This window comes from Streptomyces sp. Root1310 (assembly GCF_001426425.1).
Lineage (GTDB): Bacteria > Actinomycetota > Actinomycetes > Streptomycetales > Streptomycetaceae > Streptomyces.
The window spans coordinates 228,164-455,643 of record NZ_LMEQ01000030.1; the positions used below are offsets into that span (position 1 = coordinate 228,164).

The 227,480-nt window shown below is 71.1% G+C and carries 201 protein-coding genes, 1 tRNA gene, 12 pseudogenes and 1 riboswitch (1 of these 215 cut by a window edge); of the genes and pseudogenes, 106 read left to right on the forward strand and 108 right to left on the reverse strand.

The genetic code is table 11. The features are described from left to right. Positions 1–218 precede the first annotated feature (218 nt). Positions 219–668 (forward strand): hypothetical protein, encoded by a 450-nt coding sequence (locus ASD48_RS28240; protein ID WP_057604557.1) that lies wholly within the window; start codon positions 219–221, stop codon positions 666–668. A 25-nt stretch (positions 669–693) separates the two neighbouring features. On the opposite strand, the gene ASD48_RS28245 is transcribed toward ASD48_RS28240, so the two are convergent. Both ASD48_RS28245 and arsM read right to left on the reverse strand, forming a co-directional pair. Continuing rightward, positions 694–1,374, reverse strand: a complete 681-nt coding sequence (locus tag ASD48_RS28245) for a pyridoxamine 5'-phosphate oxidase family protein (RefSeq protein WP_057604558.1) — start codon at positions 1,372–1,374, stop codon at positions 694–696. A 249-nt stretch (positions 1,375–1,623) separates the two neighbouring features. Beyond that, positions 1,624–2,562: an arsenite methyltransferase gene (arsM, locus tag ASD48_RS28250; RefSeq protein ID WP_057604559.1), complete on the reverse strand. Its 939-nt coding sequence runs from the start codon at positions 2,560–2,562 to the stop codon at positions 1,624–1,626. Between the two features lie 265 nt (positions 2,563–2,827). Between arsM and ASD48_RS28255 the strand changes: the two genes are divergently transcribed. After that, positions 2,828–3,688 carry an oxygenase MpaB family protein gene (locus ASD48_RS28255; protein ID WP_057604560.1) on the forward strand — a complete coding sequence of 287 codons (861 nt, stop codon included), beginning with the start codon at positions 2,828–2,830 and terminating at the stop codon, positions 3,686–3,688. A 63-nt stretch (positions 3,689–3,751) separates the two neighbouring features. On the opposite strand, the gene ASD48_RS28260 is transcribed toward ASD48_RS28255, so the two are convergent. Then, positions 3,752–4,657 (reverse strand): helix-turn-helix transcriptional regulator, encoded by a 906-nt coding sequence (locus tag ASD48_RS28260; protein WP_057604561.1) that lies wholly within the window; start codon positions 4,655–4,657, stop codon positions 3,752–3,754. 393 nt (positions 4,658–5,050) lie between these two features. On the opposite strand from ASD48_RS28260, the gene ASD48_RS28265 reads away from it, so the two are divergent. Together ASD48_RS28265 and ASD48_RS28270 are read left to right on the forward strand one after the other, a co-directional pair. After that, the gene (locus ASD48_RS28265) at positions 5,051–5,455 is read left to right on the forward strand and encodes a cupin domain-containing protein (RefSeq protein ID WP_057604562.1); all 405 of its coding nucleotides are present in this window, start codon (positions 5,051–5,053) and stop codon (positions 5,453–5,455) included. A 114-nt stretch (positions 5,456–5,569) separates the two neighbouring features. Beyond that, positions 5,570–5,875 (forward strand): annotated as a pseudogene (locus ASD48_RS28270) (alcohol dehydrogenase catalytic domain-containing protein); the annotation flags it as partial. A gap of 41 nt (positions 5,876–5,916) precedes the next feature. On the opposite strand, the gene ASD48_RS28275 reads toward ASD48_RS28270, so the two are convergent. Continuing rightward, complete coding sequence (locus tag ASD48_RS28275; protein WP_057605024.1) at positions 5,917–6,450, reverse strand: AAA family ATPase; 534 nt, start codon at positions 6,448–6,450, stop codon at positions 5,917–5,919. A gap of 418 nt (positions 6,451–6,868) precedes the next feature. After that, positions 6,869–8,110 carry a DUF2993 domain-containing protein gene (locus tag ASD48_RS28280; RefSeq protein ID WP_057604564.1) on the reverse strand — a complete coding sequence of 414 codons (1,242 nt, stop codon included), beginning with the start codon at positions 8,108–8,110 and terminating at the stop codon, positions 6,869–6,871. Between the two features lie 258 nt (positions 8,111–8,368). Here ASD48_RS28280 and ASD48_RS28285 point away from each other — a divergent pair, with 258 nt between their 5' ends. From ASD48_RS28285 to ASD48_RS28300, 4 genes are all read left to right on the forward strand, one after another. After that, positions 8,369–9,157 (forward strand): alpha/beta fold hydrolase, encoded by a 789-nt coding sequence (locus ASD48_RS28285; RefSeq protein WP_057604565.1) that lies wholly within the window; start codon positions 8,369–8,371, stop codon positions 9,155–9,157. A gap of 144 nt (positions 9,158–9,301) precedes the next feature. Further along, positions 9,302–10,339, forward strand: a complete 1,038-nt coding sequence (locus ASD48_RS28290) for a DUF2332 domain-containing protein (protein WP_199875993.1) — start codon at positions 9,302–9,304, stop codon at positions 10,337–10,339. 145 nt (positions 10,340–10,484) lie between these two features. Beyond that, positions 10,485–11,678, forward strand: coding sequence for an acyl-CoA dehydrogenase family protein (locus tag ASD48_RS28295; protein WP_057604567.1), 1,194 nt, complete (start codon positions 10,485–10,487; stop codon positions 11,676–11,678). 141 nt (positions 11,679–11,819) lie between these two features. Continuing rightward, the gene (locus tag ASD48_RS28300; RefSeq protein ID WP_057605025.1) at positions 11,820–12,320 is read left to right on the forward strand and encodes a hemerythrin domain-containing protein; all 501 of its coding nucleotides are present in this window, start codon (positions 11,820–11,822) and stop codon (positions 12,318–12,320) included. A gap of 408 nt (positions 12,321–12,728) precedes the next feature. Here the strand turns inward: ASD48_RS28300 and ASD48_RS28305 are convergent, their stop codons facing one another. The 4 genes from ASD48_RS28305 to ASD48_RS28315 form a co-directional block, all read right to left on the reverse strand. After that, complete coding sequence (locus ASD48_RS28305; protein WP_057604568.1) at positions 12,729–13,829, reverse strand: AI-2E family transporter; 1,101 nt, start codon at positions 13,827–13,829, stop codon at positions 12,729–12,731. A gap of 81 nt (positions 13,830–13,910) precedes the next feature. Next, the gene (locus ASD48_RS45020; protein WP_206780420.1) at positions 13,911–14,051 is read right to left on the reverse strand and encodes a hypothetical protein; all 141 of its coding nucleotides are present in this window, start codon (positions 14,049–14,051) and stop codon (positions 13,911–13,913) included. Between the two features lie 144 nt (positions 14,052–14,195). Continuing rightward, the gene (locus ASD48_RS28310; protein ID WP_057604569.1) at positions 14,196–14,474 is read right to left on the reverse strand and encodes a GlsB/YeaQ/YmgE family stress response membrane protein; all 279 of its coding nucleotides are present in this window, start codon (positions 14,472–14,474) and stop codon (positions 14,196–14,198) included. A 353-nt stretch (positions 14,475–14,827) separates the two neighbouring features. Next, complete coding sequence (locus ASD48_RS28315; RefSeq protein ID WP_057604570.1) at positions 14,828–16,204, reverse strand: MFS transporter; 1,377 nt, start codon at positions 16,202–16,204, stop codon at positions 14,828–14,830. Between the two features lie 390 nt (positions 16,205–16,594). Between ASD48_RS28315 and ASD48_RS28320 the strand changes: the two genes are divergently transcribed. Continuing rightward, positions 16,595–17,497 (forward strand): NAD-dependent protein deacetylase, encoded by a 903-nt coding sequence (locus ASD48_RS28320; RefSeq protein ID WP_057604571.1) that lies wholly within the window; start codon positions 16,595–16,597, stop codon positions 17,495–17,497. A gap of 50 nt (positions 17,498–17,547) precedes the next feature. Here the strand turns inward: ASD48_RS28320 and ASD48_RS28325 are convergent, their stop codons facing one another. Further along, a complete protein-coding gene (locus ASD48_RS28325) occupies positions 17,548–18,789 on the reverse strand; it encodes an NAD(P)/FAD-dependent oxidoreductase (protein WP_057604572.1) in 1,242 nt (413 codons plus the stop codon). Positions 18,790–19,225: 436 nt separating this feature from the next. Between ASD48_RS28325 and lanKC the strand changes: the two genes are divergently transcribed. The 4 genes from lanKC to ASD48_RS46055 all read left to right on the forward strand — a co-directional run bounded on the left by lanKC (position 19,226) and on the right by ASD48_RS46055 (position 26,191). Then, positions 19,226–21,853, forward strand: coding sequence for a class III lanthionine synthetase LanKC (lanKC, locus tag ASD48_RS28330; RefSeq protein WP_057604573.1), 2,628 nt, complete (start codon positions 19,226–19,228; stop codon positions 21,851–21,853). Between the two features lie 100 nt (positions 21,854–21,953). Further along, a complete protein-coding gene (locus ASD48_RS43705; RefSeq protein ID WP_020127262.1) occupies positions 21,954–22,079 on the forward strand; it encodes a SapB/AmfS family lanthipeptide in 126 nt (41 codons plus the stop codon). Between the two features lie 289 nt (positions 22,080–22,368). After that, on the forward strand, positions 22,369–23,985 hold the full coding sequence (locus ASD48_RS28335) for an ABC transporter ATP-binding protein (RefSeq protein ID WP_242432756.1): 1,617 nt from the start codon (positions 22,369–22,371) through the stop codon (positions 23,983–23,985). 31 nt (positions 23,986–24,016) lie between these two features. Beyond that, a complete protein-coding gene (locus ASD48_RS46055) occupies positions 24,017–26,191 on the forward strand; it encodes an ATP-binding cassette domain-containing protein (protein ID WP_282438351.1) in 2,175 nt (724 codons plus the stop codon). Here the strand turns inward: ASD48_RS46055 and ASD48_RS28345 are convergent. Next, a complete protein-coding gene (locus tag ASD48_RS28345) occupies positions 26,127–26,816 on the reverse strand; it encodes an SDR family oxidoreductase (protein WP_057604575.1) in 690 nt (229 codons plus the stop codon). The two genes, ASD48_RS46055 and ASD48_RS28345, sit on opposite strands and share 65 nt — an antisense overlap. A gap of 88 nt (positions 26,817–26,904) precedes the next feature. Beyond that, complete coding sequence (locus ASD48_RS28350) at positions 26,905–27,357, reverse strand: pyridoxamine 5'-phosphate oxidase family protein (RefSeq protein ID WP_057604576.1); 453 nt, start codon at positions 27,355–27,357, stop codon at positions 26,905–26,907. 185 nt (positions 27,358–27,542) lie between these two features. On the opposite strand from ASD48_RS28350, the gene ASD48_RS46060 reads away from it, so the two are divergent. After that, entirely contained in the window at positions 27,543–30,335 is a 2,793-nt protein-coding gene (locus tag ASD48_RS46060; protein ID WP_057604577.1) for a LuxR C-terminal-related transcriptional regulator, read from the forward strand. 116 nt (positions 30,336–30,451) lie between these two features. Here ASD48_RS46060 and ASD48_RS28360 read toward each other — a convergent pair whose 3' ends face one another. Beyond that, positions 30,452–30,904: a DUF1801 domain-containing protein gene (locus ASD48_RS28360; RefSeq protein ID WP_057604578.1), complete on the reverse strand. Its 453-nt coding sequence runs from the start codon at positions 30,902–30,904 to the stop codon at positions 30,452–30,454. Between the two features lie 130 nt (positions 30,905–31,034). On the opposite strand from ASD48_RS28360, the pseudogene ASD48_RS28365 reads away from it, so the two are divergent. Beyond that, positions 31,035–31,217, forward strand: a pseudogene (locus ASD48_RS28365) (cupin); the annotation flags it as partial. 31 nt (positions 31,218–31,248) lie between these two features. Here the strand turns inward: ASD48_RS28365 and ASD48_RS28370 are convergent. The 4 genes from ASD48_RS28370 to ASD48_RS28385 form a co-directional block, all read right to left on the reverse strand. Then, complete coding sequence (locus ASD48_RS28370; protein ID WP_057604579.1) at positions 31,249–31,761, reverse strand: carboxymuconolactone decarboxylase family protein; 513 nt, start codon at positions 31,759–31,761, stop codon at positions 31,249–31,251. Positions 31,762–31,933: 172 nt separating this feature from the next. Continuing rightward, positions 31,934–33,697, reverse strand: coding sequence for a thiamine pyrophosphate-dependent enzyme (locus ASD48_RS28375; RefSeq protein WP_057604580.1), 1,764 nt, complete (start codon positions 33,695–33,697; stop codon positions 31,934–31,936). Positions 33,698–33,710: 13 nt separating this feature from the next. Next, on the reverse strand, positions 33,711–35,294 hold the full coding sequence (locus ASD48_RS28380) for an FMN-binding glutamate synthase family protein (RefSeq protein WP_057604581.1): 1,584 nt from the start codon (positions 35,292–35,294) through the stop codon (positions 33,711–33,713). A 98-nt stretch (positions 35,295–35,392) separates the two neighbouring features. Then, the gene (locus ASD48_RS28385) at positions 35,393–35,689 is read right to left on the reverse strand and encodes a hypothetical protein (RefSeq protein WP_057604582.1); all 297 of its coding nucleotides are present in this window, start codon (positions 35,687–35,689) and stop codon (positions 35,393–35,395) included. A gap of 385 nt (positions 35,690–36,074) precedes the next feature. Here ASD48_RS28385 and ASD48_RS28390 point away from each other — a divergent pair, with 385 nt between their 5' ends. Beyond that, positions 36,075–36,278 (forward strand): cold-shock protein, encoded by a 204-nt coding sequence (locus ASD48_RS28390; RefSeq protein WP_009192932.1) that lies wholly within the window; start codon positions 36,075–36,077, stop codon positions 36,276–36,278. 53 nt (positions 36,279–36,331) lie between these two features. Beyond that, positions 36,332–36,405, forward strand: a tRNA-Met gene (locus ASD48_RS28395). Between the two features lie 66 nt (positions 36,406–36,471). Here ASD48_RS28395 and ASD48_RS28400 read toward each other — a convergent pair. Continuing rightward, a complete protein-coding gene (locus ASD48_RS28400) occupies positions 36,472–37,980 on the reverse strand; it encodes an MDR family MFS transporter (RefSeq protein ID WP_057604583.1) in 1,509 nt (502 codons plus the stop codon). Between the two features lie 10 nt (positions 37,981–37,990). Here ASD48_RS28400 and ASD48_RS28405 point away from each other — a divergent pair, with 10 nt between their 5' ends. Further along, positions 37,991–38,560, forward strand: coding sequence for a TetR/AcrR family transcriptional regulator (locus ASD48_RS28405; RefSeq protein ID WP_057604584.1), 570 nt, complete (start codon positions 37,991–37,993; stop codon positions 38,558–38,560). 126 nt (positions 38,561–38,686) lie between these two features. Here the strand turns inward: ASD48_RS28405 and ASD48_RS28410 are convergent, their stop codons facing one another. Next, positions 38,687–39,211 (reverse strand): cupin domain-containing protein, encoded by a 525-nt coding sequence (locus ASD48_RS28410; protein WP_057604585.1) that lies wholly within the window; start codon positions 39,209–39,211, stop codon positions 38,687–38,689. 204 nt (positions 39,212–39,415) lie between these two features. On the opposite strand from ASD48_RS28410, the gene ASD48_RS28415 reads away from it, so the two are divergent. Next, positions 39,416–40,057, forward strand: coding sequence for a hypothetical protein (locus ASD48_RS28415; RefSeq protein ID WP_057604586.1), 642 nt, complete (start codon positions 39,416–39,418; stop codon positions 40,055–40,057). Between the two features lie 13 nt (positions 40,058–40,070). Here the strand turns inward: ASD48_RS28415 and ASD48_RS28420 are convergent, their stop codons facing one another. Next, positions 40,071–40,598, reverse strand: coding sequence for a GNAT family N-acetyltransferase (locus tag ASD48_RS28420; protein ID WP_057604587.1), 528 nt, complete (start codon positions 40,596–40,598; stop codon positions 40,071–40,073). 72 nt (positions 40,599–40,670) lie between these two features. Between ASD48_RS28420 and ASD48_RS28425 the strand changes: the two genes are divergently transcribed. Next, complete coding sequence (locus ASD48_RS28425) at positions 40,671–41,267, forward strand: TetR family transcriptional regulator (RefSeq protein WP_057604588.1); 597 nt, start codon at positions 40,671–40,673, stop codon at positions 41,265–41,267. Positions 41,268–41,410: 143 nt separating this feature from the next. On the opposite strand, the gene ASD48_RS28430 is transcribed toward ASD48_RS28425, so the two are convergent. Next, entirely contained in the window at positions 41,411–41,776 is a 366-nt protein-coding gene (locus tag ASD48_RS28430; protein WP_057604589.1) for a nuclear transport factor 2 family protein, read from the reverse strand. 97 nt (positions 41,777–41,873) lie between these two features. Between ASD48_RS28430 and ASD48_RS28435 the strand changes: the two genes are divergently transcribed. Then, entirely contained in the window at positions 41,874–42,785 is a 912-nt protein-coding gene (locus tag ASD48_RS28435) for a LysR substrate-binding domain-containing protein (RefSeq protein WP_057604590.1), read from the forward strand. Between the two features lie 18 nt (positions 42,786–42,803). Here the strand turns inward: ASD48_RS28435 and ASD48_RS28440 are convergent, their stop codons facing one another. The 6 genes from ASD48_RS28440 to ASD48_RS28465 form a co-directional block, all read right to left on the reverse strand. Beyond that, positions 42,804–43,565 carry a DUF4239 domain-containing protein gene (locus ASD48_RS28440; protein ID WP_057604591.1) on the reverse strand — a complete coding sequence of 254 codons (762 nt, stop codon included), beginning with the start codon at positions 43,563–43,565 and terminating at the stop codon, positions 42,804–42,806. Between the two features lie 105 nt (positions 43,566–43,670). Next, on the reverse strand, positions 43,671–43,931 hold the full coding sequence (locus ASD48_RS28445) for a hypothetical protein (RefSeq protein ID WP_057604592.1): 261 nt from the start codon (positions 43,929–43,931) through the stop codon (positions 43,671–43,673). 500 nt (positions 43,932–44,431) lie between these two features. Next, positions 44,432–46,042: a cation acetate symporter gene (locus ASD48_RS28450; RefSeq protein ID WP_057604593.1), complete on the reverse strand. Its 1,611-nt coding sequence runs from the start codon at positions 46,040–46,042 to the stop codon at positions 44,432–44,434. Continuing rightward, positions 46,039–46,545, reverse strand: coding sequence for a DUF485 domain-containing protein (locus ASD48_RS28455; RefSeq protein ID WP_057604594.1), 507 nt, complete (start codon positions 46,543–46,545; stop codon positions 46,039–46,041). Before ASD48_RS28455 ends, ASD48_RS28450 begins: the two co-directional genes overlap by 4 nt. Before the next feature lie 289 nt (positions 46,546–46,834). Beyond that, on the reverse strand, positions 46,835–47,776 hold the full coding sequence (locus tag ASD48_RS28460; RefSeq protein WP_057604595.1) for an ornithine cyclodeaminase family protein: 942 nt from the start codon (positions 47,774–47,776) through the stop codon (positions 46,835–46,837). After that, the gene (locus tag ASD48_RS28465) at positions 47,773–48,543 is read right to left on the reverse strand and encodes an IclR family transcriptional regulator (protein WP_057604596.1); all 771 of its coding nucleotides are present in this window, start codon (positions 48,541–48,543) and stop codon (positions 47,773–47,775) included. The genes ASD48_RS28460 and ASD48_RS28465 overlap by 4 nt, the downstream gene beginning before the upstream one ends. A gap of 129 nt (positions 48,544–48,672) precedes the next feature. Between ASD48_RS28465 and ASD48_RS28470 the strand changes: the two genes are divergently transcribed. The 3 genes from ASD48_RS28470 (at position 48,673) to ASD48_RS28480 (ending at position 51,509) form a co-directional block, all read left to right on the forward strand. Next, the gene (locus ASD48_RS28470; protein ID WP_057604597.1) at positions 48,673–50,010 is read left to right on the forward strand and encodes an amidohydrolase family protein; all 1,338 of its coding nucleotides are present in this window, start codon (positions 48,673–48,675) and stop codon (positions 50,008–50,010) included. Further along, a complete protein-coding gene (locus ASD48_RS28475) occupies positions 50,007–51,074 on the forward strand; it encodes a membrane dipeptidase (protein WP_057604598.1) in 1,068 nt (355 codons plus the stop codon). Before ASD48_RS28470 ends, ASD48_RS28475 begins: the two co-directional genes overlap by 4 nt. 87 nt (positions 51,075–51,161) lie before the next feature. After that, complete coding sequence (locus tag ASD48_RS28480) at positions 51,162–51,509, forward strand: hypothetical protein (RefSeq protein ID WP_057604599.1); 348 nt, start codon at positions 51,162–51,164, stop codon at positions 51,507–51,509. 44 nt (positions 51,510–51,553) lie between these two features. On the opposite strand, the gene ASD48_RS28485 is transcribed toward ASD48_RS28480, so the two are convergent. The 3 genes from ASD48_RS28485 to ASD48_RS28495 are packed head-to-tail and all read right to left on the reverse strand — an operon-like array spanning position 51,554 to position 54,662. Continuing rightward, complete coding sequence (locus ASD48_RS28485; RefSeq protein ID WP_057604600.1) at positions 51,554–51,946, reverse strand: STAS domain-containing protein; 393 nt, start codon at positions 51,944–51,946, stop codon at positions 51,554–51,556. Then, a complete protein-coding gene (locus ASD48_RS28490) occupies positions 51,943–53,040 on the reverse strand; it encodes a cobalamin B12-binding domain-containing protein (protein ID WP_107104420.1) in 1,098 nt (365 codons plus the stop codon). Before ASD48_RS28490 ends, ASD48_RS28485 begins: the two co-directional genes overlap by 4 nt. After that, on the reverse strand, positions 53,037–54,662 hold the full coding sequence (locus ASD48_RS28495; protein ID WP_057604601.1) for a PP2C family protein-serine/threonine phosphatase: 1,626 nt from the start codon (positions 54,660–54,662) through the stop codon (positions 53,037–53,039). The genes ASD48_RS28490 and ASD48_RS28495 overlap by 4 nt, the downstream gene beginning before the upstream one ends. Positions 54,663–55,004: 342 nt before the next feature. Between ASD48_RS28495 and ASD48_RS28500 the strand changes: the two genes are divergently transcribed. Then, on the forward strand, positions 55,005–56,156 hold the full coding sequence (locus tag ASD48_RS28500) for a hypothetical protein (RefSeq protein WP_057604602.1): 1,152 nt from the start codon (positions 55,005–55,007) through the stop codon (positions 56,154–56,156). Between the two features lie 24 nt (positions 56,157–56,180). On the opposite strand, the gene ASD48_RS28505 is transcribed toward ASD48_RS28500, so the two are convergent. Together ASD48_RS28505 and ASD48_RS28510 are read right to left on the reverse strand one after the other, a co-directional pair. Continuing rightward, positions 56,181–56,984, reverse strand: coding sequence for a maleylpyruvate isomerase family mycothiol-dependent enzyme (locus tag ASD48_RS28505; protein ID WP_057605027.1), 804 nt, complete (start codon positions 56,982–56,984; stop codon positions 56,181–56,183). Between the two features lie 197 nt (positions 56,985–57,181). Further along, positions 57,182–58,705: a hypothetical protein gene (locus ASD48_RS28510; RefSeq protein WP_157880716.1), complete on the reverse strand. Its 1,524-nt coding sequence runs from the start codon at positions 58,703–58,705 to the stop codon at positions 57,182–57,184. Positions 58,706–59,033: 328 nt separating this feature from the next. Between ASD48_RS28510 and ASD48_RS28515 the strand changes: the two genes are divergently transcribed. Continuing rightward, positions 59,034–59,525 carry a flavin reductase family protein gene (locus ASD48_RS28515; protein WP_057604604.1) on the forward strand — a complete coding sequence of 164 codons (492 nt, stop codon included), beginning with the start codon at positions 59,034–59,036 and terminating at the stop codon, positions 59,523–59,525. A 92-nt stretch (positions 59,526–59,617) separates the two neighbouring features. Then, on the forward strand, positions 59,618–60,004 hold the full coding sequence (locus tag ASD48_RS28520; RefSeq protein ID WP_057604605.1) for an amphi-Trp domain-containing protein: 387 nt from the start codon (positions 59,618–59,620) through the stop codon (positions 60,002–60,004). A gap of 127 nt (positions 60,005–60,131) precedes the next feature. Here ASD48_RS28520 and ASD48_RS28525 read toward each other — a convergent pair whose 3' ends face one another. The 5 genes from ASD48_RS28525 to ASD48_RS28545 all read right to left on the reverse strand — a co-directional run bounded on the left by ASD48_RS28525 (position 60,132) and on the right by ASD48_RS28545 (position 66,451). Further along, the gene (locus ASD48_RS28525) at positions 60,132–60,395 is read right to left on the reverse strand and encodes a DUF3253 domain-containing protein (RefSeq protein WP_057604606.1); all 264 of its coding nucleotides are present in this window, start codon (positions 60,393–60,395) and stop codon (positions 60,132–60,134) included. Further along, positions 60,392–60,865, reverse strand: coding sequence for an ATP-binding protein (locus ASD48_RS28530; protein WP_057604607.1), 474 nt, complete (start codon positions 60,863–60,865; stop codon positions 60,392–60,394). The genes ASD48_RS28525 and ASD48_RS28530 overlap by 4 nt, the downstream gene beginning before the upstream one ends. Before the next feature lie 225 nt (positions 60,866–61,090). Continuing rightward, positions 61,091–62,845 (reverse strand): glycoside hydrolase family 3 N-terminal domain-containing protein, encoded by a 1,755-nt coding sequence (locus ASD48_RS28535; protein ID WP_057604608.1) that lies wholly within the window; start codon positions 62,843–62,845, stop codon positions 61,091–61,093. A 115-nt stretch (positions 62,846–62,960) separates the two neighbouring features. Next, positions 62,961–65,258, reverse strand: a complete 2,298-nt coding sequence (locus tag ASD48_RS28540; protein WP_057604609.1) for a glycoside hydrolase family 78 protein — start codon at positions 65,256–65,258, stop codon at positions 62,961–62,963. A gap of 569 nt (positions 65,259–65,827) precedes the next feature. After that, positions 65,828–66,451, reverse strand: coding sequence for a TetR/AcrR family transcriptional regulator (locus ASD48_RS28545; protein ID WP_057604610.1), 624 nt, complete (start codon positions 66,449–66,451; stop codon positions 65,828–65,830). Positions 66,452–66,699: 248 nt separating this feature from the next. Between ASD48_RS28545 and ASD48_RS28550 the strand changes: the two genes are divergently transcribed. The 5 genes from ASD48_RS28550 to ASD48_RS28570 all read left to right on the forward strand — a co-directional run bounded on the left by ASD48_RS28550 (position 66,700) and on the right by ASD48_RS28570 (position 72,500). Next, positions 66,700–68,178 carry an MFS transporter gene (locus ASD48_RS28550; protein WP_063887510.1) on the forward strand — a complete coding sequence of 493 codons (1,479 nt, stop codon included), beginning with the start codon at positions 66,700–66,702 and terminating at the stop codon, positions 68,176–68,178. A 68-nt stretch (positions 68,179–68,246) separates the two neighbouring features. Further along, positions 68,247–69,752 carry a glycoside hydrolase family 43 protein gene (locus ASD48_RS28555; protein ID WP_057604611.1) on the forward strand — a complete coding sequence of 502 codons (1,506 nt, stop codon included), beginning with the start codon at positions 68,247–68,249 and terminating at the stop codon, positions 69,750–69,752. 56 nt (positions 69,753–69,808) lie between these two features. Then, a complete protein-coding gene (locus ASD48_RS28560; RefSeq protein ID WP_057604612.1) occupies positions 69,809–70,624 on the forward strand; it encodes a DUF427 domain-containing protein in 816 nt (271 codons plus the stop codon). A 24-nt stretch (positions 70,625–70,648) separates the two neighbouring features. Then, on the forward strand, positions 70,649–71,353 hold the full coding sequence (locus tag ASD48_RS28565) for a TetR/AcrR family transcriptional regulator C-terminal domain-containing protein (protein ID WP_057604613.1): 705 nt from the start codon (positions 70,649–70,651) through the stop codon (positions 71,351–71,353). 157 nt (positions 71,354–71,510) lie between these two features. Next, positions 71,511–72,500 (forward strand): NAD(P)-dependent alcohol dehydrogenase, encoded by a 990-nt coding sequence (locus ASD48_RS28570; protein ID WP_057604614.1) that lies wholly within the window; start codon positions 71,511–71,513, stop codon positions 72,498–72,500. A 7-nt stretch (positions 72,501–72,507) separates the two neighbouring features. On the opposite strand, the gene ASD48_RS28575 is transcribed toward ASD48_RS28570, so the two are convergent. After that, positions 72,508–73,155, reverse strand: a complete 648-nt coding sequence (locus ASD48_RS28575; protein ID WP_057604615.1) for a TetR/AcrR family transcriptional regulator — start codon at positions 73,153–73,155, stop codon at positions 72,508–72,510. A 413-nt stretch (positions 73,156–73,568) separates the two neighbouring features. Here ASD48_RS28575 and ASD48_RS28580 point away from each other — a divergent pair, with 413 nt between their 5' ends. From ASD48_RS28580 to ASD48_RS28610, 6 genes and pseudogenes are all read left to right on the forward strand, one after another. Continuing rightward, entirely contained in the window at positions 73,569–74,702 is a 1,134-nt protein-coding gene (locus ASD48_RS28580; RefSeq protein WP_199876040.1) for a CaiB/BaiF CoA-transferase family protein, read from the forward strand. Further along, complete coding sequence (locus tag ASD48_RS28585) at positions 74,702–75,727, forward strand: LLM class F420-dependent oxidoreductase (RefSeq protein ID WP_057604617.1); 1,026 nt, start codon at positions 74,702–74,704, stop codon at positions 75,725–75,727. Before ASD48_RS28580 ends, ASD48_RS28585 begins: the two co-directional genes overlap by 1 nt. A 28-nt stretch (positions 75,728–75,755) precedes the next feature. Beyond that, a complete protein-coding gene (locus ASD48_RS28590; protein ID WP_057604618.1) occupies positions 75,756–76,898 on the forward strand; it encodes an acyl-CoA dehydrogenase family protein in 1,143 nt (380 codons plus the stop codon). Positions 76,899–77,055: 157 nt separating this feature from the next. Beyond that, positions 77,056–78,273 (forward strand): acetyl-CoA C-acetyltransferase, encoded by a 1,218-nt coding sequence (locus tag ASD48_RS28595; RefSeq protein WP_057604619.1) that lies wholly within the window; start codon positions 77,056–77,058, stop codon positions 78,271–78,273. Between the two features lie 651 nt (positions 78,274–78,924). Continuing rightward, positions 78,925–79,865 (forward strand): annotated as a pseudogene (locus ASD48_RS42500) (enoyl-CoA hydratase-related protein). Positions 79,866–79,994: 129 nt separating this feature from the next. Continuing rightward, positions 79,995–81,827, forward strand: a complete 1,833-nt coding sequence (locus tag ASD48_RS28610) for an AMP-dependent synthetase/ligase (RefSeq protein WP_057604622.1) — start codon at positions 79,995–79,997, stop codon at positions 81,825–81,827. A gap of 183 nt (positions 81,828–82,010) precedes the next feature. Here the strand turns inward: ASD48_RS28610 and ASD48_RS28615 are convergent, their stop codons facing one another. Both ASD48_RS28615 and ASD48_RS43715 read right to left on the reverse strand, forming a co-directional pair. Beyond that, a complete protein-coding gene (locus tag ASD48_RS28615; RefSeq protein WP_057604623.1) occupies positions 82,011–84,128 on the reverse strand; it encodes a helix-turn-helix domain-containing protein in 2,118 nt (705 codons plus the stop codon). Between the two features lie 939 nt (positions 84,129–85,067). After that, complete coding sequence (locus ASD48_RS43715; protein WP_107104421.1) at positions 85,068–85,214, reverse strand: DUF2474 domain-containing protein; 147 nt, start codon at positions 85,212–85,214, stop codon at positions 85,068–85,070. 195 nt (positions 85,215–85,409) lie between these two features. Between ASD48_RS43715 and ASD48_RS28620 the strand changes: the two genes are divergently transcribed. Both ASD48_RS28620 and ASD48_RS28625 read left to right on the forward strand, forming a co-directional pair. Next, positions 85,410–87,737 carry a hypothetical protein gene (locus ASD48_RS28620; protein ID WP_057604624.1) on the forward strand — a complete coding sequence of 776 codons (2,328 nt, stop codon included), beginning with the start codon at positions 85,410–85,412 and terminating at the stop codon, positions 87,735–87,737. 340 nt (positions 87,738–88,077) lie between these two features. Next, on the forward strand, positions 88,078–88,896 hold the full coding sequence (locus ASD48_RS28625; RefSeq protein ID WP_057604625.1) for an SGNH/GDSL hydrolase family protein: 819 nt from the start codon (positions 88,078–88,080) through the stop codon (positions 88,894–88,896). A gap of 58 nt (positions 88,897–88,954) precedes the next feature. Here ASD48_RS28625 and ASD48_RS28630 read toward each other — a convergent pair whose 3' ends face one another. Then, the gene (locus tag ASD48_RS28630; protein ID WP_057604626.1) at positions 88,955–89,497 is read right to left on the reverse strand and encodes a DUF1707 domain-containing protein; all 543 of its coding nucleotides are present in this window, start codon (positions 89,495–89,497) and stop codon (positions 88,955–88,957) included. 382 nt (positions 89,498–89,879) lie between these two features. On the opposite strand from ASD48_RS28630, the gene ASD48_RS28635 reads away from it, so the two are divergent. Beyond that, positions 89,880–90,959 carry a hypothetical protein gene (locus ASD48_RS28635; RefSeq protein WP_057604627.1) on the forward strand — a complete coding sequence of 360 codons (1,080 nt, stop codon included), beginning with the start codon at positions 89,880–89,882 and terminating at the stop codon, positions 90,957–90,959. Between the two features lie 245 nt (positions 90,960–91,204). Further along, on the forward strand, positions 91,205–91,894 hold the full coding sequence (locus ASD48_RS28640; protein ID WP_199875995.1) for a GAF and ANTAR domain-containing protein: 690 nt from the start codon (positions 91,205–91,207) through the stop codon (positions 91,892–91,894). A 351-nt stretch (positions 91,895–92,245) separates the two neighbouring features. On the opposite strand, the gene ASD48_RS28645 is transcribed toward ASD48_RS28640, so the two are convergent. Then, a complete protein-coding gene (locus ASD48_RS28645; RefSeq protein ID WP_057604629.1) occupies positions 92,246–93,295 on the reverse strand; it encodes an FUSC family protein in 1,050 nt (349 codons plus the stop codon). Between the two features lie 281 nt (positions 93,296–93,576). Between ASD48_RS28645 and ASD48_RS42505 the strand changes: the two genes are divergently transcribed. Further along, positions 93,577–94,824, forward strand: coding sequence for a hypothetical protein (locus ASD48_RS42505; RefSeq protein WP_057604630.1), 1,248 nt, complete (start codon positions 93,577–93,579; stop codon positions 94,822–94,824). A gap of 114 nt (positions 94,825–94,938) precedes the next feature. Here ASD48_RS42505 and ASD48_RS28655 read toward each other — a convergent pair whose 3' ends face one another. Next, positions 94,939–95,337, reverse strand: a complete 399-nt coding sequence (locus ASD48_RS28655) for a helix-turn-helix domain-containing protein (RefSeq protein ID WP_079074076.1) — start codon at positions 95,335–95,337, stop codon at positions 94,939–94,941. 113 nt (positions 95,338–95,450) lie between these two features. Between ASD48_RS28655 and ASD48_RS28660 the strand changes: the two genes are divergently transcribed. Continuing rightward, the gene (locus ASD48_RS28660; RefSeq protein ID WP_057604632.1) at positions 95,451–96,302 is read left to right on the forward strand and encodes an alpha/beta fold hydrolase; all 852 of its coding nucleotides are present in this window, start codon (positions 95,451–95,453) and stop codon (positions 96,300–96,302) included. A gap of 82 nt (positions 96,303–96,384) precedes the next feature. Continuing rightward, positions 96,385–96,753 (forward strand): PPOX class F420-dependent oxidoreductase, encoded by a 369-nt coding sequence (locus tag ASD48_RS28665; RefSeq protein WP_107104422.1) that lies wholly within the window; start codon positions 96,385–96,387, stop codon positions 96,751–96,753. 99 nt (positions 96,754–96,852) lie between these two features. On the opposite strand, the gene ASD48_RS28670 is transcribed toward ASD48_RS28665, so the two are convergent. Next, positions 96,853–97,905 (reverse strand): hypothetical protein, encoded by a 1,053-nt coding sequence (locus ASD48_RS28670; RefSeq protein ID WP_057604634.1) that lies wholly within the window; start codon positions 97,903–97,905, stop codon positions 96,853–96,855. Positions 97,906–98,253: 348 nt separating this feature from the next. Here ASD48_RS28670 and ASD48_RS28675 point away from each other — a divergent pair, with 348 nt between their 5' ends. Continuing rightward, positions 98,254–98,751 carry a GNAT family N-acetyltransferase gene (locus tag ASD48_RS28675; RefSeq protein WP_057604635.1) on the forward strand — a complete coding sequence of 166 codons (498 nt, stop codon included), beginning with the start codon at positions 98,254–98,256 and terminating at the stop codon, positions 98,749–98,751. A 621-nt stretch (positions 98,752–99,372) separates the two neighbouring features. Continuing rightward, a riboswitch (ZMP/ZTP riboswitch) is annotated at positions 99,373–99,461 on the forward strand. On the opposite strand, the gene ASD48_RS28680 is transcribed toward ASD48_RS28675, so the two are convergent. Then, positions 99,454–99,954 carry a hypothetical protein gene (locus ASD48_RS28680; RefSeq protein WP_057604636.1) on the reverse strand — a complete coding sequence of 167 codons (501 nt, stop codon included), beginning with the start codon at positions 99,952–99,954 and terminating at the stop codon, positions 99,454–99,456. It overlaps the preceding riboswitch by 8 nt. Positions 99,955–101,115: 1,161 nt before the next feature. On the opposite strand from ASD48_RS28680, the pseudogene ASD48_RS45630 reads away from it, so the two are divergent. Continuing rightward, positions 101,116–101,487, forward strand: a pseudogene (locus ASD48_RS45630) (haloacid dehalogenase-like hydrolase); the annotation flags it as partial. A 56-nt stretch (positions 101,488–101,543) separates the two neighbouring features. On the opposite strand, the pseudogene ASD48_RS45635 reads toward ASD48_RS45630, so the two are convergent. Then, positions 101,544–101,702 (reverse strand): annotated as a pseudogene (locus tag ASD48_RS45635) (sulfite exporter TauE/SafE family protein); the annotation flags it as partial. A 304-nt stretch (positions 101,703–102,006) separates the two neighbouring features. Between ASD48_RS45635 and ASD48_RS28690 the strand changes: the two are divergent. Both ASD48_RS28690 and ASD48_RS28695 read left to right on the forward strand, forming a co-directional pair. Continuing rightward, positions 102,007–103,443: a carboxylesterase family protein gene (locus ASD48_RS28690; protein ID WP_057604638.1), complete on the forward strand. Its 1,437-nt coding sequence runs from the start codon at positions 102,007–102,009 to the stop codon at positions 103,441–103,443. 58 nt (positions 103,444–103,501) lie between these two features. Further along, positions 103,502–103,792 (forward strand): hypothetical protein, encoded by a 291-nt coding sequence (locus ASD48_RS28695; protein WP_057604640.1) that lies wholly within the window; start codon positions 103,502–103,504, stop codon positions 103,790–103,792. Between the two features lie 28 nt (positions 103,793–103,820). Here ASD48_RS28695 and ASD48_RS28700 read toward each other — a convergent pair whose 3' ends face one another. Then, positions 103,821–104,759: an AraC family transcriptional regulator gene (locus tag ASD48_RS28700; protein WP_057604642.1), complete on the reverse strand. Its 939-nt coding sequence runs from the start codon at positions 104,757–104,759 to the stop codon at positions 103,821–103,823. A gap of 128 nt (positions 104,760–104,887) precedes the next feature. On the opposite strand from ASD48_RS28700, the gene ASD48_RS28705 reads away from it, so the two are divergent. Beyond that, positions 104,888–105,283 carry an MmcQ/YjbR family DNA-binding protein gene (locus ASD48_RS28705; RefSeq protein ID WP_057604643.1) on the forward strand — a complete coding sequence of 132 codons (396 nt, stop codon included), beginning with the start codon at positions 104,888–104,890 and terminating at the stop codon, positions 105,281–105,283. Continuing rightward, complete coding sequence (locus ASD48_RS28710; RefSeq protein WP_057604645.1) at positions 105,280–105,648, forward strand: MmcQ/YjbR family DNA-binding protein; 369 nt, start codon at positions 105,280–105,282, stop codon at positions 105,646–105,648. The genes ASD48_RS28705 and ASD48_RS28710 overlap by 4 nt, the downstream gene beginning before the upstream one ends. A gap of 644 nt (positions 105,649–106,292) precedes the next feature. On the opposite strand, the gene ASD48_RS28715 is transcribed toward ASD48_RS28710, so the two are convergent. Further along, on the reverse strand, positions 106,293–106,685 hold the full coding sequence (locus ASD48_RS28715) for an ester cyclase (RefSeq protein ID WP_242432757.1): 393 nt from the start codon (positions 106,683–106,685) through the stop codon (positions 106,293–106,295). A gap of 126 nt (positions 106,686–106,811) precedes the next feature. Between ASD48_RS28715 and ASD48_RS28720 the strand changes: the two genes are divergently transcribed. Together ASD48_RS28720 and ASD48_RS28725 are read left to right on the forward strand one after the other, a co-directional pair. Next, positions 106,812–107,390: a PadR family transcriptional regulator gene (locus ASD48_RS28720; RefSeq protein ID WP_057604647.1), complete on the forward strand. Its 579-nt coding sequence runs from the start codon at positions 106,812–106,814 to the stop codon at positions 107,388–107,390. A 20-nt stretch (positions 107,391–107,410) separates the two neighbouring features. Next, positions 107,411–108,394 (forward strand): NADPH:quinone reductase, encoded by a 984-nt coding sequence (locus ASD48_RS28725; protein WP_057604648.1) that lies wholly within the window; start codon positions 107,411–107,413, stop codon positions 108,392–108,394. Positions 108,395–108,431: 37 nt separating this feature from the next. On the opposite strand, the gene ASD48_RS44450 is transcribed toward ASD48_RS28725, so the two are convergent. Both ASD48_RS44450 and ASD48_RS42520 read right to left on the reverse strand, forming a co-directional pair. After that, positions 108,432–108,575 (reverse strand): hypothetical protein, encoded by a 144-nt coding sequence (locus ASD48_RS44450; protein WP_157880717.1) that lies wholly within the window; start codon positions 108,573–108,575, stop codon positions 108,432–108,434. Between the two features lie 207 nt (positions 108,576–108,782). Then, positions 108,783–108,998, reverse strand: a complete 216-nt coding sequence (locus ASD48_RS42520) for a WhiB family transcriptional regulator (RefSeq protein WP_242432758.1) — start codon at positions 108,996–108,998, stop codon at positions 108,783–108,785. Between the two features lie 227 nt (positions 108,999–109,225). Between ASD48_RS42520 and ASD48_RS43720 the strand changes: the two genes are divergently transcribed. After that, complete coding sequence (locus ASD48_RS43720) at positions 109,226–110,761, forward strand: PQQ-binding-like beta-propeller repeat protein (RefSeq protein ID WP_057604649.1); 1,536 nt, start codon at positions 109,226–109,228, stop codon at positions 110,759–110,761. A 1,215-nt stretch (positions 110,762–111,976) separates the two neighbouring features. Here ASD48_RS43720 and ASD48_RS28735 read toward each other — a convergent pair. Continuing rightward, positions 111,977–112,477, reverse strand: coding sequence for a helix-turn-helix domain-containing protein (locus ASD48_RS28735; RefSeq protein ID WP_063887511.1), 501 nt, complete (start codon positions 112,475–112,477; stop codon positions 111,977–111,979). 72 nt (positions 112,478–112,549) lie between these two features. Between ASD48_RS28735 and ASD48_RS28740 the strand changes: the two genes are divergently transcribed. Both ASD48_RS28740 and ASD48_RS28745 read left to right on the forward strand, forming a co-directional pair. Beyond that, entirely contained in the window at positions 112,550–113,614 is a 1,065-nt protein-coding gene (locus ASD48_RS28740) for a Glu/Leu/Phe/Val dehydrogenase dimerization domain-containing protein (protein WP_063887512.1), read from the forward strand. 244 nt (positions 113,615–113,858) lie between these two features. Continuing rightward, positions 113,859–115,529 carry an FUSC family protein gene (locus ASD48_RS28745; protein ID WP_057604650.1) on the forward strand — a complete coding sequence of 557 codons (1,671 nt, stop codon included), beginning with the start codon at positions 113,859–113,861 and terminating at the stop codon, positions 115,527–115,529. Between the two features lie 73 nt (positions 115,530–115,602). On the opposite strand, the gene ASD48_RS28750 is transcribed toward ASD48_RS28745, so the two are convergent. The 7 genes from ASD48_RS28750 to ASD48_RS28780 all read right to left on the reverse strand — a co-directional run bounded on the left by ASD48_RS28750 (position 115,603) and on the right by ASD48_RS28780 (position 121,543). After that, entirely contained in the window at positions 115,603–116,874 is a 1,272-nt protein-coding gene (locus tag ASD48_RS28750; RefSeq protein WP_079074020.1) for an aldehyde dehydrogenase family protein, read from the reverse strand. Between the two features lie 230 nt (positions 116,875–117,104). Further along, positions 117,105–117,806: an alpha/beta hydrolase gene (locus tag ASD48_RS28755; protein WP_057604651.1), complete on the reverse strand. Its 702-nt coding sequence runs from the start codon at positions 117,804–117,806 to the stop codon at positions 117,105–117,107. A gap of 26 nt (positions 117,807–117,832) precedes the next feature. Beyond that, positions 117,833–118,243, reverse strand: coding sequence for a nuclear transport factor 2 family protein (locus ASD48_RS28760; RefSeq protein WP_199875997.1), 411 nt, complete (start codon positions 118,241–118,243; stop codon positions 117,833–117,835). A 2-nt stretch (positions 118,244–118,245) separates the two neighbouring features. Continuing rightward, on the reverse strand, positions 118,246–119,052 hold the full coding sequence (locus ASD48_RS28765; protein WP_057604653.1) for an MBL fold metallo-hydrolase: 807 nt from the start codon (positions 119,050–119,052) through the stop codon (positions 118,246–118,248). Between the two features lie 35 nt (positions 119,053–119,087). Beyond that, entirely contained in the window at positions 119,088–119,699 is a 612-nt protein-coding gene (locus ASD48_RS28770) for a DsbA family protein (protein ID WP_057604655.1), read from the reverse strand. A 367-nt stretch (positions 119,700–120,066) separates the two neighbouring features. Further along, a complete protein-coding gene (locus tag ASD48_RS28775; RefSeq protein WP_057605031.1) occupies positions 120,067–120,561 on the reverse strand; it encodes a MarR family transcriptional regulator in 495 nt (164 codons plus the stop codon). A gap of 79 nt (positions 120,562–120,640) precedes the next feature. Then, entirely contained in the window at positions 120,641–121,543 is a 903-nt protein-coding gene (locus ASD48_RS28780; protein WP_057604658.1) for a helix-turn-helix transcriptional regulator, read from the reverse strand. A 128-nt stretch (positions 121,544–121,671) separates the two neighbouring features. On the opposite strand from ASD48_RS28780, the gene ASD48_RS28785 reads away from it, so the two are divergent. From ASD48_RS28785 to ASD48_RS28800, 4 genes are all read left to right on the forward strand, one after another. Then, positions 121,672–122,451, forward strand: a complete 780-nt coding sequence (locus ASD48_RS28785; protein ID WP_057604659.1) for an MBL fold metallo-hydrolase — start codon at positions 121,672–121,674, stop codon at positions 122,449–122,451. 41 nt (positions 122,452–122,492) lie between these two features. Then, positions 122,493–123,491: a superoxide dismutase gene (locus ASD48_RS28790; RefSeq protein WP_199875999.1), complete on the forward strand. Its 999-nt coding sequence runs from the start codon at positions 122,493–122,495 to the stop codon at positions 123,489–123,491. 145 nt (positions 123,492–123,636) lie between these two features. Further along, the gene (locus ASD48_RS28795) at positions 123,637–124,578 is read left to right on the forward strand and encodes a hypothetical protein (protein ID WP_057604661.1); all 942 of its coding nucleotides are present in this window, start codon (positions 123,637–123,639) and stop codon (positions 124,576–124,578) included. Positions 124,579–124,618: 40 nt separating this feature from the next. After that, a complete protein-coding gene (locus ASD48_RS28800; RefSeq protein WP_057604662.1) occupies positions 124,619–124,900 on the forward strand; it encodes a hypothetical protein in 282 nt (93 codons plus the stop codon). Positions 124,901–125,045: 145 nt separating this feature from the next. Here the strand turns inward: ASD48_RS28800 and ASD48_RS44455 are convergent, their stop codons facing one another. From ASD48_RS44455 to ASD48_RS28825, 7 genes and pseudogenes are all read right to left on the reverse strand, one after another. Next, positions 125,046–125,435, reverse strand: coding sequence for a hypothetical protein (locus ASD48_RS44455; RefSeq protein ID WP_057604664.1), 390 nt, complete (start codon positions 125,433–125,435; stop codon positions 125,046–125,048). Between the two features lie 68 nt (positions 125,436–125,503). After that, positions 125,504–126,253: an NAD(P)-dependent oxidoreductase gene (locus tag ASD48_RS28810; protein ID WP_242432759.1), complete on the reverse strand. Its 750-nt coding sequence runs from the start codon at positions 126,251–126,253 to the stop codon at positions 125,504–125,506. A 267-nt stretch (positions 126,254–126,520) separates the two neighbouring features. Continuing rightward, positions 126,521–127,247: pseudogene (locus ASD48_RS28815) on the reverse strand (transposase family protein). Positions 127,248–127,287: 40 nt separating this feature from the next. Next, positions 127,288–128,019 (reverse strand): hypothetical protein, encoded by a 732-nt coding sequence (locus ASD48_RS46215; protein ID WP_348983238.1) that lies wholly within the window; start codon positions 128,017–128,019, stop codon positions 127,288–127,290. Beyond that, positions 127,917–128,294, reverse strand: a complete 378-nt coding sequence (locus tag ASD48_RS45645) for a hypothetical protein (RefSeq protein ID WP_348983234.1) — start codon at positions 128,292–128,294, stop codon at positions 127,917–127,919. The genes ASD48_RS46215 and ASD48_RS45645 overlap by 103 nt, the downstream gene beginning before the upstream one ends. 5 nt (positions 128,295–128,299) lie before the next feature. Next, a pseudogene (locus ASD48_RS42535) lies at positions 128,300–128,954 on the reverse strand (DNA polymerase III subunit alpha); the annotation flags it as partial. Positions 128,955–129,188: 234 nt separating this feature from the next. Next, positions 129,189–129,569: a hypothetical protein gene (locus ASD48_RS28825; protein WP_057604668.1), complete on the reverse strand. Its 381-nt coding sequence runs from the start codon at positions 129,567–129,569 to the stop codon at positions 129,189–129,191. A gap of 95 nt (positions 129,570–129,664) precedes the next feature. Here ASD48_RS28825 and sigJ point away from each other — a divergent pair, with 95 nt between their 5' ends. Next, positions 129,665–130,594, forward strand: a complete 930-nt coding sequence (gene sigJ, locus ASD48_RS28830) for an RNA polymerase sigma factor SigJ (RefSeq protein WP_057604670.1) — start codon at positions 129,665–129,667, stop codon at positions 130,592–130,594. A 255-nt stretch (positions 130,595–130,849) separates the two neighbouring features. Here the strand turns inward: sigJ and ASD48_RS28835 are convergent, their stop codons facing one another. Together ASD48_RS28835 and ASD48_RS28840 are read right to left on the reverse strand one after the other, a co-directional pair. Continuing rightward, positions 130,850–131,752, reverse strand: coding sequence for an SDR family oxidoreductase (locus ASD48_RS28835; protein ID WP_057604672.1), 903 nt, complete (start codon positions 131,750–131,752; stop codon positions 130,850–130,852). 28 nt (positions 131,753–131,780) lie between these two features. Further along, positions 131,781–132,185, reverse strand: coding sequence for a Dabb family protein (locus ASD48_RS28840; RefSeq protein ID WP_057604673.1), 405 nt, complete (start codon positions 132,183–132,185; stop codon positions 131,781–131,783). A gap of 122 nt (positions 132,186–132,307) precedes the next feature. Here ASD48_RS28840 and ASD48_RS28845 point away from each other — a divergent pair, with 122 nt between their 5' ends. From ASD48_RS28845 to ASD48_RS28855, 4 genes and pseudogenes are all read left to right on the forward strand, one after another. Beyond that, a complete protein-coding gene (locus ASD48_RS28845) occupies positions 132,308–132,925 on the forward strand; it encodes a TetR/AcrR family transcriptional regulator (protein WP_057604674.1) in 618 nt (205 codons plus the stop codon). A gap of 434 nt (positions 132,926–133,359) precedes the next feature. Beyond that, positions 133,360–133,473, forward strand: a pseudogene (locus ASD48_RS43730) (bifunctional 5,10-methylene-tetrahydrofolate dehydrogenase/5,10-methylene-tetrahydrofolate cyclohydrolase); the annotation flags it as partial. Between the two features lie 573 nt (positions 133,474–134,046). Further along, positions 134,047–135,261 carry an MFS transporter gene (locus tag ASD48_RS28850; protein WP_057604675.1) on the forward strand — a complete coding sequence of 405 codons (1,215 nt, stop codon included), beginning with the start codon at positions 134,047–134,049 and terminating at the stop codon, positions 135,259–135,261. Between the two features lie 131 nt (positions 135,262–135,392). Continuing rightward, positions 135,393–135,677, forward strand: a complete 285-nt coding sequence (locus ASD48_RS28855) for an antibiotic biosynthesis monooxygenase (RefSeq protein WP_282438352.1) — start codon at positions 135,393–135,395, stop codon at positions 135,675–135,677. A gap of 445 nt (positions 135,678–136,122) precedes the next feature. On the opposite strand, the gene ASD48_RS28865 is transcribed toward ASD48_RS28855, so the two are convergent. After that, positions 136,123–136,569, reverse strand: coding sequence for a DUF1772 domain-containing protein (locus ASD48_RS28865; protein WP_057604678.1), 447 nt, complete (start codon positions 136,567–136,569; stop codon positions 136,123–136,125). A 90-nt stretch (positions 136,570–136,659) separates the two neighbouring features. Between ASD48_RS28865 and ASD48_RS28870 the strand changes: the two genes are divergently transcribed. Next, positions 136,660–137,238: a TetR/AcrR family transcriptional regulator gene (locus ASD48_RS28870; protein WP_057604679.1), complete on the forward strand. Its 579-nt coding sequence runs from the start codon at positions 136,660–136,662 to the stop codon at positions 137,236–137,238. A gap of 432 nt (positions 137,239–137,670) precedes the next feature. Here the strand turns inward: ASD48_RS28870 and ASD48_RS28875 are convergent, their stop codons facing one another. The 3 genes from ASD48_RS28875 to ASD48_RS28885 form a co-directional block, all read right to left on the reverse strand. Next, positions 137,671–138,066, reverse strand: coding sequence for a DUF2267 domain-containing protein (locus ASD48_RS28875; RefSeq protein WP_242432762.1), 396 nt, complete (start codon positions 138,064–138,066; stop codon positions 137,671–137,673). A gap of 162 nt (positions 138,067–138,228) precedes the next feature. Further along, a complete protein-coding gene (locus ASD48_RS28880; protein ID WP_057604681.1) occupies positions 138,229–138,624 on the reverse strand; it encodes a DUF2267 domain-containing protein in 396 nt (131 codons plus the stop codon). Positions 138,625–138,731: 107 nt separating this feature from the next. Further along, complete coding sequence (locus ASD48_RS28885; RefSeq protein ID WP_057604682.1) at positions 138,732–139,166, reverse strand: Hsp20/alpha crystallin family protein; 435 nt, start codon at positions 139,164–139,166, stop codon at positions 138,732–138,734. A 128-nt stretch (positions 139,167–139,294) separates the two neighbouring features. On the opposite strand from ASD48_RS28885, the gene ASD48_RS28890 reads away from it, so the two are divergent. From ASD48_RS28890 to ASD48_RS28900, 5 genes and pseudogenes are all read left to right on the forward strand, one after another. After that, positions 139,295–139,987, forward strand: coding sequence for a hypothetical protein (locus ASD48_RS28890; protein WP_057604683.1), 693 nt, complete (start codon positions 139,295–139,297; stop codon positions 139,985–139,987). 259 nt (positions 139,988–140,246) lie between these two features. Further along, positions 140,247–140,732, forward strand: a complete 486-nt coding sequence (locus tag ASD48_RS28895; RefSeq protein ID WP_057605032.1) for an Asp23/Gls24 family envelope stress response protein — start codon at positions 140,247–140,249, stop codon at positions 140,730–140,732. A 135-nt stretch (positions 140,733–140,867) separates the two neighbouring features. Continuing rightward, positions 140,868–141,078 (forward strand): annotated as a pseudogene (locus ASD48_RS43735) (ATP-binding cassette domain-containing protein); the annotation flags it as partial. Between the two features lie 164 nt (positions 141,079–141,242). Beyond that, positions 141,243–141,485: a DUF6411 family protein gene (locus ASD48_RS42555; protein WP_079074022.1), complete on the forward strand. Its 243-nt coding sequence runs from the start codon at positions 141,243–141,245 to the stop codon at positions 141,483–141,485. Between the two features lie 153 nt (positions 141,486–141,638). Next, the gene (locus ASD48_RS28900) at positions 141,639–142,322 is read left to right on the forward strand and encodes an alpha/beta hydrolase (protein ID WP_242432763.1); all 684 of its coding nucleotides are present in this window, start codon (positions 141,639–141,641) and stop codon (positions 142,320–142,322) included. A gap of 59 nt (positions 142,323–142,381) precedes the next feature. On the opposite strand, the gene ASD48_RS28905 is transcribed toward ASD48_RS28900, so the two are convergent. Beyond that, positions 142,382–143,395, reverse strand: coding sequence for an aldo/keto reductase (locus tag ASD48_RS28905; protein WP_057604684.1), 1,014 nt, complete (start codon positions 143,393–143,395; stop codon positions 142,382–142,384). Between the two features lie 49 nt (positions 143,396–143,444). Next, on the reverse strand, positions 143,445–144,083 hold the full coding sequence (locus ASD48_RS28910) for a ScbR family autoregulator-binding transcription factor (protein ID WP_057604685.1): 639 nt from the start codon (positions 144,081–144,083) through the stop codon (positions 143,445–143,447). A 137-nt stretch (positions 144,084–144,220) separates the two neighbouring features. Between ASD48_RS28910 and ASD48_RS28915 the strand changes: the two genes are divergently transcribed. From ASD48_RS28915 to ASD48_RS28925, 3 genes are all read left to right on the forward strand, one after another. After that, positions 144,221–145,282 (forward strand): ScbA/BarX family gamma-butyrolactone biosynthesis protein, encoded by a 1,062-nt coding sequence (locus ASD48_RS28915; RefSeq protein ID WP_079074023.1) that lies wholly within the window; start codon positions 144,221–144,223, stop codon positions 145,280–145,282. A 326-nt stretch (positions 145,283–145,608) separates the two neighbouring features. Next, positions 145,609–146,892: an acyl-CoA dehydrogenase family protein gene (locus ASD48_RS28920; RefSeq protein ID WP_079074024.1), complete on the forward strand. Its 1,284-nt coding sequence runs from the start codon at positions 145,609–145,611 to the stop codon at positions 146,890–146,892. Then, positions 146,889–147,632 (forward strand): HAD family hydrolase, encoded by a 744-nt coding sequence (locus ASD48_RS28925; RefSeq protein ID WP_079074077.1) that lies wholly within the window; start codon positions 146,889–146,891, stop codon positions 147,630–147,632. Before ASD48_RS28920 ends, ASD48_RS28925 begins: the two co-directional genes overlap by 4 nt. 119 nt (positions 147,633–147,751) lie before the next feature. Here the strand turns inward: ASD48_RS28925 and ASD48_RS28930 are convergent, their stop codons facing one another. Then, positions 147,752–148,339: a TetR/AcrR family transcriptional regulator gene (locus ASD48_RS28930; protein WP_057604686.1), complete on the reverse strand. Its 588-nt coding sequence runs from the start codon at positions 148,337–148,339 to the stop codon at positions 147,752–147,754. A gap of 342 nt (positions 148,340–148,681) precedes the next feature. Next, on the reverse strand, positions 148,682–152,185 hold the full coding sequence (gene car, locus ASD48_RS28935) for a carboxylic acid reductase (protein ID WP_242432764.1): 3,504 nt from the start codon (positions 152,183–152,185) through the stop codon (positions 148,682–148,684). Between the two features lie 1,019 nt (positions 152,186–153,204). Here car and ASD48_RS28940 point away from each other — a divergent pair. The 9 genes from ASD48_RS28940 to ASD48_RS28980 all read left to right on the forward strand — a co-directional run bounded on the left by ASD48_RS28940 (position 153,205) and on the right by ASD48_RS28980 (position 164,885). Continuing rightward, positions 153,205–154,230 carry a ParB N-terminal domain-containing protein gene (locus ASD48_RS28940; protein WP_057604687.1) on the forward strand — a complete coding sequence of 342 codons (1,026 nt, stop codon included), beginning with the start codon at positions 153,205–153,207 and terminating at the stop codon, positions 154,228–154,230. A 135-nt stretch (positions 154,231–154,365) separates the two neighbouring features. After that, positions 154,366–155,199 (forward strand): 2-amino-3,7-dideoxy-D-threo-hept-6-ulosonate synthase, encoded by an 834-nt coding sequence (locus ASD48_RS28945; RefSeq protein ID WP_057604688.1) that lies wholly within the window; start codon positions 154,366–154,368, stop codon positions 155,197–155,199. Between the two features lie 134 nt (positions 155,200–155,333). Further along, positions 155,334–156,446, forward strand: a complete 1,113-nt coding sequence (locus ASD48_RS28950; RefSeq protein ID WP_057604689.1) for a 3-dehydroquinate synthase II family protein — start codon at positions 155,334–155,336, stop codon at positions 156,444–156,446. Between the two features lie 101 nt (positions 156,447–156,547). Beyond that, a complete protein-coding gene (locus tag ASD48_RS28955; RefSeq protein WP_057604690.1) occupies positions 156,548–157,912 on the forward strand; it encodes an aspartate kinase in 1,365 nt (454 codons plus the stop codon). A gap of 118 nt (positions 157,913–158,030) precedes the next feature. Further along, a complete protein-coding gene (locus tag ASD48_RS28960; RefSeq protein ID WP_057604691.1) occupies positions 158,031–159,275 on the forward strand; it encodes a cytochrome P450 in 1,245 nt (414 codons plus the stop codon). Between the two features lie 65 nt (positions 159,276–159,340). Beyond that, on the forward strand, positions 159,341–160,882 hold the full coding sequence (locus ASD48_RS28965) for a GMC family oxidoreductase N-terminal domain-containing protein (protein WP_057604692.1): 1,542 nt from the start codon (positions 159,341–159,343) through the stop codon (positions 160,880–160,882). A 52-nt stretch (positions 160,883–160,934) separates the two neighbouring features. Then, entirely contained in the window at positions 160,935–162,428 is a 1,494-nt protein-coding gene (locus ASD48_RS28970; protein WP_057604693.1) for an aldehyde dehydrogenase family protein, read from the forward strand. Positions 162,429–162,460: 32 nt separating this feature from the next. After that, positions 162,461–163,498: a zinc-binding dehydrogenase gene (locus ASD48_RS28975; protein WP_242432765.1), complete on the forward strand. Its 1,038-nt coding sequence runs from the start codon at positions 162,461–162,463 to the stop codon at positions 163,496–163,498. Positions 163,499–163,580: 82 nt separating this feature from the next. Further along, the gene (locus ASD48_RS28980) at positions 163,581–164,885 is read left to right on the forward strand and encodes an NAD(P)/FAD-dependent oxidoreductase (RefSeq protein WP_057604695.1); all 1,305 of its coding nucleotides are present in this window, start codon (positions 163,581–163,583) and stop codon (positions 164,883–164,885) included. Between the two features lie 397 nt (positions 164,886–165,282). Here ASD48_RS28980 and ASD48_RS28985 read toward each other — a convergent pair whose 3' ends face one another. The 10 genes from ASD48_RS28985 to ASD48_RS29030 all read right to left on the reverse strand — a co-directional run bounded on the left by ASD48_RS28985 (position 165,283) and on the right by ASD48_RS29030 (position 176,087). Then, entirely contained in the window at positions 165,283–166,512 is a 1,230-nt protein-coding gene (locus tag ASD48_RS28985; protein WP_057604696.1) for a cytochrome P450, read from the reverse strand. 50 nt (positions 166,513–166,562) lie between these two features. Beyond that, complete coding sequence (locus ASD48_RS28990; protein WP_057604697.1) at positions 166,563–167,945, reverse strand: MFS transporter; 1,383 nt, start codon at positions 167,943–167,945, stop codon at positions 166,563–166,565. Positions 167,946–168,123: 178 nt separating this feature from the next. Further along, a complete protein-coding gene (locus ASD48_RS28995; RefSeq protein WP_057604698.1) occupies positions 168,124–169,827 on the reverse strand; it encodes an AMP-binding protein in 1,704 nt (567 codons plus the stop codon). 5 nt (positions 169,828–169,832) lie between these two features. Beyond that, positions 169,833–170,633, reverse strand: coding sequence for an enoyl-CoA hydratase-related protein (locus tag ASD48_RS29000; RefSeq protein ID WP_057605036.1), 801 nt, complete (start codon positions 170,631–170,633; stop codon positions 169,833–169,835). After that, positions 170,630–171,370: an SDR family NAD(P)-dependent oxidoreductase gene (locus ASD48_RS29005; RefSeq protein ID WP_057604699.1), complete on the reverse strand. Its 741-nt coding sequence runs from the start codon at positions 171,368–171,370 to the stop codon at positions 170,630–170,632. Before ASD48_RS29005 ends, ASD48_RS29000 begins: the two co-directional genes overlap by 4 nt. Next, positions 171,370–171,858: an iron-sulfur cluster assembly protein gene (locus ASD48_RS44460; RefSeq protein ID WP_057604700.1), complete on the reverse strand. Its 489-nt coding sequence runs from the start codon at positions 171,856–171,858 to the stop codon at positions 171,370–171,372. Before ASD48_RS44460 ends, ASD48_RS29005 begins: the two co-directional genes overlap by 1 nt. Beyond that, the gene (locus ASD48_RS29015; RefSeq protein WP_057604701.1) at positions 171,855–173,018 is read right to left on the reverse strand and encodes a Phenylacetic acid catabolic protein; all 1,164 of its coding nucleotides are present in this window, start codon (positions 173,016–173,018) and stop codon (positions 171,855–171,857) included. Before ASD48_RS29015 ends, ASD48_RS44460 begins: the two co-directional genes overlap by 4 nt. Then, a complete protein-coding gene (locus tag ASD48_RS29020) occupies positions 173,018–173,905 on the reverse strand; it encodes a Phenylacetic acid catabolic protein (protein ID WP_057604702.1) in 888 nt (295 codons plus the stop codon). The genes ASD48_RS29015 and ASD48_RS29020 overlap by 1 nt, the downstream gene beginning before the upstream one ends. 50 nt (positions 173,906–173,955) lie before the next feature. Next, positions 173,956–174,948, reverse strand: a complete 993-nt coding sequence (locus ASD48_RS29025) for a ketoacyl-ACP synthase III (RefSeq protein WP_057604703.1) — start codon at positions 174,946–174,948, stop codon at positions 173,956–173,958. Beyond that, positions 174,948–176,087: a ketoacyl-ACP synthase III family protein gene (locus tag ASD48_RS29030; protein ID WP_057604704.1), complete on the reverse strand. Its 1,140-nt coding sequence runs from the start codon at positions 176,085–176,087 to the stop codon at positions 174,948–174,950. Before ASD48_RS29030 ends, ASD48_RS29025 begins: the two co-directional genes overlap by 1 nt. A 792-nt stretch (positions 176,088–176,879) precedes the next feature. Here ASD48_RS29030 and ASD48_RS29035 point away from each other — a divergent pair. The 9 genes from ASD48_RS29035 to ASD48_RS29070 all read left to right on the forward strand — a co-directional run bounded on the left by ASD48_RS29035 (position 176,880) and on the right by ASD48_RS29070 (position 188,817). After that, positions 176,880–178,349 carry an MFS transporter gene (locus tag ASD48_RS29035; RefSeq protein ID WP_057604705.1) on the forward strand — a complete coding sequence of 490 codons (1,470 nt, stop codon included), beginning with the start codon at positions 176,880–176,882 and terminating at the stop codon, positions 178,347–178,349. A 468-nt stretch (positions 178,350–178,817) separates the two neighbouring features. Further along, complete coding sequence (locus ASD48_RS29040) at positions 178,818–180,812, forward strand: 2-oxoacid:acceptor oxidoreductase subunit alpha (RefSeq protein WP_079074030.1); 1,995 nt, start codon at positions 178,818–178,820, stop codon at positions 180,810–180,812. Beyond that, the gene (locus ASD48_RS29045) at positions 180,805–181,935 is read left to right on the forward strand and encodes a 2-oxoacid:ferredoxin oxidoreductase subunit beta (RefSeq protein ID WP_057604706.1); all 1,131 of its coding nucleotides are present in this window, start codon (positions 180,805–180,807) and stop codon (positions 181,933–181,935) included. Before ASD48_RS29040 ends, ASD48_RS29045 begins: the two co-directional genes overlap by 8 nt. A gap of 626 nt (positions 181,936–182,561) precedes the next feature. Beyond that, a complete protein-coding gene (locus tag ASD48_RS29050) occupies positions 182,562–185,036 on the forward strand; it encodes a nitrate reductase (RefSeq protein ID WP_057604707.1) in 2,475 nt (824 codons plus the stop codon). Positions 185,037–185,165: 129 nt separating this feature from the next. Next, on the forward strand, positions 185,166–185,720 hold the full coding sequence (locus tag ASD48_RS29055; RefSeq protein ID WP_079074031.1) for a hypothetical protein: 555 nt from the start codon (positions 185,166–185,168) through the stop codon (positions 185,718–185,720). Positions 185,721–185,917: 197 nt separating this feature from the next. After that, positions 185,918–186,115: a hypothetical protein gene (locus ASD48_RS29060; protein WP_057604709.1), complete on the forward strand. Its 198-nt coding sequence runs from the start codon at positions 185,918–185,920 to the stop codon at positions 186,113–186,115. Between the two features lie 242 nt (positions 186,116–186,357). Continuing rightward, positions 186,358–187,800 carry a protein kinase gene (locus ASD48_RS42570; protein ID WP_348983239.1) on the forward strand — a complete coding sequence of 481 codons (1,443 nt, stop codon included), beginning with the start codon at positions 186,358–186,360 and terminating at the stop codon, positions 187,798–187,800. A gap of 66 nt (positions 187,801–187,866) precedes the next feature. After that, the gene (locus ASD48_RS44885; protein ID WP_199876050.1) at positions 187,867–188,097 is read left to right on the forward strand and encodes a hypothetical protein; all 231 of its coding nucleotides are present in this window, start codon (positions 187,867–187,869) and stop codon (positions 188,095–188,097) included. A gap of 141 nt (positions 188,098–188,238) precedes the next feature. Then, on the forward strand, positions 188,239–188,817 hold the full coding sequence (locus ASD48_RS29070) for a hypothetical protein (protein WP_157880719.1): 579 nt from the start codon (positions 188,239–188,241) through the stop codon (positions 188,815–188,817). Positions 188,818–189,034: 217 nt separating this feature from the next. Here the strand turns inward: ASD48_RS29070 and ASD48_RS29075 are convergent, their stop codons facing one another. The 3 genes from ASD48_RS29075 to ASD48_RS29085 form a co-directional block, all read right to left on the reverse strand. Further along, positions 189,035–190,105: a polyprenyl synthetase family protein gene (locus ASD48_RS29075; RefSeq protein WP_057604711.1), complete on the reverse strand. Its 1,071-nt coding sequence runs from the start codon at positions 190,103–190,105 to the stop codon at positions 189,035–189,037. Between the two features lie 174 nt (positions 190,106–190,279). Further along, the gene (locus tag ASD48_RS29080; protein WP_348983235.1) at positions 190,280–191,353 is read right to left on the reverse strand and encodes a hypothetical protein; all 1,074 of its coding nucleotides are present in this window, start codon (positions 191,351–191,353) and stop codon (positions 190,280–190,282) included. Between the two features lie 266 nt (positions 191,354–191,619). Then, on the reverse strand, positions 191,620–192,381 hold the full coding sequence (locus ASD48_RS29085; RefSeq protein ID WP_057604713.1) for a ZIP family zinc transporter: 762 nt from the start codon (positions 192,379–192,381) through the stop codon (positions 191,620–191,622). Positions 192,382–192,678: 297 nt separating this feature from the next. Between ASD48_RS29085 and ASD48_RS42575 the strand changes: the two genes are divergently transcribed. Further along, positions 192,679–192,996 carry a UBP-type zinc finger domain-containing protein gene (locus tag ASD48_RS42575; RefSeq protein ID WP_079074032.1) on the forward strand — a complete coding sequence of 106 codons (318 nt, stop codon included), beginning with the start codon at positions 192,679–192,681 and terminating at the stop codon, positions 192,994–192,996. Between the two features lie 256 nt (positions 192,997–193,252). On the opposite strand, the gene ASD48_RS29090 is transcribed toward ASD48_RS42575, so the two are convergent. Beyond that, positions 193,253–195,523 carry an MMPL family transporter gene (locus ASD48_RS29090; RefSeq protein ID WP_057605038.1) on the reverse strand — a complete coding sequence of 757 codons (2,271 nt, stop codon included), beginning with the start codon at positions 195,521–195,523 and terminating at the stop codon, positions 193,253–193,255. A gap of 175 nt (positions 195,524–195,698) precedes the next feature. Here ASD48_RS29090 and ASD48_RS29095 point away from each other — a divergent pair, with 175 nt between their 5' ends. The 5 genes from ASD48_RS29095 to ASD48_RS29115 all read left to right on the forward strand — a co-directional run bounded on the left by ASD48_RS29095 (position 195,699) and on the right by ASD48_RS29115 (position 199,659). Continuing rightward, positions 195,699–196,871, forward strand: coding sequence for a histidine kinase (locus ASD48_RS29095; RefSeq protein WP_057604714.1), 1,173 nt, complete (start codon positions 195,699–195,701; stop codon positions 196,869–196,871). Further along, the gene (locus ASD48_RS29100) at positions 196,846–197,508 is read left to right on the forward strand and encodes a response regulator transcription factor (protein ID WP_057604715.1); all 663 of its coding nucleotides are present in this window, start codon (positions 196,846–196,848) and stop codon (positions 197,506–197,508) included. Before ASD48_RS29095 ends, ASD48_RS29100 begins: the two co-directional genes overlap by 26 nt. 98 nt (positions 197,509–197,606) lie before the next feature. Next, the gene (locus ASD48_RS29105) at positions 197,607–197,912 is read left to right on the forward strand and encodes a DUF4241 domain-containing protein (protein WP_199876003.1); all 306 of its coding nucleotides are present in this window, start codon (positions 197,607–197,609) and stop codon (positions 197,910–197,912) included. Between the two features lie 213 nt (positions 197,913–198,125). Beyond that, positions 198,126–198,809 (forward strand): S1 family peptidase, encoded by a 684-nt coding sequence (locus ASD48_RS29110; protein WP_057604717.1) that lies wholly within the window; start codon positions 198,126–198,128, stop codon positions 198,807–198,809. A 181-nt stretch (positions 198,810–198,990) separates the two neighbouring features. Further along, complete coding sequence (locus tag ASD48_RS29115; protein ID WP_057604718.1) at positions 198,991–199,659, forward strand: Type 1 glutamine amidotransferase-like domain-containing protein; 669 nt, start codon at positions 198,991–198,993, stop codon at positions 199,657–199,659. A gap of 804 nt (positions 199,660–200,463) precedes the next feature. On the opposite strand, the gene ASD48_RS29120 is transcribed toward ASD48_RS29115, so the two are convergent. The 6 genes and pseudogenes from ASD48_RS29120 to ASD48_RS45650 form a co-directional block, all read right to left on the reverse strand. Next, positions 200,464–201,249: a hypothetical protein gene (locus ASD48_RS29120; RefSeq protein WP_057604719.1), complete on the reverse strand. Its 786-nt coding sequence runs from the start codon at positions 201,247–201,249 to the stop codon at positions 200,464–200,466. Continuing rightward, the gene (locus ASD48_RS29125; RefSeq protein WP_057604720.1) at positions 201,246–202,004 is read right to left on the reverse strand and encodes an inositol monophosphatase; all 759 of its coding nucleotides are present in this window, start codon (positions 202,002–202,004) and stop codon (positions 201,246–201,248) included. The genes ASD48_RS29120 and ASD48_RS29125 overlap by 4 nt, the downstream gene beginning before the upstream one ends. 71 nt (positions 202,005–202,075) lie before the next feature. Then, positions 202,076–203,131 (reverse strand): NAD-dependent epimerase/dehydratase family protein, encoded by a 1,056-nt coding sequence (locus ASD48_RS42580; protein WP_157880720.1) that lies wholly within the window; start codon positions 203,129–203,131, stop codon positions 202,076–202,078. A 621-nt stretch (positions 203,132–203,752) separates the two neighbouring features. Continuing rightward, complete coding sequence (locus tag ASD48_RS29135; RefSeq protein ID WP_057604722.1) at positions 203,753–204,400, reverse strand: tetratricopeptide repeat protein; 648 nt, start codon at positions 204,398–204,400, stop codon at positions 203,753–203,755. Between the two features lie 234 nt (positions 204,401–204,634). Continuing rightward, positions 204,635–205,855 (reverse strand): metallophosphoesterase, encoded by a 1,221-nt coding sequence (locus ASD48_RS29140; protein ID WP_057604723.1) that lies wholly within the window; start codon positions 205,853–205,855, stop codon positions 204,635–204,637. A 367-nt stretch (positions 205,856–206,222) separates the two neighbouring features. Continuing rightward, positions 206,223–206,324, reverse strand: a pseudogene (locus tag ASD48_RS45650) (RNA polymerase sigma factor SigF); the annotation flags it as partial. A 57-nt stretch (positions 206,325–206,381) separates the two neighbouring features. Between ASD48_RS45650 and ASD48_RS29145 the strand changes: the two are divergent. The 5 genes from ASD48_RS29145 (at position 206,382) to ASD48_RS29165 (ending at position 212,625) form a co-directional block, all read left to right on the forward strand. Then, positions 206,382–207,296: a hypothetical protein gene (locus tag ASD48_RS29145; RefSeq protein ID WP_057604724.1), complete on the forward strand. Its 915-nt coding sequence runs from the start codon at positions 206,382–206,384 to the stop codon at positions 207,294–207,296. Between the two features lie 201 nt (positions 207,297–207,497). Further along, positions 207,498–208,364, forward strand: a complete 867-nt coding sequence (locus tag ASD48_RS29150) for a GNAT family N-acetyltransferase (protein ID WP_057604725.1) — start codon at positions 207,498–207,500, stop codon at positions 208,362–208,364. A 496-nt stretch (positions 208,365–208,860) separates the two neighbouring features. Then, a complete protein-coding gene (locus ASD48_RS29155) occupies positions 208,861–209,688 on the forward strand; it encodes a PIG-L family deacetylase (protein ID WP_057604726.1) in 828 nt (275 codons plus the stop codon). Between the two features lie 350 nt (positions 209,689–210,038). Continuing rightward, the gene (locus ASD48_RS29160; protein ID WP_057604727.1) at positions 210,039–210,611 is read left to right on the forward strand and encodes a hypothetical protein; all 573 of its coding nucleotides are present in this window, start codon (positions 210,039–210,041) and stop codon (positions 210,609–210,611) included. Positions 210,612–210,981: 370 nt separating this feature from the next. Further along, positions 210,982–212,625 carry a GMC oxidoreductase gene (locus ASD48_RS29165; protein WP_079074036.1) on the forward strand — a complete coding sequence of 548 codons (1,644 nt, stop codon included), beginning with the start codon at positions 210,982–210,984 and terminating at the stop codon, positions 212,623–212,625. Between the two features lie 225 nt (positions 212,626–212,850). On the opposite strand, the gene ASD48_RS29170 is transcribed toward ASD48_RS29165, so the two are convergent. The 3 genes from ASD48_RS29170 to ASD48_RS29180 form a co-directional block, all read right to left on the reverse strand. Further along, a complete protein-coding gene (locus ASD48_RS29170; protein WP_057604728.1) occupies positions 212,851–213,330 on the reverse strand; it encodes a carboxymuconolactone decarboxylase family protein in 480 nt (159 codons plus the stop codon). A gap of 91 nt (positions 213,331–213,421) precedes the next feature. Beyond that, entirely contained in the window at positions 213,422–214,495 is a 1,074-nt protein-coding gene (locus ASD48_RS29175) for a dihydrodipicolinate reductase (protein ID WP_057604729.1), read from the reverse strand. A 230-nt stretch (positions 214,496–214,725) separates the two neighbouring features. Next, the gene (locus tag ASD48_RS29180; protein ID WP_057604730.1) at positions 214,726–216,213 is read right to left on the reverse strand and encodes a hypothetical protein; all 1,488 of its coding nucleotides are present in this window, start codon (positions 216,211–216,213) and stop codon (positions 214,726–214,728) included. A gap of 567 nt (positions 216,214–216,780) precedes the next feature. Between ASD48_RS29180 and ASD48_RS29185 the strand changes: the two genes are divergently transcribed. Continuing rightward, positions 216,781–217,173, forward strand: coding sequence for a YciI family protein (locus ASD48_RS29185; RefSeq protein WP_063887515.1), 393 nt, complete (start codon positions 216,781–216,783; stop codon positions 217,171–217,173). Between the two features lie 286 nt (positions 217,174–217,459). Further along, positions 217,460–217,553: pseudogene (locus ASD48_RS45655) on the forward strand (IS5/IS1182 family transposase); the annotation flags it as partial. 84 nt (positions 217,554–217,637) lie between these two features. Here the strand turns inward: ASD48_RS45655 and ASD48_RS45660 are convergent. The 10 genes and pseudogenes from ASD48_RS45660 to ASD48_RS29230 form a co-directional block, all read right to left on the reverse strand. Then, positions 217,638–218,146 (reverse strand): annotated as a pseudogene (locus ASD48_RS45660) (diadenosine tetraphosphate hydrolase). 151 nt (positions 218,147–218,297) lie between these two features. Continuing rightward, complete coding sequence (locus ASD48_RS29195) at positions 218,298–219,767, reverse strand: NAD(P)/FAD-dependent oxidoreductase (protein WP_057604731.1); 1,470 nt, start codon at positions 219,765–219,767, stop codon at positions 218,298–218,300. After that, on the reverse strand, positions 219,764–221,479 hold the full coding sequence (locus ASD48_RS29200; RefSeq protein WP_057604732.1) for an ABC transporter ATP-binding protein: 1,716 nt from the start codon (positions 221,477–221,479) through the stop codon (positions 219,764–219,766). Before ASD48_RS29200 ends, ASD48_RS29195 begins: the two co-directional genes overlap by 4 nt. Next, complete coding sequence (locus ASD48_RS29205; protein WP_057604733.1) at positions 221,476–222,237, reverse strand: class I SAM-dependent methyltransferase; 762 nt, start codon at positions 222,235–222,237, stop codon at positions 221,476–221,478. Before ASD48_RS29205 ends, ASD48_RS29200 begins: the two co-directional genes overlap by 4 nt. Before the next feature lie 15 nt (positions 222,238–222,252). Next, complete coding sequence (locus ASD48_RS29210) at positions 222,253–222,843, reverse strand: hypothetical protein (protein ID WP_057604734.1); 591 nt, start codon at positions 222,841–222,843, stop codon at positions 222,253–222,255. Continuing rightward, positions 222,840–223,835: an alpha/beta hydrolase gene (locus tag ASD48_RS29215; protein ID WP_057604735.1), complete on the reverse strand. Its 996-nt coding sequence runs from the start codon at positions 223,833–223,835 to the stop codon at positions 222,840–222,842. Before ASD48_RS29215 ends, ASD48_RS29210 begins: the two co-directional genes overlap by 4 nt. Next, positions 223,832–224,716, reverse strand: coding sequence for a hypothetical protein (locus ASD48_RS44465; RefSeq protein ID WP_157880721.1), 885 nt, complete (start codon positions 224,714–224,716; stop codon positions 223,832–223,834). The genes ASD48_RS29215 and ASD48_RS44465 overlap by 4 nt, the downstream gene beginning before the upstream one ends. Positions 224,717–224,833: 117 nt before the next feature. Continuing rightward, entirely contained in the window at positions 224,834–225,001 is a 168-nt protein-coding gene (locus tag ASD48_RS44470) for a hypothetical protein (RefSeq protein ID WP_157880722.1), read from the reverse strand. A gap of 93 nt (positions 225,002–225,094) precedes the next feature. Next, positions 225,095–225,292: a hypothetical protein gene (locus ASD48_RS29225; RefSeq protein ID WP_157880723.1), complete on the reverse strand. Its 198-nt coding sequence runs from the start codon at positions 225,290–225,292 to the stop codon at positions 225,095–225,097. 587 nt (positions 225,293–225,879) lie between these two features. Then, on the reverse strand, positions 225,880–227,019 hold the full coding sequence (locus ASD48_RS29230; RefSeq protein WP_057604738.1) for an acyl-CoA dehydrogenase family protein: 1,140 nt from the start codon (positions 227,017–227,019) through the stop codon (positions 225,880–225,882). Positions 227,020–227,130: 111 nt separating this feature from the next. Here ASD48_RS29230 and ASD48_RS29235 point away from each other — a divergent pair, with 111 nt between their 5' ends. Next, positions 227,131–227,480: the 5' portion of a TetR/AcrR family transcriptional regulator gene (locus ASD48_RS29235; RefSeq protein WP_057604739.1), read on the forward strand. It continues 277 nt past the right edge of the window; the window shows 350 of its 627 coding nt (coding positions 1–350); its start codon is at positions 227,131–227,133; the stop codon falls past the right edge of the window.

Consider the following 227,480-nt stretch of genomic DNA (forward strand, 5'->3'; position numbering starts at 1 on the left):
CCCGCACCCCCGTGGCAGGCGGTTCCGCGGCTGCCCTCGTACTGCCCGACGAGCGCGCCCTGAGGCTGCTGATGGCCGCCGAGGCCGGACAGGCCCGACTGTCACATCCCCATGGCGGACCTGTCACAGGGCCCCGCCGAAACTCCCCCCGCGCTGCCGTCGCCCGTCCCGGCCATGGCACCATGCCCTTTTTGGCATCACCGTCCAGGGGGGACACCATGCGCACCCGCGCAACCACGATCGCCACCGCGGCCCTGCTCCTCGCCGCGCTCACCGCCTGCTCCTCGTCCGACGAAACCCCGGCCGCGAGCGACAGCGGTACACCCGCCGCCGAGCCCACGGTCAGCGTTCCGGCGGACCACGAAGGCGACGACCTCAAGGCCGCCGTCGCCGTCTACACCGCCGCCTACTTCGCCGGCGACACGGAGACCGCGTACGGCATGCTGTCGGCGCGCTGCGCCAAGGAGATCACCAAGGACGCGTACGCCGGCGTCGTGCAGCAGGCGAAGACGGACTACGGATCCGACCACGCGGTGACGGACGTGCAGGCCGACGTGTCGGGGGACCTCGGCCGGGCCACCTACAAGGTGGAGGGCCTGCCCAAGTTCGACCAGACGAAGCAGCCGTGGACGTTGGAGGGCGACGCCTGGAAGTACGACGCCTGCTGACCGGGCGCGACAGTTCGTCCGCTGGTCACCCGAGACGGGTGCCGCTGCGGGACCCGATGTGGTCGGGCGGTGCGCTGCCGGCCGGCAGCAGCGGGTCGGTCTCGGGCGGGCCCCAGGTCGAGACCAGGGGAAGGACACCGGCCCAGATCCCGAGGGCGGCGTCGTGTCCGTCCCCGTCGTCCGGCCCGCCCGTGCGTATCTTGACCGACGCTTCCTCGAGCGAGAGGGCGAGCAGGGCCGTCGCCGCCAGTTCCTTGCGGTTGGGACGGCGCGCGTAGTCCCACTGTGCCGGTGCGGCCTGTTCGGTCAGGCAGCGCAGCCCGGCGAGCTTCTCCTCCGGGTCCGTGACCAGGCGTGGCACGCCGTAGATCATCGCGCTGCGGTAGTTCACGCCGTGTTCGAACACCGACCGGGCGAGGACGAGGCCGTCGATGTGCGTCACGGTGACGCACACCGTGGCCGCGGGCGAGGCGATCAGGCTTCGGCCGGCCACCGAACCATGGAAATAGAGGCTCCGCCGGTCGTTCCCGTAGACGGTGGGAACGACCATCGGGTGCCCGTCGACGACCACTCCGAGGTGGCAGACGAAGCCCGCGTCCAGGATCGCGTCGAGTGCGCCGCGGTCCAGGCTGCCCTGCTCCCGCAGGCGACGGTGACGGGTGCGGTCGGTGTTCGGCAGGGTGGGAGGGAGGGGGCTGTCGGTCACGTCGGTCCTTTCGCTGCGTACGCAGTCAGAAGCTACCGATATCGTCACTGGGAAGCCAGATGGCAACTGGATCGGTTTCCTGATGGCTTGAGTTCAACTGAAACCGAAGCTCTCGTGATCCCGTCCGGTGAGGGGACTTCGTCCTCGTCTTCACGCCGGAGGGCGAACCCTACGAGCCGTTCTTCGCGGGCTGAGACGCGGGCGGGCGGGCCCACCGGGCCCCGTGTGAAGGGTCGGCACCCGCCTCGCCTATACCTGCCTGGGCGCCGCGGAAAGTGACGTGGTGCCGTCCCCACTGTTCCGGCAGGCGCATCCCGCGGCGGTTTTTGCCTCGGTGACGGTCAGCGCGGCATCGACAGCGGATTCGGACGGGGTGCAGCAGGCGTCGACCCCGCAGCACGCCTCAGCCGGCTCCCCTGTCCCGGTGGGGAGTTCGGCCGTCAGCGGCTTTGTGGCGCGGACGATCGCGGAGTGCATGCCTTCCGCGACCGAGTGGGTCGGGGTGATCGTGACCTCGCCGAACCCGGCTGCCTCCAGGCCGGCGCGGTATTCGGCGAAAGAGAGCGCGCCCGCAATGCATCCGGCGTAGTCACCGCGTTCGGCCCGCCGATCGGGGGTGAGGGCGTCGTCGGCGACGACATCGGAGACACCGATCCGGCCGCCGGGCTTGAGTACGCGGAAGGTCTCGGCGAACACGGCCGGCTTGTCGACGGACAGGTTGATCACACAGTTCGAGATCACCACGTCGATGGTGTCGGCCGGGAGCGGGATGGCCTCGATGTCGCCCTTGAGGAACTCCACGTTCGTCGCGCCCGCCTTCCGTGCGTTGGCCAGGGCCAGGGAGAGCATCTCCTCGGTCATGTCCAGCCCGTACGCCTTGCCGGCCGGGCCGACGCGGCGGGCGGAGAGCAGCACGTCGATGCCGCCGCCGGAACCGAGGTCGAGGACACGCTCGCCCTCGCGCAGCTCCGCGACGGCGGTGGGGTTGCCGCAGCCGAGGGAGGCGGCCACCGCCTCGGCCGGCAGGACGTCGCGCTCGTCGGCGGCGTACAGGGTGGAGCCGAAGTTCTCGTCGACCTCGACCGCCTGGGGGCCGCAACAGGCGGCGCCGCCCTCGGTGACGTTCAAGGCTGCCGCGGCGTAGCGCCGACGGACGGTTTCGCGCAGGTCGGTGGTCTGTTCGTTCATGAGGCACTCCTGGACGAAGGGGCATGGCGGCGCCCCGGAACGGCCTGTATTGATGTTCGTTGATGCAAGCCTGCGCCTTGAATCGAAAAACGTCAACATAGAGAAATGTCGAAGCAGAAGCGTGAGGTGCTCGGCCACCACCTGCCGCCAGTGCCTCGCCGCCGCCCCTCTCGACGAGGAGAGCGAGGGTGCTCGCGGACCCGCCGCCCTGCCCGGATCCGGGCGCCATCGCGGACACTGGACAACAGGAGAGGGGAGGTCGACCGTGCTGACCGTAGTCCGTGAGCGGCTGGGCCGGGCCCTGTTCCGCCGCGTGGCCGGGCCCGACGGACCGGCGACACGTGCCCGCATCCACCACACCCCCGGGCCGCGCTGGTTCGAACCGGACCGCCCGATCCGGGTGGTCCACGGGGACGCCTCGATGTTCATCGGTGGGCTGAGCGCGCTGCTGCTGCAGTCCCTGCACCCGCTCGCCATGGCGGCGGTGGCCGGGCATTCCGGATACCGCGGAGACCCGTGGGGCCGACTGCAACGCACCAGCACCTTTCTCGCCGTCACGACCTACGGCACGGCCGAGGACGCTCAGCTGGCGGTCGACATCGTCCGCCACATCCATGAGCGGATCCGCGGGACGACGGCCGACGGCGTGCCCTACCACGCGGCCGATCCGCACCTGCTCGGCTGGGTGCACGCAGCCGAGACGGACAGCTTCCTGCGGGCCCACGAGCGCTTCGGCGCCCACCCGCTGGACGCCGCGGGGTACGACGCCTACGTCGCCGACACCGCGCGGGTCGCCGAGGCGCTGGGGGTGAGCGACCCACCGCGCGACCGACGCGAGCTGCGCGAGCGGCTGACCGCCTACCGGCCCGAACTCAGGACCACCTCCCAGGCCCGCGCCGCCGCCCGCTTCCTGCTGTTCCGGCCGCCCCTGCCCCTCGCCGTACGGCCCTTCTACGGCGGGCTGGGCGCGAACGCCGTCGTGCTGCTCCCGCCCTGGGCCCGGGGCATGCTGTGGCTGCCCCGGGTGCCGGTAGTCGAGGATCTCGCCGTACGCCCCACCGGACAGGCCCTGACCCGGACCATCCGCTGGGTCATGACCCCACCGCGCGAGTCCCGCCCGGCGTGATCGCGCGTCATCCCGTGTTGCGGGCGGCCCCCACGAGTCGGTTTCCCGAAGCCGAAGCCGAAGCTATCGCCGACGCGAGTGATCCTCGTCGGCGTCGGCGTCGGTGCCGGTGAGATGAGGCTGTTCGGTGGCCGCCCAGGTGGCGAGCAGCCGTAGGGCGTCGTGGTCGGGAGTGCCGGGGGCGCTGCTGTAGGCGGTGAGGGTCAGGCCGGGCTGGGCGGGCAGTTCCATGGCGTCGAAGTCGAGGGTGATCTCGCCGACGGCGGGGTGGCGGAAGGACTTGCGGCCGGTGTGGTGCAGGCGCACGTTGTGCTTGGCCCAGGCGGTGCGGAACTCCTCGCTGCGGGTGACGAGTTCGCCGACCAGCCCGGTCAGGTCGCTGTCGTGCGGGGCCCGCCCGGCTTCGGTGCGCAGCAGGGCGACGGTGGTGTTCACGGACCCCTCCCAGTCGGGGAAGAAGGCGCGGCCGCCCGGGTCGAGGAACTGGAAGCGGGCGATGTTGACCGGCAGCACGGCGTCATGGGTGAACAACGGGGAGTACAGGGCGCGGCCGAGGCTGTTGACGGCGAGGATGTCCAGCCGGCCGTTGCGGATGAAGGCCGGGGAGTCGGTCATGGAGTTCAGGACGCGCAGGACGCTGTCGGGGAGCGGGCCGCGGGCCCGCCTGGCACGACGGACAGGACGCTTGGCGGCGGCGCGGGCCAGGTCGTGGAGATGGGCGCGCTCGGCGTCGTCCAGCTGGAGGGCGTTCGCCACGGCGTCGAGGACCTCCTCCGAGGCACCGGCGAGGTGGCCGCGCTCCAGGCGGACGTAGTAGTCGATACTGACGCCCGCGAGCAGGGCGACCTCCTCGCGACGCAGGCCCGGCACGCGCCGATTGCCACCGTAGGCTGGCAGACCGGCCTGCTGCGGGGTGATCTTGGCGCGGCGGGAGGCCAGGAAGGCGCGGATGTCGCTCTCGGTGCTCACGCACTCCAGGCTAGGCCGGGCGGTACCCCCGTGGGGGGCCCTGTCAGTACCGGTAACGGCAGACCCTTCTCCACCTCCTCGACCGCGTGTTTCCTCGTTCGTGGCAGCCGTCGGGGAACCGGTCCCCGCTCGGTCCCTCCGGTCCCCGCTGGGTCCCTCCGGTCCCCGCTGGCCCCCCGGTTCCGGCCGCCGCGCGGTGGCCGTCCCGACCGACATTCGATGGGACTGGGGGACTGGTCTGGCCTTCTACGCGGGCCGGCCCCAGGCCATGACCAGCGATCACCCGGCTCAAGAGGATCGCCGACGAGCGAAGCGTCTGAACAGCACGGCAGGGCGCATCGCCACCGTCCCGGCACCGCCGCGCCCGCCTCCCCTCGATCAAGGATTCAAGCCATGGAACACATCACCGAGACCCCCACCCTCAAGGCCCCGGCCGAGCGCTTCACCGGTGACGTCTACCTCAACATGATCTCGACTCCCGCGGAGCCGGCCCGCCTGGCCGCCGCTCTCGTGCGCTTCACCCCCGGCGCCCGCACCAACTGGCATGCACACGCTCTGGGGCAGGTCCTGCACGTCACCGACGGTGTCGGGCTGGTGGGCACCCGTGACGGCAAGGTCGTCCGCGTCAGCGCCGGTGAGACCGTCCGGTGTCCGGCCGCCGAGGAGCACTGGCACGGCGCCACCGGCACCACCCTCATGGCCCACTTCGCCCTGGTGGTCGGTGACGGCAGCGGCGACGGAACCACCTGGCTGGAGCCGGTCACCGACGACGAGTACGCGGCCGCCGTCGCCGGCTGACCGCCGAGCGCCGCGAAAGCGACGAAGGGCTCGCGACGACTGGTCGTCGTCTGCCGGACAGAAGAGGCGTCCCTCAGCCGGCCGGCCCGTCGACCGCTCGCCGACCGCAACCCCATGCGTGGTGTCGTGATGCACGCCCCCGGTGACTTTCGGGTGGAAGAGCGCGAGGACCCGAAGATCCTGCACCCGACCGATGCCGTGATCAGGGTGTCGGCGTCCTGCGTGTGCGGCTCGGACCTGTGGCCCTACCGCGGGGCCGAGCCCATCGACGGACCGTCCCCCATCGGCCACGAGTACGTCGGGGTCGTGGAGGAGGTCGGCAGCGCCGTCACCACCGTCAAGCCCGGCCAGTTCGTGGTCGGCGGCTTCTCGGCCTCCGACAACTCCTGCGAGAACTGCCGCGCCGGCTACCGGACTTCCTGAAGCCCTGACCCGACGATCCGGACACCGCGGCCGCCTGATCACTTCGGGTCGGCACCGTGCGGGCCGGGCATGAGGTGATCGAGGTGGCGAACGAGTGAGGCGAGGGACTCCAGCGGGTCCTGGCCGGCGGTGTCGACGACGACGTGCTCCCGGTCCCAGACTTCGTGGTCGCGGTTCAGGACCTGCTGCCAGTCGGGCAGCGGCAGGTCCGGGATGTCGATCGAGCGTGAGGTGACACGGTGCCGGTGCTCGGCCGGATCCGAGCAGATCACCTCGACCTCGACGACGGGGACGTCCGCCGCGCGGCCCGCGTCCCGCCAGGAGTCGCGCGTGACGGTCAGTGGGTTCACCGATTCCGCGATCACGGTGAGGCCCTGCCGGAGATGCTCCTCGGCCAGGGCGTATCCGACGGCGTAGCCCACCGGTCCGAGCGGGTGCCGGGCCTGTCCGGTGCGGACGATGGCCTGCTCGATCGTGTCGATGCGCAGGTGCACCGCGCCGATACGTCGGGCCAGCAGTCGCGACAGCGTGGTCTTGCCGGTGCCGGGCAGTCCGCCGATGACGATGAGCATGCGCTTCATGCTGCCTTACCGCACCTCTGCCGTACCGCGTCCGAGAGACAGGCACCGTACGACCTCCGCCTGGCAGGCGCCGTACGGCCTCCGCCGGGCGGGTGCCGTATCGCATGCCCTGGGCAGGCGCACGCCGCGATGGGCCTCCCTGCCGCGCGATGAGACGGTGGTGCCTGCCCCTCCGGGCGGCAGTATCCGGGCTGCCGGCCCGGTGACGACGGACTCGCCTGCCCCCGCGATCGGCAGGGGGGAGGGGGCGGCGCAGACCTCCCCAGGCAGAGCCGCCCCCGGCATCACAGCTGCCACACCCCGCATGCCCGCGAAACGGTCCCGCACACCTGTGTCCTGGGGGACGGGGAGAAACGTGGCGATCAGAAGCATGCGCGGGTACGCGTTCACGGTCGCACCCGAACACGGATCACGAGCTGCCCAGGGCCAGCCCCGAACCCGTGAGCCGCACCCGGATGCCGTCCTTCTCCACCCGGACGTACCGCAGCCGCATGTCCCCCTGCTCGGGCTCCGGCAGTTCGAAGGCGAGGGAGAGCCGGTCGGCGAGGACCGGGCGGGTGAGCCGGGACAGGGCGTCGAGGAGGTCGGGGTCGAGACCCAGCCCGCGGAGCACCTCGGGGTTGTCCAGGGCCAGGTCGATGAGGTTGAGGGTCTGGGCCTGGCGGGCGAAGCGCGGGGAGCCGGTCAGTTCGGCCAGCTTGCCGTCGTTGCTGAGGGCCTCGCGCGCGGTCGCCCTGGGCACCCCCAGTCGCTGCACGATCGCCGGGACCGACAGCAGCGCCTTCGCCTTGCGGGTCTCCCGGGCGAGGTCGGCGGACGCTTTCGGGGTGAGGTGCAGGCCGTCCGAGGCGCGCCTGCCGGGGCGGTAGGTGGCCAGGTCCCCGATGTCCAGGCGTATGCCGCCGATCCGTGTGCCGATGCCCCGCTCGCCCTGTCGCTTGATCGTGGCCTCGGCGCGCAGTCGTAGGTCGTGCCCTGCGACCGGCAGGATGCCCCGGGCCCTGACCCGGTCGCGGCCGTCCCCGGTGAACATCACCTGGGACGCGCCGAGTTCGCGGTTGAGGTCGGCGAAGGACAGCAGGACGTCACCGTCGAGCCGGGGGATGCGGGCGCCGCGCACGGAGGTGAACCCGTCGGCGTCCAGCCGGATGTCGTGGGCCGTGGCCGACACCTTCGCCAGCGACACCCGGTCGGCGGACACGTCCGGCACCGTCACCCGTACCGAATCCAGCCGCTTGTCGGCGAGTTGGGTGAGGAAGGGGAAGCCGCCGATCTCCACCTCGGGCGCCGCGGCCAGGTCCATCCGGTCCTTGAGGGTGTCCGCCGCCCTGTGCTCGGCGTACAGCAGTGCCCAGCGGTCGGCGAGGGTGACGAAGGCGGCGAGGACGACCAGGCCCACCACCGCCTTCACCGCGAGCGGAAGACCGGCGAACCGGCCCCGCCGGCGCCGGCCGCCGCGGCGGTGGACGGGCGGGGTCCACTCGGGCTCCTGTTCCGGCTCCTGCTCCGCCCGTTGCCCGGCGGTGCCCTCGCCCGGGAACTCGTCCAGAGGGCCGTCGTCGAGGGCGCCGAGTTCCTCGTAGGGATTGTGCGGCGCTTCGGAGCGGTCGTAGGGACGGGGATGCGGATCCATGCGGTGGGGGGTGCGCATCGACTCATCCGAACACGCGCACCACCCCCGCCCGCAAGCTGAACCCCGGGTATGCGACCTAGTTCACGAAAATGATCTCCGGTTCCCCCGCGGCGGACCGATCGGTCGCATGGCCGGGGCGTTCGCCGTCCGGTACGGGAAGCCCCCATGGCCGCCCGGAAAGCCCCCGTGGCCGTAGGGGCCCGACCGCGTCGCCGCTGGCCGTGCGCAGGTCATACAGTCCTCGCAGCAGCTGTACGACGAGTTGGGGAAGGGCCGATGCAGCACACGACGACGCCTGACGGGGTCCGTATCGCCTACCAGGTCCGAGGCGAGGGAGCGCCGCTCGTTCTGCTGGCGGGTCAGGCGAACAACCACCACTGGTGGGACGGGGTGCGCGACGACTTCCACACCGAACGCAGCACCCTCACGCTCGACTACCGCGGTACGGGGGAGAGTGACAAGCCCGACACCCCCTACAGCACCGAGCTCTTCGCGCAGGACGTGATCGCGGTGCTCGACGAACTCGGCATCGACCGGGCCGACGTCTACGGCACGTCCATGGGCGGACGCGTGGGTCAGCAGCTCGCGGCCCGCCGTCCGGAGCGTGTGCGCGCCCTGGTGCTCGGCTGCACGTCGCCCGGCGGCCCGCACGCCGTCGAACGCGACAACGACGTGCGCAGGTCGCTGGTACAACCCCAACCCGGCGCGGCCCGGCAGGCCTTGCTCGATCTGATGTACACCCCGGGCTGGCTCGCGACACACCCCGGCCCCCATCGGACGCTCGGCGACCCGGCCATGCCCCCGCATGCCCAGCGTCGCCACCTGGTGGCCAGCAACCAGCACGACGCCTGGGACCTCCTGCCCGCCATCAGCGCACCCACCCTGGTCGTGCACGGCAGCGACGACCTGCTCAACCCCGCCGCCAACGCGCCTCTGCTCGCGGAGCGCATTCCCGGCGCCCGGCTGCACATGATCTCCGGAGCGCGGCACGCCTACTTCGAGGAGTTCCGAGCCGTCGCGAGCCCGCTCGTCCTGGACTTCCTCACCACGGCGCCGCCCCGGTGACGGAGTCGGGCCGTCGCACGTGTGACCGTGACCGTGATCATGCCTGGGCCAGGGGGAGTTCGCCGGTGAGGATCATCCGGATGCCGGGACCGACCGCGGGAAGCGCGGGCCGCGGCCGTGGGTAGGACCAGGACACTCGCTCAGGTGTACCGGCACTTCGGTGAGGTCGACGCCGCCGGGACATCGCCGCTGTACGAGCGCGTCGCCGTCGCCCTGAGCGAGTCCGACGAGGCGCTGGACGCCATCCGGACAGCACCGGCGCGCAAGCGGCACCCCGCACTGATCCTCGCCGCGCTGCACGACCTCGCCCTCGCCGGACGCGCCCCGGCGCTCGCCGCGGCCTACGCGTCGGCGGACGGCGACGCCGCCGCCGACGCGGCGATCGACACGCTGCTGCGCATGACCGGCCCGGTCGTGGCGATCGCCGCGCGCCGGCAGACGCGGGCCGACGAGACCGGACGCTCCGCGGTGCTGTATCCGGCCATCGCCGAGGCGGCCCGCCGGGTAGGGGCGCACACGGTGGGTCTGATCGACGTGGGCCGCTCGGCCGCCCTGAATCTGCAGGTCGATCGCGTCGGCATCTCGTACGGCGACGGACGCTCGCTGGGCGACCCGTCGTCCCCCGTCCAGCTGTCGTCGTCGGTCGTGGGAGACCGGCCCGTCCCGACACGGGCGATGCCCGAGGTCGTCGCCCGCGTCGGCGTCGACCTCGATCCGGTCGACGTGACGGACACGGACGACGCCCGATGGCTGCGCGCCTGCCTCCCGCCCGATCAACCGGAGCGGGCCGCGAGGCTCGAAGCCGAGATGGCGTTGGCGGCGACAGCCCCTCCGCTGCTGCTGCGAGGCGACGCCGTCGAGGTGCTGCCCGACGCCCTCGCCCGGGTGCCCGCGGACGTTCTGCCGGTCGTCACCACGACGTGGGCCCTGTCGCGGTTCCCGCTCGAGAGCCGTCCGCGCTTCCTGCACCGGCTCTGCGAGGCGGCGGTCGACCGGCCGGTGGCGTGGGTGTCGGCGGAAGGGGTCGGAGTCGCGCCGACGGTACCGACGCTCGGCGACCGCCGCGCCTCCGGTCACAGCATCATCGGCCTGGTCGTCCTCGACGGACCGGCCGTGCGCTCCGAGGCCGTCGGCCGCTGCTGGTCGCGCGGTCGCCTGCTGGCGTGGCTGGCGGGGTCCTGATTTCGGGCGCTCGGACCGCAAACCGAAGGCGACACCTGAACGGCTCCGGATGAGCGCCCGGCGGTGTTGCGGCCCAGGCCCGACGCCCGTGGGCGACGACGTCCGCAGCGTGCATTGCTCGGCACAACCGTGGAAGAAGGGCCCCATGACTTCACTCACGGAACAGCAGAACCTGGCCGACTTCTACGACTTCGAGTCCGCTCTCACGGAGGAGGAGCGCAAGGTCCTGCTCAGGACGAGGGCGTTCATGCGCGACGAGGTCCAGCCCCTCGTGGCCGAGCACTGGGCCGACGGCACCTTCCCCATGGAGCTGATCAGTCGTTTCCGAGAGAGTGGACTGGTCGGACTGTCGTACGAAGGCTATGGCGACCACGGACCCGCCGCCGGCCATCTGCTGACCGGGATGATGGCGATGGAGATGAGCCGGGTCGACGCTTCGGTCGCCACCTTCTTCGGCGTCCACAACGGACTCGCCATGTACGCGATCCACGCCTGCGGCGACCAGGCCCAGCGCGACCGCTGGCTGCCCGGCATGGCGAGGATGGACACCATCGGGGCGTTCGCCCTCACGGAGCCGCTCGACGGCTCCGACATCGCGGCCGGCATGCAGACCACCGCCCGGCGGGACGGCGACACCTGGGTGCTCGACGGCGCCAAGCGCTGGATCGGCAACGCCACCTTCGCCGACCACGTCGTCGTCTGGGCCCGCGATGTCGACGACGACCAGGTCAAGGGATTCGTCGTAGACAAGGGCACACCGGGATTCAAGGCGGAGAAGATCGCCCACAAGACGTCGCTGCGCATCGTCGAGAACGCGGACGTCACGCTCACCGACGTCCGGGTGCCGGAAAGCGACCGGCTTCAGAACGCGTCCTCCTTCCGTGACGTCGCGGAGGTCCTGCGCGCCACGCGCAGTGGAGTCGCCTGGCAGGCCCTCGGTGTCATGATCGGCGCGTACGAGCTGGCGCTGCGCTACGCCACGCAGAGGCAGCAGTTCGGCCGTCCGCTCGCGGGCTTCCAGCTCGTGCAGGACCTCCTGGTGAAGAGCTTGGGCAACATCACTTCGAGCTGGGGCATGCTGCACCGGCTCGCCGCGTTGCAGGACGCGGGGGTGTTCCGGGACGAGCACTCGTCCCTGGCCAAGGCCCACGTCACCGCCCGTATGCGCGAGGTCGTCGCCTGGTCCCGGGAGATCTTCGGGGGCAACGGCATCGTCCTGGAGTACGACGTGGCGCGCTTCTTCGCGGATGCGGAGGCCATCTACTCGTTCGAAGGCACCAGGGAGATGAACACGCTGATCGTCGGGAAGGCGATCACCGGGCAGAGCGCCTTCGTCTGATCGGCCGGGGGAGCGGCGCCGAGGACGCATCGGCGCAGGGATCGGTGAAAACGTTCAGGGATCGGTGAAAACGGCCGGTCGGGGTACTCGGATCTGCCCCAGGTTCCTCGTACGAAAGTGAAGCCCGCTCCCATGGCCGACATGCCTGACACGCCTGACACGCGAGACGTCGTTGCACTCATTCTCGAGGATCACCGAAGGATGGAGGATCTCTTCCGGCTGATGCGCAGCGTGGAAGCCGACCGGGCAGCCGCCCTGCGGGAGTTCGCCGATCTGCTGATCGCGCACGCGCTGGCGGAAGAAGCGAAGGTGTACCCCGCCCTCAAGCGTTTCAAGAAGATCGAGGACGAAGAGGTCGAGCACGGCGAGGAGGAGCACGAAGAGGGCAACAAGGCGCTCCTCGAGCTCCTGGAGGTCGACGAGGTCGGCTCGGACGAGTGGGACGAGAAGCTGGAAGAGCTCGTCGAGGCGATCGCCCACCACACCGACGAGGAGGAGCGCACGATCCTCAACGGCGCCCGTGAGAACGTCGCCATGGAGCGACGGGAGGAGCTGGGCGAGGCGTTCCTGGAGGAGAGGGGGCGTCAGCTGAAGGCCGGCTGCGGCGCTGTGGAGAATGTGCGCCGTATCGTCGGCTCCTGATCGCGGCTCCTGACCGCTGCTCCTTACCGCTCCTCCTCGCGCGACCTCGGATCGCGACTCGTCGCATGACCTCTGATCGCGGCCGGCAAGCCCTCGCGGGAGCCACTGACGCTTCGGCTCGCCGGCCGCGAACCATCGCGCCGCGCGACGGACGCCCGCGGATCCCTGGCGCCTGCGGATCCCGGATGCCGCGTATCGGGGATGCCCGCGGACCGGTGGCGCCCGGCGGAGAGCGCGCCGGAGCCGGGGGATCTCGGGCCGCAGCCGGGGGATTTCGGGCCGGTCGCTGCCGGGCTGGGCGGAGACTCGGCGCGCGGCCGCTCGCCGGCCGGTGCCTTCGCCGTCCGCCGACGGCGCCGGGCTGCCGGCAGGCCTCGGCCGTGCGGAGCCCCCGGCACGGAGTTCGCCTCATTCCGGGCCGTCGGCACGCGTGCGCAGGGCCTGGTACACGGACCACACCACGGCCACCAGCGGTACGGCGACCACGGCGCCGATCACCCCCGCCGCGACCGCTCCGCCGACGACCGCCAGCGCGACCACCACCGGGTGCAACCGGACGGCCCAGCTCATCACGAGGGGGTGCAGGAGGTGGCCCTCGATCTGGCCGATGACCACGATCAGGGCCACGACCACCAGGGCGATGACCGCTCCCTTCGACGCGAGTGCGACAACGGCCGCGATCGCCAGGGCGATCGGCGAGCCGATCAGCGGGATGAACGCGGCCAGGAACTCCAGCAGCGCCAACGGCACCGCCAGGGGCACCCCCAGGGCGAACAGCGCGATACCCACGAGCACCGCGTTGGTCGCGGCCACCAGCAGGATGCCGTGCGTGTAGCCGGTGAAGGTCCGCCAGGCGGCCCGCCCCGCGACCGTGACCTGCCGCCGTGCCCCTTCGTGGAGCTGGTCGCACACCCACTGCCATTGCCGGTCGCCGGAGTAGGTGAAGAAGACCGCGCAGAACACGGCCAGGGCGAGCACGGTCAGCACCTCGATCAGGCGGCTCGCGCCGCTGAGCGCCGTGCTGATGAGGGTGGAACGGTGGCTCGACAGCAGCTTGCCGATCCGGGACTGGAGATCGTCGAACGCGTCCGGGGGAAGCCGGAAGGGAGGCTCCTCCAGCTGGCGTTCGATGCGGTCGATCCCCGTGACGAACTCCTTCTCCAGCCCACTGCGCTGGTCCGCCGCGGTCTCACCCACCAGGGCCAGCGCGCCGAGAACGAGGACGATGCCGCCGATGAGTGCCACGGCGACCGCGAGCGGCCGGGGCATGAAGCGGGCGAGGAGCCCGGCCACGGGGCGGAGTACGGCGGTGATGACCAGCCCCAGGAAGACGGCGACGGCGATCCGGTGGAACTGCCCGAGCACGGAGAAGGTGACGTGGACGACGACGCCGACGGCGATGATCCGCCACGCGTACGCGGCCGCGGTCCGCAGCAGACCCGGTACGTGCGGCTCCCCGCTGCCCGGACGTTCGAGCGGCAAGGCGGGCTGATCGGGGGGTGTGGGCATCTCATGCCCGTACCACTCGCCGACCGTCCGGGAGCGGCGGAGCCCCGAAGTTCCCCCGAAGGCCGGTAGGACCGCCGCACCTCACCGCGGCCGGATCACGGCGTCTTGCCGAACTGCCCCCTGGGCGAGGTCCTCTGCCGCGCCGACCGCGCCGACCGCGCCGACCGCGCCGACCGCGGCCACCGTGCCGACCGCGGCCACCGTGGCGTCAGAACCCTTCACGCATCACGCCCGGCGCCCGGTCGGCGAGGGGGGAGGGTGCGCTGCGTGTCGTTCGGCCGGCAGGCGCATCAACGCCGACGGCTCCCACCCCTGAGGACAGGGTAGGAGCCGTTCGGATGCCTTGCCGTCTACGACGTCGGCGGTTCACGCGTGGCGGTGCGAACGCCGGTTGCCCGTGACGAGGCGGTAGAGGGCGAGCAGGATGAAGGAGCCTACGATCGCGGCGATCCAGGTGGAGAGGTCGAAGAACCCGTCGATGGAGTCGACTCCGAAGATCACCTTGCCGAGCCAGCCGCCGAGCAGACCGCCGGCGATGCCGATGAGCATGGTGATGATGATGCCGCCGGGGTCCTTGCCCGGCATCAAGGCCTTGGCGATGGCGCCGGCGAGCAGACCGATCACGATCCACGCGATGATGCCCATGGTGTCTCTCCGCTTCGTCGTGTAAAGACAGTGTCAGTTTCTCGTGTGCACCATTTGCCTTCGAACAAACGTCTATGGCGAATACTTGGTGGGACGAGGAGAGACGACCCGGCTTCGACGACGGGGAGGGCGGGGCGGGAGGCGCCGGCGCGACGCGGGTGCCTGTGGTGGCGACACGCTCCGCGCGGCCGCCTCCCCCGGTCCGGCCGCCGGACTCTCAAGGCTCCGACGGCCGGTGGACTGTCGGAGCCGCGAAGACCGGCGGCCGGTCACGGCTTCGACGGCCGGCGGACCGTCAGGGCCCCGACAGCCGGCGCCCGGTGTCCCGGGTGAGCGGTCCGAGGTCCTCGGCTCTACAGCGAGGGTGCCGAGCCCGGCAGCGGGCGCCCCGCCGACTCGGCCATGAACCACACCGCCACACCACCGATGACGGCCGCGGCCATCATGTAGTAGGCGGGCATCATCATGTTCCCGGTCGCCCCGATCAGGGCGGTCACCACCAGCGGGGTGGTGCCGCCGAAGAGCGACACGGAGACGTTGAAGCCGATCGACAGCGATCCGTAACGGACCTTCGTCGGGAACAGCGCCGGCAGGGCGGCCGGCATCGCCGCGGTGAAGCAGACCAGCAGCAGGCCCAGCGCGCCCATGCCGAGCGCGACCGCGAACAGGCTGCCCTGGCGGATCAGCAGCAGGGCGGGGACGGACAGCAGCAGGAATCCCGCACAGCCCGCGGCGATCACCGGTCGGCGGCCCACACGGTCCGTCAGGGCTCCCGCGAAGGGCTGGACGATCATCATCACGGCCATCACGCCGAGTACGACGAGCAGGCCGTGCGTCTCGTCGTAGTGGAGCTCACCGGTCAGATAGCTCGGCATGTACGACAGCAGCATGTAGTCGGTGACGTTGAAGACCAGCACCAGGCCGACACAGAGCAGCAGCGCCCGCCACTGGCCCACGACCATCCGGCGCAGCGGCACCTTCGGGCGGTTCGACTCGGCCTTCTCGATCTCGGCCGCGAACGCCGGGGTCTCCTCCAGCCGCATCCGCAGGTACAGGCCGACGATGCCCATCGGGCCCGCGATCAGGAACGGGATGCGCCAGCCCCAGCTCAGCAGGTCCTCCGTGGACAGCAGGGCGGTCATCACCGTGACCAGACCGGCGCCGCCGATGTACCCGGCGAGCGTGCCGAACTCCAGCCAGCTGCCGAGGAAGCCGCGCCGCTTGTCGGGTGCGTACTCGGCGATGAAGGTGGAGGCGCCCGCGTACTCGCCGCCGGTGGAGAAGCCCTGCACCAGGCGGGCTGCCAGCAGGAGCACCGGGGCTCCGACGCCGATCGACGCGTATGACGGGATGAGGCCGATGGCGAAGGTGCCCGCGGCCATCAGGATCATGGTGAGGGCCAGCACCTTCTGACGGCCGACGCGGTCGCCGAGCGGCCCGAAGACCATGCCGCCGATCGGTCGGACCAGGAAGGCGGCGGCGAAGGCGCCGAAGGTGGAGAGCAGCTGGGTGGTCGGGTTCCCGGACGGGAAGAAGACCTTGCCCAGGGTGACCGCGATGTAGCTGTAGACGCCGAAGTCGAACCATTCCATCGCGTTGCCCAGCGCGGCGGCCCGCACCGCGCGTTTCACCAGTGCGGGGTCCGTGGTGGTGGCGTTCTCGGGGACGGTGGCGTTCTTCGGGACGGTCGGGAGGGACGGCGGTGGAGAGGCGACTGTGGCACTCGGCAAAGCTTCGCTCGCCTACTTTCGTCGGGGGCAGGGACGGGTCTGCTCGACGGCGCCGGCGGCAGGCCAAAGAGCGACGATAGGCGGACATGTCCCCCTCACGGGCTGTGCGCACTTCGCTGCATGCTGCACGTAAATGTGCTGTGGGCAGGCCCGTAGCGCCGCTCCGGAGGGCACTTCACGGGATCATGGTGTGACCCATCTCGCGTCCCGCGCACGCAACCGAACCGCCTCACCGGGCCGAGGGAACCCGGGACCGCGGCCCGGTCACCTACGCGGACGCTGACGCGGGCTCGGGCCCGTACGCGGATGCGGGCTCGGGCAAGGGCTCGGGCACGGACACCGAAGGCGGCACACGGACACCGAAGGCGGCCTGTTCCGTACCCTGGCGGCATGCGCATGCGCCCCACTCTGAGCTGGACCCCCGCGGAGGACCTGCCGCCGGGGACGACCGATCCGGAGCGGGTCGTCGACGCGCTGGGCGCCGGTGGTGTGCTGGTGCTCAGCGGGGCCGGCATCTCCACGGAGTCGGGCATCCCCGACTACCGGGGCGAGGGCGGGAGCCTGAGCCGGCACACCCCGATGACCTACCAGGACTTCACCTCCGATGCCCGGGCCCGGCGGCGGTACTGGGCGCGCAGCCACCTCGGATGGCGCACCTTCGGGCGTGCCCGGCCCAATGCCGGTCACCGGGCGGTGGCCGCGTTCGCGCGGCACGGACTGCTCTCGGGCCTGATCACCCAGAACGTCGACGGCTTGCACCAGGCCGCGGGCAGCGAGGACGTCGTGGAACTCCACGGGAGCCTGGGCCGGGTCGTCTGCCTCTCCTGCGGTGCCTTCAGTCCGCGTCACGAGCTCGCCCGGCGGCTGGCGGAGGCCAACGCGGACTTCGAACCCGTGGCGGCGGCGATCAACCCGGACGGGGACGCCGACCTCACCGACGAACAGGTGGGGGACTTTCGGGTGCTGCCCTGCACGGTCTGCGGCGGCATCCTCAAACCGGACGTCGTGTTCTTCGGCGAGACCGTTCCGCCGCCGCGCGTGGAGCACTGCCGCGCGCTGGTCCGCGAGGCGGCTTCGCTGCTGGTCCTGGGCTCCTCGCTGACGGTGATGTCCGGACTTCGGTTCGTCCGCCAGGCGGGCCAGGCCGGGAAACCCGTGCTGATCGTCAACCGGGACCCGACCCGGGGCGACCAGCACGCCGTCACCCGGGTCGCGCTCCCCTTGGGGCCGACGCTCACCACCGTGGCCGCCCGGCTGGGCATCCCGCTCGACGAACAGGGGGCGCCCGCGTAGGACCGTGACGGCGAGCGTGGCGGGTCCGCTCTTCGGTCCTTCCGCGGGTGCTACCTGCCGAGGTCGCGCAGCACTTCTCTGGCGGCGCGCGCACCCGAGGCCATCGCCCCTTGGACCGAGCCCGTGGCCCGGTGGTCACCGCACACGTATCTGCCTCGGGCTACCCGGGTCGTGCGGCTGAGTTCCTGAGGGGGCGCCATCGCGGGCAACGCGTCGGGGACCGTACGGACGGTCAGCAGGTCCCAGCGGTCGGCATCGGTGTCGTATACCTCGCTCAGCGCCGCGCGCAGCGCGCGTTCCCGGCCTTCGGTGTCCGCGCCGAGCACCGAGGTGGCCACGAGTGCCCGGCCGTCGGGCGCGTACGAGGCCGCCACATTGCTCAGCACACACGTGTTGAGGAAGCGGCGCCGGGTGTCCACCAGCAGAGTGGGCTCGTCCAGCGGCGGGCCCGGCATGGCGTGGTAATAGGTCGTCACCGCGCGGTACGCGGGCACGGTGACACCGGGCAGGAGGGTCCCGGCCGGTCCCGGTCCGGTGGCCACCACCACGGCGCGCGCCGGGACGAGTTCGCGGGCGGTGGTCTCCACTCCGTCGTCCGTCAGACGCCCGACCGGTGTCTCCCGTCGCACGGTGCCCTTCGGCAGCGACGCCGCCAGGGCGAGAGGCACCGCACCGATACCCGCGGCGGGCAGGCTCTGGGTGCCGCGCAGCATGCTGCGCCACACGAGATGGAAGACCCGGGCGGACGTCTCCAGCCGGTCTTCGAGGAACACCCCGGACAGGAAGGGCAGGAAGAAGCGCTCGACGAACGCGTCGGTGAAGCCCGCGTCGGCAAGGGCCTGGCGCGTGCTGCGATCTGGCCGCCGCTTCAGGCGGTGCGGCGGGGCCACCGCGTCCGAGGCCGCGAGGGCGCCCAGCGCCGCCAGATCGCGCGGTCCCGCGAGCCTTCCCGACAGGAGGTCGACGAGCGTGGACGGGTGGGCGCGGGGGTCGGTCAGGCGGCGCCTGCCCTTGTCGGTGTGGATGAGGACGCCCCGGTCGAAGGGACGTAGGTCCAGCCCGTCACCGGTCAGGCGTCGCCGGACCTGCGGGTAGGACGGGTTGAAGACCTGGAAGCCGCGGTCGATCACGAAGCCGTCCACCCGGTCGGAGCGCATCCGGCCACCGACCTCGTCGGAGGCTTCCAGGATGCGCACGCCGACGCCGGCGGCCAGCAGGTCCTGAGCACAGGCGAGGCCGGCGACGCCTGCTCCGATCACCACGACGTCCGATGATCGTTCGGTTGCGGTCACGTTGACTTCCCTCCATCACCTTTCACCGGGTCGCCCACCGAAACAAGGGGCCAGTGCCGCCATGCGGCTGCGCACCGTCTCCTCCACTTCGTTCCCGACCGGGAGAACGGATGCGGGTCGGGCCGGATTCCGGGCTTCGTGTACCGGTCAATGGTGGCGGCATGTGTGTTCGGTTCGGCCGAGATCCGCCAGGGGCAGGCCGAACGCATATGCGCGGTGCAATGGACATGCAGAACGACGAGATGCCCGGGCTTCGCGCGCCCCGATGTGCGCGTTGAATGCGCTCTGTCAACCGAAGACCGGCGTGCCCTACCTTCACATCGCAGGACGAAAAACGTTCAACCTATCACTCCGTAAGGGAGTTGACGGGGAACAGCGTGCGTACTGCATCCGTCCGGGAATGGCTTGTCGCTGTGATGGGGGGAGCGTTATGGATATGCGCTACGAGGCGTTTTCGTACGCCGACAAAGTGTTCTACGATTCGCCGGTCCGATGGGCGGCCGTGGAGGAGTTCGCGGCCGTCGGTGAACCCTTACCCGACGGCTGGCTGGCCTCCGCGAGAGAGGTGTGGGTGGGCCGCCGGCCCGCCGACGTCGAACTGCCCGACCAGGGCTGGAAGATTCACGTCTCCGCGTGTCTGGACAACGCGGAGCACATTCTCTCCGTCGTCGGCTCGTACTGCTTCGAACAGCGCGTGGCCCACAAGTTCCTGCGCAGCCCGGCCCTCGTGCAGACCCAGAACGCGAAGTACGCCTCGCGCGGGTCCAGCGGCAAGTTCATGACCCTGTACCCGGTCGACGAACCCGAGCTCGAGCGGTGTCTCACCGACCTGGACGAAGCTCTCGCCGGCCTGCGCGGACCGTACATACTCAGCGACCTGCGCTGGCGCAACGGGCCGCTCTACCTGCGCTACGGCGGCTTCACGGAGCAGTTCTGCCGATCCGAGACCGGTGAACTGGTCCTGGCCCTGCGCGAACCCTCGGGCCGACTCCGCCCGGACGTGAGACGCGCCGTGTTCGAGGTGCCCGAGTGGGCTCCCGTGCCCGCCGTCCTGGCCCAGGCCCTGACCGACCGGGCCGCGACGAGCACGGCCGACTTCCCGTACACGGTCGAACGGGCCCTGCACTTCTCCAACGGCGGAGGCATCTACATCGCGCGCCCCGCCACCGGCGGCGATCAGGTGGTCCTCAAGGAGGCCCGACCGGACGCCGGCCTCGACCAGCGCGGCGACGACGCCGTACTGCGGCTCGGCAGAGAGCACGACATCCTGCGGCGCCTGGAAGGCGTACCCGTCGTGCCGGCCGCGCTGGGCCGCCTCACGGCCTGGGAACACCACTTCCTGGTGCAGGAGTACGTGCCCGGCGAGCCCCTGAACAGATGGTTCGGGCGGCGCTACCCCCTGGTCCATCCCGATCCCGACCGGGAGACGATCGACCGCTACCGGGAGGAGGCGCTGACCGTCCTCGCCGGCGTCGAGGAGGGGCTGCGCGCCATCCACGCGCGCGGTGTCGTCTTCGGAGACCTCCACCCGCGCAACCTGATCGTCCGCCCGGACGGACGGGTGTGCTTCGTGGACTTCGAACTCGCCTCGCCCGCCGACGCGTTCGTCAGACCCGCGCTCGGCGCCGCCGGCTTCGCCGCCCCTCCCGACCTCGAGGGCTACGCGATCGACACGTACGCGCTCGACGCCCTCCGGTTGTGGATCTTCATGCCGCTGCTGCAGCTGACCTCGCTGGACCCGGGGAAACGGGACGAACTGACGGACGCCGCCGCGAGACGCTTCGGACTGCCCGCCCGACCGGCCGACGGCCGGCCGCCCGCACCGCCCCAGGCCCCGCCTCCCGCGCTCTCGCAAGCCCCGCCTCCCGCCCCGCCCTCCGTACCACCCGCCGATCCCCGCGAACGCGCCGCACCGGCAACCCTGTTCAGCGGCGACCGCGCCGACTGGCCCGCGCTGCGGGACTCGCTGGTCGCGGCGATCAACGCCAGCGCCACCCCCGAGCGCACCGATCGCCTCTTCCCCGGAGACCCCAGCCAGTTCACCCACGACGGACTCGGCCTCGCCTACGGCGCGGCGGGCGTGCTCTGGGCCCTGCACACCGTGGGTGCGCCCGTCGACCCCGACCACGTCGAATGGCTCGGGGAGGCCGTCGCACGCGAACCCTGCCGTCCCGGCCTCTACACCGGCGCGCACGGAGTGGCCTTCGCCCTGGACCGGCTCGGTCACACGCGGCAGGCGCACAACCTCCTCGACCGGCTCCTCAAGGACCCGCTCGACGCCCAGGGGAGCGATCTGGCCGGTGGTCTGCCCGGCATCGGGCTGACTCTGCTGCACTTCGCCGGCACCACCGCCGACGCCTCCCTGCACGCCGTCGCGGTCGATGTCGCCGAACGTCTCGCCGCCCGCCTGAAACCGGACTCCGGCAAGGCAGGCCCGGCACCCGCCCGCCGCCCGGGGCTGCTGCACGGCGCATCCGGCGCGGCCCTGTTCTTCCTGAGCCTCCACGACAGCACCGGTGACGCCGGGCTGCTGGACCTCGCGGAACACGCCCTCGACCTCGACCTGGCCCGATGCGTCCTGGGCGACGACGGGACCCTCCAGGTCGACGACGGCAGCCGGGTCCTGCCGTACCTCGAATCGGGCAGCGCCGGCATCGCCGCGCCCCTGCACGCCCTGCTGCGCCACCGCCCAGACCCGCAGCGCCGACGCAGCCTCGAACAGATCCGCGGCGCCGCCGAGCCCGAGTTCATCGTCCAGTCCGGCCTGTTCAACGGGCGGGCGGGGCTGATCCTGCTGCTGCGCCTGCTCCAGGACGACACCACACTCCACGACCAGGTCATCCGACGCCACATCCGGCGCCTGGTCTGGCATCTCGTCCCCTACCAGGGGCACGCGGCCTTCCCCGGCGAGCAGTTGCTGCGCCTGTCGATGGACCTCGCCACCGGCTCGGCCGGCGTCCTGCTCGCGCTCGGCTCGGCCCTCGCCGACACCCCGGCGCTGCCCTTCTGGAACGGCCGAGGGGCCGCGGCTCCCGCGTCCCTCGCCCTCCCCAAGGCGTCCTGACCGCCCTCCGACGGCAGCGGCGCCCCCTGCGACACACGGTCGCAGCCCAGAGTTTCCGGCGATCGCCGGAAAGCCCCAACCGAAGTGACAGGAGTACACCATGTCCATCCTCAGCCTGCAGGCCCTGGAGACCCCCGAGGAGACCACCGAGTACCTGTCGGTGCTCAGCTCCCTCAGCGCCGTCAACTGCACCAACAGCACCGTCAGCACGCTGCTGTGCCTGTAGTCGCACCGCCCGGGCCGTCCGACCGCCCCACCCTCGGATGACCTGGTGAACAGAGCCGGCCCGGGCTGAGGGACAGCCCGGGCCGGCGTTCTCGTGCCGCCCCGCAGACCGCCCGTCCATCTCCCGCAGGAGCCCCCGTATGAGACAGGACCACCGACAGCAGCCACAGCGGAGCGGGGCTCCCGATCGTACGGCTTCGCCCACCCTCGCACAGGATGCCCGACCGCCCCGGAACGGCCTGCCGAGCGCCCCCGCCCGATGGTGCTGGCCCACCGTCCTCGCCCTCTCGGTGGCGACGAGTTCGGTCGCCGCGCTGGTGCTGCCCGCCGCCCTCGCCGCGGCCGTCGACCGTGCCCTGTCCGGCGACGCCGGGGCGGGCGTCGCGCCGCTCGCCGCGGTCCTCTGCCTGCTCACGGCGGCCGAGACCCTCGCGCAGTACGCCGGCCCGCGCGCCACCGCCGAGGCGACGGCACGGCTGCGCGCCGCCCTGATACGGCACATCATGGCCGTCGGCCCGTACCCCGCCCGGCGGACGGCCACCGGAGACCTGGTCGCCCGGATCACCGCGAGCGCCGCCGAGGCCGGACTGAGTGTCCAGGCGGCCGTGTACGCCGTCGCCCAACTCGCCATGGCGGCCGGCTCCGTGCTCGCCCTCGGGCTGCTCGCCCCGGAACTGGCCGCCGCCTTCGGGATCACGGCGCCCGTGGGCTGGCTGCTGCTGCGCCGCCATCTGCGGCGGACCGTGCGACGGGGAGAGGGCTATCAGGCCGCACAGGCCGCCGTGGCCGCCCGGCTGCTGGACGCCCTGGCCGGCCACCGCACCATCGCGGCCGCCGGAACGGTCGAGCGCGAGATCGAGCGCGTCCTGGCACCGGTACCCGAACTCTCCCGGCACGGCCGCGCCCTGTGGGACAGCCAGCGCCGGGTCGCCTGGTCCACCGGACTGCTCGCCCCCGCGACCCAGATCACCGTGATCGCCGTCGCCGGGTACGAACTGTCCACCGGGGCACTGGGCGCGGGCGGCCTCGTCGCCGCGCTCGGCTACGCCACGCTGGGACTCGGCGGGTTCGGCACCGCGCAGAGCCTGCTGGACCACGCCCGGGCCCGAGCCGGACGCCGGCGGGTCCACGAGGTCCTCGCGCCGCCCCGGCAGCCCCCTGGGCTGCGCGGCCTGCCGCCGGGACCCGGACACGTCGAGCTGCACGCGGTCACCGTACGCAGGGCGGGCTGCACCGTCCTCGACGCGCTGGACCTCACGCTCCCCGCCGGGCGCTGCGTCGCCCTCGTGGGCCGCTCCGGCGCGGGCACCTCCCTGCTGGCCGCGGTGGCCGGGGGACTCCTGGCCCCGGAGCGCGGCACCGTGCTGCTCGACGGCGTACCCATGGACGAGATCCGCCCCGCCGACCTGCGCGCCGCCGTCGCCTACGCCTTCAGCGACCCGCGGCTGACCGGCGCCACGGTCCTCGACGCGCTGCGCGTCGCGGCTGAACCCCTCCCCGAAGCCCGGGTCCGCGCGGCCGCGCGAGCCGCCCAGGCCGACGTCTTCATCCGGCGTCTGCCCGCCGGCTATCTGACCCCCGTCCGTGACGCGCCCCTCTCCGGAGGGCAGCGCCAGCGCCTGGGACTCGCGCGCGCCCTGGCCCGCGACGGCCGGCTGCTCGTCCTCGACGACGCGACGTCCAGCCTGGACTCCGCCACCGAGGCCGCGGTCCTGCGTGCCATCGACGACACCCACGCCCACCGCACCCGGCTGGTCGTGACGCGCCGGACGGCCACGGCCGCCCGAGCGGACCTCGTGGTCTGGCTGCACGAGGGCCGCGTCCGGGCCCTCGCCCCGCACCACGAGCTGTGGCGCCTGCCCGCCTACCGCGGCATGTTCCGCGGTGCCGGGGACGCGCAGGGCTGAACAGGAAAGGACGACACCCGTGGGACACCCCATGGCGGAACACACCGCCCGCCCGCCCCGCCCGACGCCGCGTCCGGCCGCCCGCTCCCTCACCGCGGCCAACGGCACAGCCCTGCGCCTGATCCGCGGCGGCCTCGCGGACAACCGCGCCGCCGCCCTCCGGCTGACGTGGTGGACACTGCTCTCCGCCGCGCCCGCCCTCGTCTGCGGCAAGGCCCTCGCCCTCGCCGTCGACCGGGGCTTCCTGCTGGACCGGCCCCGCACGGCGGCCCTCGGACTGGGCCTGTTCGCCCTGTGCACGCTCGGCGGTGCCTGGGCGAGCCGGCAGACCTACCCCTGGCTCGCCGAGATCGTCGAGCCGCTGCGGGACCGCCTGCTCCGCGACGTCGTCACGGGCACCCTGCACCGCGCGGTGACGCCGGGCGCGGCGCGGGACGACTGCGCCGCGGTCGCCGTCGCCCGGCTCACCCGGCAGGTCGAGACCGTACGGGACGCGCTCGCCGGCCAGCTCATGCTCCTGTGGCAGTTCGTCCTGACGGTCGCCGCCGTCGTCACCGGCACCGCCGTCCTCGCCCCGGCCGCCGTCCCCCTGGTCGCCGGCCCGCTCCTCGTGGCCCTCGCACTCTTCGCCGTCCTGGCGCCCGCGACCGTCCGCAGACAACGAGCGGCGTTCGACGCCGAGGAGGCCCTGGCGGGCCGCGCGGTCGAGACCGTCGAGGCGCTGCGGGACATCGTCGCCTGCGGAGCCCACGAGCACGCGCAACGCGAGGCCCTCGACGCGGTGCGCCGGCACCTGCGCGCATCGAGGGCGCTCGCCTCCGTGTCCGCGCTGCGCCGCCTGATCGTGGCGCTGGGCGCGCACAGCCCTCTCCTGCTCGTCGTCCTCGCCGCGCCGGTCCTGCTCGCCCACGGCATGACCGCCGGCGAGATCGTGGGCGTGCTCGCCTACGTCCTGGCCACGCTGGAACCGGCGATCCGGCTGCTGGTCCAGGGCCTCGGCGCCTCCTGGCTGCGCCTGGCCGTGGCGGCCGAGCGTCTCGCCGACGCCGCGCGCCGCCCGGAGCCCCGCCCGGACCCCCGACCCGCCCTGCGGCCCGCGGACGGCTCGGCCACCCTGTCGGGGGTCGCCTTCGCCTACGGCCCGGAGGCCGAACCCGTGCTCGACGGGCTCGACCTGTCCCTCGCCGACGGCGACCACCTCGTCGTCGTCGGCCCTTCCGGCATCGGGAAGTCCACGCTGGCGGACCTGCTGACCGGCATGCTGACGCCGCACCGCGGCCGGATCCTCCTCGGCGGTGTGCCCCTGGACCGGATCGCCCGGCAGGACCTGGCACACGCCCGGGTCCTGCTGCCGCAGACCCCCTACGTCTTCGCGGGCACCCTGCGCGAGAACCTCTGCCACCTCGCTCCCGGCACCCCCGACGGTGTCCTCGCCGAGGCGGTGGCGGAACTGGGGATGAGCGCTCTGGTGGAGCGGCTGGGCGGACCCGGGGGCCGGGTCGATCCGGCCGGACTCTCCTCCGGCGAACGCGAACTCGTGGCCCTGGCCCGCGCCTACGTCTCCACCGCCCGACTGGTCGTCCTCGACGAGGCCACCGGTCACCTCGACGCGGCGGCCGAGCGGCAGGTGGAGGAGGCGTTCCGCCGACGGCCCGGAACCGTCGTCACCATCGCGCACCGCATAAGCTCGGCCCGCAGCGCGGACCAGGTGCTGCTCCTGGACGGAGGCCGACCGCGCGTCGGCACGCACCGGACCCTGCTGGCCCAAGTCCCGCTCTACGCCGACCTGATGGGCCACTGGCGAACGGGCGCGACCGAAGACGGTCGGCCCGGGGACGCCCACCCGGGGGATGCCCACGTCCGTGACAGCCGTGCCAGGGAGGCTCACGCCAGGGACTGCCACGCCGGGGATGCCCACGTCCGTGACAGCCATGCCAGGGAAGCTCTCGTCGGAGACGGCCACCCCGGAGACGGACACGCCAGGGACGCCCATCTCATGAACGCCCACGCCAAGGACGGCCACCCCCGGGACGCCCACCCGGGGGATGCCCACGTCCGTGACAGCCGCGCCGGGAACGCTCACGCCGGGGACGGCCGCCCCGGGGACAGCCCCGCCCGGGGCGACCGCGCGGTGGCCCGGCTCAACAGCCCGGACGCAGCATCAGATCGCTCATCGTCGCGTCCCGTGGCAGATCCAGCGCCGTGACGACGGCGGCCGCCACGGACGTCGGGCTCATATGGGCCTCCGGCACGTAGGGCAGACCGAACTGCCCGTGCAACCGGACCTGCATCGGCGTGTCCGTCTCTCCGGGGTACACCGTGGTGACCCGCACGCCGTGCGCGAACTCCTCCGCCCGCAGGGACTCGGCCAGCGCCTTCAGCCCGAACTTGGACGCGGCGTAGGCGCTGAGCCGCGGCGGCGCGTGCACACCGGCGCCCGAGTTCACGAAGACCACGTGTCCCCGGCTCTCACGCAGCGCGGGCAGCAGCAAGCCCGTCAGCTCCGCCGGGGCGATCAGATTCACGGCGAGCGTGTCCTGCCAGACCTCCGCGCTCAACTCGCCCACCCGGCCCGACTCCGCCACCCCGGCCACGTGCAGCAGCGAGTCCAGCCGCCCGGGCAGCGCCTGCGCCTCCAGTCGGGCTCGTATGGCTCCCGGTACGGACAGGTCGGCCACCAGGGTCCGGCTGCGGGGGAACCGGGCCCGCAGCTCTCCGGCCCGCGCCTCGTCCCGTGCCAGCAGCCACAACTCCTGTCCCCGCGAGGCGAACAGCGCCGCCAACGCCGCGCCGATACCCGAACCCGCACCGGTGATGAGGTGAACTCCCATACCCTGATTCATACCCAATATCACCACCTCACCCCTTACGTGGCGGACGAGTTGGGGACGCCAGGCCGTCCGCGCGTCCGGCCGCAGGTCAGGTCAGCCACCGGCCGTCGCGCATCAGCTCGCGGTCCGACAGCTCGTTCTCCTCGCGCCAGGCCTGGATGCGGCGCGGGACGATCCGGAACCAGCGGTACGACGTGGCCGACGCGCGCGGATCGAAGCCCGTGCGTTCGGCGAACCGGTCGCCTCGCTCCCGCGGCAGCGCGTCGAGTTCGAGGACGTCGACCTCGCCGTCGATCATGGTGACGTCGCGGGTGCGGCCGAGCGCCAGCCGCACCACACGGGACGCGGCCAGGTTCCTGCCGGTGGGGCTGTTCGTCGGGGTGGCGGCCAACAGGGCCTCCCCGTCCCAGTCGAAGGACAGCGGCACCAGGTACGGCGCGCCGTCCGCCGAGGCGCTGGCCACCCAGACGTCGACGTCGTGGGTGAGCCGGTGTTCGGTGTCGTGACGACGCTGAGCGTGGGAGCGGGGTTCGGTGTGCATCGGTCCTCCGGGAGTCCGTCGTGGTCACGATCGGCAGAAGTCCGGTCGTGGGTCACGATCGCCCCGGGAATCCCGCCGGGCCGGTCGCGGTGGTCACAGACTCTCCCGGCACGGGTGCGGGTCGCCTCCGTGCCCACCACGGAATCCGCCACGGACGAACGGATATCGAGACGGATAATGAGGCGGTGATCGGTTCAGAGATATCCGCCCGGGAAGCCCAGGTGCTCGCACTGCTCGGGGAGCACCTCAGCAACGCGGAGATCGCCGCGCGGCTGGTCATCTCCGTACGCACCGTCGAGTCGCACGTCTCCTCGCTGCTGCGCAAGCTCCAACTGCCCGACCGGCGGGCGCTCGCCCGGCACGCGGCCGAGTTCGCCCGCACCGAACCCTCGGTCGCGGCACCCGCCCTGCCGGCCCCGCTGACGGCGTTCGTCGGCCGGGTGGCGGAGCGCGGGCAGTTGGCCGAGGCGGTGAAAGCGCACCAGTTGGTGACGGTGGTCGGCCCCGGTGGGGTGGGCAAGACGCGCCTCGTGCTGGCGGTGGCGGCGGAGATGGCGGACGACTTCGCCGACGGGGTGTGGTTCGTCGACCTCGTCCCGGTCACCGAACCGGGTCGGGTGGGCGCGGCCGTCGCGGCGGCCGTGGGGGTGGGCGAGCAACCGGGGCGCGGCATCGACGAGGCGGTGCTCGCCGCGCTGACGGACCGCCGGGCGCTGCTGGTGCTGGACAACTGCGAGCGGGTGAGCGACGCGGTGGCGCCGTTCCTGGAGCGGCTGTTGGCGGTCTGTCCGCGGTTGCGGGTGCTCGTGACCAGCCGGGCCAGGCTGATGGTGCCGTTCGAGCGGGTCTTCCAGGTACCGCCGCTGTCGCGGGCGGGCGGTGACCGGTCGGAGGCGGTGGCGCTGTTCATGGACCGCGCGTCGGCGGTCGGCCAGCCGCCCGGACCGGCGTCGAACGAGGAGGTCGTGACCATCTGCGAACGGCTCGGCGGCATGGCGCTGGCGATCGAGCTGGCGGCGGCACGCTGGTCCACCCTCGGACTGGACGGCCTCACGGCAGGCCTCTCCGATCCGCTGCGGATCCTCACCGGCGGGCCCCGCGCCGACGACCGGCACCGGTCGGTGCGGGCGGTGCTGGACTGGAGCCATGACCTGCTGGAGCCGCAGAGCCGGGCCCTGCTGCGCCGGGTGTCGGTGTTCGTGGCGCCGTTCACCGCGGAGGCGGCCGCCGAGGTCGCCGGGTTCGCTCCGCTGGATCCCGCCGCGGTCGTCGACGGGCTCGGCAGACTCGCCGAGCAGAGCCTCCTGGCCGTGACGTCCTCGGCCACCGGCACCCGGTACCACGCGCTGGAGACCATCCGCCAGTACGGGACGGAACGGCTCACCGGCGCCGACGAACTCGTCCAGGTCCGATCCCGACACCTGGACTGGTGCTCGACCGGCGCGCGTGCCCTCGTCGGAGCGTCGGGCGCGGACTGGCGCGCCCGGTTCGAGGCCGTGGCGGACGACCTCCGGGCCGCCCTCACCTGGGCGTCCGACCGGCCGGATCGCCGCGCGGACGCGCGTCGCCTCGCCCTGTCCCTGGCCGAGCTGGCCTTCTTCCGCAATCTGCTCGGCGAGTCCCAGCAGCGGTACGAGCAGGCGGCCGGGCTCTCCGACGACGCCGACGGGGCCGCGGCACTGCGGCAGGCCGCCGCGGTCGCCGGGTGCCGAAGGCTCGGGGACGAGATGTTCCGGCTGCGCCGGGCCGCGGCGGACGCCGCGCGCCGGGCCGGGGACACCGCCGGTGCGGGCGGCGACCTGGCGGCCGCCGCCACCGACGCGTACCGCTTCTCCAGCACGTTCGCGCAGGTGCCCTCCCGGGAAGAGGTGACGGCCCTGCTCGCGGCGGCGCAAGAGCTGGCCGGTGACGCCCCGGCCGCTCGGGCGGCTGTCGCGCTGGCCGAGGCGGCGGTCGTCGCCGACGCGTTCGGCGCCGTCCAGGGCGAGCTGGACAACACCGTGGAGGAGACGGTCGTACGCGCCGAACGCGCCGTCGACCTCGCCCGGTGCGCGGGCGACCCGGTGGCGGAGTCGGCCGCCCTCGACGCGCTCTCCGGGGCCCGGGCCTGGACCGGTGAGGCCTTCGCCGCCGCGTCCGCCGCCCGGCGCCGGATCGACGTCCTGGACTCTGCGCCGCGTACCCCGGCCGGTGCGCACGAGCTCATGGACGCCCTCGCCATGGCCGCCGGAACCGCCGTCGGAGTGGGCCGGCTGCCGGAAGCCCGCCGGTGGGGCGGACAGCTCGCCGACCACCCGCTGCTCGCCGAGGTGGGGCACCACGCCACGTCCTGGCTGCTGGTCGCGGACGCCTTCGCCGGCCGTGCCGACCAGGTGCTCACCGGCAGTGCGCGGTTCCTCGACGCGTGGGAGCGGAGCGGCCGTCAGCGGTCGTTCTCGCTCGGCCCCGCCGCCGCCGCGGTCGCCATGGTGCACGGCCTGCGCGGCGACCACGACGGCCGGGACACCTGGCGCGCGATCGTCGACCGGGCGGGCAACGCACCCGAGCACCGCCACGGCTACGGGGCGGTCTTCGACGCCATGGTGCTGCTCCACGACGGGGACGCGGATGCGGCGGCGCGGCGGCTCGCGCCGGAGCCGGATCAGGTGTGGAAGTGGGTGTCCTGGGTCTGGCTCCACTGGTACGTGGCGCTTCGGGCGGAGGCAGCGGTGCTCACCGGGCACCCGGACGCCCGGGCCCGGATCGACGCCGCCCGCACGGTGGTCGCCGGCAATCCGGTCGCCACCGCCCAGGTGGACCGCGCGCAGGCCCTGCTCGACGGCGACCCGGCACGGCAACTCGCCGCCGCCGCGGCCTTCGACGCGGCCGACTGCCCCTACCAGTCGGCGCGCACGCTGCTGCTCGCCGGGGGCGAACACGCCGCCGTGGGCACCTCCGTGCTGGCCGGCCTCGGTCTCGCACCCCTGGCCGTGCGGTAGCGGCGGCACCATCCGTGGGCGGTACGTGGGGGGCGTGGCCGGACGGCGCGGCGTGGCCGGGCGGAGCGGAGCCGAAGCCGCCCCACCGCGCCGCCCGTTCACCGGCCGGTGCGCCGTCAGCTCACGGCCTGCTTCACCAGTGCGGCGATCCGCGCCTCCACCTCGGCCGTCACCTCCGTCAAGGCGAAGGCGGTCGCCCACATCGTGCCCTCGTCCAGCTTCGCCGTGTCGTTGAACCCGAGTGTCGCGTAGCGCGACTTGAACTTCGCCGCGCTCTGGAAGAAGCAGACGACCTTGCCGTCCAGCGCGTACGCGGGCATGCCGTACCAGAGCTTCGGCGCGAGAGACGGGGCGTTGGCCGTGACGACGGCATGGACGAGCTCGGCCATCGTCCGGTCGGAGTCCTGCATCTCGGCGATCTTCGTGAGCACGTCCCGCTCCGCCTCCGCCGCCTTGTCCGCGCGGGAGCCGCGGCGCGCCGCCTTCTTCTGCCCCTCGGCGTGCTCCTTCATCGCGGCCCGCTCCTCGGCCGTGAATCCCTCGTACGTGCTGCCGTCGGTGCTGCTCATGGTTGCTCCCGTGGTCAAGGCGTGGACCGTGATCGGCCCGGCGGGTCCTGCCGGGCCCGTCGCTGTGGGTCACAGCCTCCCCCGGACGGCGACGGAGCGCCTCCGTGCTGACCACGGAAACCACCACGGAGAGGTCGGTACACGGCTGCGTACCTCTCCCGGCGACCAGGTCTTCGTCCTCCCGTCCGTGCCGTATCGCGAGGAGAACCCGGACCCGGCCGAGGAGGCCGTGGTGGTCATCGCCCGCAGCACCCGGGAGGCGATCGTCGTCGACCTGCCGCACCTGTACGTACCGGGGCGCGAGCGGGACTGACCGGCCGGTGACTTCCGCGCGCGGAGGCGGCTCAGTACGGGCTGGTCTCGCCCTCGGTCGTCACGCCGAAGGTGTTGAGGAAGTTGCTGACGAGCTGGTAGAAGCCGACCGTGATGACGAGGTCGGAGAGCTGACCCACCGTGAGGAACTCCAGCACCTCCGCGCGCTCGGCGTCGCTCAGGGTGTGCCGGGCGAGCAGGCGGTCCGTGCAGCGCAGGACCGACGCCTCCGCGTCCGACAGCCCCTCCGTGGAACCCGTGGCCGCGGCGGCGAGGGCGGCCCGGCTCAGACCGACCAGGCGGCCGATGTTCTCGTGGTGGTGGACCTCGTACGGCGCCCGGTAGACGCGGCCCACCCGCACGATGGCGAGCTCGCGCAACCCGTCCGGGAGCGCGTTGCGCTGCAGGATCGCGTCGGCCGTCTCCAGGAGGCCGGGGGCGAGCCGTGGCGAGTGCATGATCATGCGGAAGACGTTGAGCGAACCGCGCGCGGCGACGGCCTCCCGCAGCTCCGCCGGCAGGGCCGTCAGGTCGGGGTACTCCATGGGGGACTCCTTCGTCAGGGGCGGCCCGGCCGGACTTCCGGACCGGGTCGTGCCGTCCCACTGTGCCGCCGGGCCCCGGAGCGCCGCGAGGGCCTCGCTCCGGGACGGGGCACGGCCGTGGAGCTGGTGGCCGTCTGTCGGCGGGCTGTCGGCGGAGCCCCCTGACGACCCGTCAATGCGCGTCCGTGTCCCCCTGGCTGCGCACGACCTCCTTCACCTTGGCCACCGCGAAGCCCCAGCCCTGCGCGACGGTCGGCTTGGCCGGGACGGCGATCTCGTCGGGGTTGGTGAGCACGTCCAGCAGGACGGGCCCGGGGGTGCTGAACGCGCGCCGGACGGAATCCTCCAGTTCGGCCGGGTCGGTCACCCGGATGCCGGTGATGCCCATGGCCGTGGCGACGGCAGCGAAGTCGGGATTGTCCAGCACGGTGCCGAACTCCGGGAGCCCGGCCTGTTCCTGTTCGAGCTTGACCATGCCGAGCCTGCGGTTGTCGAAGACGACGAGCTTGACGGGGAGCCGGTTCGTCTTGAGTGTCAGTAGGTCGCCGAGGAGCATGCTCAGCCCGCCGTCGCCGCAGAAGGCCACCACCTGGCGGTCCCGGTCCAGGCACTGGGCGCCGAGGGCCTGGGGCATGGCGTTGGCCATGGAGCCCAGGTTGTAGGAGCCGATCAGCTGCCGCCGGCCGCGCATCTCGACGAAGCGCGAGAGCCACACGGTGGCCATGCCGGTGTCGGAGGTGAAGACCGTGTCGTCGTCGGCGAGGCGGTCCACCACGGCGGCCAGCGCCTCGGGACGGATGTCACCGGCGCGGTTGTCCAGGGCGGAGCGCAGGCGGCCCACCACACCCTTGTCGTGCGCGGGGTCGGCGAGCCGCGCCTGACCCTCGCGCCACCGCTCGAACCGTTTGCGGGCGTCCTCCAGATGCGAGCGGTCGCGCGCGTCCTCGCTTCCGGCGGGCGCGGCGCCGAGCCGGGCCAGCAGATCCCGGACGGTGGCGCCCGTGTCACCGACGAGCCCCACCTCCACGGGCACCCGGCGCCCGATGTGGGCGGCCTCGGTGTCCACCTGGATGACGGTCCGGCCCTCCGGATACCAGTCCCGGTAGGGGAAGTCGGTGCCCAGCAGCAGGAGCGTGTCCGCGTCCTGGAGAGCCGACGCGGCCGCCGGATTGCCGATCAGCCCCGTCTGGCCGACCTGGAAGGGATTGGCGTCGCCCTCGAATCCCTCCTTCGCCTTCAGCGTGAGCACCATCGGCGCGGCCAGCCGGTCGGCCAGGGCCAGGACGTCCTCTCGCGCGGCGCGGGCACCCCGTCCCACGAGCAGCGTGACCCGCCGTGCCCGGTCGAGCAGCTCGGCGGCCCGCCGGACGGCGGACTCGTCCGGTCGGCTCACCGGGGCGTTCAGCGAGAACCGGGCCGGCCGGTCCCCGCTCAGCTCCCGTTCCCCCAGGTCACCGGGGACGGTCAGCACGGCGACACCCTTGCGGCCCAGCGCGGTGCGCACCGCCGTCTCCAGCATCTGCGGCAGCTGGTCGCCCGAGGTGATCGTGGCCCGGAAGACGGCCACGTCGCTGAAGAGCGCGTCGTTGTCGACCTCCTGGAAGTAGTCGCTGCCGAGTTCGGCGAGCGGGACCTGCCCGGCGATCGCCAGCACCGGTGTACGGCTCTTGGCCGCGTCGTAGAGCCCGTTGAGCAGGTGCACCGAGCCGGGGCCGACGGTGCCCATGCACACGCCCAGCGTGCCGCTGAGCTGTGACTGGGCGCTCGCGGCGAAGGCCGCGGCCTCCTCGTGCCGACAGCCCACCCACTCCAGGCCCTCGGTGGTGCGGATGGCGTCGGTCAGCGGATTGAGGGCGTCGCCGACGACGCCGAAGACCTGGCGCACGCCAAGTTCGCTCAGCGCGTCCACGATGACGCGTGCGACGGTTCGGGCCACGGGATCCTCCAGATCAGACGGTGAAACGGTCGGGGTCGGCGGCGTTCCAGTCGGCCGCCCAGGAAGCGGGCGGCTCGGCGAGCAACTGCCCTGGCGCCAGCCACTCGTAGAGCTCCTCGAAGGAGAGTTCGGTGCGGGGGTCGATGCGCCGGCGGAGCATATGAGGACGCAGCTGCGCGGGATCGGTGACGCCCATGGACGCCATGATCTGCACCGCGCTCGCCACCGTCGCCTCCTGCAGGCGCCGGACCCGGAGCGTCTTGTCGCCGACGTGGAGGGCGCGGGCCCGCCGGGGATCCTGCGTGGTGACACCGGTGGGGCAGGTGTTCGTATGACACCGCTGCGCCTGGATGCAGCCGACGGCGAACATCATCGCCCGTGCGGAGTTGCCGTAGTCGGCGCCCTGCACCATGCGTTTGACCAGGTCCGTGCCGGTCGCGATCTTGCCGCTCGCGCCGATCCTGACGCGGTCGCGCAGACCCGCGCCGACGAGGGCGTTGTGCACGGTCAGGAGCCCCTCGGTGAGCGGGGTGCCGACGTGGTCGGCGAACTCCAGCGGCGCGGCACCGGTACCGCCCTCCGCCCCGTCCACCACGATGAAGTCCGGGGCGGTGCCCTCCGCCAGCATCGCCTTGCACACGGCGAGGAACTGGCGGCGCGATCCCACGCAGAGCTTGAACCCGGTCGGCTTGCCACCGGACAGCTCCCGCATCCCGGCGATGAAGCGCACGAGTTCGCGCGGTGTGGAGAACACCCGGTGGTAGGGCGGTGAGATCACCGTCCGGCCTTGGGGCACCTCCCGTACCCGGGCGATCTCGGCGTTGACCTTCGCTCCGGGCAGGACGCCGCCGATGCCGGGCTTCGCGCCCTGTGAGAGCTTGAGCGACACGCACTTCACGTGCTCGTGCGCGGCCTTGTCGGCGAACTCCGCCGGGTCGAAGTCGCCGTCGTCGGTCCGGCAGCCGAAGTAGCCGGTGCCGATCTCCCAGACGAGGTCACCGCCCGGCCGCAGGTGGTACTCGGACAGTCCGCCCTCGCCGGTGTCGTGGGCGAAACCCCCGGCCGCGGCACCCCCGTTGAGGGCGAGGATCGCGTTCGCGGAGAGCGAGCCGAAGCTCATCGCCGACACGTTCAGCAGCGCCATGTCGTACGGACGCCCGCAGTCGGGTCCGCCGATCCGCACCCGCGGTGCGGTCTCCGGCACCGGGCACGGCGCCATCGACGGCACCAGGAACTCGTGGCCGGGGCGGTAGACGTCCCGCTCGGTGCCGTACGGCTGCTCGGCGTCGGTCCCCTTCGCCCGCTCGTAGACGATGGTGCGGGTGTCCCGGTCGAAGGGACGGCCGTCGAAGTTCCGCTCGATGAAGTACTGCTGCAGTTCCGGTCGGATCTTCTCCAGGAGGAAGCGGGCGTGCCCGAGGACGGGATAGTTGCGCAGCACGGAGTGCCGGCGCTGCATCAGGTCCCCCGCGCCCAGCGCGCCGAGCACGAGCAGCGGCGCGGCGGCCGACCACCACCACGGGGAACTTCCCAGCGCGGCCGCGCCCGCCACGAGCGCGGCGACAAGAGCGAGGACCACCAGTCCGATACGTGTCACGTCCCCCTGGTTGCCGGGCAGCCGACGATCATGTCCCTCCGTTCCCTCCGGAGATCGTCAAGAATTGCGGCCGGCCCGGCCGGCGACCGCTTCCGGTTCTACCGGGTGACCACGTTGAACACCGGGTAGGTCCGCAGTTGCACGTCCGTGACACCGAGATCGCGCAGGATCGGGACGATGGTCTCGCCGAACTGCCGGGACGCCTCCTCGGACTCCCAGACGTCCACGACGAGCCAGCCGTTGTCGGTGGGGGCGGAGGTGTGCGAGATGAGTCCGGTCACCGGCCAGTCGGCGGGGCTCTCGACCGGGCCGGGTCGGCCGGACACCTTCTCCGCGCTCTGTTCGTACTGGGCCTGGGTCATCCCCGGCATGTCGAGCACCACGACGACGGCCATATTGCGTTCCCTTGCTGAGAGGTACGGAGTCTTTCGGCCAGTTGACCAGCCGGGCCCGCTTCCGGCGCGGCGGCATGGGCCGGACAGGGCACGCAGAGGGCCGGAACCTCGGCGGCACCCGGCCCCCGACACCCGGCCCCGGCACCCGGTACACGGCAATAGGCATCCCGCACCCGGCACCGGCCCGCGAGCCCGGGAAGGTGAGGCAAGGCGCGAGAAGTACGTGCCGCACCGGGCTCCGGCACATTGACTGCCCTGTCCGGCAGATAAGTCGGATAACCGTGCCGTCGACGGGGTAGGACGAACGCCGGGTGCCTTCCGATCGTGGACGGCCCCGCACACGGACCAGCCGGGACCACCCGGCAAGAATCGAAGGACGACCAGCATGGCCAGCGGCACCGTGAAGTGGTTCAACTCCGAAAAGGGCTTCGGCTTCATCGCCCAGGACGGCGGCGGACCGGACGTTTTCGCCCACTACTCCAATATCTCCGGCAACGGCTACCGGGAGCTGGTGGAGGGAGAGCCGGTCACCTTCGACGTGACCCAGGGGCAGAAGGGGCCGCAGGCCGAGAACATCGTCCGCGGCTGAGACGGCCGTCCGGCGCAGCACCCCGTGGATCGCGTGTAGGGTGGCATCACCGACGCGGGGTGGAGCAGCTCGGTAGCTCGCTGGGCTCATAACCCAGAGGTCGCAGGTTCAAATCCTGTCCCCGCTACGAGAAGAAGGGGTCCGGCATCGCCGGGCCCCTTCGCCGTGCGGGCACCCGGGGCCTCGACGGCGGTCACGCGCCGGGTGATGACCGACCGGACGGTCCCTGGACCTCGGCGGCAGCGCCTGTTTCCGCCCGGCCGGCGGCGACCGGTGGCTCGGCGCGGCCGGGCAGGAGCAGACACAGCGGGACGGCGACGGCGGTGAGGGCCACCGACCACCAGAAGGCGACGTCGAAGCCGTCGGCCAGGCCGGCCGGGGTCCGGGCGTCCCCGGCGGAGTGCTGGAGGACGACGGCGAGGACGGCGATGCCCACCGAGCCGCCGATCTGCTGGGCGACGCGCGTGATGATGCCGACGTCGGGGATCTCCTCATGGCGCAGACCCACGTAGGCGGCGCCGAAGGGCGCGATCATGGCGGCGCCCAGACCGATGCCGCGGACGAACAGTGCGCCCATGAGCAGGACCTCGTCGGTGCCGGCGGTGACGAAGGCGAACGGCACCGTGGCCGCGGTGACGAAGGCGAAGGCGGTGAAGGCGACCCGGCGGGGGCCGAGGCGGTCGCTGTACCTGCCCGCCAGTCCGCGTGCGACGAGCGCGCCGACGCCCTGCGGTACGAGCAGCAGCCCCGCGCCGAGGGCGTCCTCGCCGCGGACCTGCTGGAAGTACAGGGGCAGCAGCATCATCGCCCCGTACAGGGAGATGCCGCCCAGGAACAGCAGGGCGGAGGAGGAGGCCACCGCGCGGTGGCGGAACAGCCGCAGATCGACCAGCGCCCCGGCACGCGGCAGCGCCCAGGCGACGAAGCCGCCGACCAGGGCGAGTCCGCCGATCACCGGAATGAGGACGTCGGCGCCGGTGAAGCCCGCGCTGCCCGCGACCTGGGAGAGGCCGTAGAGGGTCGCGGCGACGCCGGGGGAGAGCAGGAGCAGGCCGACGACGTCCAGGCGGGCGCGGGGGCGGCCGGGCGCGGGACGGTCGTGGGGCAGGTTGCGCCAGGCGAGCCCGCCGCCGACGACACAGAAGGGGATGTTGACGAGGAACAGCCAGCGCCAGTCGGCCAGATGCAGGATGAGGCCGCCCAGGACCGGGCCGAGGATCGGGCCGAGCGCGGTGGGCACGGTGATGACGGCCATGACCTTGCCGATGTTGCGGCCCTGGGCGGCCTGCATGATCAGCGTGACCGTCAGCGGCATCATGATGCCGCCCGCGATGCCCTGGACGACCCGGAAGGCGATGAGACTGGGCGCGTTCCACGCCAGCGCGCTCAGGAGCGAGCCGAGCAGGAACACGGCCAGGGACGCGATCCACAGACGTCTGCCGCCCAGGCGTGACTGTGCCCATCCCGCGAGCGGGATGGTGACGAACAGGGCCAGCAGATAGCCGGTGCTCACCCACTGGATGGTGGACAGCGGCGCATCGAGTTCCCTCGCCAGGCTGTCCAGGGCGACGCTGACGATCGTGGTGTCGAAGACGACGGCGAGGGCGCCCACGATGACGGTGAACGCCGTGCGCCGCACCGCGGGGTCCACACGGTCGGGGCGCACCGCGGCGGACGTGGGTCCGGTCCGGTCGACAGCCAAGGGAGTGTGGATGCCCGAGCGACGCCGCGGAGCGGCACTGGAGAAGGCGCTCCTCGATGCGGCCTGGGAAGAACTCACGGCCAACGGCTACGCCAGGTTCACCATGGACGCCGTCGTCCAGCGCGCCGGGACCAGCCCCCCTGTGCTCTACCGCCGCTGGGCCGACCGTGACGAACTGGTGCGGGCGGCCATCGTGCACACCCTGAAGGAGTACCGACTCGACAGTCCCGACACCGGGAGCCTGCGGGAGGACGTCCTCACCCTCATGCGGGAGATCAACACCACCCGCGTCCAGTTCATCACCGTGATGAGCGTGCAACTGGCCGGCTATTACCAGGAGACCGGCACCAGCCCCGCCGACCTGCGCGACCCTCTCGCGACGGGGCGCAAGGAAGCTCTCGACGTGCTCTTCGACCGTGCCGTCGACCGGGGTGAGATCAAACGGGAACTCCTCACCGAACGCGTCAAGTCCCTCCCCTTCGACCTGCTGCGCCAGGAAATCCTCACGACCTTCGCCCCCGTGCCCGACCACGTCATCGAGGAGATCGTCGACACGGTCTTCCTCCCCCTGGTGCGCTGACCGCGGAATCCCGCACCTGGGCGTGGACGCCGTGCGTCTGGACGCCGTGGCCCGGGCGGCCGGTGCCGCCTCCGTCCGCTCCGGGCCGTCGTGGCACGCCGGGCCCGGGCCCCGGGACGCGCAGGTTCAGCCGCGTGCGGCGAGTGCCTCGCGCCATGCGGGGCTGTCGACGTAGTGGTTGTCGAACCGCTCTGACGAGTCCTTGATCTCCTGTGGGTCGGCCTCGCCGCGCATCACCCGGCCGAGGAGCCGCAGGTAGTCGAAGCGGTCGGCACCCGGGGTGAAGACGAACAGCACTTCGGCGGTCCTGCCCGGCGCCGCGGCGAAGGCGTGCGGGGTGTGCGGCGGCACGAGAAGGAAGTCGCCCGCCTCCAGGACGATGATCTCCTCACCCACCAGCACCTGGAGCGCTCCGTCGATCACGAAGAACGCCTCGGACGCCTTGGTGTGCAGGTGTGCGGGCGCCCCGACCGCGCCCTCGGCGAACGACGACCGGTAGCTGGTGAGCCGCCCGCCGGTGTGGCCGGAGTCCGCGAGAAGTGTCATGACGCTGCTGGGATCAGAGGTCGTCTCGGCGTCGGCGGCGCGGGTGAGGACCGGGGCGACGGTCGCGGTCCGAGCGGTCTGCGTGGTGTCGTTCTTCTTCGTCATGACTACGACTCTAGGGAGGGGATCGACCGGCGCCCGGGTGCATTTCGGAGTCGGAATCGTGGGTCAATCCGCTCGACGGTCGACCAGTCGGGCGAGCGCCCGGCAGCTGCGGCGGGCGTCGGGCGGGTCATATCGCGTCGGGGTCTGCGTCCGGCCGCCCGGCGAGGACCGCACCCGGGTGACCCGTGGAAGTAGGTTGTGCCGATGACCGAACTCCTGCCGCCCGGCGGCACTGTGCTCGACGCGGACGAACTGCGTGCCCGGTGGGCGGACGCCTGGGCGCCGGAGCGGACGGCGGAGCGGTTGGCTGGGGTGACCACGCCCTGGTGCGTCGCGGCGGGGTGGGCGCTGGATCTCTTCCGTGGGGAGCCGTCGCGGCCGCACGGTGATCTGGAGATCGCGGTCCCCGCCGCGGGATTTCCCGAGATTCGAGACCGTTTCCCCGAGTACACCTGGGACGCGGTGGGTTCGGGACGGGTCTGGGCGGGGGCGGGAGTCGAGGCACTGGCGGCCACGTACCAGACCTGGCTCAGGGATCCGGTGAGCGGCCGGTTCCTGTTCGACGTCTTTCGCGAGCCGCACGAGGGCATGACGTGGGTCTGCCGGCGGGACGAGAGTCTGCGGCTGCCGTACGACGCGATCATCGAGCGGACGGCGGACGGGATCCCCTACCTGATACCGGAGTTGGTGCTGCTGTTCAAGGCGAAGGCGACCCGGCCCAAGGACCGGGCGGACTTCGACGAAGTGCTTCCGCTGCTGGGCCGGGCGCGGCGGGATCGCCTCGGCGAGTGGCTGGACCGTGTGCATCCCGGACACCCGTGGCTGGCGGAGCTGGCCCGGCGGTGATGCGGGGTGTCGTTCATCCCTCCGCGAGGCCGTCATGGAGGTCGAGGGTCCAGTTCTGGCTGACGAGGTCGTGGCCGAAGCTGTGATGTGGTTCCTCGTCGGCGAGGAGGAAACCGAAGTGTTCGTAGATCCTGCGGGCGGACACGAGGTTGTTCGTGGTCCACAGCGTCACGCGCCGGTAGCCGGCCTCGCGGGCGAAGGCCAGGGACTCTTCGACGAGACGGGTGCCCAGGCCGAGGCCCCGGGCGGCCGGGGTGACGAGCAGGACGCGCAGCTTGGCCACTTCCGGCTGGTCGTCGGCGACCAGGAACACGCAGCCCGCGCGTTCGCCGTCGACCTCGGCGATCCAGGCTGCCTCCGTGGCGGGTGAGTGCCTTGCCGCGTACTCGGCCACGATCTCGGCCACCAGGGCCTCGAACTCGGTGTTCCAGCCGAACTGTCGGTCGTACAACTCGCCGTGGGCCATCACCACCCAGCCCAGGTCGCCAGGTTGGTCGGCACGGCGGATCACTGCCTGCCGCTGACGTGTCGCGTTCGGCATTGCACACTCTCCGGAGCAAGTCGTCACAGAAGGTTACTGACACGGTCGTGTCAGTCGCTTTAGGCTAGGACCATGTCCCCGGAAACCGCAAACCCCTCTCCGCGCCAGACCCAGTTGCTCGAGGCCGCTTACCAGTACGCGCTCACGCACGGTCTGGCCGACCTGTCGCTTCGCCCGCTGGCGGAGGCCATCGGCTCCAGTACGCGGGTGCTGATGTTCCTCTTCGGCAACAAGGACGGACTCGTGCGCGCCCTGCTGGAGCGGGGGCGTGCCGATGAACTGGCGTTGCTGGCGCGGCTTCGGCAGGCAGACGGCCCGGTCGGCCTGGCTCTGGCGGCCGATCAGGTGTGGACTTGGCTCGCCGCCGACGAGCACCGCCCGCTGCTGCGTCTGTGGGCCGAGGCTTACACCCGCTCCCTCGTGGAACCCGACGGTCCTTGGGCCGGGTTCGCCAAGGCCACCGTGGACGACTGGCTCGACGTCCTGGCCGCCTGTCAGCCGCCGTCGGAGCGAGACGCCGAGGACGGTGTCATCCGCCGCAGTTTGACGCTGGCGGTACTCCGAGGGGCCTTGCTCGACCTTCTCGCCACGGACGACGAGCGCAGGGTCACCGCCGCCGTCCAGCGGCAGCTGGCTCTCCTGCGCCGCGAGGAAGGCGACGAGTCATGACCCTTTTCGGCGGCCACCCGCCCCGGTGGGCCCTTCCGCCCCTCCGTCCTCCCGCACGGCGCGAGCCGGTCGCGTGAGGATCTGTGCGGCGAAGCGGCCGCCCGGCAGGTCGTCGGTTCCCCTGAAGTCGCCGCCGCGCGGCTTCAGCGGGCGGGCGGGACGAACTCGGGCTGGTCGAGCACGCGCAGCCAGGTTCCGTCAGGCTGGCGTCGGACGACCTGTGCCCGGGCGCCGGCCCCGTCCCGCGGCGGGGTCGAGGTGAGGGCGATGTCGCCGCTGATCAGCGTCGGCAGCGGCGGTTCCGGTTCGAAGCGGGGGCGGTTGGCCAGGACCTTCTCCCACAGTGCGCGGATCGCTTCCCGCCCCACCGTCAGTCGGCCGGGCGGGAAGGCCAGCACCGCATCCTCCTCGTAGAGCGCGGCGACCCCGGCCGCATCACCCGCGTTGGATCGTTCGACGAACAGGCGGGTGATGTCCTCGGGCCGCTCGGCCTTCTCGTACTCCTGCACGGTTCCTCCTGAGGTCCGGCTTCGATGCTCTCCAGCCTCGTCGCCCGCGTATCAGAAGTCCAACAGATGGATTTTCTGGGAGCTAGAATCTGCAGTCATGGACCTGAGGCAGCTCGAATACTTCGTCGCGGTCGCCGAGGAGCGGAACTTCACCCGGGCGGCCGGGCGGGTCCACATCAGCCAGTCCGGCGTCAGCGCCCAGATCCGCCAGTTGGAACGCGAACTCGGTGCCGAGCTGTTCGACCGGTCGGGGCGTACCGTCACCCTGACCGTCGCGGGACGTGCCGCGCTCGAACACGCCCGCGCCGCACTGGCCGCAGCCGAGGCGGTCGGCCAGGTGGTGGGACAGGTGACCGGTCTGATCCGGGGCCGCCTCACGGTCGGCATGGTCATCGGCTGCACCCTCACCCCGCTGTTCGACGCCCTCGCCGCGTTTCACCGGCTTCATCAGGGTGTGGAGATCTCACTGCTGGAGGACAACTCCGACAGGCTCGTCGAGGGAGTGCGTGCCGATGCCATCGACCTGGCCCTCGTCGGTACCGCAGGCACCGCGCCGGATGGGCTGGACTCACTGACGGTCATCAGCGAGCGGCTCGTCGCGGCTGTTCCCGCGAGGCATCCCTTGGCGCGACAGCGCCGTGTCACGCTGCGCGACCTGGTCGCCCATCCGGTCGTCTGCATGCCGGCCGGTACCGGCCTGCGCGCGGTGCTCGACCGTGCCTGTGCCGCGCAGGGCCTTCAACCCGCGATCGGGCTGCAGGCCGGCGCCGCGGATGCCATCGCCGATCTGGCTTCCCGTGGACTGGGTGTCGCCGTCCTCAGCGAGTCGATGGCCGCGAGCTACGGTGACCGGCTCACCGCGCGCGTCATCGACGACATCGAGACTCCAGCGGTGCTGGCGCTCGTCTGGAAGAGCACGCACAACCCGGCTGTGCGCGAGTTGGTCGTACACAGCCGACGAGCATTCACCCAGGTCGATCCGGCCCGAGGGCCGTCGCCTGTCCGGTGAATGATCCAGGTGTGCGTCTCAGGTCGTGCCGGCGAACAGCTCCTGCAACGGCTGAGCCGAGTCGGTGCCGGAGTGGCCGAAGGGAGCGTCGAAGCTCCAGACCATGAAGAGCAGGAAGACCACCAGGGCGCTGAACGCGGTGGCCAGCATCAACTCCCGGGCCGAGCGACGGATCTGGAGGGCGTAGAGCAGGCCGAGCGTGACGATCCCGCCGGCGATCAGGCCGAACCAAACCACGCCCGGCAGGGTGCTGCCGGCGCTGTCGAGGCGCTGGTGGCGCGCGTCGTCGGCGGCGGCGACCTGGTCGAGGAGCGGCTGGTAGGCCTGGGCCTGGAGTTCGTCGGTGGGCGTGTGGTGCGCGATGTCGCTGCGGATACGGGTCAACAGGCGCCCCCCGGTGGCATCGATCGGATCGTCGTCCTCCATGGCCGGCCACTCGGCGGTCACGGCGTGCCGGGCGTAGGCGTCGATGTGCTGCCGGACCTGGGAGTGGAAGGCCGCCGGGTAGACGTCCAGGCGCTGGTTGATCTCGTACAGCGCCTGGGCCTCGCGCTGCACGGTGTCCTCGGCGGCGCCGCGAGCCTCCCAGACGCCGGCGATCGCCAGGCCCAGGACGATGGCGTAGACGACGCCGACCATCATCACCATGTACTCGAGGACGTCGGGTGTCTGCGAGGTGTCCTCGTCGTCCGCCACACGGCGGTGGCGCATCACGGTGGCGGCGACCACGAAGGCGCAGACCAGCGCGCAGGCCAGGGTGTAGATCAGCCATTCCGGCACAGCAGGACTCCAGGATGAGCAGATGAGTAGATGAGCAGATGAGCAGATGAGAGAGGGGCGGAGGGGTAAGCTGAGTGGACGGGGTGAAGGGCGGCCCCTGGGTGGTCAGCCGCCGCTACGGCGCCGGGAGCCCGGGCGCAGTGCGGCGGCGGCCAGGATGGCCGGGGTGGTGATCACGACGGTGGTCATCGTGGTGGACAGTCCGGCGGGAGCCGGACGTGCGGAGCCACCGCCGTAGGGGAGGCGCGGCACCCAGCGGAAGGGGGCGGCGCGGGGCGCCGGGGCGGGAGCCGGTGCCCGGGTCGGCGCGTCGGCGGAGGCATCGGCGGCGACGACGGCCTCGGGCGGCGGTTCCGGCGCGGGCACCGGGCGTTCGACGGGCCGGGGGAGCGGGGTTGCCGAACGGGGCGTAGCCGGTGGGGTGCCGACAGGGCGAGGCGCGTGCGCCGCCCGTTCCGGCTCTTCGACCGGCGCCGAAGGGGCCGGCGTGCGCGATGGACGTGGGGCGGGCCGAGGCGACGAAGGGGCGGCGGGCCGCTGCCGGGAGGGCGCGCCGATCTCGACCCAGCCGTCGGCGGAACACACCACCACATGCGTGGTGGTGGGAGTGGCGTCGACGACGACCGCGGGTCCGCAGGCGCCCGGCAGAGGGCAGAGCGCGGCGGCGGTTCCGAGACCGACGCTGATCCAGCCGCTCACCATGCTGTTCCTCTCCGCTGACGGTGTGCGCGCCTTTGACGGAGGCACGGACGAATGGACGCCGACGCGCTCACCGGGCGGTGGCCGTTCGGCAACAGGAGTAACGATCATGCTCGGCTCGGGGACACGGCTGCGGTTCGGGCCCGTCCGGTTCGGGCCGGACGGGTTCAGCGGCTCCTGGGAGTTGGCGGTCCGGCGAGGAGGACGGCTTCGAGTGCGGCGTAGCGCTCCCGTTCGCGCGCGGTCGCCCTTCTGCCCGACATGACGGTGCCGAGCAGGCCGCAGAGGAAGCCCGCCGGTACCGAGACGAGAGCCGTGGTCGTGAAAGGGAACCAGTTGAAGTCGACTTCCGGGAACGCCGATCCGGGAGAGCCGGAGACGAGGTTGGTGCCGGTCATCAGGACGAGAACGCTGACCGACCCGCCGATGAGCGTGCACAGCAGGCCCGCGCGTGTGAAGCGCCGCCAGAAGAGGCTGTAGACGAGGGCGGGAGCGATGGCCGACGCGCCGAGGCAGAAGGAGACGGTGGCGAGCGGCTGGAGACTGCGGTGCTGGGCGATGACGGCGAGCAGGATGACGGGGAGGCCCACCGCCAGCGCGGCCAGTCGCGCCAGCGCCATCTCGCGCAGCGGCGAGACGTTCGGGCGGGCCGCGGCGATGTCGTGGGCCAGGGAGTTGGCGCAGGCCAGCGTCATGCTGGCCACCGAGGCCAGCAGGGTCAGGAAGATCGCCGTCGTGACGGTGGCGAACAGCAGGCTCTCCGGGCGGGACAGGTGCATGCCGAACGCGGCGCGCGAACCGAGCAGGTAGGCGGTGTTGCCGCGCGGGTCGGCTCCGGCTACGCCCGCGCGCCCGATGAGGGCCGTGGCGCCCACCCCGATGACGGTGATCACGGCGATGAACAGGGTGACCGTCGAGATGGCCCAGGACATCGCGCGGCGCACCTGGGGCGCGCTGCCCGCGGTGTACATCCGCATGGTGACGTGCGGCAGGCAGGCGCCGCCCAGCACGATGGCGCACTGGGTGCTCACCATGTCGAGGCCGCGGTGCGGTCCGTTGGCGAACTGCAGTCCGTAGCGCAGGAAGTTCTCCTCGGCGCCGCTGCCGTGGGCGGCGGCCTGGAACAGGGTCCGGGGGCTCCAGCCGAAGGTGTGCAGGATGAGTCCGGCGACGACCAGGCCGGAGCCGAGCAGGATCACGGTCTTGAGGATCTGGATCAGGGCGGTGCCGCGCATGCCCCCGATGGCCGCGTAGCTGATCATCAGGGTGCCCGCCCCGACGATGCAGCCGGTCCGCATGGCGCTGTCGGAGAAACCGAGGACGTACGCCAGCAACTGGCCCACCCCGGCCAGTTGCACGACCATCATCGGTACCAGCGAGGCGAGGGTGACCACACACGCGGTGATGCGCACCGCGCGGCCGGGCAGTCGTCTGCCGAGCGCGTCGGCCATGGTGAATCGGCCGGTGTGATGCAGGGGTTCGGCCAGCAGGACCATCAGGAGCAGCAGGGACAGCACGGTGCTCAGGGCCAGTACGACACCGTCGTAGCCGCAGAGCGCGATGACCCCGCCGATGGTGAGCACCGTGGCGGCGGAGATGTAGTCACCGGCGATGGCGAGGCCGTTGCGCAGGGGCGAGAGGGAGCGGTAGCCGGTGTAGAACTCGTCGAGGTCGTCGCGGTCGGGACCGGTCAGCACGCACAGCATGAGGGTCAGGGCCACGACGCTGGAGAACGCCACCAGGGACCAGGACTGCGCGGAGCCGTCGAAGTCCGTCACGACCGTGGCTCCTCGGCCGGGACGGGGTCGGGCCGGCGGTGTACGCGCCGGGCCAGCGGGTCGACGTACCGGCGCGCCGTGTACTCGTAGAGGAGCACGGCCAGCCAGGTGACGGGCAGTTGGACCAGGGCGAGGAGAAGGCCGGTGGGAAGGCCGCCCGGTGCGAGGCGGGTCATGACCGAGGGGGCTTCGACGGTGAGGGTGAGGAAGACGGCGAAGTAGCCGAGCGCGGCGAACGTGGCGACGCGCCGCTGCCAGCGGCAGGCCCTGCGCAGTCGGCGGAGGTCGCGGTGCCTGCCGGTCCACTGCCGGGCACGTTCCGGCAGGCGCGAGTCGTGCGGCAGGCGCGAGTCGTGCGGCAGGCGCGAGTCGTGCGGCGGGCGGGTGTCGTGCGGCGGGTGGGTGTCGTCCGGCGGGGCGGCCCACTGCGGGGTGGCGGTGGGGGAGGCGTGCCGTGCGGGCCGGTGCCGCGCCGGGTATAAGTCGGAGCTGTCGGAGGACATCCCGGGATCTCCTACTGGGTCGTGGGCCCCAAGAGGTGCGGCCCGCGCGAACAGGGGGGAGGGGTTCGTGTGTTCGGGTCACCGCACGCTATGCGGGTGTCGGACCGTGCGCAGAGACTTCCGTGAACTCCCTGGTGAGGACCGCTGCGGCGCTCTGACCTCGGATGTTGTGGGAGTGGCGGGTGTGATGAGGGGGCACGGCGGTGCTGTGCCGGGCCACGCGGGTCGAATCGTTCGAGCGGGTCCCGGGAGAGGCCGGGGGGATTCGGGGGCTCCGTGCGCCGACGTGTCAGTGGGGCGGTTCGTCCGTGCGGCGGCCGGTCGCCGCACGGTGCACGACGTGTGCGGCGGCCACGTCCAGGGCGGCGTGGCCGGTGGACTTGAAGACGGTCAGCTGGTCCCGGGAGGTGCGGCCGGGCGCCTCGCCGCACAGCACGGAGCCGAGCAGGACGACGACGTTCTCCCTCGGCAGCCCCTGCAGCTCGTGGGCGCCGGAGGGCGGGGGAGTGGTGGCGGCACCGGGCCACTCCGTGAAGAGTGCGGCGTCCCGGACGGTGTCGTCGTCGAGTTCGGGCCCGTGGGAGCCGCCGACCGAGCTCACGTGAGTGCCCGGGGCGAGCCAAGCGCGGCGCAGCACGGGACGGGTCGCGCCGGTGCAGCAGTACACGGTGGACGCCTCGCGTACGGCGGTCTCGATGCCGTCCGCCGCACGGCCCGCCGGGTGCAGGGCGGCCAGCGCGCGGGCCGCTTCGGGGTCGCGGCCCGCGACGGTGACGGGTTCGGCCGGGCGGAGCGCGGCGAGGAGGCGGACCTGGGCCCGGGCCTGGGCGCCGGTGCCGACGACCACGACGGGTCCGGGCCGGGCCAGGGCCCCGGCGCTGTGCGTGGCGGCCGCCGCCGTGCGCCAGGCCGTCACGGGTTCGGCGTCCATGACGGCCAGCGGACGGCCGTCCTCGGGGTCGAAGAGGGCCACGATGCCCCGGTGGGTGCTGCGCCCGGGGTGGCGGGGGTCGGCGAACACTGACACGAGCTTCGCCGCGAGGCCGAGTCCCGGCACGTAGCCGGGCATGGCACCCAGCAGACCGCCGGGTGCGAAGGCCGCTGTCCGGGGCGGCGCGGACGCCGATCCGCGGGCCACGGCGACGAGCGCGTCGGACACGGCGGCCATCAGGCGGCGCGGGTCGAGGGCCGCCTCGGTGGCCGCCCGGTCGAGGACGAGGACGTCGTTCACGCGCCGCTCGCCCCGCCCGGGCCGGACAGCAGGCCGCGGAGGGTGTCGACCGCCGAGGCGAGTTCCTCCCGCAGGCGGCGCATCCGGGGTTCGTCGATCTCGGCATCCGGGCCGACCACGGTGACGGCGCACACGGGCGCCCCGGGGACCGGGACGACGGCGCGGCTGAGCGAGGCGACGAACCGGTCGTTGCGGCCGTGCTCGACGGCGAACCCGTCGGCCTCGGTCCGCTCGAGGTCGGCGAGCAGACCCGCGTCGCCCTCCAGCGGATGTCCGGCCTTGCGGGCGGCGTCGAGGTAGGGGCCGCGTGCCTGCGGGGGCAGGGCGGCCACCAGGGCGAGGGGGCCGGCGAACCGGTGGACGGGCAGCGCCTCGTCCCGGAGCGTGCTGATCATCGCGAGCCGGTCCGGGCGGATCACGTCCACCACCCGTGAGCCGTCGTTCTCGAGGACCTGGAGGTTGACCATCATGCCCGTGCGCGCTGAGAGGTCCTCCAGCAGCGGGCGGGCCAGCGAGGTCAGCGAGTTGTGCGCCGCCCGGGCCGACAGGCGCAGGACGGCGGTGCCCGGCAGATAGCGGTCGTCGACGCGCAGCACCCAGCCCCTGCGGACCAGGTCCACGAGGACGCGGTAGGCCGTGGCCCGGTGCAGCCCGACCTCGTCGGCCAGGTCGGTGAGCCGGGGCGGCCGGGGGGCTCGGGCGACGGCCTCGACCAGGTCCAGCGCCTTGTCCACGGCCGTTCGCGTTGCTTGCGTCGCCTGCGGCATCGAAACCCTTCCCGGTGACCGGACGGACGGTCCCGGCGGGCGTGTCCGGCGCCGGGATTCGGGGGTAGGGTACCGCTTGTTTCAGGCAACGAGAGAGTTGTTACGTACAGCGTAACAGAGTGAGAGTGTGTGACCTTGACGAACGAGAGTTCCGGGGCGGCGAAGCCCTTCGCGCCGCCCGAGGCGGGCGAGCTGGTGGTCTACCGCGGCCTCACGCTGTTCGACGGGACCGGCAGCGCGCCCCGGCCCGCCGTGTCGCTCGTCGTGGACGGCCCCGTGATCCGGTCCGTCGCGGACGAGACGGACGTGGCGGCCGCCCTCGCCGACGGCGCCGAAGTCGTCGACCTCGCCGGTCACTTCGTCACGCCCGGGCTCATCGACGCGCACCAGCACCTCGCCACTCCGCCCGATCGCCCCGCCGCCGAAGCGGTCCTGCGCCGCCTCGTGCACAGCGGGGTCACGGCCGTGCGGGACATGGCGGACGACCTGCGCCAGGTCGGGGACCTCGCACGGGCCGGGCTGGTGGGCGAGATCGCCGCCCCGGACATCCACTACGCGGCGCTCATGGCGGGCCCGGGGTTCTTCGACGACCCCCGAACCCACCAGGTGACCCAGGGCGCCGTCCCCGGACACGTGCCCTGGATGCAGGCCGTCACCGACACCACCGACCTCCCCCTTGCCGTGGCCCTGGCCCGCGGGACCTACGCGTCGGCCGTCAAGGTCTACGCCGACCTGGAGGCGGGCCTCGTCGCCGCCATCACCGCCGAGGCACACCGGCAGGGCATCCCGGTGTGGGCGCACGCGGCCGTGTTCCCCGCCACGCCCGGCGAGGTCGTCGCGGCGGGCGTGGACACCGTCTCGCATGTGACCCTGCTGGCCCACGAGGCCGCCAAGGGGCCGCTGACCAGCTACAAGGACAAGCCGGCCGTCGATCACGAAAGCCTGGTCACCGGCGAGGACGCGCGGCTCGACGCGCTCTTCGCCCGGATGCGGGAGCGGGACATCGTCCTGGACGCGACCGCCGGCATGTGGGCGAGCGCGGAGCTCGCCGGCGACGACCCGGAAAGCGCCGAACGCGCTCGCCGGCAGACCGAGTTGGCCATCGCGCTCACGGCGCAGGCGCACCGGGCGGGCGTGGCGCTGGCCACCGGGACCGACTACGAGACCGCTCCCGGCGAGCCGTTCCCCGCCCTCTACGAGGAACTCGCCTTCCTGGTGAAACGATGCGGCATCCCGGCCCCGGAGGTGCTCCGTTCCGCGACGCTCGTCGGCGCCCGCAGCGCCGGTGCCGCGCACCTGACGGGGAGCGTGGAGCCGGGCAAGCAGGCCGACTTCGCGGTTTTCACGCGCGATCCGCTGGCCGACATCGACCACCTGCGCACCATCACCCTCACCGTCAAGCGGGGCCGCCGCTTCCCGCGCGCCGCCTACACCCCCACCCCCACCCTCACCCGGGAGACCCGTTGAACGGCCCGCCCCTGATCATCAACGCGCTGGGACAACTCGACAACCCCAACGCCCCGCAGTCGATGGAGGCGGCGGGGGACCTCAACCCGACCGGCGAGCAGTACACCGTCGACGCCCGGACGCTGGCCGACGCGCGAGCCTCCGGCCTGACCGCAGTCAACATCACCCTCGGCTATGTGATGGGCGACCTGCCGCCCTACGAGCACACCCTGCACGAGATCGACATCTGGGACGGCATCATCGAGCGTCACCCGGACGACCTGCTGAAGGTGACCGGCGTCGCCGACATCCGCACGGCCGCCCGCGACGGACGCGTCGGCGTCATCTACGGCTTCCAGAACGCGGTGGCCGTCGGGGACGACCCCGCCCGGATCGCCACCTTCGCCGAACGCGGCGTGCGCGTCGTCCAGTTGACCTACAACCAGGCCAACCACCTCGGCGGCGGCTCGATGGCACCGTCCGGCACGGGGCTGACCGCGTTCGGACGCGAGGTCGTCGACGCCCTCAACGACCACCACCTCATGGTCGACCTGTCGCACAGCGGTGAGCGGACCTGTCTGGACGCCGCCACGCACTCCCGTGTCCCCGTGTCGATCAACCACACGGGGTGTCGCGCGCTGACCGACCTGCCCCGCAACAAGACGGACGAGGAACTGCGTCTGGTGGCCTCCCGCGGCGGTTTCGTCGGCATCTACTTCATGCCGTTCCTCAGCCCCACCGGGCACGCGCGCGCCGCCGACGTGGTCGAGCACATCGCGCACGCCGTGGACGTCTGCGGCGAGGACCATGTCGGTATCGGCACCGACGGCCCCGTCACCGCGATCGACGACCTCGACGCCTACCGGGCCCGGCTGGCCGAGCACGTGGCGCAGCGCCAGGAGGCCGGGGTCTCCGCGGCAGGCGAACGGGCGGACACCTACCCGTTCGTGGTCGACCTGCGGGGCGTGGACCAGTTCCGCGAGCTGACACGGCTGCTGGAACGGCGCGGCTACTCCTCCGGCCGCATCGAGAAGATCATGGGCCGCAACTTCCTCGACTACGCGGAACGGGTGTGGACGGCGTAGGCCCGTGACATGCGCCGTGATGATTCCCGCACGTCTGTCACCCGCCTGAGCGGGCACTAGCAGGAGCAGGACGACAGGGAGGACATCGTGAGCCAACACCGCGCACACCACGTGCCGACCGCCGGCCACACCCCGGACGACGACCTGACCGGATACCAGGTCGACGCCACGGACGGTCACGTCGGCAAGGTCAGCAAGTACTCCAGGGACCTCGGCCCGCGCTTCCTCGTGGTGCACACCGGCCTGTGGGTACTCGGCAAGGACGTGGTGATCCCGTCGGGCGACGTCCTGGGCATCGACCACGACGCCCGCATCGTGCAGCTGGCCCGGACGAAGGCGCAGGCCAGGTCGGCCCCCGTCTTCGACGCGGACACGTTCCTGGGCGATCCGCGCCACCGCGACCAACTGGGCGGCCGGCACGGATCCGGCCACTGACTCGAGCGGCCCGCACCCGTCGAAGGGTGCGGGCCGCTCGCCGTTCAGGGGAGCGCGGCCTCAGGTGAGCCTGTTCCGTGCGCGTGCTGCGTCAAGTGGCCCATGACGCCGGTGACTTCGACCAGGCGACTGAAGTACGTGGGCTGGTGGTGCAGATGCAGGGTGATGCCGGCGGGGTGGGTGTGCCGGCGCAGGGCGAGCAGGGCGGACAGGCCGCTGGAGTCGAAGGCGGTGAGATCCGTCCAGTCCAGATGCAGGTGGCGCAGGACCGGTCCGTGCCGCTCGGCGTGTGCGTCCAGCACCTCGTCCACCGCGGGAGTGAACTCGCTGCTGGTGTCGTAGTCGAGGTAGCCGTGGATCGCCAGACGCAGCGTGCGCGCGTCGGCGGCCTGGACGGTCAGGGTGAGCTCCGGCGGCGGATAGGGGTCGGGGGTCATGCGGTGATTCCCGGGCCGGAGCCGGTGGGCATCGCGGGCAGCGTGCCGGTCGCGGCCTCGAGGAAGCCGAGGGCGCGGGGGTAGTCGCGCAGTTGACCGGCCAGGATGTCCAGCCCCACGCGCAGGCCGGCGGCGGGTACCCGGCGGGCGGTGAGGATGTCCGCGGTCCAGGCGGTGAACGTCGTGAACAGGGCGGCGTCGTCGACATAGAGGGCGGTGGCCAGGAAGTCCACGATGTGGGCGAGGTCCTCGGCGGTCCGTTCGCGCTGCGCCGGGGTGTAGGACCGCATGGCCGGCCAGCCGTCCTCCATGGCGGCCAGCGACTGCCGGACCAGGCCGGTACGGCTCTGCCTGACGAAGGTGTATTCCTGGTCGGCGAGATGGGGCAGATCGTCGATCTGCTGCCGCTGCTGCGCCCGATGCCGCGTCAGACCCCGAGCCAGGAGGTCCGCGGCGGCGCGGGCGTCGGGGGCCCAGGCGTCGGCCTGGATGAGGCGGGCATAACGCCCGTCCGCGGCGAAGGCGGCGCCGCCCACCATGACGGGGATGCCGAGTGACTGCACGGCGGTGACCGCCTGGTGCGCGGTGGGCAGGTGGGTGGGGATCGAGGCCGACAGCAGCACCGCGGCGGGGTTGGTCCGGTGCAGGTGCGCGATCAGCTGCGGGGTGGGTGTGCGGGCGCCGAGGAAGTCGACCCGCCAGCCGCGCAGGGTGAGGAGTTCTGCCAGGAACCGGGCGGGAAGCGCATGCCATTCACCGTCCACGCAGGCCACCGTCACCCGCCCCCGGTCGGGCCGGCCGGGCGTCGTCGCCGGGCGGGCGGCCAGGGCGGCGATGACCCGGTCGGTGATCGCGCTGGCCGCGTGCTCCTCGGCCACGCTGATGCGGTTGGCCGCCCACTCCACGCCGACGCGGTGCTGCACGCCGGCGACGACGTCCAGCAGCAGCGCCTCACGCGCCTCACCCTCGGCTCCCGCGTCGGCCGCGGCAGCCACCAGCCGCAGCGCGGCCGGCTCGTCCCGGCCGATCACCGCGGTCCACAGCCGATCCGACAGCCCCCGCAGGGTTGCGTCGAATCCGGCGCCGGCCCTCACGGCTCTCCCCGGTGCGGGTGGTGGCCGTCGAGCCCGTTCGCGTCCTCCGGCGTGCCGTGGCCGCCGACGGGATTGGTGATGGCGAGCGTGGCCATGTCGTCGTGGCGGTCGCTCTCCAACCACTGCGCGGCCAGCATCTGTACGCGCTCGACCACCGCCTCCGCCGGCATCCGCGCACACTCGCGCAGGGCGTCCCGCAGCCTCGCCTCGCCGTAGAGCTGATCGCCCAGCGGGCCGCCGCGGGCCTCGGTGATCCCGTCCGTGTACAGCAGGCAGGTCTCCCCGGGCGCCAGCACCACGTCGACGCTGTTCATCCGGACGTCGGGCAGCGCGCCCACGAGCGTGCCGCTGGTGGCGGCCTCCTCCACCCTGCCGTCACCGCGGACGATCAGCGGCGGCAGATGCCCGGCGCTGGTCAGCCGCAGCCGCACCTGCTCCGAGCTCCGCCGCACGGAGGCCAGCACCAGGGTCGCGAAGCGGGTGTGATGGGAGTTGAGCAGTGCGCCGTTGAGGAGGCCGAGCACCTGCTGGTGGTCGCCGGACAGGGGCAGCAGCGCGTGCAGCACGCTGCGGATCTTCCCGGTCAGGACGGCGGCCTCCAGGCCCTTGCCTGCCACATCTCCCAGGACGACGAACGTCTCGTCGGCGGGGTCCGCACCGGGGTGGACATCGTAGAAGTCCCCGCCGACACGCTCGTGGTCCTGCGACGCCCGGTAGGCCCCGGCGTATTCGACGCCGTGCACCCGTTCCAGCCGCGGCGGCAGCAACTCCCGCAGCAGCGTGGCCGTGATCGACGCCTGCTCGGCGTACAGGCGCGCCGCCGAAAGAGCGGCTCCGGCCCGTGCGGCGAACAGCCGGGCGAAGACCTCCTCGCCGTCCGTGAACGCCCGGTGCGTGCTGGACCGCAGCAGGATCAGCACTCCGGCCGGCATCCCGTGCCCGGGCAGCGGAGTGACGATCACCGACCCGATCGGACGGTCGAAGCCCGGCGGGACCACCCAGCCCGGGAGATCGTCCGGGTCGAGCCACCGCGTGGGAACCGGCGGGAAGCCCCGGAGCGCTTCCGCCAGCCCGGGGACCGACCCCGCGTCGATCGGCACCATGACCTGGGTGACCTCACCGCCCACCTGCGCATAGGTCAGCGAATGGCGGCGCCCCTGAGCGGGAGCGACGATGACCGCCGCGTCAGCGAGATGATCAGCGGCCATCCGTGCCGTCACCTCCGTGCACCGGTCCACGTTCAGCGACGACAACAGCGCACCGGAGATCTCGGCGAGCAGGGCGGCCCGCTCACGTTCACTGTGCAACGCCTGCTCGGCCAGGCGGAGATCGGTGTTCTCCACCAGCCACCACACCACGTCCCCGCCCTCGGCGGGCGAGGGGTGCGCCACGAACGTACGGCCCGCCACGGCGCCCTGGACGGCACCCGGCGCAGTTCCGGTCGTCCGCAGTCGGCCATGGGCCTCCGCGAGCCAGCGCGGCAGGCCTTCCGCCGTGACACTCTCATCGGTTTGGTCGAGGAGCAGGCCGCGCGCGGCCTCGTTCGCCTCGACGACGTCCCCGACGCGGTCGACGACCAGCACGGGGTAGGGGGCGTCACTCCGCGCGGTGCCGACGCCCACGCGTGAACTGCCCGAGGTACCTGGAGAAGGAGTCACAAGCGGGGGAACGCATCGCGCGTGCCCCACCACCTCTCTGTCGATGGAAAAGATTGCAGTCCGGCAACCATCTCGCATCCGCCAAACGTATGCAACGCCCGGCCTCGCCCGCACCAGGTCCCCGCCTACCCGCATACCGTCCGCTCATGCGCGCGGGGTGCCCGGCGGCCCGGCCACACCTCGGTCCCGCTCGCGATGCCGGCCGGGACCGACGGCACAAGTGACATGCCACACCTGATCGTCACGCCCTACTCTTCGGCTGGTTGACACCATCACCGAAAGAGAACCACGACGGGGGACGGCACCATGACATATCGGCGCGCGGTGATACCGGCACTGGTCGGCGGCCTGCTGATCACATTGCTGCTGTGGTGGGCGGGGGCGAGCGAGCAGGCACTCCAACTGCGCGGCGCCACCAGCGTCTTCGACATCGATTCCGTGAGCGAACTCCGGCGCTGGCTCGCACCCTGGTCGTACGACCCGCCCACGGGGTCGCTGTCGGACGGCGCCACGGGCGGCGACACGGCCTCGGCCGGAGCCGCCCGGTACAGCGAGCTGTACGGCACCGCCATGCAGATCAGGTTCGTGGCGGTATTCGTGTTCTTCCTGGCCGGCGCGCTGCTGCTGGTCCACCGCATTCCGCCGACGCAGGGCCGCACACCGGCCACGCTGCTCGCGGTGTGGGCCTGGGCCCCCGTGGCCGCGACACTCGCCGTGACGGTCTCCGCGCCGTGGCTGATCGCGTCCGGGGGCCACGGCAGCTACCGGTTCCTGCCCCAGCTGGCGGGCGTGATCGCGTCGAGCGGGCCGGTCGCGGTGTTCGCGGGCCTGTTGACCGCCCCGGCCACGGTGCTCGTCGCGCGTCTCACGGTCAAGGGCGCGGAGCCGCAGCCCCGGCAGAGTGTGCCTGCGCGCGCCGCACGCCTGGCCGCGAGTGCCGGAACCGCGGTGGTCGCGCTGTCGGTGGTGATCCTCTCGTACCAGTCGGTGGCGGCCCGGATCCAGACGTCCTTCGGCGGCGGAGGCCTGCTGTCCGAGCCCGGCGACCTGCTGCGTCAGTGGCTGCTGCTCGGCGCGTGGACGGGCCCGGAGACCGGACCGCTCGGCGACTGGCTGCTGTACCGGGCCGCCGACGTGCTCATGCTGGCCGTGGTGTGGTGGACGCTGCGGCTGCTGCCCGGCCTGCTGACCCGGACCACGGTCCCCGCGATGGTGGTGGGCGCGGTCTGCGCAACGGTGTGCGGGCTGCTGGCGAGCCAGGTGCTGCACATGGCGATCGACGACACCGTCGACGTGTGGGGACCCGTGCACCTGTTCTCGGAGCTCGGCACCGGCGTCCCGGCCGCCCTCACCTTCGGCATCCTGGCGGGCCTGGCGGCCCTGGTGACACTGCGGTCGGCCGGAAGTCGGGACACCCGCGAGTCCCTCGGTGAAGGCGCCGCCGAAGTACCCCGGTGAAGTGACCCGCTGCGTCCCGGGGGCCTATTTGCGCAGCCAGAAGCCGGACCTTTCCAGCCAGAGGGTCAGCAGGTCCGCGTCCCCGTACACGTCGACGGAGGCGTCGGCCGGGGTGCGGCGGCCGTACAGGAGCAGCACCAGGTCGGTGAGCGGGGCGCGCACCGCCACCGCGGCCTTCTCGTGGGCGTGGCTCCAGGTGATCGGCTCGGCCGTGAGGTCCACCAGCCATTCGGCCTGACGGACGTCGGTCGCGTGCAGGTGCAGGGTGCGGCCGGGGCCGGTGAGCGGCGGGGCGTCCGGTCCGGCGGCCTCCAGGACCCGGGGCAGCGACCCGAAGCCCATCCACTCGTCCAGGGCGTCCCGGGCCAGGTCCTCGGTTACGGCGAAGGGGGCGTCCGTGACGAAGGCGGCGTCGGCGGCGTGCAGGGTCGTCTCGTGGGTCATCCGCCGGGCCCAGAACCGTGCGGTGCCGTCCGGGGCGACCGTCCACACCGGGGCGCCGGGACCGGCGTCGAGCAGAGCGCCGGTCAGGTCCGCGGCGCCCTCGGCGAGCCAGGCGTCCAGCGCCGCGGGGGTCTCGGGGCCGGGCGAGAAGACGTCGTCCACCAGGTCGTGGGGGACCGGCCCGGTGGCCCGGGTACGGACGATCCGCGCCGCCCAGCGGTGGGTGCCGCCGACGTGCCGGGCGAGCTGGGTGAGGGACCAGCCGGGGCAGGTGGGAACGGGAGTACCCGCCGGACCTGCCTCGGCGCACCGCACGGCGGCGCGCAACTGGTCGGTCCGGGCACTGATTTCGGAACAGTATGCGTCGAGGCTCACGTCGTTCACCCGGACACCGTAGGCCGCGCGCAGGGAGGCCGCACCGGATCCGGTCACCGTGGCGGTCGCCCACTCCGGCGCGCTCCGCCGCTCCCGCCGCCCCCCCCCGACGGCGACCGGCCCACCTCCGCCGGGTCCTGTTCCCCCGGCCCCGGCCCCGGCCCCGTCAGCCCGTCAGCCCGTCCGCCTGTCAGCCCGTCCGCCGGTCAGGGTCTGGCGACCCGCACGGTGAGCGGATTGTTGAAGTAGCCGGAGGCGGACTGCTGTTCATGGAAGCTCTCGCCCGGGCCGCCGCCGTAGACGCGGAAGAACCAGGCACGACCGGTGTGATCCTCGAAGTCCTCCTGGAGCCGGCGCCGCGGGAGTCCCTGGATGTCCCTGATGGCCGGATCCGTGCACAGCCTGCGCATCACGTCGTCGAACTTCTTCTTGAACGCCTGCTGGTCGTCGGTCTCCTGCAGCGCGCTGACGGAGCTGAACCAGCCGCCGGACTTCTTCGCCCGCTGGTAGAGCGTGTCGTACAGCTCCTCACGCGCGACCCGGTCGAAGTCGTTGCGGGCGTAGTTCTCCAGCGTCACCCGGCAGCTGCCGTCCAGGGAGGAGGCGACCACAGCCGCGAAGTGATAGCCCCAGACGTTGTCGCCGCGGGCCGCGGGCGGCTGCACGGAGTGGTCGCGCTGGTCCTCGGCGGCCATGCTGAAGATCGCGAACCCCTCGCCGACGCCGGGCGCCGCGTGCTGATTGACACCCAGCCGGGCGGCGGTCCCGTCGCGTCCGCCGTTCCTGACGGCCTCGCCGTACACCCGCCCGTTGTCCGGCGCCGCCCGGTCCCTGGCCCCGGCCGCCTCGACCGCCCCGGGCACGTCCAGGCCGCCGTCGGGTGAGGAGGCGATCTGCCCGGCGAGGCTGCTGATCCGTGGATCGCTGTCGGAGCCGGGGGTGATGTCGAAGCCTCCGGCGCCACCGCCGAGCACCACCCGGCTCGTCTTGTCCCGGCTGGAGCCCATCAGTTTGCAGGCCACCGTGATGCAGGTGCTGCGCACGAGCGAGACGAACTCCTCGCTCGCCGACTGCTGTGCCTGCTGTGCGAGCACCGGCTGCACCCGGGTGAGCCGCCGACCGCCGACGGTGATGCTCCTGCCCTGGAGAGCGAGCCGCACGATGCTGCCCGAAGCGTCCAGGGAGGCGTTGGCGTTGTCGACGACCTGCTGGACGGCGTAGAACTCCTTCGGCTCGTCCTTGTCGAGCACGGCGAGCGTGCCGTCGTTCGCGACACGCAGTCCCGCCTCGGCCGGTTTGACCTCACGGGCGGGAAACCGGATGCGCTCCGGAACGCCGGGAGGGCCCAGGGTCGCACCGCTGCCGGCCACCACCCGGGCTTCCTGCTCCTGCTCCATGAAGTGCGGGCCCCTGTCGCCCTCTTCGCGGTGGGTCGGGTAGCTGCCGCCGGGAACGGTGCCGATCCGCTGGACGACCTGGGGCGTGGAGCCGGTCGGGCCACTGCCGCGCACGCCGTCCACGGCGTTCATCGTACGGCTCAGCGCCGCGTTGCCCGCGCTCTGCTGCAGCGCGGCGATGGTGTCCGCGCCGGCTCGGGTGGCGAGCCCCCGGCCGGAGAGGTCGGCCCAGACACGAGCCGCCGCACCGGGTGCCGCGGGCACCACCGAACGCCGGGCAGGCTGTTGTCCGGCATAGGCGGACGCGGGGTCCTGTTCTGCTCTGCGCACCATGTCCGTCTGTCCGTGTGTTTCCTCTTCAGGTGCCGGTCACGTGACACGCCCCCGGTTCCGGGGGGTCTCGTCGGCGTCGTACCGATCAGCGTGGACCGGCCGGGCGACACGTCTCAAGCACTTCGGGGCAGCCGGCGGGGAAGACTTCCGTGGCCTTTCGAGCAGTCACGCCGTTCCCTGTGGACAGGGGTGACGGCCGCGGGGACGCGGATGGTGGTAGCCGCGGCATGTGGTGCGGGTCGTGTGGAGCGACGACCGACGGGAACCAGAGTCTCGCCGGGCGTGCGGCCGGAGCCCGGGCAGCCGACGGAGGGACAGGGGTAGGGGCATGACGGACTTCGACACGTTCACCGACCTGCTGAATCCCGACATGTGCGTCGTGACGGCCGGGGCAGGTGGCGAGCGGGCGGGCTGCCTCGTGGGCTTCGCCTCCCAGTGCTCCATGCGGCCCGCGCGGTTCGTGGTGTGGCTGTCGAAAGTGAACCGGACCCATGAGGTGGCCCGCGCCGCCGGGTTCCTCGCCGTGCATCTGCTGACGCCCGAGCAGTTCGCACTCGCCGAACTGTTCGGGGGCGAGACCGGCGACCGGGTGGACAAGTTCGCGCGGGCACGCTGGACGGAGGGGTACGGGGGTGCCGTCGTCCTCCGGGACGCGGCAGCGTGGTTCGTCGGCAGGATCGAGCGGCGGATCGACGCCGGAGATCATGTCGGTTTCGTCCTGGACCCGGTGCGGTCCGGTGCGCGGGGCGAGCCCGACGGCCGTCCGCTGCTGAGACTCGCGGACGCCCTCCCCATCGAACCGGGGCACCCGGTGGACTGACCTGCCGGCGGGTGCGGTCGCCCGGATGTCCGATGCCGCGCATGACCCCAGAATTGGCGTGATGCGTTGTTCATGCCGGATCGGAGGCGTTCATGAAGGACCTCAAGTTCGAGCAGAAGCGTTCGCTGTCACGTCTGGAGGCGGCCGACCAGCTCGCGGCCCTCGCGGCCGCACTGAGGGAGGGCGGGGATGTGGAGCTGGAGTTCGGTCCCGGCACGCTGAGCCTGCGGATCCCCGACGACCTGCGTACCGAGATCGAGGTCGAGGTCGGCGACGGGGAGATCGAGCTGGAGTTCGAGTTCAAGTGGCCGACCGCACCGACCCGGGCGGCGCCGACGCGGGAGGCCGCGAGCACCGAGCAGGCCGTGAGCACCGAGCAGGCCGTGAGCCGGAAGAGGGCGCCCGCCAAGTCCGGTCGGAGCAGTGCGGGCGCCAGTAGGAGCAGAAGCGCGAAGCCGGCCGCGACGAAGACGTCCTGAACCGTATCGACGGTGGGCCGTCACCGCGCTTCGTGGTGGGCGAGAACCCGGCCGAGCGGACGGTTCGGCGGCTGCCGGTCCTCGGGTGACAGCGGTGCGAGCAGGTCGTCCTGTACCGCGGACGCCGTCAGCGTGTCCGGCGGATCCTGATCGGACCACGGACCGTCGTCGGGTCGACGGGCTCTCCGCCCTGAGTGATCTCCACCAGCCCCGCCCGGGACAGCCGCAGGGCCGCGGCACGTGTGGGGTCCATCAGCCGTCGCCATCCGTCGCCCGGACCGTGGTGGACCGAGCGCGCGACCTCGGACGGGCAGACCGACGCGTCGGGCCGCCGCCGTCCCAGGAGGTCGAGGATGGCGTGTTCGAGCCGTTCGCCCTCGTCGGATGTCATGGAGTGGGCCCTCCTCCCGGTGACCGGGCCTGTCGTCCCGAGCCGGTCGCTCCGGGCGCGACGGACGGGGGTGCCTGGAAGCAGGCGGTGACGCTCTTGCCGCGCGGGCAGGGATAGGCCTCCCAACTGTCGGCGAGGGCGTCGATCAGCAGCAGGCCGCGCCCACCGGGGGCGCTGGTGCCCGGATCGCGCGGCTCGGGCAGCCGAGGTGAGTCGTCGTGCACGGTGACGTGCAGGCACTCCTCGTCCCAGGTGAGGATCAGCTGCGCCGCGCTCCGGGCATGGACGTGGGCGTTGGTGACCAGCTCGGACACGGCCAGCAGGATCGAATCCACCAGATCCGGTGCCGTTCGGGACCAGCCGAGCGTGGCCACATGCGCCCGCGTCCACTCCCTGGCGACTTTCACCCCGCTGCTCACCGGGAGCGAGCGCGCCCATCCGACAGCCTTCAACGGTGTGTCCTTCGCCATGCTCACTCCCAGGGGCCGACCAGCCGGTTCCGTGTCCCGGGTGCCCAGGAACCCCAGGTCCAAGCCGGACGCGAGGGGCCGCCAGGGGCAGGCACGGGCAGGCACCGGTGGTCAGGGGCGCGATGCCGGGGAGTGGTGCCCGGCAGCCCGGCAGCCCGGCAGCCCGGCAGCCCGGCGGATCCGGTCGGCGTCGGACCGGATCCGCCGGCGCGGACGGCGCGGGCCTCAGCCCCCGGCCGTGTAGCGCAGGCCGTGACCGAAGGGGAAGAGCGGGTCGGTGCTCTCCTGGGGCACGTCGGGGCGTCCGGCCTCGACCTCGGCCATGGAGCGGGGGAGCTGGAACGGCAGCGAGCCCTCCGGCACGGCCCGGCCGAACAGAAGGTCGAGCAGGGCACGGTCCCCGGTGCCGTACACGGCGAGGAGCGCCGCCGAACGGTCGGCGATCTCCGGTATGACGGCGGGGCGTTCCAGGTGGATCGCCACGACGGTGGGTACGGCGTCGAGCAGGGCGAGGATCTCCTTGAGGCGCTCCTCGGGGAAGTCGAGCCGGCCGGCGTGGAAGAAGGACTCGAACAGTCCGGGCCGGGGCTCGTACGGCGTGGTCAGGCGCAGCACCGCGAGATCGGCGTCGGCGGGGTCGGCGACGACGTCGGCGTACTCGGTGGCCGTCGTCGGATCGACGCCCTCTAGGTAGAGACGGGGCCTGCCCGACAGGGGCAGCGGCCCGCTCTTGAGCAGGGTGGCCGAGCGGCGCTGGGCGACCTCGCCGGCGGCGTGGAAGTCGGCGCGGCCGACGGTCTCCTCGGCGGCGTCGGGATCGACATAGCGCCGGTCGTCGAACAGGCCCAGGCGGAACTTCTCGCCGAGCAGCCGGACCACGGAGGCGTCGAGCCGTGACTCCTCCAGTCGGCCCGTGCGCACCAGGTCCACGATGAGTTCGGGGCACGACTCGCCGCCGACCTGGTCGGCGCCCGCGTGCAGGATCCTCAGCAGCCGTTCGGCGGGGGAGAGGTCCTCCACTCCCCAGGCCCGGGCCAGGTGCGGTTCGCCCATGACCAACTGGTCGGTGACCAGGCCCCAGTCGGTGCAGACGATGCCGTCGAAGCCCAGCTTCTCGCGCAGCAGCCCGGTGATGATGCCGCGGTTGAAGCCGAAGCCGACCTCCTCGTGCTCGGTGCCGACGGGCATGCCGTAGTACGGCATGACCTGGGTGGCGCCCGCGGCGATGGCGGCCTTGAAGGGCTTGAGGTGGTAGTCGAAGAAGCCGCCGGGGTAGGTCTGCTCCTTGCCGTAGGGGAAGTGCGGGTCCTCGCCGTCCTTCTGCGGTCCGCCGCCGGGGAAGTGCTTGACCATCGCGGCGACGCTGTCGGCGCCGATGCCGTCTCCCGGTCCGCTCAGTCCCTCGATGTAGGCGGCGACCAGCCGTGACGTCAGGTCGGCGTCCTCGCCGAACGTGCCCGAGCCGCGAGCCCAGCGGGGCTCGGTCGCCAGGTCGATCTGCGGGTGCAGGGCGACCCGCAGGCCGACGGCCAGGTACTCGCGGCGCACGGTGTCCGCGTACCGCCGTACGAGTTCGGCGTCGCCGACGGCCGCGAGGCCCAGCGTCTCCGGCCACTGGGAGAACGGTCCGGCCAGCATCGCGGTGCCCGGGTTGTCGGTGAACGCATGGCGGGGGTCGGTGGAGAGGGTGACCGGAATGCCGAGGCGGGTGTCGGCCGCCAGCCGCTGGACATGGTTGTGCAGCTCGGCCATCTGGCGCGGACTGCCGGCTCCGAGCAGGTTGAAGTGGGACATCAGGCTCTCGGACATCATCTCCTCGGCGGTGCGCCCGGCGGGTGCGGGCCGGTCGCCGATACCGATGACGTGGTGGAAGAGCAGTCCGGCTTTCTCCTGGACGGTCATGCGCGCCAGCAGGTCGGCCACGCGCTCGGTGACGCTGTGCCGGGGGTCCTGGTAGAGGTGGGTCACTGCGTGCTCCATGGGTGGGGTTCGCGGGTGGGGGAGTACTGCGCGGCGCGGGGCCGGGGTCGGCGGCTGTGCGTCACTTCTGTGGCTGTGGCTGTGGCTGTGGCTGTGGCCGTGCCTGTGATTGCGCCTAAGGCTGTTGCTGCGGAAGGGGGGTGTGGAAGGTGTGCCGGCCGGGTCCCGCGGTCACGGGTTCGGCGCCCGGCAGGTCGACCAGGGCGGAGGTGTCCGGCGGCACGAGCAGGTCAAGGAGAAGCAGGCCGCCCTCGACGCGCCACGCGGTCTCGGCCCGGCCGTACGGGGTCTCGTGCGCGGCGCGGGCCCAGGTGAGGCCGCCGCCGGGGCGGGGCCGGACCAGGAGCCGGCGGTAACCGGGTTCGGCCGGCGCCAGACCGGCGACGGTGCGGTGCATCCAGTCGGCGACCGCTCCGAGGGCGTAGTGGTTGAAGGAGGTCATCTCGCCGGGATTGACACCGCCTTCGGGCAGCATGCTGTCCCAGCGCTCCCAGACGGTCGTGGCGCCCATGTCGACCTGGTACAGCCAGGACGGGCTGGAGCGCTGCGTCAGCAGCCCGAAGGCGGTGTCCACGTGTCCGGTGTCGGTCAGCGCGTCGCACACCAGCGGGGTGCCGAGAAAGCCGGTGCCGATGCGGTGGTCTCCGCAGGCCACGAGATCCGCGAGCCGGCGTCCGGCCTCGGCGCGTTCGGCGTCGTCGTCCAGCAGCCGGAAGCGCAGGGCGAGGGCGTACGCGGTCTGGGTCTCCTCCGCCAGCCGCCCGCCCCCGGTGTGGAAGCGGTGCAGGAAGGCGTCGCGGACCGAGTCGGCCAGGGCGCCGTAGTGTTCGGCGTCGTCCTTCTCCTCCAGGACCTGGGCGGTACGGGCCAGCAGCCGGGCCGAGTGCGCGAAGTACGCGGTGGCGACCAGGCTGGAGGAGGTCGTCGACCGTCCGGGGTCGTCGGCGGGTGCGGCCGGGTCCAGCCAGTCGCCGAACTGGAAGCCCTCACCCCAGATCCTGCCGTCCCCGGCGAGGCGGTCGACGGCGTCGACCCAGCCGCGCATGGAGGCGTACTGGGCGCGCAGCACCTCGGTGTCGCCGTAGCGCTCGTACAGCACCCAGGGGACGATCACCGCCGCGTCGCACCATCCGGCCATCGGCGGATTGCCCGGCGGGATCTCGACGGGGGTGATCACCGGGATGTCGGGGCTGAACACCGGCGGGACGCCCCGCTCGTCGTCGCCCTGGTCGGCGGCCAGGTCGCGCAGCCAGGAGCGCAGGAAGGCACGGACGTCGTACAGGAAGGCCGCGGTGGGGGCGAAGACCTGCACGTCACCGGTCCAGCCGAGCCGCTCGTCGCGCTGCGGGCAGTCGGTGGGCACGTCGAGGAAGTTGCCGCGCATCCCCCACACCACGTTCTCGTGCAGCCGGTTCAGCGAGGCGTCGGAGCAGGAGAACCAGCCGGTCGGCCGCAGGTCGCTGTGCAGGACCAGCGCGGTGACGTCGGCCGGGTCCAGCTCGCCGGGCCAGGCGTCGATCTCGGCGTAGCGGAAGCCGTGGAAGGTGAAGCGGGGTTCCCACACTTCACCGTCCGCGTCGCCGCGCAGGGTGTAGCGGTCGGTGGCGGCGGCGTGCCGTAGCGGACGGGTGCACAGCTCCCCGTCCTCCAGGACCTCCGCGTGCCGCAGGGTGACGGTTCGGCCCGCCTCGCCCCGGACGCGGATGCGCAGCCGTCCCACCAGGTTCTGGCCGAAGTCGACGAGCGTGCGGCCGGCGGGGGAGGTGGTGACGGCGACGGGGGCGACGGACTCGACACGGCGCACCGGCGGGCTGTCGGCCTCGAAGAGCACGGAGGTGTCGAAGGGCAGGAGTCGCACCGGCGCCCAGGCCGAGGCGTCGAAGCCCGGCTCGCTCCATCCGGCCTGCTCGTGGCGCGCGTCGTACTCCTCGCCCTCGTACAGGCCCGCCGCCGTCACGGGCCCGGCGCTCCAGCGCCAGTCCCCGTCGGTGGCGACGGTGTGGGCGCTGCCGTCGGCGTACTCGATGCGCAGCTCGGCGAGCAGGCCCGTGTCTTCGCCGTAGATGTTCCGGGTGCCGCCGTTGAAGCCGAGCAGCCCCCGGTACCAGCCGTCCGCCAGATGCGCCCCCCAGGCGTTGGCTCCCTCGCGCAGCAGGTCCGTCACGTCGAAGACCTGGTAGCGGTGCCGGTGCCGGTAGCTCGTCCAGCCCGGGGCGAGGACGTGGTCGCCCACCACGGCGCCGTTGAGTTCCAGCTCGTACACGCCGAGCGCGGTGACGGTGAGCCGGGCCGCTCTGACCGCTGCCCGCACCGTGAACTCGCCGCGCAGCAGAGCGGCCGGCCGGGCCGCGTCGGCGGACGGCCGTGCCGGTCGGGAGGGAGAGATGACGCGGGCGGTCCAGGGGTGGGGCATGTCGAGTCCTCGGCGCCGTGGGCGTGGGTGTCGGGTGCGTGGGGTCCCGGGGGACGGAGATGAGCAGGCTCGATCATGCGCGCCAATCCCTAGTGAACGCTAGGTGTTGGTGTGTATGACGTGAATCACAGAACGTAGACAAGCGTGGGCATGACATGCGGCACGCCGTTTACGGCCCGCCGATGCTGAGTCCTTGCTGTGCGCGAGGGTGCCGGGCGTGAGGGTGCCGGGCGTGCGGGAGCCGGGCGTGAGGGGGGACCGGGCGTGAGGGGGTGCCGGGCGTGAGGATGCCGTCCGGGCGGGCGCCGGGAGTGCGGGCGCCGGGCGTGAGGGGTGCCCGTCCGGGCGGGTGCCGGGCGTACGGGCGCAGGGCGTGACGGGTGTACGTGCGTGAGGGTGCCGGGCGTACGGGTGTCGGGCGTGATGGGGTGCACGTGCGTGAGGGGTGCACGTGGGTGAGGGTGCCGGGCGTGGCAGCGCTGGGCGTGACGGTGCCGGGCGGGAGAGTGGGTGTGCGTGCGGGCTCGCCCTCAGGGCGTCCCGCCCGAGGTGTCCCGGGGTGAGCCGCCCTACAGCCCCTGTCCGTCGGCGGAGATGGAGCGCATCAGGCGGTCCAGGTGGGCGTGCATCACCGGGATGAGATCGAAGGAGCGGCCGGAGGCGAGCCACTGCTGTCGCAGTCCGGCGTCGACGGCGACGCATTCGCGCGCGATGGCGTCGTGGTCCAGGTCGGGCAGGAGTTCACCGCGGTGGCTTCCGGCGCGCAGCCGCTCCGCGAGCTCCTTCACGCCCTTCTCCTGCCAGTGGGCGAAGAAGTCGTGGGCCGGGTGGTCCGGCGCGGTCGCCTCGGCGGAGACCACGACGGCGAGCTCCACCATGCCCGGCATGGTGAGCGTCTCCGCGGTGTCCTCCACGTGGCAGCGGAACGCGTCCCGCACCGACTCCGACACCCGCTGCCACCGGGTGTCCATGCGGTCGTGCCAGTGCTCGACCACGGCCAGCAGGAGCTGCTGCTTGTCGCGGAAGTGGTGCAGCAGTCCGGCGTCGGTGATCTCGGCGTCCCGGGCGATCCGTGCGAGCGAGGTCTTGCGGTAGCCGTCCTGCCCGAAGCGCAGCAGGGCCGCCTCGAGGATCTGGGTGCGCCGTGCCCGGCCTGCCGTGTAGCCGCCGCGCGGTCCCCTGGGTGTCGCCATGGGAGAACGGTACCGGGGTGCTGTGAGGCGTCCCTGGCGGGCGGGGAGCGCCTTGCGGGTGTGTGACATGGGTCACTCTGCGAACACCTAGTAAGCACTAGGTGTTCGGGTCATCATCGACGTCACGCGACGACGGATTACCGCGCTGTCACCTCCCGGTGAGCGACGTGTAACGGCGGGTTCGATCCTCCGCGCACCCCCCACATCTCTCTCACTCCCTTCGGTACCTCCGTGAAAGGAGGGCTGGCATGACACCGACGTCGCCAAGCCCCTCAGTCGACATCGCGCCGCCCGCCAAGACCGGCGGAGGCTGGAACCTCCGCCTGGTCGCGGTGCTGATCGCGCTCGCCTGGCCCACCCAGCTGCTGGCCGCCGGCGGCATCCTCGGCGCCAACGCCACCGCCAGCGTCGCGCAGAGCTTCCACACCACCCAGGTGGCGTGGTTCGGCCTCACGCTCACCCTGGTGACCATCCTGCTGACGCCGTTCGCCATCAAGCTGGGCGACCTGTACGGCAGGAAGCGCGTCATGCTCGCCATGATGGCGCTGGGTGCCGGCGGCGAGGCGCTGGCCGCGCTGGCCGGAGACTTCTGGCTGGTGCTGGTCGGCCGGGCGATCGCCGGCTTCTACGGCCCGTTCGGCGCCCTCTCCTTCGCCGCCGTGCGCGACATCTTCCCGCGTCGGCTGGTCAAGTCGGCCAGCGGCATGATCGGCAGCAGCGTCGGACTGGTGGCCCTCGGCACCCCCTTCCTGGCGGGATGGCTCGTCGACCACTGGGGCTACCGGGGCGCCCTGTGGTTCCTCGCCGCCGCCACCGCCGTCGCGTTCCTGCTGGTCGCCGTGCTGGTTCCGGAGACACCGCGGCACGCCTTCGACTCGGGCTTCGACTGGCTGGGCGGACTGGTCCTCGGCGGCGGCCTCACCGCCGTGATCTACGCCGTCGGCCAGGGCCAGAGCTGGGGCTGGACGGACGTCCGCACGCTCGGCTGGCTCACCGCCGGCGCTGTCGCCCTGATGGCGTTCCTGTTCGTCGAGCGGGCCAGCGCCCATCCCATTCTCGACCTGAAGGTTCTGCGCCGGCGCCCCGTGGCCCTGGCCCTCACGGCCGGCGGCCTCGCCCAGACGGTCGCGTTCACGATGCCGGGACTGGCCATTCTGCTGGCCCTCTTCCCGCACATCCCCGGGGTCTCGGCCGGTCTCGGATGGACGGCGCAGCACAACGCCGTGGTCAGCGTGAGCTGGAACCTGGTGATGTTCGGGACCGGCATCCTCGTCAGCCGCTTCCTGCGCGGCCTGGACCCGCGCAAGGTGTGGATCGCGGGCCTGACCGTCATGGCCGTCGGCTACGCGCTCGTCGGCTTCTTCCACGGCAACGAGCTGGAACTCTCCCTGACGTCCTGCGTCGCCAACATCGGCGCCGGTGTCGTGGTGGCGGGAGCGCCGGTGCTCGTGGTCGGCGTCGTCTCCCGTGACGAACAGGGACTGGGCAGCGGCATGCTCAACATGCTGATCAGCCTGTTCGGCGCCATCGTCACCGCCGGCGCGTACGCCCTCCTCAGTGCCCACAGCACCGTGGTCGACGGGACCGCCTTCTACCAGGACGCCGGTTACGCCTGGGTCTTCTGGCTCGGCTCCCTCGTCACGCTCCTGGCCCTGGCGCTCTCCCTGTTCATTCCGCCGCTGCGGGATCCGGAGACCGAGGACGCGGTGGCCGCGGTGGCCGCCTGAACGGGCCGGACGCCCACCTCCGTCCCGCCCCGCACCCCGCCCGCGACCGACCACCAGAAAGTCACGCCGTGCAGCTGCCCGTCCGCCCGGTCATCCCCGGATTCCATCCCGACCCCAGCGTCTGCCGTGTGGGGGACGTGTACTACCTCGCCAACTCCAGCTTCGAATACGCGCCGGGCGTGCCGATCCACCGGTCGACCGACCTGCGCACCTGGGAGCACGTCGGCCACGCGCTGGACCGGCCGTCGCAGCTGCCGCTGAAGGGGGTGTGGGCCTCGGGTGGCATCCTGGCGCCGACCCTTCGTCATCACGACGGCCGCTTCTGGATGATCAGCACCCTCCTGGTGGCTGAGCCGAGGGTGTTCCTGGTCACCGCCGAGGACGCGGCCGGCCCCTGGTCGGACCCGGTGTGGATCCCCGAGGCACTGGGCATCGACCCGGACATCGCCTGGGACGAGGACGGCACCTGCCTGCTGACCTGGACCCGGTTCGGCGAGGGGATCGTGCAGGCCGAGCTGGACCCGCGGACCGGCGCCCTGCTCACCGGGCGACGGCGGCTGTGGCAGGGGACGGGCGGCAAGTTCCCCGAGGGCCCCCACCTGTACCGCATCGGTGAGCACTGGTACCTGCTCATCGCCGAGGGCGGCACCGAACGCGGGCACGCCGTCACCATCGCCCGGGGGCCCTCGCCGTCCGGCCCCTTCGAGGCCTGCCCCGGCAATCCGATCCTCACCGCGCGCGGCAGCGACGATCCCGTCCAGAGCACCGGCCACGCGGACCTCGTTCAGCGTCCCGACGGCACGTGGGCGATGGTCTACCTGGGCGTGCGGCCGCGCGGCAGCAGCCCCGAATGGCACGTGCTCGGCCGGGAGACCTTCGCCTGTGAGGTGCGCTGGAACGCGGGCTGGCCCGGCCCGGCCGAACCGATCCAGCCGGAGACCGCACCGGAACTCACCGAGCACCTGACGGATGCGGGGCAGCCCCTGCCGCCGTCCTGGGTTGCGCCCGGCGCGTTCCCTTCCGATGTGCTGACGGTGACGGACCACGGCCGCCGACTGGCCGCGACGGCCGGTCCGGCCTTCGTGGGCCGCCGCCAGGAGCACCTCTACCTGCGGGCCCGGGCAACGGTCGTCACGGACGGCAAGGCCGAGGTATCCGGCGGATCCGGAGGCCTGGAGCTGCGGATCGACGCCCGTCACGCCGTACGCGTCGAAGTGGCGGCGGACGGCCGTGTGCGTGCCGTCGCCCGGATCGGCGCGGCACACGTGGTGCTGGGCGAAGCCGCCGCCGGGGCCGCTGCCACCGGCGGTACGACCCTCGAACTGCGCGTCGTACCGCACAGTGCCGCCACCCCCTTCGGCACCGACATGGGGCCCGACGAAGTCGTGGCCGGATTCGACGGCCCGGAGGGATTCCGTGAACTCGGCCGCATCGACGGCCGCTACTTCTCGACCGAGGTCGCCGCGGGCATGACCGGCCGGACGGTCGGTATCGCCTGCACCGAGGGCGAGGTGCTGTTCCGGTCGTTCACCTACAGCGGCGCCGACGACCCGGAGGTACTGACCGGGCGGTGAGAGTGTCCCCGCGTCCGGGGAACGCGGGGATGAGCGGAGCGTTCGAGGGAGGAAACATGAGCGAGCTCAGCACCGCCGACTCCGTACGCACCACCCCCGAAGGTCTTCTCTGGGAGCCCAGCCCGCGCTGGGTCCGGGGCCGCAAGGGCGAGTTCACGGTCGTGGACAGCCGGCATCCCGTTCTCGTCTGGGAACCCGGGGTGCCGGTGCCGCTGTACGCCTTCCCGCGCGAGGAGGTCCGCGAGGACCTGCTGCGGCCGGCCGGGCACCCGCCGGTCGGCACGCACACGGGCTCGCGGCTCTTCTACGACCTCGACGTGGACGGCGAACTGCTGGAGAACGCGGCCTGGACCTTCCCCGCGCGGGACCTGGCCGGGCACATCGCCTTCGAGTGGTTCCGGCGCACCGGCAGGGGACTCGACCACTGGTACGAGGAAGAGGAGGAGATCTTCATCCACCCCCGCGACCCGCACAAGCGGGTCGACGCCCTTCCCAGCAGCAGCCACGTCCGGATCGAGATCGACGGCACGGTCGTCGCCGACACCCGCAGGCCGGTCCTGCTCTTCGAGACCGGCCTGCCCACCCGCTACTACATCCCCCGCGAGGATGTCCGCCTCGACCTCCTCACCCCCACCGACCACCGCACCGGCTGTCCCTACAAGGGCACCGCCGGGTACTGGTCCTGGACCGGCGAGGCGGACGTCCCGCCCGACATCGTGTGGAGCTACCCCACGCCGGTGCCTGCCGTGGCCGCCGTCGCCGGGCTGCTCGCCTTCTACAACGAGGCGGTCGACATCACCGTGGACGGCGAGCGCCTCGAACGCCCCGTCACCCCCTTCACGCATACGCTGTTGTCCCGCCCGGCGCCCTGACGGCGTCGTCGAACGGCAGAGGAGATGGTGGAGATCACGACGAAGGTGGGCGTCGCCGCGCAGTCCCGCCCGCCGCTGAGCAGGGGACGGGTGCTGAGTGCCGCCGTCGCGCTGGCCGACGACGGCGGAGTCGACGCGCTCAGCATGCGCAACATCGCGCAGGCGCTCGGCGTCGTGCCGATGGCGCTGTACAAGCACGTGGCCAACAAGAACGAGTTGCTGGACGGCATGATCGACGTCCTCATGGACGAGATCGACCCACCGGCCGACGGCACGGACTGGAAGACCACCGTGCGCCGGCGGGTGCTGTCGGCCCGCGGCATGCTGTTGCGCCACCCCTGGGCGCCCGCGGTCATCGAGTCACGGACGAAGGCGCGGGCCACCCCCACCCCCGCGGTGATGGCGTACCTGGACTCGATGATCGGGATCTTCCGGGCCGGGGGCTTCTCGATCCGCCTCGTCCATCACGCGATGCACGTCATGGGCAGCCGCCTGCTGGGCTTCTCCCAGGAGCTGTTCGAAGACCGCGCCGACGGCGGCGCGCCGGACCCGGACGCGATGCCCCCCGAGGAGATGGCGGCGCGCTACCCGCACATCACCGAACTGGCCATGTCGGTCGCCCACGACCCGGAGTCCGTGGTCGGCGCGGGCTGTGACGACCAGTTCGAGTTCGAGTTCGCGCTCGACCTGACACTGGACGGCCTCGAACGGCTCCTGGGCACCGCCTGAGCGTCCTTCCCCCTGCCTTCCCTCCCGCTTCCCCTTGACGGGTGTACGACGTACACCTACCGTGCCTGACAGAGGTGTACGGCGTACACCCGCCGTGCCGGAAGGCATCTGTCGTGGGCTCCTCGGCCATCGATGCCGCAAACGAGGGGGCGACCCGATGAAGGCGATCGTGCAGGAGAGGTTCGGTCCGCCGGACGTCCTGGAACTGGTGGACGCCGACCGGCCGGAGGTCTCGGCCGGCCAGGTGTCGGTACGGGTGCGTGCCGCCGCGCTGAACCCCTACGACTGGCACATGCTGCGCGGCGATCCCTACGTGGCGCGGCTGATGGGAGGCGTGGGGCTGACGCGGCCGAAGTGCCGGGTGGCCGGTATCGACTTCGCCGGGCAGATCGAGTCGGTCGGCGCCGATGTACGAGGGCTGGGGCCGGGCGACGAGGTGCTGGGCTTCTGCCACGGCTCCTTCGCCGAGTACGCGCGTACGACCGGGGATCTGCTGGTGCCCAAGCCCGCGGGCCTGACCTTCGAGCAGGCCGCGGCGGTGCCGATGGCGGCGGTGACCGCCCTGCGTGGCATCCGGACGGCGGGCCGGGTACGGGCGGGACAGCGGGTGCTGGTGAACGGAGCTGCCGGCGGCGTCGGGACGTTCGCCGTGCAGATCGCGGCGGCCCTGGACGCGGAGGTCACCGGGGTCTGCGGTACCGCCAACGTCGATCTGGTGCGCTCCCTCGGCGCCGTGCACGTCGTCGACCACACCCGGGAGGACTTCACGGAAGGACGCGAACGCTACGACGTGATCCTGGACAACGTCGGCAACCACCCGCTGAGCCGCCTGCGTCGGGCCCTCACCCCGACGGGCACCCTCGTGGCCAACGGTGGCGGCTCGCCCGGCCGGGTGTTCGGGGCGGTGGGTGCCATGCTCCGGGTGATCGCGGTCAACGGGTTCGTCCGGCAACAGCTCCGTACGATCCTCCCGGCGACCCCGGCCGGACCGGCCCGGGAGGATCTGCTCGCCGTCACCGCGCTCATCGAGGCGGGCAGCCTCACCCCGGTGATCGACCGGACCTACCCGCTGGCCGACGCGGCCGAGGGCGTGCGGCATCTGGAACGGGGGCACGCACGCGGCAAGGCCGTGATCACGGTGGCGTGAGCGGGAGTCAGGTCGGGCGCCGTGCGGCCGCCTCCGTGCCGCCCACCGTGCCGAGGCAGAGAAGGACGTGCCGCTCGGCGATCTCCGCCGCGCTGAGCGGGCCGTCGGCCCGGTACCAGTTGGCCACCCCCTGACACATGATCAGAACGGCCCGGACCGCGTCGGCCGGGATGGGCGTGGTGAACACCTCCTGGGCGATGCCCGCCCGCACGGTGTCCAGCAGCATGTGCTCGAGATAGTCCCGCAGCGCCACGTAACGGGCGCGGTTCGCCGGTTCGAGACTGCGTATCTCGGTGTCCAGGAAGGCCAGCCCCTTGCGGTTGGCCATGTAGAGCACGATGGACTCGACCATGGCGCGGAAGCGGGGGAGCGGCTCGTCGCCGGCCTCCGCCGCGGCCGCCCGGCAGCGGTCGAGCACGTCCTTGATGGACGTCTCCAGCAAGGTGGCCAGCAGCGCCTGCTTGTTCGCGTAGTGGTAGTAGAGCGCGGGGACGGTGACTCCGACCCGGCCGGCGATGTCCCGTACCGAAGTGCCGTGGTAGCCGTGCTCGTTGAAGGCCTCCATGGCGTGCACCAGGATCGGATGGAGGTCCAGCGGCGCGTAGCTGCGCCAGTGGGGCGCGGCGGCGGTCTCCTGGCGGGGCTGCGTGCTCAAGGATGCTCCTCCGGTGCGGTGCCGACGAGTGACATCGTACGTCCCCGGGCGCCTGAAGGCGCCCCTCATGCCGCTTAACGTCCGCTCAGTAACCCTGAGATCCTGAGCATGCTTCGCCGATGAGTCTCTTCGCGCCGCGTCGTCTTTCCAGCGAAATGACAGGAATTCAGGGGCTCAACTTCCTTCGGAACAGGTGGCGTTACGACCATTGACCGGTTGCCCACTCCTCTCTACCTTCTTAGCGAGCGCTAAGTAGACCGGAGTTCGGAGGGCTGATGAGCGCCATGAGGGACACCGCGACGCACCGGGACGCGAGGACCGTGCGACCGGCGGCACCGGCGGCACCGGCGGCACCGGCGGCACCGGCCGCACCGGCGGCAGTGGCGGCAGCGGCGGGCCGCCGGGCCGGGCCACTGGCCGGTGTACGGGTGGTGGAGCTGGCGGGGATCGGGCCCGCGCCGTTCGCCGCGATGCTGCTCGGCGATCTGGGGGCCGACGTCGTCCGCGTCGACCGGCCGGGGACGCCGGTCCTCGGCGTCGACGCCGCCTTCGACGTCACCAACCGCAACAAGCGATCCGTCCTGGTCGACCTGAAGTCGGCCGACGGGCCGGGCACCGTACGGGCGTTGGCGGCGCGCGCCGACATCCTGATCGAGGGTTTCCGGCCGGAAGTGGCGGAGCGGCTGGGTGTGGGCCCGCGGGAGTGCCTGGCCGTCAACCCGGCCCTGGTGTACGGCCGGATGACCGGCTGGGGCCAGGACGGTCCGCTGGCGCCCCGGGCCGGGCACGACATCGGGTACATCGCCACCGTGGGCGCACTCGGCATGATCGGCGCCCCCGACGGCCCGCCGGTGATCCCCGGCAACCTGCTCGGCGACTACGCGGGCGGCTCGCTCTACCTCGTCGCCGGAGTGCTCGCCGCCCTGCTGACCGCCCGGAGCACGGGAGAGGGGCAGGTGGTGGACGCGGCGATCGTCGACGGGACCGCCCACCTCACCGCCTTCGTCCAGGGCATGCTCGCGTCGGGGGCGTGGCAGGACGCCCGCGGCCGCAACCTGCTGGACGGCGGGTGCCCCTACTACGCCGTCTACGAGACGGCCGACGGCGGCTGGATGGCGGTCGGCGCGCTGGAGCCCGCGTTCTACGCCGAGTTCGTCCGCCTCCTCGGCCTCGACGCCGAGGACCTGCCGGACCGGAACGACCCGCGCCGGTGGCCGGAACTGCGGGCCGCCTTCGCGGCGCGCTTCGGATCCGAAGGGCGTGCCGCCTGGACCGCGGTGTTCGAAGGCACGGACGCCTGTGTCGCCCCGGTGCTCTCCCTGCGGGAGGCCGCCCGCCACCCGCACCTCAGGGCCCGCGGGACCTTCACCGAGGAACACGGCATCGTCCAGCCCGGCCCGGCGCCCCGATTCTCCGCGACGCCCGGCGCGGTGCGGCTGCCGCCGGCCCGCCCCGGAGCACACCACGACGAGGTGGCCCGGGACTGGCGCGTCCCGGAACTGACCGGAGCCCCGCGGCCCGCCACCCACCCCGAGGACGGACGCTGATGGAACTCTCCACCCCCCTGCAGTACGCCGGTGACCCCCGTGCCGCCGCCGACGAGGCGGCCGCGCTGGAGGCGGCGGGACTCGACGCGATCTGGGTCGCCGAGGCGTACGGCTTCGACTCCCCGACGATCATGGGATACCTGGCCGCCCGCACCGAGCGCCTGCGCATCGGCTCCGCCGTGCTCAACGTGTACTCCCGCACCCCCGCGCTGATCGCGCAGACCGCGGCCGGACTCGACGCCCTCACCGGTGGCCGTGCCCTGCTCGGCATCGGCGCCTCCGGCCCCCAGGTGGTGGAGGGATGGCACGGCCGCCGCTACGACCGGCCCCTCGGACGCACCCGCGAGACGATCGGGCTCGCCCGCCGCATCTGGCGGCGCGAGGTGATCGAGCACCACGGCATCACCGACCTGCCCCTGCCGCCCGAGAAGGGCGGCACGCTCGGCAAACCGCTGAAGCTGCTGACCCGCCCGGTACGCGACACCATCCCGGTGTACGTGGCCGCACTCGGTCCCGCGAACGTCCGGATGACCGCCGAACTCGCCGACGGATGGCTGCCGTTCCTCTATGTGCCCGAACACGCGGCGAAGGTCTGGGGCGGCCCGCTCGCCGAGGGCGCGGCGCTGCGTGCCCCGGAACTCGGCCCGCTGTCCGTCGTCGCCGGCGGGCTGCTCGCGGTCGGGGACGACGCCGAAGGGGTCCGCGATCTGATGCGGCCCGTCATCGCCCTGTACGTCGGAGGCATGGGTGCTCCGGGCCGCAACTTCTACTACGACCTGGTCTGTTCCTACGGCTACGAGGCCGAGGCCGCCGCCGTCCAGGAGCACTTCCTCGCGGGCCGCAGGCGGGAGGCGGAGGCCGCGGTCCCCGCCGAACTGTGCGAACTGATCTGTCTGGCGGGCCCCGAGGGCTATGTGCGCGAACGCGTCGAGGCATTCCGAGAGGCGGGCGTCACGATGCTCAACGTCACCCCCGTCGGCCGCGATCCGGCCCGCCTCGTCGAGCTCGTGAAGAACTGGCTCTGAACGACGACTTCCCGACCCGGGGGCGACCATGGAACGAGACCTGTACACGGCGGAGCACGAGGCGTTCCGCGAAACCGTCCGCACCTTCCTCGCCAAGGAGGTGCTGCCGCACCACGACCGCTGGGAGCGCGACGGAGTCGTCAGCCGTGACGTCTGGCGCGCGGCGGGCCGCCAGGGCCTGCTGGGCCTCGCGGTGCCGCAGGAGTACGGCGGTGGGGGAGTCGACGACTTCCGCCACAGCGCCGTCCTGATCGAGGAGTTCGCGCGGGCCGGAGCGTCCGGCGTGGCGCTGAGCCTGCACAACGACATCGTCGGCCCCTATCTCACCCGGCTCGGCACCGACGAGCAGAAGCGGCGCTGGCTGCCCGGGTTCACCTCCGGCGAGACCGTCACGGCCATCGCGATGACCGAACCCGGAGCGGGCTCCGACCTCCAGGGCATCCGCACCACCGCCACCGACCGGGGCGACCACTACCTCCTCAACGGCGCCAAGACGTTCATCTCCAACGGCATCCTCGCCGACCTGGTCGTCGTCGTGGCCCGCACCACCCCCGAGGGCGGCAGCTCCGGGCAGAGCCTGCTCGTCGTCGAACGCGGCATGAAGGGCTTCGAGCGGGGCCGCAACCTCGACAAGATCGGCCAGAAGGCCCAGGACACCGCCGAGTTGTTCTTCGACGACGTCCGGGTGCCCAAGGAGAACCTGCTGGGCGGGGAGAACCAGGCCTTCGCCGCCCTCATGGCCAACCTCGCCCAGGAACGGCTCGCCATCGCCGTGGGCGCGGCGGCCGCGGCCGAACACGTCCTGGAACTCACCCGCGCCTACGTGAAGGAGCGCGAGGCGTTCGGCCGCCCCCTGGCCCGCCTCCAGCACATCCGCTTCGAGATCGCCGAGATGGCCACCGAGTGCGCCGTCACCCGGACCTTCGTCGACCGCTGCGTCACCGAGCACGGAGCGGGCCGCCTCGACGCTGTACACGCCTCGATGGCCAAGTGGTGGGCGACCGAACTCCAGAAGCGGGTCGTCGACCGCTGCCTCCAACTGCACGGCGGATACGGATACATGACGGAGTACCAGGTCGCCCGGGCGTTCCTCGACAGCCGAGTCCAGACGATCTACGGCGGGACCACCGAGATCATGAAGGAGATCATCGGCCGCGCGTTGCTGACCTGAGCGCCCGCCCTGCCTTGCCCTTCCATCCCCTCCCCTCCCCTTTCCTCCCGCCCTCCCCTTCGCACCCGGCGCTCCCGTGTCCCCCGTCGACTCCCTCCGTCGACTGCCTGCGCCGATTCCCTCCGCCGACTCCCTCCACCCGACCGGAAGGCTCTCTGTGACGACCAGCGAAGCGTTTGTGTACGAGGCGATCCGCACCCCCCGCGGCCGGGGCAAGCCCGGCGGCGCGCTGCACGGCACCAAGCCCGTGGACCTGGTCGTCGGCCTGATCGACGAGGTGCGCCGTCGGTTCCCCGGCCTGGACCCGGCCGGCATCGACGACATCGTCCTCGGCGTCGTCAGCCCGGTCGGCGACCAGGGCGCCGACATCGCCAGGACCGCCGCGATGGCCGCCGGGCTGCCCGACACCGTCGCCGGCGTCCAGGAGAACCGCTTCTGCGCCTCCGGCCTGGAAGCCGTCAACCTCGCCGCCGCCAAGGTGCGTTCCGGCTGGGAGGACCTGGTCCTGGCCGGCGGGGTGGAGTCCATGTCCCGCACCCCCATGGGCAGCGACGGCGGTGCCTGGGCACTCGACCCCCTGACCAACCACGACACCGGTTTCGTCCCGCAGGGCATCGGCGCCGACCTGATCGCCACCTTGGAGGGGTTCGGCCGCCGGGACGTCGACGCCTACGCGGCCGAGTCCCAGGAGCGGGCCGCCCGGGCATGGAAGGAAGGCCGCTTCGCCCGCTCCGTCGTCCCCGTACGGGACCGCAACGGACTGCTGGTCCTCGACCGGGACGAACACCTCAGGCCCGGCACGACCACGGACTCCCTGGCCGCGCTCCAGCCGTCCTTCGCTGCCGCCGGCGAACTCGGCGGATTCGACGCGGTCGCCCTCCAGAAGTACCACTGGATCGAACGCGTCGACCACGTCCACCACGCGGGCAACTCCTCCGGCATCGTGGACGGAGCGGCGCTCACCGTCGTCGGCTCCGCCGAAGCCGGCCGACGGCACGGACTGACCCCGCGAGCCCGGATCGTGTCCGCCGCCGTCTCCGGAGCCGACCCGACGATCATGCTGACCGGACCCGCCCCGGCCTCCCGCAAGGCACTCGACAGGGCCGGCCTGACCGTCGACGACCTCGACCTGGTCGAGATCAACGAGGCGTTCGCGGCGGTGGTGCTGCGCTTCGTCAAGGACCTGCGGCTGGACCCCGAGAAGGTCAACGTCAACGGCGGCGCCATCGCCATGGGCCATCCGCTCGGCGCGACCGGAGCCATGATCCTCGGCACGCTCGTGGACGAACTCGATCGGCGCGACCTGCGCTACGGGCTCGCCACCCTGTGTGTCGGCGGCGGCATGGGCATCGCCACCGTCGTCGAACGACTCTGAACGCCGTGCCCTGCCGACCCCTCGGCCTTCCAGCCGGCCCGGCGCGGTCCACCTCCGCCGGCCTGGTGCGGGCCACCTCCGCCGGCCTGGTGCGGGCCACCTCCACAGGCCCGGTGCGGGCCACCTTCGTCCGCCTTGCGCAGACCACCCTCATCGTCCGGCGCAGGTCCTGCCCTGACCGGCCCGGTGCGGGCCACGCTCGTCGCCCTGCGCAGTTTCCGCCCGACCGGCCGGCGGCAGGCCACCTCATCGCTCCTGCGCACACCTGCCCCGACCGGCCCGGGATGGGGACCTGCCTCCCCCCAGCCCCGCATCGGCTCTGCCCACAATCCGCCCGTATGGGTCCCGCTGCATCCGGCCTGTTTGGCCTCCCCCCGGCCCGCACAGCTCCCGCCCCCTCCGCCTGGCATCGGCTCTGCCCCCGTCCGGCCCGTATGCCTCCCGCCCCCTCCGGCCCGCACAGCTCCCGCACCCTCCGCCCGGCACGGCTCTCGCCGCCAGGCGCAGGCCGCGATTGATCCGGCCCGGCGCAGGCGCCGACACATTCGGACCGACGCAAAGGCCGACCCATCCCCCCGCGCCACCCCGCGCCGTTCGCGCGACCCCCGTCCGCCCCTGTGAGGCACGCACACCCGTAGGAGAGCGCATCCCATGGCCCTCGAAGCCGTAAGCCGTACCATCCGCTGGGAAGAGGACGCCGACCACGTGGTCACCCTCGTCCTCGACGACCCCGACCAGTCCGCCAACACCATGAACGCGGCGTTCATCGACTCGCTCGACGCCACCGTCGACCTGCTGGAGGCGCGGAGCGACAGCCTCAGGGGTGTCATCGTGACCTCGGCCAAGAAGACCTTCTTCGCCGGCGGCGACCTGCGGGACCTGATCGCCGTCACCCCCGAGACCGCCGGCGCGTCCTTCGAGGCCGGCATGCGCGTCAAGCGTGCCCTGCGCCGGATGGAGACGCTGGGCGTACCCGTCGTGGCCGCCGTCAACGGCGCGGCCCTGGGCGGCGGTTACGAGATCGCGCTCGCCTGTCACCACCGCGTCGTACTGGACCGGCCCGACGCGCGCGTGGGCCTGCCGGAGGTCACCTTCGGACTGCTGCCCGGCGGAGGAGGGGTGACCCGCACGTCTGGCGGCCCCACCCGGCCCACGCCGTCGTCGACCGCATGATCGACGAGTTCGGGCGCACCGGCCGCAGCGGCGGAGCGGGCTTCTACGACTACGAGGACGGTCGCCGTACGGGGCTCTGGCCCGGACTGCGGGAGCACTTCACCGACGCGGCCCTGCGCGGGACCGACCTCGCCGGACTCCAGGAACGGATGCTCTTCGTCGAGGCCCTCGACGCCGTGCGCTGCCTGGAGGAGGGCGTGCTCGTCTCCGTCGCGGACGCCAACGTCGGCTCGCTGCTCGGCATCGGCTTCCCGGCATGGACGGGCGGCGTGCTCCAGTACGTCAACGGCCACCCCGGAGGTCTGCCGGGCTTCGTGACCCGCGCACGCGAACTCGCCGAACTGCACGGAGACCGCTTCGCGCCGCCCGAACTGCTGCTCCGCAAGGCCCAGCGAGGCGAGACCTTCACCGACCGCTGACCACCTCACCCCCACCCACCTCACCCGCTCATCTCACTCCCACCCACCTCACCCTCAGCCCCCCAATTCCAACCGACCCCGGACCGACCCCGATCCGGTCCGATCCGTCCAGCACGCCAGGAGGCCGTCATGACATCTGCCCCGCGCACCGACGGGGGCCCACAAGGAGAACCGGCGGCGCCGTCCACGCTGCCCCTGCTCCTGGAACGCAACGCCCGCCTCCATCCGGACCTGCCCGCCCTGTCCTGGCGGACCCCGGACGGCCGCGCCTGGTCCACGCTCACCTGGGCGGAGGTCAGGGACCGCACCACGGAACTCGCCGCAGGCCTCGCCGCGCTCGGCGTGGGCCGCGGCGACCATGTCCTGCTCATGATGGCCAACCGTCCCGAGCACTGGCTGTCCGACCTCGCGCTGGTGCGCCTCGGCGCCGTGCCGGTCAGTGTCTACGGCACCGCTGCGCCGGAGCAGATCACCCACATCGCGCGCAACTGCCGGGCGGCGCTGGCGGTGGTGGAGGGCGCCGCCCAGGCCGAGGTGTGGGCGCCGCTGCTCGACGACGACGCCACGCCGCTCGGACGGCTCGTGGTGGTGGAGGACGGCGAGGAGGGACGGCACCTGCCCTACGCGGCGCTGACCCGCGTGCCGGTCCCGGAGGGCTTTGCCAAGGCACTGGACACGGCCCGCCCCGGGGACGCGCTGACCGTCGTCTACACCTCCGGGACCACCGGTGAGCCCAAGGGCGTGGTCCTCACCCATCAGCAGGTGCTCGCCAACGCCGTCGCGCTCGACGAGGTGGTGGAACTGCCGTCGCACGTAGAGCACGTCTGCTACCTGCCGTTCGCCCACATCGCGGAGCGGATGCTCGGCATCTACCTGCCCTGCCACCGCGCCTCGCACGTCCATCTCTGCGCCGATCCGGCCGCCGTGGCCGAGGCGGTGCGCGAGCTGCGGCCCCGGCAGTTCTTCGGCGTGCCGAGGGTCTGGGAGAAGCTGGCCGCCTCGGTCCGAGCCGGACTGACCCTGCTGCCCGAGGAGCGGCGCAAGGCCGTCGAGGAGGCAGCCGAGGTGGCCCGTGAGCACGTCGGCTTCCAGGAGCGCGGAGAGGAACCGCCGGCCGCGCTCGCCGAGGCGTACGCGCGCCGTCGCGAGACGGTGCTGCTGCCGCTGCTGGCCGCGGGGGGTCTCGACCGGGTCGTCTGGGCCGCCAGTGCCTCCGCGCCGATGCCGCTGGACGTGGTCCGGTTCTGGGCGGGCTTCGGCATCGTCGTCATGGACGCCTGGGGGCTGACCGAGACGACGGGCGTGGCCACGGCCAACAGCCCCCGCACCGGATTCCGGCTGGGCTCGGTGGGCCGCCCGGTGTCGAGCGTGCGGGTGCGCACCGCCGAGGACGGCGAGCTCCAAGTGCGCGGCTCCTCCGTCTTCGCCGGCTATCTGCGGCCGGACGGCACGGTCGGCCCGGCGCTCGACGAGGAGGGGTGGCTGCACACGGGCGACATCGGCCGGGTCGACGAGGACGGCTACGTCTGGATCACCGACCGGAAGAAGGAGATGATCGTCACCTCGACGGGCAAGAACGTCTCCCCGGCGCTGGTGGAGAACGCCCTGAAGGAACACCCGTTGATCGGCCAGGCCATGGTGCACGGCGACCACCACTCCTACCTCGTCGCGCTGCTGGTGCTCGACCCCGAGGCGGCACCCGCCTGGGCCGCCTCCCACGGCCTGGAGAACGGCGCGGACCTCGCGGCGCTGGCCGCGCATCCCGCCGTCCTCGAGGAGGTCGACCGGGCCGTGGCCGCCGCCAACAGCCGCCTCAACCGCACCGAACAGGTCAAGCGCTACCGGCTGTTGGCTCAGGAGTGGGGACCCGCGACCGGCGAACTGACCCCGTCGCTGAAACTGCGCCGCCGCGTCGTCCGGGACAAGTACGCCACCGAACTGACCGGCCTCTACGGCGACTGACCGCCACGGAGACCGACCTCATGGCCGACGGCCCGCAACGCACGGCCGCCGGAGATCACCAGAGGACAGAGGGTCCCGACGGGGGCATCCCGCGCCGACGCGGCCGGCCGGGATGCCCGGGCCCGGCTACAGGACGTCGGGACGTCGGGACGTCAGGGGGCAGGTGGTCGGGTGGTCACGTGGTCACGTGGTGGTGCCGAGGCGGTGGATGGTGATGGGGACCTTGGTGCGGTTCCCGGTGGGGTCGATGCCGAAGCGTCCGGTGGCGGCCGGGACGGCGCCGTCGGCGAGGGCGTAGAGGTGGTTGAGGACGGCGTACCGGTCGGGGAGGGCGCTGGTCGGGGTGGTGGCGTTGCGGATGGCGGTGGTGGCGGTGAGCACGGCGTCGTGGGCGAGGACGGGCCAGTAGCCGCGGGTGGCGTGGACGGCGGGGAACTTCTGCCCGTGGTGGTCGCCGCCGAACGCGTCGAGGAACTGCTCGTACAGGTTGTGGTCGCTGTTGCCGGGGCTGCGCAGCTGCGCGGCCGTGGGCAGGGAGGCGTACAGCACGGCGATGGGTGCCTCGCCGTCCTGGTTCAAGGCGGTGAGGGTCTTGGGGTCCAGGGCCGCGGTGTCGGATCCGGAGACCACGGTGATGGGCCGGCGGTGGCAGCTGCGCCGGCTGAGCGCCTGGAGGAAGTCGGGCAGGTACTTCTCCCGGGCCGCGAAGTACACGGTGTCGACCGGGTGCTCGGTGCTGCACAGGTTCTGGCCGATCGCGCCCAGGATCGACTCCACTCCACCCCGGGGGTCGAAGAAGAAGTCCGCCATGGGGTCGAGGTGCTTCTTCAGCCCGCCGACGGTACGGAAGTCCTCGTAGAGGGAGTCGGTGTAGAAGTCGCGCGTGCCGTTGGGGGTCTTGGCGGTGCGCACCAGCGCGGCGGTGCGCGTGTCGCCGTCCAGTTCCTCGCCGAGCGCTTTGAGCTGGGCCGCGTTGGTCAGGGTGACGCGTACCAGGCCGTTGATGCGTTTCGGTGCGTTCTTCGGACTGTCGATGATGCCGGTGGTGTCGAAGCCGTCGGCGGTGATGAGGTCGGCGACCATGGGGATGTCCCTCCCGCCGAGCGTGCGGGCGGCGTCGACGGACTCCTGCTGGCTCAGCCCCATCCCGGTGACGGCGACCAGGTTTTCGGCCTTGGGCAGCCCGGCCAGCGTGTCGACGGCCTTCTTCCAGTGCATTTCGCCGCTGCCCATGTTGGCCAGCACCAGACGGATCTTCAGCGGGCCGTCGTCGGCGTTGGCCCGTTCGACGGCCGTGTAGGCGCCCTCGACCTCGCCGACGAACTGGTCGAGCGTCAGGTCCTTGGCCTTGCCCGCACTGCCCACCGAGGTCAGCGGCGCCAGGAACGCGATGGTGACGTAGTGGCCGTCGCGGGTCGCCCGGTGGTTCTCCGCGCCGATGGCCGTCAGCACGGGCTCCAGGGCGGAACCGAACACATCGGCACGGTCGAGGCCGTCGGTCACTCCCGTGCACTCCCCGCCCGCCTCGGTCACCAGCGCCGGGTTCATGGTCCCGCAGTGCTCCTTGCGGTACTTGTCCTGCCGCTGCTGCTCCTTTTCGCGCTGCTCCTCCTGCTGCCCGTTCTTGCGGTGCTCGTCGAAGGCGTACACGCCGGCGGCCGCGGCGAGCGCGAGGGCGGCGCAGACCGCCACGGCGGCGCGGTGCCCTGCCAGACGGGTCCGCCACGCCTTCCACCGGCCGCCGTCGGCGCGCGGGACGTCGTCCGGGGACTTGCCCGCCGGCTTGCCGGGAGGCGCTGTCGGCGAAGGCGCCGGGGGAGGGGAAGGGGCCGGGGGAGGGGACGCGGCTGCGGCTTCCGCACCACCAGGGCCCCCAGCTCCGGCGGGAGTCGGAGACCCGGCCTCGGCCGCAGCCTGGCCCTCGGCCGCAGCCGGTGCCTCTGCGTGTGCCTGTGCGTGTGCCTGTGCCGGGACGGAAGCCTGGGTCGCGGACACCGCGGCCAGTTCCCGCCAGGCCTGCTGCCAGGGTTCGCGCCGCGCCTCGTCGAGACCGCACGCGGCCAGGAAATCAGCGACGAACTCCCACTCCGGCAGCCTGTCCCGCGACAGCACATTGGAGACGGTGGCCGGCGGCAGCCGCTTGCCCTGCCGCTGGCTGGCCTGCTCGAGCTGGGCGAGCGACACCCCGAGCCCGGTGCGCAGTCTCGTCAGTTCCTCACGGAACTGCTGCTGACCACCGATCCGCGGCGGCGCGGTCTCGTGCTCCGCCGGCCGCCGGCCGGGCACCTGGTCCCACACCATCACATACCTCCCACGGTGACCGCGCCGACGGCCGTGACGATGCGGGGCACGCCGTCCGGGCAGCGGAGCCGACGGCGAGGGCGGTATCGATGCAGCATGAATGAATTCCTGTCTTCCTGGGCGCGGTGCGCATGCGCCGCACGGAGCACCCCGTGTCCGGTTACCGGCCGGGCCACGAGGCGTTCTGGATTCCCCGGTCCTGAAATGCGAAGACGTTCCGCGGCAAGGCTGTCGCGCGAGCGGAACTCGAGAAGTCGGGGAAGCTCCTGCCGACACAGGATTCCGCTTTTCCCTTACCGGCTGACGGGTATTCCGATCTATTTCTGAATTCTTCGGTCCGTGTCACATACTGACCGGCTTGTTGCCGCCGCCACCCCCGCCACCGGCGCGCCCGGCCGCAGCGCAAGCCCCCTGTTTCGACTCGCACCGCTGTGACCTGCACGTACGGCGTTCCGAAACACCGGTGCTCCTTCCGAAGGCTCCCGAAGGCGCGAACCATCGTGCGGCGGAGGCGGTTGGGTGCTGAGCTGGAGGGCAGCGGCCCTGCCGCGCCCCCGTAGGAACTGTCCTGTCTTCCTGGGCTCGGCAGCGCGAACCACCGGGGAAACGAGGGGGTTCCTGTTACCGGCAGGAACCCCCTTCCCGCGTTCACGCGGTCCGGCAGAACGGGACCTCGTCCCACGGGAATCCGGGACCTGCCCGGGAAATCCGCCGGCCGCGCGTGACGCACGGAATCGGGATTCCGCGCGGCACGAGGCCCACCACAAACACGCGCCACGATGCCCGCCACCGGGCGAGCCATGATGCCCGCCACCGAGCGTGTCTCGAAACGCGCCGTGAAACGCACGGCAAGGTCACCGGGACACCGTGTCCCTCAGCGGGACGTCACAGGGGGACGCCTCAGCGGGACGCCTCAGCGAGACGTCACAGGGGGACGCCTCAGCGGGACGTCAGCCACCACAACGCCAGGCTGACGACGCCGGAGCCGGCCGCGCCAGCCGCCCCGAGGGCGGCCTGCCGGCCCAGGCGGCGCCACAACGCCGCCCGGGCGGCGGCCGAGCGTCGGTCTTTGTCGAACACGGTCATCGCGGTACCTCCCGGTCCAGTGCCGGGCGGGTGCCGCCCTGCGCTGCGATGGTGACCGATCCGCACTACGTCCACCGGTACGGAAAGCCCTTGCGGGCGTTGCCGTTCACCATGGCAGCCCCTGGTGGTGTTGCCGTCTGAAGCGGCAACACCACGGGAACGGTAGGGGAGTTGCCGCTCGGTGATACTGACCTGATGCACAACGGACAGGTGCCCACCCCGGCACAGACAGCGGTCACCGCGGCGGTCCGGCCACAGGTGCGTCTGGCACCGCTCAAGGACGGTCTGGCCCCCGAGAAACGCGCCCTGGCGGAGGATCTGCGGCAGGTCTTCCTCGCCCTGGGCATCAGTGTCCGCCGCTACGCGGCGCGCCGCTTCCTCAACGCGAGTTCCGTCACCCGCTACCTCAGCGGCGAGCGTCTCCCGCCGTGGGACTTCGTCGCCGGAGTGATCGCGGACGTACAGGACGCGCAGTGCCCGCTCACCCCCGAAGCCGAGGAAGCCCTCAGGGACCTGCACCGCCAGGCGCTGAAGTCCCACCGGCCCAGCAGCAAGGCCCAGGCCCTCCAGGACAGACTGGCCGAGGCCGACGACGAGACCCGGCGCATCACCACCCGCCAGCGGGCCCTGGAAGAGGCCCTGCGAGACCGGGAGAGCCGGCTGGAGCACGTGCGGGGCCGGGTCCGCAACCTCGAGACCAGCATCGAGGGGCAGCAGCTCACCCACCGCGCCGAACTCGAGATCTGGCAGGGGGAGTACACCCGGCTGCAGGAGGAGTGCGGCGATCTGCAGGAGCAGGTCATCTACCTGCAGGAGTCCCTGGCGGTGGCCCGCGCCGAGCTGATCGCCGCCGAGGACCGGTGCCACCGCCTGGAGATCCAGCTCGAAACCGTTCAGGAACTCGGCTCGGACGGCCACCAGGACGGCGACACCCCCTCGATCGTGGCCATGCTGGAAGAAGCCGACCGCAGATCGTCGGTACCCGAGCTGGTACGCGCCGTCAGCGACCTGGAACTGCGCACCCGTCAGGCCATGGCGAGCGAACTGGTCAGAGCGGCCAGCCAGTCGCGCACGATCGAAGAAGTGGTCGGACTCCTGGCGGCGTTGCGGCAGGCGGGCTTCGACGCACACGCGCAGACCGCCCTGCCGGCCATGGTGATGGTGCGCTCCGTGGACGACACCAGCGCACTGGCCCGCGAACTGACCCGCGAAGGCCTCGAGGACTACGTACTGATCCTCGTCCAGGCCTCGGTGAAGTTCCATCAGCCCGAGAGCATGGCCGCGCTGGCCATCGCCCTGCACCGCTGCGGGCTTCCCTGCTACGCCGAAAGCCTGTTGCAGGCCGCGGCCGTGGTCCGCCCCCTGCCCGACCTGGTATCGGCCGCCCTGCTGCTCACGGACACCGAGCTCGGCGACGCGGTCGTGGCCGCCATGGCCACCGCGGCCGCTCAGCGCCCCCTCACGGACCTGGTGACCCTGAGCATCACACTGCGTCAGGCCTGCCTGGGCAGATACGCCGACGTCCTCCAGGCGGAGGCGGCCGCCACCCGCTCGGCGGCCGACGTGGCCGAGTTCATCCGCTCCCTGACCGAACACGGCCTGGAAACCGACGCCGAGAGCGTCTTCACCCACACACAGCAGCGCAGCGTCGGACATCTCGTTCCCCTCCTGCACGTCCTGCGGGACCAGCGCGCCTGGACGGTGCTGGCCCAGGCCGCGGAGAGCCGCCCCGCCGACGACATCGCGGTGCTGATCGACGAGCTCTACATGTCGGGACGCCACCAGCTGGCCACGGACCTCCTCATGCTGATCATGGACCGCAGGGACACGGCACAGATCCGGCAACTGATCGGGGGTCTGGATTGTCTGGTTCCGGGCTCGGAGGCGATCATGGCCGCGGCCACCCGCATCCTCGCCCCCGAGCGGGCCGCGGCGCTCCTCACCTGCCTGGAGTTCTGCGGGCTGCCGGACCACGCGACCGTCGTCTTCCGGTGCATGGTCTACGACGACCTGGTCGGACACGCCGGCCTCTTCCTGCAGTCGCTCGGCAGATCCGGATCGCACTATGCCCGCCTGGACGTCCTGCGCCGACACGCCCACGGCATGGGAGTGGAGACCGCCGCCCACCTGATGCTCGCCCTGGAGTCCGCCACGCTGACCGTGCACCTCGACACACTCATCCAGGACCTGTGTCTGAACTGCCCGGTCCTCGACATCGTCCTGCTGGTCAGCAGAACCATGGCGGTGGGAGGCCCCGCACCGCGCAGCGAACGCGTCGTGCGACGCATCATCGACCAGGTCGTCGACAGGCGCCCGGTGTCCGACCAGGCGGGTCTGCTCTCCGCCCTGCACGCGGCCGGCCTGACGAAACACGCCGAGCATCTTTCCGCCCAGGCCCAAGAGACACACGGACGGCTCTTCAGGGCCCAACTGCGCGGCGAGCACTACGTGAACGACCCCCACAACGGCTCCCGGCTGCTCGGCCTCTACGACCGGCCGGGCAGGCGGTCACGCCGCGATTAGGCCGTGTCACAAGCTGATCGGCGCGTGGCCCCTCCTGCGAGGGGCTCGTCCGCGAAGAGCTGCTCGGACTTCTCCGGGCTGCTCGGACTTCACCGGGCTGTCCGGACTTGAGCAGGCTCTCCGGACTTCAGCGCACTGTCCGGCAGACCCCTGATCTCTCCTGACACCCAAGGACATGATTAGTCATTTTATTGAGTATGATGAGCGGCGAACGAGGAAGGCGCCGGCCGCGGCAACAGCGCGGCGACGAGGACGAAGAGGTCCACCGGGACGGGGACGAAGAGGGCACCGGACCGGGGCCTGCGGATCGCACCCGGCCTGCGGGAAAGGCGGACGACTCATGCCGAGCGGTGCATACCTGCGCTACGTCGCGTTGGGCGACAGTCAGACCGAAGGGCTGGGCGACGGCGACGACACCGTCGGTCTACGCGGTTTCGCCGACAGGTTCGCCGAGCGCCTCGCGGCCTTCAACGCCGGTCTCCGGTACGCCAATCTGGCTGTACGCGGACGTACCGCCGGCCAGGTGCGCACGGAACAGCTGGGGCCTGCCCTGGCCCTGCGCCCCGACCTGGCCACCGTCGTCGCCGGGGTCAACGACCTGCTTCGGCCGCGGTACAGCGGCGCGGAGGTGGCCGGGCACCTGGAGGAGATGTTCGCCGCGCTCACGGATGCCGGAACCCACGTGGTGACACTGACCTTCCCCGACGTCACGAAGATCGCGCCCCTTGCCCGGCCCATCAGGTCCCGCGTGTTCGACCTCAACACCCGCATCCGTGCCGCGGCCGCCCGTCACGGGGTCACGGTCGCCGAAACCGGTCGGCAGCCCGTCACCACCGACCCGCGGCTGTGGACCGCGGACCGACTGCACGCCAGCGCCCTCGGCCACGAACGCATCGCCGCAGCCCTCGCCCGAGCCGTCCGCCTGCCCGGAAGCGACGACGCCTGGACCCTCCCCCTCCCGCCCCAGGAGGTCCCTTCGGGCCGGCAAGCCGCAGAAGCCGAACTGCGCTGGGTGGCCGCACACCTCGGCCCCTGGCTGCGGCGCCGTCTGCGCGGCCGGTCCTCCGGCGACGGGCGCACCGCGAAACGACCTCAGCTCCTGCCTGTGAAGGCCACACCCGGTTCCGTGACGGACACCGGTCGACGGCAATCCCCGTAGCGCCGGCGCGGGTGTTGCTTCGGCACAGGCCTGGTGCCGCCTGGTGCCCGACGGAACCTCAACGCCGTGCGTGACGGATCTTCAGCCGTCCGAACCCCATGGTCCCGGAGATCCGGATCCTCGGCCCGTCGGCGCGGGAGCTCCGCGGTGCCCTGTACCGCGTGTCCTTCCAGCCGGTGTGCAGATCCTCGTACTCGACGATAGCGTCGCGCGGCACCGTGATCTTCGCCCTGCCGGTGCCGAGCTGCAGCTCGATGTCGACCGCCGGATGCTCGATGACCGCCCGCGACAGGTCCAGACGCACCCTTGCGAACGCGGACTCGACCTTGAGGAACCGAGGCACCCGCCACGCCCCGCCGCGCTTGATCCGTCCGCCGGCCGCGGCGATCGTGGACGTGGTACCCGCATCCTCCGCCGGCAGCGAGGCCAGCGCCGCCACGAGCTCGCCGCGCGTGGTGACGGTGAGCACCCGTTCCAGGCGTTCGTCCAGATCCTCGTGCGAGAGGTGCCCTTCGGCGTACGCCTCCCGCAGGCGTCGCACGGCCGTGTCACGTTCCTCTTCGCCGATCAGCGGCGGCCGGTCTTCCGGCAGAGCGGTCACCCTTTCACCCTAACGCCGGGCGGGCGCCGTGCACGGGGCTTCGTGGGCGAGGCCGGCGGCCTGGGTGGCAAGGCCGAGTTCGAAGGCGTCCAGAAGGCTGACCGCACGCAGGACATGCCGTTCGGGCGGAGTGAGGCCGTACAGGGTGCGGTTGATCAGGGCGGGGAAGTCGTGGTCGAAGTCGGCGGGCCGTCGTTGGTGCCGAACAGAGCCTTCAGATCCCGATAGCGCGCCACGTCCGCCCCCGCGAAATGATCACCAGTGGTCTCCAATCCATGTCTGTCGACCCTCCTGGTGAGGAGAACCTCCTTGTATACGGCGGAGATTGAGACACCCTGGCATGATCGATCGCGTGAGCCTTGACACCCCGCCGGAGCCGCCCATGGACGAGACCGGGTCAGGGCATGCCGCGCGAGTGTCCGCTCATGCGACGGTCGGAGCGCGGCTGTCCCGGTTCAGCGACCGGCGACTCGGGGACGCCGTGGCCTCCGCGCCGAGTCTGGGTTCCGGTATCGGCGGCAGATCGGCGGAGATGGAAGTCGACGGACTACGCGTCTTCGTCAAGCGGGTCCCGCTGACGGACATCGAGTTGCGGACGGAGCACCTGCGGTCGACCGCCAACCTGTTCGAGCTCCCCCTCTTCTACCAGTACGGGGTGGGGTCTGCGGGGTTCGGTGCCTGGCGCGAACTGGCCGCTCACCAGATGACCACCGACTGGGCGCTGAAGAACGAGTACGCGGGCTTCCCCTTGCTGTACCACTGGCGGGTCCTGCCCGACAGCCCCCCTGCTGGCTTCACCGACGCCTTCGGAGGCGTGGAGGGGGCCGTCGCGCACTGGGACGGGTCACCGGCTGTCCGCCATCGGCTGGAAGCCATCGGCAGGTCCTCCTTCAGCCTGGTGCTCTTCCTGGAGCACGTACCGCAGACCCTCGCCGCCTGGCTCGGTGGCCTGCGCGGTGCGGCCCCGCAACAGCCGAGGGGCGGATCGTCCTACCGCCGGGTCGAGGAAGCACTGATGCGCGGGACGGAGTTCATGAGCGCCCGCGGCCTGGTCCACTTCGACGCGCACTTCGCCAACCTGCTCACCGACGGCCGTCGGGTGTACTTCGCCGACTTCGGGCTCGCACTGAGCCGCGATTTCGAGCTCTCGGCGGAAGAGGATGCCTTCCTGACCGCCCATCTCGTGTACGACCGCAGCTATGCACCGAGTCATCTGCTGCGCCATCACCTGCCTGACGTAGTGCCGGGCGGCACCGAGCACGGGACCTTCCTGCGGGAGTGGGCGGATGGCCGACGACCCGAAGGCGTTCCGCCCGAAATCGGCGCGATCATCGACCGGCACGTCCGGCACGCCATCGTCCTGGACGAGTTCCACCACCGGTTCCTCACACAGAGCAAGCGCACGCCGTTCCCGGCGGCGGAGGTCCGGCGCGCCCTCGTCGGTGCGTCGGTGACGGGGTAGTTCGGGGCGACGCCGAGGTCTGCTCCGCGGCCGCACCTCGCGCCATGGCCCATGCCCTCCGGTCCGGGATGTACGACGCCGTCCCGGGTGGGGCGCGCCAGTGCTCGCGCCGGGCCGTGCCCCTCCCCGCGGAGCCGGCGCGGGCGCCACGGTCAAGGAGCGCGTCGCTCACCGGCACCGTTGTGCAAGTTGCGTGAAAGGCTGGGTAGGAGGCTTGTCCAGGCAGGCGAGGGAAAGGAGTCGGAGTGGACTGGGGTCGGTTCGCACAACAGATGGCCTCGATGGCGCGTGACCTGCTGGCACAGGATTCGGTCGACGACACGCTGGAGCGGATCACGGCATCGGCCACCGAACTGGTCGACGGCTGCGACGAGGCCGGCATTCTCGTACGGCACGCCGCGAAGGTGCAGACCCTCGCCCCCACCGGCCAACTGGTCGTCGAAAGCGACCGGCTCCAGGAACGGCTCGGCGAAGGCCCCTGCTTCGACGCCGCCCGCAGCCCAAGCGGAGAGCGGGTCTTCCGCATCGCCGACCTCACCGCCGAGCACCAGCGCTGGCCCGCCTACGCCCCCAGGGCGCACTTGCTCGGCGTAGGCAGCATGATGGGCTTCCTGCTGTTCACCGGCGACGAGGACCTCGGCGCGCTGAACCTCTACTCATGCAAGCCCGGTGCGTTCACCGAGGCAAGTGAGACGGCCGGGTGGCTGCTCGCCTCCCACGCCGCGGTCGCCCTCTCCAGCGCACGCACCCACGCCCAGATGGAACAGGCCATCGCCACCCGCCACGCCATCGGCGAGGCCATGGGCATCCTGATGGGCAGCCACCACATCACCGAGGAGCAGGCCTTCGACGTGCTGCGCCGCTACTCGCAGGAGAACAACGTCAAACTTCGCGAGGTCGCCCGCCTGGTCTGCGCAGGTGGCAGCCTGTCGTGACCGGGTGGGTCCCGGCCTGCCGTCATGGTGCAGGCCGGGGCCTGCCGTGGCGGTGGGTGCCGGTCTCCCGTGAGGGGCAGGACGACCTGTCCTGTCCGTGGCGGAAGCGACCTCCCCGGCTCTCGTGGGACGGTGGCCTCGCCGACTCGTCGGCCGTATCAGCGAGCGAAGCGTGGGCCGGGCGGGCAGGCAGCCCGGAAGAGCAGCACCGAACCGGCATGCGCCGCATCGGGCCCCGATCCTGCCCAGCGCACGCCCCTCACGCCTCGCCCATTCCACCCCCGCACAGGTTGGCTCCGGCCGTCACCGGCCCGCCCCGGCCCCTTGTGCTGCCGCCGGTGCGCCGACAGGTCATCGGCCGGTGAAGTGCGCTTCGCGGTAGTCGTCGAGCCGGTCGAGGACCAGCAGCAGGAGGCCGCGGAGCAGGCTGTCGTGCCGGTCGCTTCGGGCAGGCCCGCCCTGGTCGCCGATCTTCCGGGCCCGGACGATCAGCTCCGCGGGATCGGCGCCGGCCAGCGCGCGGATCAGCGCGTGCCGCACGGCGTTCAGCAACGGCCCCGGGCCCTCGCAGGCGTGAGTGTCACCGGGGCCGGCCGCCGCCGGCCCGCTCGCGGCCTGCAGTTGTGCGGTGAGGCAGTGCAAGGGAACCGCGGTGCGTTCGGCCAGCCGGATACGGTGTCCGACCTCGTCGAGCGCGGCGGCCGAACGACGGTGCGTCACACTCCAGCGCAGCGCCCGCCGGGCCCGGCAGAGATCCCGATCGAGGACATGGGGCTGCTGCCACAGGCCTTCCGCCGGCCCCGCCTCCTGCCGCAGCGGGGCCCCGCCGGGCCGGCGGCCCAGCTCCGCCAGCAGACGATCGAGGCGGTCGCGGTAGGCGTCCAGTCGGCCGGACAGCAGGCGGCAGGGGTCGGGAGGCCACAGCAGGGGGCCCAGGAGGATGACCACCGCGATCCCGACCAGGTTCTCCAGAACGCGCTGCTCCGGATAGCCCGAGACGGGCACACCGAAGACGAGCGCGGCGCTGACCAGCACCTGCTGGCTGGGAGCACCGTCGATACGCAGCAGGAGGCTGGCGAGGTATCCGGCGCTCACCACGACGGCGAGGGAGAGCGCGGACACGGGAAGCCAGCGCAGGGCGACCGCCGCGATGCCCACCCCCAGCAGGACACTGCCCAGACGGTAGAGCCCCAGCCGGGGGGCCCACAGCGGGATCCCGGACAGGGTGAACACCGCAGGCAGCACAGCGGCGACGGGGGCACTGCTGATGCCCAGTTCGACCGACAGCCACCACGACAGCGTGGCGCACAGCACCATCCGGGCCCCGCCCCGCACCTCCTGCGCGCTCAGCCGGTGCAGCCCGCCGGGCACCGGACGCCCGAGGTGGCCCAGGACGCTCACCGCCGACGGCAACGCGCAGCCCCACCGGCAGCTCCGCCCGAATGCCTGTCCGACAGCCTGTCCGAAGGCCCGTCCGCAGCCCCTTTCCCGTACGGCGGCACGAGCACACTCCCCTCCCGCAGGCGATGAGACCCGACCAGATTACGAGCCGCCCGCACGCCCGCGGGTCTAAGCGGAACGTGTCTCCGGCCCTCCCTCAACGTGCCGGTCGGCGGCCGTCTACGCTCGTCGACCGGCGCGGCACGGATCGCGCCGGACGGTTTCACAACGGGGGAGTTGCGGTGCGCGCGGGAGTGATCGGGCTGTGGCGGTGGACTGCGTGGGGCGGTATCGGGCTGAGTCTGTACGCGGGCTGGCTGACGGCGGATGACTTTCGCGACCGCGCGTCCAGCGAACGCGACATCAGCGCGGCGTGTGACGGGCTCGTGTCGGGGGCCGCGGTGATGGGCCTGCAGGGCGGGATGGTCCGGGCGAAGGCCAGCGACTACGACGAGTACCGGATCGACAGCCGCGAACCGCACAGTTCCTGCATCGTCTACAAGGTGCCCGGCCCCGGAAAGACCACGAGCCTGTTCACGCTGGTGGTGCGGCGCAGCGACGCCTCCGAGCCGATGAACTGGATCGGCGACGACAGCGGACTCGAGCCGTTCGATGACACCGATGACGCCGATGACGCCGACGGCACCGAAAAGGGAGATGTCACGGCGGTCGCCGACCGGCGCCCCGAAGCGTGGCCGGTGGGCGACGGCACCCTGGGCAGGTACGGGGACTGGTACACGACCGTCCGCGCCGAGTGCGGACCGGGCAGCCGTGCGACAGCCCCCGAGCTGCTGAACGTCACCGCCCGCGCCGACTACGACGACGTCTCCGCAGCCGACCGTGAACGCCTCGCCCGCATCGCCCGCACCGCAGCCGAGAGGGCAGCCGACCGGATCGGCTGCGAGGTCCGGCTGGCCGCCCTGCCGGACAGCCGGCTCGCCTCCGTGCCGATCGCCCTTCGCCCCGCGAAGACGACCGGCGGCTCCTGCGGCTGGTTCGCCGCACACCTCGAGCGGCAGGGACAGGACCGGCTGCCCGACCGAGCCCTCGCGGTACCCGTCCACGACGCCAACCCCCTCGAAGGCTGCCTTCTGGCGGTCGGCCCCGACCAGGTGGGCCGGATCGCCGACGGCCTCGAAGACGACGAGCGCGACTACGCCCGCAGCGCGCTCACCCACTCGCCCTGGTGGCTGCGCGCCGCCTCCTACTTCGGCCCGGAGGCGCACACCGTGGGATACGAGGTCCTCGGCGGCCCGGACGCGATCATCGAGGCGGGAACTGCCGGACACGCCGCCGGAGCGTGGTGGGCCTCCTCCGTCTGCGACGGCAAGCCCGCCCTGCATACGCTCAGTTCCAGCTACACCTACGACGGCATCCTCGGGTCCCGGCGACTGGAGGCCCTGTTCCGTGCCTACGTCGACGACATCACGAAGCGACGCGGCTGCACCGACGTGACCTACCCGGACGCGAAGGACTTCCGCGACCTCTGATACCTCCGAAACCTCTGATACCTCCGAACCCTCCGAGCACGGCACCGTCGGCCGGGCCACGACCCTCGGTCTTCGCTTCCGTCTCCGGCTTCCGATTCGACGGCGCAGGGGTTGTCAAGTCTGCCGGGCATCGGCGAGCCGGTTGCTGCGGTCGATCTCCGGCATGTGTGTCTCGGCCCAGACCCGCAGGGCGGAGAGCGGTCCTTCGAGGGACAGGCCGAGCTCGGTGAGTCGATAGTGGACGGCGGGCGGCACCGTGGGTTCCACACGGCGCGCGACCAGGCCGTCACGGACCAGACTCTGCAGCGTGACAGACAGCATCTTCTGTGAGATGCCCGGAATGCGACGCCGAAGTTCCGCGAACCTGAGCTCGTCGGGATCCGTCTCGGCCAACACCTTGACCACCATCGACGTCCACTTGGTACCGATGCGGTCGAGCAACTGGCGGGTCGGGCAGCGCGGGTCCAGCAGATCACCGCGCTCACCGGGCCGCCGACCGGGTTTGCCGGGCATGGACGTGGTCACCCCGGGCTCACCACCTGATGGGAAAGTGCCGTCTTGGAGGCACCAGGCTAGTTCCCTAGCGTGACCTTGTCACCATTCCTCACCACCCCTGGAGTACCTCCATGCCCGAACTGCGATGCGTCCCTGTCAACGGTGTCGAACTCAACGTTGCCCTCGCCGGATCCGGCCCGGCCGTCCTGCTGCTGCACGGCTTTCCGCACACCTGGGAGCTATGGACGGACATCATGGACGACCTGTCCGACCGCTACCGCGTCATCGCGCCGGACCTGCGCGGATTCGGCGCGAGCAGCACGGCCGCCTCCGGGTATGACGCCGGCACCCTGGCCGAGGACGCCGCAGCGCTTCTCGCCAAGCTCGGTGTGTCCTCCGCCGCAGTAGTGGGTATCGACGCGGGCACCCCGGCGGCCTTCCTCCTCGCCCTACGCCACCCCGGTCTCGTCCGACGCCTGGTCGTCATGGAGTCCGTGCTGGGCGGGCTACCGGGCGCTGAGGACTTCCTTGCCGGCGGGCCGCCGTGGTGGTTCGGCTTCCATACCGCCGCGCCCGGCCTCGCGGAGACCGTACTGCAAGGCCACGAAGCCGCCTACATCGACTGGTTCCTGCACACCGGCACGCTCGGCGACGGAGTGCCCGCTGCCATCCGGGACGCCTTTGTCCACGCATACACGGGCAGCGACGCGTTGAGCCGCGCGTTCTCGTACTACCGGGCCCTGCCCGAAAGCGCACTGCAGATCTCGCAGGCCGTTACCACCGCCCGCCTGACGGTGCCCACAATGGCGCTGGGCGCCCAACCTGTCGGCGCTGCACTGGAACGCCAACTCCGCCCCGTCACCGACGACCTCACCGGACACGTCATCGAAGACTGTGGCCACATCATTCCACTGCACCGACCGAACGCCCTGCTCATGCTGTTGCATCCGTTCCTGGCCGGTGAGGATGCGATTGCTGCGTGACCGGGGCAGTCGCCGACATTCGAGGCACGCCCTGGGTCGGTGACCCGATGTGCGGGCGGGCGAAACATGTTTGGCTGCCGCCATGACCGAATTCAGCGCGACCGAACGCGCGTACCTGATGTCACAGCGGTTGGGGCGCCTCGCTACGGTCGACCCGTCGGGGCAGCCGCAGGCCAACCCCGTGGGGTTCTTCCTGCAGGAAGACGGCACGATCCTGATCGGCGGGTTCGCCATGGGGCAGACGAAGAAGTGGCGCAATCTCCGCAAGAACCCGAAAGCCGCGCTGGTCGTGGACGACGTCGTGAGCCTGCGGCCCTGGACCGTGCGCGGCGTGGACATCCGAGGAGAATCCGAACTCCTCGTCGGGCCGCATGAGTTGGGCCCGCACTTCAGCGAGGAGGTGATCCGCATCCACCCCAGGCGGATCCACAGTTGGGGCCTGGAGAGCTAGCTAGGGCCCGTCGTTTGGATCATCTGGTAGTTGGCCGAAGCTGCTGACTGGGTAGTCGGTCGCGGCGTATGCGTCGACGCGGAGGACTTCCGCGAGGGCTCACTGGACCAGTTCGATGTGGGGATGGTCCGGGGAGGCAGGGCAGACGTGGAGTTGCAGGGTGTAGGCGCCGCCGATGTCGAGGAGAGTGAAGTTCGAGGGCGGGGTGCCGAGGAGGAGCGGAGTCGGGTTCGTGCGTTCCTCCTCGGGCATCCAGCTCTTGCTGCCGGAGTTCCATTCCGAGGACGCGATGGTGAGGAGCGGGGTCGTCTCGGTGCCGCATTCGGGGCAGGGGCGCGGCATGGGGTCGGTCAGGCCCCAGCGGGTCCAGCCGCCGGTCTTCCACCCGGGGGCGTGGCACAGGTTGCGGAAGTAGAACTCCTGCGGGTCCAACGCGCCGGTGCTGTCCCACCCGAATCCGGCTGTCTCCCACAGCTTCACGTCGTCCAACTGCTGCTGCAGTTCCTTGCTCAGCTGCAGGGGGCTGGGGTATTCGGTGATCTGTTCCGGTGCGAGCAAGCACGGTTCTGGCAGGTACCAGTCGAACTGGATCACGGGCGGCTCGGGCGGGGCCTCGATGACGTCGGTGACGGAGGCGGAGGAACGCCAGAAGAGGGCGGTTCGGGGGTGTGCAAACTCCTCGTGGTCGCAGGGGCACCACAGGACCTGGAGAAGGTCGGCTCCGGGAGGGCTGGCCGGGAGAGGGACGTCGCGGGCGTAGAACTGGGCCACGGGGATCATGGGAATCGGGCCGTCGAACCACGGGTGGCCCTCGCGGAGCCGCTGCTCGATCTCCCGTTCCTCGGGCGTGATCGCGGGTGCCTGGGGGGCGCGGAGCCGCCGCTCGGCCGCTGCTGCATGGATGCGACGCAGGATCCGGATCTCGGCCGGAGAGTGCATCTCGTCTGCCGCTTCACTGTCGTGCGGCTCTACGCAGCGGGGCCACGGCTCGTCGGCGGGCCACAGGAGCGGCCCGCCGACGGAGCTGTCGTGCACGGTCGGCGACCCCGGCCGCGGGTGCAGCCGGGTCGCCGTGCGCGCCAGAGGAGCCAGCTGAGGGAAGAGCGCGGTGATGTCGAACGGCCGCGGTGGGGTGGTAAAGATGGCGTTCATAGCGGCGATGCTGCCAGCAGCGTCTGACAATGGGCATACCGATCCACGTCAGCTGACACCACACAGTTTCACTGAGTCAGCAGGCGGACCAGGGGAAGATGCCGGCGCTATGGAGTCCGGCCGGGTAGATGGTCGCGGACTTGAAGGCGATCGCGTCGATCACCTCACGGTGATCCCGCCAACGGCCACCCCTCTTCGGGTTCCGGTCCGGAAGTAACGGCTCGATCCGCGCCCACCGGGCGTCAGTCACCGACATGCCCAGATCAACGTCCCACTGATCCGAACCAGACTGCCTGGCCTCACCCGCCCCTCCTGAGCCACGGGTACGGCTCGTGTGATGCTGGCGCAGTGACCGATCAACCCGAGGTTGTCATCGTCCGCTGGCCGGGCCAGGGCCCTGCGCCGGCCCGCCCGGCCGAGCTCCTGGCGGCCTACCACCTGCGGACACAGGCCGAGAAGGGCGACCCGGTCGCCGACGTGGACGCACTGCCGGACCGCTACCGGAAAGAAATCCTCGACCCGGGGGCCGCGTTCGCCGACGACACCGTGCTGATCGCCCTGAGCGGCGACACACCCGTGGGCTGCCTCGTGGTGACCGCCCCCGCCGGCGGACGCTCAGAGATCAAAAGACTCTGGACGGAGCCGGCGTTCCGGGGCCGGGGTATCGCGGCCGGCCTGATCGGTGCCGCGCTCGCGCGGGCCGCGGAAAGCGGCGTGGGCACGGTACGCCTGTCGGTGTGGAAATGGCGCACCAGCGCCATCGCCCTGTACGAGCGGCTCGGCTTCACCGTCGCCCCTTCATGGGAAGCACGCGACCAGCTGCTCTGCATGGAGCGCACCGTGTGAGCGGCCCGCCTCAGCCACCACGCTGCCGCGGCTCGCACACGCCCCGCCCGCCCGCACGCCCCCCGCCCGTACGCTCTGCCGTGCGTCCCGCTCGCACGCCCTGCCGGTAGGTCCCGCCCGTACGCCCGGCCCGTACGTCTCGCTCGGACGCGCTCCCGCCGCACGGGTCTCCTGTCCGGCCCGGTCGGCTGCGCGGTCGGTTCGGCCCCGAGGCGGGGTCACCGAGACGGTCCGTCGGACACGGCACGGGCCACGATCGGAAGCGGGCAGATCGCACGGGGGCCTGACGCATCCGTTTGCCCGTGCTGCCGGGAAGACGATGACAGGGCTCCCGTCCTGTGATTCCCCCGAGCCGGGACGGGAGCCCGCCCGCCGGGTGGGCGGTGCGGGAATGCCGCCACGGCCGACCGTGTTGTGCAGGACGTGGTCGTGAGGGGGACAGTGTCCCCGGGCCTCACCTGTTGCCTGCGGGGACGATCGTCCGGCTGAAGTCCCGCAGAGCCTTTCGCCGCGCAGGCGACCGCCCCTTCACCACCGCGCCCTTCGTCCCCGGCCCGGGCAAGTCGCCTCCTGGCACAGGACATTGACGGGTATGAGCAGGCCGCGCGTCTCCCGCAGTGCGGTCCGGGCCGTGATTGGCGCTGAGGTGGAGCACTACCGGGGAGCGGTCTGACGAGACGTCGTCGTTGCCGTGCGCCTGGGCTACGTCGCCGCTGCCCCACGGTCAGGCCGGCCCTGGCAGCGACGTAGAAGCGGTCCCGGCCTTCGTCCGCGCCGTACAGCAGCTGCCCAGTCGAAGCCGTCGCCAGCGACACCACGCGCCTCCCGCTCCAACTGCAGCACCGCCCAGCGCCACTCGCGCGCAGCGGCCACAGTGTCAGCGTCACCCAGCAGAAGCACCGCCTCCCAGGCTTTGGTCCGCTGGGCGTCCGCTTGGGCAATCAACTCAAGCCCCGTAGCCCGATCGATCGGATGCGCACGCGACGAGGGCCGCGACGACGCGGTGAGACGATGCGCAAGCAAGTGGACCTCCTTGAGCGCCCGACCGAACTCGGAGTAGGCATCCAGCCGTCGTTCATCCCACCGCACCGACAAGGCACGCGCCCACTGCGCCTTGTCGTTGAGCCGTGCCGTGAGCAGCGTCCCGAGGACACCGACGATGACACCTATGAGGGCAGGCAACTGGTTCAGAAAGGCAGTCATCCCCACAGCCTGCCCGCCACAGCATCCGGTCAAGAGGCACGCTCAGAGCGGCCAACTGGCTTGCCACACCTATGTCTGGTCGGCGGACAATGCCCCGGGCCGGCCAGGGCTCCCTTCCTGGAAGCGTCGACCGCAGCACTTGCCTCGCAGGTCCCCAGACCCTGCTGTTCCACGGGCTTGCGCCACCACGACGTCCGTCGTCCTGGCGTCCCCCTTCGCTGACACCGTGTGACGTCTGGCGGATCCCTGGCTGCCCAACACCACATCGGGGAGAACGTGCCAGCTCGCTTGAGTGATTACGGCGTAATCAGAGCGAGCCTGCCAGCTGCGCCCGGTACGGCGCTCAATGCCATCCCACGAGCCTCGGGCCGAGCGCTCCCGAACTTGGCTCCAAGCCTCAGCCACTCGCCGGCAACCGCAGAACCGGGTCGCGGCGGACGCGAAGCGTGGTCGGGAGTTCATGGTGAGCTGCTACCCGGTCCCCTGCTGAAAAGATTGGGCGCTCGCCTTCGGGCTACTGCTGGTTCCTCGCGATGCCTTCCTCCGCCGCCCGACGTAGTGCAGCGGACCGAACTTGGATCACGAGGTGGCCGCGGTATTCACGATGTCCAACCCAGTCCTCTGGGGACCCGTCCGCTCGATAGTTGGGCCCTGGGAACGCGGACCCTCCCGCTTGCCAGCCCGCGAGTGATTACGGCGTAATCACTCAGACCGCCGCTTCCCCCCGGGCACTGGTGATTACGCCGTAATCAAGCCCCTGCCCGAGTCCAGAGATCAGCGGGCCAACTGTCGGCGTCTGTCACGTCTCACTCCATCGAGTCGCCTTCTCAGCGAACCGAGTCGTTCGGGCTTCTGTCTCAGCGAACCTGGACGCGCGGCGGTGTGGGCTCGGGGTGCTGCGTGGCGGTACCAGCTGGGGTGGATCAGGCGGGGCCGTGCATCGAATCGTCGTACGTGGACGCGGTGCACGGGCGCTGCCGGCGTCCGCTGTGGGACTGTGTGACCGGCCGGTTCGAGGATGTCGCTCCGGTGCACGCGTTTCGCTGGTCGCGCGGTGAGCGTCAACGATCCGCAGCATCCGGCTCCGTCGGCCTGGTGCCGATGCCAGCCCGAAACTGACCTGCCTCGCAGCCGCTTCCATGATCTAGTGCCGGTCTGCCGTTGCTGCTGCTGGACCTCGACAACACCCTTGTCGACCGCGATGCGGCCTTCCGCGCCGCAGTCGTCGACTTCCTCGCCCAAGACGGCCTGCCTGCCTCCGACCTCACGTGGGTGATGGCTGTCGATGCCGGCGGCTATACGACGCGTCAGGAAGTCGCGGCAGCTCTGACCGACCGGTACGGGGGCGTGGTGCCGACCACGACCATCCGTGCCCTTCTCGACACTGGCGCCGCCGATCGAGTCGTCCTGGCGCAGTCCACCCGCGAGGCGCTGGGCAAGGCACAGGCGCACGGCTGGAGTTGCGTCATCGTCACCAATGGGCGCACCGTCCAGCAGGAAGCGAAGATCCGTAACACCGGACTCGACCAGCTCGTTCAGGGCTGGGTCATCTCCGAAAGCGTCGGCCACAAGAAGCCGGAACCGGAGACCACCACATTGCACAGCAGATTCGTCGGCGTAATCGCCGGACTCGGCACGCCGAAGACGCACAGGCGAACCGTGAGGAGGAACACCGCCCCGGATACCCCGACCGGCGCGGTCACCACCGCGATCAGCAGCCCCGCGGCCAGGCCCGCCCACACCTCCACTCCACGCTGCTGCCCGCCCTCCGGCCGCTGCCCGGCCAGTATCAGCGCGGCAAGCGGATGAAGAGCAAGCTGGCAACGTGATGTTCATGAGCAGCAGGAACGGTCACCGCTGATCAACCTCTGCGGCGGCCGCATCCCCTAATCGGTGGTGCCGTGCTGTGCAGAGAAGTGTCACCTGCTGACCACCCGGTGACCGCTGTCGGCTCGGTGATTTATCGGAGTCCAGGGCATGCTTGGAGAGCGTCACCGCGAGCGATCAGCCGCCAACACGCCGCGCCAACCGCACACGAAGGAATCTCACGCCATGACCGCGACCGCGCCCAAGGCTCCCACCGCACCAGGGGTGCGGTCCTGGTGGGGAATCCCGTACGCCACCGCCGAGCGGTACCGCCGCCCCGTGGTCGCGGACTTCGATCCGGACCGCCCCTACGACCGCAAGGGCGTCGTCTCTGTCCAGCCGGATGCCGGCGACTGGCTCGAAGCGGACAGCGGGATGGGCGAGGACTGCCTGAACCTGAACGTGTGGGCTCCCGAGCAGCCGACCGGGAAGGCGCTTCCGGTGGCCGTGTACATCCACGGCGGCGGATTCGAGTACGGCGCGAACACGCAGACCACCTCGAACGCCGCCGGTCTCGCCGCGACGGGACGCGTGGTGGGTGTGTCGCTCAACTACCGGCTCGGCGCACTGGGCGCGCTCTCCCTGTCGCAGTACGGCGGGCGGCTCGCCGAGGCCAGCAACCTGGGCCTGCAGGACGTCATCGCCGCGCTCACCTGGGTCAGGCAGAACATCGGCTCCTTCGGTGGCGACCCGGATGAGGTCACGGTCTTCGGCCACAGCGCCGGCGCCTACTCCACTCTCGGGCTGCTCGGGGCCTCCTCCGCGGACGGCCTGTACCGGCGGCTGGCCGGGTTCTCCGGCGCGCCCTCGCGTCTCGTCCCGGCCTGGTGGGCCGAGGAGCTCGCGGAGCGGTTCGTTACCGAACTCGGTGTCGCGGGCAACCCCGACAAGCTGATCGATCTCGACGCGGCCTCCCTGGTGGCCGCCCTGCGCAAGGTCTGTCCGACGGATCTCGGAGTCCGTGGCGGGATGGACAACAAGAGTCTCGGTGTCGTCCTGGACGCCGGACAGCCCGGCTCGGTGGTGCACGCCCACCCCCTGGACGTCCTGGCCTCGGGCTCGCACCGGCACATCGATGTCCTCCTGAGCACAGCCAGTGACGAGATGGGCTGGTGGGTGGCGAACGACCTCGACCGGTTCGACCCGCACACCGTCGAGAGCGTCATCGACGAGTTCGCGGGGTGGCGCATTCCCCCCTCCCGCGCCAAGAAGATCGTCGACATCTACGACCAGGGTGGCCACACCCCTGCCGAGGTCCGCGCCGCGTCCCTGGCGGACTACATTTTCACGCTTCCCGCAGCCCGCGGCGCTCTGGCTCACGCCGCCGCGGGCGGGAACGCCCATCTCCTCGCGATCGGGCCCGCCGAGGGCGCGCCCGCCGTGCACGGCACCGAGATGTACGCCCTGGTGGGCCAGGAAAAGCCGGGCCGCAGCCCCGAACAGGCCGGTCGTGACACGCGTATTCGCGACATCGTCCTCAACTTCGTCACCGGCGAGCAGACCCGTCTGTGGCCCGCCGTGAAGGACCGGCCCACCTCGGGAAGTGCCGGGGACCTCCCGTATGAGCCCAGCGCCCACTACCGGGCGGTCCTCGACCTGTTCGAGAACATCGCCCGACCGTGACGGTGGCCGGGCGATCCGGAACAGCGCATCAGGGGGCGAACGGAGTGAGGAACTCGACATGAGCCAACCGGCAGCAGCCGGCGACGCCGTACCGGCGACGATGCGGGCCGTCGTCGTCACCCGGCCCGGCGGCCTCGACGCACTGGAGATCAAGGATGTGCCGGTGCCCGTGCGCAAGCCCGGCTGGGTGCGGATCAGGGTGAAGGCGTTCGGCGTCAACGAGTCCGAGGTCACCACCCGCAAGGGAGAGTCGGCCGCGTCCCCACGGCTCGGCAGGCAGCCGCCTCCCGGCCGCGGTACTGTCCAGCTTCACCACAGACTGACCGCGCCGGGAGCCATCTCCTCCTGACGGGCAAGGGGCCTGCGCCGCGTTTCCGTCACGGGTCGGTCCTGGCTGCGCGGGCCGCGAAGGCGGCCGGGGTGAGGCCGGTGCGGTCGCGGAAGAAGCGGCCGAAGTTCGCGGGATCACTGAAGCCGAGGTGGACGGCCACAGACCGGGCATCCCACCGGGCAGCTCCCAGCAGGCGCCGGGCTTCCAGCAGACGCCGCTCGTCGATGAGTTCACGTACTCCCTTGCCGGCGGCATCCTGGGCGGCGCGGCTGAGGGTGCGGACCGAGCAGCCGAGCAACTCGGCGTAGTCCGCGGCTTGGTGCAGCTCGCGAAAGTGCAGCTCCAAGGCGTCCAGGAGGCGTCGGTATCTGTCGGCGCGGCCCGCGCCGGCCGCGGCTGTCCCGGTGGGGGCGATGCCTGGGGAGTTGGCCAGGCGCAGCAGCAGTGATTCGAGCAGGCTGCGCCGCAGCGCGTGGTGGATGTCGAGAGGGCGGCGCCCCAGTGCGCGGTGTTCGTCCAGGAGTTGGACTGCCGTCTGCTGGAGCCAGGCGGTGTCTTCGGGGTGCGGGCTGAGCACGGCAGGTGCCCTGTGCGCGGTGAGCGGGGCCAGGAGACGGGCGAGGTCGGGTCGCAGGACGTCCGGTTCGAACAGGATGAACGGGCCGCGGGCCGCGCCGGGCGGGTGCCAGCACTGTGCGTGTCCGGGACGCACCCACAGCCACTGGCCGGGGGTGACGGTCCGCGTGACGTGGTCGACGTCGTGCCGCAGCTCACCCTCGGTGACGGCGATGAGGTAGTGGAAGGTGGCGCGGCCCGGACGGGGCGGGTTCCACGGCCAGTCGTTGTGGTGGGCGAAGAAGTCCTCGACGGTGCTCACCTCGAGGCCGTACGGGGTGCCGACCGGGGGCTGGAAAGCGAACAGCGGAACCGCGGCCGGACTGGCCGCTCTTCCGCTCGGGCCAGGGTGTCGCTTGTCGACCATCATGTGTCCGCAGCCTACTGCCCTTCTGCTCGGCTGCGGCGGAAGGATGGACGTGCCACCGCGCCCGCGCGGCGCGCCCTCCGCGTCTTTCGATGCCACAGTCCGTCACCACCCGAGGAAGGCAACGCCCCATGAACGGATCGGCCCTGCACCAGACCGCCGCCGACTGCGCGGAGGAACTCCCCGGAGCCCAGCTGGAGCACCCTTTCGGCCCCGACTGGGAGGTCTACAAGGTGCGCGGCAAGGTGTTCATGCTGATGACCGAGGTCCCGGGGCGGCCCGTCGTGATCCTCAAGGCGGACCCCGAAGAGGCCCACGCCCTGCGGGAGCAGTACCGCCACATCACCCCCGGCTATCACATGAACAAGAAGCACTGGATCACCGTGGAGGGCGGAGAAGGCGTCGACAAGGAGCTCGTCCGGGAGCTCGTCACCGACTCCTACCGGCTCGTCGTCGTCCAACTGCCCAAGGCCGAGCGGCCCGTCGACCCGCACACCTACGGCACCGGCACGCGGGCGGCCCGGTGAGCGCGGCCGGTGACCGGCTTCAGGACACCGCCCGCCAGGCGGCCCTGGCCCTCCCGGGCGTCAGCCACGGCTACCCCTTCACACCCGGACTCGACGTGTACAAGGTCGCGGGCAAGGTGTTCCTGATCGTCACGGACGACCCGGACGACCAGATCATCACGGTCAGGTGCGAGCCCGAGCACGCGCGGGCACTGGAGCGCGGCCATGCCTCGATCACGCCGGGCCGCTATCTCGACAAGCGCCACTGGATCTCACTGGGGCCGGGACCCGGCATCACCGAGCGGCTGATCGCCGACGCGGTCGAGGATTCCTACGACCTGGCCGCCGAGCAGTTGCCGAGAGGTGACCGCCCCAGAGCGCGATGAGCGTCGCGAGATTTATGCGGGGCCGCCCAGGTTGGGAAGACCACCATCGCCCGACTCCTCACCGACGGCCGCGACATGGCGGGTGGTTACCGCCGTCGCTGAGGAACTCGGAGAGAACGACCAGGTTACGGCCGAGCCGGGCGAGGTCGGCCTCCCGCCCGACGCTTGTGCGGCGAGTGACAGTAACCCGTGCCCCAGCAAGGCGATAAGCCACGCGCGCTGCCGTACCGCTTACGCAGCTCGGTCACTGACCGCCTATACACAAGGGTGCGGGTGTCGTAGGAACACGCCGTGGGTGTGGACGGCGCGCGGGATGCGGGGGGATGAGCGCCGAGGGGTCGTCGCCGGGGTACAGGCATTGGTGGGTGGACTGTCGGTATTCGAGGGTTGCAGTATTCGCCGTAGAGCGAGCAGTTCCGTACCCGGCTCGGTCACGTCAGCGGTGACAAGGTGTGAAGCTCTCGCCGAACGGGCGCTGTCTGCGCGAAGACGCCGGAGCAAGAAGAAGACCGGCCTCTTGCGGTGAACCCGCGCCAGCCGCCCGCGCTCCGGTGCGGGCCTTCGCCCTCTGCCACCGCGCCATACGGCCCCCTCCCGGCAGCGGCAATCCCGCGCGGCAGAAGGCTCACCCGGCGCTACGAGGTTCACGGCGCCGGTACGGCACCGATCTGCTGCATCACCCCGAGGAGATCGGGCTGGCCCCGTTCGCCGACGATCCGGCCGTCGGCCAGGTAGTAGAAGTTCATGGCCTGCACCGAGATCTTGTTGCCGCTCGCCGGGATCCCGAAGAATTCACCGTCGTGGGTTCCCCGCATGGTGAACCGCGCGGCCACGGTGTCGCCTTCGGTGACCTTCTCTTCCAGCGTCCACTGGACGTCGGGGAAGGCACTGCGCATCTTCCGGAGTACTTCCAAGTACCCATCGGGCCCCCGCAGTGGTTCCGGGTGGCTTGGCGCATGGAACACCGCGTCCGGAGAAATGACCTCGCGGGCGAGATCCTCGTTGCCCGTGTTGATGAACTCGACGAAACGGTTCATCACTGACTCGGTGGATTGCGATGGCATCTTGCTGTGCCTCTCCAGAGACGTTTGGACGGGTGCCAGCGAGCGTAACATCGAATCGATGTTCACATCGAATCGATGTTCACGTGCGAAGATGGACGCATGCTGGAACTCGCGATACTCGGCTTCCTCGCCGATGGACCCCTGCCCGGACACGAGCTGCGCCGCCGCATCTCACAGCTGACCGGCTATACGCGGCCGGTCAGTGACGGCAGCCTGTATCCGGCGATCAATCGTCTGACCAGGGCGGGCTTGATCGAGCGGCGCGCCGACCCGGCCGCGGGGGCGGCCCGGTACGTGCTCAGCCAGACCGCGGCCGGACGGGCCGAAATGCTTCAGCGCCTGCGCAAGCCCGCCGACCACGAGATCACCGACTTCACCCGGTTCTACGTCGTCCTGGCCTTCCTCTCCCACCTGCCCGACGTGGCCGAACAGCACGCGGTGCTGCGCAGACGGCTGGAGTTCCTGGAGGAACCGGCGAGCTTCTTCTACGACAACGAGCGGCCCCTGCGTGCCGAGGAGGTCGCCGACCCCTACCGGCGGGGCATGCTGCTCACCGCCCGCGCCACCAGTCGCGCCGAACGGACCTGGCTGCGCGAGGCCCTCGGGGAGAAGGCGCCCGTATTCGACACCGGATGCACCGACAGCGATCCGCATGCGCCCGCCGCTCCCGCGAGCTGACTGTCCACGGAGGTACACCCATGCTTGCTTCCTGGTATGACGACCAGGGGCCCGCCGGCGATGTCCTGCACGTCGGTGAACTCCCTGATCCCGTCCCCGGCCCCGGCGAGGTCCGCCTCCGCGTCACCGTCTCGGGCGTCAACCCCGGCGACACCAAGAAGCGGCGCGGCTGGCTCGGCTCGTCCATGCCCTTCCAGCGGGTGATCCCGCACAGCGACGGCGCCGGAGTCATCGACGCCGTGGGCGCCCAAGTCGACGCCCGCCGCGTCGGACAGCGGGTCTGGGTATACGGCGCCCAGTCCTACCGCCCCTTGGGCACAGCCGCCCAGTACACCGTCGTACCTGACCACCAAGCCGTACCTCTGCCAGATCATCTGAGTGATGAGCTGGGGGCGAGCCTCGGCATCCCCGGCATCACCGCCCACCGCACCGTCTTCGCCGACGGCCCGGTCGACGGCCAACTGGTCCTGGTCCACGGAGTTCTCGGCGGCGTCGGCTCCCTGGCCGCCCAGCTCGCCCACTGGGCCGGCGCGACTGTGATCGCGACCGTCCGCCGAACCGCGGATCTCAGCCGCGTCGACGCGGCCGTCGTCTCTCACGCCGTCGCCCTGGATACCGGCGAGCCCGCCGCTGCCATCCGCTCGTACGCGCCGCGGGGCGTCGACCGGATCATCGAGGTCGCGCTGTCCGACAACGCCGGTCTCGACAACGCCGTCGCCGCCCAGGGGGCCGTCATCGCCGCCTACGCCACCCGCGCGGACCGCACTGAGATCCCCTTCTGGCCTCTGCTGTTCAACAACGTCACCCTGCGGCTACTCGGCAGCGACGACTTCCCCGCCGAGGCCAAGCGCCAGGCCGCCCGCGACCTCACCTCCGCCGCCGCCGTCGGCGCCCTCACTGTCGCCGTCGGCGACCGTTACCCGCTGGACGACATCGCCAAGGCCCACGACCACGTCGACGCCGGCGGTGGCCACGGCCGCATCCTGCTCACCATCCCCCAATAGCGCAGACTCGGAACCCGCCCTGCTCAACCGCCTAGCCCTACGGGTCGGCGGCCCGTCGCGCTGCCAAGTATTCGCACCAGTTCCCGCCGGCGAGGGTGGCCCAGCGTTCGGCTGTCTTGGGGTGGATGCCGAGCAGGTCGGCGATGACCATGGGCGGCAGGTCTACCAAGGCCTCCATCATGGCGGTGTTCCGTGCAGCGCGGGCGGGCAGACCGTGGTGTCTCAGGGTGTCGGCGAGGCCGAGGGGGTTGCGCGGGCGTCCAGGGCTGTGACCGGGCAAGAGGTATCTGCATCCGGCCGCGTTGCTGTGTCGGGGGCTGTACTGCAGCTGATCGTTTGATGAGGCGGGCGAGTTTCGGCGGGAGCACGAAGGGGTGGTGGTTGACCGTCAGGTAGGTATGGCCAGGCGCTGGCGCAGCTGGGTGCGCTGTCGGACGGTGGTGCCTGCCCACACACCGAGGCGCGCCTGAGTGGGGTGGGCCAGTGCCCACTTGAGGCAGCCTGCTGCGATCGGGCAGCCGGAGCACAACAGCTTGGCCTGCTCGATGTCGGTCTGCGCTGCCGGTGTGCTGGTCGTCTCGTGGGAGGGCGGGGGCGCTGGCAAGCGGTGGGGGAGGGCGTGTAGGGGAAGGTGATCCGGTCGGAGGACGGCAGGTCGGATCGGAGTCCGGGCATGGCAGAGCTCTCCAAAGCTGGGGGGGGAGGGTCAGGCGTGGTCGTCGTCGCGTGGGCGCTTGGGCTGGACGTCGGAGGCGAACCTGCCGAGGCGGGCCTAGGCTTCCTGAGGTCCGTGGCTTCACGCAGCTTCTGGCCGCTGAGAAGATCACCGCCATGACCATCTCGTTCGGCATCGACCGAATCCTCGGTGACCGCCCCTTCGCCGAGGTCGGTGATCCCGTCCTCGCCGTCGATGACGAGGGCCGCGGCCTGCTGGCAGTAGCAGGCACGCACATGGCAGTGGCGGGCGTGCACGAGTTCGGTGGTACTGCGCCTGTTGGTGTCTACGGCATCGATGATCTGACCTGCCGAGCGCTTCTCCGTGCGCGCTATCCCGTGCACGCCATGGCTTTCCACCCCAGGCTCCCGCTCCTTGTAGTCGGCACGGGCAACTACGACGGCGGCTACTTCTTCGAAGGGGAATTGCTCCTTCTGGACCTGGAGACGGGCAGCGCCACGTCGCTCATCGAGCACGAGCTCGGCCGCCAAGTCCTGGGCTTGGAATGGCTCAGCGAACAGGAACTACGCGTGCTAATAGCACCGCCTGACGACTGGCAGGACAAAGACGCGTGGAACGAAGGGCACGTCGCGGTGGTGCATCGGCCCGACTGGAGGGTCGTACCACCCCGGTCGATCACCGGATATGACTTGGCCGGACCACGGGTAGCGGCCCCGCGAATCGACCGTCGCGAGGATGCCCGCCAGACGGTTTCTGTACTGAGTACGAGCTGGGACCCGCGACGCAACGTCCGGGCGGTTGAAGAATTGTCCGACGGCAGGATCGTGGCGACTCTCGACGGGGTCCAGTTGGAGTCCTGGCTGCCCTCGGGGCGACGGCAGTGGGCTGTCCGGGACAACGATCGCGGCGGCCGTGACATTGTCATCGCCGCAGATGAGCGATCGGCCTGGGTTGGTCTGGTGCGGCCTCCGTGGGAGGAGCGTGCTCAGGCCGTGGTCCGGCTCGCGCTCCAGGACGGGGCGCAGCTAGATCACCACACTCCCGCCGACGCGGTCTCCCTGGTGCGATGTGCTGACGGCCTGCCTGCCCTCGCACCCGCTGGGCGGAACGGGGAGCGGAGCAGGTTGCGCATCCGGCGTGGCAGCAGGATCTATTTTCGGGAAACCATTTCAACGCAGGACGGGCAACAGCCTGGACCAGGTGAGGCCTGGCTTGCGGCAGCGGACCTGGGGTCCATACCGGTTGCCGAACGTCCGCGTGAGCCGAGGCGGGCGGAGGTCGATCATTTGTGTCCCTACTCCTGGAAACCAGGTGAGACACACTTCGCCGGCCCCGGCGTGGAGACCGCCGACTGTGACCTGATTTATGCCGGCACTGTCTACCACGGCCACGGGTTGCAGCCCGGCGGCTCGTTCGTCGTACGGCGCATGGTGGCCAGTGAGGAGCCCACTTGGGTCTTTCGGACAGACGGCAAGGCCACGGACCTCGACCACGACGTGGAGACCGTCTATGCCACGTACGACGACGGCGAGATCGTCGGACTCGATCTCCGTGACGGCAAAGTCCGCTGGCGTCAGCACCTGACTGTTGCTGGAGTACCCGTCGTGGCGACTGCGCTGACCGTTACCGAACCCGGCCGACTGCTCATTGGCACCACCGACGGGCGACTCCTGGACTGCTCGACCGTCTAGGAAGTGCCGATCGCACAGCACGCAGGGAAGGTCCTGCCAGCGGTCGAAGTGCCGGTCGTCGCGCCAGTCCAGCAGGCCGCCGGGAGCCGGGACGCGGCCCGGCTCCCACAGGGGCGTCTTGCGGGTCCGGCGGGTCATGCGAGGGGCAGGTGCGTGCCGGGGCGGCCGGGACGGTGTCCGTGGACGGTGGGTGTGTAGGCGTCGTGGCGGGTGCCAGGTAGCCGGGCGGCTTCTCGCCGGTCTTCACCCGGTACATGGCCATGTCCGCGCCGCGCAGGAGGCGGGACGCACCGGCGGCGTCAGGCAGGTCGGCGGCGCGGGCCCGGTGGCACCTCGCCGCCTGCGTTCAGAACCCCCGGAGTGGTGCGGGCAGTGCGGCCCGGGCACGCCCGCAGCACAGCGCAATCCGCGGTTTCGAACCCTGGGAGAACTCGGCTCCGGTGATAAGTGCCCGCGCCGCCACCCGGACACAGTGGCCCGCTAGCACCCCTGGACGGCCCCGTGCCGCCACCGCAGGTTCCGGCTGAACCCCCCGCTGAGGCCTCGGATCGGCCGTCAGGCGCCTACGCAGACGATCAAGGAAGGAAGTCCCGACGGACCGGGACACGAACAACCCCATCACCGGCCACGCGGCTTCGATGCGCTGCTCGCCGACGCGCGCGAGGACGTGCCGCTGCCGGACCCTGATGAGCTGCGGTCCGACGGAACACCCCCGCGACGGCGGGGAGGACAGGAGGTGGACGTACTTCGTGTCGGACACCAGCGAAGCACCCCGCGCCCGCGGGGATGGTCCCCACGGATCGGCACGCTCAGAGCGGCAGCTCAAATGGGCTGGCGTGAAGCGGCAGGCGTACTGATCCCGGTCGGCGGCGACAGTCCATGCCGGAAATCATCGGACAGGCCGCCGCCGCAGGATGCGGGTCTTGCGGGGCAGGGTCTGGAATCGCCGAGTGTTGTCGTCGGCTCGGCGTCAGCCGGCCGAGACGGTACGGGCGTACTCGGAATGCCGGTACTCCGTGAGCGCCTGCGCCCGTGGGCTGCACATCCATCCGAACAGTGCCCGAATACTGCCCGAATACTGCCTCGATCGGTGCAAGGAGCTGACCGGGCACGACAGCGAGACAGTCGACGGACTGGACGCTTCCGTCATCGCGCTCGAACTGAGGCGCTAGGACGTGACGCCCCGTGCGGCAGGCAGGGTGCTCGTGGCATCGATCAGTCGACGGCTGCCCCCGTGCTCAGCAGGGTGGGAGCCGCGACCACTTCGACCTCGCCCGGCGGCAGGATGTGGCCCTCGGCACAGGAAAGCCGGGGGTGGACAGGCGCCCCACAATCCCGGTGCCGCAGACGTACCGGACCTCCGTCAGGGGCGGCATGCCGGTCGCCCCACTCCATGAGGGCGAAGAAGGCGACCATGAGCTCTTCGCCGGGCGGGGTGAGTTCGTAGCGGTGCCGTGTGCGCTGGCCGGCTTCCTGGTAAGGCACCCGGGTCAGGAGCCCGACGTCCACGAGTTCTTTGAGCCGCTTGGACATCGCGGGCTCGCTGAGCGGGGTTTCCCGCACGAAGTCCTGGAAGTACGTCGTGCCGTAGAACGCCTCGCGCAGCACCAGCAGGTTCGCCGGGGTGCCGAGCACCTCCAGGGCACGAGCGGCGGAACAGCGCTCGGACCGCCAGCTGTCGCGGTCGGCCAGCAGGCCAATCAGGGATGACGTCACCACTCCACTCTACGAGGAGCCTGACTTAAGGTACGTTAAGTCAGCCATCCCGCCCACCTCTGGAGGTTCCCCATGTCAGCTGCAGCCCTGGAAGCAACTCTCGATCACGAGCAGGTGGTGGTCCGGTCAGGCCGCCGGACCGGCCTCCCTGTGATCATCGCCGTCCACTCGACACGCCTCGGGCCCGCGGTGGGCGGCGTCCGCATAACCCGCTACGCGTCCCCGGCCGACGCGTTCGTCGACTGCCTTCGGCTGAGCCGGGGCATGACGTACAAGGCCGCCGCCGTCGGCAACGGCACGGGCGGCGGCAAGGCTGTCGTGCCGCTGCTTCCCGGCGGCCCGCAGCAGCTGGACGAGGCGCTGCGCGACGGGCTGCTGATGGACCTGGCCGAAGTGGTGCACGAACTCGACGGCGCGTACCACGTGGCGCCGGACGTGGGCAGCAGCACCGCCGACATGCTCCGCATCCGTCGCCGCACGCCCTACGTCGGTGGCTACTCGACCACCGAGAAGGGACTGGGTGCGACAACGTTCGGTACGGCTGCGGGCGTGGAGCACGCGATGCTGGCCACTGCCGAGCATCTGTGGGGTGCCGCCGATCTGCACGGCCGGGACGTCGTGGTCGTCGGCTTCGGGGCCGTGGGGGAGGAACTCACCCGACGCCTGGTGGCCGCAGGGGCCCAGGTCAGGGCAACCGACATCGACCTCACCCGTCGCGCAGCCGCGGAGACGGCTGGAGCGCGGTGGGTGGATCTCGACGGCGCCTACACGCTGGAGACGGAGATCCTGGCGCCGTGCGCACTGGGCGCAGTGTTCACCAGTGAGCTGGCGGCTGCGCTGCGCTGCCGCGCCGTGGTCGGCTCGGCCAACAATCAGCTGGCCACCGACGAGGTGGCCGCCGAGCTCGCCAAGGCAGGAATCGCCTGGGCCCCCGACTTCGTGGCCAACGCCGGCGGAGTGATGTACGGGACCGGCGTCGAACTGCACCACCTGAGCCCCGAGCAGTCCCGGGACCGGCTGAGGTCGATTCAGTCGACCACGGCCGAGATCCTGCGGCGGAGTGCCGAAGAGGCGACGACCACCCTGGCAGCCGCCAACCGGATCGCGGAGCGCGCTCTGGCCGCCGCCGGGCGGTAACGCTCTGCTCGACGACCGGCCCGCCGGTCGAGGGACGCCTCTCTGCCGCGGACGCCCTCGCCCGCCGGGTCGTGCTCGCGCGCCGGCATCTGAGAACTGTTCCGATCTCGGTGCTTGCCCCGGCGCGCAGGCTCACAGCCGGCTGCATTCGCCCCCTTCGCGGCTCGCATTTCACCGCGCGGCACGACACCCAAGCGCCGGATCGCCCCGCTAGGGGTGACGGCGCATCTCACGGAGAGAATCGATGAGTACGTGTGCGGCCCTGCGCCGCGTGGCCCAGGCCGGGGTGCTGCGATGCGCTCGGCCTTCCGACATCTGGTTCAAGCCCGCGCTGAGCGTGGTCGCCGCTACCGCCCTGCCTGCTCTGTCTCTGCTCGTGCTGGGCAGGCTCGACCTGGCGATGTACCCGATAGCTGGCGCCATGTCCGCGCTGTACTGTCACCACCGCCCATACGCTGCCCGGTGCCATGCCCTGGTCTGGGTGGTGCTCGGCATGGTCGGTGGCCTCGCCGTCGCGCTGCTCACGGCGGCGCTCACCACCAACGCAGCTGTCCTGGTCGGTGTCGGCGCTCTCATGGCCGCTCTACAGAAGGCCGTCTGCGACGCCACCCGCATCGGCCCGCCCGCGAGTGTGGTCCTGACTTTCATCAGCTCGACCGCTCTGTTCTTGCCTCAGACTCCCGCTCAGGTCCCCGGCCATGTCGGGCTGGCCCTGCTGGGGGGTGTCTGGGCCTGGCTGGTCTGCATGGCGCCCGGCCTGCTGCGCCCCCACGGACCCGAGCGTCGCGCCACCGCCCACGCCCTCGACGCGGTCGCCGCGCACGTCGCCGTGAGCGGCACGGCCGAGGTCCAGGTCGAGGCCTGCGCTGCCGCTGCTGCGGCTGTGCAGGCCGCCTGGCAGTGCATGCCGGCCGCCGGCGCCCGAGGCGACCTCACACGCCGCTCCCTCAGACGGCTCGTCGCCTGCGCCGAAGTCGCCGTCACCGCCCCTGGTGATGCCGACCCAGAGCGTCTGCAGGCGTGGGCGCGCAACCTGCGCGGCTCGGGCCCGGTCCCGGACGTCGGCCCCCCGATGCCGGACGGCGAGGAACTCTTCGACGTCGACGCCGAGACGACCGCGTCGCCCCGGGAGGCTTGGTGGAGCCGGCACAATCTGCTCGCCCCCATCGCGGTGCGCACCGGAATCGGCTGCGCGCTTGCCGGATACGCCTCCCTCACCCTGGGGATCGGGCGCCCGTACTGGGCCCTCGTCACCGCCGCCTCCTTGTACCAGGCCAACCTCACGCTCACCCGGCGACGAGCAGTTGAGCGGGTCGTCGGCAACCTCATCGGCGTCCTCGCCTTCGCCGCTGTCGTTCCAGTCGCCCACCTGCATCCGGCGGCCCTCGTGCTGTGCTTCCTCGCCTTCTGCTTCGCCGCCGCGGCACTGATCGGCCCCAACTACTGGCTCCATACCGTCTGCGTCACCCCGATGGCCCTGCTCATCACCGAGTTCGCCCGGATGCAGGACTCCGTCCAGTTGATCACCGGACGGATCACCGACACTCTCGTCGGCACGCTCGTCGGCCTCGTCGCAGCCCTGGCAGTCACCAACCGGCGCGCAGGGGACCGCCTCGAGCACGCGCTCACCGCGGTCGAGCACGCCCATGCGCACACGGCGGCTCTCCTCGCCGAGCCGGATCCCGTACCCAGCGCGCTGAACGCCGCCCGACGTCGCCTCGGCGCCGCGTTGGTCGAACTGCGCGCCTCGGCCGACACCGCAGCCGGCGAGTGGTGGCAGCACGCCCTGACCAGCGACAGAGTCGTGCACGCCGAGCGGTCCGGACACCAGATGCTGGCTGAGGCACTACGACGTCAGAGGTCGGCCTCCCTGGGCCAGGACGCGGGCACCACAGGACAGGACGCCCGAGCATGACCGGGACGACAAACCCGACGGACCCTCAGAGCCTGTCACCCACCGAGCGGCCAGCATCCCGGCAGCCAGGGTTCTAGCCGAGATTCTTTGAACTGGGCACGACCACGTACTGCCGCAGGTACAGGTCGCGGAAGCTCACCGGCCCACGCGGACCGGGGACCCGGTCGATGTTGATACCGGTCTCCGGCAGTCGCAACAGCTTGAAGCCGTCGAGAAGTCGCGTGGGGGAATTCCAGAAGACCCCGGAGCCGCCATAAGCATCAATGAACCGGGCAGCGGCGGCAGGGTCGTCGGTCGCGATGGCGGCGGCCAGCCCGGACGTCTCCTCATTCGCGATCCGCGCCGCGTCCGACGGACCGTCGGCGGCGTCGATCGTCACGGTTGCCGCACGCTCCGAGTCGAGTGCCCACTCGAATCCGCGCGGATGGGTGTGCGGGGGAAGAGATGCGGTGATGCCCAGACGGTGCAGGAGCTGAAGAATGCCGGGCAGCCGCTCTTCGTACACAGGCCGGTCGATGAGCAGCAGATTGAGTCGGTTGCACACGCCCAGGCGGTCGAGGCTGTCGGTGATCAGCCGGTGCGCTGTGGTTTCGGTGGCGGCCGAGTCCACGTACAGGACTCCGCCGCCGTCGGCATGGGCGAGGGTCCGCACACCGTGACGTGCGCCTTCCTGGCCGAGGTCGCGGGTGCTGTCGCCACTCCCGCGAAGGATAACCAGCGGGATCAGCTCGGGCAGGGCCACCAGCGCGTAAGCCGCAGAGCGGTCTTCGCTGGGCACCAGCTGGATGGCGTCCGGATCCAGCCCCGCCTCGGCGAGCGCCGGCGCGATCACTTGATCCACCAAGGCCCGGGACGAGCCGAGCGCCGCCGATCCGGTGCGCAGCACACCCGCGTTGCGCGACTTGAGGAACTGGGACGCGATATCGAGCGTGACGTTCGGACGAGCCTCGAAGTTGGCGCCGATGACCCCGACCGGACGCCTGCGTTCCAACAGGGTGAGGCCGTCCGGGCGCACCTCGACGACCCTGTCCCTCGGCTCATGCGAGGTATCCGCCAGCGTGCGCAGCTCCGCCGCCATGGCCTCCAACCGCGTCGAGGTCAGTCGCAAGCGATCCTGCAGCGCGGACGACATGTCCGCGGAGACAGCAGCCGCGAGGTCCTTCTCGTTGGCGGCCATGAGAGCCGACTGGGCCGATCCCAGACGCTCCGCCATGCCACGCAGCGCCGAGTCGATCTCGGCGTCCGAGGCACTGATGAGAGCGGTGCCACCCTGCTTGGCTCGGATGGCACAAGCACGCACGACATCCAAGGAGGCGGGTGCTCGGTGGTCCTCGTCGCTTGTCACGGGCTTCCTCTCACTGTCCGAATGCCACAGCAACCTAGAAGCAGGATCGTAGCATCGTTCAACAATCTTGTTCGGCGTCTGTGCCCCGGCAGTGCCGGGGGACGCGGGAAACGGCTCGTGGCGATGTCGACGCTGAGAAGTCCACCGGCCCTGACCCAGGGATCAAGGCCGGTCTCATGACGAAAGGCTGGCTCCTGGCGGTGAACGTCAGGAGCCAGCCGTGTGGATCACTAGGACCTGTTGGACGAGGCCCGCGCGACGGCCTTGGCGAGAACGTCGGCTACCTCGTCGGCATGGGACAGGTGCGGAGAGTGCCCGGAGGGAACACGAACACTGTGGGCAGCACGCGCGGCCCACTGTTCCTGTACCGCGGGCGGCAGTGCCGGATCCTCGGTGGCCACGACGTACGTCAGGGGCACCTGGGCGGGCGCGGCGCCCAGCTTCTCGGTGAAGGCGCGCATGCCCTGCCAGTTGAGGCGCTTGACGGCCTCGGCGGTCAGGGCGGGGTCGACTCCGCTGAAGATGGACTCCTCGGCGTCTCCCGCCTTGACGGCCAGGCCGTCGGGCGAGTGGTTCCAGGTGGGCGGGAAGCCGCCGCCCATCCACTCCATCATCGAGGTGCCCGCTTCGAGGGCGAAGGCGGCGATGTAGACGAGTTCCGTCACCTGGTCCGACTCTGCGGCGGCCCAGGTCGCCGGCACTCCGCCGTAGGAGTGCGCGGCGAGCACCACAGGTCCGTCGACAGCCGCGACGGCGGCGCGCACCACCTCGACGTCCTCGGCCAGCCCCTGGGCGGCCGAGCTGTCTGGACTGCTGCTGGGCAGTTGGACGGCTCGGGAGGCGATGCCGCGGGCGCTGAGCCTCGCACGCAGGGGTTCGAAGATCCACGGGGTGTGCATCGCTCCGTGCACGAGAACGACAGTGGGTTTCATCTGAGCTGTCCTCAAGTAGCGGAGGGTCAGTCGGTCATGGCGTCGCGGACCAGCGCGGTGTCCACGAACTGTTCGAAGCGGACGATCAGGCCGCCGCGCACGACGAAATGGTGGGCGACCCGGACGTCGATGTTCTTGCCGGTGGCCTTGTTGGCCGCCGTGTAGCGGGCGAGGACGACGACGTTCTCGCCGTCGACGACGTAGGTGTCGTCGTGGGCGGTCCAGCCGTCCCACTCCTTGCCCAGCTGCTCCATCACGTTGGTGGTGACCCCGTCGGGGGTGCGGTAGGTGCCGGCCAGGGGGAAGCCGGCCATCTCGGTCCACTCCACGTCGGGGGCGAGGGTGGCGCGCAGGGCCTCCAGGTCACCGGCCGCGGAGGCCAGGTACTGGCGGCGTACGACGTCGGCGGGGGCTGTGGACGTTGCGAAGTCGGTCATGGTCAGCCCCACTTCATTTCGCCCTTGGCGACCTTGGCGCCGATCTGGGCGGCGATGAGCATGCCGTTGTCCGGGTAGCGGGCGACCAGAGCCTCGGTCAGCGCGGCGCCGTCGGCGGCCCTGCCGAGCTCCTCCTCGAAGGCGAGCAGATAGTCGCGGGTGGCGGAGATCGCGGAGGCGTTGGCCGGGGCGTTGGGCAGGCGGTGGCCGGGGACGACCAGTTCCGGCTGGAGGGCGGCCATCTCGTCCAGCAGGGTGACCCAGGCGGCGCGGTCGTCGTGGGTGGGGGTGTCGGCGACCCAGACGTGCTCCTGCTGGAAGAGCAGGACACCGCCGAGGAGGGCGCGGTGCTCGGCCTGCCACAGGTAGTGGCGGTCGGGCAGTCCAGCAGGGCCGCCCTTGAGTTCGAAGCGGTGTCCTTCAAGGGTGAGGTCGCCGGTCAGGGGCTCCAGGTCGACCAGGCGCGTGGGCAGGTTCGGGCCGAGGGCCTCCCATGCCTTGAGCTTGCCCTGGTAGGAGTGCTGGATGTGCTCGATGACGATCGGGGTCGCGGCGAACTTCGCGTCGGGGAAGGCGTCGGCGATCACCTCGGCGCCGAAGTAGAAGTCAGGGTCGGCGTGGGAGACGAAGACGGTGGTCAGAGTCTTGCCCGAGTCGAGGATCTCCGCGGCCAGGCGGTGGCCGTCGGCGCGGGTGAAGGCGGCGTCGACCAACAGCGCCTCACTCTCCCCGGTGACGAGGGTGGCCGTCTTGTTCTTGCTGCCGGCCGGAAAGTCCAGATCGAAGATTTTGAAATCGAGGGTGCTCATGCTTGGTGCTCCTTGCGGGGAAGGGGATGGCACAGTCAGGAGAGAGCGGCGAGTCGCCTGTCGACCTCGTCGACGGTGGCGCGGCCGTGAGCCAGGACAGCGAAGCGGTCGCCGTCGACGGCGAGCAGGGTGGGGAAGCCGGTGACGCCCAACTCGGCACAGCGCCGGAAGTCGTCCGCCGCCACGTCGTACGCCTCGGGGGAGTCGAAGGCGGAAACGACAGCGTCGGCGTCAAGGCCGGCCTCTTCGGCGACCTTGCGGTACGTGGCGGACTCGGACAGGCTGAGGCCGTCGACGTAGAAGGCCCGCTGCAGGGCACCGGTCAGCTCGGCCGCCCGGTCGGGGGCCACCCGGCGCAGGGCGGCGACGCCGCGCGCCGCGTCTTCGGAATCCATTACGAACGAGCCGTCGGCGATCAGTCGGTTGTACCCCTCACCGAACTCGGCGCCGGTCAGCTCGGCGATCTGGGCGTTGGCGCCCTGGACGTAGCCGAACTCGCGGATCGGGACCCGGCGCGAGCCGGTGAACAAGCCGCCGGAGATGACCTCCATCGGCATGTCCGGGTGACGGGAGACGACCTCGCGCAGGGTGGGGGAGAACCCGTGCGACCAGCCGCAGTAGGCGTCGAAGGCATAGACGAGCTGCATCGAGAACCTCGGCATCGGGGTGGGGTGCTCGCAGGGTGCGAGCGGTTCACCGACGACAACAGTATCTGACTAGTCAGGTATTCCGATGTTCGGCTGTCAGGCGATTCATCCTGATCCACGTGTCGGCGCAGCTCATGAATCCAGCACGAACGTGGAGTCAAGGAGTGACAAACCTTGCGATCATTCGGACGCATCTCGCCTTGGGGCGCGCTGTCCGCGCGGGGGAGATCGCCGGGAGCAGGTCCGCAGCCAGGCTGGCGTGCGCCATGACGCGGGGGCTCAGGTCGATGAGGTGCTGCGCGGCTTGGAGGTCGTCGCCGGTGCAGCGACGCATGCGGGGAGGGGCCTCCGGGATGGCCCACAACCCTCAGGGAAGCCTGGGCAGTGTGTCCCGTGCCGTGTGGCTCAGGATGCGAAGGTCTTCGGCGAACCGGTCCCGGTCCTCCACCGGGAGGGGCGCCAGGAAGTAGCGCTTGATGTTCTCGACATGGATCCGGGACGCGGAGACCGTGGTCTCCTCGCCAAGCGGCGTCAGGCGCACCAGCCTCCCGCGCCGGTCACCGGGATCCTCGACGCGTTCGACCAGGCCGGCCGCCTCCATACGGTCCACCAGACGTGTGGCGCCACCTGTCGTGAGGACCTGCTCCTGGGCGACGGCCCGCATCGACAGCCCCGACTCCCCCGCCCTGCCCAGGATGAGCAGCACCTCGAACATCAGATGGCTGATACCGCAGTCCACCTCCAGAGCCCGCCCCAGGATGTACTCCAGCCGGTTCGCGGCCCCCTGCAAGCGCCCGAACGCCAGGATCAGCGCGTTGTTCGCGGCGTCGCTCGATGTCGAGATCTCCGCATGCTCGTCCACGGTCCTGACGCCCCTTCCCATTCCTGCTTCCGCCCACCGATCATGCCGCACCGGCTGAGCGGCGGGTCTGCCGACTTGTCTACCGGCCCTGGGCGCGCCGGAACGCGCTGGGCGTCGCACCGGTGTGGCGGGTGAAGAACTTGCCGAAGTTGGTGGGCTCGGGGAAACCGAGGCGGCGCGCGATGGTCGCCACCGGCTCGTCGGTGTGCGCGAGCAGCCGCCTGGCCTCCAGAGCGACCCGGCCGTCGATGACGTGCTTGACGGGTTGTCCGGTCGCGGCCGTGCAGGCGCGGGTGAGGGTCTTGACGGTATAGCCGAGGCGGTGGGCGTAGTCGGCGGCGCGGCGGGTGGTGGCGTACGAGCGCTCCAGCTCGGCGCGGAAGCGGGCATACACCTCGCCGCCGGCGTGCGGGTCGGTGCCGCCGTCGGGGTGGGGCAGCCGGTCGATCTGCAACAGCACGGTGGCCAGCAGGAGTTGGAGGATCTCCGCCGACACGGCCTGTCCGGTGCGGTCGTATTCAGCGCGCAGCTGGCCCAGCAAAGCGGACAGGACGGCGTACGAGGGGTCGGCGCCGAGTTGCCGGCACGCGGGGCCGTACCACTCGTTCACCAGCTTCTCGGCGCTGCTGAAGTGCGGCGGAAAGGCGGGCGTGAAGAGGAGGTGCGTGCCGTTGGTGGTCCCGGGGTCGACGAAACGCTGCACCTGCCCGGGCCGGATCCACATCAGCGTCCCTGGGCGGCAGGGATGCGTGACGAAGTCGATCGCATGTGCCCCGCTGCCCTCGGTGATCAGGGTGAGGGTGTGGAAGTCCACCCGATGGACCGCATCGGGACGGTGGTTCCGTCGTCGGCGCCGTTCGTGCAGGGTGGCCAGGTCGACGATCTCGAAGCCGGGAATCCGCTCCTCGGGCGGATTGAAGTCGAGCCGGGGGATCGCACCGCTCCGGGAGGGATCACCCCCTTCCAGGTCCGGGGGAACCATCACACTCTCCAGATGTCCTCGATTTACCATGCGGGGTCTTCAGCGTATCTCGTCTGCCTGCGGTTTCGCGGCGAGAGTGGAGGTCATCAAGGCGACGCAAGGCCGCCTCCACCGCAAGGAGCATCCGCATGAATGGCACGGTCACGGTCCTCGACAAGGGCGCGGTCCGCATCCACAGCTACATGTCCCCGGCGGACACCTTCCACGCCACCACGCAGCTGATCGAGACCCCGGCCCGGATCGTCGTGATCGACGCCCAGCTGAACCCCGCCTACGCCGACGAGGCCGTCGCCTACGCCAAGGGGCTCGGCAAGCCGCTTGACCGCCTGATCATCACCCACGCCCACCCCGACCACTACAACGGCGCCGACCGCTTCGGCGTCTCCGTGCACGTACTGCCCCAGGTGCGTGAACAGATCGCCGCACGCCCCGCCGCCCAGCTGCCGAGCGGCCTGGCCGTCCCGGCCACCGACCTGCCCTCCAGTGTGGACATCGCCCCGGGCACCGAGGTCATCGACGGCATCCAGTTCGTCTTCGAGGCCGTCTCCGGCGGAGAGGCCGCCGACGAACTTCTCGTCAAGCTGCCCGAACAGGGCGTCCTGATCGCCCAGGACCTCGTCTACAACGACGTCCACCTCTACCTGGGCAACAACGACATCACGGGCTGGCAGCAGGCCGTCGACACCCTGGCCGCCGAGACCGGCTACGACACGATCCTTGCCGGCCACGGCCTGCCTGCCGGGCCGGAGGTCTACGCCGGGATCCGCCAGTACCTCGCCGACGCCCGCGAACTGCTCGGCGACGACGGCGAGGCGTACAAGAAGGCGATCGTGGACCGCTACCCCTCCCACGTCGGCCCGTTCATCATCGACATCGCCAACCGGTCCCTGTTCGGCGCCGGTCACTGAGCCTCCGACTCCCTCCTCAACTCTCTCCCATTCAGGAAGACTTGCCATGTCAGTCCGTCTTCGCCGTACCCGTCGCGGTGGCCTCGCTTCTCGTCCTGGGCGGCGCTGCCCAGGCCCTCGCCGCCCCCGGCGGCGACCTGCCTCACACGCCCCTCCCGCACCACCGAGGTCACCTGCCCACCAGCTACACGATCCCCGGCGACAAGACCTACCCCGAGGGCATCGCCCGTCAGAGCGGCACGCCCTTCTTCTACGTCGGCAGCACCAGCGACGGCACCGTCTACCGCGGCGACGTCCATCAGAGCGCGACCCAGGTGTTCCTGCCCGGCGGCCAGGACGGGCGCGTCTCCGTCGCCGGGATGAAGACCGACCGGGCGGGGCGGCTCATCGTTGCCGGCGGCGCCACCGGCAAGGTCTTCGTCTACGACACCCGCACCCGCGCCCTGCTGCACGTGTTCGACACCGGCCGCACCGGTACCTTCCTCAACGACGTGGCCCTCGCCCCCAACGGCGACGCCTACATCTCCGACTCGATCCAGCCCGCGCTGTGGCACATCACCGCCGCCGAGCTGAAGAACGAGAAGGTCCAGCAGCCGCTGCAGGCGGGCGTGGACCTCAGCAACTCCCCGATGGTCTACGACGACGGTTTCAACGGCAACGGCCTGGTGGTCACCGGCAACGGCCGCTACGTCCTGCTCGCCGACTACAACGACTACGCCTTCTACCGCGTCGACCTCAACACCCACCGGGTCGTCCCGATCAACCTCGGTGGCGCCAGGGGCGTCTCCGGCGACGGTCTGCTGCTGCGAGGCCACACCCTGACCGCCGTCACCGAACTCGACCACCCCGAGGGCCAGATCAGCGTCCTGAAGCTGAGCCACGACTACACCAAGGCCGAGCTCGTGCGCACGATCCACGGCCACGGCATGCACAGCCCCTCCACGGCCGCCGTCGACGGCCACGACCTGCTGATCGTCAACTTCCAGTTCCAGATCGCCGACCCGAAGCTCCCGTTCAACGTGGTGCGGGTCCACGTCTGACAGACACCGGCCACAGTTGGGTCAGCACGGTCAAGATCGTCACCCCCTGAGCGCCCGGCAGCAACTCCATCGCCCCGCTGCCGGCCCGCAACCCGCACGGGCCGGCGGTGAACCGTCACCGATCCCCCACCAGGAGGACCAACCCATGCACCTGCGCACCTCCCTGACCACGCTCGCTGCCGCCGCGGCCCTGCTGGCCTCCGCGACCACCGCCACCGCGGCCACCGAGCCCCTCACAGCACCCCGCATCGCCAACCACTTCGACCTGGCGGCCTCGCAGCAGCCCGAGAACATCACCGTCGACCACGCCGGAACGGCGTACCTGACCTTCTCCTTCGCCCGGCAGATCGTCCGCGTCACTCCGGGCGGCCGCCCTCGCGTCTTGGCCACACTTCCCGCCCCGGCCAAGGCGAGCACCCCCAACCTGGGCAAGGCGTTCGTCGGCGGCATCGCCCGCGCGGACGACGGCACCCTCTACGTCACCTACGCCACCGGCACGGCCGACCTCACCGGCGTCTGGGCCGTCCGCCCCGGCGGCCGGCCGCACCGCATCGCCGCCCTGCCCGCCGACGGCCTGCCCAATGGTCTCGCCCTGGACCGGCGCACCGGCAGGCTGTACGTCACCGACTCGGTGCACGGCGTCGTCTACCGTGTTCCCGTACGGGGCGGCGAGGCCGTCGTGTGGGCCGAGGGCGAGGCCCTCGAGCCGAGCTCCTTCGCCGGTGCCAACGGGATCAAGCTGCACCACGGGGCGGTGTGGGCGACCAACCTCGACAAGGGCACCGTCCTGCGTATCCCCGTCACCGCCCGTGGCACGGCCGGCCCCGTCCAGGTCCGCGCCACCGGTATGCCGTCCATCGACGACTTCGCCTTCACCGGCCACGGCGACACCCTCCTCGCCGCCCGCGACGACAATCAGGTCGACCTGGTCCGCCCGGACGGCACCCACACCGCGGTCCTCACCGCGGCCGACGGCCTGCAGACCCCCACGTCCGTCGCCGTCCACGGCCACACGGTGTACGTCCCCAGCGCGGCGTATCTCACGAACAAGGACCCCAACCTCCTCGTCGCGCACCTCGACCGCTGACGCGCACGCTCCACTCGCCCCCGAAGCCCTGGAAACGGACATGCCCGAAACCCCTCAGGCCGGCACCGCCATCTCGGAAGATGTGCCCCGCCTTCCGACACCCCGCCGTCTGTCACTCGTCCTGGTCCTGGGCTCCCTGACCGCACTCGGCCCGCTCACCATCGACCTCCATCTGCCGGCGCTTCCCCAGGTCAGCGCGGACCTGCCCGTCTCACAGACCGTCACCCAGCTCACCCTGACCGCCTTCATGATCGGCATAGCGGCCGGTCAGCTGGTCCTCGGTCCACTAAGCACACCTTGGGCCGACGACGGCCCCTCCTGACGGGGTTGACGGTGTACGTCGTTGCGAGCGCCGTGTGTGCCCTCGCCCCGGATCCTGCGGTGCTTATCGGCATGCGCCTGGTCCAGGGTCTGGCAGGCGTCGTGGACAAAGCCAGCCGAGAATCCCGGCTCCCCGCGGCACAAGGTCAGGCTCCGAGAAGTGGCAGCTGGTCGGCGGTGAGGTCTTCGCGTACCCGTAGGAAGCGAACGGGGTGGCGGTAGCGACCGTCGTCGACGGTGGTGTCCGCCAGGAACTCCACCACGACATCGGGGTGGACAGGGGCGAACTCCAGCTCGCCGCGGCTGCCCCAACCGGCGCTGAAACGGCGTCCGCGCCACGGGTGGTCGGCGTCGCAGGGGCGCACCCGGGTTCCCAGGTCGCGCCGGGCGGCGGTGGGAAGCGGGGTGGTGCGGGCGATCAACCGGAGTCGGCCGGAGGCGTCTGCGCGGCCCAGCAGCAGGGTGCTCGGTGACGTCCTCGCCCCGGTGACTGCGCCGATCACCGCTTCGGCCGTGGTCCGTGCTCGTACCTTCACCCAGGCGCGTTTGCCAGTTCCCAAGGCGGCCCGATCCGGTCGATCCCCGCGTGCGACGGCCATATGCGTCAGGGCCGAAGGTGCTTGAGGGTGAACTCGGGCTCGGCATAGAGGCCGGCCTGGACTCCGGTCGGATCGGCTGGAAAGTCCCCGGGGATGTCCGCAGCGTGGGCTTCGGCGTTGTCGACGGGGACGTAGGCCAGTTCCGTCACGTCGGGGAGTTTCCAGAAGCGGCGGGTGTTGGCGGAGACGGCGTACGCCGTGACGAAGCGGGTGGAGGGCGGCGCAGTCAGCGCGGCCCGGACGTATCCGACGGCGTCGCGCGGGCTCAGCCAGGTCGCCAGGTGCCTGGGCTCGGTAGGCCTGGGCTCGAAGCTGCCAATGCGCAGGCAGATCACCGACAGACCGAACTTGTCGGCGTACAAATGCCCGAGGGTCTCGACGGCCACCTTGCTCACCCCGTAGAGGCCGTCAGGGCGTGCCGGCTCCTGGGGGCCGGTGATATGTCCGGCGGGGTAGAAGCCGGTCACACGGTTGCTGCTCGCCAACACCACCCGCTCGATGTTCGTTCGCCGCGCCGCCTCCAAGACATGGTGCGTACCCAACACATTGGCTTCGAGCAGGTCCGGGAGAGGAGCCTCGTCGGGCAGGCCGCCCAAGTGGAGCACGCGATCGGCTCCCGCGAGAGCCGATTCCACTGCGGCGGCGTCCCGCAGGTCCACCGTGTGCACGTCTTCGTTCTCGGCCTCCGGGCGGAGCGGTACGCGGTCGAGCAGGACTAGGCGTCCCGCCTCATGTCGCAGCGCCTCACGCACCACTGAACCGATGGTGCCCGCCGCTCCTGTTACCGCCACTGTTCCCAGACTCACTGCGATCCCCCTGGTTTTCGACACCCCTTCCATCTTGGCGCCCGTTGATCCACTCCTCAAGGCGGCGGGGAACTGAGCAAGCAGGGCTGGGGGCCTCCTGAGTAAGAGGTAGGGATGCTCAGGGAGCGTCACACGGCCACTAACGGGACAGCTCTTAAAGGGTGTTGCACAAGACCGTGTTCGAGCAGGTCAGGGCCCGTGATCGCGGACTTCTGGTCATGATGCGAGCGCGAGGTTGTGCATGTGGGCGACGGCCTGGACCGCGTGATGAAGGCCGTCGCCGCCGATCACATGCTCCACCCGCGCACGCACCTTGCGGTGTGCGGCATTGTCCTCTTCCTCGCCTGGCAGCAGGGGCCGGTGCGGGCGTTTGCGGTGCGGCACGACCATGTGGCAGTCGAGGTAGGCGCCGTCGCCCAGGACGGTCACGCCCTGGCAGTGGTCGCTCAGCCCTGGGCCGCCAGGCGTGCGCGTCAGCGGTAGTGCCCGGCACCGGGCGGGCGGCGGCGATCCCCAGTCGGGTGTCGGCATCGACAATGACCTGCACATTCACGGAGAACCGGTAGTTGCGTGACGATGAGCCGACGTGCCGGTCGCGGACCGGGACCAGGGTGCCGTCCACAATCCACAACCGGTCCGCCGCATCGGACTGGCGGGAGACGGGCTCGAGCGCCAGCAGCGGACCAAGCCGCTGGATCACACGGCACACCGTCGAGGAAGAGACGCCGAACAGCGGGCCCGGCTGCCGCATGGTCAGGTTCGTGCGGTAGTTACACCGCCACCATCAGCACCCGATCGGCCAGCGGCAGCGACCACGGCCGGGCCGCAGCGTGCCGTTGCCGCCCCGCTCCCGCACCACCTTCAACAGTTCCGAGAACTGCGTCACCCGCAGCCCCGTGAACGTCTCCACCCACACCCGCTCAGCGCGTAAGACCCCGGCCATACAGAAGAGATGCCCAGCTCAGAGCCTTGTGCCACACCCTTTAGGAACCTCGTCGGCCGGAAGCGCGGACCGCGAGGGCCGCTGGATAGATCACGTTGTGTCCGTACCGGGACCGGGCGCGGTCGGCGACGGCTTCGAGCGCGAGAGGCTTGTCGTCGCCCTGGTCGAGGGCGAGCTGCCGGGTGGCCTGCTCGTCAGGGCGTAGGGCGTCGGCGCGCAGGGCGATGCTGCGGACCCGGGCGCGCTGGAGCCCGAGGGAGTCATAGATCCCATACGCCGCTCGGGCCAGCAGGACGGTGTGGTGGGTGGCTTCGGTCAGGGTGCGGCCGCGGCGGGTGCCGCTGCGGTCGGCGTAGAGCACGGTGCAGGTCACCCCAGCGGCGATCCGGCCGGAGTCGCGCGAGCGAGCGCCGAGCTGGCAGCGAGAGAGCAGGGCGCTCCGGTGCTGGGCGGGATCGAGTTCGTCGCGGGCGAAGCGGTACTCGGCACTGATGCTCGCCGGCGCCGGGGTGGGATCGACGGTCGTGGTGTCGCGGCCGAGGGCGCGCTCGTGCAGGGCACGCCCCGCCCGGGACCCAAGAAGGCGCTGAAGAGTGAGCTGGGGGACGTCGGCGACATCGCCGACGGTGTGCAGGCCGTACTCGGTGAGGGTGGCCGCCGCTTTCGTGCCTACGCCGGGCAGTTCCCGGGCGGGGCGGGGACGCAGGAAGGCGGTGATCGCCTCGGGGAGTCGTCGATGACGGTGCGCCGGCCGGGCGCGGTGAGCGCGCAGGCCATCGCGGCGAGCATCCGGTTCGGCGCCACGCCCGCCGAACTGCGCAGGCCGAAGTAGGCGAGCACGCGCAGCTGGACCAGCTCGGTCACACTGCGGGCGTCACGCTTCCGGTAGGGGAGTGCGCCGGTCAGGTCGAGGACGGCCATGTCGGGTTCGATCAGTTGCACGCGGGGCGTGAAGTCCTCCAGCAGACGGCGCAGCCGCTCGGGGAGTTCCGAATCGAGGTCGGCCGGGAGGACGAAGCGCAGGTGAAGGATGCAGCGGCCGCTCATAGAGATCACCCTGCGCTTCCCTGGGAGCGGTGCCCGCCGCCGCAGATCGGCGGAGCGGGTGCCGGCGGGCTGGAGGTCGGCGTAGGGGTGGAGCCGGGCGCCGGCGGTGCCGTCGGCGAGGGTGCGCTGCGGCGCGGCCGGCCTGGGGCCCGCGGTCGCGGCGGGCGGCGGCCACCTCGTCCAGGTCCCAGGCCATCTCGCCGACAAGGGTGTGTCGCGGGCCGCGGCCTCGACTGTGCCGCGCACCAGCAGCAGCCCGGAGTGGAACACGGTGTGCGCGACATGCTCGTGGGAGTCCTCGAAGAAAGCGATGTCGACCAGGCCGGAGCCGTCCTCGAGCGTGGTGAAGATGACGCGCTTGCCGGACGGGATCGGCGGCTTCTGCGTGGGGGCACGCACGCCTGCGACGAGGACCTTCTGTCCGGGCACCATGGCGCGCAGGTGGGCGGCGTCGGTCGCGCCGAGTTCGCCCGGCAGCTGGTGGTGGTGCTCCATCAGATGCCGGCTCACGTCGATGGAGAGGGTGTCGAGTTCGGCGCCGAGCTTGTCGCGGCTGGTCATGTCGGGCAGTCCGCTCGGTTCGGCGGTCACCAGTTCGCCGCCGAGGGGGAGCTGCCCGTTGGTGGTGGTGCGGTTGCGGGACTGCCGGTGCAGTTCGGTGCAACCTCAGCCGACGAGCCAGGATGCCAGGCTTGTGTCGCAGTGCAAGCAGCGGAACAGGCAGGCGGTCGGCTCTCCAGCTCGGTCTAGACCTCGCGGGAACTGTTCGGTTTCCGGCGGCGCCCAGCCGTAGCGCTGGTGATCTTTACGGAGCATGGCCAGAGCCTCTGCATCTGATGCAAGTGCCGAGGTCCGGAGAAACCGACTAGAACCGACGAGCCCCCGTTCCGGGCCTCAGCGCCGAGCCAGCACCAGCATGCTCAGGCCGAACATCAGCACACCCAAGGGGAGATGGACCGACGGCACGTGTGCGATGCCGAGCACGACCTGGACCGAGGCGAGCACGAGGAATCCCGACGCGTACCCGACGGGCCGGGCCGGGCCGCCGCCCGGCTTCCAGGCCAGCACGGCGGCGAGCAGGTACAGCATCGAGGCCCCGTACATCACACGGGCGCCGACATCGTGCAGCGTCGCTCCGTACGACGAGGTCAGCAGCAGTCCGGCGGAAACCGCCTGGATGAAGATGGTCAGGGTCTGCAGGGCGATCGCGATCCGCAGAAACGAGGAGCCGCGCCGCGCGTTCGTCGCCGTCGCCGCCGTCACCTGAGTGGCCATGTCACAGTCCCCTTTTCCGCCCTTGGGCAGCAGGTCGATAAGGTCTCACCAGCCCGACGACACGGGGCTGCGAAAGGTAAGGCGGGGGCCATAGCATGGGGACTGTCGGGGGCGGCACGGACGCGATAGCCGGCGAGCGACGCCAACTGATCAATGTGGCCTACCGGTTGCTCGGTTCGGTGACCGAGGCCGAGGACGCCGTGCAGGACGCCTACGCACGCTGGTATGGGCTGCCCCGGAGCCGGCAGGAGGAGATTCTGTCCCCCGGCGCCTGGCTGACGACGGTGACCGGCCGCATCTGTCTGGACCTGCTCGGCTCGGCGCGGGCCCGCCGTGAACGCTATGTCGGCGCATGGCTGCCCGAGCCGCTGCCCGACCGCACCGAGTGGGCACACGCGGGCGGCGGTCCCGCCGGACCCGGTCCCACCGGCCCCGCGGATCCCGCCGACCAGATCCTCCTGGACGAATCGGTGGCCATGGCCTTCCTCGTCGTCCTGGAGTCGATGACGCCCGCCGAGCGGGTGGCGTTCGTCCTGCACGATGTCTTCCGGTACCCGTTCGCCGAGATCGCCGACGTGCTCGGCCGGACCCCCTCGGCCTGCAAGCAGCTGGCGGCCTCGGCCCGGCGGCGGGTGAGCCCCGCGGGCGCTCCGGTGCCGGCGACCGGCCGGGCCGACGTGGTGAGGCACGTCAAGAAGGCGTGGGAGAGCAAGGACATCGCGACCCTGGTCGCTCTCCTTGACCCGGCCGCCGTGATGACCGCCGACGGCGGCGGCATGGTCGGAACCGCCCTGCGCCCCGTCGAGGGCGGCGCGCGTATCGCCGAGTACATGGTCGCCATCGCCGACAAGGCTCCCGGGCTCGAACTCCTGGAGCGGTCGGTCAACGGTGTGCCGGGCCTGGTGGCCCAGCGGTCCGGTGTCGTGATGACCGTGGCCGCGTTCGACGTCTCCGACGGGCGCGTCACCCGTATCTGGGTGATCCGCAACCCGGAGAAGCTGCGGCCGTGGGCGCGGGACTGCTAGCAGTTACGACGCAGACGAACAGGGCACCGCGCGCCGCCATTGGGGCGAGGCACGCTTCGGCAGCAGCGTCGTTGACCACTGCCTGCCGATCGTCGGCCTTGCCGAGCAGCTTCGTAAGGGCATTTGACAGCCCATTCGACACAGCGATTCGCTCGGCGTCGGTGCGTGCGGCCTTGGCGTCCGCTAGTGCCGTGACCACGAATGTTCACGGTGTCGGCGGCCATGCCGTCGGCCTGCCGGTGTGGCGGTGGGAGTTCAGCCGACCTCGTTGCGGACGGCGGTGTCGAGGTCGGTGGCGGTCAGGCCGAAGGTCTCGGCGGTCTCCGTCGCGTCCATGTGGAACGGCGCGTACCACTGGTAGTCCATCTCGGCCATCTCGCGGGCGATCGGCACGATCAGCCCGGCCGTACGCGTCACGGAGCGCGGTATCCGGATGAGTTTGATCGGTGGCCGGCCTGCCGCGACGGCGTAGCGCCGCGCCAGCTCGCGAATGGTGACGGCCGGCGCGGACGGCACGTGCCAGGGTCGGCCCCACGCGCGTTCTTCCGAGGCCAGCGTGATGAGGGCCTGTGCCATGTCACCGTTGAAGGTGAAGGTGTGCGGCATATCCAGGTGGCCGGTGATCCAGGCCGCTTTTCCCTTCTGCAGGGCCGACTTGATGAGCAGGGAGTAGATGCCGTTGGCGTTCTTGCCGATGTAGTCGGAGCCGCGGACCTCGACGGTGCGGATCCCCCCGGCGAGGGCCTGTTCCCACATGCGTCTGCGCAGGCGGCCCTTGTGCCCGGTGGCGGCCATGGGGGTGTGTTCGTTCATCCGGCCGCCGGGCTGCGGACCGTAGGCGTAAAGGCTGCCGGTCAGCGCGAGGACGGCGTCGTTCGCCTTGGCGGCGGTGATGGCCGCCGTCTGCAGGGGCGGCAACAGGCGCTCCCACACCGTGTATGAGGGTGGATTGGCGCAGTGGTAGATCACTTCCGCGCCGCGGGACAGCTCGGTCAGGCGGGACGGGTCGGACGCGTCCGCGGCGACCCGGTCGACCAGCGGGTGCTCGGGGCCGGAGCCGCTGCGGGTGACGATCCGGACGCTCTCGCCGCGCTCGGCGAGCAGATGAGCGACGTTGGTACCGATGGAACCGGCACCGATGATGACGTGCTTGGCCATGACGGTTTCTCCTTCTCCGGGGTATCGGTCAGTCGTCCACGCCGGAGCCGGTATAGGTGGGTACGTCGGCGAGCATGTCGGCGATCTGCGGGTTGAGCTCGTTGCGGCGCCGGTGCAGTTCCTGGATCTTGGCGTTCAGGTCGGGGTCGTCGTCGTCACTGACGTCGAAGATCTCCAGCCGTTCGACCAGGTGCAGCCCGAGGTGGTCGGTCTGGTAGGTGGTCGGGTGCGTCAGGTAGGCGAAGAGCCCGTCGAGATGTTCGACGACGAACACCGCGCCGTACGTGTAGTCGCCGCCGTGGTCGCGGCCGACGACGAAGGACTTGATGGCGGGGTTCGACCGGCCCTGATTGCGCCAGCTCTCCAGCACCCCTTCGATCTGCTCAGGCGTCGCAGTGGCCTTCATCGTGACTCTGTTGATGTGGTAAATCATGACTTACTACCCATTCCTAACGTCGTTAGAATTCCTAACGGCGTTAACTATGACGCGCGTCGCCGACGCGGTCAAGGCGGTGACTAGTGTTCGAGGACACCATCGAAGCGAAGTGACGGACCATGCCGACCAGCACGAGACGGGCCCGCGAACGGGCGAACACCCGGGAGCGGATCATCGAGGCCGCGCTGCACGTCCTCGAGACCGAGGGCATCGCGGCCCTGACGATCCGGCGCATCGCCACCGATGTCGAATATTCCGCGCCCGTCGTCTACCAGCACTTCGCCAACAAGGACGCGCTCGTACTGGAGCTGGTCGCGCACGGTCACCGCCTGATGCTGAGCGAGTTCCGCCAAGCCGCGCAGGAGCCCGATACGGACCGGCGCATGACGCGCATTGCGTCGCAGTACGTCCGGTTCGCCGGCGAGCACCCCCACCTCTTCCAGGTCATGAACGACCCGATGGTCGACGCGGACGAACGCCGGCGCGTCGCGGAACCGGTCATCGACGTCCTCAAGGAGCTGCTCACCTCCTGGTCGGCTGCACACGACGTGGTCCTGGCCGATTTCGACCAGGCTTGTGAGATCCTCTGGGGCACGCTCTACGGCATCGCGTCGCTCAGTTACCTCGGCAGCGTCGGCAACGATCGCGCCCGCTACCTCGCCGAACAGGCGCTTCGCACTATCCTCCTCGGTTGGCGAACCGAGACGCCGGCGAACGGTCGACCGGCGAGCGGCTAGGTGCTCTGACCGCTGAGGTTCGCCGGGTTTAGAGGGGGGACCGGAGTGTTCGTCGAGATCGTCTTCGTGGGGCTGCCGATCGATCGTGACGACGTCGAGGAGGCTCTGGAGACGCCGTTCGAGCTCGACGGCGAGGTCACCGGCGCGGGCAGCGGCATGGGTCGTTGCCATCTTGACCTTGAAATCGCGGAGAGCCGGACACGACCGCGGCCCGGGAACGGCTCCGGGCGCTGCTGTCCGAACCGGAGTCGCGGACTGCGCGACGTTGAACGTCAGCGAATGATCAAGCCGCCGTCCTCGCTCGTCCGCCCCGTCGGATGCCCTCCTCCCAGCGGCTGCGGGCGCGCTCTCGACGCTGGGCGGCAAGGACGTCGGGGTGGCGGGCGTCGGCGATGTGCTGAGCCTGGTGCTCGGGACGGGCTTCAACGCGGCGTCGCTCGCGGTGGCGATCGCCGCATGGCGGCGCAGTCGGCCCGATGACCATCGCCGTCCTGCTCGCACAGACCGTCGACGCCGCCGCGGACCAACTCGGAATCGCGCACGACTGACCCTTCTCCGGGGCACGCACCTCCGCCCGCTCTCCCGCTCTTCCCTTTCCCGCCTTTCCCGCCATCGGTCCAAGCCGCCGGATACGTACCAGCGGCTTCGGCGGCACGAGACAGTGACACTCAAGTGCCGGCGTGCCCAGCCGAGTGCCGCCGTGCCCGGCGCCGGCAACCGGTCGCAGACCGCCCTCCGCGCCCTCTGTCTCCGCGTCCGCCGCCGCCTCCGCGAGGTCGCCCGGTCGGCCTGCACCGCAGACGCCGCCGCCCGCAGACCGTTCCCGCGCGCCTCCGGGGCACGGCCGGTACCGCTTGGCTCACACGGCATGACCGGCACGGCATGACCGGCACCGCACGGCCGACCTCTGGAGCCGGTGTGACGCAGGCCATAATTCCTGTCGGCCGATCTTGGAATGCGCGGGCATGCGCCACGGCTGCACTGCTTGTGGGCCTTCCCTGCGCTGGGGGGCGCACCGGGCAAGGGTGGCCGGCGCGACCGGCCACAGGAGCGGGACACGCCGTGGTCCAGCCCGCTCCGCCACAACCCGCTCCGCCGCCCGTGAAAGGTACTTCCGCTCCATGCCACTGGCCCTGCTGGCCCTTGCCCTCGTCGCGTTCGGTATCGGTACGACCGAGTTCGCCACGATGGGGCTGCTGCCCCAGATCGCCGACGGGGTCGGCGTATCCGTGCCGCACGCCGGCAACATCGTTTCCGCCTACGCGCTCGGCGTCGTCGTCGGCGCCCCGCTCCTGACGGGCATCGGCGCGCGTATCGCCCGCAAACGACTCCTGCTCCTGCTGTCCGCCCTGTTCGTGATCGGCAACGTCGCGTCCGCCGTCGCACCCGGTTTCGGCCTGCTGTTCGCCGCGCGCTTCCTGGCGGGCCTGCCCCACGGAGCACTGTTCGGTGTCGGTGCCGTCGTGGCCTCCCGGCTGGTCGCCCCGGAACGCGCCGGGCGGGCCGTGTCGAGGATGTTCCTCGGACTCACCATCGCCAACATCATCGGTGTCCCGGCCGGCACGGCTCTCGGACAGCAACTGGGCTGGCGCTACGCCTACTGCGCCGTCGCGGTCATCGGCCTCGTCGCGCTGGCCGCGCTGGCCGCCTTCGTCCCCCACCAGCCCCGCAGCAACCAGGCCGGCATCCGGCACGAACTGCGCGCCATGGGCAACCGGCAGGTCGTCCTCGGCCTGGCCACAGCCGTCGTGGGCTTCGGCGGCTTCTTCGCCGTGTACAGCTACCTGGTGCCGATCCTGACCCACCTCACGGGCCTTTCCGACTCCTCGACCACCTGGGTCCTCGCGCTCTACGGCGGTGGAATGACACTGGGCACGCTGATCGCGGGCCCGCTGACCGACCGGGCCCTGCGCCCGACGCTGTACGGAGGGCTGGCCCTGCTCGGCGCGTCGCTCGTGACGTTCTACTTCACGGTCCACAGCACCGTCCCCGCCCTGGTGACACTCGCCTTCATGGGCGCGATGGGCGCGCTGGTCACCACCCCCGTGCAGATGCTGCTCATGGCCAAGGCGAAGAACGCCCCGACGATGGCGGCGGCCTCCAACCACTCCGCCTTCAACCTGGCCAACGCCGGCGGCGCCTGGCTCGGCGGCCTGGCCATCTCGGCCGGCTGGGGCTGGGCCTCGCCCGCCCTGGTCGGCGCTGCCCTCGCCGCCGCCGGCCTCGCACTCGCCGTCCTCTCAGGACTCACCGACCGCGGGACCGGGCCCTCGGAACTGATCACGTCATCCGCGGCCGAAGCCCCGACAGAGGCCCGACAGATCCCGACCGCCTGACAACGCGTGCACGTCGGCGCGGTGCCGGGCGACGAGGCCGCAACGCGCCCTGGCTCACGGGGTCGTGAGCAACGGCGACCCGATGGCGCCCGTTCCGCACGCGTGACACCCTGACGACCGTGATCATCAGGGTGAGTGAGGCACGTATACGTCCGGGACGGTTCGAGGCATTCCGCGACATGATCGTCTCTGCGGTGCGCGAGTTCCCCGACCGCTACCCGGGGCTGCTCGACCACGAGGTGCTGCTCGCGCCGCCGGATGCGCTGCTGTACGTCAGTCGCTGGCGCAGCGAGCAGGATCTGGTCGGCTACGCCGGTGAACACTGGCGTGAGCAGCCCGTGGTTCTGCCGGGCGAGGACGAGTACCTTGCCGCACCCCTTCAGGTACGGCACTTCACGGTCGCGTCTCTGAGCTGATCCGACTGCGGGACACCGGCTGCCTTGGCATGCGCGTCTTCGCGTCCTGACTTGGCGTCGGCCCCGGACGCGAGGTAAGCCACCGGCACCGGCCGGTCGTCCGAAACGGCATGGATCGGCGGCGAAGCCGGAACCGACGCCCGTGGCCTTGTCCATTTCCACTCCAGCGCCATCACCGTCACGCACCTGGAGTGGCGCCGCCGCCCGGTCGGCCGGAGACCGTTCCCAGAGCGTGAGCCTCGCCGGGTCCGCAGCGCAGGCCACCGGTACAGCCGATGTCGCCCGGGCGCGTCCTCGAGGCGGAAGCCGGGAGCGGTGCGGCCGACGAGCGGCTGTTTGCTGCCGGGGCCGGGGTGGGGCAGGGCCAGGGCCAGGGGATGTCGTTGGCCCGCTACCGCCTGCGGAGCAGGGATGCGCGCCGCCTGCGTGGTCTCGGCCCGCAGGCTCAGGCGAGGGCGGCGACGAGCAGGGTGAAGGCGGCGATGATGACGGCGACGCGGACGTAGTGGAAGCGGTCCCAGCGGTTCATCTGCTGCTTCCAGTCGGCGGGGAGGCCGTCGGCGGTCCATGTCTTGACCCGGTTGTTGATCGGGACGAGCAGCAGGATCGACATGACCACGCTGAGGATCAGCAGCGCGGCGGCGGTGACGACGAGGCCCGCGCCGTGGTGGTGCCGTCCGGAGATGGCCCAGACCGCACTGAGGACGAGCGAGCCGATGTACCAGAACGGCATCACGGCGCCGAGCAGCCGGGCCCCGTGGGTGCGGCCGCGCAGGCCATTGTCGCCGGGGAGGCCGGCGAGGATCGGGTTGACGAAGAAGGCGACGGAGAATTCCACGCCCACCATCACCCCGACGATCACGGTGGTGAAGACCTCGATTGCGTTGAGCATGATGACCCTCCTGGGATCTAGCGCTGCTAGATGATGATGCAACGCTAGTACTGCTGCCGCTCGATTGTCTAGCGGTGCTAGGATCGATGCATGTCGGTACAGGAACGCAAGGAGCGCGAACGGGCGGCCCGCGAGCGCCTCATCGTGGCCACGGCACGCGAACTCGCGGAGCGGCAGGGCTGGGACGCGGTCACCACCCGCCAACTCGCCGAGCGCATCGAGTACAGCCAGCCCGTCCTCTACAGCCACTTCCGCGGCAAGCGCGAGATCATCGGCGCCGTCGCCCTCGAGGGCGCCGCCGAGATGGCTGCGGCGCTGCGGGCCGCGGCCTCCGCCGTGGACGGCCCGCGCGCCCGGGTCACCGCCCTCGCCCGCGCCTACCTCGACTTCGCCGAACGCAACCCCGCGGTCTACGACGCCATGTTCCAGCTCGACGGCGGTCTGGCCTTCGCGCAGGAGGACACCCCGGAGCCGCTGAAGGACGCCTTCGCCGCCCTGCTGGAGAGCCTCGCCGAGGTCGCCGGGGAGGGCGTCCACCCCGCGCTGTTCACCGAGGTGTTCTGGGCGGCCCTGCACGGGCTGGCGACCCTGACCCGGGCGGGACGGCTGCCGCCGGGAGATGTCGAGCGCAGGGTGGAGCTGCTGGTGGGCCGGCTCGCCATGGTGTGACGCGCCGTCGGGGCAGGCGGACAGCCGGGTTCTTCCGGCCCGGCTGCCCGCCCCCGGCATCGCTCCTGGTCCACGCGTCGGGGCAGTCGGGGCAGTCGGCGGGTCGACGGCCACGCCCGAAGGCGGCGGCCCGGAGGAACCGCGGCGCGTCGTGGTGCAGGCGCCGGACGAACGCCGACAGTTCGCCGGGTTCCCGGCGCGGGGGCCGGTCGGAGGGCGAACCGGAATCCGTCAAGCCGTCGGCCGACGCGCACAGCGCCCACGGGGCCGACGGTCGTGGGGCAACGGATGCTGCCCACGGCGGCTCTCCGTCGTCGGCACGATCGGTCGTGCAGGCCGCGGAGAGCCGCAGCAGCCGGAAGCGGGGCGTCCATCGGCTTCTCGAGCCGTGGTGTCGCAGTCCCGTTCCGGGGTTGTTCGCCGCAGCGCGCGTCAGGCCGCCTGGACGAGTTCGGCGCGGCCGAACAGCAAGGCATAGCCGCCCGGGAGCCGGGCGAGGACACGGCTGAGGAGGTCCTCGCCCGCGAGCTGTGCCACGACGCGCAGAACGGTGCCGGTGTCCCAACGGGTGGTGGCCATCGTGCCGCCGGTGCGGGACGCCAGGTCCTTGACGAAACCCCAACCGGTGAGGGGCTCGGTCGTGGGGATCTCGGAGGTGAACCCGACGGCCGCCTCGTGCGGCAGCCGGGCCGCGAGGGCCACCCGCTCGTCGCCCGTGAGCTGGCGCCCGAGGGCGGCCAGCACGGTGCGGACGGACTGCTCGGCCCGTGCGCGGGTGGGGTACGCGCCTTCGTACCGCACTCTTTCCAGCATCTGCTCGAACGTCATGCCCTCGGTGGACCGGCATGGCTCCAGCTGGGAAATCATCGGTGTCGCGGTCGCCTTTCTCGTCTGTGGTGATGATCTTCAGGCGGCGGCCGGGGGGTTCGCCCGTCGGCCGCCGCCGTCGGGCGGTCGGTCAAGGGGGTCAATCAAGGGGGGCGCCCAGGTTCATACGGGCCGGGAACATCCGAACAGCAGGTCGTAGCCCGCCGGGAGTTGGAGCAGTATCCGGCGGGTGAGGTCTTCGCCCGCGGCGTCCGCGGCCACGCTGAGCACCGCGCTCACGTCCCAGGCCGCGGTCCGTTCGGTGGCTCCCTCGATCCATGCCGCGGTGGCCCGCACGAACCGCTCGGGGGAGAGCGGCTCGTGCGCCTGGAGCGGATTGAGCAGCAGGAGTGCCATCCCCTCCGGCAGCCGAGCCGCCAGTTCCGCCCGTACCCCGCCCACCAAGTGGGCACCCAGGAGCGCCAGCACCGTGCGGGCCGCCCGCTCGGCTTCCTCGTCGGTCTTGTACCTGCCGCGTTCCTTGACCTGGTCCAGGAACGCCTCCCATCGCATGGCCATCGTTGCTCCCTTGCGTGTAGGGCGTGGCAGTGCAGGAGTGCGGGAGACGGTCGCGCCGCCGCGGCGGATGAGGCCGTCTCCCGTCGCGGACCCGGCTGGGACGGGACTCAGCCGCTGATCTCCTTGTGCGCGGAGCCGCCGCCGATGGCGATCTTGCGTGGCTTGGCGCGCTCGGCGATCGGGATGCGCAGGGTCAGCACCCCGGCGTCGTAGTCCGCCTTGATGTGCTCGGTGTCCAGGGTGTCGGCCAGGACGAGCTGGCGGGAGAAGACACCCAGAGGCCGCTCGGAGAGCTCCATCTGCACGTCGTCCGCCTGGGTGATGGGCCGCCGCTCGGCCCTGACGGTCAGCATGTTCCGCTCGACGTCGATATCGATCGCGTCCGCGGAGACGCCGGGCAGGTCGAGAGCGATCACGTACTCCTCGCCCTCGCGGTAGGCGTCCATCGGCACCGCCGAGGGCCGCGACCAGGTGCCGGGCGTGTGCAGGAGCTGCTGGGTGAGCCGGTCGAGCTCACGGAACGGGTCGGTGCGCATCAACATCGGGAAACACCTCCAGTGTTCGGGTCAGCGCTTTGCTGCCAATGCGTTTCACCTGCCTTCGTTGTAACATGTCATCCAAACGATGACAAGCAGAGTGTCGTCGAAGTGATGACACGGCTGGAGGCTCCGTGACACAAGACGATCAGCCCACCCCGCGCACCCAGGGCCTCACCCCCACGTCCTTCCTCGCCGCCGCGGCCCTGAACACGATCCGCGATGCCCTGCACACCGCCCGGACTTCCCGGGACGCGGAGCAACCCGAATCCGCCCGGACCAGCGCCGAGCAGGCGCTCGCCGCGCTCCTGCTGCTCCGCGAAGTGCGCGATCAGCTCGCCGAATGGGAACCGGGCCTGATCGAAGAAGCCCGGGAAGCGGGCACCAGCTGGGCCGACCTCGCCCACCCCCTCGGCGTATCCAGCCGCCAGGCCGCCGAACGCCGCTACCTGCGCGTACGCCCCGGGACCCCGGGCTCCACCGGCGAGCAGCGCGTACAGGCCACCCGCAACCGCCGCGCCGCCGACCGCACCGTCACAACCTGGGCCCGCGCCAACGCCGCGGACCTGCGCCGGCTCGCCGGACAGATCACCGCCCTCACCGACCTCCCCGCCGCCGCCCGCACCCCTCTGGCCGAGCTCACCGCGGCCCTCGCCGACAACGACGCCGCCGCCCTCGTCAGCCCCCTCACGGGAACCCACACGTATCTGGCATCCGGTCATCCCGACCTCGCGGCACGCGTCGACGACGTCGCCCGCCACACCGACCGGCTCCGTCGGAACAGCGGCGACCAGCGCCGGGAACCCCCGACGCCTCCCAGTCCCTGAGCACGGCCGGTGGCTCGACCCGTTCGTCCGGCATCCGACATCCGGCATCCGGCATCCGGCATCCGACGGCCGACGGCCGACGGCCCTGTGCGGCCGGAGGGGCCGGGCGCCGCTCCATACCGCGGAGGACGCCGACGACCGCAGGGTGGAGAGCCGTCCACGGAGCCGGCCTTTCGATCGTGTGATCTCGTTCGCGGCTCAGGAGAAGCGGGTACCCGGAGCCGGCACAGCACATCGGACAGGGGCTGAGGTGATCGCCATGACAGACACCGCTACCAGCAGCTCCGGCGCGACGGGCCGAGCCGATGCCGGAGTGAGCACGTTGAAAGGCCGTACCGGGGCCGGGGCTCCGGCGCAGACCCGGGGACAGACCACTGTCGCGGACGGCGTGGTGGCCAAGATCGCAGGGATGGCCGCCCGTGAGGTGCCGGGCATCCACAACCTCGGCGGAGGCGTGGCCCGCGCCTTCGGCGCCATGAGGGAACGGGTCCCCGGCGGCAGCGGAGGCATCACGCGAGGGGTGAAGGTCGAGGTGGGGGAGCGCCAGGCCGCCGTCGACCTGGACATCGTCGTCGAGTACGGCGTCTCCATCACCGACGTGGCCGGTGACGTGCGCTCCAACGTCATCGGCGCCGTGGAACGGATGACGGGTTTGGAGGTCGTCGAGGTGAACATCGCCGTCGGTGACGTCCACCTGCCCGACGAGGAGGAGGAGTCCGCACCCGACGAGAACCGGGTGAGGTGAGTCCCCCGCGCCGTGGCCGGCCGACGCCAACCGGTGACCAGGCCCCGGTGCAGGAGAAGAACTCCTCCCCTGGGGGAGTTCGGGTTTCGACCGTGGGCGGATGACGGGGAGATCACCACCCCGGAAGCTTCGGGCATGACTTCTTCACGAACATGCTTCGGAGACCCGGCAGCCCTCAGGGTCGAAGGGCTGACCAAGCGTTATGGCCGGAGAAACGGCAGTCGATGACCTGTCGTTCACGGTCGGATCCGGAAGGGTGACGGGGTTCTTCGGCCCGAACGGGGCAGGGAAGGCCACCGCGCTCAAGGTCCGCGTCGGACTGGCGCGGCCGACTTCGGGGCGTAGCCATGACCCGGTACGTGCTGCACGCGCCGTACGCCCTGGTGCGGCCCTTCTCACCTCCCTGGCGTGTCCCGCGCCGAAGCGGGCAGTCGGTCGAGAGCAGACAAGGTCATGTCCTTGCTGTGGCACGCAAGGTGCATCCGTCTCGAACCTCCAGGGAGTCCTTCCATGATCATCGTTGGTGTCATCGCCTTTTGTGTAGTCCTTGCCGTACTCGCCTTCGTCGTCCCGCGACTGAGCCGGCACCCTCAGAACGGCGCCCAGCGCACCCTGGGCCTGGGGTCCCGGGCAGGCTCCAAGGCCCCTGGCCCGCTGGGGCGCCTGCTGAGCAAGCCCTTCCAGTCCAGCTCGCGAGCCGTGGGCCGCAGCGGCTCCGCCGGCCGTCGCGCCCGCGGACGCCTGCCCTTCTGACCGGCGGGAGGCGCGGTGTACCGCCGCAGCATGTTCGACGTACGCCGCACCGGCAAGGTGCGCCCGCCCCGTGACAGCCGGAACGACCGGAACGGCTGTGACGTGCCGTGACGGAACGTACGCGTGGGGTTGTGCTTCGCTTACGATGACGCGGTGAAGTTCGTGATGGTGCCAGGGGGTTGGCAGGGCGGGTGGGCGTTCGACGAGGTGGCGGCCGAGCTGCACCGCGACGGTCACCAGGTCGAGGCGGTGACCCTGGCGGGGCTGGAGCCGGACGGCCCGGTCGACGTGGACCGGCCGCCGAATCTCGACACCCACATCGACCAGGTGGCCGAGATCATCGACCGCGGTGGTGAAACACCCCTCGCGCTGTGCGGGCACAGCTACGGCGGGATGGTGATCGCCGGGGTCGCGGACCGGCTCGGTGACCGGCTCGATCAGCTCGTCTTCATCGACGCCTACGTCCCTCAGGACGGTGATTCGTGCTGGTCCCTGACCAGTGACCGGTTCCGGCAGCTGTTCATGGCCGGCGCCCGCGACGACGGCCGCTGGGTGGCGGTCCCCTGCGGGGCCGACCCGCGCGCGCGACCGCACCCGCTGGCGAGCTTCCTTCAGTCGCTCAGGCTGCGCAGCGGCCCCGGACGCGCCGTCCGGCGCACGTTCATCAGCGGTGGCGCGTGGCCGGACAGCCCTTTCGTGGCCGTGACCGAACGGCTGCGCCACGACTCGGGCTGGCGGGTGCACGAGATTCCCGTCGGCCACAACATCGCCCGTCACGACCCGGGCGGTCTCGCGGCAGTTCTCGGGGCGCTCCCTCCGGCCGGCGGGAGCGCGTGACGCCGAAGCACGGCCCTGCCGGGGACCGGTGCCCGGCACGCCACTGCCGGGCACGTGGGTCACTCGCGGGCGGTCGCGGTGGTGCTCATGTCCGTGTAACGCGTGCCGGCCACCTGCGCCGCCAGTGGTTCGAGCGCGCCGAGGTCGGCCTCGGACAGCGTGAGCGCGGCCGCCGCGGCGTTCTCCCGCAGCCGGGCGGACCTGCGGGAGCCGGGTATGGGGAGGACGGTGAGGCCGTGGACGCGGGACTGCCGGTGCAGCCAGGCCAGCGCGATCTGTGCGGGCGTCGCGGCGTGGTCCGCGGCGATCGCGCGGACCGTGTCGAGGAGCGCGTGGTTGGTGCGGGCGTGCTCGCCGGTGAACCGGGGCATCGTCAACCGGGCGTCGTCCGGGCTCAGTTCGCTGGTGTCGTGGAGCGCGCCGGTGAGCAGGCCGCGGCCGAGCGGCGAGTACGCGACGAACGCCACGCCGAGTTCCGCGGCCGCGGGGACCGCCGACGTCTCGACGTCGCGGCTGAAGAGCGACCACTCGGACTGCAGCGCGGTGATCGGGTGGACGGCGTGCGCCGTGCGTAGTTCGGGGCCGGTCACCTCGCAGAGCCCCAGGTGGCGGACCTTGCCCTCCTGGACGAGCTCCGCCATCGCGCCGACGGTCTCCTCCAGGGGGACCGAGGGGTCGCGGCGGTGCGCGTAGTACAGGTCGATTGTGTCGATGCCGAGGCGCTTCAGGCTCGCGTCGGCGCACCGGCGAACGTAGGCGCGGTCGCCGCGGACCTGGTTCCAGGTCCGCCGGCCCGGCTGCCGCACGATGCCGAACTTCGTGGCGAGGAAGACCCGTTCGCGGTCGGCGCGCACGAAGCGGCCGAGAAGCACCTCGTTCTCGCCGTGTCCGTACAGGTCGGCGGTGTCGAACATGGTGACGCCCGCGTCGAGGGCGGCCCGGAGGGTCTCCTGCGCCTGGGGCTGTGCGCTGGGTCCGTAGAACTCGCTGAAGCCCATGCAGCCGAGGCCCTGGGCGCCTACTGACGGACCGCCGGTGCCGAGCGGGACGAGCGGGAGGGTGAGGGCAGACATGGGAAGGGCTCTCCTTGTGCGGCGGTGGGCGGCCGGGAGGGCGCGGACATCACGCGTGGCCGGGGAGAACGACGTCGATGATCTCCTGTACACGATCGGTGAGATCCTCACGATTGCGCTGGACCCAGGAGATGTGCTGGCTGCCGAAGAACGCGGCGACGATGACCCGGGCCATGGAGGCGATGTCGGTGGTGGTCCGCAACGTGCCCTCGTCCTGGGCCTGTGCCAGCAGCTCGGTGATGAGCTGGGTGAACTCGCTGAACGGCGTCGGCATGTCGGCGTCGACCAGGTTCCGCTCGATCTGCAGCCGCGCACCGGCCTGCATCACCGGGTTGTCCCGCAGGGCGACCGCGGTCTGCAGGAGGAGCTCGGCGACCGCGTCGAGCGGCGGAAGCCGCCTGGCCGTGACGGACTCGGCAATGGCGGGCAGTTGTGTGTAGAACTCCTCGGTGACCGCGACGGCCACCGCCTCCTTGTTGGTGAAATGGAAGTAGACGGCTCCCTTGGTCACCTCGGCGCGGTCGGCGATGTCCTGGAGTGTGACGGCGGGAAATCCCTTTTCGGCGAAGGCCGCGGCGGCGGCGTCGAGGAGCTGCCTCCGGGTGCGGCCGGCCCGTTCCTGCTTGAGTTCCCGCGGGGGTGCGGCCTTGGCTCCGGCTGCCCGGAGGTCGCTCTTCAGGTTGCTCATGATTCCTCTTCCGTACGCTTCGACGGTGCCTGGCGCGCATGCCCCGCACGAGATGGTTCCCTTGCAAGATACCTCTGCGAAGGTATATTTTCACGGCGCACCACCACGGTATTCCCGAACCCAATGGGGGAGAGACCATGGACCAGTTGTACGAACTGTCGACCAGGGTCCCAGGCGAACCGGGCACGGCAGTAGTGGATGCCTCTCTGAAGTTTCTTCAACCAGTCTCCCGACAGCTCGTCCACCGGGCCGCGGTGGCGGAGGTCTTCATCACGGACGCCCTGCAGGTGAGCGAGGGCCGGTTCCTCGTGGGAGCCCAGTGGCCTCGGGATCACGCACTGTACTATCCCGACGCGCAGGGCATGTCGGACCCGCTGCTGCTGACCGAGACGGTGCGCCAGGCCTTGGTCTACCTGGCGCACGAGTACTGCGGGATCCCGCTGGGACACCGCTTCGTCGGCAGCGACACCTACTTCGAGATCACGGACCACGAGGCGCTGCTGGTCGGCGACACCCCGCTGCACCTCACCCTGGACGCCCGCTGGTCGTGGGTGGCGAACAGGCCGCCCCGGCGCTTCGGTATGCGGGTGGACGCGGTGGTGTCCGTGGCCGGGCGCGAGTGCGCCCGGGCCGGGCTGAGCGTCTACGCCGTCGACGAGAGGCTGTATCAGCGCCTCCGGTGGCAGGGGACGCAGGGGCAGGTCCGTGACGAGGCCGTCCGCGCCGGGCAGTCCGCCGCAACTCGCCTGCCGGCGGCCGACGTCGGCCGACTGCGCGCCAAGGACAGCGTGTTGGGCCGCACGGAGGCGGGGGAGTGGCGGCTGCTGGTCGATCTGCACCACGCGGTGCTCTTCGACCACCCCGGGGACCACATACCGCTGATGGTCACGCTGGAAGGCGCCCGTCAGCTGGGCCACCGCCTGGCCCACCGCCGCCACGACGCTCCCGCGGGAGCGGTACTGCGCTCCGTCCGGATGGACTGCCCGGCCTTCGCCGACCTCGACGAACCGGTGCGGCTGTGCGCCCGGTTGCAGCCGCCGGCCACCGCGTCGGACGTCACCGGGCTGTGCATCACGGCCGTACAGCGGGAGGAGACCGTCGCCACGGTCACCATGGAGTGGCTGCCCCGAGTCCTGCCCGCCGCGCCCGAGGAGGTCGCCTTCTCCCGTGGCGCCGTCGGCTCCACCGCGGCGGTGTAGCGGTGAGCGCGGACCGGCGGGCCTCCCTCGGCCGCGGGAGCGGTCCCCGATGTACGGGTGAACCAAGACCCCACCGCGCCCGGTGAGTTGGGCGGACCACGCCGGGAGTCGTGCGGACCACGTCGGCCGGCCGGCGCCCGGATCCGGAGCGGCGTCGACCGGTGAGCCGGACTTCCCGGCCCTGAGTGCCTGGCACGCCGGGATTTGTGCCGACGCCCACGCGTGCAGGGAGTGTTCCTGCTGTCGCGGCATCGGCACCTCCAGGTAAGAAACCGTTAAGAAAGTATGTTTCCACATCCCTGTCCGGCTCGACAAGGAGCTGAACGATGCTCGATCATGCTGAGCCGCAAGAAAAGCAGCGATCCGGCCTTTCCCTCCCGGAGCGCACCGGCGGCACGCTCGCCGAGGACGCCGTACTGCGGGCCGCCCGGGCGGCAGGAAGTGCCGCCTCGGCGGCGGACCGGGACCGGCGGCTGGCTCCCGCAGTCGTGACCGCGCTCCAAGAAGCGGGTTTCGCGCGTCACTTCGTGCCCCGCCGATGGGGTGGCCGGGAAGGCGGCTTCGCCGACCTGATCACCGCCACGGCACTGATCGCCGGAGAGTGCCCCTCGGCCGCATGGTGCGGCATGCTCTGGGCCGCGCACGGGCGGTACGCGGCCAGGCTGCCCGAAGAAGGACAGCGGGAGCTGTGGGGGAGGGGCCCCGACACACGTATCGCCGCGGCCCTGGCCCCGCCCGCCGGAACGGCCCGCCCGGTACCGGGCGGCTGGCTGCTGAACGGCCGCTGGGACTGTGTCAGCGGCGTGGACTGGTCCCACTGGGTCCTGCTCGCGGCCCCGACCGACGGCACGTCGGCCGACGGCAACCCGGTCGACGGCACCCCGGTCGACGGCACCCCGGTGGTGGCGGCCGGTGTCCCTCTCGCAGGTGCTGCGCGGCCCGCGGTTTGGGTCCTGGCGGTGCCGCGCTCCGAGGTGATCGTGCGCGACACCTGGCGCAGCACGGGACTGCGCGGTACCGGCAGCAACTCCGTCGACGTACGCGGGGTGTTCGTCCCAGACCGGCGCGCCTGCCCGCTGGACGACATGCTCGCCGCCGTGGTGGAGCCCGGCGCCTCACTGGCACGCCAGGCGTCCGCGCAGCTGGCCGGCGGCCCGATGTTCTGCGCCCCGGCGCTCGGCGCTGCCCGGCTCGCCCTGCGGTCCTGGACACGCTGGGCGGTGACCGCGCCCGCCGGGCGCCCGGCGGCCCTGGGAGACTCGGCCGTCCAGCGGGTGCTGGCGCGCTCCGCCGCCGAGATCGACGCCGTGGCCCTGCTGCTGGACCGGGCCGGAGCCGGTGCCGATGCCGAGCCCACCGCGCCACGCGTCGAGGCGGTCAACCGGCGCGACGCCGCGGTGGCGGCCGAGTTGCTGGTGGAAACCGTCGAACGGCTGTTCAGAACGGGAGGTGTCCACGCTCGGGACGACACCAGCGACGTCCAGCGCGCCTGGCGGGACACGCACACGGTGGCGGCGCACGGTGCCCTGCGGCTGGACGCCTCGGCCGGCGCGTACGCCGCCTGGGGCGAGGGCGAGTGGTCGGCGCCGATGCCGTGCGGGCCGCGATGAGCGGGCCGGCCCGGCTGGTGTTCAGCGACGTCGACGAGACGCTCATCGCAGGGAAGTCGATGTTCGACTTCCTCGCGTTCTACTTCCGCCGCACCCGCGGAACGCGAGGTGCCCGCCTCGCGGCGGACGTCGGGGGGGATCTGTCCCGTCGGATGTCCGCCGGCGCTCCGCGGGAAGCCTTGAACCGCCTGTACTACCGCACTTGGGCGGGCGAGCCCGTCGCCCGGGTCGCGGAGCTGGCCGAGGCCTGGTACGCCGAGCGCTCGGGGGCTCCCGGTTTCTACCTGGCCGCCACACGCCGGGCGCTGGAACTGCACCGCGGCGCGGGCGACACGGTCATCCTGGTGTCCGGGTCGTTTCCTGCGATCCTCGCTCCCATCGCCGCCGAAGTGGGAGCGGCACGCCTGCTGTGCTCGGTCCCCGGGACCCGTGACGGCATGCTGACCGGCCGACTCGTGGGCGATCCCTGCATCGGAGAAGCGAAGCGCGTGGCGGTGCGTGAGGCGCTGCGGCGCTGTCCGGACGTGGACCCGGCGCGGTGCTACGCGTACGGGGACCACATCTCCGACCTGCCGATGCTGGCGGAGGTGGGGCACCCCGTCGTCGTGGGCGGCTCGGCGGAACTGACCGCGCGGCTGCCGCGGGCGCGGGTGCTGCGCCCGCACGCCGCGCTCGACGTCCCTGCGCTGCTCCCACCCCGTCCGGTGGCCGGCGCCGAGGCCCGCCGGGCAGGCGCCTGACCGGCCGTACCCGCGCTCTCGCGTACGGTCCCGGCCGGCTCGTCTCCACCGGGGGCGAAGCGGCCGGCCGGCGCGCGGACCGGCGCTTCACCGCTCACGCGCTTCACCGCTCATGCCCTTCAGCGCTCGGGCGGGCCGGCGGCACCCCCTCCGTCCCCTCGCGGCCCGGACACGGCCGCCCACAGGTCGTCGAACTGCCGCGCGGCGTCGGCGTCGTCACGCGGCACGGGATGCGGAACCCCGAAGAAGACCGACACCAGCAGGCGGGCCACGGCCTCCGGGGGATATCCGCCGGAGCTCCCGTCACCGGCCTGTGCCTGCGTGACGGCACGGGTCAGCGGCAGGCAGATCCGCTGCACCAGCCCCAGGTCGTGCCGGTCCAGATGAGGGCTCTCCACGGCGAGCCGCAACGCGGACCGGGCCCGCGTGTCCCGGCGGAGGTGCCGGGCGAGATCGAGCACGGTCTCCCGCAGCGCGGGCACCGCCGCCGCGTCCGGCCCGTCGGCCCGTGCCGCGCGCGTGCTCAGCTCGCTCCCGGCCTCCTCGATCAGCGCCGTCGCGAGCTCCTCCTTCGAGGAGAAGTGCCCATACAGCGCGCCCTTGGTCATGCCGGTGCGCTGGATCACGTCGAGCAGTGTGGTGCCCATGTAGCCGTGCGCGGCGAACTCCTCCGCCGCGGCGTTGAGCACCTGCTCCCGCGTACGCACTGCACGCTCCTGAACCATGCCGAGCCTCCACCCCCCGAATAAAAACCTTTGAAAAGGTATGTTTTACGCGGCGCTCCGCCGAACGCATTGACGTGATCGTATCCAGGTGTCACCGAGCGCGCGGCGATATCCCGCCATGCTCCGGGCGGGGGTGAAGCGGTCCGCCGTCGGCGTCCGCCCGGGGAGGGAGTGCCCTGCTCGGGGCCGGTGCGGACTCCTGGCGGCGGACTCCTGAGTGGCGGACTCCTGCGGCGGCGCGCACCACGCCGGCAGCGCGCACCGCGGGGCCGGCCCGGCCGCCCCGGGGAGTGACGCACCGTCACCTCCCGGGGCGACCGGGCCCTATGAGATCAGGCCCAGGTGCCGCAGGTCCGCCACGTACTTCTCGATCAGCGACCGGGAAAGGTGCGGGATGTCCTGCTCGGCGCCGATTCCGGCGGTGCGCACCGCCGCGCGGAACCGCTCGGCGGGCAGTGCCGACGTCGTGCGAGGGACGAGCGGCTCCCGCCAGGCGGCCATCAGCGGCAGCAGGGAGTACGGGCGCTGCGCCTGCGGCAGCGTCCGCAGCGCGGCCTCGAATTGCTCGCGCCACTTCCGGTGGCCGCCGACCCGGCGGACGGTGATCCCGCAGTCGGTCAGCCAGTCGACCACGGTGTCCAGCGAGACACCGTCGTCGTGCGGGTTGACCACGTTGAACGTCCGGAACCCGGCGGTACGGAAGCCCAGGGCGGCCACCGCGGCGGCGACGAAGTCCCCCGGCAGCCCGTCGTAGTGCGCCCGCGGCCGCCGGCCGCCCTCCGCGCCGTCGTAGAACGAATCGGGCGCGATCCCCGTGGCGATCAGGCTCAGCAGCAGGCGGGTGAAGGCGTCCGGCACGTTGAGCTGCCCGGCGTACCGGGCGTGCGCCAGGATCATGCCGGAGCGCAACACGGTCACCGGCAGCCCGCACAGGTCGTGGGCCTCGCGCAGCAGTACCTCGCCGGCCCACTTGCTGGTGGCGTAGCCGCCCGCGTGGCTGTCGTCGATCGCATGCCCGGGGTGGCCGACCCTGATGTCGGTGTCCTCGTCCGCCGTGGCCGCGCCGTGAGCGGCCAGGGCCACGGTGGACACGTACACGACCGGCTTCAGCCGGGTGGTCAGGGCGGCGCGGACGACCTCGGCGGTGCCGGCCACGTTGGGTTCGAACAGCTGCCGGTACGGCAGCACGTGGTTGACCAGCGCCGCCGGGTGCACGATGAGGTCCACCGTGGCGGTCAGCTGCTGCCAGTCCTGCTCGCTCAGGCCCAGGCGCGTCGCGCCGATGTCGCCGGCCAGCACGCGCAGCGCGCCGTCGGCGGTCAGTTCGGCGAAGCGGCTCTTGAGCGCGGTGTCCCCGCTGTCGAGGGCCTCCTCCAGACGCTGCCGGGCGGCGCTGTCGTCGGCGGCGCGCACCAGACAGACCAGCGTTCCGCCCACCGGGGCCAGCCGCTGCAGCCACTCCAGGCACAGCAGTCGGCCGAGGTAGCCGTTGGCCCCGGTGAGCAGCACCGTGCGCGGCTCGCCGGCCGGCCGGGGGAGTGCCGTGCAGGCGGCGAGTGTCGCTGCGTCGATGAACTTGTCCAGAGTGAGATCCGCGGCCCGCACCGAGGTGGCGTGCTCGCCGTGGACGGAGGCGAAGGTGGCCCGCCGCGCCGTGGCCGTGCCGCGGAGCCGCTCCACGTGGCCGGCGATCTGCTCCAGGCTGTTGGCCGGGCCCAGGAGGGTTCCCACCGACACCTCGACGCCGAAGATCTCCCGCAGCAGGTTGGCGAAGGACAGCGCCGACAGCGAGTCGCCGCCCAGTTCGGTGAAACGCCGCTCCGGGCCCGGCTCGACGTCGAGCCCCGCCAGCAGCGCCTGCGCGGCGCGGGCGACCGTCTCGGCCACCGGGCGGTCGCGCTCCTGCCACACCGCGCGCAGCTCCGCGCTCTGCCCCGCGGCGAGTTCGGCGTAGCGCCGCTCGAGCCGTTCGCCGTACCGCTCCTTCAGCCGCGGGCGCAACTGCTTGGTCGAGTCGGTCAGCAGGCCGTTGTCCTGGCTGAACGGCACGGTCTCGACGATCAGGTCGCGCGGGACCTCGTACGGCGCCAGTCCGGCCTGCGCGGCGACGCTCTGCAGCGATCGGCTGACCTCCGCCTTCAGCGCCGCCCCGTCACCGGCCTGTGCGATCGCCTCCGGAGTAGGCACCACCACGGCGAGCAGGTACGCGCGGGAGCTGTTCCCGTACACGAAGATCTGCCGCACCAGCGGGCTGGCGACGAGCGCCGCCTCCACCTTGGACAGCGCGACGAACTCCCCCTGGGAGAGCTTGAGCACGTTCTTGCGCCGGTCCACGTAGACCAGTTCGCCGGGCGCGGTCTCGGCCATGATGTCGCCGGTGCGGTAGTAGCCGTCCTGGTCGAACACCTCGGCGGTCTCCTCGGCGCGCCGGTAGTAGCCGGGGGTGATCAGCGCGGTCCTGACCAGCAGTTCGCCGCGCGGGTGGGGTGAGTCGGCGGTGGAGTAGCCCAGTTCGGGCACGTCCGCGAGCTTGTAGTGCAGCACCGGCGGGCTCTGTACCCGGTGGTCCAGCATGACCAGACCGGTCTCGGTCGTGCCGTAGCTGTCCAGGAGCGGGACGTCCAGGGCGTCGCGGAGGAACGCGGCCAGCTCCGGGGCGAGCGGGGCGGACCCGCAGGGGGCGTGGATGACACGCCCGCCCAGCACGTGGTCCCGCAGGTGCGCGATCACCTCGGCGTGGTCGGCGTCGCGCAGCTCGCCGTTCGCCGCGCGCTGGTTCAACCGGGCGTGGTAGCTCTCGAAGAGCAGCTCGCAGACCCGCGGCACCATGGCGATCTCGGTCGGCCGGATCAGCGCCAGGTCGTCCAGGAGGGTGGACAGGTCGCTGCGGGCCACGAAGTTCGCGGTGCCGCCGGTGGCCAGCGTCTTGATCACCAGCCGCCTGGCGACCAGGTGGCTCTGCGGCAGGAAGTTGGCCGTGATCAGCGGATAGCGGTTGTCGGGTCCCTCGGGCGGGCGCCACATGAGGGCCACCGTCGACTCCGGGAACATCACGCCCTTGGGCGTGCCGGTGCTGCCGGAGGTGTACACCAGTGCCGACAGCGCCCCGTCGGCGCTGCTGTCCGGCGGCAGTTCGGGCACCGGCGGAAGTGAGCCCGCGCGGCCGACGACGTCGGACAGCAGCTCCAGCGACATCGGCGCCCCCGTCGTGGCCAGCAGCCGGCCGGCGGCCGCCAGCGCCTCCCGGTGCTCGGCGAGCTCGGGGTGGTGGTCGAAGACGAGGATCCGGTGCACGCAGGTCTGCCCGGACAGCGCTTCGAGCACCGTCGCCAGCCGGTCGGTGCTGGTGGCGAAGACACGCGGGGCGGCCTCCGCCACCAGGTGGCGGATGTGGTCGACCGAGGCGTTGGTGTGCAGCGGCACGGCGACAGCCCCGACCTGACCGCATGCCAGATCGACCGTGGTGTAGTCGGTGCCGGCGAAGCCGAGGATCGCGACGAAGTCACCTTCGCGCAGCGGGTGTTGCGGGTGGTGGTACCAGTCGGCGGCGACCGCGCTCAGCCGCGACCACAGTTCGCCGTACGAGACGGTGTCGAACCGGGGCAGCAGCCGCACGGTGACGCGGCCGTCGACGCTGACGTACTGCCGGGCCCGCTCGCCGAGTGCGGGCCGCTCGGCGTACGCCGCGAGGGCCCGCCTGACGATCTCGGACAGGCGTGGCCGGCGGCCGGCGCTCTCCTCGTGGACGCCGGCCACCGGCATGCTCCCGACGAGTTCCGGCTCGGCCCGGAACAACTCGGCAATACGCTGCTTCCGGCTTTTTCCCACGGAAGCGCGCGTGATGATGCCTGGTGAATCACTACCCATGACCACGCCTTTCTGTGACCGCGAATTCTTTCCGGCACATGAGCCCGGCCGAAAGCCGAAGGAGAATGCCACGAGCCGGACCGGCGCATTTGAAAAAGGGCTCCGGTGCCCAAGGCGCGGGCAGCTTACCGCGCGGAAAGAAATGGACGCCATATTGCCGGGACGGCGAGGGAGGGTCGGCGGGGAAGGGGCTGCGGGGAGGGTGACGGGGGAGAAGTGACGGGGAAGGGCCGGGCTGTGCCCGCGACCCCGATCGGTATCCCACTCGCGCGGAATGCGTGCGGGAGTTCCCGCTCACGCGGATCGCTGCGGAGTTCCGCGGGGAGTCGCCGCGCACCGTGTCCGGCACCGCGGGGTGTCCCGGCGCAGCACCACGGGCGGCCCGGGCCGGGCCGCGCGGGGCGAGTCGTGGGGCGGCCCGCCCGCCGAAGGGGACCGTGCAGCGGCCCCCGCCCCGGGGTGCGCGGGCGCGGGGCGGCCCTGGCGAGGCCCGCCTCGGGAGAAGAGGACCGTGCGGCGACCTCCGTCCTCGCCCCTTGCTCCTTCCCGGCGGCGGGCCCCCTCCCCGGGCCCCTTCCCGGCGAGGGCCTCTCCCTCCTTCCCGGCGGCGGGCCCCTTCGCCGGGCCCTCTCCCCGGCGACGAGGAGGGCCCGCCGTCTTCGAGGTCCCCTCGGCCCTCCTCCTCACCGGTGGCCTCCGGTCCTCTCCGCTCCTGGTCGGCGCGGTTCCTGGGGGCCCGCCTTCCTGTTCACCGGATGTGCAACCGGGGAAATCCCCGGTTGCACAGCGCGCCGGGAGCCGCGGCAAGCTTGCAAAAAAATACCTTGACGGAGGTATTCTTATGGCGGGTCGCTCGGAGTGCGCGCTGGCTCCGGGGCCCCTGACCGAGAGCGGCGGGTGTGGCTGAGGAGTGGTCGAACGTGACAAACAGCGAAGCAGTGCTCCGGCGACGGGACCCGCGCGTCCACCCACCGGAACGCGTGGACGTTGAAGCGCGGTACACCGATCCCGCCACCGGCGCGGACGTCGAGTGGATCCCGATCGCGGCGCTCGACCTGTCCCACTCGCCGCGCTCCGCGGGGGAGAACGGCGAGCACATACGGGTCCTGGCGGAATCGCAGGCCGACCTGCCGCCGATCATCGTGCAGCGCGGCACCAACCGGGTGGTCGACGGCGTGCACCGGGTTCGCGCGGCCCTGCTGCGGGGCGAACGGACCGTCCGGGCCCGCTGGTTCGACGGCGACGACGCGAGCGCCTTCGTCCTGGCGGTGCGACTCAACGTGCGGCACGGACTGCCGCTGTCGCTGGCCGACCGCAAGGCGGCCGGCACCCGCATCCTGGGCGAGCAGGAGGACTGGTCGAACCGCGCGATAGCGTCGGCCGTCGGGCTGTCGCCCAAGACGATCGCCGCCCTGCGCCAGGCCGTCGGGCGGCCCGGAGGGCAGGCCAGGATCGGCAGGGACGGCCGCGTGCGGCCCGTCAGCACCGCCGCCGGGCGCGAGCGCGCCAAGGAGATGCTCTTACGGGAACCCGCCTCCTCCCTGCGGGCGGTGAGCGCGGTCGCCGGCGTGTCCACGGGCACCGTCCGCGATGTGCGCGACCAACTCCACCGGCAGCGCGGGGCGGTGATCCCCGGACAGCGGCACGCCCCGCCCGCGCGGAAGGCGGAGCCGCCTCGCGCGCGGGCCGCGCCGTCCGGGCAGGTCGCGCTGGACAGGTCGACCGCGCTGCTGCGCTCCCTGCGCACCGACCCCTCGCTGCGGTTCAACCAGTCAGGCCGCCTGCTGCTCAGCATCCTCGCGGTGGCCGCCATCGACCCGCGGGCGCAGGACGGTCTCGTCCTCGACCTGCCCGACCACTGCCTCGACTTCGTCGCCGAACTCGCGCAGGCGAGCGTGCAGGCGTGGCAGGACCTCGCCGTGCGCCTGTCGCAGCGCCGGTCGGCGCAGCCCGGGCAGAGGCAATCTGCGGTAAACCCTGAAAAGCACGGGAAACGCGGGGCTTGACGGGCCGCCGAATTCCTTGGTTCTGTCATTGGAGCAACACCGGAAACAACGCAGAAAAACTTCCACTGAAAGCGCATCGAATGCGCACCGGACAACTGATCCGGTTATCCGGGTTTGGGACGGGGTGTTGAGAAAATGACCGATGCATACGGCTGGACCGGAAAGGATCGTCGGGTTCAGCGAATTGTCCACTCGGCTTCCGGGACGACGTTCCTGGTTCCGCTCGACCACTCCCTGGCCGACGGCCCGGTGGCTTCCGCCGCCGGATTCGCCGGGCTCGTCGAGGCGATGGCCGCCAACGAGGTGGACGGGATCATCGTCCACAAGGGGCGCGTCCGGTTCCTGCCGACCGACGCGCTCGGGCGGCTGGCACTGATCGTCCACCTGAACGGCAGCACGCAGCACGCGCCGGACGTGGACGCGAAGATCCTGGTGGGCGCCGTGGAAGAGGCGGTCGCCCTGGGCGCCGACGGCGTCAGCGTGCACATCAACCTGGGGTCGAGCACCGAGGCCGCCCAGCTCACCGACCTCGGCGCGGTCGCCGGCAGCTGCGCCCGCTGGGGCCTGCCGCTGCTCGCGATGGTCTACCCGCGCGGCCCTCGTATCACCGACCCGGCCGACCCGGTCCTGCTGGCGCACGCGGCGAACGTCGCGGCGGACCTCGGAGCCGACATCGTGAAACTCCCCTACACCGGCTCGCCCCTGACGATGCGCGAGGTCGTCGCGGCCAGCCCGATCCCGGTCGTCACCGCCGGCGGCGGCGTGCTCGAGGACACCGGGAAGTTCCTCGACCTCATCGACAGCACGATGGAGTCCGGCGTGCTCGGCGTCGCCGTCGGACGCAACGTTTTCCAGGCTCCGGACCCGGGCGCGCTGGCCCGCTCGGTGGCCCGCCGGGTCCACGCCGGACCCCGCTCGCTCGAAGCCCTGGCAGCCCTGCCCCAGGAACTGTCCGAGGCGGCCGTCTGACGGGCATCCCCTCGCCCGGCACCCCCCCCACCCGGCCCCCTCCCGGCAGCCCTCAGACCGCACACCGTGACTCCCGTCGCCGGCAGCCACGCGCGACCACGACAGGCAAGCAACCCACAACCAAAGGTGTGAACATGAAATCCGCATGGATCGACCTCCGCGGCCTCGCCGCCGAACTCGCCACCGCCATCGTCGAGGAGAGCACCCACATCGGCGTCGAGACCGTGGTGCTGGACGACCCCGAGCTGGCCGGCAAGGTCCCGCCGAACGTGCAGAAGGCCGCCGTCGTCACAGGGGAGACGCCCACCACCCTCATCGACCGGCTCGTCGACGTGGTCGACATCCTGATCGCCGACCACGGCATCGCCGAGAAGTTCGAGGGCATCCGCCCCGGCCTGCGCTCCGGCGTCCTCATCAAGGTGCTGGACGAGCAGAGCCTCGAACTCGCCTGCCGGATCGCCAACGAGTCGGAGCTGACCCTCGTCGAGTTCCGCCAGGACCCCAGCAAGATCCCGCTGGAGATCCTGCTGGCCGCGGCCGACAAGGCCAAGGGCTCCATCGTCACCGTCGTCGAGGACGTCGAGGACGCGGCCACCACCATCGGCGTGCTCGAGCGCGGCTCGGACGCGGTGCTGCTCGCCCCCAAGCGCGTCGGCGACGCCACCGAGCTGGTGCAGGTCACCCGGGGCGAGGCCGCCTCACTGGAGATGGAGGAGCTGGAGATCGTCCAGCTCACCCACCTCGGCCTGGGCGACCGGGTCTGCGTCGACACCTGCTCGCACCTGCGGCCCGACGAGGGCATCCTGGTCGGGTCGTACTCCACCGGCCTGGTGCTCGTCAGCAGCGAGACCCACCCGCTGCCGTACATGCCCACCCGCCCGTTCCGGGTGAACGCGGCCGCCCTCTCCTCCTACACCCTGACGCCCGGCAACCGCACCCAGTACCTGTCCGAACTGCACTGCGGGTCGGAGATCCTGGCCGTCAGCACCGACGGCAGCGTGCGCACGGTGGTCGTGGGGCGGATCAAGATGGAGTCCCGCCCGATGCTGCGGATCGAGGCCCGCACCCGCGGCGGCCAGCTCGTGGACATGGTCGGTCAGGACGACTGGCACGTCCGGGCGCTCGGTCCCGGCGGCAGCGTGCACAACTTCACCGAGCTGCGGCCCGGCGACGTCATCCTCGGCCACACCATGACCGACCAGCGCCATGTCGGCTACGCGATCCGGGAGTTCCTCCACGAGCAGTAGAGCCCGAGCCGGTCACGTGACCGCCCGGGAACCGGCGGTCGGCGCGGCACCCGAGCCACGTCCTCCACGTCCCACGGATCTGAAGGAAGAGAGTGCGTGAGATGGCGCTCATAGTGCAGAAATACGGCGGAACGTCCGTCGCCACGCCGGAAAAGGTCATCGAAGCGGCACGGCAGATCCGGGCGGCGCGCGAGGACGGCAACCAGGTCGTCGTGGTCGTGTCCGCGATGGGCGGGGCCACCGACGAACTGCTCCGGCTTGCGTCCGCGGTGACCGCCCGCCCCGACGCACGCGAACTCGACGCCCTGCTCTGCACGGGCGAGGCGGCATCCGCCGGACTGGTGTCGCTGGCGCTCGACCACCAAGGCGTCGCGAGCCGCTCGTTCAGCGGTCCCGAGGCGGGCATCCGCACCGACCACCGCCACGGCCGGGCCACGATCGTGGAGGTGGACCCGCGCAGGCTGCGGGAGGAGCTCGCCAAGGGCACCGTCCCCGTCGTCGCGGGCTTCCAGGGCGAGTCGATCGCCACCGGGGCCCGCACCACCCTCGGCCGCGGCGGCTCCGACACCACCGGCGTCGCCCTGGCCGCCGCGCTCGGCGCGGACCACTGCGAGATCGTCACCGACGTCGCCGGCGTCTACACGGCCGACCCCCGCACCGTCGTCGGCGCCCGTCGGCACACCGCCCTGCTCTACGAGGAGATGGCCGAACTGGCCGTCAGCGGCGCCAAGGTGCTCGCCTCCGACTCGGTCGACTACGCGCGCACCCACGGCGTCGACCTCAAGGTGCGCTCCAACAGCGCCGCGATCGGCCCGCAGACCTGGGTGGGCGACGGCCGTCGCGCGGCCGGGACGGTGTCCGGCCAGTCCTGGACACCCGCCGGCAGCGTCCGCCCGATCGCCGGGGTCGCGGGGCGCTCCGGCCTGGTCCGATGCGTACTGCGCCGGATCACCACGGACCACGTCCTGCGCCTGCTCGGCGAACTGGTCGAGCGCGAGACCGAGGTCGAGCTGCGCCGCTACGGCAACCTCGGCACCGAGGACGCCGGCGACATCGCGCTCACGCTGCCCGAGAACAGCGTGCAGGAGATGCGGGAACTCCTGGCCGACACCGACCGCGGCATCCGCCTGGACGAGGCGCACTGGACGTCCAACCTGGCCCGGCTCTCCGTCGTCGGCCTGGGCATCGGCCGGCAGCCGTACGCGCCGCTGCGGCTGCTCGAAGCCCTGCGCTCGGTCGGTGCCGCGCGCACCGACCTCCACGTCACCTCCAACCGGCTCAGCGTGCTGACCGGTCGCAGCGACCTGGCCGCGGCGACCCAGGTCGTCCACGACGTCTTCCTGTCCGAGCCGGTGACACCCCTGGTCCGATCGGCGGGCGCGCACCACGCGGGCCCGGCCTGGCCGTCGGCCGCCGGGCGCGGGCAGCTCGAAGCCGCGATGCCCGCCCTGGCCGCCGCCGAGTGACCCCGGCCCCCACACCACGAGGGAGAACACCGATGTCCGCCATCCGACTCGACCCCGGCCGTCCGGGCGGGCCGACCCCGCGCGGCCCCGCCGGGAGGCCGCGGGCGGGGGGTCTGCGATGACCGCCACCCCGGCCTTCGACCCCACCTCCGACGACCAGCTGGCCGACCCCTACCCCGTCTACGCGCGGATGCGCGCGCAGTGCCCGGTGCTCCACGACCGGGACCGCGACATCTGGGTCCTCACCCGCCACGAGGACGTGGTGCGCGTCGTCCACGACCCCGAGACGTTCTCCTCCGAGAGCGCGGTGCGGATCACCGCGGGACCCGAGTCCGACGAGGTGAAGCAGGTCCTCGCCGAAGGCTGGTCGCTGACGCCGAACCTGACCGAGAGCGACGGCGACGAGCACACCCGGCTGCGCGTCGCGGTGAACCGCGTCTTCACGCCGCGGCGCGTGGCGGCGCTGGAGCCCTTCGTCCGGGACACCGCCGAGGAGCTGATCGCCCGCTTCGCCGCGGACGGCACGACCGACGTCATCGAGGGCTACGCCTGGCCCCTGCCGCTGATCGTCATGGCGCAGATCCTGGGCGTGCCGCCCCGCGACGTGCCGCTGCTGCGGCAGTGGAGCTCCAACTGGCTGAAGCTGTCCGTCGGCACCGGTGAGCCGGCCGAACGCGTCGGCTGGGCCCGCGACGTCGTCACCATGCAGCACTACGTGATGGCGCTGCTGGACGACACGGACCGGGCCGGCGAGGACTCGCTCGTCTCCTCCCTGGCGCAGTACGGCGCCGAGCACGGTCTCGACGACGTGGAACTGATGCGCATCGTGATGAACCTGATCATCGCGGGGCACGTCACGGTCACCCGCGCCATCGGCAACGGACTGGTCACCCTGCTGGAGAACCCCCGCCAGCTCGCGGCCCTGCAGACCGGCGAGGCACCCGTCGAAACGATGGTCGAGGAGATCCTGCGCTTCGAGTCCCCGGTGCAGGGCCTGTTCCGCACCGTGACACGCAAGACGGAACTCGGCGGCCGGCACCTCCTGCCCGGCGACCGCGTGATGGTCCACTGGGGCTCCGCCAACCGGGACGGCCGCGTCTTCGAGGACCCGGACGAGTTCGCCCTGCGCGGCAGGCCCGGCCGGCACCAGATGGCCTTCGGCCGCGGCGTCCACGCCTGCCTCGGCGCCTCCCTGGCACGACTCCAGTTGCGCGTCGCCATCCCGCTGCTCTTCGACCGGCTCCCCGGGCTGCGCCTGGGCCCCGCCGGCTCCCGCACCCGCGAACGGCTGGTCATAGCCCGCGGATTCGAGGAACTGCACCTCCACTGGGACGTCCCACACCTGCGAGAGGCGGCACCATGACCGCACCAGCGCTCGGCCCGCGACGCGTCGCCGGCCGACGACCCGGGTCCGTGTAGGCGGCCGCCATGACCTACGACGTGATCGTGATCGGCGGCGGATCCGCCGGCTGTGTCCTCGCCAACCGGCTGAGCGCGGACCCGCGTTGCTCGATCCTGCTCCTGGAGGCGGGCCCCGACTTCGCCACCACCGCCGACATGCCGCCCGCCGTCAAGGACGCGACCTACGCCCCGTACACCTACGACTGGGGCTACCGCAGCGTCCCGGACGCACTCGGCAACCAGGTGCCCGTTCCGCGGGGCCGCGTCATCGGCGGCTGCTCCGCCGTCAACGTCTGCGTCGCCATGCGGGCCCGGCCCTTGGACCACGACGCGTGGGCCGCCGCGGCCGGCCCCGCTTGGGGCTACGAGCAGATGCTCCCCCTCTACCGGGAGATGGAGCACTACCCGTACGGCGAGGAGAAGTACCACGGTCTGGGCGGCCCCTACCGTATGACCCTGGGCGCCCCGGGGGACCTCGGCCCGCACGCCGTCGCCGCGCAGCAGGCCGGCGCGCGTCTCGGGCACCCCGAGGTCGCCGATTTCAACGCGCCCGGCGTGCCGGGATTCGCCCGCACCCCGCTCAGCGCGGCCGACGGCCTGCGGCTGAGCACGGCCATCGGCTACCTCAACCCGGTCCGCGACCGGCCCAACCTGCGGGTGCGCGGCGAGACACTCGTCGACCGGGTGCTGTTTCAGGGCACCCGGGCCCGGGGGGTGCGGCTCGCCACCGGGGAGGAGATCCCCGCCCGGCACGTCGTGCTCAGCGCGGGCGCCTACAACTCACCCGCGATCGCCCTGCGTTCGGGGATCGGCGACCGCGGCGACCTGGCGGCGCTCGGCATCGGCGTGGTGGCCGACCTGCCCGGGGTGGGGCGCAACCTCACCGAACACCCCGCCTACTGGAACGTCCACGTGGCCAAGCCGCCCCCGGCCGAGGCCCGGTCGGTGTTCGGCAGCGTCCTCAGCGTCGCCACCGGGCCGGACGAGCCCGACTTCGACGTGCAGATCCTGCCGTCCGCGGCGGTCCCGGCCGGCAGCCTGCCCGAGCAGTTCGTGCCGCGTGCCGCGAACCACCCCACCGGCTGGGACATGGTCTTCTTCGTCTCCTGCGTCCAGCCCCGCTCCCGCGGGAGCGTTCGGCTGTCGTCGAGCGACCCCGAGGACGCGCCGGTGATCGACCTCGGCCTGTACACCGCCGCCGACGACGCCGAACGCGTTGCCGACGGGGTGCGTCTGGCCCGCCGCCTGGCCCGCACCCGCCCGCTGGCCGACCTGCTGGTCGACGAGCGGGTGCCGGGCCCCGACATCAGCGACCGGGAACTGGCCGACACCGTCCGCCGCGCGCCGGCGCACTACAACCACGCCAGCGCCACGATGCGCATGGGCCGGCCCGGCGACCCGACCGCCGTGGTCGACGCCGACGGCGCCGTGCGCGGCGTCGAGGCACTGACCGTCGCGGACGCCTCGGTGTTCCCGGCGATGCCCCGCGTGGCCACGAACGTCCCCGCCGTCGTGGTCGCCGAGCGGATCGCGTCGGTGCTGCGCGAACGGCTCGCCCCGCGCGACTGAGCCCCACCACCAGCCGAAGCCGGCGTGCCCGGCGCAAGATCAGGAGGATTCCGTGTCCACGACCGTCGAAGCCGTACAAGTCCTGCGTACCCGCTGGTCGTCCGAGAACGAGGCCGACCGGTTCACTGTGGACGACCCGGCGACCGGCCGGCCCCTGGCGGTCGTCCAGGGCGCCGACGCCGACCGGGTCGACCAGGCCGTCAGGACCGCCCACGAAGCCCACTACGCCTGGAAGGCCCGCACCCCGCGCGAGCGGGGCCGCTGGCTGTGGAAGGTCGCCCAGGTGATCCGCGAGCACGCCGACGAGATCGCGGCGCTGGAGTCCAGCGACAACGGCAAGCCGTTCTCCCAGGCACGCCAGTTCGACCTGGAGGGCGCGGTCACCGTCTTCGAGCTGTTCGCCAGCCTGTGCGAGGCGATGCCCGGCCAGGCCCGCGACGCGGGCAGCATGCTCGACGTCACGGTGCGCGAGCCGTTCGGCGTGGTGGGCGCGATCGTGCCGTTCAACTGGCCTCCGCTGCACACCGCGGGCAAGCTCGCCCCCGCCCTGGCGGCGGGCAACGCCGTGGTTCTGAAGCCGCCGGAGCAGGCGCCGCTGTCGGTGCTGCGGGTCGCCGAGCTGGTCCAGTCGGTGCTGCCGGACGACGTCGTGCACATCGTGCCCGGCGGCGCCCGGACCGGCGCCCACCTGGCCGGCCACAAGCTGGTCGGCAAGATCTCCTTCACCGGTGCGCCCACCACGGGCCGGGCCGTGGTCAAGACGGCCGCCGACAACCTGACGCCGACGCTGCTGGAGCTCGGCGGCAAGAACGCCCTGATGATCTTCGACGACGCCGATCTGGAGTCGGCCCTGCCCTGGGCGGTCGAGGGCGGCTACTTCAACCAGGGCGAGGCGTGCACCGCCGCCTCGCGGGTCCTGGTCCACGCCGACCTGCACGACGAGGTGGCCCGCCGCCTCGCGTCCGCCGTCGGGCGGCTGAAGGTCGGCGCCGGCTCCGACGCGGGCACCCACGTCGGCCCGCTGGTGAGCCCCGCGCAGCGGCAGCGGGTGCTGGACTACCTGGAGATCGGCGTCGGCGAGGGCGCCACGATCGCCGCGCAGGCGCCGCTGCCCACCGACCCGGACCTGGCGGACGGCTTCTACGTGCCGCCGACCCTGTTCACCGGCGTCACGCCCGGCATGCGGATCGCGCAGGAGGAGATCTTCGGGCCGGTCGTGTGCCTGATCCCCTTCCGTGACGAGGCCGAGGCCGTCCGCATCGCCAACGGCACCGAGTTCGGCCTGGTCGCCGGCGTGTTCACCCGTGACTCCGAGCGCGCCCTGCGGGTCAGCCGGGAGCTGCGGGCCGGCATCGTGTTCGTCAACCACTACAACCGCTCCTTCACCGGCACGCCGTTCGGCGGTGTGGGCGCCAGCGGATACGGGCGTGAGCACGCCCTGGAGACGCTGCAGGAGTACAGCTTCAGCCGCAGCCTGCGCCTGCCCTCCGGCCGCGAGGCGATCCCCCGCTGGGCGCCGTCCCTCGACGTCGTCGGCGAGGCCTGACAGCTGTCCGCACCTACCCGAGGTGGTCCAAGGTGAGTACGACGATGCGCGCGGCGGTCTGCGCCGAGGCTGGCGGTCCCGAGGTCCTGCGGATCCGCGAACTGCCGGTCCCCGAGGTCCGCGACGGCTGGAGCCTGGTACGCGTCGAAGGAGCGGGCCTGAACCGCTCCGAGCTGAGAACCCGTCAGGGGCACTCCCCGGGCGTCTCCTTCCCCCGCGTGCTCGGCATCGAGTGCGTGGGTACCGTGGCCGACTCCACCGACCCCCGGCTGCCGGCCGGGAGCACCGTCGCGGCGGTGATGGGGGAGATGGGCCGGGAGTTCGACGGCGGCTACGCGCAGTACGCGCTGCTGCCGAACGCCCTGCTGATGCCGGTGACCACCACCCTGCCCTGGGACGTCCTGGCCGCGTTGCCCGAGACCTACCTGACGGCCCGGGGCTCCCTGGACGCCCTGGGGATCGCACCGGACGGCGGCGGACGGCTGCTGATCCGCGGCGGGACCTCCTCCGTGGGGCTGGCGGCGGCCCAGATCGCCTCCGCCCACGGCGTCGAGACCGCGGCCACCACCCGCAGCAGGGACAAGGCAGAGGCGCTGAAGGCGGCCGGCGTCGACCACGTCCTCCTGGACGACGCCCAGCCGCTGGCCGACACCGTGCACGCGCTGTGGCCCGACGGCCCGGACCACGTCCTGGACCTCGTCGGGACCCGCACCGTGCCGGAGTCGCTGCGACTGGTGCGCCGCGGCGGAACGGTGTGCGTGGCGGGCTCGCTCAGCGGCTGGCTGATCCCCGGCTTCGAACCGATCGCCATGATCCCGACCGGGACCAGGCTCACCGCCTTCCACAGCGACACCCTCAAGGGCAGCACCGGCCAGGGTCTGCTGCAGCGGATCGTCGACGAGGTCGAGGCGGGGGTCTACCGGCCCAACCTCGACCGCGTCTTCGCCTTGGACGACATCGTGGCCGCCCACCGCCGCATGGAGGCCGACGAGGCCACGGGCAAGACGGTCGTGCTGCCCTGGGCGGACGCCACCGGCGCGGCAACCGCCGATCGAGCCGGACGAGCGTGACGAGCCGGACGAGCGGGACGAGCCGGACGAGGCACCACCGCGTGACGAGAATCCACTTCCTATGCGGACCAGGAGCGCTGCCATGATGACCGAGTTCATCGAGACCGCCGTCGTCGGAGGGGGCCAGCAAGGGTGCTCGGTCGCGGGCTCGCTCGCCCGGCTCGGTTACCGGGCGGCGGTCTTCGAGCGAGGGGAGACCGGCCAGGCCTGGGCGAAGGAGCGCTGGGAGAGCCTGCGCGTCAACACACCCAACCGCACCGTCACCTTCCCCGGAATGCCCTACGACGGCGACGACCCCGAGGGATACATGCCGGCTCGCGAGGTCGCCGCGCGGCTGCGGCGCTACGTGGGCCAGGCGGGCATCGACGTGCGCGAGCACACGCCCGTGCTCTCGGTCGAGGCACCCGTCGACGCCCCCGCCCACCCCGACGCGCGCTTCAGGCTCCACCTGGACAACGGCCGGACCGTCGAGGCCCGCAACGTCGTCGCCGCGCTCGGCGGCTACTCCTCGCCGCGCCTGCCCGAACTGACCGCCCGGATCGACCCCTCGGTCACCCAGCTGCACACCCGCTTCTACCGCGACCCCCGGTCCCTGCCGCCCGGCGCGGTGCTCGTCGTGGGCTCGGGCAACAGCGGCCAGCAGATCGCCGAGGACCTGCGCGACGCCGGCCGGGAGGTCTACCTCGCGGTCGGCCGGCACAAGACCTCGCCGCGCCGCTACCGGGGTGCCCAGGTCCTGGACTGGCTGCAACTGCTGCCGCTGGAGGGCAACCTGGAGTCCGCGTCCGGAGGGCGCGGCAACTCGCCCGTACTGCCCGGCGTGTCCGTGCTCAGTGGCAAGGCCGGCGGCCGTGACCTCAGCCTCGGCGTGCTGGCGGGCAAGGGTGTCACCCTCGTCGGCACAGTCCGCGACGCGCGGGGCGGCATCCTGCTGCTGGAGGACAACGTCCGCGCGATCGCGCGCGACGCCGCCCGTGCCGAGACCGAACTCCTGCAGGCCATCGACAGCGCGATAGAGCGGCACGGCCTGGTCGTGCCCGAGCACACCCCCGTACCCCCCTTCGATTCCTCGCGGTTCGCGGACTACGGGGACAGGCTGGACCTGTCCGCCCGGAACATCACGACGATCGTCTGGGCCACGGGATTCGTGCCCGACTACCGCATCCTGCCCCGCGCCGCCCTGGACGACAGCGGCATGCCGGTGCACCGCGCGGGGGCCGGCACCCTGCCGGGGCTGTACTACGCGGGCCTGCCCGAAGGCGGCTCGGTGATGCCGCTGCTCATCGCCTCCACCCGGGTCCAGGCCGAGCGGGTCGCCCGCGGGATCCACCTGGACAACACCCTGCGCCACCGCTCACCGGCGGCGCTCGGCCGGCTCTGGGGCTGACCACCGGCGGCCCCGGCGATCAGCACCACGCAGGCAGCGGCGCCCGGCGGGTCCTCCCGCCGGGCGCCGCTGCGTCGGCTGCGCCTCGGCCGCTGCGTCGGCCGCGGGTCCGTCCCGCCTCGTGGCCGGTGCGCCGTTCTGCTGTCGCCCGGCCCGCGCCCGCATCCGGTCCGTGGCCGGGCCGGACAGACGGACCGGCCCGCGCCCGCACCTCGTCCGTGGCCGCGCCGGACAGCCGGTTGGCCGGACAGCCGGACGGCGCCGACCGGGATGCGGTCCCGGTCGGCGCCGTGCCGGAGCGGGCGGGGCGATCCGGCCGACGTCACGACGTCACGACGTCACGACGCCGCCGGCGCCGTCCCCGAGGACCGGGGGCGGCGCCGGCGGCGCGGGCACGTCAGGCCGGCCGGGGTACGACCTCCAGGCCCAGGGGGCCGTTGATGATGAAGGACTCCACGCGTGCGGGCTGCCGACCGGGGTGCGCCAGGGCGAGATCGGGCAGCCGGCCGAAGAGCGTGCTCAGGGCGACGTCCGCTTCCAGGCGGGCGAGGTGCGCGCCGAGGCAGAAGTGCGGCCCGTGACCGAACGCGAGGTGTTCCTTGCCGGGCCGCGTGGGGTCGAAGCGCTCCGGGCACCGCGGGTGCAGTTCCGGGTCGCGTCCGGCGGCCGCGAAGCCGACGGTGATCGCCTCACCCTTGCGGATGACGACGCCCTCGCCCAGGTCGATGTCCTCGAGGGCGCAGCGCATCGGTATGTGCATGATCGGGCCCTCGATGCGCAGCGTCTCCTCGATGACGTCCTGCCAGCCGATGGTCCCCTCCTGGATCCGGGCGAGGGTCCCGGGGTGGTCGAGGACGGCCTGCACGGCGCTGGTGATGAGATTGACGGTGGTCTCGTAACCGGCACCGATCATGAGGAAGAGCGTGCCGAGCAGTACGTCCTGCGACATCGGCTCCTGACCGGGGTCGGACGGCAGCAGCAGGTCGCTGGTCAGATCGGCGGCCGGGTGCTCCCGCTTGTACCGCAGCAGCTCGCCGAGCCGCTCGTACAGGGTGTTGCCGGCCGCCAGCGCCTCCTCCGGCCCGAGCGAGGAGTTGAGCACCGCGTCGATCCCCGTGCCGATCTCGGTACGCAGGTGGCCGGGGACGCCGAACAGGTCGCAGATGACCGTGATGGTCAGCGGCAGCGCCAGGGACTGGCGCACGTCGGCGACGGCGCCGGGCGGCAGCGCGGCCAGCGCGTCGACCAGGCGGTCTGCCGTCGCCTGGACCTGCGGACGCATCTGTTCCACCTTCCGCGGCGAGAACGTGGGGGCGACCCGCCGCCGGGACCTGCGGTGCTCCTCGCCGTAGAAGTTGAAGAAGCTCTGCTGCAGGGCGAGCGCGGCGAGCGGCCAGCCCTCGGGCATCTGGGCCAGGGCGGGCCAGTGCCGGCGCAAGTCGCGTGAGACGCGCGGATCGTTGGTCAACGCCTGGATGACGCTGTGCCGGGTCACCGCCCAGGCGCGGACGGGCCCCGGAAGCTCCACCGGCACGGCCGGCGCCTCGCGCAACGCAGCGGCCTCGGCGTGCATCGCACGGCCGGTGGGATCGAGAACGGGACATCTGGTGTCGGCCAAGGACGACATGGGGGGACTCCTTCGTTCGGGAACTGCACAGGGACTACCGCCGGTTCCTCCTAGCTCCTGGCCGTGGCGGGGGCGGTGGCGGTGGCGGTGGCGGTGGCGGTGGCGACGTCGGCGGACGCGGCCTCCGCCGTCGGCAGTCCGGCCGCGGCGTGCTGGCCGGGCGGGCCGGCGGAGCGCTCCCGCAGGAACAGCGAGGCGGCCAGGCCGATCACTCCGGCCGCCGCCATGTAGAGGGCGATCGGCGTCCAGCTGTGGTACTTGGCGAGCAGGGACGTGGCGATGAGCGGGCTGACGGCGCCACCGAGCAGACCGCCCACGTTGTAGCTGATGGACATCCCGGAGTAGCGCAGCGCCGTGGGGAACAGCTGCGGGTAGAACGCCCCTTGCACGCCGTAGTTCGCGGCGAACCCGGCGAACAGCACCAGGAAACCGAGCGCCATCAGCGGGAGGGAACGGGTGCCGAGCAGCGGGAACCAGGCGAACGGGGCCGCCGTCATGACGACGATGCCGCCGACGAAGACCGCCTTGCGGCTGCGCCGGTCACCCAGCCGGCCGAAGAACGGCATGGCGACGATCAGGAAGACGCACGACCCGGCGAGCAGCGTCAGCATCTGCGACCGGCTCACCTGGATGGTCGACGCGTACTTCAGCGAGAACACCGAACCGAGGTAGAAGACCAGGAACATCGGCAGCGCCGACAGCGACGCGCACAGGGTGAGCAGACCGTGGCGGGACAGGACGTCGAACGCCGGTACGGTCCTGACCGCGCCCTCGGACTTCACCCGCTCGAACTCGGGGGTCTCCGCGAGCCGCAGCCGGACGCGCAGCGCGAAGGCCACGAGCACCGCGCTGAAGAGGAACGGCAGCCGCCATGCCCACGACAGCACCTGCCGGTCGGGAAGCATCGTGACGAGCAGCAGGACGCCGTTGGCCAGCAGCAGCCCCCAGGCGTTGCCGGTGCCGACGACGGCGGTGAGGAAGCCCCGCCTGTTCGGCGGGGCACTCTCCAGCGCCATCAGGAATCCGCCGCTGGACTCGCCGCCGAGCGAGCACCCCTGGATGAACCGGAGGACCGTCAGCAGGATAGGGGCGGCGACGCCGATCGTCCGGTAGGTGGGGAGCAGGCCGATCAGTACCGTCGCGCCGCCCATCACGGTGAGCGTGGTGATCAGCGTCGTCTTGCGGCCCAGCCGGTCCCCGAAGTGCCCGAAGACCAAGGCACCGAGCGGCCGGCCCACGAACGCGACCGCGAACGTAGACAGCGACAGCAGCGTCGCGGTGGTGGGGGCGAACGAGGGGAAGAACAGTCTGCCGAAGTACAGCGACGAGAACGACCCGTAGACGAGGAACTCGTAGAACTCGATGCTGTTGCCGATGAGGCTGCTGAGCACGGCTCTCGTGCGCTGCCCCTCGGGTGTGAGGACGGGATTCATGGCGTCTCCGGGGCTCGATGGTCGACTGTGCCGGTGAGGCTCCGGGGCCGGGATCCGGCCCGGCGGGCCGCGCCGGGGAAGGTCCGCCGGCGGCGCAGCCCGCTCACCGATCGGATGAAACGCGCCTGGTCCGCGGCGGACGACGCCGCCCGGCGGCCACATTCGGCGCAACGGGGAGCTAGTGGTGGAAGTCCTCCTCCCACCACTCCTGTGCAGAGCGCGCGAGCCGCTGCTCCTCGCGCCTGCGCAGCTCGGCCCGCTGTGTCTTGCCGGAGATCGTCTTGGGCAGCTCGGCGAACTCGATCCGGCGTATCCGCTTGTAGGGCGCGAGGTGTTCGCGGGCGTGCGCGAGGATCTGCTGCGCGGTCCGCGCCTCCGGCCGGTAGTCGGCGGCGAGCGCCACGTACGCTTTGGGCACGGCCAGTCGCAGCGGCTCGGGTGAGGGCACCACCGCGGCATCGGCGACGGCCGCGTGCCGCAGCAGCACGCTCTCCAGTTCGAAGGGCGAGATCCGGTAGTCGGACGCCTTGAAGACGTCGTCACCGCGTCCCAGGTAGCGGAAGAGGCCCTCGGCGTCGCGGGTGGCGAAGTCGCCGGTGCGGTAGTGACCGCCGCGCATGGCGCGCGCGGTCGCCTCGGGATCGCCGAGGTACCCGCTCATCAGGCCGAGCGGCCGGCCGGCCAGCGGCAGGCAGATCTCGCCCTCCGCACCGCCGCCCCGGACGGGGGCGTCCGTCTGCGGGTCGAGCAGCGCCACGTCGTATCCCGGCAGCGCCCAGCCCAACGCGCCCTCCACGACCGGCATCCCCGGCGGGGTCCCGATCTGGGCGGTCGTCTCGGTCTGCCCGTAGCCGTCCCGTACCGTGACGCCCCAGGCGTCGCGGATGCGGTGCACGACCTCCGCGTTGAGGGGTTCCCCGGCGGCCACCGCCTCGCGCAGCGACATCGGCCACCGGGTGAGGTCCTCCTGGATCAGGCTCCGCCACACGGTGGGCGGCGCGCAGAAGGAGGTCGCCGCGCAGCGCGACATCGTCTCCAGCAGCGGACGCGCCGCGAACCGCGGCTGGTTGACGACGAGGACCGTCGCCTGCGCGTTCCAGGGGGCGAACAGACAGCTCCAGGCGTGTTTCGCCCACCCGGGCGAGGAGATGTTCAGGTGTACGTCGCCGGGGCGCAGGCCGATCCAGTACATGGTCGACAGGTGACCGACCGGATAGCTGAGCCCGGTGTGCCCGACCATCTTGGGGCGGGCGGTGGTGCCCGAGGTGAAGTAGATGAGCGAGGGCTCCTCGGGCCGGGTCCGTACCGTCTCGCGCAGCGGTGCGGCGGCGTAGGCCCGTTGGTAGTCCTGCCAGCCCGCAACCCGGTCCCCGACGGCGACGCGCGTCCATCCGCCGCGCAGTCCGTCGAGCCTGGGAGTGAGGTCGGCCTGTGCGATGACATGCCGCACCCCGCCGCGGTCCAGCCGTTCGGCCAGGTCGTCGGGGGTCAGCTGGACGGCCGCGGGGATCACCGCGGCGCCCAGCCGAAACGCGGCCAGCACGCACTCCCACAGTTCCACCCGGTTGCCGAGCATGAGCAGGACGCGGTCACCGCGCCCCACGCCGATCGACCGCAGCCATCCGGCGACCCGCCGGGAGCGCTCGGCCAGCTCGGCGAAGCTCACCGCCGTGTCGGCGAGCACCGCGCCCTGCCGGTCCAGGTCGACCACGCGCAGCGCGGTGGCGTCGTTGCCGTCGCAGATGACGTCGAACCAGTCCGCGACCCAGCTGAACGTTCCGCCGAGGTCGGGCCGGGGGAAGGCACGGGCGCGCGGCAGGTCCCCGTAGGAGGACAGCAGGTGGTCGCGGGCGCGCTGGAACTCGCCGGTCGCTGTACGCATGGTGGCTATCTCCCGTTGAAGGTCGCGCGACCGGGCCCGTCGGCGGCGAACCGCCGCATGCCGGTCAACCGGTCCTCGGTGGCGAACAGGGCCGCGAACACCGACCGTTCGATGGTCAACCCGGCGGCCAGATCGGTCGCCAGACCCTGGTCGACGGCCGTCTTGGCGGCGTGCAGGGCCAGTGCGGGGCCCTTCTCGAAGCGCCGCGCCCACTGCAGCGCGGTCTGCAGCACCCGGTCGGTCGGCGTGACCTGGTCCACCAGGCCCAGCTCCAGCGCCTCGTCCGCGCCGACCTGGCGTCCGGTGAAGATCAGCTCCTTGGCCTTGGCCGGACCGATCAGCCGCGGCAGCCGCTGGGTGCCGCCGGCCCCCGGGATGACGCCGAGCAGGATCTCGGGCAGCCCCAGGCGTGCCTCGCTGCCGCAGATGCGCGCGTCGGCCGTCAGCGCCAGCTCGCAACCGCCGCCCAGGGCCGGTCCGTTGATCGCGGCCACCACCGGCTTGGGGATGGCGCACACCGCGTCGAAGGCACCCTGGAGCACTGCCGCGTGCCGCACCATGTCGGCGTGCGTCATCGCGGCCATCTCCTTGATGTCCGCCCCCGCCGAGAAGGCCTCGGGCCCGCCGTGCAGGACCACCGCGCGGACCCGCTCGTCGGCCGCGGCCTGCTCGGCCGCACGGCGCAGCGCGGACTGCGCCGCACGGTCGAGCACGTTCAGCGGCGGCCGGTCCAGGCGCAGGACGCCCACCGCTCCGTCGATCTCCAGCCACGCGGAGGGGCGGTCCACCGCGGGCGCGGTCGTCATGACCACAGCAGGCCCCCGTTCACCTCGAGCACGTGGCCGTTGACGTAGCCCGACTCGGGACCGGCCAGGAAGACCGCGGCGTCGGCGGCCTCGTCGGCGCGGCCGGGCCGGCCGAGCGCCAGCCTGGTCCGGTAGCGCGACCAGATCTTGTCGTTGGCGGTCAGCTGCCGGCCCATCCCCTCGTCGAGGATGCCCGGGGCCAGGGAGTTGACCAGGATGCCGCGGGGGCCGAGCTCGATGGCGCTGACCCGGGTGAACATCTCCACCGCGGCCTTGGTGGCGCAGTAGCCGGCCGCCCCGATCGCGACCCGGGTCGCCATGCTGGAGGAGACGTTGACGATCCGGGCGGCCGGGCTGCGTTCCAGGTGGGGAATCGCCGCCTGGGTGCACAGGAACACCCCGGTCAGGTTGGTGGCCACCATGTCCTGCCAGTCGGCGACCGGCAGCCGGTCCACCCGCCCGTCCCGGCTCACACCGGCGTTGGCCACCAGGATGTCGACGCCGCCGAAGCGCTCGGCGGTCTCGGTCATCAGCGCGGTGACCGATTCGCTGCTGGTGACGTCGACCGGGACGTACGCGCCGCGGCCGGGGGCCAGGTCGAGGACCTCCTTGATGTCGTGGGGGTTGCGCGCCGCGCACACCACCCGCGCGCCCTCCAGCAGGTAGCGTTCCGCGATCGCCCGGCCCAGGCCCCGGGAGCCCCCGGTGATCACGGCCGTCTTTCCGGCGAGCCTCATCATGATCCTCCTTGCGTGACGTCGGGTACCGGGAGCACGGCGGAACAGCCGGCTGTACCGATCACATCGAAGGGCGAGCCGCAGCCGCGGCAGTCGTAGGGCACCTTGCACACCGCGCCGCCGAAGCGGCCGGCCCGCACGACGTCGTCGCTGCCGCAGTAGGGGCACCGGGGAGCGGCGCCCGCCACGCGGTACCCGGCGGTGCGCAGCGCGTCGTGGCCGGCGGTGGTCACGGCCGCGGGCGCCCACGCGCCGCGCTCCCACACGATCTCGATCCCGTGCCCCGGCGCCGCTTCGGTGAGCGCGGACCGTACCCGCCGGGCGATCTCGCCGCGGGCGGGGCAGCTGAGCCGGGTGGGGGCGAGGTGGACCACGATCCGGCCGCCGGTCCTGGACACCGAGCGCACCACGCCGAGGTCGCCCAGGCCCACGTCGATCTCCGGATCGCGCACGTCGGCGACCACCCCGGTGAGCGGGTCGGGGTTCACAGGAACACCTCCGGCGCGTAGTGCTCGCGGACGGCACGACCGCGCGCCAGGCAGTCCGCCAGGACGCTCCCGCCCCTCCCCGCGGCCCGCGGCACCGGCAGGTGCGGCAGGTGCGATCCGGGGCCGCCGCTGTCGCTGACCAGCGCGCCAAGACGCCCGTGCAGTTCCGCAGCCGCGGCCGAAGGGCCGTGCAGCTCCGCAGCCTCGGCCGAAGGGCCGGGCAGCGCACCCGCCGGGACGTCCTGCGGGCCGGCGCCGAACAGGTCGCCGGCGCTCCGCGTCACCTCGGCGTACGCCTGCGCGAACTCCGCGCGCGTCTCGGGCCAGGCGGCCAGCGCCCGCGCCCACCGCCGCCAGTGGTCCAGGTGGACCAGCTGCTCCTCGCGGACGGCGGCGATCGCGGGCTCGTCCGCGGCGCGCTCCTCGGCGAGCACGGTGACGGCCGCGGCGATCACCAGACCGCACGCCACGGTGGACGGCCAGTCGCCGAGCCGGGCGATGACCCGGGACACCCGCCACTGCGCCTGCGGCCGCTCGAAGAAGTGGGCGTCGGCGGCTGCCCCGTCGAATCCGTGCAGTGCCAGAACCGTCTCGGCGTGCGCCAGCGCCTCCTGGCCGATCGAGCCGACCGCCAGCGACTCCTCCAGGTCGATGTAGTCGACGATGCGCTCGCCCAGCCGGTTGCCCAGCACGAACAGGTCGTCGGCGAGCGCCAGCCACAGCCCGGTCAGGGCGCGGTCAGTGGCCTCGCGCGGGTCGCCGCCGCCTTCGGACGCGGAGCCGTCGGGGCGCTGCTGTGGGGCGACGGAGGGCGGCACGGCGGCGGAGGGCGCCGCGACGGCGGTGCCCGGGGCCGCGGCGGTGTCCGGGGCGGCGGAGCGGTCGATGCGACGCGTGGTGGGGAAGCGGGGCTGGCGGTGCGGCATCCGGGTCTTGGCGGCGAGCACGCCGCGGTCACCGGCGCCGGAGACGATCAGGTCGGTGCGCCGGACCACCCAGAGCCGGAAGAGGTCGTCGCGGCGCCCGTAGGTCTCCTTGGCCAGGTGCCAGGCGGCGTCCCGGCGCGGCGCGACGAGGGAGCCCACGTGGCTGAGCGCCGAGCCGGTGCCGGTCTGCGCGAACACCTCGTAGACGTCGGTGTCGGTGGGGACGTGCGGCATCACGCCACCCCCCGCAGCGCGCGCCGGTAGCGCGTATTGCGGTCCAGGGCCCCTCGCACCCAGTCCAGCCTGCGCTGCGACGCCGGGCCGCCGCCCGCGACGACCTTCTTCACCTCGGCCCAGTCGGGCATGGCGAACTCCCACTCGCCCGAGCTCGTCTGACGGACCATCGCGGGATCCACGTGCACGCCGAGCTTCCGGAAGACCGGAACGATCTTGCTCAGCCAGGCCTGGCGCAACTCGTCGTTGCCGTCGGGCTTCAGGCCGATCTGGTGCATGCGGTTGGCGTGCAGCGTCTCGGTGTCGGGCGGACCGAGGTACGCGAGCACCCGCGGCAGCCACATCTCGAACCCCTCCTGCACCCGGCGGCGCTGGTCGGCGTCACCGTGCGTCAGCACCTCGTGGGTCAGGTCCAGGGCGTGCTGGTAGTGGAAGGACTCCTCGCGCTCGATCTTGCGCAGCGCCCGGGCGTACGGCAGGTACACGCCCTTCATCAGCGAACGGAACTGGAGGATCGCCGCCGAGTTCATCAGGAGCAGCCCCGGGCCGAACTCCTCCCAGGACGCGAAGGAGTAGTGGAAGATGTTGTGCACCTTCGTGCGCCCCTCCAGGTAGTCCAGGAGGATCCGCTCGCGCGGCATGCCCAGGTCCTCGGCGACCCGCGCGGCCACGTGCCCGTGGCCCACCTCGTCCTGGATCTTGGCCATCAGCATCTGCCGCCTGGTGTAGCTGGGCGCGCGGTCCAGCCACTCGGCGAACGGCAGCACGCCCACCAGCTCGTTGAGCGCCTGTACGGTGGCGAACCGCCGGGCGCCCTCCCGCACCTCGTCGGGCATCGGGTCCCACAGTTCGTAGCAGCGGAGTTCCGCCGCGGTCGCGGTCGGCATGTCTCGGTCCTTTCGCAGCACTTGCGTGGTTTGCGGCGGTGTCGCGGGGCTCAGTACCAGCGGACGACGACGGCCCCCGCCGTCATGCCGCCGCCCACCCCGGCCAGCACCAGGCGCTCGCCCCGCCTGAACGGCCGCAGTTCGTTCTCCGCGCGCAGGGTGAGCGGGATGGAGGCCGTGGCGGTGTTGCCGAACTGCGGTGCCGTCAGCGGCACCCGGCCGGGGTCGATGCCGAGCTCACGCGTGCAGGCCTCCACCAGGCGGGTGTTGGCCTGATGCAGGATGAAGCGGTCCACGTCCTGCAGCCGGACCCCGGCCGAGTCGAGCGCCTCGCCGACGACCTTGGGCAGCACGCCGAGCGCGTACTCGCGCACCTCGCGGCCCCGCATGCGGAACTGGTGCTCGCCGGCCTCCCGGCTGCGGGCGTCCAGCGGGGTGCGGGTGCCGCCGGCGGGCACCTCGACCAGTTCACGGAGCTCGCCGTGGGCGACCAGCCGCCAGCCCAGCACGCCGTACCCGTCGGGCACCGGACCGAGCAGCACCGCGCCCGCCCCGTCGCCGAAGAGGCTGACGGTGCGCCGGTCGGAGCGGTTCATCAGCGAGGAGTAGATGTCGCTGCCGACCACCAGGGCGTGGTCGCCGCCCTCACCGGCCAGCCGCGCCGACAGCATCGACTCGGCGACCGCCAGCGCGTAGAGGAAACCGGAACAGACCGCGTTGACGTCGAACGCCGGGATGCCGGACAGACCGAGCTTGTTCTGCAGGATCGCCCCGGTGGAGGGCTGCGGCTGGTCGGGGGTCGACGTGGCCACGATCATCACACCGAGCCGGTCCGCCGCCTCCGGCAGCGCACCCAGCGCCTCGCGCGCGGCGTGCAGCGCCAGGTCGGAGGTGACGGTGCCGGGCTCCCGGTACCTGCGCTCCAGGATGCCGGTCCGCTCGACGATCCAGCTCTCCTGCGCGCCCGTCCACTCGGCGACCTGCGTGTTGTCTATGACCAGCGGCGGCACGTGCCCGCCGAGGCCGAGGAATCCGAAGCCCATCACGCCTCCCTCGCCGGAGCTTGTCCCTGCGGTTCCTGGGGTTCTTGCGATATCTGCGGTTCCTGCGGTTCTTGCGACACCTGGGGCTCTGGCGATACCTGCGGTTCCTGCGGTACCTGGACGACGGCGCAGGCCCAGGTCCAGGCCGCCCCACCGCTGATCACCAACGCGACGTCACCCGGCTGCAGCGGCACCCGGTCCCGCATGTCGGCCAGGTTCGCGAGGAAGTCCCCGCACCCCAGGTGGCCGGTGGTGGCGCCGAACCGCAGGGCCTCGGCCTTGAGCAGCTCGTTGATCACCGGGCCGTAGATGGAGTCCAGCAGGTTCGCCCCGAGCCGAGGGAGCGCGATGTACTTGATCCGCGGATCGTCGGGCTGGAGGCCCGCGTCGTGCAGGCTGTCCGCGATCACCTTGCGGATGTTCCGGCCGGCGACGGTCTCGAACTTCGTCTTGCCGTACTCCGCCAGATAGGACTTCTTGGGAGTGCGCAGGTCGATGAAGCCGTCGTGCCACATGGGCGCCGGGCTGAAGTCGTTGCCGTGCCGCATCATCAGCTCGAACTGGGCGTCGGTCGCGGTGGCCAGGGACAGGAGGGCGTAGTCGTCGGGCTCCGCGCCGCCGCGGTGCACCAGCGCCGCGGTCCCCGCGTCGCCGAAGCCGAGGCCGTAGTCGGAGGTCCAGCGGTCCATGCCGGGAGGACAGAACCGGTCGCCCGTGGTGACGAGCACCGCACCGAGCCCGGCGTCGGTGTCCAGGTGCATCGCGGCCAGCTGGAGGGCCAGCGCGCCCGCGTTGCAGCCCTGTTGGACGCCGTACGGCGTCGCATGGCCGGCTCCCACCGCGTTCGCCACGTAGTGCGGCGGCGACCACATGTCATGGCCCTGGTGGTAGATCCAGGTGTGCAGGACCAGGCCCACATCGGACGGGCTCCAGCCCGCGCGGCCTATCGCGGCACGGCCGGCCTGCGCCGCCATCTCGGGAGCGGACAGAGCGGCCGAGACCGGCAGGTGGCTGACGCCGAGCCGCTCCGCGTCCGCATCGGTCAGCTTCCCCGCCGCAACGGCATCCTCGACGTTCTCGCGGTCCGGTGGAAACCACGAGGTCACGGTCTTGATCCGCAGATCGTCTCCGAATTTCATCCAGGCTCCTTCGAAAGCTCGGGATCCGTATGCGGTGCGGGTCTCCGGCCGGCGAGCGGGGGCCGGGTGGGTGCTCGGCGGTTCGTCCGGCCGGGAAGCAGGGGCACGCCGTACGCCGCAACAGGCGCGGTGCGGTACGCGGGTCGTCCGCCGGTGGGAGGGGACATCGGCGCACCGGGTCACCAGCGGCATCCACGCCACAATCGCATACCTTCGCAGAGGTATGTAACTGCGGCAGGACGCGGTGTCCGTGAGCGGCCGCCGGGCCGTGCCGGGCCCGCGGGCGCTGCCTGCGCCGCCTTGGGTCGCGGGCGCCGCGGGAGGGGGTTGGTCACTGTGCAAGTGAGGACGGTCCCCACTTGCACAAGGGTGGGGACGTGAGTCGGGTGCGGGGGAGGGGGGTTGGCGGCCGTCGAAGCCGTCCGCGGCACGCCGGTGCGGGTGCGGGTGCGGGTGCGGGTGCTGGTGTGGGTGCTGGTGCTGGTGCTGGTGCTGGTGCTGGTGTCGGCGTCGGTACTGGTGCCGCTGTTTGGTGCGGCGCGGCGCGGCGCGGTGTCGGTGTCGGTGTCGATGTCGTGTCCGCCAGGCGAACGTGACGTCGGGGGAGTCGCGGTGACGGGTCCTCAACTGCGGTCCTCAACTGCGCCACATCTGTGTGGAGTTGACCGGTCCCACTTCCCGCTCCTGCTTCCCTCCGAGATTTACATACCTTTGCGAAGGGATTATTCTCGGGCCCTGGAACCCACCTCGGGCGGCCACCGCCCCGCTCACCCCGAAGGAAGAAGCCACACCATGGCCACCTCAGACTCCCGATCGCCACGGTGGGCCGGGTACACACTCGCCCTGCTGGCCTTCACCCAGTTCATCGTCACCATCGACTACAACATCGTCTATGTGGCGCTGCCGGACATCGGCAGTCGGCTCGGCTTCTCCGCACAGTCGCTGCAATGGGTCGTCAGCGCCTATGCGGTCGCGCTCGGCGGCCTGCTGCTGTTCGGAGGCCGTGCGGCCGACCGGATCGGCCCGCGACGCATGCTGGTCACCGGTCTGGTCATCTACGCCTTCTCCTCCCTCGCCGGCGGACTCGCGAACAACGCCGGGCTCCTGGTGGCCGCTCGCGCACTCCAGGGCGTGGGCGGTGCGCTGCTGACGCCGGCGACGCTGATGCTCGTCTTCACCACGTTCGCCCCGGGCCCCGAGCGCAACCGGGCCACATCCGTATGGGGCGCCATGGGCAGCGCGGGACTGGCGGCGGGCTCGCTGCTCGGCGGCGTGCTGACCAGCACTCTCGGCTGGAGCTGGGTCTTCTTCGTCAACGTCCCGCTCGCACTGGTCACGGCGTTCGCCGCCACCCGGATCCTGCCTCCCGACCGCCCGCTCGGCACCGGCCGCAGCTTCGACGCCGTCGGGGCCGTGGTCGCCACCATCGGCTCGACACTGCTGGTGTTCGGCCTGGTCAGCGGTCCGGCCAAGGGCTGGGGCTCGATCGAGGGCCTCGGCGCCCTGACGGTCGGCGCGCTGCTGTTGGCGGTCTTCGTGCTGATCGAGAAGCGCTCCATCGACCCGCTGGTGCCGCTGAGGCTGTTCGGCCTGCGGGGCCTGACCGTCGCCATGCTGGCGATGATCGTCTTCCAGGCCTCCCTGGGCGGCACGTACTACCTCCTCACCACCTACCTGCAGACCGCGCTCGACTACAGTCCGCTCGCCGCCGGCATCGCGTTCCTGCCGCCGACGGTGGTCTGCATGGCGGTGTCGATGAAGCTCAACGCCCGGGTGCTGGGTCACCTCGGCGTCCGTGCCACGCTCTTCCTCGGCACGGTCGGCACCGCCGTCGGACTGGCCGCGATCATCGTCGGCATGTCCACGCACGGCTCCTACTGGGCACTGCTGCCGGGCATCGCCATCTGGGGCGCCGGTGGCGGCTTCGCCTTCCCGTCTCTCTTCGTCGCGGTGGCGTCCTCGGGGGTCGAACCGGCCCAGCAGGGAGTCGCCTCGGCGCTCGCCTCCACATGCCGTCAGATCGGCGGCGCCCTCGGCCTCGCGGCCCTGGTGGCGGTGGCGAACTCCCACGCCGGCCACGATCCCGGCCCCCACGCGCTGGTCGGCGGGCTCCGGATGGCCGGGTGGGTCGCCGCCGCGGGCACGCTCGCCGGTGCGTTCATCGGACTCGGCCTGAAGAAGCAGCCCCGGCCGGCCCCCGCTCCTGCCACCACCCCGGCGTCGACGGCGGAGGCGGCCGAGGCTGCCACGCAGGCGGGCTGACGCCGCCTCAGCAGAATGCGGCTTGCGGCTTGCGGCATGCGGCATGCGGCACCCGGGACCCGGGACCGGGGCTTTCGTGCCTGCCAGATACGGGAGCCGGGACATGGACGCCGTCGTCCGCACGACGCGGATGACCGTGTGCGATGGGCAGCGACGATGCTCTCCCGTGCGGAGAGCACGGGACATCACGCGCCCCTCCGCCCGCGGCACGGAAGCCTCGTGCGGTGCGGCAGGGTGAGTCCCGGCCCTCGTGACCGCCCCGGGCCCGGCCGCCGTCGGTCCCCGGCGACCCACTCCCGTCGGTCGTCGGCACCGCGACGGCAACCCACGGCCGAGACACCGGCAGCATTCCGCTCGACCGCCCCGCCGGAGCCGCGCCTCGCACCCCTCTCCCCGTGGGCCAGCAGCCACGCACGGCGTCCTGCGGCGCCGCGATCTGTGACATCAAGGATCGACAGGAGCTTTCCGATGCTTGTCCAGACCAGCCTGTCCGCCGAAGCCCAAGCAGAGCCCGAGGCCGAAGCCGAGCCCGAAGCCCAGGCCGAGCCTGCGGCCGAAGCCGCAGCCGAGCCCGCAGCCGACGTGCCTCCCGCGAAGGAGGTCCGCCGCCTGGACCGCGTGATCATCCGGTTCGCGGGGGACTCCGGGGACGGCATGCAACTGACGGGCGATCGCTTCACGTCGCAGACCGCGTCGTTCGGCAACGACCTCTCCACGCTGCCGGATTTCCCCGCGGAGATCCGGGCGCCGGCAGGCACGCTGCCCGGCGTGTCCTCCTTCCAGCTGCACTTCGCCGACCACGACATCCTCACGCCGGGCGACGCACCCGACGTCCTGGTCGCGATGAACCCGGCCGCCCTGAAGGCGAACCTGCCCGATGTGCCGCGCGGCGCGGAGATCATCGTCAACACCGACGAGTTCACCAAGCGCGCGCTGGCCAGGGCCGGATATCGGGCAAGCCCGCTCGAGGACGGCTCCCTGGACGGCTACCACGTGCACCCGGTTCCTCTGGGGACCCTGACAGTGGAGGCGCTGAAGGAGTTCGGACTGTCCCGCAAGGACGCCGACCGATCGAAGAACATGTTCACGCTGGGCCTGCTGTCATGGATGTACCACCGGCCCACCGACGGCACGGAGACCTTCCTGCGGAGAAAGTTCGCCAAGAAGCCCGAAATCGCCGGGGCGAACATCGCCGCCTTCCGGGCGGGCTGGAACTTCGGAGAGACGACCGAGGACTTCGCGGTCTCCTACGAGGTGGCGCCGGCCGCGAAGGCGTTCCCGCCGGGCACCTACCGTTCCATCTCCGGCAATCTGGCGCTGTCCTACGGACTGGTGGCGGCCGGCCGACGCGCCGATCTGCCGCTGTTCCTCGGCTCGTATCCGATCACGCCGGCCTCCGACATCCTGCACGAGTTGTCCCGGCACAAGAACTTCGGTGTCCGCACCTTCCAGGCCGAGGACGAGATCGCCGGCATCGGCGCCGCGCTCGGCGCGGCCTTCGGCGGCTCGCTGGGCGTGACCACGACCTCGGGCCCGGGCATCGCGCTGAAGTCGGAGACCATCGGCCTGGCGGTCTCGCTGGAACTGCCCCTGCTGATCGTGGACATCCAGCGCGGCGGCCCGTCGACCGGGCTGCCGACCAAGACCGAACAGGCGGATCTGCTGCAGGCGATGTTCGGCCGCAACGGTGAGGCGCCGTTGCCCGTGATCGCCCCGGCCACCCCGTCGGACTGCTTCACCGCCGCACTGGACGCCGCGCGCATCGCCCTGACCTACCGCACCCCCGTCATACTGCTGTCCGACGGCTGTCTCGCGAACGGCTCCGAGCCCTGGCGGATCCCCGAGACCGATGAACTGCCCGACCTGCGTGTGCAGTTCGCCACCCGGCCGAACCACACCCTGGACGACGGCACCCAGGTCTTCTGGCCCTACAAGCGCGACGAGCACACCCTGGCGCGCCCGTGGGCGATCCCCGGCACTCCCGGCCTCGAGCACCGCATCGGCGGCATCGAGAAAGCGGACGGTTCGGGCGACATCTCCTACGACCCCGCCAACCACGAACTCATGGTCCGCACCCGGCAGGCAAAGATCGACGGCATCGACGTCCCGGACATCGAGGTCGACAACCCGGGTGGCGCCGACGGTGACGGGGCGAAGCTGCTGGTCCTGGGCTGGGGCTCCACCTACGGCCCGATCACCGCCGCCGTGCGCCGTGTCCGCGCCGCGGGCCGGCGGATCGCGCAGGCCCACCTGCGGCACATCAACCCCTTCCCGGCCAACCTCGGCGAGATCCTCAACGCCTACGACAAGGTGATCATCCCCGAGATGAACACGGGTCAGCTCGCCACGCTCATCCGCGCCGAGTACCTGGTCGACGCCCGCTCCTGCACGCAGGTCAACGGCATGCCGTTCAAGGCCGAACAGCTCGCCCACGCCCTCGAGGAGGCCATGCAGCATGGCTGACACCACTGCGCAGCCACAGCCACAGACGCAGACGCCGGTGACCACCGCGCTGTCCCTGGTGCCGAAGTCCCACGGCAAACAGTCCATGAAGGACTTCAAGTCGGACCAGGAGGTGCGCTGGTGCCCCGGCTGCGGTGACTACGCCGTCCTCGCCGCCGTACAGGGCTTCATGCCCGGGCTCGGCCTGGCGAAGGAGAACATCGTCTTCGTCTCGGGCATCGGCTGCTCGTCCCGCTTCCCCTACTACATGAACACCTACGGAATGCACTCCATCCACGGCCGCGCTCCCGCCATCGCCACCGGCCTGGCCTCCTCGCGCCGTGACCTGTCCGTGTGGGTGGTCACCGGTGACGGTGACGCACTGTCCATCGGCGGCAATCACCTCATCCACGCCCTGCGCCGCAACGTCAACCTCAAGATCCTGCTCTTCAACAACCGGATCTACGGACTGACCAAGGGCCAGTACTCGCCCACCTCCGAGATCGGCAAGATCACCAAGTCGACACCCATGGGCTCCCTCGACACCCCCTTCAACCCCGTCTCCCTCGCCCTGGGGGCCGAGGCATCCTTCGTCGCGCGTACCGTCGACTCCGACCGCAACCACCTCACCGACGTCCTGCGGCAGGCCGCCGACCATCCCGGCGCGGCACTGGTGGAGATCTACCAGAACTGCAACATCTTCAACGACGGCGCCTTCGAAGTCCTCAAGGACAAGGAGCAGGCCCAGGAGGCCGTCATCCGCCTCGAGCACGGCCGGCCGATCCGCTTCGGCACGCCCCTTGCGGACGGACGAGGAGCCAAGGGCGTCGTGCGGGACCCGGCCACCGGCGACCTGAAGATCGTCGACGTCACGCCGGGCAACGAGGCGCAGATCCTTGTCCACGACGCCCACGCGGCCTCCCCGACCACGGCTTTCGCGCTCTCCCGCCTCGCCGACCCCGACACCCTGCACCACACTCCCATCGGCGTACTGCGCTCGGTCGACCGCCCGGTCTACGACAACGAGATGGCCCGACAGCTCGACACCGCCGTCGAGCAGCAGGGCAAGGGCGACCTCGCCGCCCTCCTCGCCGGCGGCGACACCTGGACCGTGCCGCCGACCCCGGTCAGCCGCCCGCAGTGACAACCCGTCATGGCAGGTCTCCGGCAGCGGACATGGGTACCGTCCCGAGCCTGCCACGCACCTGGGTGCCATCCCGAGCCTTCTCCACCACGCCGAGAGCCCGCCCCCGCTCATGGACCCGGCGCGCCAGGAGCGGCACATGCGTGGTTGACGGCAGGCGGATGCCGCACCCCCGTCAGTCAGTTCAGACAGACGGAGCCGAACACCGTGCCGCCGGACGAGCACGGTGCGGCGCCCGCCCGCTGCCGGGCCGCGGAAGAAGGGCCGCCTCAACGACACGGGCCGGGACCCGACCCCGAGGCCTTGCCCCGGAACGCCGGCCGGCTCAGGGCCTAGCGGGGCCGGCGGCCGGCTGTCGGCTGCCGTGAACACGGACGGGGACGGGGACGGGGCGCCGGCACGACACCCCCGCATCGCGGACCCCTCGATCCGGCCCCGCATTGTGGCCCCTCATCCGGCCCCTCATTGCGGGCCTCGCGACGACGGGCCGTACTGGCAGACGGCCGTCCCTCATGACAGGGCCAGGGTGAGGAGAGACGGCCGGTACCCGTGATCGTTACGCGAGAGGCACAGGGGGTACCGGGGACAGGGCGTCGATCGGTGTCGGTGCGCACGCGGAGGCGGACATGGATGCTTCAGTGGACCGGATCGCGCAGCCGTGGGGCAGCCGTACCCCGTACGGCCGGCACGAGAGGTGGCCCACGCGCGTGGACACGTATCTCGAACCGGGCGTCGGCCCGGACCAGGTGCGGCGGTGGGTACAGACCGCGTCGGTCCTGCATTCCGACGGGGACGCCATGGACATCGCGGTCGCGGACGGACGCATGGCCGGGGTACGCGGCCGGGCGGGAGACCGTGTCAACCATGGCCGGCTGGGGCCGAAGGATCTGTTCGGCTGGCAGGCGAACGCCTCACGGGACCGCCTCACCCGCCCCCTGCTCCGCGAGCGCGGGCACTTGGTGGAGTGCGACTGGGACACGGCGATGGAGCTCATCGCCGACCGGTCGCGGAAGCTGCTCGCGGAGCGGGGCCCGGGATCGATCGGGTTCTACACCAGCGGGCAGCTGTACCTCGAGGAGTACTACACGCTCGCGGTGCTGGCCCGGGCCGGGATCGGCACCAACCATCTGGACGGCAACACCCGCCTGTGCACGGCCACCGCCGCGGAAGCGCTCAAGGAGTCCTTCGGCTGCGACGGGCAGCCGGGCAGCTTCGACGACATCGACCACGCCGACGTGATCGCGCTGTTCGGGCACAACGTCGCCGAGACACAGCCCGTGCAGTGGATGCGCGTTCTCGACCGGCTGGACGGCGCCGACCCGCCCCGCCTCCTGTGCGTCGACCCGCGTCCCACCCCGGTGACCCGCCGGGCAGCCGTGCACCTGGCACCACGGCTCGGCACCAACCTCGCCCTGCTCAACGCACTCCTGCACGAGATCATCCGTACCGGCCGCGTCGACCGCGACTACCTCACGGCGCACACGGTCGGCTTCGAGGAGCTGGCCTCCCGGGTCGCGGAGTGCACCCCGCGGTGGGCGGCCCGGATCTGCGACGTACCGGCCGCCTCGATCGACGAGGCGGCGGAGCTCCTCGGCACGGCCGACCGGCTCCTGTCCACTGTCCTGCAGGGCGTCTACCAGTCCCACCAGGCGACCGCCACGGCCGTACAGATCAACAACCTGCACCTGATCCGCGGCATGCTGGGGCGACCGGGCGCCGGGGTGCTCCAGATGAACGGCCAGCCCTCCGCCCAGAACACCCGCGAGTGCGGCGCCGACGGCGACCTGCCCGCCTTCCGCAACTGGCAGAACGACGACCACGTCGCCGACCTGGCGCGGGTGTGGAACGTGGATCCGGGCACCCTCGCGCACCACGCCCCGCCCACGCACGCGATGCAGATGTTCCGCCACGCCGAGCAGGGCTCGATCCGGATGCTGTGGATCAGCGGCACCAACCCGGCGGTGTCCCTGCCCGAGCTGTCCCGCATCCGCTCGATCCTGGCGCAGGACCGCCTCTTCGTCGTCGTGCAGGACCTGTTCCGCACCGAGACCGCCCAGCTGGCCGACGTCGTCCTGCCCGCCGCGACCTGGGGCGAGAAGACCGGCACGCTCACCAACGCCGACCGTACCGTGCACCTGTGCGACAAGGCCGTCGAACCGCCCGGCGAGGCCCGGCCCGACCTGGACATCTTCCTCGACTACGCGGCCCGCATGGACTTCCGGGACAGGAACGGCCGGTCCCTGATCGGCTGGCACGACCCGGAGTCCGCCTTCGAGGCGTGGAAGGCGTGCAGCGCCGGCCGGCCCTGCGACTACACCGGCCTCACCTACGACGCGCTGCGCGGCGGCAGTGGCATCCAGTGGCCATGCAACGAGGAGTCCCCGGACGGCACGCCGCGCCTCTACACCGAAGGCATCAGCTGGGCCCGTCCCGACCTGTGCGAGAGCTACGGCAAGGACCTGGTGACCGGCGCCGCGGACGACGAGGCCGCCTACCGTGCACTCAACCCGGAGGGAAAGGCCGTGATCAGGGCCGCCGACTACCTCCCGCCGCGCGAGCTGCCGGACGAGAGGTATCCGTTCCAGCTGACCACGGGCCGCACGCTCTACCACTTCCACACGCGCACGAAGACCGCGCGGGCGCCCCAGCTGAACGCCGCCGCGCCCGACGTGTGGGTGGAAGCGGCAACCGGCGACGCCGAGGCGCTCGGACTCGCGGAAGGCGACCTGGTCGAGGTCACCACACCCCGTGGCGCCCTGCGCGGACGGCTACGGGTGACCGACATCCGCCCGGGACTGCTGTTCGTCCCCTTCCACTTCGGCTACTGGGACACCGGGGGAGGCCACGGCCCGGACGGCGACACACCCGGACGCGCGGCGAACGAGACGACGGTCACCGACTGGGACCCCGCCTCCAAGCAGCCGCTGTTCAAAACGGCCGCAGCGGCACTCCGGCTCGTCGAACGCGGCGACGGCAGCCCGGCACCCGCCCCGACCACCACCGCGTCGGCTCCCTCCCGCGCCGACACCGCACCCCCCACCACCGGAGGAACCACTGCCCTCGCCGTGTCCCGCACCGATCGCCCGGAGGCCGCCCGGTGACCCGGTGACCCGGTGAATTACAGCGGCCCACTGCTTCCCACCGCCGTGGGACTCCTTCACCTTCCCGGCCCGGCGTCGTCGTCCGAAACGGGTTAGGTGTGTGGCATGTCCATGCGCAAGGATGCCCGCATGATCAGACCCACTCGTGCGCTGCTCCCTGTTCTCCTGGTTCTCCTGCTGCCGGTCGTCCTCACAGGATGCGACGCGGACAAGAACGCCGGCGGGGCTGCCGACAGCGCCGACCTCGACGCCGCAGCGCGCGCCTGGGACGTCGCGCCGGAACTCGTCTATGTCACCGACGTCTCCGGCTACACCGTGTTCCAGCAGTCGGCCGGCGGATACGACGACGAGTTCGTCGTCGCGTACCGGTCCGAGAAGGGTGCCACCAAGTTCGGCCTCTTCGCAGGCCGCGGCACGATGACAGCGGAGAACTGCTCCGAGCAGCCGCTGGGCGAGGTCTCGGACAAGCAGGTCACCTGTGAGCACGACGGCGACGCCTGGTACCGCAAGGCAGGTGACAGCCACGAGTACGCGGTGCCCGACGGCGACGTGGTGATTCGTCTCATCGCCGACGAGGACAAGGTCGACCGTGCCACTCTGCGTAAGGCTGCCGAGGCGGTCCATCGCCCGGACGACGCCGAATTGGCGGCGCTCTTGCCCGCCACCGGGGGCGCGGACACCTGAGAGGAGGCCACGGAGTCGACCGCCGGCCCGGTTCGCGACCGGTCCCGCGACGGGCGCGGACGCGGACGCGAAAGGATCAGCGGCTCAGACGTCATGGTGCCCGCCACTCACCGCGAGATCGTGGACGAGATCCCCGTCAACCGCCGGCAGGACGGCTTGGCCTCAGGTCGCGACTCCCGGACTCGTATCGTGACCACATGCGCAACGAGCGGCACGACGAGCGGCTTTCGGACGAGGAGTTGGAGCTGTTCCTCCAGTACCTCCACAGGTTCGCGAACCATGACCTTGATCTCTTCGCCCTCATGGAGGTGGGAGACCCTGAGCATCCCGCCTACGTGTCCTTCAGCAGGAAGCCGGAAGCCGGTGTCGACCCCTCGGCCTACCGGCGGCCGTAGAGCCGTCACCACCTTGAACCGGCGCCCGGCCCTGCCGAATGCGTGTCGACGGCAGGTGACGAACTGCCGGTGGCGACGGGGAGGACTACGGACACCGACGGTTGTGCCGGCAGAGGCAGTCGGGCCGGTGTGATCCGCCGCGGCCGGCCCGAGCCGGTGCTGCACGTGAGGTGCTACGGGTAACGCGTTGCCTTGAGGGTACTCGCGGCCGGAAGCGTCCTTCAGGGAAGTTGGAGAAGACATTGGGTTTCCGTGAGTCGGGTTTCACACTGGCCTCCCGGTGCTCAGCCCGGATACTGGCCGGCCGATACCGCCTGGAGACGCTCATCGGTTCGGGCGGTGCCGCGGACGTCCATCGTGGGTTCGACTTGAGGCTGCGTCGGCCGGTGGCAGTCAAGCTGTTCCGCCCCGACACCGGTTTCGACACCGAGGAAGCCTTTCTGAGCGAGGCCATGATCCTGGCCCGGCTGCAGCATCCCGGGCTGGTCACCGCCTACGACGCCGGACGGCACCACGGTGACGCCTATCTGGTCATGCAACTGATCGAAGGCCGCACCCTCAAGGCGCGCATCGCAGACGGCCCCCTGTGTCCGGAAGCCACCGCCATGATCGGCGCCGGACTCGCCGATGCCCTGGCGCACGCGCACGAGGTGGGAATCGTCCACCGTGACGTCAAACCGTCCAACGTCATCCTGGACGCATCCGATCACCCCCACCTCACCGACTTCGGCATAGCCCGGTTGCTCGATGCCACTACACGCACCGTCACCGGCACCCTGATCGGCACGGCGGCCTATCTCTCGCCAGAACAGGTCCTGGGCCGGCGTGTCGGTCGACCGGCCGACGTCTACGCCCTGGGTCTGGTGCTTCTCGAATGCCTCACCGGCAGGCTCGAATACGACGGCGGTCCCTTGGAGGCGGCGATAGCGCGCCTTCACCGCCGACCCCGCCTCCCGGACGTCCTCCCCACGGAACTCGCCGCCCTGCTGCGCGACATGACCGCACTGGACGAGCAGGCCCGCCCGACGGCACACGACTGCGCCCGGACACTGACGGCTCTGTCCACCGCCACGGACCCCACGTTCCACCCGTCCGCAGCCCGTGCCACGAGCGTCGTCGCAAGTCGGCACCCGACAAGTGGCAGCACCAGCACCGGCACCGGTATCAGCACCGGCATCAGCACCCGCAGGACGCCACCGCCCGCCCCTGAGCAGCCCGTTGCCGAAGCGACTCCCCGTGCCGCTTCCACATCCGCTCGTACCCGGAGCCGCGTCCTGATGGCCGCGGCGACTGCCGCCCTCGCCGCCGCCATGGCCACCCTCGCCGTCGCTGACGGTTCCTCGCAGCAGGGCGCCGACAGCGAGGCGGCCCGTCCCGCCGACGGTCCGGCCGTGGCCTCCCCTTCCCCCGGCACCTCGCAAGACGGCAACGACAGCCCCGTCACATCGGTGCCACTGCCATCCGTCAGCCACAGCGACTCCGCTCCCGCACCGAGCCGTCCGGTACCGGAAAACCTGACCGGGCGATCCGTCACCAACGCGGCCCCGATGCCAGGCGCCGACGCCACAGCGGGCCCCGGGACCAAGACCGCGAGCGGACCGCCCGGTCAGGCAAAGAACAAGACGTCGACAGGCCAGGGCAACGCACAGAACGTGGAGAAGGCGACGAGAAACAAGAAGGGGTAGCTGCGCCGGCACCCAGCAGGAGCGAGGGTACGTCCATTGTGGGACGCTGCCGGCAGCATCGCCGCCATGAACGCCATCTTCACCACTCCACAGCGGCCGTTCGACATCACCGCGCTCTTCCCTCAGCTGGCTCCTCTGGCGCGCACGGCGCCCCCGGCTGCATCCGCGGCCGGGGGCGCCGACCGTGACGGCGAATTCACCTTGATCGACAGCATCGGCGGCTACGATCTCCAACTCCACGTCTGCCTGGCATCGTCACGATCACCGTCACCGTCACCGTCCAGAATATCCGCGTGAAGAATCCAAGGTCGAGTGATAGGCGCACTGCTTGCTGAGGGAGGACTTTCAGGTCGATCCCGGTAGTCGACTGGAATAGCCGTATCGCCGGAAGGTTCCATTCCGGCGGCATGCTATTTTGTGGGTGACTATTTTCAGTGGGTGAATCGCATCGGAAGGCTGGCAGGGATGTCGAACTTTCTGGACTGGCGAAACAGGATGATTCATGCCGTCTGGCGGCAGGAGGAGTCCCTCTCGGAGGAGGTTCTGGCCTGGATGTCCAAGACCTATGATGAGTTCGGCGAAATATCCGAAGTCGAATTCCTTGAACTGTGGACCATGCGAACCTTTTCCATGGCGAGATCAGCCTTTGAGGTGATCCAAGAGTCGGTACTCGATGAAACTGGGAAAAGCGTCGCGGGGGAGGAATTTTGCTACGTCAATTATTTGCGCGACCCGGAATTCGGACCGGTCGGTGTAGTTCGCTTTAAATCCGTGGAAGTCTCGACGCCGGATTGGGCGGAGGTTCTGGGTGTGGTGACGGAAGGGGTTCAGGAGTTCGTCATGGACTATTACGTAATGGTCTGGCCTGTCTGTGGCCTCCACGCCTTCGGCCTGCACGTAGATTATTTCCGTGAGACCGCGGTCTGGAAATGCAATGGAGGGCTTGCAGGCGGTCATGTGATAAGAGCGATTGATCCTTCGATTCCGGCACCACAGCCCCGGCTGAGTCACGGCTGACCACGACACCTGCGCCTTCTACGTGGTGATGCGTCGCCTCCGCGCTACGGGGTGGCGGCGGGACCCCGCATGGACCCCCTCACCTGCTGCCCGCCAGGGGCCCGGCCCCAAGGCCGTCGTAGCGCTGCCCCATGGAGAACCCACCGGCCCGTGTTGCGCTCTCGGCAAAGCTCCTCCTGGCGCCGGGAACCCGGCCCGGGTGGGCTGCGTGAACCGCTCACATGGCTTGCTCGACGCTCCAGAGCGGCAGCTGCTCGAAGAAGGTGACCGCCTCCTGCCTCCATCGTGGCCGCCAGTCGGCGGCCACCGCGGACGCCTGCCGCGCATAGCGGCGCATGTCCGCTTCCAACCTGGCCCTCACGCCTCGGCGTTCCCCGATCTCCCGGACGGCGGCGATGCTCTCCGGCGTGCAGGACGGGTCACCGTACGCGGCTTCCAGCACGCGACGCTCAGGGCCGTCGACGGCAGCCAGCAGGGCGTTGACGGTATAGCTGTGCTTGCCGTCCCGGATGTCGGCGCCGGTCGGCTTGCCCAGGGTGGCCGCGTCCCCGAACAGGTCCAGGTAGTCATCGCGCATCTGCCCGCAGATACCCAGCAGCCGCGCATAGTCGTGCAGCTCCTTCTCGAAGAGCGCCGGCTGCTCGCCCGCGGCCAGCAGCCCCAGTTGCAGGGGCGCGAGGATCGAGTAGCGGGCGGACTTGTAGTCGGCCACGCTGTGCAGAACATCCTCGTCCGGCGTGACGGCGAAGTCGCGTTCCAGATCGACGATCTGCCCCACGAACGTGTCGGCCGCCGCCCGCGTCTGCACCTCGACCATGGCCTGCCGCAACCCGACAGGCACCTTCGCCTCCAGCAGCACCCGCAAGGACAGAGCGAGTGCGAGGTCACCCGCGAGGACCGTGAGGCCGACAGCCGTATGAGGGTGGTCGGGGAACCGCTCACGGTAGGCGTAGTAGGTGGACGGTCCACCGCGGCGGACCGGACCGTCATCGATGAGATCGTCATGCACCAGACCGTGGGTCTGCAGCAACTCGATGCTCAGTGCCGCGGCGTCCAGTCCTTCGACCGGCTCGGAGGCCACCAGGCGAGCGGCTTCGTTGAGCATCACGACCCTCAGGCGTTTCCCGCCGCGCAAGGAAACAGCCCGCAGCAACTCAACGCAGTCCGGAGTGAAACGGCTGAACGACGGAGCGTCCAGCCCGGCAGCCAACGTGTCGAAGTACTCCTCGAAGAGGGTGTTGAACCGGCGCTCATGTCCAGCGACACGCTCGAGAACCTGCTCGGTCATCAGAGATCTTCCTGCCTCGGTCGGACGGCAGGACGCAGCCGCCCCGCAGCGACACGGTACTCAGGACACGCGGCAGGGCGATGCGAGGAGGCGTGGTGCGTAGCGGTGACCGGACGGGCCACGCGGAGCACGATCCGCGGGCTTCGGGAAACCTCACCGCGCAGGCCGGGGCGATCAGTAGAAGCGGCGGATGAAAACGTCCGACTTGCCGTTGGTGTCGCCCGGCACGATGTTGTCGACCGTGGAATGGAAGACCACGTCGCGCCCACCGGCGCTGACGGCGTCGGTCCCGGCCGAGGCGGGGACGTTCGAGACGATCTCGTCGGTGCCCGTCTCCAGGTCGCGCAGCAGGAGTGACGGTCCGTTCGTGTCGTGTGGGGCGTACAGCAGATAGCGGCCGGTGGGATCGATGGCCACGCCGCGGACGTTCGGCACCAGTTGGTCGGTGCCCGAGCTCTCGTCGCGGACGTAGGTGTCGGAGCCCGAGAGGTAGACGACCTTGCTGCCGTCCTTGCTGAGCTGGACGAGAGTCGCGGCCTTGACCGGGCCCTCGACCGGGCCGGAGGAGGTGCCGTCGGTCCGGTCCCACACGAAGACGTCCTCCGTCTGACCGTCCTGGTAGGCGACAAAGCGGCCGTCGCCGCTGATGGACGGCCGGGCCGAGACGGTGTGGTCGAACTCGGCGACGGTCTCCGTGGTGTCGGCGCGCCAGTCCCGTACCTCGATGCGCTGCCGGGACGGCGGTCGATTGAACGTGGCGACCTGGGCGATGTGACGGCCGTCCGCGCTCAGCGACGGCTGGCTGCAGCTGAGGCCCGGGCAGTTGACGCCGATCGTGCTTCCCGAAGTCACCTGGGCCAGGAAGGCTTTCGTGTCTCTGAACAGCAGCCCCCACAGGGCTACGAATTGCCCGTCGCCGCTGATCACCGGGCGCTGGATCGGAGGGGTGTTGGTGCTCATCTGCGTGGTCTGGCTCGTCCGCTGGTCGCGGACGAACACCCTTTCCCAGGTCACCGGGTTGGCGGGCGTGAGGTTCTTCGCCAACGACGAGAAGGCGATACGTCGGCCGTCGGACGTGATCGTGGCACCTGCGGAGTCGCCGTCGCCCTCGGTGCCGTCGGTCGCGACACTGATCCGCTCGACCCCGGCTCCGCTGTCGCTCGCGACGCCCGGCCCGGGCATGGGCTCGGCCGAAGCGGCTGCGGGCAGCACCGTCGTGACCGCGCAGACCACGACCGTGGCGCTCAAGGCGGCCCGCACACGTCTGGTGGCGCTCCGACCAGCGTTTCCCCTCATACTTTCGTTCCCCCCAAGGCAGGACATGGTCCTTCTCCCCGGTCCCTCACCGGAGGGCCACCAGCATGCAACCGTGATGGCGCTGTGGGGTCAATGCGTCGTATGACTGTCGAGAGGTGAGGTTCCGGTCTGGCGAGAGCGCGCTGATCAGTTGGCTGTGGGCCTTTGAGGCCGTGCTCGCGGCATCGCGGCAGGGTCACCACTCCCGGTCGCCGTCGTCAGGCGTGGGAGAGGGCGAAGGAGACGAGGAAGCCGCTGACGGTGATCAGGCCGATGGCCAGGTGGGCGTCGTCGAACGCTTCGGGGATCATCGTGTCCGCGACCATGGCGAGGATGGCCCCGGCCGCCACCGCGGTCACCGCGGCGATCACGGCGGGGGAGAAGGAACCGACCACCGTGTAACCGAGGACGGCCGACACCGTGCTGGCCGCCGCGATCGCCGCCCAGACACCGAAGACGTACCCCTTGGAGCGGCCGGCCTTCTTCATCCCCGCCGAACTGGACAGCCCCTCGGGAACGTTGCTGATGAACACCGCGGCCACCGTCACCAGACTGACCGCCCCGCCGTCGAGCAGGCTGACGCCGATCACCGCGGACTCCGGCACCCCGTCGAGCAGCGCGCCGAGCGCCAGCGCCGTCCCGGACCCGCCCTGCTCGGCCTCCGAGGGCTGCGCCTGCACTCGGGCGTGACCGGAACGTTTGCGATGGCGGGCGCCCCGGCGGGCCAGCCACACATTGCCGCCGGTGTAGGCGATGGCACCGATGAGGGTGCCGACGGCGGCGGGAGCAAGCCCCGCCTCCTCGTAGGCCTCCCCGACCAGTTCGAAGGACACCGCCGAGATCAGCACCCCGGCCCCGAAGGCCATCACCGTCGCGATCACCTTCTGCGGCACCCTCAGCCCGAACCCCAGCGTGGCACCGAGTAGCAGCGCCGAGCCCGCCACCAGTCCCCACAGTGCAGCTTCCACCACTTCAGCCATGCTGTCCCATCTACCCGCTGTGGATGTGGATCAACGGGCGAGGCCGGTGCGGCCTACACCCCGGGAAGGCCCGGGCCCGGGGCCCGACACCCGCCCCGCCCCGGGCGAGCATCGCCACGTTCGAGCGCGTGACCGCTCCGGCAGCCGCACCGGCAGCCGCTGCCGTGCGGCGGTCGACTCCGTGCCATGCGGCCGAGACGGTGGCGCTTCTTGAGGGTTTCGCATCCGACGGCGCGGGAGCGGTCGAAGTGTGGGCAGCGGCAGCAGTGAGCGAAAGCCGGCGAAGGGAGAGACGTCATGGCCCGGTGGACCCTGCGTCCCGATGGTGGCCGGCCTGAGGGGCGCCGATGCACACACCTCGAAACACCTGGACCGGAGCACGCACCGCAGAGCGACACATGCCGGCAGTGCGCGGCTCTCGGCCACGACTGGGTCGCCCTGCGGGTGTGCCTCACCTGCGGTCACGTGGGCTGTTGCGACAGCTCGCGCCACGGTCATGCCACCGCTCACTTCGAGTCCAGCGGACACCCGCTGATGCGCTCCGCCGAGGACGGCGACGAGTGGGCCTGGTGCTTTGTCGACGAGGTGTACCTCCAACCGCGTGACGACGGCTGAGCTGCCGACGTCGATGCCGAGGCGTCTCGGCACCCCGGCGACCTGAAGGCCGGAAGCTTGCCTGCCCGGCGATCGTCATCGGGGGATCACCTCTGGGGCGCGTATCGAGGCGTGATCGATTTGCGGGATGTGCCTTCGTGGCACGGTCCGGTCCGATAGACGGCTTTACGTGACGCGAGTGCAACTGACCGATCCGGATTGGGAGTTCAAGGCGACGCGCTGAGGTGCCGGACGCCAAGGGCGGGCAGGAGTGGAGTCAACGGTCGACCAGCCGTGGACGCGGGGCCTCACCCGTGGATTCCGCGTCGGTGTCGTCGGTGGCGACCGGGCCGCGGGGAAGCATCCGGTCCAGCCACTTCGGCAGCCACCAGTTGGTCCGGCCGAGGAGTGTCATGGTCGCCGGTACCAGCACCATGCGTACGACCGTGGCGTCGATGAAGATCGCGGTGGCCAGGCCGAGCCCGAACATTTTGGTGGAGGGGTCCTCGGCGACGGCGAAGGACAGGAAGACCGCCACCATGATGAAGGCGGCCGAGGTGATGATCCGGGCGGTGCGCGAGACGCCCTCGACGATCGCCGTGCCGTTGTCGCCGGTGCGCAGGTACTCCTCGCGTACGCGGGAGAGGAGGAACACCTCGTAGTCCATCGACAGGCCGAACAGGATGGCGAAGAGGAACATCGGGATGAACGACACGATCGGAACCGTCGCTTCCAGCCCGATGAGTGTGCCTCCCCAGCCCCACTGGAAGACCGCGACCATGATGCCGTAGGCCGCGCCGATGCTCAGCAGATTCAGCAGTACCGCCTTGAGCGGTACGAGTATCGAGCGGAAGACCAGCATCAGCAGCAGGAACGACATCGCCAGCACGGCGGCGACGAACACCGGCAGGCGTTGGCTGGTGCGTTGGCCCACATCGGACAGGCTCGCGGCGGCGCCGCCGACGTGGGCCCTGGCCGGGCCGTGCCCGATCGCCGTGGGCAGCACGTCGGTGCGCAGCCGGGCGATGGTGTCGGCCGTGGCCTTGTCCTGAGGGCTGGTGGTCGGGAACACCACGAGGGTCGCGATGCCGGTGGCCCGATCGATGTGCGTCGGCGCGACGGATGCGATGCCCGGATCCGCCGCGACCGCCCCGACGAGTCGCTCCAGCACTCCCGGATCACCGGTGGGGTCCGCGGCGATGACGAGGGGACCGTTGGTGCCCGGGCCGAACCCCTCGGCGACGAGGTCGTAGGCCCGACGCTCGGTACGGCTGTGGGGCAGTGAGCCGTCGTCGGGCAGGCCGACGCGCAGGCCGAGCACGGGCAGCGTCGCGGTCAGCAGCAGCCCCGCCGCGCCGATCGCGTACAGAACCGGGTGCCGGCTGACGTGCCCGATCCAGCGCCGCCAACCGGCGGCGGGAGCGGCGCCCGCCACCGTGTCCCGCCGCCGTGCGAGTCGGCCCAGCTTCCCGGTCCGCAGAGCCCGGCCGATCCGGCCGGCCCGGGCCAGGCGTGGGCCCGCCGCGCCGAGGAAGGCCGGCAGAAGAGTCACCGACGCGAGCACCATCGTCAGGACGACGATCGAGACGGCGAGCCCGCCCACCGTCATGAACGGCACGTTCGCGACCGCCAGGCCGAGGATCGATACGACGACGACGCCGCCGGCGAAGACCACGGGCCTCCCCGCCGTGGCCACCGCTCGTCCCGCCGCCTCGTGGGGATCGAGTCCGCGCGCGAGGTACTCCCGGTGCCTGGCGAGCACGAACAGCGCGTAGTCGATGCCCACTCCGAGCCCGACCATGCTGCCCAGTACGGGGGCGAAGGCCGGGACGTCCGTCACCCCCGCCAGTACCGTCATCGTGGCAACTCCGATGGTCAGCCCGAAGACCGCCATGCCGATCGGCAGCGCGGCGGCGACGAGCGAACCGAACGCCAGGAACAGGATCGCGGCCGCGGCGAGGAGGCCGATCAGCTCGCTCGCGCCGCCGTCGGGGTCGGAGAAGACGTAGAAGAGGTTCCCGCCCATCTCGATGCGCAGGGGCAGCTCGGCGCGCAGCCGGTCGCCGACATCGACGAGGGCGTCGAGGTCCTCGGCCGACAGCCGGCTCTGGTCGGGATACTGCACCCGGACGACTGCGATCCGCCCGTCGGCCGAGACAAGGCCGCCGCGCACGGCGGTGTCCCCGCCCGCGTCGAGTGCCCCCGCCGGGTCGCTCGTGCCGAGCACGTGCGGAAGCCGCTTCACCTCGCTCTGCAGCCGCGTCAGAGCGGTGCGCGCGCTGCCGTGGTCGAAGAACGTCGCACCGCCGTCGAGGGGGGTGACGACCACTTGGGCGGTCATCCCCTCCTGGCCTGTGCCGGCCCGCTCGATCAGTTCCGCGGCCCGTTGGGAGTCCAGCCCCGGAGCGGTCATCGAGTCCGCGGTTCGCCCGCCGAAGGCGATCGCGGCGAGGACGGCAAGCGTGGCGGCGATCAGCCATGCCGCGATCACCCGCCAGGGATGGCGGGCGGCGCTTGCGCCCAGGCGCAACAGGGCTTTCGAGAGCATCGGGTCCTCCAACCACTTCGTCGGCCGTCCTTGTACGGCCGCCGATGCCGAGGCTCGTCGCCACGGCGCTCCGCGGCATCGGCCCGCGGGCCGCGGATCCGTCGGCCCCGGGGCGGAGTCACGACCCGTCCTTTCGGCTGATGTGCGGCACGCCAAGGTCCCTAGGCTGAGAACCGTGCTCCGAGACGACTTGCGAACCCTGTGGACCGAACCCCGGCCGCCCGACGCGCCCGCCCGGGTGCGGCGGGACTGGGCGCTGCTCGCCGCAGGCCTTGCCGGTGTGGCGCTGGAGGCCACCCTGCGCGAGAACGTCGTGTGGCGGCCGGTGGCGGTGGTGTTCGCCGTATGGCTGTGCCTGTTGCTCCTGTGGCGCCGGACCCGCCCGCTGGCGATGGTGACGCTGTCGTTCGGCTCGGTGATCCTGCTTCAGGTGGCCTGGCTCGTCGCCGCACCGCGCGAGCCCGTCGGCCTGTACACCGGCGCGGTCGTGCTCGTGCTGGTGTACGCGCTGCCCCGGTGGGGATCGGGACGCGAGATCGTACTGGGCGGCGCGGTGACCCTCGCGGCCAGCGCGCTGTGTTCCGTCACGGACGAGACCCCGGTCGTCGAAAATGTCGTGGGCTTCGTCTTCCTGCTGCTGCCCGGCGTGGTCGGGGCTGCCGTGCGGTTCCGGGTGACCGCTCGCGAGCGGCAGTTGGAGCAGGTGCGCTCCCGCGAGCGCGAGCAGCTCGCCCGGGAACTGCACGACACGGTGGCCCACCACGTGTCGGCCATGGTGATCATCGCCCAGGCGGGCCGGGTGCTCGCGGGCACCGACCAGTCCGCCGCCGTCGAGGCACTGGAGGGGGTCGAGGAGGAAGGGGCGCGCACGCTGGAGGAAATGCGCGCCATGGTCGCCGCGCTGCGGGACCGCGGGGTCGGTGCCGAGCTGGCGCCCCCTGCCGGGGTCGCGGATCTGGAGCGCCTGGTGCGCACCCCGGGTGGTCGCCTCAGGGTCGACCTGGGGCTCGACGGCGAACTGGACGCGCTGCCCCCGGCCGTGGACGCGGCCGTCTACCGGATCGTGCAGGAGTCGGTGACCAACGCGCTGCGCCATGCGGTCGACGCGACCGAGCTCGTCGTTCGGGTCGCCGCGGAACGGCACACGGTACGGGTGAGCGTGCGCGACAACGGCCGGCGCACCGGCCGGGGTCGCGACGGATACGGACTTACCGGACTGCGCGAGCGCGCGACCGCGCTCGGCGGCACACTACGAGCCGGCCCGGGTACCGACCGGGGCTGGCATGTCGAAGCCGAACTGCCGAGAGCGAGGAGCGAGAGCGGTGTCCATTCGCGTCCTCGTCGCTGACGACCAGACGATCATCCGCACCGGGTTGCGGATCATGCTGAACGCCCAGCCCGGCATCGAGGTGGTCGGCGAGGCCGCCGACGGGCGCGAAGCGGTACGTCTGGCCCGCGAACTACGCCCCGACGTCTGCCTGTTCGACATCCGCATGCCCGTACTCGACGGGCTCGAGGCCACCCGGCTGGTCGCCGGCCCGGGCGTCGCCGACCCGCTGGCCGTGGTCGTCATCACCACGTTCGACCTCGACGAGTACGTCTACGGCTCACTGCGTGCCGGCGCCCGCGGATTCCTCCTCAAGGACACCGGACCGGACCTTCTGGCGCAGGCCGTACGGTCGGCGTCCGACGGTGAGGCGCTCATCGCGCCCAGCGTCACCGTCCGCCTGCTCCAGACATTCGCGGACCTGCCCGCCGGCCGGCCCGCGGCCCAGCCGGTCTCACCCGTCACCGCCCGCGAGGAGCAGGTGCTCCTCGCCGTCGCCCGCGGGCTGACCAACACCGAGATCGCCGACGCGCTGCACATCAGCCTCAGCACGGTGAAGACGCATCTGGCCAGCCTGATGGCCAAACTCGGCGCCCGCAACCGGGTCGAGATCGCGATGTGGGCCTACGAAACGCGCCGTATCCTCCCGGGAACCTGAGCCGGGTGCCGGGCCATGTCCCATGAGTCTTTCGAAGAGCAGCAGATGGAAGGATCGCCCTGGGGCCCGACTTGCACTCGTGCACGGTCTCCGACCCCGTGAGCGGCGCCAACCTGATCGCATACCCCAGCGGTCGCGGAGACGGAAGCTACCCCGTGTGGATCGGCCGCGACGCCGATGGGGCCGTCACGTGCATGGTCGCCGACATGCTCGTTCTCCACGACGCCGACACCCTGCCGCCGACGGCGCGCTCCGCCACCTGCCTGTCACCCTTCTCCCCTCACGTGGACGACCACCGGGACGCCCCCTTCACAAGCCCCGGCTCCACCAGCGAGTTCATCGACGCCCAGATCGCCGACATCGTTGCGTTCAATGAAGAGCTCCGGAGCCGCCGTTGGAACTGACGGGACCTCCCGGCGGCTGGAGCCGATGGGTCTGACACGGGCCGGTCGGCGCTCGAAAGCGGTCGGTTCGGACCGGACGGCGGTGAGGAGGGCCGGTGGGGACCGCCGGTGAGGACGGCGGTACGGCTGGACCGCGTCTGTCGCCGCGGACTCCGCCTCCCGCACGATGGAGGCACTGACCGGCACGAGACGACCGACTCCCCTGGAGGGGCCGTGAGACGTCCGCACACCCGCCTGACGATGTTCACCACGGTGGTGACAGCGGTGGTCGCCCTGCTGTTCGGCACCGGTACGGGCGCCACAGCCGTCCAGGTGCCGACGATCCGCGGGGGCACCCTGCTGTACGCGGCCACCGGCGCCCGGTGTGTCGTCGGTTTCAACGCGGCGAGCGGGACCAACCGCTACGCCGTCATGACGGGTCACTGTTCCGGCACCTACGCCACCACCTGGTACGCGGACGCGGCTCACACCCAGCCGGTCGGTGTCACCGCGGGTGCCTCCTACCCGATCGACGACTACGGCGTGGTCCGCTACACCACGAGCGCGCTGGTCCTCCCCGGTGACATCGCGCTGGGCGGGGGCGTCTACCAGGACGTCACCGGGGCCGCGAACCCTGCGATCGGGCAGTCCGTCTGCCACGTCGGACGGACCAGCGGCGTCCACTGCGGGACGGTGACCGCGGTCAACGTCACGGTCAACCACGCCGAGGGCACGGTCCACGGTCTGTTCCGCTCCACCGCGTGCTCGGAACCGGGCGACACTGGAGCGCCGGCGTACTCGGGGTCGATCGCCCTGGGGTTCGCGGTGGGCTCCTCTGGCAGCTGCGCGTCTGGTGGCGTCACTTACTACCAGCCCGTCGCGGAGGTCCTCTCGGTCTTCGGCCTGACACTGTACTGACCATCCCGCGGCCGCCTGAGGCCCGACGTGGGCCGCCTCCTCCCGTACGACTGCGGCCCGCCCCCCGAACGGCATGATCCAGTGAGCTATGAGTGCTTGTTCCTGATGCGGCGGTGCCATGGCGGTGTTGGAGGATCCCGGGTTCGTTGCGTGCGCCCGTCAGCCGTGCTTGGCTCGCCCGATGAACCTTCTGTTGACGGCGAGTGGCCTGCGCAACGAGACACTGCGGGATGCGCTGCGGGACATGCTGGGAAAGCCGTTCGGATCGGCGAACGTCGTGTTCGTTCCCACTGCATCGGTCGCCGAGCCCGGGGACCACGGATGGGTCGTCGCGGACATGAACCGGCTGCACGGCCTCGGCTGGCGGGAGTTCGACGTCCTGGAGCTGAACGGCCTGCCCCGGCAGATGGTGCTCGACCGTCTGCTCCACGCCGACGTCATCTATGTCGAGGGCGGCAGCCACTACCATCTCGCGCGCAGCATCACCGGCAACGGCCTGGCCGACGGCTTCCTGGAGGCGCTGGAGAAGCGGGTCTATGTGGGGGTCAGCGCCGGATCAATGATCTTCAGCCGTCATCTCACCGAACACTCCGCAGACGTCATCGGAGACACCCCGGACCTCCACGTGCTCGGCGCGACGACCCTGGAGCCGCCGTTCGGCCTCTTCGACTGGTATCTCAAGCCTCACCTGTACTCGCCGGATTTCCCCGAGCGGGACGACGCCTGGGCAGATCGCATCGCTGGGCGGGCGGACTTCCCGATCTACTTCATCGACGACGACACGGCCGTTCGCGTCAGGGACGGCAAGGTGGATGTCATTTCTGAAGGCCGGTGGCGGTTCCATCCGTGACTCGACCGGTGGCGGAGAGCCCCGGACGGCATGTGGACGATGATCGGTCGGGCCAGGAACCCACATACCTGGGACGAGTCGACGGGCGTGGCCATGGTGGTCGATCCTCAGCGCGGTATCCGCCGCTGAGGGAGTGGTGAGGGAATCGTGACAGTACTGACTTGGGGCGTCGTGGGCATCGGCGCCCTTCTCGTCTTGGTCGCCGCCTACTGGCGCCTCATGGAGCGAGAACGGGTACGCCGCGGCGCAGACGCCATTCGCTTCCGCTTCTTCCGTGTGTGGCTTCCCCTGTTCATCGGTGTCGCAGCACTGGGCAAGCTCCCCCGAGCTTTGAGCGCCCCATTCCCAGTCGTGGCCCTGTCCGAAGTGTTGAGCCTCGCGCCGGTCGTCATCGTCGTCGTGATGGGGCGGATGGCTGCCAGAAAGCCAGGCCGCGTAGCCCGCACCGCAACCGCACCAGATCCAGCGGGGAACAACGGGGGGTCACGGTGAAACCTGCCCGTCCCTCAATAGCGGCATTTGAGCCGTACGCCCAGGCCAACACCTCAACAAGCCCCACAGTTCGGCAGCTTCCCAAGCCGAGGGCTCAGGTCGCCGGGAACCAAGGGGTGCGTTCGCAGGGGTACCGACCGGGGCGGTACCAACCTGTCCCCAGTGTGGTGGCTCGTTGACGGCCGACGCTATGGCGCTTCGCCACTGGTAGAACACGGTCACCCGCGGGTGAACCCGGAGCTGTTGGAGAGGCGGATGACTCGTGGGCTCCTTCCAGCCTCCAACCTTTGCCCCACCGTGATACGCGTGCCATCAGACGAGTACTTTGAGATCCGCCAGGTAGATGGGCTGGATCTCCATGCATTCGCCCTGCGAAAACCGGGCTGAGACGACCGCGACGAAGCAGAATCGCCTTCTGATGCGGCCGGCGCCCATGCTCTTCGCCAGTCGCCGCCCGGACATCTTGATCAGGTCACCAAAGAGGTACTCGGCGGCGACGAACGTGCCGTAGGTGGTGAAGCCGGCGCAGAGTATCCGGCGGTAGTACTTGCCACCCTGCCCGCGGTGGAAGGAAACGACGATCAGCCCGTAGTCCTTGGTCGGATAGCCGTTCGATATCTGTGGCGCGAAGGAATCTATGGAGAACGGCAGGCGGTTGCGCAGCTCGATCTTCAGTTTGTCGTTGATGTCGTCGAAGACGAAGTCCGCTATGTCGTGCTGAAGTGCGAGGTCCTCCAGCATGGCCCGGGCGGCCTCGTTCTTCGCCGGGCCGCCGAGTATGACCAGGTCGCGGTCAAGCCGGTTCCTGATGAAGCCGCTGAGGTGGATGAGGACGTCCTTGCGCGGATACAGCGAGGCCAGTACTCCCGCGCAGCTCGCCACCGCCCGCACCTGGCCGTACCCCGTCAACGGCCGACTGGCGGGGACGCCGTGCACCGCTTCGTTCACCGCAGAGGTGGTGAGCACCAGGTCGATCGGCCCGGCTGAGGTGAACTGAAGAAAATGCCGCCCGCGCTGGAAGCGCTGCAACCAGTACCACACCGCAGCTACGACGGGCAGGGTGCCGATGACCGATACGACGGTGCTCAGGACGGTCATTCGTGACTCGCAGGGTACGAAAGTCCGGTCGCCAGGGCGATCTCGCTCATGATCTCAGGTGTCCTCGCCACGATCAGGTCGTACTCCAGGGGCATCCGGTCCGGCTCGTGCGGCGCGCTCGGTACGGCGTGGACCGAGCAGCCGGCTTCCTCGGCGATCAGGCAGGCCGCGGCGAAGTCCCAGTACATAAGGCCGTATTCGAAGAACGCCGACCAGGAGCCGTTGGCCACGCGGCAGATGTCGATGGATGCCGCCCCCGTCTGCCGCGTCACCCACCCCTTCGCATACAGCTCGCGCAGTGCGTCGGACATGCGGCGGGCGACGGCCGGCCCGTCCTTGGGGACACCGAAGGACGCGATCTTCTGGCGGTCCTTGATCTGTTGCCAGGCGCCCGCTTGCGAGGGGCCGAGCGCGTTCTGGTCGCAGAAAGCACCTTTGCGGTGCGCGGCCTTGAAGAGGACATCGGTCTTGGGCAGATAGACGGCGCCGGCGAGCGACCTCAGGCTGGCCGCGTCAACGAGGGAGACGCAGATCGCGAAGTCGTCGGTCCCGGCGATGGCGTTCAGTGTGCCGTCGATGGGATCGACGATCCAGCAGTGACCGGACCGCCCGAAGTACTCCTGAGGACGCTCCTCCGACATGACCGGAACGTCTGCGATCGAGCGCAGGGAGTGCCGGAGGTAGTCGTCGGTCCGCTGATCCAGATCTGTCTGGACGTTCGAGCCCGCCCGGGTGACCTCGGACGGTTCGAACACCGTTCCCCTGAGGCTCCGTAAGAGCCTGTCGAGTTCCTTTTCGATGTGAGAAAAATTGACACTCATGCCCATCACTGACATTCGGAGAAACTCCATCCGGAGTCGTGAGAAGAGGTTTTCCGCGCGCTCGTCACCTGTTTGTCGATCCATTGATATGTGGCGCCGAGGCCTTCTGTCAGCGGAATGGTGGCATGCCACTCCAACCGGTGAAGCGCTCGCGTGATGTCGGGAACGCGTGCCTGCACACCGGAAGGCATCGACGAGTCGAAAGATATTGTTATCCGAATGCCTGCCTGCGTCGCGACGAGCTCGGCCAGTTCGCGGATCGACACCAGTTCGGTACTCGCGAGGTTCACCGGGTCGCTGCAGGTGGACCGCACTAGCCGCAGCAGGCCTGCAACACAGTCGTCGACGTGGAGAAAGCTTCTGATCTGTGTGCCGTCGCCGTGGATTCGAATACGGGGTTGCCCGTTCAGTGCAGCCAGGGCCACCTTTCGGCAGATGGCGGCCGGTGCCTTCTCTCGGCCGTCGTTCCAGGCGCCCTGGGGCCCGTATACGTTAAATAATCGGGCGATTCTGATGTTTGGTATCCGTTGGCTCGCGTAAGCGCAGAGTTTCTCCGAGAAAAGTTTCTCCCAGCCGTAGCCGCCCTCGGGTTCCACCGGGTGGATCTGTGATTCGGACAGCGGACTCGGATCCGCTCCCTGCAGCGCCTGCGGGTAGACACAGGCCGACGACGTGAAGACGAAATCGGAGACGCCGCAAGCGGCGCTGGCGCGCAACAGATTGATCGTCATGGCGGCCGATGAAGCGCAGTCAAAATCATGACGGCGTATATAGCTGATACCGCCCATGTCGGACGCGAGGTGGAAGACGGTGTCGACGCCTCGTACCAGGCTGCGGCAGAAGACCGGATCATGGAGATCGCCCACGTGATTTACCGTTTCGAACCACTGCCACCAGCGTTCTCTCGGCTTCACGTCGGCACAGACGACCGCGTGCCCCGTACGCAGAAGCGACTTCACCAGATGCCCTCCGATGAACCCGCCGGCACCAGTGACTAACACCCGGCTGGCCACCGGCTTCCCCCTGTGTTCGGGAACGGAAATCGACTCGAACTTCAGCATGGTAGCCGACTGCGGAATGAGCGACCAGGGTCTCGAACAGGGAGGAATCGATTCGGCTCGTGAGGAAACTATTTCAGCCACTCGGAGACCCGGCCGTGGCTCGCTCTGCTGTTCTGCATGAGTCTTCTGCGTATTGTGGCTGATTCTTTTTGTGTGAGTCTCCGGGGGCAGACGCCAACTAACGAGTTCGTGCAGGGTTGGTGGTGCGACTTGAGAACTTGGATGGGGCTCGGGGGTCACGTCTGCCGCGATGACATACGCGCGCCTTTCTGCCCAGTGGACGGCCGGACCCAACCGGGCGTGGGTGGTGTCGGCGCAGTTTCCAGGACGGGTCGGGGCTGCGGGAACAGCACCCGTCCGTCCTCGTACGGGACGACCATGGCCGCCTGCCCGACCCGCCTGGCCATGAGAGCGCCAGAACCTCGGCTTCCGAGGGGGTTGGTCGCCGAAGTTCTGCAATACCGACTGTCGCGAGCGCCGCGCGATCGAATGCGGCATCAACCGCCTCGATCGCCATCGGACTGCGGCCGCGAGGGACGACAATCTCGCCGTCCGCTACGAGGTGACCGTGCTGGTCGCCGTTCTCAATGAGTGGCTGTCACCGGCACTTGCCCACGCACCCTAGGCGCGGATGGTCGTGCGGGCATGCGCGATCCACCCCGACACCGCCTTGGCGCCACACGTCTCGGCGACCGATTCGGCCTCATCGAGGTGGTCGAGCGCCGTCGATCGGTCGCCGGTCTCGGCCGAGAGGTAGGCCAGGGCCACCAGACCGGCTGCTTCCCCGGGCCTGAAGCCGATCTCCCGGCGCAGCGTCACCGATTCGGTCAACCGCTCGCGGGCCTGGTCGAACCGGCCCGCATCTCTGTCGGCGAAGCCGAGATGGCGTATCGCGTAGGACATCGTCATCCGGTCGTCGACGGATTTCGCCAGCGTGTATGACCGGTCGAAGTACGGCCTGCCGGTGGCCCCATCGCCCTTCACCACCTGATGCCAGCAGCCGACCCAGAACAACGCGTCCGCCTCACCCGATGCGTCCCCGAGACGCCGGTACAACTCGGCCGCGCGCTCGAACAGCACCAGTTCCTGACCGTCCTCTGCGCCGGCGTTCAGGAAGCGGACGTGCAACACCTTCCCCCGCGCCAGGCAAAGGGGTGCCTCGATCGCGTCCAGCGCGTCGTCGGACCGGTCCAGCGCGGACGTGTCCCCACCGAACATCGCCGCTTCGAACAGCTCTCCCGCACGCTCGATCCAGTCCTGCCCTGGCATGTCCTGCCCCTCCCCGTCGGACGATTCGCCTGCTGAGGTTATCCCCGCGCTCCCGTCGGGACTCGGCAATTTCGGGGAGAGGCCATGAGGCCCTCAAGCGCCTGTCGCCCGCGTCGCCCTTGATCCGCATCGGCAAGGACAGGCGCGGCAACGGCGACACGTCCCGACGCGACAAGGAACTCATGATCCTCGGCTCGGGGACCGCTCCAAGCGGATGGGTCGGCCCCTCGAGTGCTACATCGAGGCGGGCAGGTTCGGGGAGCGGAGCACGAGCAGGGTGATCTCGCTGGGGGCGAAGACACGGAAGGGCGGGCCCCAGAAGCCGGTGCCGCGGCTGGTGTAGAGGAGGGTGCGGGGGCCGTGGTGGCTGAGGCCGGCGACGGCGGGCTGGTCGATGCGGACCAGGTGGTGGAAGGGCCAGATCTGGCCGCCATGGGTGTGGCCGGAGAGCTGGAGGTCGATGCCTGCGGCTGCCGCCCGGTCGATGAACTTGGGCTGGTGTGCCAGGAGCAGGACGGGTAGGTCGGGGTCGGCGCCGTTCAACGCTCCGGCGAGGTGGGCGCGGTGGCCTGCCAGGCCGGAGGACTCGGCGGTGACGTCGTCCACGCCGGCGACCACGAGGGTGTCGCCTCCGCGTTCCAGCAGCAGATGGCGGTTGCGCAGCGGTTTCCAGCCCAGTTCGTCCATCAGGTCGACCCAGCCCTGGGCCTCGCTGTAGTACTCGTGGTTGCCGGTGACGTACACACGGTCCCAGGTGGCCCGCACGGTTCCGAGGGGGGTGGCCTGGGCGCGGCGGCGTTCGGCCGTGCCGTCCGCGATGTCGCCGGTGTGGCAGACCAGGTCGGCTTCCAGGGTGTTCACCGTCTCGCACACGCATGCCGACCAGCGGGTGCGATCGAGCGGGCCGTAGTGGGTGTCGGTGATGAGGACGACGCGGAGGCCGTCCAACCCGGCACCCAGCCGTGGGAGTTGCACGTCGAGTCGACGCACGCGTGGCACGCGGCGGGCCTCGGCGTACCCCCAGGCGAGCAGCACGGCGGCTGTGCCGAGGACGGCCCAGGTGACGATCCGGGCCCGGTCCTGACTCTCGCCGACGTCGGCCAAGGTCAGGGCAGGCCGCAAGAAGACGCCGAGCAGAACCGACCAGGTGAACAGAACCCAGCTGGTGCCCAGCAGGGTGTCACCGACGATCGCCGCCCGGTCCTGCTGGCGACGGCCGTGGCCGCGCACCATCGCGAGCGGCATACCGACGAGGCCGAGGACGAACAGAGCGGTGCCGGCCGACGTGAAGGGCAGCGGCCAGTGCTGGCCGGTGTACAGGAGCACCCAGCAGGGGACGGCCCACAGGAGTACGGGGGCGATCAAGGGGATGTAGCGCATGAGGCGGTGCAGTCGGCTCGGCCGCGGAGCTTGCGCATCGCTGTCGGCGGGTCGGGTGTTGCTGGTGTCGGTCACGCTTCCCCTCTCTGACCGGGCTGCCGTCTCGCGCACTGTATCCGGTGGCTCCCGGGGCGGCCGGACCGGCGTTCATGGGGCAGGCCCCCAGGGCGAAGGGTTCATTGCGGGAAGCGGCCCGGTCGTCGGTGTGACGGTGACGGTGGCGGTGCAAGCAGGCAGCTTCGCACCCGTCGTGCGCCCTGGCCCACCGATACCGCGCGCCGGCTAAGGGTCTGGGAGCTCAGCCCGCCGTCTGCGGGGAACGGCTCTCCCGGGGAGATGCCGGGAAATGGCGGGGAGATGCCGGGAGATGGCTCACTGCCTCACTGCCCACGGCTGCCGCCGAGCTGACGCTGTGCCTTCATCATGGCCTTGATCGGGTGCTGATCGTGCCGACCTGGACGACGTCCTCCGTCTCGCAGCCACCCCGATTGCGGAACGGGCGGGCGGCAAAGCTGACAGCGAGGCAACGGTTCATGGTCATAAGCCGTCTCGTCAACCGAGACGGCGCTGAGTCGGTGCCCGTCAGGAACGGAGCAAAATCGTGTTGATCGGCGTGCTGACCGCCGTCGCGGCATCCGTCTGTTACGGCACAGGCTCAGTCCTGCAAGCCATCGGGTCCCGCAGGTCCGCGCGGAGCGGTGCGGCCGCCAATGCCAGCACCCAGTACGGGGGGCCCAGTCTCTCCTCCACCGCGAAGGCGGCGATGACCTGGGAATTCGTCGTCGGTACCGTCCTGGACTTCGTGGGCTTCGCACTGGGTGCGCTGGCTGCTCGGCTACTGCCCCTGTTCCTCTCGCAAACCGTGATCAGCGCCAACCTGATCATCACCGCCGTGCTGAGCGTCAGGCTCCTCCGTATCCGGCTGACTCGCGCCGAGTGGACGGCCATCGGCGTGGTCTGCGTGGCGCTCGTTCTCCTCGCGACGGCGGCGGGGGAGGAGGGCAGTGGACACGGCATCCCGATCGCCACGCACTGGTGGCTCCTGGCGATCTCGCTTGCTCTGATGGCGGGCGGCACGCTCGCGGTACGCCTCCTCGGTCCCCGCGCCGCGATCCTTGCCGGACTGCTGTCCGGACTCGGATTCGGCGCGCTAGGCGTGGGCGTCCGTGTCCTGAACGGCGTCACCCCCTTTGATCCGGCCGCCCTGCTGACGGATCCCGCTCTGTACGCGATCGTGACGGCCGGTGTAGGCGGGATGTACCTGCACACCGTCGCCTTGCAGATCGGTTCGGTCAACGGGGCCACGGCGGCCCTGGTCGTCGGCGAGACCGTGTTGCCCGGCGCGATCGGCGTGCTGTGGCTCGGCGACGCCTCACGGGCTGGTCTGGCCTGGATGGCGATGCTCGGCTTCGTTCTTGCGGTGGCGGGCGCGGTCGCGGTGGCATGGTTCGGCGGGTCTGCGGCGCACGTGGAGGAGCAGCCGCAGCAGCCGGCGGAACTGACTCCCGTGCGCTGAACACCCGACTCCGGCCGGCGGTACGGCCGGTGAGGAGCCGACCCACGAGGAGTGGACCGACAGCAATGGTTGGTTCCTTTCTGGCGGCCGTATGTGTGGGGGCGGGCGGAGTGATCACACTGCCGCTGCCATCGCCTCGCCACGTGGCTGAAAGGCGTTGAGCACGTGCCCCCGAGTCGGGGACATCCGGGATCGTGAAGCATGCTCCCGGATGGCTGGCACCTCACCCAAGACGTCGACGACTTCCTCGCCCGAGCCGGGGACTTCCTGCGCTCGCGCCCCGCCCTGCACAACACGGCGCTGACGGACATCGAGAAACTGCGGACACGCGGGGCGGCCGATCACGACGCCGAAGCCCCCGTCTTCGGCCGACGGGAGACGGGAGGCGAGGTCCACGCGATCCTCTATCTCACTCCGCGCGGCCGCCTGGGCCTCACCTCCCTCTCTTTCGAGCAGACGGACGCCCTCGCCGCTCACCTGGCCGGACTCGGCCACGCGCCCTCCAACGTCATCGCGGACCACGACACGGCCGCCGCTTTCGCCGAGTCATGGCGGCGGCACACGAGCGCAGCACCGGTACCCTTCTGGCGGACGCATCTCTACCGTCTTGGCACGCTCACCCCACCGCGGCCGCGCCCTGAGGGCCGGGGTCGCATCGCGGGCGGGCAGGACCGTGAGCTCATCGTGCGGTGGTGCCGTGAGTTCTGCGTCGACGTCGGGGAGCAGCCCTCCATCGACTTGATTGACGCCGGCTCCTGGGACGACTCACGTTTCGGCGACAGGCACTTCACGTTCTGGGAGACCCCGGACGGCACCTCCGTCGCGATGGCGGCCGCGACCTCGATCGTCGGCGGCATGGTCCGAGTGGACCCCGTCTACACCCCGGCCCGCCTTCGGGGCCGCGGCTACGCGGGCGCCGTGACGGTCGAGGTGAGCTGGGCGGCGTCGGCCGCGGGCGCGACGGACGTCGTCCTGTTCACGGACCCGGACAACGCCACCAGCAATGCCCTCTACCAACGCATCGGGTACGTCCACGTCGCCGACTTCGCCGGGTACAAGTTCTCCTGAAGGCTCACCACAAGACCGGTGAGCGGGTGCCGACCGACTGGAGGCCGGCGGAGCGGGTGCGGCCGGGGCCTCGGCGGTCCCGTCGGCGAGTATGCGCTGCGGCGCGGTCGGCTGGGTCGAGGTGGATGCCGGGGTGGATGCCGGGCTGGTCGGGCCGAGGAGGTCGTGGCTGCTGTGAGCCCGCGCTTTCGTGAGACCCAAAGCCCAGGGGATCTTCCGGTGTGCGGCGGGAACAGCTCGTCCTGTCGGCGCTGTTGTACCGGTCAAAGCCCGACCGGCGCGGCGCGGGCCGGGGCACACAGACCCGCAGGCTGTCCGCAGGGGGATCTGGTCCCCCGGTTCCGCGGTTCGCCCGGTCACCCGTCACCCGTTATCCGCCATCTGCCATCCGACATCCGGCAGCGAGGGGCGACCTTCCATTCGCCCGCCGCCCGCCGCCCGCCGCCCGCCCAGGCCCCAGACCGACGCTATTTCGCACAGAAGGACTGACCGTTTCATGAATAACTTGCCCTTGACGCTCATGGCGGTACACGCCCACCCCGACGATGAGGCCACCGGGACAGGGGGTGTTCTCGCCCGGTACGCGGCGGAAGGCATTCGCACAGTCCTCGTGACCTGTACCGACGGCGGTTGCGGTGACGGCCCGGGGGGCGTCAAGCCGGGCGACCCCGGGCATGATCCGGTGTCCGTCGCCTCGATGCGCCGTAAAGAGCTCGAGGACAGCTGTGAGGTCCTGAAGATCAGTCACCTGGAGACTCTGGACTACGCCGACTCCGGGATGATGGGCTGGCCGACCAATGACGCCCCGGCCTCCTTCTGGCAGACACCCGTGGAGGAGGGCGCTGCCCGACTCGCGGAACTTTTGCGGCGCTACCAGCCTGATGTGGTGGTCACCTATGACGAGAACGGCTTCTACGGCCACCCTGACCACATCCAGGCCAACCGCATCACGATGGCGGCGCTGGAGATGACCTCGCTGACACCGAAGGTCTACTGGACCACGATGCCGCGCTCGATGATGCAACGGTTCGGGGAGGTCATGCGCGAGTTCGGTGGGCAGGAGCCGGATCCCGCCGAGGCTGCCGCCATGGCCGAGATCGGGCTTCCCGACGAGGAGATCACCACCTGGGTGGACACCGCCGTGTTCGGCGGGCAGAAGTTCGATGCGCTGGCCGCGCACGCCAGCCAGGGCGAGAACATCTTCTTCCTCAGGATGGGCCAGGAGAGGTTCACGGAGTTGATGGGCGTCGAGACCTTCGTACGTGTCCAGGACACCACCGGCGCGGCTGTGCCCGAGAACGACCTCTTCGCCGGACTGCGCTGACCCTCCCTTCCCGGCGCGCGGGAAATGCCCGCAGGGCCCCGTCCTGGCATGGCCCCGTCCTGGCATGGGCCCGGCCTCGCGTCCGGCCCGGTGGTCGACCGCGGGCCGGGAGCATGCGTGGGCGAAGGTGGGGTGGTCCTGTCGCCGGGCCTGCCGGGCCTGCCGGGGGCGCCGTGACCGGCAGCCACCGGCGCGGCCCGGCGACAGGCCCCGCTTCACCGCTGCCGGTAGCGGATTCGCCGCTGTCCCCGTCCTACCGGTCGCGGTGGAAGGGCCGGCGCTTTGGCGGGTCGGCGGTCTGCGTGACAAGGTCGGACGTCACGAAGACGGCTGGTGTTGAAAGGGATTCCATGGACGGGCAGATCTGGGACGCGCTGGTCGACTCGGTGAAGAACGCATGCGCCGCGGGCCTGGAGCAGGGTGCTGCGCCCCGGCCGGTCATCATGCCGCTCGTGGGCGGCGAACTGGTCGGAATGGTCTGGGCACGCCCGTTCACGACGAGCGAGGACGCCCTCACCGGCATCGCGCAGCTGTCCACCATCGCGGCCGCGGCAGGCGCCGACGAGATCGTGCTCGCCTGGGAGACCGCCGATGTCGCCACCGCCTGCGGCCTGCCCGCCGTCGGCCCGGCCCCATGCCTGAACCTGGTCCGGGCCGACCGCGGTGGGCACGTGCTGCACCGGTTCCCCTACACCGAGAACGTCGTGGCCCGCGGTCCCGACGGCGAGACCTCGGTGGTCCCCGAATGGTTGCCGACACCCGCGCCCCAGCCCGGAGGTGAACTGGTTGCGCCGGTCCAGGCCGCCGTCACGTACTCCTTCATCCCTCTGGAGTTGGACCACCCGAACCCCTTCGGCGTCACCGTCGTCCTCATGGAGGAGGACGGCTACAAGGTGCGCCTGGCCGAGACGTTCGCCCAATGAATCCGTAGCCACAAAACCCTGACGGTTGCGGACGCCCCGCCCCAAACGGCTGACGAGCCGGGCCAGTGGGCCGAGGAGCCGGCGGGCCGGGGCGCGGGCGAGCCGGTGGAGACGCCGATGACGGGTGCCGTGGGCCCGGCGGGCCGACGCCAGCGGGCGTCGGGCGTCGGGGGCGTGGGTGGCGGTGGGCGGCGTCGCGGGGGCCTCGGCCGGGGGCGCGGCGCGGTGCCGCGGGGTGCTGATCTGGAACCTGCCGGTGCGCGTGATGCCCATTATGTGATCTTTTGAAAGTTACCTCAGGGTATGGCGTGACTTCTCGTGTGGGTATCAGTAGAACCCGTCTCACTCTATGGAGAGTGAGGAGCCGCGCATGAACGACGATTCCCCACGTGGGAGGCGCCTGAGAGGCGTATCCCGTCGAAGATTCATCACTGGAACCGGTTCTCTTCTTGGGTCGGCCGCGCTCGCCGGGCATGCAGTCCCGGCTCACGCCGCCGCCACAGCCGCAGCCGCGGTGATCGAACCGGGCGCGCATGTCCCCGTCCTCGTGATCGGAACCGGATACGGCGGCTCGGTGGCCGCTCTGCGCCTGGCCCAGGCGGGTGTCGACGTCCACATGATCGAGATGGGCATGGCCTGGGACACCCCCGGGTCGGACGGCAAGATCTTCGCCAACACGACGAGTCCCGACTACCGGTCCTTCTGGCTGCGCACCAGGACGAAGCAGCCGATCAGCAACTTCCTCGGCTTCCCCATCGACAAGGACGTCCCGCGCTACACCGGAATCCTGGACGCCGAGGAGATGGGCGGCATCATCGTCTACCAGGGCCGGGGCGTCGGCGGCGGGTCACTGGTCAACGGAGGCATGGCGGTCACTCCCAAGCGGGAGAACTTCGGCGCCGTCCTGCCGTCGGTCGACGCCGACGAGATGTACTCCGTCTACTACCCGCGCGCCAACGCGGGTCTCGGCGTCGCCACGGTCGACCCGGCGTGGTTCGAGACCGCCGACTGCTACCAGTACGCGCGGGTCGGCCGTAAGCACGCCCAGCGTTCGGGCTTCCCGTTCGTCTTCGTGCCCGACGTGTACGACTGGGACTACATGGAGCAGGAGGCCGCAGGGACCGTACCCAAGTCCGCGCTCGCGGGCGAGATCCTCTATGGCAACAACTATGGCAAGAAGTCGCTGCAGAAGACCTACCTCGCCCAGGCGAAGGCGACCGGACGGGTCTCCATCTCCCCCCTGCACAAGGTCACTTCCGTCGCCCCGGCAACAGCAGGCGGCTACACGGTCGTCATCGACCGACTCGACACCAGCGGCAACACCACCGCGACCAAGACCGTCACCGCGGACCGGGTGTTCTTCGCGGCCGGCAGCGTCGGCACCAGCAAGCTCCTGGTCAAGCTCAAGGCGACCGGTGCGCTGCCGGGCCTCAACAGCGAGGTGGGCAAGGGCTGGGGCGACAACGGAAATGTGATGTGCGGCCGCGCCAACCACCTGTGGGACCCCACCGGCGCCCTGCAGTCGTCCATCCCGTGCTCCGGCATCGACAACTGGGCCGCGGGCGGCGCGTTCGCCGAGGTGGCCCCGCTGCCCACCGGCATCGAGACCTACGCCTCCTTCTACCTCTCGATCACCAAGAACCCGAACCGTGCCCAGTTCTCGTGGAACGCGGCCGCGGGGACGGTCGGCCTCAACTGGCAGACCGCCTGGAAGCAGCCGTCCATCGACATGGCCAAGACGATCTTCGACAAGATCAACGCCAAGGAGGGGACGATCTACCGCACCGACCTCTTCGGCGCCTACAAGATCTGGGGCGACCACCTGACGTACCACCCCCTCGGTGGCGCGGTGCTCAACAAGGCGACGGACAACTACGGCCGCCTGCACGGACACCCGGGCCTGTACGTCATCGACGGCGCCCTCGTCCCGGGCAACACCAGCGTCAATCCGTTCGTCACCATCACCGCACTCGCCGAACGAAACATAGAAGCGATCATCGCCGCGGATCTGTAGGGGTGACCCGAGCGCGTGCTGTCCGGAACTGCACGGACCCCGTCCCGGGAGAGGGAGGAGAGCGGAACGAGCAGAACGACAGGGGACTGAGCAGGGAACGACAGGGGACTGAGAACGACAGAGTACTGAGCAGGGAACGAATGAGCACTGAGAAAGAAGCGTCAGGGGACTGAGCAAGGAACGGACCCAGGGCCGCCCGGACTCGCCGGACGGCCCCGGACCGGCTCAGTGCCCCGGCAGCACACACATGGCGTCGAGCCCCAGCACCCGATTGAGCCGCCCGAACGCCAGCCACGAGCCGAGGCTCATGGTCAGCTCCACGATCTCCGTCTGGCTGTAGTGCGCGGTCATCCGGTCCCAGAACTCATCGTCGAGGCCGTGGTGATCCAGGGCGTACCTCTCCGCGTACTCGGCGGCCAGGCGGGTGCGCTCGTCGAAGGCGTCGGTCGTGCGCCACTCGGCGACCGCGTCGGCGAACTCCTCCTCGACCTTCTGCTCGTCCCGCTCGGTCCGCCAGTCGAGGCAGAAGAGACACCCGTTGATCTGCGCGATCCGGAGCCGCGCCGCCTCGAACTCGCGGAGTCCCAGGGTCGTATGGGCGTAGACGGACAGCGAGAAGTTCGCGGCGGCGAGCCCGATGCCGGGGACCATGTCGCCCCACACGTACTCGATCGGGTTCCTGCCTTCGGGGATGTCGAGGTTCATCCGGGACTCCTTCGTGTTCGCCCCTGGCCCCGGCCGGTGACAGGAGGCGCGTCCTCGTGGTGTCGCAGGGACACGGAAAGGGGCGTCGGCGTCACTTCCCGCCGAGCCTTCCCACCGCCGGCCGCAGCGGGACGTCGAGCGCGTCGTACAGTCCGGGCTCCGCGTCCACGAGCCAGTCGATGGCGCCGACCAGCCGGCCGACCGCGGTGGCATTCCCGCCCGCGGACCGGTTCTCGCCCTCGTCGGTCGCCTCGACGGTGACCTCGATGCGAGGACGGCCCTCGATGATCACCCGGTGCGCCCCGTCGCCGTTGGGCGGTGACGGCCAGTCCGGGGCGCAGGACGGGTGGATCCGGGTGATGTGCTCGATGACGAGGCGGGGTTCCCCCTTCACGAAGCCCTGCACCTCGAACCGCACCGCGCCCTGGGTGCCCGCCTCGAACTCGCCCATGGTCCGGGTGCTCACCGTCGCGTCGAGCGCACGGCGCTGCAAGGTCTCGCGGATCTCGTCGAGTTCGACACCGAGGGCCCTGGCCATCAGCCGAATCTGCCCGCCCCACACCATGGTCGGGATCGACGGGGCGAGCATCAGCGGCTCGTAGTCCATCGGCTGGCCCATTCCGACCAGATACCTGACCGACTCCTCCTGCTCGTACGTGGAGTAGTCGAAGATCTCCTGGCAGCGGACGGCGTCGACGACGGTGCCCAGGCCGCTCATGAGCAGGGGCAGTACGTCATTGCCCCAGCCCGGGTCGACGCCGGACACGAACAACGACCCTCCGCCGTCGGCTATCGCGGCGAGCACGGGGTCCCGGAACTCGGGTGGGGCGTTGCGCTGGTCGTAGAGCGGGTACAACGCCGGAGTGACGACCACGGCACCCGCCCGGATCGCCGCGCCGATGTCGGCCAGCGCCTCGTCGGGCCGGATGTCGCCCGACGCCGCGTACACCACCGCCCCAGGGCCTTCGCTCAGCACGGCGGCGATGTCGTCGGTCGCCGAGATGCCCAGGCCCCGGCCGAGGCCGCCGAGTTCCCCCGCGTCGCGCCCGACCTTCTCGGGGTTGTGGACGAGCACGGCCGCGAGATCGAGCGCCGGATGCGCCTCGACCGCACGGATCGCCGCACGGCCGACGTTGCCTGTACCCCAGACCACCGTGGAAATCATACGCGGGAGCGTAATCTGACGAGCCGTCAGTTTCCATACCCTTGCACCGGACTCACGGCATGCCCGTGGACCGTGGAGTGACTCGAGTTCGCGCGCGACCACGGTGTCGGGCGATGCGGGCGAACGAGCCTCCTGAGTTCGTGCCACGTCAGCGGGCCGTCTGCTCGGACGAAACGACGCGACGACGCCCGCCTCCCGGGGGACCGCGGGAGGCGCGGCTCAGGTCCGGCTCACCCCGCGGTGATCCGCAGTACCCCGGTCACCGTGCCCTGGAGGTAGGCGCCGTCCGGGGCGACGGTGCCGGCCATCTGCAACGTGTCGTACAGCGCGCCGGTGCCTACGCTCCTGGAACGGTTGACGAGTCCCGTCTCGGCGTCGATCTGCGCGTAGCGGTAGGTGTCCAGCAGGCTGGTGCCCTTGCTGCCGGGGATCACCGGGTCGCGCAGGACCGTGTGCAGGGTGTGGTCGGCCGTGGACAGTTTCGGTACGGCCGCCGAGCGCAGGGTGTTGTCCCAGATCTGGGTGCAGCCGGTGCCGTCGGCCCGGATGTCCACCCGGGTCAGGCCCCCGGCGAAGTCGGCGGAGGCGGGCACGGCGTCACCCGCCCCGTCGGGCACGGCAGGGTACGGATATCCGTACGTGCCCGCGACGAAGATGCTGTTCCCGGCACCGACGGGCGAGTTCTCGCTGCCGGGGCCGCCGGACGCCTGGAGGACCGGGACCGAGCAGATCTCCGCGCCGGTGGAGGTCCGGTAGACCTTGAGGTGGACGGTGGTGTCGGCGTTGTCGACGATCGCGACGTAGTCGGTCCCGGTCTCAGGTCCGAGGAACGTCGGAGTGGAGCCGCTGCCCCAGCTCAGCAGGCCGGGCTTGCGGGCCTGTCCACGGTCGTACGCCTGGCGCCAGGAGATCCTGGGCGTGCCCTCGGCGTCCGCGGTGAGCAGATAGGTGGCGTGGGTGGTGGTGACGGCGGTGCCCTCCGGCGCGGTGGAGATGCTGTTGGCGACCCGTTCACCGGCCGGCAGGGCCAGGGACCGAACCGTGCCGGTGCCGTCGTCGGCGACGCCGACCACACCACCGCCCGTGGCGAACCAGACGCGGCCCTGCCAGTCCGGAGACAGGCCGGTCACCGCGTCGTCCGAGGGGATGGCAGACGCCAGGGAGAGTCTTTGGTCGACCGACAACTGCCAGGCACCGGAGGCACTTTGACGGTGCCCGACGCGGAGCAGACTGCGACTGCCGTCCGCGACGACGAGCCGGTCCTGGTGGTCCAGGTAGGCGTAGACCCCGCCCAGCAGCGAGCCCTTGGTCAGTTGGAGGGTGGCCAGGGAGGATCCGTCGTCGGGGTCGAGCAGGTGCACCGTCGGGACCTGCCCGAAAATGGGGGTGCACAGGGCCACGGGATAGCCGTCGTAGCCGATCAGCACGGTGGGGCAGGCGGATGCGAGCGCTGCCCGTGTCGACGTCAGGGTGCCTGCGCCCGGACCGGCGAGCGGTGTGGTGTCGGAGGAGCCGGTGTCACCGTGCATGGTGCCCGTACCATCAGGTCCGGCGTAGGGATTGTGCGGCGGAACCGGGGCGTAGGCGGCGGAAGTTGGTGTCGCGACGGCGGGTACCGCGACTGCGGGTACCGCGGCGGCGGCCGGCGTGAGAGCCGCGAGCAGGGCGGTGGCCAGCGCTTTGCGGATGCCGCGGTGGCGGGCGGGCGAAGAGGACATGGCGAGGACAGGATCCTTCCGTGCGACGGAGATCCGTACTGGGTGTCGGGGCAGTGCGCGCGAGGGCACGCGGCCGGAGCCGGCCGGACGGATGCGTCGGCCTGGGCGGACATGGCTGCGTGCGACCGGGGCTGCTACGGGGATGCGGCGGAAGCCGGCAGCGTCAAGGGGCGGTGGTGCCTGGAACGGCAGCCGTCGGGGTCAGAGCCCGTGCTGACAGAGGGCGCCGGAGGTTCGCGCGAGATCGACGTGGTGTCGGCGCGTGAGAACCCGGCACAGAGACTTCATGTCCATGATCGAAGCAGCTTCGTACGGGCATGGTCAAGTGCAGACCGCCGATCGTCCCGCCGTGGCGGGACAGCGCGCCTCGGCGGCGACAGACCGTTGTGGGGCGGCCGTAGGTCCTCGTCGTCCTCCGGCCTGCGGAGGTGGCGGACGAGGCGGGCCTCGCCTCGAGCGGTAGGGGGAAGCCCTCGTCGGAGGGCACCGATGAGTTTTGCGGCTGCCGCCCGTCTACCTCTCTGCAAGCCTCAGAAGCGCAGCGGCTACCCGGGAAGTGTGAGGAACATGAAGTACATGATCCAGATGAACGTGCCTGCCGCCCAGTGGGACACCATCATGTCGTCGTACTCCAAGGACGACATGGCAGCCATGTTCGCTCATATGAACTCCCTCAACGACGACCTCATGTCCGCCGGGGAGTGGGTGGACGGGCAGGGCCTCGGGGGACCCTCGCTGGTCAAGACGGTGCGGGCCGGAAGCGACGGACGGCCGCAGGTGACCGACGGGCCGGCCCAGGCGGGGCACATCCTGGCCGGGTACTGGGTGGTCGACGTCAAGAGCGAGGACCGGGCCCTGGAGATTGCCGCACGAGCGTCGGCGTGTCCTGGCCCTGGTGGGAAGCCCGGCAGCGACCCGATTGAGGTGCACGCGATCCCCGACGACCCGACGGCGGCCTGACCGACCGTGTGTGGCGGCGTCCGGGAACGGGCGAGCCGGGAGCTGGGAGCCGCCGCCACCGAGCTGCAGGAGCACCTCGCCGAAAGGCGCGATGACGATGACGGGAGGTGCCCGCCGATCGAGTGATCGACGGGCCTCCGGATCGCCTCGCCCTGGTGGCCCGGTTGACGAGCATCACCAATCCGCCATCCCCGATCCGCGCATTGCGCAGTTCCGGATCCATGGTGAGCGGGGCTCGGGGACGAGGTCCGGTCGAGCGGCCGCATTCGGCGCAGGCAAGAACGCCAAGGGCTGTAAGCGGGTTCGTCGTCACCGATACCCTCGGCCTGCTGCTGGCCGTACACGTGGTCGCGACGAGCGTTCAGGACCGCGACGGCGCCCGCCGACCGCTTCTGTGGAGCCGCCTCGACCACTCGGGTGTATGGAAGATCTGGGCCGATCGGGGCTTCGCCGATCGCCAGGACTCAAGACGACCGCTTCACGATCTGCGTGCTGTCAGCTCGGCGAGCCAGACGGTCCAGTTCGTCCCCGATCGCCTTGCGCAGCGGGTTGTGCTGTGGACCGAGTGAGTGCTGCTTGTCGGTCCACCTGTCGCGGGGATAGAGCCACACCGGCATTCGCACCAAGTAGGCCGGCTCCCACTCGAACCGGGGCCATACGTGCGCATGCAGGAACCCATCGGCGTTGCCGAGGATCTCCAGATTGACCCGCCGGAACGCCGCATCCATACGACGGGATGCCCGCTCGACTGCTTCTCCGAGTTGGTCCATGTCGGACAAGAAGGCCAGGCGCTTGTCCCTGGCCAGGTCCGACAGTTTTCCACTTTGGGATCGTCCACCAGGAGCACCGAGTAGCCCGGGAGGAATTGCGCATCGCCGATCGCCGCGAACCCCGCGTTCAAGCGCCGTAGAACTGACGGGTTTTCGCCTCGCAGGGCGCTCCCGATCCGATCCGTCCGCCAGTCATTGTCCATGGCCGGGAACCTACCCGGTCGCGATCACCACCCCGCCTGGGGATGTCGGGGCATCCCGTCTCAGGCGATCGTCTACTCGGGCTCACAGTTGCCGCTGTCACTGCCGGCTTCTCCTGCCGATCACGGCCCTCTCGCTTCGACGGTGCAGGCATCAATTGACCTCCCCTTCTCCCTTCTTGGGGGAGAGGTCCGGTGGGGTGTGCAGGGCGTGGTGGCGGCGGAGCGCGGAGAGAGCGGCGAAGTAGCCGCACATGCCGTGGACGCCGGGGCCGGGGGGCGTGGACGCTGAGCACAGATAGACGCCTGGCAGTGGTGTGGTGTAGGGGTCCCAGCGAGGGGTTGGCCGGGCCAGTGACTGACGCAGCGTCAAGGCGCCTGCGGAGATGTCTCCGCCGACGTAGTTCGGGTTGTACCTCTCGTACTGGGCGGCGGACAGCCCGCGGGAGGCGATGACCGTATCGGTGAAGCCGGGGGCGTACTCCTCGATGCGCCGCCGGATCAGGTCGACGGGGTCGCGTGTGTCCCCGTGAGGCACGTGGGCATAGGCCCATACCGGTGTCCTGTCCCCGCAGGCGCGGGACGGATCGGTGACCGCTGGGTCGACCACGAGCACGAAGGGGGTGTCGGTTCGGCGGCCGGCCGCGGTCGCGGTCTCCTGACGGAGGATGTCCGTGCGTGTACCGCCCAGATGCACGGTGCCGGCCTTGCCGACGAGAGGGTTGGACCAGGGGATCGGAGCGTTGACGAGAAAGTCCGCCTTGGCCGCGCCCGGGCCGTACCTGTAGGACCTCAGTGCGTTGCGGTAGCGCGTGGGCAGCGTGTGCCGGGGTCCGGCCATGTCGAGGAAGACTTTGGGAGCGACGTCCAGCATGACGAGGGGGAAGGCGCTGAGCTCGGCGAGGTCCTTGATGGGGTGACCGGTGTGGATGGTGCCGCCGTGTGCGGTGATGTCTGCGGCCATGGCGTCAGCGATGCGGGCGCTGCCTCCCTGAGGGAGGGGCCAGCCGCTGCTGTGCGCGAGGTGACCCAGCAGCAGGGCGACCGCCGTTGAGGTCAGCGAGGGCAGTTTTCCCACGGCGTGGGCGGCGACTCCGGTCAGCAGGGCCCGTGCCGCCTGCGTGGTGAAGGGCGTACGGGAGGTGGTGTGGGCTGGAACGCGCCGTGCCAGCAGCAGCGGCGCGGCCAGACTGCGGGGCAGAGAGCGCTGGGGGGAGAGGAAGAGGCCGACGACTTCGTCGGAGCGGTCGGCCAGGGGCGCCATGAGGCTCGTCCACCGTCGTCCGTCCTGGCCGAGGTGACGGGCGGTGCGGTCGATGTCGCGCCAGGCCACGGCTGCTGCACCCTGGGGCAGGGGGTGGGCGTAGGGCATGTCGGGCTGCAGCAGTCGGACGCCACGGGCGGGCAGTTCGAACTGCCGGAAGAACGCGGAGGCGGCGGCCATCGGGTGAACGGCAGAGCAGATGTCGTGCGTCACGTCCCGGTCGAACAGCGGCATGCTGCGAAGACCGCCGCCAATGGTGTCGGCCTTCTCGAACAGCGTGACGTCGAGTCCGGCGCGGGCGAGGGTGACGGCGGCGGCCAGGCCGTTGGGGCCGGTGCCCACGATGGCGGCGGTAGTCATGAACCGGCCCCCGCAGCGGTGAGCTGTCGGCTGGCCAGGCGGCGGTAGGTGGCGTCGTGCTCCATCAGCTCCGTGTGCGTTCCTGTTGCTCGCAGGCAGCCATCTTCGATGACCAGGATCCGGTCGGCTGCGACGGCGGTGGAGATGCGGTGCGCGATGGCCAGGACCTGGCAGCGCGTGCCGATATCGCCGATGGCGACGCGCAGCGCCGCTTCGGAGTCGGAGTCCAGATGGGCGGTGGCCTCGTCTAGCAGCAGAAGATCGGGCCGGGTCAGCAACGCGCGGGCGATGGCGAGGCGTTGTCGCTGCCCACCGGACAGGCCTGTACCGCCTTCGCCGAGTTCGGTGTCCAGTCCGTGTGGGAGGCCTGCGATCACCCCGGTGAGATGGGCGGCCTCCACAGCATCGAGGATCTCGCTCTGTGAGGCATCGGGGCAGGCATAGGTGAGGTTCTCGCGAACGGTTCCCCGCATCAGGGGTGCGTCCTGTTCCACCAGGGCGATGCGAGAGCGAAGCTCGCTCAGAGGCATGGCGGCGGTGTCCGTTCCACGGACGCGGATCGTGCCCTGGTCAGGGATGTGGAAGCGTTCGATGAGCTGGAAGAGGGTCGTCTTGCCGGCGCCCGACGGGCCGACGACGGCGGTTACACCGGCCGCCGGCAGCGAGAAGGACACTCCCGAGACGGCGGGAGCGGTGTTCTCGGCGTAGGCGAAGGTGACCTGGTCGAACTCGACGGCAGGGGCCATGTCGTCGCCGGGCACCGAGCGTTGTCCAGAGACTTCCTGGTCGATGTCGGCCAACGCGCTGACCCGGTCGATCGCGGCCCGGCCCTGTTGGAATTCGCCGATGGCCATGAACAGCATGACCAGCGGCGACACCAAGTAGAACAGGTACATGATGAACGCGGTGAGGTCCGCGATCGCCAGGGCGCCGGTGGCGGTGCGGGCCATGCCCCAAGCGATCACCACGGCGAGGGACACCTGGGTGCCGACGTTCGTGACAGGCACCAGCAGGGCGGACAGCCGCGTCACCCGGACCCCGCTGGTACGTGCGGTGTCCGCGAGATCCTGGAGACGGTCGGCCTCACGCTGCTCGGCGCGGGAAGCCTTGACGGTCGTCAGCGCGCTCAGGGCCCGCAGGAGGCCGGAGCCGAAGTGGCCGGTGTCTTCCCGGTTCATCACGGCCGCAGTGCGGACGGCGCGGGCCAGGGCGAGTCCGGCAGCCGAGGTGATGCCAAGGCATACGGCGGTGACCAGGAGCATCCGCCAGTCGATCCATGCCATTGCCGCGATGCAGCCGACGCTGGTGAAGCCGGCCGTGATCATCTGTGCGACGGAGGAGGACAAGGCCACGCGGGCCAGAGAGGTGTCGGAGACGGTGCGAGTGAATATGTCCCCGTGCTCGAGCCGGTTGAATGCTCGGAGTTGAGCATGCAGAAGGCGGCGGGTGAGCGTCCTTCGCATGTCGAGGACGATATTTTCTCCGGCCCGCCCGATGAGATAGGCGTGGGCGGCGCCGAGCAGCGCATTGGCTGCGAACAGGCCCGCGATGAGAGCGATGGGCGGTGCCACGGACTTGTCCGCGGCGACGGCTTCGATCAGGTCGCCGATGAGCAGCGGCTGCGTGAGGGCTGCCGCTGTGCCCGACAGGCCAAGAAGCGCACCGAGGCCGAGGAGCAGCCGCTGCCGACGGACAATGTGGCGGATGTTCATGCCGTCTTGGTGTAGGTCGCCAGGAACATCGGATACTGATCGCTGTACGGGGACAAGTCCCAGTTGCTGTAACGGGCTTCGAGCGTGAGCCCGGCAGCGACGGCGTAGCCGTCGACCTCGTCCGGAGTGGTCAGCCGGGACAGTTCGTTGCCCACGCGTGTCGTGCCGTCGGCCTCGTACCAGATATGGGAGCACTGCCACAGGTCGGAGCCCGGCAGGAGTGTGGAGTGGGTCTGCAGTCCGGTTCCCGGCTCCGGGTAGGGCGTGAACAACGTGGCGCGGGCCCGGCCCTCGTGAAGGGCCTCGACCGCGGGGCGGTTGCTCGTCTCGATGACAAGTCGTCCCATGGGAGCGAGCCGTTCGGCCGCCCGGGAGATCGCGGCTTGCTGGTCCTCGGCGGTGAGCAGCATCGACAGGGTGCTGCACACGGCATATACAAGGCCGTAGTGACGTGAATCGGTGTAGTTGCGAATGTCTCCGTGGATGCCGATGACGTCGGTGCCGGCGGGATCCGAAGCCAGCAGATCAAGCATCTCCATCGAAGAATCCACACCGGTGACCGGGCCCACCTTGCGGGACAGGGGGACGGCTATGCGCCCGGTCCCCACCCCGAATTCGAGGGTGCCGGCCGACGGGTCGGGGTGGAGACCGCTGAGTATCTCCGCCGTAGCCACCGCTTCCGCTCCCTTGGGGAAGATGCGGTCGTACCAGGGCGCGAACTGGCGGCCGTAGCCAATGTCTTGAACAGTGCTGGGCATGGTATTCAACGGATCCTAACTGGCCTGTGCGACTTCGGCCGGCACCTCGATGAACGGTGAGGCGAACATGTATTCCGGGGCCTGCGAGGTGTCGTACCCACTGTGTCGGACGATCAGGAACTGAAAGCCGGAGAGCTGCGGCCACACGGGATCGTTTTCTTCGATGCTGCGGGCCACGCATCCACGCAGCAGGGCGAACTCGACCGTTTTTTCCAGTTCGACTCTTTTCCCTCTGGCGGCATCCAGATTGAAACAGAGGTCGAAGACCGCTTTCTCTCCGCGCCGTTTCGGGAACCACACGGTGTGGCTCCAGGAACGCGGAGTGATGGACGATGCCGCCTTCCATTCCGACTGCTCTCCTGACGTCGTCAGGGTGCGGTAGAGGACGTGAAAGTCGTGGCGAGCCGGAAGCGGGGCGAAGAACCGCCAGTTGGGGATCAGGTTCCCGATGAAGCTCATGGGGCGGAGGCGGTCGAAGACTCGGTTGGGGTGTTGGCTCAGGAGGGTGGCCACCAGCCATGCGGCAAGGGCCATCTCGATACCGCGCGTCACCAGATCGGATGTTTCGGGCGAGGTGCGGGGGATTTTACGTGTGCTGATCTTCACGAGGCCTCACCTGCTTCAGCTCGATCTGCTTCGAGACTTTCGCCGAACTGTCCGATCAGATGGAACACCTCCTTTCGGAAGAGCAGCTCGTCATGCGCTGTCCGCTCGATGACGTGCATTTCGGAACGGGGTGCCCCGGCTGCCAGCTCGCTGTACAGTTCGCGCACGGTCTTGTCCGTCAGATGCGTGCGGTCGGCTGACACGAGACATGTAGGAACACTGATCTTCGGGAGCTCGCCGTTATAGCCGAGAAACTCTTGCTGGGTCGCGTTCCATTCCCTCTTCGCTGCTTCCCAGAGTTTCCAGTCACGATACTGATCGAGACAGAGTCCCTGTAGATCCGCAGGGAAATTCTTCAGCCATGCCGGCACCTCAAGCAGTCCTCCGAGGCCCAAACGGAGCGAGAGGGGCATGAGGAGAAGATTGAAGGAAATATGCTCTGCCCCTTTCGCCTGAGCGGAAGAGCGCAGCAACTCGCCTGGGTGGCTCGGATCCAGCAGGCAGAGACCGCGAACGAGGTCGCGCATCTGCTCTGCCGCGCGCAGTGCAAGATACCCGCCGAGCGAGTGGCCGACGATCACCACCGGACGGCTGCCGCAGGCATGGCGGACGAGCTCCTCCAAGTCCAGCACGGAGGATCGCAGGGTGAACGGCTCTTTCTCGTGGAACTCGCTGCGTCCATAGCCGGCCCGGCTGTAGACAAGTGTCGGATAATTCAGGCCGAGGTTGAGCTCCATCCAATACCAGTACTCCGCTGTTGAAGCCATCGCGGTTTCGAACACCAGGACCGGGGTTTCGGAGGAAACCGGAGCAGTCGGCTCCGTCATTCTGTAGGCAAGGATGTTTCCCTTGCTCGTCTCGAACATCGACTCGTCGCCGCGGCCGCGCAAGACTCGGCGGTGACGCAGCGCCTGGGCTGCGAATCCCGTCACGGCAACGCCGGCCAGCAGGCCTGCAAAGGCGCGGGGGAGGGTGTCGTGACGGCTGTTCACGAAGACCTCCCCGAGGCGAGGGCGGCCGGGGCCACAGGTCTGCGCTGTGCTGCGTACAGGACCGCGGGGTAGGTGGAGGTGAAAGCCCACACGAAACGACCGAGACCCATCACTCGGGCGTTGGCCAGGTGAAACATCCCGAGCGTGGCGAGCATCAGGGGAGCCGGCCTGCCCTTGGCGAGAAATACCACAGGGAAGGCGCATTCCAGAGCCAGTACGCTATGGGCCGTCAGTTTGGTCAGAGTGGGGTGACGCTGGGCCATTTCATAGGCCTTTGGCTCACCGAAGGACTCCGTCCGGAGAATGCCGGGCAGGGCATCGCCGGATCGCCAGATATCGCTGGGCAGCTTGGCGTATCCGGCGGCGGCATACGACATGGTCGACTGAAGAGCCACATACCACAGGCACGCATCGATCAATCGTGGCTTGCCGCTCGTCCTCGCTATCGCGGCTGCCGCCTCCACGTGAAAGCTCAGCTGATCCGTGCCGTCATTTCCGTACGGCTGTGTCAGATTGTTCGCCATGGAGGTCAACGCCAGCATGCTGTTTGCCGCGGCCCGAAGGCGTCGAGGTGCGCTCGGGGCCAGTAGTGACGCGGCGGCGAGCACGCGGGCGATGTGAATCGTCCGAACACTACGCGGATCTGCGAGCACATCGATCGCGCGGCGAACCAACGGGTGCCTCGCGGCGTGTATCTCACGCACCTCATCCCAGTGATTCAAACCGCCGGGTTGCCGGTCCCGTGCCGAGGCGAGATTCTCCAGGCTGTGGATGAGGTGAGTAACGGCACTCGTCTGTTCCATGACGGTGAGGGCACGGTCGCGTCCAATGGAAGGAGGCGAGACCAACTTGCCCAAAAGAGAATTGATTCTGGGTTTCATATTTCACCATGCTTTTGCGACAGAATGCACCACGAGGTGGGCCGTGCCCATGAGACACGGGCACGGCCCATTTCTTTCGGAGAAACTCACCGCGGCCTTTCGACCTGAGTGATTAGATCACCAGATCGAGTGAATCGCCGTGGCGACCGCGACCGAGGCCGCGAGTGCTGCCGGGGTGCCCAGAACGGGAACCGTGGTCTCGCTCAGAATCTCCGTTTGCGTCGACGCGATGTGAAGCGCGTCGAGCCTCTCGTCGTGGTTTACGATCGAGGTCAGGGAATCCATTTGCTTACCTCTCTGAGTGTGTCTGATCGAACCCGTCCGCTCGGTGGTCCGCGAAGCAGCGTAATTCTGCTGCAAGCAGGACGGAGGGGGTTATCAGTGGGTGAGAGCCGCCACGGCGCAGTGCACGGCCGCATGCGCCGGCAGCCCGCAAACAGCCAGGGCTGTGTTGACGGCGTCGCTGAGGCTGATGAACATGCCGGGATCCAGGTCCCCGTGGATACTTTCGGTGATGTCCATCGGCAGAGAGCCGATTTCTTCGGAAGCGTTCACCATCTCCAGCACAGGAGACATGATTAACCTCTTTTCCGTTGCGTCTGCACGGAAAGATTCCATGGAAATGGGCGGCAACTGGCAACTGGCAACTCCGCGAGTCGTCAGTTGAGCCGTTCCCCTCTGGTCAGGAGGGGAGGATCGACTCGGCCCATACAGAATCCCCCGTTGATCAATAGAACATTAACGCGGGCACAGGGATGAGTCTGTGGTGTGGATCACAGCGACTTTGGCATGGGGCGAGAGAAAGACCCTCGAAAGGCGCTCGGCGTAATCCTCGTCAAGTTCTTGCAGGTGACATGCAGTCCGTGCGTGTCGGTAGTTGTGCAACTCTTTACAGGATGGCCGAAACCCTTGAGGGCGGGGCTGAAACGCTGGCCTTGATCATCGAAGATGGCCGGGTGTATATGGAGTGTCACCCTTGAAGTGGCCGCCATGTCCGACAATCGAATTGCTTGGTGGTTCGCCTGCAATGTCCGCCTGTCACGCCAGGGCTTACGTATTTGCCGTGCGACGCCGGATGGAGGGAGTGCGGAGGTGAGGACGCGCCCCGGCCCGGGAAGGGCAGGGGCGGCCGTCGGCCTCGTGGCGTCCGGAGCCGGGCCGGCTCAGAGGCCGTAGCTCTTGCCGATGATGTCCCGCTGGATCTCGCTGGTGCCCCCGTAGACGGTGGAGACGACGGCGGCGCGCAGATGCCGTTCCATGCCGTACTCGGTGGCGTAGCCGTAGCCGCCCATCATCTGCATGCACTCCAGCGCGACGCGCTTGGCCGTCTCGGTGGCCTTGAGTTTGGCCATCGACGCCTCGCGCGGGAAGAGCCGGTCCGGCCGGGCGTCGCAGTCCGACGCCACCTCACGCACCAGCAGTCGGGCACACTCGATCTCCGTGGCGAGATCCGCCACGCGGTGCCGCAGCGCCTGGAAGGAGCCGACGGGTCGGCCGAACTGTTCGCGCTCGCGTATGTAGGCGACCGCGTCGTCGAAGGCGCGGCGGCCCAGCCCCAGCATGTTGGCCGCCAGGAAGAGCCGCTCGTGGTTGAGCCCCGCCATCAACTGGCGCCAGCCGGAGCCGACTTCACCGACCACCGCGTCCGGGGGAAGCCGTACGCCGGTGAGGAACACGTCGTTGACCTCGCGGCCGCCCATGGTCTCGATGCCCCGCACCTCCACTCCCGGCGTGTTCATCGGGACGTGGAACATCGTGAGCCCCTCGTGCCGGTCCCCGCCCGTCCGTGCCACCAGCAACATGCTCTCGGCCACATGGGCGTTCGAGATCCAGGTCTTCTGACCCTCGACGAGCCAACTCCCGTCGGGCTGCCGCTCGGCACGGCAGCGCAGGGCGGCCACGTCCGAACCGGCGCCGGGCTCCGACATGGCGACGGCCAGCACCTGACCACGCGCCGCGCCGCCGAGCACCGCACGGCGCTGCTCCTCGGTGCCGAAACGCTCGTACACCTTGGCGGTGATCACGGTGGTGACGAAGCCGCCGGCGGGCACCAGTCCGTAGGAGGTCTCCTCCAGGAAGACGCAGGCGTCGGCGAGGCCGCCGCCCGCGCCGCCGTACTCCTCGGGCAGGCATACTCCGAGCCAGCCGAGGTCGGCGAGCATGGCGTAGATCTTGGGATTGTGGGGCTCCCGGCCGCCCTGGGTGAGCGCGTCCCGCTGCACGGGACTTCCGCACTCGCGCTGGGCGAATTCACGTACGGCGGCGGCGAAATCGGACTGCTGCGGGGTGAGGCGACTGCCCATGGGTCCTCCGAAGACGAGGGAACGGCGTGGTGGGACAACAAGTGAGATACAGATATATGGTTAATGTTTCACTGTATCTATGAAAGGGGTGCGGGTACCGTGAAAGGCACCATGAAGACATCTGCGAACGACTCCCTGCTGGCCCGGGCCATCGCCCGGCCGGAGACAGAGGAAAAGCTGGCGCGGCAGATCCTCGACGCCGCCCTGGAGCAGTTCACGACCTTCGGCCTGCGCCGCTCCTCGGTCGAGGACGTCGCCAAACGGGCCGGCGTCTCGCGCGTCACGGTGTACCGCCGTTTCCAGAGCAAGGACGGACTGGTCGAGGCGTGTCTGCTGCGCGAGGGCAGCCGCTTCTTCCAGGAGCTGGACTCCGCCGTCGCCTCGCTGCCGACGATGGAGGACCGGGTCGTGGAGGGCTTCGTGGTCGCCCTGCGGCACACCAGGGCCCATCCGCTGTTCGG

What these genes read in the sequence shown, in the direction of transcription:
- ASD48_RS28875 (WP_242432762.1), bottom strand. Translation starts at nt 138,066, where the DNA reads ATGACGTTCGAGCAGATGCTGGAAAGAGTGCGGTACGAAGGCGCGTAC.
- ASD48_RS28550 (WP_063887510.1), top strand. Translation starts at nt 66,700, where the DNA reads ATGACACCGACGTCGCCAAGCCCCTCAGTCGACATCGCGCCGCCCGCC.
- ASD48_RS28590 (WP_057604618.1), top strand. Translation starts at nt 75,756, where the DNA reads ATGGAACGAGACCTGTACACGGCGGAGCACGAGGCGTTCCGCGAAACC.
- ASD48_RS28435 (WP_057604590.1), top strand. Translation starts at nt 41,874, where the DNA reads ATGGACCTGAGGCAGCTCGAATACTTCGTCGCGGTCGCCGAGGAGCGG.
- ASD48_RS28425 (WP_057604588.1), top strand. Translation starts at nt 40,671, where the DNA reads ATGTCCCCGGAAACCGCAAACCCCTCTCCGCGCCAGACCCAGTTGCTC.
- sigJ (WP_057604670.1), top strand. Translation starts at nt 129,665, where the DNA reads ATGGGGACTGTCGGGGGCGGCACGGACGCGATAGCCGGCGAGCGACGC.
- ASD48_RS28320 (WP_057604571.1), top strand. Translation starts at nt 16,595, where the DNA reads ATGCGCATGCGCCCCACTCTGAGCTGGACCCCCGCGGAGGACCTGCCG.
- ASD48_RS29015 (WP_057604701.1), bottom strand. Translation starts at nt 173,018, where the DNA reads ATGCCGCACGTCCCCACCGACACCGACGTCTACGAGGTGTTCGCGCAG.
- ASD48_RS29180 (WP_057604730.1), bottom strand. Translation starts at nt 216,213, where the DNA reads ATGTCCTCTTCGCCCGCCCGCCACCGCGGCATCCGCAAAGCGCTGGCC.
- ASD48_RS28765 (WP_057604653.1), bottom strand. Translation starts at nt 119,052, where the DNA reads ATGAGCACCCTCGATTTCAAAATCTTCGATCTGGACTTTCCGGCCGGC.
- ASD48_RS28465 (WP_057604596.1), bottom strand. Translation starts at nt 48,543, where the DNA reads ATGCCGCAGGCGACGCAAGCAACGCGAACGGCCGTGGACAAGGCGCTG.
- ASD48_RS28660 (WP_057604632.1), top strand. Translation starts at nt 95,451, where the DNA reads ATGCCCGAACTGCGATGCGTCCCTGTCAACGGTGTCGAACTCAACGTT.
- ASD48_RS28825 (WP_057604668.1), bottom strand. Translation starts at nt 129,569, where the DNA reads ATGGCCACTCAGGTGACGGCGGCGACGGCGACGAACGCGCGGCGCGGC.
- ASD48_RS29040 (WP_079074030.1), top strand. Translation starts at nt 178,818, where the DNA reads ATGCTTGTCCAGACCAGCCTGTCCGCCGAAGCCCAAGCAGAGCCCGAG.
- ASD48_RS28755 (WP_057604651.1), bottom strand. Translation starts at nt 117,806, where the DNA reads ATGAAACCCACTGTCGTTCTCGTGCACGGAGCGATGCACACCCCGTGG.
- ASD48_RS46055 (WP_282438351.1), top strand. Translation starts at nt 24,017, where the DNA reads ATGGCGGAACACACCGCCCGCCCGCCCCGCCCGACGCCGCGTCCGGCC.
- ASD48_RS28345 (WP_057604575.1), bottom strand. Translation starts at nt 26,816, where the DNA reads ATGGGAGTTCACCTCATCACCGGTGCGGGTTCGGGTATCGGCGCGGCG.
- ASD48_RS28280 (WP_057604564.1), bottom strand. Translation starts at nt 8,110, where the DNA reads ATGCGCACCCCCCACCGCATGGATCCGCATCCCCGTCCCTACGACCGC.
- ASD48_RS28295 (WP_057604567.1), top strand. Translation starts at nt 10,485, where the DNA reads ATGACTTCACTCACGGAACAGCAGAACCTGGCCGACTTCTACGACTTC.
- ASD48_RS29175 (WP_057604729.1), bottom strand. Translation starts at nt 214,495, where the DNA reads ATGATTTCCACGGTGGTCTGGGGTACAGGCAACGTCGGCCGTGCGGCG.
- ASD48_RS28865 (WP_057604678.1), bottom strand. Translation starts at nt 136,569, where the DNA reads ATGCTCAACGCAATCGAGGTCTTCACCACCGTGATCGTCGGGGTGATG.
- ASD48_RS28540 (WP_057604609.1), bottom strand. Translation starts at nt 65,258, where the DNA reads ATGCCCCACCCCTGGACCGCCCGCGTCATCTCTCCCTCCCGACCGGCA.
- ASD48_RS28665 (WP_107104422.1), top strand. Translation starts at nt 96,385, where the DNA reads ATGACCGAATTCAGCGCGACCGAACGCGCGTACCTGATGTCACAGCGG.
- ASD48_RS28305 (WP_057604568.1), bottom strand. Translation starts at nt 13,829, where the DNA reads ATGCCCACACCCCCCGATCAGCCCGCCTTGCCGCTCGAACGTCCGGGC.
- ASD48_RS28740 (WP_063887512.1), top strand. Translation starts at nt 112,550, where the DNA reads ATGTCAGCTGCAGCCCTGGAAGCAACTCTCGATCACGAGCAGGTGGTG.
- ASD48_RS44465 (WP_157880721.1), bottom strand. Translation starts at nt 224,716, where the DNA reads ATGAAACCCAGAATCAATTCTCTTTTGGGCAAGTTGGTCTCGCCTCCT.
- ASD48_RS45645 (WP_348983234.1), bottom strand. Translation starts at nt 128,294, where the DNA reads ATGAGCGGCCGCTGCATCCTTCACCTGCGCTTCGTCCTCCCGGCCGAC.
- ASD48_RS28895 (WP_057605032.1), top strand. Translation starts at nt 140,247, where the DNA reads ATGACAGACACCGCTACCAGCAGCTCCGGCGCGACGGGCCGAGCCGAT.
- ASD48_RS28720 (WP_057604647.1), top strand. Translation starts at nt 106,812, where the DNA reads ATGCTGGAACTCGCGATACTCGGCTTCCTCGCCGATGGACCCCTGCCC.
- ASD48_RS28510 (WP_157880716.1), bottom strand. Translation starts at nt 58,705, where the DNA reads ATGGTGCGCAGAGCAGAACAGGACCCCGCGTCCGCCTATGCCGGACAA.
- ASD48_RS29155 (WP_057604726.1), top strand. Translation starts at nt 208,861, where the DNA reads ATGAATAACTTGCCCTTGACGCTCATGGCGGTACACGCCCACCCCGAC.
- ASD48_RS28455 (WP_057604594.1), bottom strand. Translation starts at nt 46,545, where the DNA reads ATGTCCTCCGACAGCTCCGACTTATACCCGGCGCGGCACCGGCCCGCA.
- ASD48_RS28770 (WP_057604655.1), bottom strand. Translation starts at nt 119,699, where the DNA reads ATGCAGCTCGTCTATGCCTTCGACGCCTACTGCGGCTGGTCGCACGGG.
- ASD48_RS28525 (WP_057604606.1), bottom strand. Translation starts at nt 60,395, where the DNA reads ATGACATCCGACGAGGGCGAACGGCTCGAACACGCCATCCTCGACCTC.
- ASD48_RS29205 (WP_057604733.1), bottom strand. Translation starts at nt 222,237, where the DNA reads ATGCCCAGCACTGTTCAAGACATTGGCTACGGCCGCCAGTTCGCGCCC.
- ASD48_RS28690 (WP_057604638.1), top strand. Translation starts at nt 102,007, where the DNA reads ATGACCGCGACCGCGCCCAAGGCTCCCACCGCACCAGGGGTGCGGTCC.
- ASD48_RS28850 (WP_057604675.1), top strand. Translation starts at nt 134,047, where the DNA reads ATGCCACTGGCCCTGCTGGCCCTTGCCCTCGTCGCGTTCGGTATCGGT.
- ASD48_RS28620 (WP_057604624.1), top strand. Translation starts at nt 85,410, where the DNA reads ATGCACAACGGACAGGTGCCCACCCCGGCACAGACAGCGGTCACCGCG.
- ASD48_RS43705 (WP_020127262.1), top strand. Translation starts at nt 21,954, where the DNA reads ATGTCCATCCTCAGCCTGCAGGCCCTGGAGACCCCCGAGGAGACCACC.
- ASD48_RS42575 (WP_079074032.1), top strand. Translation starts at nt 192,679, where the DNA reads ATGGCCCGGTGGACCCTGCGTCCCGATGGTGGCCGGCCTGAGGGGCGC.
- lanKC (WP_057604573.1), top strand. Translation starts at nt 19,226, where the DNA reads ATGCGCTACGAGGCGTTTTCGTACGCCGACAAAGTGTTCTACGATTCG.
- ASD48_RS44450 (WP_157880717.1), bottom strand. Translation starts at nt 108,575, where the DNA reads ATGATGGAGGCCTTGGTAGACCTGCCGCCCATGGTCATCGCCGACCTG.
- ASD48_RS29025 (WP_057604703.1), bottom strand. Translation starts at nt 174,948, where the DNA reads ATGGGCTTCGGATTCCTCGGCCTCGGCGGGCACGTGCCGCCGCTGGTC.
- ASD48_RS28715 (WP_242432757.1), bottom strand. Translation starts at nt 106,685, where the DNA reads ATGAACCGTTTCGTCGAGTTCATCAACACGGGCAACGAGGATCTCGCC.
- ASD48_RS28985 (WP_057604696.1), bottom strand. Translation starts at nt 166,512, where the DNA reads ATGTCGTCCTTGGCCGACACCAGATGTCCCGTTCTCGATCCCACCGGC.
- ASD48_RS28800 (WP_057604662.1), top strand. Translation starts at nt 124,619, where the DNA reads ATGCCCGAAACCCCTCAGGCCGGCACCGCCATCTCGGAAGATGTGCCC.
- ASD48_RS28615 (WP_057604623.1), bottom strand. Translation starts at nt 84,128, where the DNA reads ATGGTGTGGGACCAGGTGCCCGGCCGGCGGCCGGCGGAGCACGAGACC.
- ASD48_RS28545 (WP_057604610.1), bottom strand. Translation starts at nt 66,451, where the DNA reads ATGGCGACACCCAGGGGACCGCGCGGCGGCTACACGGCAGGCCGGGCA.
- ASD48_RS28680 (WP_057604636.1), bottom strand. Translation starts at nt 99,954, where the DNA reads ATGACTGCCTTTCTGAACCAGTTGCCTGCCCTCATAGGTGTCATCGTC.
- ASD48_RS28530 (WP_057604607.1), bottom strand. Translation starts at nt 60,865, where the DNA reads ATGGCGAAGGACACACCGTTGAAGGCTGTCGGATGGGCGCGCTCGCTC.
- ASD48_RS28420 (WP_057604587.1), bottom strand. Translation starts at nt 40,598, where the DNA reads ATGCCGAACGCGACACGTCAGCGGCAGGCAGTGATCCGCCGTGCCGAC.
- ASD48_RS28845 (WP_057604674.1), top strand. Translation starts at nt 132,308, where the DNA reads ATGCCGACCAGCACGAGACGGGCCCGCGAACGGGCGAACACCCGGGAG.
- ASD48_RS28585 (WP_057604617.1), top strand. Translation starts at nt 74,702, where the DNA reads ATGGAACTCTCCACCCCCCTGCAGTACGCCGGTGACCCCCGTGCCGCC.
- ASD48_RS28925 (WP_079074077.1), top strand. Translation starts at nt 146,889, where the DNA reads ATGAGCGGGCCGGCCCGGCTGGTGTTCAGCGACGTCGACGAGACGCTC.
- ASD48_RS29200 (WP_057604732.1), bottom strand. Translation starts at nt 221,479, where the DNA reads ATGAACATCCGCCACATTGTCCGTCGGCAGCGGCTGCTCCTCGGCCTC.
- ASD48_RS29135 (WP_057604722.1), bottom strand. Translation starts at nt 204,400, where the DNA reads ATGCCAGGGCAGGACTGGATCGAGCGTGCGGGAGAGCTGTTCGAAGCG.
- ASD48_RS42580 (WP_157880720.1), bottom strand. Translation starts at nt 203,131, where the DNA reads ATGCTGAAGTTCGAGTCGATTTCCGTTCCCGAACACAGGGGGAAGCCG.
- ASD48_RS29075 (WP_057604711.1), bottom strand. Translation starts at nt 190,105, where the DNA reads ATGACCGAGCAGGTTCTCGAGCGTGTCGCTGGACATGAGCGCCGGTTC.
- ASD48_RS28635 (WP_057604627.1), top strand. Translation starts at nt 89,880, where the DNA reads ATGGACGAGACCGGGTCAGGGCATGCCGCGCGAGTGTCCGCTCATGCG.
- ASD48_RS28745 (WP_057604650.1), top strand. Translation starts at nt 113,859, where the DNA reads ATGAGTACGTGTGCGGCCCTGCGCCGCGTGGCCCAGGCCGGGGTGCTG.
- ASD48_RS28880 (WP_057604681.1), bottom strand. Translation starts at nt 138,624, where the DNA reads ATGGCCATGCGATGGGAGGCGTTCCTGGACCAGGTCAAGGAACGCGGC.
- ASD48_RS28415 (WP_057604586.1), top strand. Translation starts at nt 39,416, where the DNA reads ATGACCGAACTCCTGCCGCCCGGCGGCACTGTGCTCGACGCGGACGAA.
- ASD48_RS29160 (WP_057604727.1), top strand. Translation starts at nt 210,039, where the DNA reads ATGGACGGGCAGATCTGGGACGCGCTGGTCGACTCGGTGAAGAACGCA.
- ASD48_RS29045 (WP_057604706.1), top strand. Translation starts at nt 180,805, where the DNA reads ATGGCTGACACCACTGCGCAGCCACAGCCACAGACGCAGACGCCGGTG.
- ASD48_RS28485 (WP_057604600.1), bottom strand. Translation starts at nt 51,946, where the DNA reads ATGACCCCCGACCCCTATCCGCCGCCGGAGCTCACCCTGACCGTCCAG.
- ASD48_RS29000 (WP_057605036.1), bottom strand. Translation starts at nt 170,633, where the DNA reads ATGACGACCGCGCCCGCGGTGGACCGCCCCTCCGCGTGGCTGGAGATC.
- ASD48_RS28265 (WP_057604562.1), top strand. Translation starts at nt 5,051, where the DNA reads ATGGAACACATCACCGAGACCCCCACCCTCAAGGCCCCGGCCGAGCGC.
- ASD48_RS29090 (WP_057605038.1), bottom strand. Translation starts at nt 195,523, where the DNA reads ATGCTCTCGAAAGCCCTGTTGCGCCTGGGCGCAAGCGCCGCCCGCCAT.
- ASD48_RS28385 (WP_057604582.1), bottom strand. Translation starts at nt 35,689, where the DNA reads ATGGCCGTCGTCGTGGTGCTCGACATGCCGGGGATGACCCAGGCCCAG.
- ASD48_RS28910 (WP_057604685.1), bottom strand. Translation starts at nt 144,083, where the DNA reads ATGAGCAACCTGAAGAGCGACCTCCGGGCAGCCGGAGCCAAGGCCGCA.
- ASD48_RS28780 (WP_057604658.1), bottom strand. Translation starts at nt 121,543, where the DNA reads ATGGTTCCCCCGGACCTGGAAGGGGGTGATCCCTCCCGGAGCGGTGCG.
- ASD48_RS28370 (WP_057604579.1), bottom strand. Translation starts at nt 31,761, where the DNA reads ATGGAGTACCCCGACCTGACGGCCCTGCCGGCGGAGCTGCGGGAGGCC.
- ASD48_RS28695 (WP_057604640.1), top strand. Translation starts at nt 103,502, where the DNA reads ATGAGCCAACCGGCAGCAGCCGGCGACGCCGTACCGGCGACGATGCGG.
- ASD48_RS28390 (WP_009192932.1), top strand. Translation starts at nt 36,075, where the DNA reads ATGGCCAGCGGCACCGTGAAGTGGTTCAACTCCGAAAAGGGCTTCGGC.
- ASD48_RS28565 (WP_057604613.1), top strand. Translation starts at nt 70,649, where the DNA reads ATGGTGGAGATCACGACGAAGGTGGGCGTCGCCGCGCAGTCCCGCCCG.
- ASD48_RS29230 (WP_057604738.1), bottom strand. Translation starts at nt 227,019, where the DNA reads ATGGGCAGTCGCCTCACCCCGCAGCAGTCCGATTTCGCCGCCGCCGTA.
- ASD48_RS28965 (WP_057604692.1), top strand. Translation starts at nt 159,341, where the DNA reads ATGACCTACGACGTGATCGTGATCGGCGGCGGATCCGCCGGCTGTGTC.
- ASD48_RS43720 (WP_057604649.1), top strand. Translation starts at nt 109,226, where the DNA reads ATGACCATCTCGTTCGGCATCGACCGAATCCTCGGTGACCGCCCCTTC.
- ASD48_RS29005 (WP_057604699.1), bottom strand. Translation starts at nt 171,370, where the DNA reads ATGAGGCTCGCCGGAAAGACGGCCGTGATCACCGGGGGCTCCCGGGGC.
- ASD48_RS28905 (WP_057604684.1), bottom strand. Translation starts at nt 143,395, where the DNA reads ATGTCTGCCCTCACCCTCCCGCTCGTCCCGCTCGGCACCGGCGGTCCG.
- ASD48_RS28885 (WP_057604682.1), bottom strand. Translation starts at nt 139,166, where the DNA reads ATGTTGATGCGCACCGACCCGTTCCGTGAGCTCGACCGGCTCACCCAG.
- ASD48_RS28275 (WP_057605024.1), bottom strand. Translation starts at nt 6,450, where the DNA reads ATGCTCATCGTCATCGGCGGACTGCCCGGCACCGGCAAGACCACGCTG.
- ASD48_RS29020 (WP_057604702.1), bottom strand. Translation starts at nt 173,905, where the DNA reads ATGCCGACCGCGACCGCGGCGGAACTCCGCTGCTACGAACTGTGGGAC.
- ASD48_RS43715 (WP_107104421.1), bottom strand. Translation starts at nt 85,214, where the DNA reads ATGACCGTGTTCGACAAAGACCGACGCTCGGCCGCCGCCCGGGCGGCG.
- ASD48_RS29185 (WP_063887515.1), top strand. Translation starts at nt 216,781, where the DNA reads ATGAAGTACATGATCCAGATGAACGTGCCTGCCGCCCAGTGGGACACC.
- ASD48_RS28955 (WP_057604690.1), top strand. Translation starts at nt 156,548, where the DNA reads ATGGCGCTCATAGTGCAGAAATACGGCGGAACGTCCGTCGCCACGCCG.
- ASD48_RS28520 (WP_057604605.1), top strand. Translation starts at nt 59,618, where the DNA reads ATGAAGGACCTCAAGTTCGAGCAGAAGCGTTCGCTGTCACGTCTGGAG.
- ASD48_RS28870 (WP_057604679.1), top strand. Translation starts at nt 136,660, where the DNA reads ATGTCGGTACAGGAACGCAAGGAGCGCGAACGGGCGGCCCGCGAGCGC.
- ASD48_RS29195 (WP_057604731.1), bottom strand. Translation starts at nt 219,767, where the DNA reads ATGACTACCGCCGCCATCGTGGGCACCGGCCCCAACGGCCTGGCCGCC.
- ASD48_RS28795 (WP_057604661.1), top strand. Translation starts at nt 123,637, where the DNA reads ATGCACCTGCGCACCTCCCTGACCACGCTCGCTGCCGCCGCGGCCCTG.
- ASD48_RS28560 (WP_057604612.1), top strand. Translation starts at nt 69,809, where the DNA reads ATGAGCGAGCTCAGCACCGCCGACTCCGTACGCACCACCCCCGAAGGT.
- ASD48_RS44885 (WP_199876050.1), top strand. Translation starts at nt 187,867, where the DNA reads ATGAACGCCATCTTCACCACTCCACAGCGGCCGTTCGACATCACCGCG.
- ASD48_RS28360 (WP_057604578.1), bottom strand. Translation starts at nt 30,904, where the DNA reads ATGAGCAGCACCGACGGCAGCACGTACGAGGGATTCACGGCCGAGGAG.
- ASD48_RS28535 (WP_057604608.1), bottom strand. Translation starts at nt 62,845, where the DNA reads ATGGAGCACGCAGTGACCCACCTCTACCAGGACCCCCGGCACAGCGTC.
- ASD48_RS28760 (WP_199875997.1), bottom strand. Translation starts at nt 118,243, where the DNA reads ATGACCGACTTCGCAACGTCCACAGCCCCCGCCGACGTCGTACGCCGC.
- ASD48_RS28515 (WP_057604604.1), top strand. Translation starts at nt 59,034, where the DNA reads ATGACGGACTTCGACACGTTCACCGACCTGCTGAATCCCGACATGTGC.
- ASD48_RS28950 (WP_057604689.1), top strand. Translation starts at nt 155,334, where the DNA reads ATGAAATCCGCATGGATCGACCTCCGCGGCCTCGCCGCCGAACTCGCC.
- ASD48_RS29085 (WP_057604713.1), bottom strand. Translation starts at nt 192,381, where the DNA reads ATGGCTGAAGTGGTGGAAGCTGCACTGTGGGGACTGGTGGCGGGCTCG.
- ASD48_RS28990 (WP_057604697.1), bottom strand. Translation starts at nt 167,945, where the DNA reads ATGAATCCCGTCCTCACACCCGAGGGGCAGCGCACGAGAGCCGTGCTC.
- ASD48_RS28945 (WP_057604688.1), top strand. Translation starts at nt 154,366, where the DNA reads ATGACCGATGCATACGGCTGGACCGGAAAGGATCGTCGGGTTCAGCGA.
- ASD48_RS29150 (WP_057604725.1), top strand. Translation starts at nt 207,498, where the DNA reads ATGCTCCCGGATGGCTGGCACCTCACCCAAGACGTCGACGACTTCCTC.
- ASD48_RS28700 (WP_057604642.1), bottom strand. Translation starts at nt 104,759, where the DNA reads ATGATGGTCGACAAGCGACACCCTGGCCCGAGCGGAAGAGCGGCCAGT.
- ASD48_RS29170 (WP_057604728.1), bottom strand. Translation starts at nt 213,330, where the DNA reads ATGAACCTCGACATCCCCGAAGGCAGGAACCCGATCGAGTACGTGTGG.
- ASD48_RS28300 (WP_057605025.1), top strand. Translation starts at nt 11,820, where the DNA reads ATGCCTGACACGCCTGACACGCGAGACGTCGTTGCACTCATTCTCGAG.
- ASD48_RS28960 (WP_057604691.1), top strand. Translation starts at nt 158,031, where the DNA reads ATGACCGCCACCCCGGCCTTCGACCCCACCTCCGACGACCAGCTGGCC.
- ASD48_RS28240 (WP_057604557.1), top strand. Translation starts at nt 219, where the DNA reads ATGCGCACCCGCGCAACCACGATCGCCACCGCGGCCCTGCTCCTCGCC.
- ASD48_RS29165 (WP_079074036.1), top strand. Translation starts at nt 210,982, where the DNA reads ATGAACGACGATTCCCCACGTGGGAGGCGCCTGAGAGGCGTATCCCGT.
- ASD48_RS28625 (WP_057604625.1), top strand. Translation starts at nt 88,078, where the DNA reads ATGCCGAGCGGTGCATACCTGCGCTACGTCGCGTTGGGCGACAGTCAG.
- ASD48_RS28670 (WP_057604634.1), bottom strand. Translation starts at nt 97,905, where the DNA reads ATGAACGCCATCTTTACCACCCCACCGCGGCCGTTCGACATCACCGCG.
- ASD48_RS29055 (WP_079074031.1), top strand. Translation starts at nt 185,166, where the DNA reads ATGATCAGACCCACTCGTGCGCTGCTCCCTGTTCTCCTGGTTCTCCTG.
- ASD48_RS29030 (WP_057604704.1), bottom strand. Translation starts at nt 176,087, where the DNA reads ATGAAATTCGGAGACGATCTGCGGATCAAGACCGTGACCTCGTGGTTT.
- ASD48_RS29120 (WP_057604719.1), bottom strand. Translation starts at nt 201,249, where the DNA reads ATGACCGTCCTGAGCACCGTCGTATCGGTCATCGGCACCCTGCCCGTC.
- ASD48_RS28705 (WP_057604643.1), top strand. Translation starts at nt 104,888, where the DNA reads ATGAACGGATCGGCCCTGCACCAGACCGCCGCCGACTGCGCGGAGGAA.
- ASD48_RS28610 (WP_057604622.1), top strand. Translation starts at nt 79,995, where the DNA reads ATGACATCTGCCCCGCGCACCGACGGGGGCCCACAAGGAGAACCGGCG.
- ASD48_RS28840 (WP_057604673.1), bottom strand. Translation starts at nt 132,185, where the DNA reads ATGATTTACCACATCAACAGAGTCACGATGAAGGCCACTGCGACGCCT.
- arsM (WP_057604559.1), bottom strand. Translation starts at nt 2,562, where the DNA reads ATGAACGAACAGACCACCGACCTGCGCGAAACCGTCCGTCGGCGCTAC.
- ASD48_RS28500 (WP_057604602.1), top strand. Translation starts at nt 55,005, where the DNA reads ATGACATATCGGCGCGCGGTGATACCGGCACTGGTCGGCGGCCTGCTG.
- ASD48_RS28995 (WP_057604698.1), bottom strand. Translation starts at nt 169,827, where the DNA reads ATGCGTACAGCGACCGGCGAGTTCCAGCGCGCCCGCGACCACCTGCTG.
- ASD48_RS42555 (WP_079074022.1), top strand. Translation starts at nt 141,243, where the DNA reads ATGATCATCGTTGGTGTCATCGCCTTTTGTGTAGTCCTTGCCGTACTC.
- ASD48_RS28980 (WP_057604695.1), top strand. Translation starts at nt 163,581, where the DNA reads ATGATGACCGAGTTCATCGAGACCGCCGTCGTCGGAGGGGGCCAGCAA.
- ASD48_RS28350 (WP_057604576.1), bottom strand. Translation starts at nt 27,357, where the DNA reads ATGCACACCGAACCCCGCTCCCACGCTCAGCGTCGTCACGACACCGAA.
- ASD48_RS28725 (WP_057604648.1), top strand. Translation starts at nt 107,411, where the DNA reads ATGCTTGCTTCCTGGTATGACGACCAGGGGCCCGCCGGCGATGTCCTG.
- ASD48_RS28410 (WP_057604585.1), bottom strand. Translation starts at nt 39,211, where the DNA reads ATGACGAAGAAGAACGACACCACGCAGACCGCTCGGACCGCGACCGTC.
- ASD48_RS29050 (WP_057604707.1), top strand. Translation starts at nt 182,562, where the DNA reads ATGGATGCTTCAGTGGACCGGATCGCGCAGCCGTGGGGCAGCCGTACC.
- ASD48_RS28920 (WP_079074024.1), top strand. Translation starts at nt 145,609, where the DNA reads ATGCTCGATCATGCTGAGCCGCAAGAAAAGCAGCGATCCGGCCTTTCC.
- ASD48_RS44470 (WP_157880722.1), bottom strand. Translation starts at nt 225,001, where the DNA reads ATGGATTCCCTGACCTCGATCGTAAACCACGACGAGAGGCTCGACGCG.
- ASD48_RS28310 (WP_057604569.1), bottom strand. Translation starts at nt 14,474, where the DNA reads ATGGGCATCATCGCGTGGATCGTGATCGGTCTGCTCGCCGGCGCCATC.
- ASD48_RS28285 (WP_057604565.1), top strand. Translation starts at nt 8,369, where the DNA reads ATGCAGCACACGACGACGCCTGACGGGGTCCGTATCGCCTACCAGGTC.
- ASD48_RS29225 (WP_157880723.1), bottom strand. Translation starts at nt 225,292, where the DNA reads ATGTCTCCTGTGCTGGAGATGGTGAACGCTTCCGAAGAAATCGGCTCT.
- ASD48_RS28405 (WP_057604584.1), top strand. Translation starts at nt 37,991, where the DNA reads ATGCCCGAGCGACGCCGCGGAGCGGCACTGGAGAAGGCGCTCCTCGAT.
- ASD48_RS28570 (WP_057604614.1), top strand. Translation starts at nt 71,511, where the DNA reads ATGAAGGCGATCGTGCAGGAGAGGTTCGGTCCGCCGGACGTCCTGGAA.
- ASD48_RS28915 (WP_079074023.1), top strand. Translation starts at nt 144,221, where the DNA reads ATGGACCAGTTGTACGAACTGTCGACCAGGGTCCCAGGCGAACCGGGC.
- ASD48_RS28835 (WP_057604672.1), bottom strand. Translation starts at nt 131,752, where the DNA reads ATGGCCAAGCACGTCATCATCGGTGCCGGTTCCATCGGTACCAACGTC.
- ASD48_RS29060 (WP_057604709.1), top strand. Translation starts at nt 185,918, where the DNA reads ATGCGCAACGAGCGGCACGACGAGCGGCTTTCGGACGAGGAGTTGGAG.
- ASD48_RS28785 (WP_057604659.1), top strand. Translation starts at nt 121,672, where the DNA reads ATGAATGGCACGGTCACGGTCCTCGACAAGGGCGCGGTCCGCATCCAC.
- ASD48_RS29115 (WP_057604718.1), top strand. Translation starts at nt 198,991, where the DNA reads ATGAACCTTCTGTTGACGGCGAGTGGCCTGCGCAACGAGACACTGCGG.
- ASD48_RS28655 (WP_079074076.1), bottom strand. Translation starts at nt 95,337, where the DNA reads ATGCCCGGCAAACCCGGTCGGCGGCCCGGTGAGCGCGGTGATCTGCTG.
- ASD48_RS29035 (WP_057604705.1), top strand. Translation starts at nt 176,880, where the DNA reads ATGGCCACCTCAGACTCCCGATCGCCACGGTGGGCCGGGTACACACTC.